The 230,686-nt window shown below is 46.9% G+C and carries 222 protein-coding genes, 1 pseudogene and 1 riboswitch (2 of these 224 running past the window's edge); of the genes and pseudogenes, 14 read left to right on the top strand and 209 right to left on the bottom strand.

The features are described from left to right. A protein-coding gene (locus tag ACINLD_RS04740) for a CotD family spore coat protein (RefSeq protein ID WP_026587084.1) crosses the window boundary here: on the bottom strand, positions 1-97 show its start. The gene continues 164 nt to the left of window position 1, outside the view; only the first 97 of its 261 coding nucleotides appear in the window; the start codon lies at positions 95-97; its stop codon lies off the left edge, out of view. Positions 98-426: 329 nt separating this feature from the next. Further along, a complete protein-coding gene (locus tag ACINLD_RS04735) occupies positions 427-1,776 on the bottom strand; it encodes an amidohydrolase family protein (RefSeq protein WP_026587083.1) in 1,350 nt (449 codons plus the stop codon). Between the two features lie 338 nt (positions 1,777-2,114). Between ACINLD_RS04735 and ACINLD_RS04730 the strand changes: the two genes are divergently transcribed. The 5 genes from ACINLD_RS04730 (at position 2,115) to ACINLD_RS04710 (ending at position 6,746) form a co-directional block, all read left to right on the top strand. Then, entirely contained in the window at positions 2,115-3,245 is a 1,131-nt protein-coding gene (locus ACINLD_RS04730; RefSeq protein ID WP_026587082.1) for a Rap family tetratricopeptide repeat protein, read from the top strand. Next, positions 3,245-3,373, top strand: coding sequence for a hypothetical protein (locus ACINLD_RS04725; protein ID WP_256860404.1), 129 nt, complete (start codon positions 3,245-3,247; stop codon positions 3,371-3,373). Before ACINLD_RS04730 ends, ACINLD_RS04725 begins: the two co-directional genes overlap by 1 nt. A gap of 421 nt (positions 3,374-3,794) precedes the next feature. Continuing rightward, entirely contained in the window at positions 3,795-5,648 is a 1,854-nt protein-coding gene (locus tag ACINLD_RS04720) for a T7SS effector LXG polymorphic toxin (protein WP_077736802.1), read from the top strand. Positions 5,649-5,668: 20 nt separating this feature from the next. Further along, positions 5,669-5,995 (top strand): hypothetical protein, encoded by a 327-nt coding sequence (locus ACINLD_RS04715; protein WP_026587081.1) that lies wholly within the window; start codon positions 5,669-5,671, stop codon positions 5,993-5,995. A gap of 538 nt (positions 5,996-6,533) precedes the next feature. Next, the gene (locus ACINLD_RS04710) at positions 6,534-6,746 is read left to right on the top strand and encodes a hypothetical protein (protein ID WP_026587080.1); all 213 of its coding nucleotides are present in this window, start codon (positions 6,534-6,536) and stop codon (positions 6,744-6,746) included. 186 nt (positions 6,747-6,932) lie between these two features. On the opposite strand, the gene ACINLD_RS04705 is transcribed toward ACINLD_RS04710, so the two are convergent. From ACINLD_RS04705 to ACINLD_RS04695, 3 genes are all read right to left on the bottom strand, one after another. Next, on the bottom strand, positions 6,933-7,121 hold the full coding sequence (locus ACINLD_RS04705) for a hypothetical protein (RefSeq protein ID WP_026587079.1): 189 nt from the start codon (positions 7,119-7,121) through the stop codon (positions 6,933-6,935). A 645-nt stretch (positions 7,122-7,766) separates the two neighbouring features. Then, positions 7,767-8,006 carry a hypothetical protein gene (locus tag ACINLD_RS04700; protein ID WP_051290366.1) on the bottom strand — a complete coding sequence of 80 codons (240 nt, stop codon included), beginning with the start codon at positions 8,004-8,006 and terminating at the stop codon, positions 7,767-7,769. Between the two features lie 263 nt (positions 8,007-8,269). Further along, positions 8,270-9,265 carry an NADH:flavin oxidoreductase gene (locus tag ACINLD_RS04695; RefSeq protein WP_372709734.1) on the bottom strand — a complete coding sequence of 332 codons (996 nt, stop codon included), beginning with the start codon at positions 9,263-9,265 and terminating at the stop codon, positions 8,270-8,272. A gap of 154 nt (positions 9,266-9,419) precedes the next feature. On the opposite strand from ACINLD_RS04695, the gene ACINLD_RS04690 reads away from it, so the two are divergent. After that, a complete protein-coding gene (locus ACINLD_RS04690) occupies positions 9,420-9,857 on the top strand; it encodes an Lrp/AsnC family transcriptional regulator (RefSeq protein ID WP_026587076.1) in 438 nt (145 codons plus the stop codon). A 179-nt stretch (positions 9,858-10,036) separates the two neighbouring features. Here ACINLD_RS04690 and tmrB read toward each other — a convergent pair whose 3' ends face one another. The 12 genes and pseudogenes from tmrB to ACINLD_RS04630 all read right to left on the bottom strand — a co-directional run. Next, positions 10,037-10,630: a tunicamycin resistance ATP-binding TmrB gene (tmrB, locus tag ACINLD_RS04685; protein WP_409445318.1), complete on the bottom strand. Its 594-nt coding sequence runs from the start codon at positions 10,628-10,630 to the stop codon at positions 10,037-10,039. 230 nt (positions 10,631-10,860) lie between these two features. Next, the gene (locus ACINLD_RS04680) at positions 10,861-11,253 is read right to left on the bottom strand and encodes a hypothetical protein (RefSeq protein WP_026587074.1); all 393 of its coding nucleotides are present in this window, start codon (positions 11,251-11,253) and stop codon (positions 10,861-10,863) included. Positions 11,254-11,652: 399 nt separating this feature from the next. Beyond that, positions 11,653-12,831: a staphylopine family metallophore export MFS transporter CntE gene (cntE, locus tag ACINLD_RS04675; RefSeq protein ID WP_026587073.1), complete on the bottom strand. Its 1,179-nt coding sequence runs from the start codon at positions 12,829-12,831 to the stop codon at positions 11,653-11,655. Between the two features lie 39 nt (positions 12,832-12,870). Further along, positions 12,871-13,617 (bottom strand): ABC transporter ATP-binding protein, encoded by a 747-nt coding sequence (locus tag ACINLD_RS04670; RefSeq protein ID WP_026587072.1) that lies wholly within the window; start codon positions 13,615-13,617, stop codon positions 12,871-12,873. 2 nt (positions 13,618-13,619) lie between these two features. Continuing rightward, positions 13,620-14,426, bottom strand: coding sequence for a staphylopine uptake ABC transporter ATP-binding protein CntD (gene cntD / locus ACINLD_RS04665; protein ID WP_026587071.1), 807 nt, complete (start codon positions 14,424-14,426; stop codon positions 13,620-13,622). Between the two features lie 4 nt (positions 14,427-14,430). Continuing rightward, the gene (cntC, locus tag ACINLD_RS04660; RefSeq protein ID WP_409445317.1) at positions 14,431-15,327 is read right to left on the bottom strand and encodes a staphylopine uptake ABC transporter permease subunit CntC; all 897 of its coding nucleotides are present in this window, start codon (positions 15,325-15,327) and stop codon (positions 14,431-14,433) included. Further along, on the bottom strand, positions 15,328-16,260 hold the full coding sequence (opp1B, locus tag ACINLD_RS04655; RefSeq protein WP_409445316.1) for a nickel/cobalt ABC transporter permease: 933 nt from the start codon (positions 16,258-16,260) through the stop codon (positions 15,328-15,330). Between the two features lie 47 nt (positions 16,261-16,307). Further along, positions 16,308-17,906, bottom strand: coding sequence for a staphylopine-dependent metal ABC transporter substrate-binding lipoprotein (gene cntA, locus ACINLD_RS04650; protein ID WP_026587068.1), 1,599 nt, complete (start codon positions 17,904-17,906; stop codon positions 16,308-16,310). Between the two features lie 128 nt (positions 17,907-18,034). After that, positions 18,035-19,369: an opine metallophore biosynthesis dehydrogenase gene (locus ACINLD_RS04645; protein WP_409445315.1), complete on the bottom strand. Its 1,335-nt coding sequence runs from the start codon at positions 19,367-19,369 to the stop codon at positions 18,035-18,037. Between the two features lie 14 nt (positions 19,370-19,383). After that, on the bottom strand, positions 19,384-20,178 hold the full coding sequence (locus ACINLD_RS04640) for a nicotianamine synthase family protein (protein WP_409445314.1): 795 nt from the start codon (positions 20,176-20,178) through the stop codon (positions 19,384-19,386). Positions 20,179-20,205: 27 nt separating this feature from the next. After that, positions 20,206-21,039 (bottom strand): diaminopimelate epimerase, encoded by an 834-nt coding sequence (locus tag ACINLD_RS04635; RefSeq protein ID WP_026587065.1) that lies wholly within the window; start codon positions 21,037-21,039, stop codon positions 20,206-20,208. Between the two features lie 450 nt (positions 21,040-21,489). Next, positions 21,490-22,142: pseudogene (locus ACINLD_RS04630) on the bottom strand (amidohydrolase family protein); the annotation flags it as partial. 129 nt (positions 22,143-22,271) lie between these two features. Here ACINLD_RS04630 and ACINLD_RS04625 point away from each other — a divergent pair. The 3 genes from ACINLD_RS04625 to ACINLD_RS04615 are packed head-to-tail and all read left to right on the top strand — an operon-like array spanning position 22,272 to position 23,874. Continuing rightward, a complete protein-coding gene (locus ACINLD_RS04625; RefSeq protein WP_026587062.1) occupies positions 22,272-22,586 on the top strand; it encodes a PadR family transcriptional regulator in 315 nt (104 codons plus the stop codon). Between the two features lie 13 nt (positions 22,587-22,599). Continuing rightward, entirely contained in the window at positions 22,600-23,241 is a 642-nt protein-coding gene (locus tag ACINLD_RS04620; protein WP_026587061.1) for a hypothetical protein, read from the top strand. Between the two features lie 18 nt (positions 23,242-23,259). Then, a complete protein-coding gene (locus ACINLD_RS04615) occupies positions 23,260-23,874 on the top strand; it encodes a DedA family protein (RefSeq protein ID WP_077736812.1) in 615 nt (204 codons plus the stop codon). Between the two features lie 189 nt (positions 23,875-24,063). Here ACINLD_RS04615 and ACINLD_RS04610 read toward each other — a convergent pair whose 3' ends face one another. After that, positions 24,064-24,501: a hypothetical protein gene (locus tag ACINLD_RS04610; protein ID WP_026587060.1), complete on the bottom strand. Its 438-nt coding sequence runs from the start codon at positions 24,499-24,501 to the stop codon at positions 24,064-24,066. After that, positions 24,488-24,706 (bottom strand): helix-turn-helix transcriptional regulator, encoded by a 219-nt coding sequence (locus ACINLD_RS04605; protein WP_026587059.1) that lies wholly within the window; start codon positions 24,704-24,706, stop codon positions 24,488-24,490. Before ACINLD_RS04605 ends, ACINLD_RS04610 begins: the two co-directional genes overlap by 14 nt. 322 nt (positions 24,707-25,028) lie before the next feature. On the opposite strand from ACINLD_RS04605, the gene ACINLD_RS04600 reads away from it, so the two are divergent. The 3 genes from ACINLD_RS04600 (at position 25,029) to ACINLD_RS04590 (ending at position 27,163) form a co-directional block, all read left to right on the top strand. Beyond that, the gene (locus ACINLD_RS04600) at positions 25,029-25,403 is read left to right on the top strand and encodes a hypothetical protein (protein WP_077736813.1); all 375 of its coding nucleotides are present in this window, start codon (positions 25,029-25,031) and stop codon (positions 25,401-25,403) included. 349 nt (positions 25,404-25,752) lie between these two features. Beyond that, positions 25,753-26,100, top strand: coding sequence for an Ig-like domain-containing protein (locus ACINLD_RS04595; protein ID WP_026587048.1), 348 nt, complete (start codon positions 25,753-25,755; stop codon positions 26,098-26,100). A 706-nt stretch (positions 26,101-26,806) separates the two neighbouring features. After that, on the top strand, positions 26,807-27,163 hold the full coding sequence (locus ACINLD_RS04590) for an Ig-like domain-containing protein (RefSeq protein WP_026587047.1): 357 nt from the start codon (positions 26,807-26,809) through the stop codon (positions 27,161-27,163). A 548-nt stretch (positions 27,164-27,711) separates the two neighbouring features. On the opposite strand, the gene mutL is transcribed toward ACINLD_RS04590, so the two are convergent. From mutL to ACINLD_RS03970, 124 genes are all read right to left on the bottom strand, one after another. Further along, complete coding sequence (gene mutL, locus ACINLD_RS04585) at positions 27,712-29,598, bottom strand: DNA mismatch repair endonuclease MutL (RefSeq protein ID WP_077736815.1); 1,887 nt, start codon at positions 29,596-29,598, stop codon at positions 27,712-27,714. 15 nt (positions 29,599-29,613) lie between these two features. Beyond that, positions 29,614-32,223 carry a DNA mismatch repair protein MutS gene (mutS, locus tag ACINLD_RS04580; RefSeq protein ID WP_077736817.1) on the bottom strand — a complete coding sequence of 870 codons (2,610 nt, stop codon included), beginning with the start codon at positions 32,221-32,223 and terminating at the stop codon, positions 29,614-29,616. 110 nt (positions 32,224-32,333) lie between these two features. After that, positions 32,334-32,879 (bottom strand): outer spore coat protein CotE, encoded by a 546-nt coding sequence (cotE, locus tag ACINLD_RS04575; protein WP_026587044.1) that lies wholly within the window; start codon positions 32,877-32,879, stop codon positions 32,334-32,336. Positions 32,880-33,193: 314 nt separating this feature from the next. Then, complete coding sequence (locus ACINLD_RS04570; RefSeq protein ID WP_026587043.1) at positions 33,194-33,625, bottom strand: RicAFT regulatory complex protein RicA family protein; 432 nt, start codon at positions 33,623-33,625, stop codon at positions 33,194-33,196. A 1-nt stretch (position 33,626) separates the two neighbouring features. After that, positions 33,627-35,156 carry a tRNA (N6-isopentenyl adenosine(37)-C2)-methylthiotransferase MiaB gene (gene miaB, locus ACINLD_RS04565; protein WP_026587042.1) on the bottom strand — a complete coding sequence of 510 codons (1,530 nt, stop codon included), beginning with the start codon at positions 35,154-35,156 and terminating at the stop codon, positions 33,627-33,629. Positions 35,157-35,292: 136 nt separating this feature from the next. Next, positions 35,293-36,468 carry a glycine C-acetyltransferase gene (locus ACINLD_RS04560; RefSeq protein WP_026587041.1) on the bottom strand — a complete coding sequence of 392 codons (1,176 nt, stop codon included), beginning with the start codon at positions 36,466-36,468 and terminating at the stop codon, positions 35,293-35,295. 15 nt (positions 36,469-36,483) lie between these two features. Further along, on the bottom strand, positions 36,484-37,512 hold the full coding sequence (tdh, locus tag ACINLD_RS04555; protein ID WP_142246155.1) for an L-threonine 3-dehydrogenase: 1,029 nt from the start codon (positions 37,510-37,512) through the stop codon (positions 36,484-36,486). A 139-nt stretch (positions 37,513-37,651) separates the two neighbouring features. Continuing rightward, the gene (locus tag ACINLD_RS04550; protein ID WP_077736820.1) at positions 37,652-38,572 is read right to left on the bottom strand and encodes a dipeptidase; all 921 of its coding nucleotides are present in this window, start codon (positions 38,570-38,572) and stop codon (positions 37,652-37,654) included. 97 nt (positions 38,573-38,669) lie between these two features. Next, positions 38,670-38,930, bottom strand: coding sequence for a stage V sporulation protein SpoVS (gene spoVS, locus ACINLD_RS04545; RefSeq protein WP_003181955.1), 261 nt, complete (start codon positions 38,928-38,930; stop codon positions 38,670-38,672). A gap of 190 nt (positions 38,931-39,120) precedes the next feature. Further along, positions 39,121-39,918: a TIGR00282 family metallophosphoesterase gene (locus ACINLD_RS04540; protein ID WP_026587038.1), complete on the bottom strand. Its 798-nt coding sequence runs from the start codon at positions 39,916-39,918 to the stop codon at positions 39,121-39,123. A gap of 293 nt (positions 39,919-40,211) precedes the next feature. Next, positions 40,212-41,771, bottom strand: coding sequence for a ribonuclease Y (gene rny / locus ACINLD_RS04535; RefSeq protein WP_026587037.1), 1,560 nt, complete (start codon positions 41,769-41,771; stop codon positions 40,212-40,214). Between the two features lie 341 nt (positions 41,772-42,112). Continuing rightward, positions 42,113-43,150 (bottom strand): recombinase RecA, encoded by a 1,038-nt coding sequence (recA, locus tag ACINLD_RS04530; protein ID WP_026587036.1) that lies wholly within the window; start codon positions 43,148-43,150, stop codon positions 42,113-42,115. Between the two features lie 171 nt (positions 43,151-43,321). Continuing rightward, entirely contained in the window at positions 43,322-44,572 is a 1,251-nt protein-coding gene (locus ACINLD_RS04525) for a competence/damage-inducible protein A (RefSeq protein WP_077736822.1), read from the bottom strand. Positions 44,573-44,591: 19 nt separating this feature from the next. Then, a complete protein-coding gene (gene pgsA, locus ACINLD_RS04520; protein ID WP_026587034.1) occupies positions 44,592-45,173 on the bottom strand; it encodes a CDP-diacylglycerol--glycerol-3-phosphate 3-phosphatidyltransferase in 582 nt (193 codons plus the stop codon). Between the two features lie 61 nt (positions 45,174-45,234). After that, a complete protein-coding gene (locus tag ACINLD_RS04515) occupies positions 45,235-46,131 on the bottom strand; it encodes a helix-turn-helix domain-containing protein (protein WP_179115731.1) in 897 nt (298 codons plus the stop codon). A gap of 17 nt (positions 46,132-46,148) precedes the next feature. Next, the gene (locus ACINLD_RS04510) at positions 46,149-46,940 is read right to left on the bottom strand and encodes a YmfK family protein (RefSeq protein WP_026587032.1); all 792 of its coding nucleotides are present in this window, start codon (positions 46,938-46,940) and stop codon (positions 46,149-46,151) included. 213 nt (positions 46,941-47,153) lie between these two features. Then, a complete protein-coding gene (locus ACINLD_RS04505; RefSeq protein WP_026587031.1) occupies positions 47,154-47,411 on the bottom strand; it encodes a DUF3243 domain-containing protein in 258 nt (85 codons plus the stop codon). Between the two features lie 70 nt (positions 47,412-47,481). Beyond that, positions 47,482-48,213, bottom strand: a complete 732-nt coding sequence (ymfI, locus tag ACINLD_RS04500) for an elongation factor P 5-aminopentanone reductase (RefSeq protein ID WP_077736826.1) — start codon at positions 48,211-48,213, stop codon at positions 47,482-47,484. Positions 48,214-48,286: 73 nt separating this feature from the next. Then, positions 48,287-49,573, bottom strand: a complete 1,287-nt coding sequence (gene yfmH, locus ACINLD_RS04495) for an EF-P 5-aminopentanol modification-associated protein YfmH (protein ID WP_026587029.1) — start codon at positions 49,571-49,573, stop codon at positions 48,287-48,289. Further along, entirely contained in the window at positions 49,570-50,850 is a 1,281-nt protein-coding gene (yfmF, locus tag ACINLD_RS04490; protein ID WP_026587028.1) for an EF-P 5-aminopentanol modification-associated protein YfmF, read from the bottom strand. Before yfmF ends, yfmH begins: the two co-directional genes overlap by 4 nt. 142 nt (positions 50,851-50,992) lie before the next feature. Beyond that, a complete protein-coding gene (locus tag ACINLD_RS04485) occupies positions 50,993-52,216 on the bottom strand; it encodes an MFS transporter (protein WP_077736827.1) in 1,224 nt (407 codons plus the stop codon). 109 nt (positions 52,217-52,325) lie between these two features. Beyond that, positions 52,326-53,051, bottom strand: a complete 726-nt coding sequence (locus ACINLD_RS04480; protein WP_026587026.1) for a GntR family transcriptional regulator — start codon at positions 53,049-53,051, stop codon at positions 52,326-52,328. Between the two features lie 143 nt (positions 53,052-53,194). Further along, positions 53,195-55,534 (bottom strand): DNA translocase FtsK, encoded by a 2,340-nt coding sequence (locus ACINLD_RS04475; RefSeq protein WP_077736828.1) that lies wholly within the window; start codon positions 55,532-55,534, stop codon positions 53,195-53,197. Between the two features lie 120 nt (positions 55,535-55,654). After that, the gene (locus ACINLD_RS04470) at positions 55,655-55,870 is read right to left on the bottom strand and encodes a YlzJ-like family protein (RefSeq protein ID WP_026587024.1); all 216 of its coding nucleotides are present in this window, start codon (positions 55,868-55,870) and stop codon (positions 55,655-55,657) included. After that, entirely contained in the window at positions 55,867-56,613 is a 747-nt protein-coding gene (locus ACINLD_RS04465) for a ClpP family protease (protein WP_026587023.1), read from the bottom strand. The genes ACINLD_RS04470 and ACINLD_RS04465 overlap by 4 nt, the downstream gene beginning before the upstream one ends. Before the next feature lie 92 nt (positions 56,614-56,705). Next, the gene (rnjB, locus tag ACINLD_RS04460) at positions 56,706-58,370 is read right to left on the bottom strand and encodes a ribonuclease J2 (protein WP_026587022.1); all 1,665 of its coding nucleotides are present in this window, start codon (positions 58,368-58,370) and stop codon (positions 56,706-56,708) included. A 146-nt stretch (positions 58,371-58,516) separates the two neighbouring features. Further along, entirely contained in the window at positions 58,517-59,386 is an 870-nt protein-coding gene (gene dapA, locus ACINLD_RS04455) for a 4-hydroxy-tetrahydrodipicolinate synthase (RefSeq protein WP_410206934.1), read from the bottom strand. A 30-nt stretch (positions 59,387-59,416) separates the two neighbouring features. After that, entirely contained in the window at positions 59,417-60,631 is a 1,215-nt protein-coding gene (dapG, locus tag ACINLD_RS04450; protein ID WP_026587020.1) for an aspartate kinase, read from the bottom strand. Between the two features lie 97 nt (positions 60,632-60,728). Beyond that, positions 60,729-61,769, bottom strand: coding sequence for an aspartate-semialdehyde dehydrogenase (asd, locus tag ACINLD_RS04445; protein ID WP_410206933.1), 1,041 nt, complete (start codon positions 61,767-61,769; stop codon positions 60,729-60,731). Positions 61,770-61,884: 115 nt separating this feature from the next. Beyond that, the gene (dpaB, locus tag ACINLD_RS04440; RefSeq protein WP_142246156.1) at positions 61,885-62,478 is read right to left on the bottom strand and encodes a dipicolinate synthase subunit B; all 594 of its coding nucleotides are present in this window, start codon (positions 62,476-62,478) and stop codon (positions 61,885-61,887) included. Further along, entirely contained in the window at positions 62,475-63,374 is a 900-nt protein-coding gene (gene dpaA, locus ACINLD_RS04435; RefSeq protein WP_026587017.1) for a dipicolinic acid synthetase subunit A, read from the bottom strand. The genes dpaB and dpaA overlap by 4 nt, the downstream gene beginning before the upstream one ends. A gap of 177 nt (positions 63,375-63,551) precedes the next feature. Next, positions 63,552-63,812: a YlmC/YmxH family sporulation protein gene (locus ACINLD_RS04430; RefSeq protein ID WP_026587016.1), complete on the bottom strand. Its 261-nt coding sequence runs from the start codon at positions 63,810-63,812 to the stop codon at positions 63,552-63,554. An 82-nt stretch (positions 63,813-63,894) separates the two neighbouring features. Beyond that, complete coding sequence (locus ACINLD_RS04425) at positions 63,895-65,124, bottom strand: M16 family metallopeptidase (RefSeq protein WP_277692768.1); 1,230 nt, start codon at positions 65,122-65,124, stop codon at positions 63,895-63,897. A 35-nt stretch (positions 65,125-65,159) separates the two neighbouring features. Next, positions 65,160-66,062 carry a polysaccharide deacetylase family protein gene (locus tag ACINLD_RS04420; RefSeq protein ID WP_409444765.1) on the bottom strand — a complete coding sequence of 301 codons (903 nt, stop codon included), beginning with the start codon at positions 66,060-66,062 and terminating at the stop codon, positions 65,160-65,162. Between the two features lie 217 nt (positions 66,063-66,279). Next, on the bottom strand, positions 66,280-68,397 hold the full coding sequence (gene pnp, locus ACINLD_RS04415) for a polyribonucleotide nucleotidyltransferase (RefSeq protein WP_026587013.1): 2,118 nt from the start codon (positions 68,395-68,397) through the stop codon (positions 66,280-66,282). Between the two features lie 200 nt (positions 68,398-68,597). Then, positions 68,598-68,867 (bottom strand): 30S ribosomal protein S15, encoded by a 270-nt coding sequence (gene rpsO, locus ACINLD_RS04410; protein WP_026587012.1) that lies wholly within the window; start codon positions 68,865-68,867, stop codon positions 68,598-68,600. 203 nt (positions 68,868-69,070) lie between these two features. After that, positions 69,071-70,030, bottom strand: a complete 960-nt coding sequence (gene ribF / locus ACINLD_RS04405) for a bifunctional riboflavin kinase/FAD synthetase (RefSeq protein WP_026587011.1) — start codon at positions 70,028-70,030, stop codon at positions 69,071-69,073. Between the two features lie 16 nt (positions 70,031-70,046). Next, a complete protein-coding gene (gene truB, locus ACINLD_RS04400; RefSeq protein ID WP_026587010.1) occupies positions 70,047-70,976 on the bottom strand; it encodes a tRNA pseudouridine(55) synthase TruB in 930 nt (309 codons plus the stop codon). Between the two features lie 67 nt (positions 70,977-71,043). Then, entirely contained in the window at positions 71,044-71,391 is a 348-nt protein-coding gene (gene rbfA / locus ACINLD_RS04395; RefSeq protein ID WP_026587009.1) for a 30S ribosome-binding factor RbfA, read from the bottom strand. Positions 71,392-71,409: 18 nt separating this feature from the next. Next, the gene (locus ACINLD_RS04390; RefSeq protein ID WP_409444686.1) at positions 71,410-71,688 is read right to left on the bottom strand and encodes a DUF503 domain-containing protein; all 279 of its coding nucleotides are present in this window, start codon (positions 71,686-71,688) and stop codon (positions 71,410-71,412) included. Continuing rightward, complete coding sequence (gene infB / locus ACINLD_RS04385; RefSeq protein WP_026587008.1) at positions 71,685-73,853, bottom strand: translation initiation factor IF-2; 2,169 nt, start codon at positions 73,851-73,853, stop codon at positions 71,685-71,687. The genes ACINLD_RS04390 and infB overlap by 4 nt, the downstream gene beginning before the upstream one ends. A 19-nt stretch (positions 73,854-73,872) precedes the next feature. After that, positions 73,873-74,175 carry a YlxQ family RNA-binding protein gene (locus ACINLD_RS04380; RefSeq protein WP_026587007.1) on the bottom strand — a complete coding sequence of 101 codons (303 nt, stop codon included), beginning with the start codon at positions 74,173-74,175 and terminating at the stop codon, positions 73,873-73,875. Continuing rightward, positions 74,176-74,451 carry an RNase P modulator RnpM gene (gene rnpM / locus ACINLD_RS04375; RefSeq protein ID WP_026587006.1) on the bottom strand — a complete coding sequence of 92 codons (276 nt, stop codon included), beginning with the start codon at positions 74,449-74,451 and terminating at the stop codon, positions 74,176-74,178. Positions 74,452-74,464: 13 nt separating this feature from the next. Continuing rightward, the gene (nusA, locus tag ACINLD_RS04370; RefSeq protein ID WP_026587005.1) at positions 74,465-75,583 is read right to left on the bottom strand and encodes a transcription termination factor NusA; all 1,119 of its coding nucleotides are present in this window, start codon (positions 75,581-75,583) and stop codon (positions 74,465-74,467) included. A 34-nt stretch (positions 75,584-75,617) separates the two neighbouring features. Beyond that, entirely contained in the window at positions 75,618-76,091 is a 474-nt protein-coding gene (gene rimP, locus ACINLD_RS04365; RefSeq protein ID WP_277692766.1) for a ribosome maturation factor RimP, read from the bottom strand. Between the two features lie 464 nt (positions 76,092-76,555). Then, positions 76,556-78,238, bottom strand: a complete 1,683-nt coding sequence (locus tag ACINLD_RS04360) for a cellulase family glycosylhydrolase (RefSeq protein WP_409444687.1) — start codon at positions 78,236-78,238, stop codon at positions 76,556-76,558. Positions 78,239-78,335: 97 nt separating this feature from the next. Continuing rightward, positions 78,336-80,450 carry a glycoside hydrolase family 48 protein gene (locus ACINLD_RS04355; RefSeq protein ID WP_409444688.1) on the bottom strand — a complete coding sequence of 705 codons (2,115 nt, stop codon included), beginning with the start codon at positions 80,448-80,450 and terminating at the stop codon, positions 78,336-78,338. 28 nt (positions 80,451-80,478) lie between these two features. Then, the gene (locus ACINLD_RS04350; protein WP_409444766.1) at positions 80,479-82,368 is read right to left on the bottom strand and encodes a glycoside hydrolase family 9 protein; all 1,890 of its coding nucleotides are present in this window, start codon (positions 82,366-82,368) and stop codon (positions 80,479-80,481) included. A 740-nt stretch (positions 82,369-83,108) separates the two neighbouring features. Further along, complete coding sequence (locus ACINLD_RS04345; RefSeq protein WP_142246123.1) at positions 83,109-87,452, bottom strand: PolC-type DNA polymerase III; 4,344 nt, start codon at positions 87,450-87,452, stop codon at positions 83,109-83,111. Between the two features lie 62 nt (positions 87,453-87,514). Further along, positions 87,515-89,233, bottom strand: a complete 1,719-nt coding sequence (locus tag ACINLD_RS04340) for a proline--tRNA ligase (RefSeq protein WP_026586999.1) — start codon at positions 89,231-89,233, stop codon at positions 87,515-87,517. Positions 89,234-89,339: 106 nt separating this feature from the next. Continuing rightward, complete coding sequence (rseP, locus tag ACINLD_RS04335) at positions 89,340-90,605, bottom strand: RIP metalloprotease RseP (RefSeq protein ID WP_142246124.1); 1,266 nt, start codon at positions 90,603-90,605, stop codon at positions 89,340-89,342. Between the two features lie 6 nt (positions 90,606-90,611). Next, positions 90,612-91,763: a 1-deoxy-D-xylulose-5-phosphate reductoisomerase gene (gene dxr, locus ACINLD_RS04330; protein WP_026586997.1), complete on the bottom strand. Its 1,152-nt coding sequence runs from the start codon at positions 91,761-91,763 to the stop codon at positions 90,612-90,614. 45 nt (positions 91,764-91,808) lie between these two features. Further along, complete coding sequence (locus tag ACINLD_RS04325) at positions 91,809-92,612, bottom strand: phosphatidate cytidylyltransferase (protein ID WP_026586996.1); 804 nt, start codon at positions 92,610-92,612, stop codon at positions 91,809-91,811. A 12-nt stretch (positions 92,613-92,624) separates the two neighbouring features. Next, on the bottom strand, positions 92,625-93,407 hold the full coding sequence (locus tag ACINLD_RS04320) for an isoprenyl transferase (RefSeq protein WP_026586995.1): 783 nt from the start codon (positions 93,405-93,407) through the stop codon (positions 92,625-92,627). A gap of 129 nt (positions 93,408-93,536) precedes the next feature. Beyond that, entirely contained in the window at positions 93,537-94,079 is a 543-nt protein-coding gene (gene frr / locus ACINLD_RS04315) for a ribosome recycling factor (protein ID WP_372709737.1), read from the bottom strand. Between the two features lie 16 nt (positions 94,080-94,095). Continuing rightward, positions 94,096-94,818: a UMP kinase gene (pyrH, locus tag ACINLD_RS04310; RefSeq protein WP_026586993.1), complete on the bottom strand. Its 723-nt coding sequence runs from the start codon at positions 94,816-94,818 to the stop codon at positions 94,096-94,098. Positions 94,819-94,962: 144 nt separating this feature from the next. Continuing rightward, on the bottom strand, positions 94,963-95,844 hold the full coding sequence (gene tsf / locus ACINLD_RS04305) for a translation elongation factor Ts (RefSeq protein ID WP_026586992.1): 882 nt from the start codon (positions 95,842-95,844) through the stop codon (positions 94,963-94,965). A 101-nt stretch (positions 95,845-95,945) separates the two neighbouring features. Next, the gene (gene rpsB, locus ACINLD_RS04300) at positions 95,946-96,686 is read right to left on the bottom strand and encodes a 30S ribosomal protein S2 (protein ID WP_026586991.1); all 741 of its coding nucleotides are present in this window, start codon (positions 96,684-96,686) and stop codon (positions 95,946-95,948) included. A gap of 151 nt (positions 96,687-96,837) precedes the next feature. Continuing rightward, on the bottom strand, positions 96,838-97,356 hold the full coding sequence (locus ACINLD_RS04295) for a DUF6115 domain-containing protein (protein WP_026586990.1): 519 nt from the start codon (positions 97,354-97,356) through the stop codon (positions 96,838-96,840). Positions 97,357-97,442: 86 nt separating this feature from the next. Beyond that, a complete protein-coding gene (locus ACINLD_RS04290) occupies positions 97,443-98,210 on the bottom strand; it encodes a FliA/WhiG family RNA polymerase sigma factor (protein ID WP_026586989.1) in 768 nt (255 codons plus the stop codon). A gap of 22 nt (positions 98,211-98,232) precedes the next feature. Beyond that, entirely contained in the window at positions 98,233-98,739 is a 507-nt protein-coding gene (locus ACINLD_RS04285; protein WP_077736837.1) for a chemotaxis protein CheD, read from the bottom strand. Beyond that, positions 98,736-99,365, bottom strand: coding sequence for a chemotaxis protein CheC (locus tag ACINLD_RS04280; protein WP_026586987.1), 630 nt, complete (start codon positions 99,363-99,365; stop codon positions 98,736-98,738). The genes ACINLD_RS04285 and ACINLD_RS04280 overlap by 4 nt, the downstream gene beginning before the upstream one ends. Before the next feature lie 11 nt (positions 99,366-99,376). Then, positions 99,377-99,853: a chemotaxis protein CheW gene (locus tag ACINLD_RS04275; RefSeq protein WP_026586986.1), complete on the bottom strand. Its 477-nt coding sequence runs from the start codon at positions 99,851-99,853 to the stop codon at positions 99,377-99,379. Positions 99,854-99,876: 23 nt separating this feature from the next. After that, entirely contained in the window at positions 99,877-101,901 is a 2,025-nt protein-coding gene (locus ACINLD_RS04270) for a chemotaxis protein CheA (protein ID WP_026586985.1), read from the bottom strand. A gap of 5 nt (positions 101,902-101,906) precedes the next feature. Then, on the bottom strand, positions 101,907-102,974 hold the full coding sequence (locus ACINLD_RS04265; RefSeq protein WP_026586984.1) for a chemotaxis response regulator protein-glutamate methylesterase: 1,068 nt from the start codon (positions 102,972-102,974) through the stop codon (positions 101,907-101,909). Next, entirely contained in the window at positions 102,971-103,855 is an 885-nt protein-coding gene (locus ACINLD_RS04260; protein ID WP_410206932.1) for a MinD/ParA family protein, read from the bottom strand. Before ACINLD_RS04260 ends, ACINLD_RS04265 begins: the two co-directional genes overlap by 4 nt. A gap of 2 nt (positions 103,856-103,857) precedes the next feature. Further along, complete coding sequence (flhF, locus tag ACINLD_RS04255) at positions 103,858-104,961, bottom strand: flagellar biosynthesis protein FlhF (RefSeq protein ID WP_026586982.1); 1,104 nt, start codon at positions 104,959-104,961, stop codon at positions 103,858-103,860. Continuing rightward, positions 104,958-106,994: a flagellar biosynthesis protein FlhA gene (flhA, locus tag ACINLD_RS04250; protein WP_026586981.1), complete on the bottom strand. Its 2,037-nt coding sequence runs from the start codon at positions 106,992-106,994 to the stop codon at positions 104,958-104,960. Before flhA ends, flhF begins: the two co-directional genes overlap by 4 nt. A 33-nt stretch (positions 106,995-107,027) precedes the next feature. Continuing rightward, positions 107,028-108,107 carry a flagellar biosynthesis protein FlhB gene (flhB, locus tag ACINLD_RS04245; protein WP_026586980.1) on the bottom strand — a complete coding sequence of 360 codons (1,080 nt, stop codon included), beginning with the start codon at positions 108,105-108,107 and terminating at the stop codon, positions 107,028-107,030. Further along, positions 108,107-108,886, bottom strand: coding sequence for a flagellar biosynthetic protein FliR (fliR, locus tag ACINLD_RS04240; RefSeq protein ID WP_026586979.1), 780 nt, complete (start codon positions 108,884-108,886; stop codon positions 108,107-108,109). The genes flhB and fliR overlap by 1 nt, the downstream gene beginning before the upstream one ends. A 7-nt stretch (positions 108,887-108,893) precedes the next feature. Further along, positions 108,894-109,163, bottom strand: coding sequence for a flagellar biosynthesis protein FliQ (gene fliQ, locus ACINLD_RS04235; RefSeq protein ID WP_026586978.1), 270 nt, complete (start codon positions 109,161-109,163; stop codon positions 108,894-108,896). A 14-nt stretch (positions 109,164-109,177) separates the two neighbouring features. Further along, complete coding sequence (fliP, locus tag ACINLD_RS04230) at positions 109,178-109,843, bottom strand: flagellar type III secretion system pore protein FliP (protein WP_026586977.1); 666 nt, start codon at positions 109,841-109,843, stop codon at positions 109,178-109,180. Continuing rightward, positions 109,836-110,498 carry a flagella biosynthesis regulatory protein FliZ gene (fliZ, locus tag ACINLD_RS04225; RefSeq protein ID WP_026586976.1) on the bottom strand — a complete coding sequence of 221 codons (663 nt, stop codon included), beginning with the start codon at positions 110,496-110,498 and terminating at the stop codon, positions 109,836-109,838. Before fliZ ends, fliP begins: the two co-directional genes overlap by 8 nt. 15 nt (positions 110,499-110,513) lie before the next feature. Beyond that, positions 110,514-110,876 (bottom strand): response regulator, encoded by a 363-nt coding sequence (locus ACINLD_RS04220; RefSeq protein WP_026586975.1) that lies wholly within the window; start codon positions 110,874-110,876, stop codon positions 110,514-110,516. A gap of 28 nt (positions 110,877-110,904) precedes the next feature. Next, a complete protein-coding gene (gene fliY, locus ACINLD_RS04215) occupies positions 110,905-112,035 on the bottom strand; it encodes a flagellar motor switch phosphatase FliY (RefSeq protein ID WP_026586974.1) in 1,131 nt (376 codons plus the stop codon). Further along, entirely contained in the window at positions 112,025-113,023 is a 999-nt protein-coding gene (gene fliM / locus ACINLD_RS04210; RefSeq protein WP_026586973.1) for a flagellar motor switch protein FliM, read from the bottom strand. The genes fliY and fliM overlap by 11 nt, the downstream gene beginning before the upstream one ends. Before the next feature lie 37 nt (positions 113,024-113,060). Then, the gene (gene fliL, locus ACINLD_RS04205; RefSeq protein WP_026586972.1) at positions 113,061-113,492 is read right to left on the bottom strand and encodes a flagellar basal body-associated protein FliL; all 432 of its coding nucleotides are present in this window, start codon (positions 113,490-113,492) and stop codon (positions 113,061-113,063) included. Beyond that, positions 113,489-113,704: a flagellar FlbD family protein gene (locus ACINLD_RS04200; RefSeq protein ID WP_026586971.1), complete on the bottom strand. Its 216-nt coding sequence runs from the start codon at positions 113,702-113,704 to the stop codon at positions 113,489-113,491. The genes fliL and ACINLD_RS04200 overlap by 4 nt, the downstream gene beginning before the upstream one ends. A 42-nt stretch (positions 113,705-113,746) precedes the next feature. Further along, positions 113,747-114,541 carry a flagellar basal body rod protein FlgG gene (flgG, locus tag ACINLD_RS04195; protein WP_026586970.1) on the bottom strand — a complete coding sequence of 265 codons (795 nt, stop codon included), beginning with the start codon at positions 114,539-114,541 and terminating at the stop codon, positions 113,747-113,749. A 27-nt stretch (positions 114,542-114,568) separates the two neighbouring features. Continuing rightward, on the bottom strand, positions 114,569-115,024 hold the full coding sequence (flgD, locus tag ACINLD_RS04190; protein ID WP_035428069.1) for a flagellar hook assembly protein FlgD: 456 nt from the start codon (positions 115,022-115,024) through the stop codon (positions 114,569-114,571). Beyond that, on the bottom strand, positions 115,024-116,406 hold the full coding sequence (locus ACINLD_RS04185) for a flagellar hook-length control protein FliK (protein ID WP_026586968.1): 1,383 nt from the start codon (positions 116,404-116,406) through the stop codon (positions 115,024-115,026). Before ACINLD_RS04185 ends, flgD begins: the two co-directional genes overlap by 1 nt. Before the next feature lies 1 nt (position 116,407). Beyond that, on the bottom strand, positions 116,408-117,010 hold the full coding sequence (locus ACINLD_RS04180; RefSeq protein ID WP_026586967.1) for a MotE family protein: 603 nt from the start codon (positions 117,008-117,010) through the stop codon (positions 116,408-116,410). Between the two features lie 6 nt (positions 117,011-117,016). Further along, positions 117,017-117,466 (bottom strand): flagellar export protein FliJ, encoded by a 450-nt coding sequence (gene fliJ, locus ACINLD_RS04175; RefSeq protein ID WP_026586966.1) that lies wholly within the window; start codon positions 117,464-117,466, stop codon positions 117,017-117,019. Positions 117,467-117,468: 2 nt separating this feature from the next. Beyond that, positions 117,469-118,776 (bottom strand): flagellar protein export ATPase FliI, encoded by a 1,308-nt coding sequence (gene fliI, locus ACINLD_RS04170; protein WP_372709739.1) that lies wholly within the window; start codon positions 118,774-118,776, stop codon positions 117,469-117,471. Between the two features lie 5 nt (positions 118,777-118,781). After that, the gene (fliH, locus tag ACINLD_RS04165) at positions 118,782-119,552 is read right to left on the bottom strand and encodes a flagellar assembly protein FliH (protein WP_077736845.1); all 771 of its coding nucleotides are present in this window, start codon (positions 119,550-119,552) and stop codon (positions 118,782-118,784) included. Then, entirely contained in the window at positions 119,536-120,552 is a 1,017-nt protein-coding gene (gene fliG, locus ACINLD_RS04160; RefSeq protein ID WP_026586963.1) for a flagellar motor switch protein FliG, read from the bottom strand. Before fliG ends, fliH begins: the two co-directional genes overlap by 17 nt. A 13-nt stretch (positions 120,553-120,565) precedes the next feature. Continuing rightward, positions 120,566-122,167: a flagellar basal-body MS-ring/collar protein FliF gene (gene fliF / locus ACINLD_RS04155; RefSeq protein ID WP_026586962.1), complete on the bottom strand. Its 1,602-nt coding sequence runs from the start codon at positions 122,165-122,167 to the stop codon at positions 120,566-120,568. A gap of 51 nt (positions 122,168-122,218) precedes the next feature. Further along, complete coding sequence (gene fliE / locus ACINLD_RS04150) at positions 122,219-122,530, bottom strand: flagellar hook-basal body complex protein FliE (protein WP_026586961.1); 312 nt, start codon at positions 122,528-122,530, stop codon at positions 122,219-122,221. A gap of 13 nt (positions 122,531-122,543) precedes the next feature. After that, positions 122,544-122,996, bottom strand: coding sequence for a flagellar basal body rod protein FlgC (gene flgC, locus ACINLD_RS04145; RefSeq protein WP_026586960.1), 453 nt, complete (start codon positions 122,994-122,996; stop codon positions 122,544-122,546). Next, complete coding sequence (gene flgB / locus ACINLD_RS04140; protein WP_026586959.1) at positions 122,996-123,385, bottom strand: flagellar basal body rod protein FlgB; 390 nt, start codon at positions 123,383-123,385, stop codon at positions 122,996-122,998. Before flgB ends, flgC begins: the two co-directional genes overlap by 1 nt. 356 nt (positions 123,386-123,741) lie before the next feature. Beyond that, a complete protein-coding gene (codY, locus tag ACINLD_RS04135) occupies positions 123,742-124,521 on the bottom strand; it encodes a GTP-sensing pleiotropic transcriptional regulator CodY (RefSeq protein ID WP_006638180.1) in 780 nt (259 codons plus the stop codon). A gap of 38 nt (positions 124,522-124,559) precedes the next feature. Beyond that, on the bottom strand, positions 124,560-125,969 hold the full coding sequence (hslU, locus tag ACINLD_RS04130; protein WP_256860410.1) for an HslU--HslV peptidase ATPase subunit: 1,410 nt from the start codon (positions 125,967-125,969) through the stop codon (positions 124,560-124,562). Between the two features lie 7 nt (positions 125,970-125,976). Then, a complete protein-coding gene (hslV, locus tag ACINLD_RS04125) occupies positions 125,977-126,522 on the bottom strand; it encodes an ATP-dependent protease subunit HslV (RefSeq protein ID WP_026586957.1) in 546 nt (181 codons plus the stop codon). 13 nt (positions 126,523-126,535) lie between these two features. Further along, complete coding sequence (gene xerC, locus ACINLD_RS04120) at positions 126,536-127,450, bottom strand: tyrosine recombinase XerC (protein WP_026586956.1); 915 nt, start codon at positions 127,448-127,450, stop codon at positions 126,536-126,538. Between the two features lie 66 nt (positions 127,451-127,516). Beyond that, positions 127,517-128,821, bottom strand: coding sequence for an FADH(2)-oxidizing methylenetetrahydrofolate--tRNA-(uracil(54)-C(5))-methyltransferase TrmFO (trmFO, locus tag ACINLD_RS04115; RefSeq protein ID WP_410206931.1), 1,305 nt, complete (start codon positions 128,819-128,821; stop codon positions 127,517-127,519). A gap of 76 nt (positions 128,822-128,897) precedes the next feature. Next, positions 128,898-130,973, bottom strand: coding sequence for a type I DNA topoisomerase (topA, locus tag ACINLD_RS04110; RefSeq protein WP_026586954.1), 2,076 nt, complete (start codon positions 130,971-130,973; stop codon positions 128,898-128,900). 219 nt (positions 130,974-131,192) lie between these two features. Next, the gene (gene dprA / locus ACINLD_RS04105; RefSeq protein WP_026586953.1) at positions 131,193-132,080 is read right to left on the bottom strand and encodes a DNA-processing protein DprA; all 888 of its coding nucleotides are present in this window, start codon (positions 132,078-132,080) and stop codon (positions 131,193-131,195) included. A gap of 96 nt (positions 132,081-132,176) precedes the next feature. Beyond that, positions 132,177-133,079 (bottom strand): succinate--CoA ligase subunit alpha, encoded by a 903-nt coding sequence (gene sucD / locus ACINLD_RS04100; RefSeq protein WP_026586952.1) that lies wholly within the window; start codon positions 133,077-133,079, stop codon positions 132,177-132,179. An 18-nt stretch (positions 133,080-133,097) separates the two neighbouring features. Then, a complete protein-coding gene (gene sucC / locus ACINLD_RS04095) occupies positions 133,098-134,258 on the bottom strand; it encodes an ADP-forming succinate--CoA ligase subunit beta (protein ID WP_026586951.1) in 1,161 nt (386 codons plus the stop codon). Between the two features lie 174 nt (positions 134,259-134,432). Further along, positions 134,433-134,714, bottom strand: coding sequence for a FlhB-like flagellar biosynthesis protein (locus ACINLD_RS04090; protein ID WP_026586950.1), 282 nt, complete (start codon positions 134,712-134,714; stop codon positions 134,433-134,435). Beyond that, positions 134,711-136,417 (bottom strand): hypothetical protein, encoded by a 1,707-nt coding sequence (locus tag ACINLD_RS04085; RefSeq protein ID WP_026586949.1) that lies wholly within the window; start codon positions 136,415-136,417, stop codon positions 134,711-134,713. Before ACINLD_RS04085 ends, ACINLD_RS04090 begins: the two co-directional genes overlap by 4 nt. Before the next feature lie 24 nt (positions 136,418-136,441). Further along, the gene (locus ACINLD_RS04080) at positions 136,442-137,215 is read right to left on the bottom strand and encodes a ribonuclease HII (RefSeq protein WP_026586948.1); all 774 of its coding nucleotides are present in this window, start codon (positions 137,213-137,215) and stop codon (positions 136,442-136,444) included. Positions 137,216-137,291: 76 nt separating this feature from the next. Beyond that, positions 137,292-138,143 carry a ribosome biogenesis GTPase YlqF gene (gene ylqF / locus ACINLD_RS04075; protein ID WP_026586947.1) on the bottom strand — a complete coding sequence of 284 codons (852 nt, stop codon included), beginning with the start codon at positions 138,141-138,143 and terminating at the stop codon, positions 137,292-137,294. Positions 138,144-138,257: 114 nt separating this feature from the next. Continuing rightward, entirely contained in the window at positions 138,258-138,605 is a 348-nt protein-coding gene (rplS, locus tag ACINLD_RS04070; protein WP_020451373.1) for a 50S ribosomal protein L19, read from the bottom strand. 137 nt (positions 138,606-138,742) lie between these two features. Then, on the bottom strand, positions 138,743-139,474 hold the full coding sequence (gene trmD, locus ACINLD_RS04065; RefSeq protein WP_026586946.1) for a tRNA (guanosine(37)-N1)-methyltransferase TrmD: 732 nt from the start codon (positions 139,472-139,474) through the stop codon (positions 138,743-138,745). Next, on the bottom strand, positions 139,471-139,995 hold the full coding sequence (gene rimM / locus ACINLD_RS04060) for a ribosome maturation factor RimM (protein ID WP_026586945.1): 525 nt from the start codon (positions 139,993-139,995) through the stop codon (positions 139,471-139,473). The genes trmD and rimM overlap by 4 nt, the downstream gene beginning before the upstream one ends. A 4-nt stretch (positions 139,996-139,999) precedes the next feature. Next, complete coding sequence (locus ACINLD_RS04055; protein ID WP_026586944.1) at positions 140,000-140,386, bottom strand: YlqD family protein; 387 nt, start codon at positions 140,384-140,386, stop codon at positions 140,000-140,002. Between the two features lie 115 nt (positions 140,387-140,501). Then, complete coding sequence (locus ACINLD_RS04050; protein WP_026586943.1) at positions 140,502-140,747, bottom strand: KH domain-containing protein; 246 nt, start codon at positions 140,745-140,747, stop codon at positions 140,502-140,504. After that, the gene (gene rpsP, locus ACINLD_RS04045) at positions 140,747-141,019 is read right to left on the bottom strand and encodes a 30S ribosomal protein S16 (RefSeq protein WP_006638197.1); all 273 of its coding nucleotides are present in this window, start codon (positions 141,017-141,019) and stop codon (positions 140,747-140,749) included. Before rpsP ends, ACINLD_RS04050 begins: the two co-directional genes overlap by 1 nt. Before the next feature lie 108 nt (positions 141,020-141,127). Next, a complete protein-coding gene (ffh, locus tag ACINLD_RS04040; protein ID WP_026586942.1) occupies positions 141,128-142,468 on the bottom strand; it encodes a signal recognition particle protein in 1,341 nt (446 codons plus the stop codon). A 15-nt stretch (positions 142,469-142,483) separates the two neighbouring features. Then, a complete protein-coding gene (locus tag ACINLD_RS04035) occupies positions 142,484-142,807 on the bottom strand; it encodes a putative DNA-binding protein (RefSeq protein ID WP_026586941.1) in 324 nt (107 codons plus the stop codon). Between the two features lie 138 nt (positions 142,808-142,945). Next, positions 142,946-143,932 carry a signal recognition particle-docking protein FtsY gene (ftsY, locus tag ACINLD_RS04030; RefSeq protein ID WP_026586940.1) on the bottom strand — a complete coding sequence of 329 codons (987 nt, stop codon included), beginning with the start codon at positions 143,930-143,932 and terminating at the stop codon, positions 142,946-142,948. A gap of 16 nt (positions 143,933-143,948) precedes the next feature. Continuing rightward, complete coding sequence (gene smc / locus ACINLD_RS04025) at positions 143,949-147,509, bottom strand: chromosome segregation protein SMC (RefSeq protein WP_410206930.1); 3,561 nt, start codon at positions 147,507-147,509, stop codon at positions 143,949-143,951. Between the two features lie 100 nt (positions 147,510-147,609). Next, positions 147,610-148,359, bottom strand: coding sequence for a ribonuclease III (gene rnc, locus ACINLD_RS04020; protein ID WP_026586938.1), 750 nt, complete (start codon positions 148,357-148,359; stop codon positions 147,610-147,612). 145 nt (positions 148,360-148,504) lie between these two features. After that, the gene (gene acpP, locus ACINLD_RS04015; RefSeq protein ID WP_003181706.1) at positions 148,505-148,738 is read right to left on the bottom strand and encodes an acyl carrier protein; all 234 of its coding nucleotides are present in this window, start codon (positions 148,736-148,738) and stop codon (positions 148,505-148,507) included. 76 nt (positions 148,739-148,814) lie between these two features. After that, the gene (gene fabG, locus ACINLD_RS04010) at positions 148,815-149,558 is read right to left on the bottom strand and encodes a 3-oxoacyl-[acyl-carrier-protein] reductase (RefSeq protein ID WP_410206929.1); all 744 of its coding nucleotides are present in this window, start codon (positions 149,556-149,558) and stop codon (positions 148,815-148,817) included. Further along, entirely contained in the window at positions 149,545-150,504 is a 960-nt protein-coding gene (fabD, locus tag ACINLD_RS04005) for an ACP S-malonyltransferase (RefSeq protein WP_026586936.1), read from the bottom strand. Before fabD ends, fabG begins: the two co-directional genes overlap by 14 nt. Before the next feature lie 17 nt (positions 150,505-150,521). After that, the gene (gene plsX, locus ACINLD_RS04000; RefSeq protein WP_410206928.1) at positions 150,522-151,514 is read right to left on the bottom strand and encodes a phosphate acyltransferase PlsX; all 993 of its coding nucleotides are present in this window, start codon (positions 151,512-151,514) and stop codon (positions 150,522-150,524) included. Between the two features lie 17 nt (positions 151,515-151,531). Beyond that, entirely contained in the window at positions 151,532-152,098 is a 567-nt protein-coding gene (gene fapR / locus ACINLD_RS03995) for a transcription factor FapR (RefSeq protein ID WP_026586934.1), read from the bottom strand. Between the two features lie 115 nt (positions 152,099-152,213). Continuing rightward, on the bottom strand, positions 152,214-154,262 hold the full coding sequence (gene recG / locus ACINLD_RS03990; RefSeq protein WP_410206927.1) for an ATP-dependent DNA helicase RecG: 2,049 nt from the start codon (positions 154,260-154,262) through the stop codon (positions 152,214-152,216). Beyond that, positions 154,240-155,142, bottom strand: a complete 903-nt coding sequence (gene sdaAA, locus ACINLD_RS03985; RefSeq protein ID WP_410206926.1) for an L-serine ammonia-lyase, iron-sulfur-dependent, subunit alpha — start codon at positions 155,140-155,142, stop codon at positions 154,240-154,242. The genes recG and sdaAA overlap by 23 nt, the downstream gene beginning before the upstream one ends. 23 nt (positions 155,143-155,165) lie before the next feature. Further along, positions 155,166-155,828, bottom strand: a complete 663-nt coding sequence (gene sdaAB / locus ACINLD_RS03980; RefSeq protein ID WP_026586931.1) for an L-serine ammonia-lyase, iron-sulfur-dependent subunit beta — start codon at positions 155,826-155,828, stop codon at positions 155,166-155,168. Between the two features lie 142 nt (positions 155,829-155,970). Next, positions 155,971-157,638, bottom strand: coding sequence for a DAK2 domain-containing protein (locus ACINLD_RS03975; RefSeq protein WP_410206925.1), 1,668 nt, complete (start codon positions 157,636-157,638; stop codon positions 155,971-155,973). A gap of 17 nt (positions 157,639-157,655) precedes the next feature. Further along, entirely contained in the window at positions 157,656-158,018 is a 363-nt protein-coding gene (locus tag ACINLD_RS03970) for an Asp23/Gls24 family envelope stress response protein (protein WP_026586929.1), read from the bottom strand. Between the two features lie 281 nt (positions 158,019-158,299). Between ACINLD_RS03970 and rpmB the strand changes: the two genes are divergently transcribed. Further along, positions 158,300-158,488, top strand: coding sequence for a 50S ribosomal protein L28 (gene rpmB / locus ACINLD_RS03965; protein WP_003181685.1), 189 nt, complete (start codon positions 158,300-158,302; stop codon positions 158,486-158,488). A 110-nt stretch (positions 158,489-158,598) separates the two neighbouring features. Here the strand turns inward: rpmB and spoVM are convergent, their stop codons facing one another. The 17 genes from spoVM to ACINLD_RS03880 all read right to left on the bottom strand — a co-directional run bounded on the left by spoVM (position 158,599) and on the right by ACINLD_RS03880 (position 176,167). After that, positions 158,599-158,679, bottom strand: a complete 81-nt coding sequence (gene spoVM, locus ACINLD_RS03960) for a stage V sporulation protein SpoVM (RefSeq protein ID WP_003221545.1) — start codon at positions 158,677-158,679, stop codon at positions 158,599-158,601. Between the two features lie 77 nt (positions 158,680-158,756). Beyond that, complete coding sequence (locus ACINLD_RS03955; protein WP_026586928.1) at positions 158,757-159,401, bottom strand: thiamine diphosphokinase; 645 nt, start codon at positions 159,399-159,401, stop codon at positions 158,757-158,759. 85 nt (positions 159,402-159,486) lie between these two features. Continuing rightward, entirely contained in the window at positions 159,487-160,140 is a 654-nt protein-coding gene (gene rpe / locus ACINLD_RS03950; RefSeq protein WP_026586927.1) for a ribulose-phosphate 3-epimerase, read from the bottom strand. Between the two features lie 2 nt (positions 160,141-160,142). Further along, entirely contained in the window at positions 160,143-161,018 is an 876-nt protein-coding gene (rsgA, locus tag ACINLD_RS03945; protein WP_410206924.1) for a ribosome small subunit-dependent GTPase A, read from the bottom strand. A 12-nt stretch (positions 161,019-161,030) separates the two neighbouring features. Then, complete coding sequence (gene pknB / locus ACINLD_RS03940; protein ID WP_026586925.1) at positions 161,031-163,007, bottom strand: Stk1 family PASTA domain-containing Ser/Thr kinase; 1,977 nt, start codon at positions 163,005-163,007, stop codon at positions 161,031-161,033. Continuing rightward, positions 163,001-163,765: a Stp1/IreP family PP2C-type Ser/Thr phosphatase gene (locus tag ACINLD_RS03935; protein ID WP_026586924.1), complete on the bottom strand. Its 765-nt coding sequence runs from the start codon at positions 163,763-163,765 to the stop codon at positions 163,001-163,003. Before ACINLD_RS03935 ends, pknB begins: the two co-directional genes overlap by 7 nt. Positions 163,766-163,772: 7 nt before the next feature. Further along, positions 163,773-164,861 (bottom strand): 23S rRNA (adenine(2503)-C(2))-methyltransferase RlmN, encoded by a 1,089-nt coding sequence (gene rlmN / locus ACINLD_RS03930; RefSeq protein ID WP_410206923.1) that lies wholly within the window; start codon positions 164,859-164,861, stop codon positions 163,773-163,775. A gap of 8 nt (positions 164,862-164,869) precedes the next feature. Further along, the gene (rsmB, locus tag ACINLD_RS03925) at positions 164,870-166,207 is read right to left on the bottom strand and encodes a 16S rRNA (cytosine(967)-C(5))-methyltransferase RsmB (RefSeq protein WP_410206922.1); all 1,338 of its coding nucleotides are present in this window, start codon (positions 166,205-166,207) and stop codon (positions 164,870-164,872) included. After that, positions 166,194-167,147, bottom strand: coding sequence for a methionyl-tRNA formyltransferase (gene fmt / locus ACINLD_RS03920; RefSeq protein ID WP_026586921.1), 954 nt, complete (start codon positions 167,145-167,147; stop codon positions 166,194-166,196). The genes rsmB and fmt overlap by 14 nt, the downstream gene beginning before the upstream one ends. Before the next feature lie 4 nt (positions 167,148-167,151). Then, positions 167,152-167,634, bottom strand: a complete 483-nt coding sequence (gene def, locus ACINLD_RS03915) for a peptide deformylase (RefSeq protein ID WP_026586920.1) — start codon at positions 167,632-167,634, stop codon at positions 167,152-167,154. A 25-nt stretch (positions 167,635-167,659) separates the two neighbouring features. Beyond that, on the bottom strand, positions 167,660-170,077 hold the full coding sequence (priA, locus tag ACINLD_RS03910; RefSeq protein WP_026586919.1) for a primosomal protein N': 2,418 nt from the start codon (positions 170,075-170,077) through the stop codon (positions 167,660-167,662). Continuing rightward, positions 170,074-171,291, bottom strand: a complete 1,218-nt coding sequence (coaBC, locus tag ACINLD_RS03905; protein ID WP_026586918.1) for a bifunctional phosphopantothenoylcysteine decarboxylase/phosphopantothenate--cysteine ligase CoaBC — start codon at positions 171,289-171,291, stop codon at positions 170,074-170,076. Before coaBC ends, priA begins: the two co-directional genes overlap by 4 nt. A gap of 82 nt (positions 171,292-171,373) precedes the next feature. Beyond that, a complete protein-coding gene (rpoZ, locus tag ACINLD_RS03900) occupies positions 171,374-171,574 on the bottom strand; it encodes a DNA-directed RNA polymerase subunit omega (RefSeq protein WP_026586917.1) in 201 nt (66 codons plus the stop codon). A 3-nt stretch (positions 171,575-171,577) separates the two neighbouring features. Beyond that, complete coding sequence (gmk, locus tag ACINLD_RS03895) at positions 171,578-172,192, bottom strand: guanylate kinase (RefSeq protein ID WP_026586916.1); 615 nt, start codon at positions 172,190-172,192, stop codon at positions 171,578-171,580. Positions 172,193-172,200: 8 nt separating this feature from the next. Further along, on the bottom strand, positions 172,201-172,470 hold the full coding sequence (gene remA / locus ACINLD_RS03890) for an extracellular matrix/biofilm regulator RemA (RefSeq protein ID WP_026586915.1): 270 nt from the start codon (positions 172,468-172,470) through the stop codon (positions 172,201-172,203). Between the two features lie 74 nt (positions 172,471-172,544). Continuing rightward, positions 172,545-173,420: a YicC/YloC family endoribonuclease gene (locus ACINLD_RS03885; protein ID WP_409444698.1), complete on the bottom strand. Its 876-nt coding sequence runs from the start codon at positions 173,418-173,420 to the stop codon at positions 172,545-172,547. Positions 173,421-173,494: 74 nt separating this feature from the next. Next, positions 173,495-176,167, bottom strand: coding sequence for a calcium-translocating P-type ATPase, SERCA-type (locus ACINLD_RS03880; RefSeq protein ID WP_077736862.1), 2,673 nt, complete (start codon positions 176,165-176,167; stop codon positions 173,495-173,497). A gap of 140 nt (positions 176,168-176,307) precedes the next feature. Here ACINLD_RS03880 and ACINLD_RS03875 point away from each other — a divergent pair, with 140 nt between their 5' ends. Then, positions 176,308-178,023, top strand: coding sequence for an NFACT family protein (locus ACINLD_RS03875; RefSeq protein WP_410206921.1), 1,716 nt, complete (start codon positions 176,308-176,310; stop codon positions 178,021-178,023). A 17-nt stretch (positions 178,024-178,040) separates the two neighbouring features. Here ACINLD_RS03875 and ACINLD_RS03870 read toward each other — a convergent pair whose 3' ends face one another. The 49 genes from ACINLD_RS03870 to ACINLD_RS03630 all read right to left on the bottom strand — a co-directional run. Continuing rightward, on the bottom strand, positions 178,041-178,535 hold the full coding sequence (locus ACINLD_RS03870) for an NAD(P)-dependent oxidoreductase (RefSeq protein ID WP_026586911.1): 495 nt from the start codon (positions 178,533-178,535) through the stop codon (positions 178,041-178,043). Beyond that, entirely contained in the window at positions 178,516-179,301 is a 786-nt protein-coding gene (locus tag ACINLD_RS03865) for a sirohydrochlorin chelatase (RefSeq protein ID WP_277692750.1), read from the bottom strand. The genes ACINLD_RS03870 and ACINLD_RS03865 overlap by 20 nt, the downstream gene beginning before the upstream one ends. 1 nt (position 179,302) lies before the next feature. Next, positions 179,303-180,076 (bottom strand): uroporphyrinogen-III C-methyltransferase, encoded by a 774-nt coding sequence (gene cobA / locus ACINLD_RS03860; RefSeq protein WP_026586909.1) that lies wholly within the window; start codon positions 180,074-180,076, stop codon positions 179,303-179,305. Between the two features lie 153 nt (positions 180,077-180,229). Next, complete coding sequence (gene cysC, locus ACINLD_RS03855; protein ID WP_026586908.1) at positions 180,230-180,835, bottom strand: adenylyl-sulfate kinase; 606 nt, start codon at positions 180,833-180,835, stop codon at positions 180,230-180,232. 15 nt (positions 180,836-180,850) lie between these two features. Next, entirely contained in the window at positions 180,851-181,987 is a 1,137-nt protein-coding gene (sat, locus tag ACINLD_RS03850) for a sulfate adenylyltransferase (RefSeq protein ID WP_026586907.1), read from the bottom strand. A gap of 19 nt (positions 181,988-182,006) precedes the next feature. After that, positions 182,007-183,071, bottom strand: a complete 1,065-nt coding sequence (locus ACINLD_RS03845; protein ID WP_026586906.1) for an inorganic phosphate transporter — start codon at positions 183,069-183,071, stop codon at positions 182,007-182,009. 11 nt (positions 183,072-183,082) lie between these two features. Further along, the gene (locus tag ACINLD_RS03840) at positions 183,083-183,784 is read right to left on the bottom strand and encodes a phosphoadenylyl-sulfate reductase (protein WP_026586905.1); all 702 of its coding nucleotides are present in this window, start codon (positions 183,782-183,784) and stop codon (positions 183,083-183,085) included. An 85-nt stretch (positions 183,785-183,869) separates the two neighbouring features. Further along, positions 183,870-183,983 (bottom strand): YezD family protein, encoded by a 114-nt coding sequence (locus ACINLD_RS03835; protein ID WP_372709743.1) that lies wholly within the window; start codon positions 183,981-183,983, stop codon positions 183,870-183,872. Positions 183,984-184,090: 107 nt separating this feature from the next. Further along, positions 184,091-184,196: riboswitch (SAM riboswitch) on the bottom strand. A gap of 159 nt (positions 184,197-184,355) precedes the next feature. Further along, the gene (pyrE, locus tag ACINLD_RS03830; RefSeq protein WP_347176592.1) at positions 184,356-184,988 is read right to left on the bottom strand and encodes an orotate phosphoribosyltransferase; all 633 of its coding nucleotides are present in this window, start codon (positions 184,986-184,988) and stop codon (positions 184,356-184,358) included. Then, complete coding sequence (pyrF, locus tag ACINLD_RS03825) at positions 184,985-185,704, bottom strand: orotidine-5'-phosphate decarboxylase (RefSeq protein ID WP_277692748.1); 720 nt, start codon at positions 185,702-185,704, stop codon at positions 184,985-184,987. The genes pyrE and pyrF overlap by 4 nt, the downstream gene beginning before the upstream one ends. Continuing rightward, positions 185,673-186,608 carry a dihydroorotate dehydrogenase gene (locus ACINLD_RS03820; protein ID WP_026586902.1) on the bottom strand — a complete coding sequence of 312 codons (936 nt, stop codon included), beginning with the start codon at positions 186,606-186,608 and terminating at the stop codon, positions 185,673-185,675. Before ACINLD_RS03820 ends, pyrF begins: the two co-directional genes overlap by 32 nt. After that, a complete protein-coding gene (locus ACINLD_RS03815; protein WP_410206920.1) occupies positions 186,608-187,378 on the bottom strand; it encodes a dihydroorotate dehydrogenase electron transfer subunit in 771 nt (256 codons plus the stop codon). Before ACINLD_RS03815 ends, ACINLD_RS03820 begins: the two co-directional genes overlap by 1 nt. Beyond that, positions 187,375-190,590: a carbamoyl-phosphate synthase (glutamine-hydrolyzing) large subunit gene (gene carB, locus ACINLD_RS03810; protein WP_410206919.1), complete on the bottom strand. Its 3,216-nt coding sequence runs from the start codon at positions 190,588-190,590 to the stop codon at positions 187,375-187,377. The genes ACINLD_RS03815 and carB overlap by 4 nt, the downstream gene beginning before the upstream one ends. Next, positions 190,575-191,669: a carbamoyl phosphate synthase small subunit gene (locus tag ACINLD_RS03805; protein ID WP_410206918.1), complete on the bottom strand. Its 1,095-nt coding sequence runs from the start codon at positions 191,667-191,669 to the stop codon at positions 190,575-190,577. Before ACINLD_RS03805 ends, carB begins: the two co-directional genes overlap by 16 nt. Further along, positions 191,666-192,952, bottom strand: coding sequence for a dihydroorotase (locus ACINLD_RS03800; RefSeq protein ID WP_077736870.1), 1,287 nt, complete (start codon positions 192,950-192,952; stop codon positions 191,666-191,668). Before ACINLD_RS03800 ends, ACINLD_RS03805 begins: the two co-directional genes overlap by 4 nt. After that, positions 192,936-193,856: an aspartate carbamoyltransferase catalytic subunit gene (locus ACINLD_RS03795; RefSeq protein ID WP_026586897.1), complete on the bottom strand. Its 921-nt coding sequence runs from the start codon at positions 193,854-193,856 to the stop codon at positions 192,936-192,938. The genes ACINLD_RS03800 and ACINLD_RS03795 overlap by 17 nt, the downstream gene beginning before the upstream one ends. Positions 193,857-194,013: 157 nt before the next feature. After that, the gene (pyrP, locus tag ACINLD_RS03790) at positions 194,014-195,306 is read right to left on the bottom strand and encodes a uracil permease PyrP (RefSeq protein ID WP_026586896.1); all 1,293 of its coding nucleotides are present in this window, start codon (positions 195,304-195,306) and stop codon (positions 194,014-194,016) included. A gap of 195 nt (positions 195,307-195,501) precedes the next feature. Then, positions 195,502-196,050, bottom strand: a complete 549-nt coding sequence (pyrR, locus tag ACINLD_RS03785) for a bifunctional pyr operon transcriptional regulator/uracil phosphoribosyltransferase PyrR (protein ID WP_026586895.1) — start codon at positions 196,048-196,050, stop codon at positions 195,502-195,504. A gap of 180 nt (positions 196,051-196,230) precedes the next feature. Continuing rightward, positions 196,231-197,145, bottom strand: a complete 915-nt coding sequence (locus tag ACINLD_RS03780; RefSeq protein WP_026586894.1) for an RluA family pseudouridine synthase — start codon at positions 197,143-197,145, stop codon at positions 196,231-196,233. A gap of 1 nt (position 197,146) precedes the next feature. Beyond that, on the bottom strand, positions 197,147-197,686 hold the full coding sequence (gene lspA, locus ACINLD_RS03775; protein ID WP_410206917.1) for a signal peptidase II: 540 nt from the start codon (positions 197,684-197,686) through the stop codon (positions 197,147-197,149). Between the two features lie 44 nt (positions 197,687-197,730). Next, positions 197,731-198,096, bottom strand: a complete 366-nt coding sequence (locus ACINLD_RS03770) for a TraR/DksA family transcriptional regulator (protein WP_026586892.1) — start codon at positions 198,094-198,096, stop codon at positions 197,731-197,733. A gap of 171 nt (positions 198,097-198,267) precedes the next feature. Beyond that, positions 198,268-201,030, bottom strand: a complete 2,763-nt coding sequence (gene ileS, locus ACINLD_RS03765; RefSeq protein WP_026586891.1) for an isoleucine--tRNA ligase — start codon at positions 201,028-201,030, stop codon at positions 198,268-198,270. Between the two features lie 341 nt (positions 201,031-201,371). Then, on the bottom strand, positions 201,372-201,866 hold the full coding sequence (gene divIVA, locus ACINLD_RS03760; protein ID WP_026586890.1) for a septum site-determining protein DivIVA: 495 nt from the start codon (positions 201,864-201,866) through the stop codon (positions 201,372-201,374). A gap of 95 nt (positions 201,867-201,961) precedes the next feature. Next, a complete protein-coding gene (locus ACINLD_RS03755) occupies positions 201,962-202,738 on the bottom strand; it encodes an RNA-binding protein (RefSeq protein ID WP_026586889.1) in 777 nt (258 codons plus the stop codon). A gap of 124 nt (positions 202,739-202,862) precedes the next feature. Further along, positions 202,863-203,138 (bottom strand): YggT family protein, encoded by a 276-nt coding sequence (locus ACINLD_RS03750; protein WP_026586888.1) that lies wholly within the window; start codon positions 203,136-203,138, stop codon positions 202,863-202,865. 7 nt (positions 203,139-203,145) lie between these two features. After that, positions 203,146-203,598: a cell division protein SepF gene (sepF, locus tag ACINLD_RS03745; protein ID WP_026586887.1), complete on the bottom strand. Its 453-nt coding sequence runs from the start codon at positions 203,596-203,598 to the stop codon at positions 203,146-203,148. Continuing rightward, a complete protein-coding gene (locus tag ACINLD_RS03740; RefSeq protein WP_409444701.1) occupies positions 203,595-204,290 on the bottom strand; it encodes a YggS family pyridoxal phosphate-dependent enzyme in 696 nt (231 codons plus the stop codon). Before ACINLD_RS03740 ends, sepF begins: the two co-directional genes overlap by 4 nt. A gap of 7 nt (positions 204,291-204,297) precedes the next feature. Then, on the bottom strand, positions 204,298-205,131 hold the full coding sequence (gene pgeF / locus ACINLD_RS03735; protein ID WP_410206916.1) for a peptidoglycan editing factor PgeF: 834 nt from the start codon (positions 205,129-205,131) through the stop codon (positions 204,298-204,300). Positions 205,132-205,270: 139 nt separating this feature from the next. Then, positions 205,271-205,504, bottom strand: a complete 234-nt coding sequence (locus ACINLD_RS03730; protein ID WP_026586884.1) for a YlmC/YmxH family sporulation protein — start codon at positions 205,502-205,504, stop codon at positions 205,271-205,273. Between the two features lie 83 nt (positions 205,505-205,587). Further along, positions 205,588-206,475, bottom strand: coding sequence for a putative RNA methyltransferase (locus ACINLD_RS03725; protein WP_410206915.1), 888 nt, complete (start codon positions 206,473-206,475; stop codon positions 205,588-205,590). Positions 206,476-206,760: 285 nt separating this feature from the next. Continuing rightward, positions 206,761-207,558: an ABC transporter ATP-binding protein gene (locus ACINLD_RS03720; protein ID WP_026586882.1), complete on the bottom strand. Its 798-nt coding sequence runs from the start codon at positions 207,556-207,558 to the stop codon at positions 206,761-206,763. A gap of 131 nt (positions 207,559-207,689) precedes the next feature. Next, the gene (sigG, locus tag ACINLD_RS03715) at positions 207,690-208,469 is read right to left on the bottom strand and encodes an RNA polymerase sporulation sigma factor SigG (RefSeq protein ID WP_026586881.1); all 780 of its coding nucleotides are present in this window, start codon (positions 208,467-208,469) and stop codon (positions 207,690-207,692) included. Between the two features lie 139 nt (positions 208,470-208,608). Further along, positions 208,609-209,328 (bottom strand): RNA polymerase sporulation sigma factor SigE, encoded by a 720-nt coding sequence (gene sigE / locus ACINLD_RS03710; protein ID WP_026586880.1) that lies wholly within the window; start codon positions 209,326-209,328, stop codon positions 208,609-208,611. A gap of 60 nt (positions 209,329-209,388) precedes the next feature. Further along, complete coding sequence (gene spoIIGA, locus ACINLD_RS03705) at positions 209,389-210,318, bottom strand: sigma-E processing peptidase SpoIIGA (RefSeq protein WP_026586879.1); 930 nt, start codon at positions 210,316-210,318, stop codon at positions 209,389-209,391. Positions 210,319-210,494: 176 nt separating this feature from the next. Beyond that, the gene (locus ACINLD_RS03700) at positions 210,495-214,802 is read right to left on the bottom strand and encodes a S8 family serine peptidase (protein ID WP_410206960.1); all 4,308 of its coding nucleotides are present in this window, start codon (positions 214,800-214,802) and stop codon (positions 210,495-210,497) included. A gap of 192 nt (positions 214,803-214,994) precedes the next feature. Beyond that, entirely contained in the window at positions 214,995-216,506 is a 1,512-nt protein-coding gene (locus ACINLD_RS03695; protein WP_026586877.1) for a S8 family serine peptidase, read from the bottom strand. Between the two features lie 365 nt (positions 216,507-216,871). Next, the gene (gene ftsZ, locus ACINLD_RS03690; protein WP_026586876.1) at positions 216,872-218,008 is read right to left on the bottom strand and encodes a cell division protein FtsZ; all 1,137 of its coding nucleotides are present in this window, start codon (positions 218,006-218,008) and stop codon (positions 216,872-216,874) included. A gap of 34 nt (positions 218,009-218,042) precedes the next feature. Beyond that, entirely contained in the window at positions 218,043-219,341 is a 1,299-nt protein-coding gene (gene ftsA, locus ACINLD_RS03685; RefSeq protein WP_026586875.1) for a cell division protein FtsA, read from the bottom strand. A 183-nt stretch (positions 219,342-219,524) separates the two neighbouring features. Next, positions 219,525-219,878 carry a small basic family protein gene (locus tag ACINLD_RS03680; RefSeq protein WP_026586874.1) on the bottom strand — a complete coding sequence of 118 codons (354 nt, stop codon included), beginning with the start codon at positions 219,876-219,878 and terminating at the stop codon, positions 219,525-219,527. Beyond that, on the bottom strand, positions 219,878-220,603 hold the full coding sequence (locus ACINLD_RS03675) for a DUF881 domain-containing protein (RefSeq protein ID WP_026586873.1): 726 nt from the start codon (positions 220,601-220,603) through the stop codon (positions 219,878-219,880). Before ACINLD_RS03675 ends, ACINLD_RS03680 begins: the two co-directional genes overlap by 1 nt. 21 nt (positions 220,604-220,624) lie before the next feature. After that, positions 220,625-221,320, bottom strand: coding sequence for a DUF881 domain-containing protein (locus ACINLD_RS03670; protein ID WP_026586872.1), 696 nt, complete (start codon positions 221,318-221,320; stop codon positions 220,625-220,627). Further along, the gene (locus tag ACINLD_RS03665) at positions 221,317-222,105 is read right to left on the bottom strand and encodes a cell division protein FtsQ/DivIB (protein WP_026586871.1); all 789 of its coding nucleotides are present in this window, start codon (positions 222,103-222,105) and stop codon (positions 221,317-221,319) included. The genes ACINLD_RS03670 and ACINLD_RS03665 overlap by 4 nt, the downstream gene beginning before the upstream one ends. Before the next feature lie 178 nt (positions 222,106-222,283). Then, positions 222,284-223,195, bottom strand: a complete 912-nt coding sequence (gene murB, locus ACINLD_RS03660) for a UDP-N-acetylmuramate dehydrogenase (protein ID WP_026586870.1) — start codon at positions 223,193-223,195, stop codon at positions 222,284-222,286. Between the two features lie 28 nt (positions 223,196-223,223). Further along, positions 223,224-224,327: an undecaprenyldiphospho-muramoylpentapeptide beta-N-acetylglucosaminyltransferase gene (gene murG / locus ACINLD_RS03655; RefSeq protein WP_026586869.1), complete on the bottom strand. Its 1,104-nt coding sequence runs from the start codon at positions 224,325-224,327 to the stop codon at positions 223,224-223,226. A gap of 82 nt (positions 224,328-224,409) precedes the next feature. Further along, the gene (gene spoVE, locus ACINLD_RS03650) at positions 224,410-225,510 is read right to left on the bottom strand and encodes a stage V sporulation protein E (protein ID WP_026586868.1); all 1,101 of its coding nucleotides are present in this window, start codon (positions 225,508-225,510) and stop codon (positions 224,410-224,412) included. Positions 225,511-225,563: 53 nt separating this feature from the next. After that, a complete protein-coding gene (murD, locus tag ACINLD_RS03645; protein WP_410206914.1) occupies positions 225,564-226,919 on the bottom strand; it encodes a UDP-N-acetylmuramoyl-L-alanine--D-glutamate ligase in 1,356 nt (451 codons plus the stop codon). Further along, positions 226,920-227,894: a phospho-N-acetylmuramoyl-pentapeptide-transferase gene (gene mraY, locus ACINLD_RS03640; RefSeq protein WP_410206913.1), complete on the bottom strand. Its 975-nt coding sequence runs from the start codon at positions 227,892-227,894 to the stop codon at positions 226,920-226,922. A gap of 142 nt (positions 227,895-228,036) precedes the next feature. Beyond that, complete coding sequence (locus ACINLD_RS03635) at positions 228,037-229,503, bottom strand: UDP-N-acetylmuramoyl-L-alanyl-D-glutamate--2,6-diaminopimelate ligase (protein WP_026586865.1); 1,467 nt, start codon at positions 229,501-229,503, stop codon at positions 228,037-228,039. A 221-nt stretch (positions 229,504-229,724) separates the two neighbouring features. Next, positions 229,725-230,686, bottom strand: partial view of a stage V sporulation protein D gene (locus ACINLD_RS03630; RefSeq protein ID WP_026586864.1) — the final stretch only. The gene runs 1,000 nt beyond the window's last position; only the last 962 of its 1,962 coding nucleotides appear in the window; its start codon lies off the right edge, out of view; the stop codon is at positions 229,725-229,727.

Genomic DNA, 230,686 nt, shown 5'->3' with positions numbered 1-230,686 from the left:
TATGGGGAACGATGGTTTTTTTGCAGCGATGGTCCTCACAATAGTTTGTAGGGTAAACATGCGGCTTCTCTTCATATGATTTGCAACAACGATCCATGGATAAACCCCCTTCCTTCGTCTTCTCGTTCTCTCTATTAAACTATGATGACCACTGATAGTATGACTGCAATAAAAACCTATCCTTCGTCCTATTTTTCTCATTGGGCTACCTTGCCTTGGCTTTAGCCTTACCGAATTCCCAAGACAGTCTATTTCATGAACTTATTTTTAGATTGAATAAAGAAACACTGCATGATGAAGTGCTCATGGGAATTTTGAGAACGCCGGCTGCATAACCATCCGCAGCTTTTACACTTACTCCACAACAACAAGAAAGGCGGCAAAATAAAAAAAGCCTTCAAGCTAAATAGCTTGAAGGACGGCCGCTTAAAAAGCGGTTTCCGGAGAGCGCGATAAGATATGATCTCTTGCTTTAACCGCTTTCTTTCTTATATCATCAAGATTAACATCAACCAATGTTCCATTTCGCTTCAGCGCTTTTCCGGCCACATAAACGGAGTCTACATTACCGGGATGAGTGCACTGAACGATGGCTCCAACCGGATCAGTCAAGGGCAGCAAATTGAGGCTGTCCGATTTGACCATGATAAAATCAGCTTCCTTGCCAGGTGTCAGTGAACCGATTTTATGATCCAGCTTTAACGCCCGCGCGCCGTCAATCGTAGCTGCTTTAAGGATTTGTTCGGCGGAAATCCCTAGTTCCGGCCCCGGCATGATCCCTTTTTCGAGCTGTGCTTCATTCTGTTTGGCACGCTCTGCCTGAAGGGCGAATTTCATTTGTGCGAAAAGGTCGCCGCCCGTTGATGTGACAACATCAACGCCAAGCGTTGGGCAGACCCCTTGTTCGAGGGCAAGCCCTGTGACCGGATAACCATGCCCCATCATCATCTCAATTTCCGGCGTCACAGAAATCGAGCTTCCATGCGCCGCCAGCATTTTCATTTCTTCCCCGCTGATCGCATTGACATGCACCATGTTCAAATCGGGACCGAGCAGACCTGCTTGGTGAAGCTTTTCAATTGAACGGTCTTGCGCTCCCCAATTGCCAAACGCAATATGCATGCTGCACAAAGCATCGAGCTCTCGGGCTGTGTTGATTTCAAAGACAGACGTATCCCATGATGAAAACTCAGGACCGCGAATCGCAAGCCCCATCGAGAGAAGCTGATCATCTGACTGAAAATAGGCTTTTTTGACCCTTCTGGCTTCCTCCATATTGGAAAGTTCGCTTTCTCTGTTCCAATAAGCGGCATCGCCTGATGTTCCAAAAGCAAACACCCCGCGGATTCCTGCATCCTGCAGACCGGCAATCAGCTGATCCGTATGATCGGGCGATTCGATCATCGTCCAATCCAACAATGTCGTCACGCCTGCATCGAGCGCCTCGAGCGCTCCTAAATAATTGGCAATCCAACTATCCTCGGGCCTCAGCATCGCGCCGTAATTCCCATAATAAATCCGGTTCAAATACGTTTGCAGCGACCAATCCGCACCGATCCCCCGGATCACGGACTCCCATACATGACGGTGCGTATCGACAAACCCCGGCATGATCACCATATTTTCGGCATCCACAACGAGAGCGTCCGAAGCTTCGATCGACCTCCCAACATCCACAATCGTTGAACCCTCAATCAGCATGTCCCCTTTTTCAATATTGTTCAGGCTCGGGTCAAGAGTGACGATCACAGCTCCTCGAAAAAGCGTTTTTTGCATGATAATTCTCCTTTCATAAGGATTAGAACCAAATCAATCATTGCACACATTCTCATAACCAGTAACATTTTCCATCTTCAAAACCATTGTAGAATAAAATTGCCTGGGATTCTATTGATAAGGTTTGTAAAAACTCAATTCGACAAATTTCACGACTAAAGTAATGAGGAAAGTCGGTTAATAAATCCTGCTTATTTATGAAAGCGATTCATATTCTCTAGATCAAAACACCCGAATGCAGGAAAGAACAAACGGCTGTTGACTCGAAATAATTGTAAAAAAATAATCTATTTTGTAAAATAAAAGAAAAAGAAATCACCTGGGAAGGGGTTATGGACTTGAGTCAAAAGATCTCGTCAGCTGCGGTCGGGGTTAAAATCAATGAATGGTATAACATGATCCGCCAATTTAGCGTGCCTGATGCAGAAATTTTGAAAGCGGAAGTTGAACGGGAAATCGAACAGATGGAAGAGGATCAATATTTACTTGTCTATTATTCTCTTATGTGTTTTCGTCACCAGTTGATGCTGGATTCTTTAAAACCGTCAGAAAAACAGAAAAAACGTCCAACCATTCCAGATCTTCTGGAGAAAATCGAGAGCCCTCAAAGGAAACTTACCGGCCTTCTGAAGTATTATTCATTGTTTTTTCGTGGGATGTATGAATTTAACCAAAAGGGATACGTCGAGGCTATTCATTATTACCGCAAAGCTGAAAAAGAGTTAAGTGTGGTTACCGATGAAATGGAAAAAGCCGAATTCCATTACAAGTTAGCGGATGCTTATTACCAAATCAATCAATACTATGTTTCTTTAAACCATCTGACAATAGCTAAAAGATTATTTGAGAGCAATAGCTTTTATAAAGTGAAGACCATTGGATGCAATATGATGTTCGGAGCCAATATGTATGATATGAACCGCTTAACTGAGGCCGAATCTTATTACCGGGAAGCCTTAAGCCTAGCTGAACAACTCAATGAGAAAAACATAAAAAGGATTATTGGTGTCATATATCATAATTTAGGTCTTGTATCTGAAAGAGAGCAGCAATTAAATAAAGCCGAGTCGCTTTTCAGAAAAGCACTTGATATGAAAGAACATGCCGATACGATTTACGGTATTAGATCACAATACATGCTTTCAAGAGTTCTATATCAAACTGACAAATCAGAAGAAGCAAGATCATTTTATTATATCGCTTTACATCGGGCGTTAAAATGTCATGAGGAAGAATACAAATCCAAATTAAAAATCATTTATTCAATTTATGAAGAGTATGATCATAAAGATGTTGAACAAAGTCTTCACTATCTTGAAAAGAAACGTTTGTGGTCAGAATATGCAGAATTGACTGAAATATTGGGAGATTATCATTTTGAAAAAGGAAATTTTGCAGAAGGAAGGAAATTCTTAAAGAGGGCAATAACTGCCCAAACAAAAAAATTTAAAGTAACGGAGGCGTTGTAATGAAAAAATTTATTGTCAGTTCCACAGTAATCGGATTGCTTTTTGCAGGTTTCCTAAGTGTAGATGCAGCATACTCTAAATACGAGTCTGGAACGATGAAAATTGCGGAAAAAGCAATCAATATTTAACGCTTACAAAGGAGCAGGTTCACAAGAGCCTGCTTCTTTTGTTTTCCATAAGTCTCATATAGAGAACTTTTTCTATATCGGTAAAACTTTAATGTGCCCTTCAGCAAATTGTTCACTCAGCACTTCCTCCCTACAGCTTCCAACATCCGAATGAATATGCAGCTCCGCTTCCGTACAACGCTGATCAACTGCTTTCTACAAGCATACCTATTTGAATGAATGGTAATTGATTGCCCTCATCCCATTCCCTCTCCATCCCTATGGGAAAAATTCAACTCTTTCTTCCTAAGAATCACATAGGCATAAAAACCTAAATCAAATGATTCATTTTCATGGATAGACAGGATTTATTCACCAATTTCTTTCTATAAAGTGGTAAACTCTTTACTGTTATGTCACTTTCGTATTAGAGGAGAATGCCATGAAGACCTTGGACGTTCAGGCGTTGCACGATGGAATTGATGAAACGCTGGAACAATTAAAAAAACAATCAGATGAAATCACAAACCTCAAAAAAAGCGTTGATGGCATCACATCGCTTGACGATGCTTTAAAAGGAAAAGGGGGCGATGCGATCCGCGCCTTTTACGAAGAATGCCACACCCCTTTCCTGAGATTCTACGAATCCTTTATTGACGAATATCAGTCAGCATTGAAAAAACTAAAACATGCGTTAAAATCGCTTGAACCGAATCACAATGGTTATATTTCGCAAGCCTTTCTTGAAAACGATCTGGAACAAGGCTTGAACACGGCCGATCGAACAACGAAACATTTGGTTTCAAAAGCTAACGCCACGATCGCGAAAGTCAGCCATATTGCCGATCTGCCGGACTTGAATGACAATGATTTTCATGAACAGAATCGAAAAGCGTTGAAAGAGATCAATCAGACGATTGAAAAGCTGCATACATTTGACCGCGAACAGACAAGCGCTTTTAAAACCGCTGAAAACGATCTTGAAACGATGCAAAAATATATTACTAGGCTTGAAAAAATGTATACAGGGCCTAAAATTGAGATTACCGGCTACCAAAAAGGTTCGATTTTAAAGCCGGATGAGATGGATGATTTGAGCGGGAATCAAGAGACAGCGATGGAAGTCATGTTGGATAAGCTTGATAAGAGATCCGAACTTGAAAAAGAAGTGAGTGAAGTTGATGAACGGGATGTTGAAATTTATAAGTTGAAGAAAAAGCTTGAAAACGTCTCCAGTTCAGAGGAATATATTAAGATTGCGAAAGAGATTGGGTATGAAAATCTGGATTCAGATCAGAAGCTATATGTATGGCTGTTGGAGAAAAAGAAGTACATAGAGTTCGATTCGGCTGGATTTGTTGGGGGAGTAAAAGAGAATCTCGTCGATGCGGGTAGTGATTTGTGGGACGCTGCAACCCATCCTATAGAAACACTTGAGGGCATTGGAAACGCGATTATTCATCCCGTAGATACTTTTAACATTATAAAAAAGGATATTGAAGAATCATTTGTGCGGGATGTGATCAATGGCGATTCCTACAGTAGAAGTCATTGGTTCGGATATGCCCTTACAACGGTAGGAACATCGATAGTAGGCTCAAAAGGTGCAGACAAATTAAACAAAGTCTCGAAAGCCGGAAAAGTCGGATCTAAAGTAAAGGCAGCTACTAAAAAAGCAACGAGCAAAACGATTAAGGTTTCGAAGGAAACTTTAGAAAAAAGTATAGCGTATTTCAATAAGTCGATGCATAGGGTTGCTTCAAAAATAAAAGGGATACAAATACATAATCCTTTTGAACCACAAGTTGAATTTGCGGGCGTAGGGAAAGTCCCTTATTATAATGTGCTGAATGGCGAGAAGGTAAAGGAAAAGTTCATTCAGTTTGCAAAGAAAGTTTCTGATTTAACCAAAGGTGACCGCAAATACAATTCAGGCACTTTGAAACACATTTATCATGGAGAAATAAATAAACGTGGAAAAGCTGTAGGTTATCATCATGAAAGTATGATGGGTGGCGGAAAGATTATTCCTGGGACTGAAACCAAGCCTGATAAAAATGGTGTTTATAGAGCAAAAGTTGAAGTTAATGGTGTTACTAAAAAGGCCAAATCAAGCTTTTTCCCGAAAGATTGGAATCGTGCTGATGTATTAAAGGCCATTAATGAAGCTTACCAATCTAAAAAACAAGTTGATATATACAAATATATAGGCAAAAGTTCATCAGGAATTGAAATTGAAATGTATTTAAATAAAGATGGCTCAATCGCTACGGCATATCCTTTATATAAAAAATAAGTTTAAAAGGATGAAAGGTAATGAAATATTTGTACGATTTTAAAAGAGACCCGTTCGGATATCTACGAATCAGTTTACCAAAAGAAATTAATATTTTTTCAGATTTTCTTGAAGATATTCCGACACCGGAAGAAGCAGACGAGTATCTTGAGGACCTTGAAAATGTTTTGAACGGGACATACGAGGATTTTGAAATTCAGCTAAATGCGACTAGCGTTTTCATGAAAAAAGATGTGACAATTGCTGAACATTTTTTTAGATATGAACCGCCCTTTAAAAACACAATAGAAACCGAGGAATTTAAAAAGTTGCTATTAATTTGGAGAGAGAAGATATCAAAAGAGTGATTACTATGGACCATAGATTGTCCGTCGAGGTTCTTTTATGTAAAAAGAAAACCTTTGATTAGAACTTGAGTTCCGATTTACTTCAATCCGACTTCTCGCTGTGTCAGGTATTTTTGCCTTTCATCAACAGCAAATTAACCGGTTATCTTGGTCTGGCCATCCCCTCACCTCCTTCCGAAATTTCATTTAGGGAATTTTTCAAAATTGAGGGGAGTGCGGCCTTCGCGGGGATCTCCATTTCCTCCTGCAGCTGCAGCATGGCCGTCTCCAGTTCTTTTCGAGCTTGCGTTTATTTTTGTTTGTATACGTCAATTCCCTTTTGCGCTTGTGCATTAAAACGCAGCACAGTCAGCTTCTTTACCTTCCCGGGTGAGAATCGGACAGCTTGGCTCATTACAGGACTTTAAAGATTTATTCATCACCCAATCAATCCGCCTAGATTAAGTGCGACAGAATGGATTACATTTATTGTACTGATCTAAGAAATATACCATTTCATCTTCCAAATAAGGTATCATTTAACTAGGAGGTGATAAAAATGTCTGATAACCCAGTCACTATTCAACGCAACAGGTTAGATGTTGCTATGGAACTGACTCAGTTGCATATAAAACAGTTTCATATCCTTGAGGAAGAGGAGATACCTGGAATATACGCCCAATATTATGCGTTGGCTCACTGCTTGCAAAAGGACTCACAAAAATTACATGAGTTCCTCCCTCAAGAAATACGTAACAAATTATATAAGTAAGATTGGGCCATCCACTGTTATGTGTGGATGGCTTTTGATTTTATAAGTCTGTCCCTCCTATAGATTCTTTCTAAACCGAGCCCAAACTCGAGAGGCCCTTGGCCGCCGATCGTCTATTCTGAGATTCACTGAACCCGTTTTACAGAGAATATAAAAAGCACCCCGGGGGATGCTTTTTAATCACTTTTATCTTTTTTTCACATCAAATTGTGTTACAAGTCGCATATTAACATTTACAATACGCTTCCCCTCTTCAAACTCATACCAATGCTCACATTCTTGCAATTCTTTTATAAGTGCTTTCTCAGATTGTGCCATTACTTTAGCTGTTCTAATATTTTCATTGTCAAACCAAAAAACAACTTCAAATTTCATAATCTTTCACCTCTTGCTTTATTATCGAACAAGAGGTCTAGAAATGGAACAATTCACGAAATTTGTCGAACGAATTTCTAGTTCTTAATGTTTACTTTATTTTAATCACCTAATCAGGACAATATGAAGTTGTTGGGCCACGAGGGTTTAAGAAACAGAGAAATCACTTCTGTAAAAGGAAAACCTTTACCTCCAACTCAAAACCCAAATGAAAGTGATATCTTTTTTTACTCACTCCTTACGCTAAACGCTCATTAATATCGCCTTATACACACTTCGGGAGGAAGCCAAGTATTTTAAATGGTATATCCAAAAAACATCTGCTTACAAATCTCCCACAAGACTGCGCGACCCGGAGCTTAAGAATGTTCCTCCTATTAGGCTTCATTCTTCTTACCTTCAATGGTATCCGAACCATAAAAAGTCGCCCTTCTGTTTTGGAAAGCGCCTTTTTCAATTTGACCTAATATCATATTAACCGATCTAAAACAAAACAGAGTACCAACGTTGTGCCATTTTTAATAACTTCATTCCAATCACCTCCTTTAACGAACACCGCGCTCTTAGCCAGTAAGTCGTTTTTCATCACCAATAAAAAACCTGACGGCATTTATCAAAGATCTATAGGAATCACCCACAACGGCTTCATTTCAAATCATTCCGCATCACTGTCCGCGGCAGCCAATGAACAATTACATCATCCGAATGAATATGCAGCTCTGTCTCCGTGTCAAAGTGAACGACAAAACCGCTGATTAAGCCGGAAAATTTGTTTTTTTCCGTAATTTTCGTAACCGTTGCCCCTTTTTTAAATCCTGGCGGGTGACACGCTTTTCCTACAGTATAGGTATTTGAATGAACGGTAATTGATTGGATTGCCTTCATCTCATTCCCTCTCCATCCCAGCGGGGAAAAGACCCCCTTATTACATCAATACTTCCGCATGGCGATGATTTTTCCTTTGCGGATTTTTTACATAAAAATGTCATTTTGAGAAAGCCCAGCTGCATTCCTTCCCGGTTTTTAAAGGATATGCGCCGGCTTCCGCTAACTCTCCCAGATCACATCCGCGGCTTTTCATACAAAAAGCGCGAAACCGAGAGCGTTTCGCGCCTTGAAAAATAACTGATATTCAACTCGGGAACGTTTCAATCCTTAAAACTGATCATGTTCTGCGCAAAATCAGGGTCTTCCAGCAGCGGGCGGCCGACTGCGACGGCATCTGCCAGCCCGTCCCCGATGATCCGGTCCGCAAAACTGCGGGTATAGATTTTGCCGACGGCAATAACAGGTACTTGTAGATGCTGCTTAATGACGGCGGCATCAGGCAATTGGTAGCCTGGGTGGGTATCGGCCGGCTGGATGGGCAGCAGGCCGCCGGATGATACGTCCACTGCGTCAAGCAGTCCGTCCGCTTCAAGTGGTTTGAGCATCATCGCCAGTTCTTGCGGATTGAGACCGCCGTCGATGTAATCGGTTGAAGAAATCCGCACGATCAGCGGATAATTGCGGCCGGTTTCGGAGCGAATGGCGGCCAGCGTGTCTTTCAAAAATTTCATCCTGCCGTGGCGTGTTCCTCCGTATTCATCACTTCGGAGATTGGAGATCGGTGATAAAAATTGATGAATCAAAAATCCGTGGGCCGCATGCACCTCTATTCCGTCAAAGCCCGCCCGAATGCTGCGCCTGGCGGCCATTCGGTATTCTTCAATAAGCATTTCGATTTCGGAAACCGATAATTCCGCAGGTTTTCCGTATGAGTCATCATACGGAATTGCACTTGGCGCCATCAGCCGCTCCGTCACTTCCGGCGCCGACTTTCTTCCTCCATGGGATAATTGAACGAATATCGGAGTCCCATGAGCATGAACACTGTCGGTCACTTTCTTTAGCTCATCGGTGTGTCGGTCAGAATAAATGCCGATGTCGTTAGGCCATAGTCTGCCGTTTGCGGATACAGCCGTCGACTCGACGATCATCAAGCCGATCCCTTTTGCTCTTCTTGTGTAGTGCTGAATGTGATGTTCTGTCGCATAACCTTCCGGCGTGCCTTTGTACTGCTGCATAGGCGCCATGATGAATCGGTTGCGAAGCTCGATCGCGCCAATCGTTAGAGGGCTGTCAAGGGTAAGTGATGCTGTCATCAAATGGAATCCACTCCTTCAATTTGTCTTCGAATTACATTTTATAAGGCCTGAATTCAGATTTACATATATAAATCATGTTATAATGGATAAGAAAATTTCATATTAAAGATAAAAAAACGGTTTTGTTATATAAAATAAAGGAGGATCTTCTATGGACAGCATCGACAGTCAAATCCTATCACTGCTTCATGAGAACGCGCGAATGCCGATTGCTGAAATCGGCCGCAAGATAGCGATGACCCAGCCGGCCGTAACCGAACGGATCCGCAAGCTTGAGGAAAAGGGAATCATCGCCGGCTACAAGGCGATTCTCTCACCTCAGAAACTTGGTAAAGACGTCACCGCATTCGTCCTATTTAAGACAAACAATTGTCTGGACTTTCAGGAATTTTGCTCGCATTCTCCGGATGTCATCGAATTGTATCGTATCAGCGGAGAGTATAATTTCATGATGAAAGTCATCACCGCATCAATGGAGTCATTAACCGCTTTTCTTGACTCATGCAGCCCGTACGGTTTTTCTTCAACCCTTATCGTGCTTTCGAATGCGATTGAAAATAAGCTCATGATCGATGATAATGGCGAATAACAGCCATGTCTTACCGTTAAAAGAGAGCTGAAAATCCCATCCCAAAAAAAGCAGGTGTGAAGCCCGCTTTTTTAGGATAAGGTCGGAACTTTTCATTTCCTCTTCCTTCTCTTTAAAAAAAAGCAGCATTTCCCCGCCGAATGGGGTATCAACAAGTCCGAACGAGATTTTCAAAAACATTATTTTACACGGATATGCTTCAGCTTCACATGCAGTCTGTCGATGAATCTTTTCATGCTTCCTCTCGTGTCAGGTTCAATTGCCAAGTGTGCTTTGGCAGCAATCATTTCCGCGACATTTTGGATTGACATATGATCCGTATGGATATGCTCTTCAAAGGTTTTGTCTGACAAGCCCTTGATGCATCGGTCTATTTGTTTGGCCGCCCAGGAATTTTTCCCTTCAGCTCTGGAGCGAAGACGTTTGTGTAAACTCTCCTTTGAAGCCACTAATGTAAAGTGATAAACCGTACGGTCGTCTTGTCTGAGCCTGCCGATGATTTCTTCAAAATAACCGGGATTCACAATCGTCATCGGCACGATGATAATGCCGCTGTATGTATCGGCTAAGTAGGAGAGCATGCTGTAATTGAAATCTCTCCACAAGCTATAATGTTGAAAATCATCTTCAGCGATTTCTGAAGGTATCAGCGAACGCATCGCAAATCCCATCTTTTCAGGATCGTATACGTAAGACTTTTTCAGCCTTTTATGCAGCTCAAACGCCGTCTGTGTTTTCCCGGAACCGAAAGCTCCGTTTATCCGAATAATCATCGTTAACCTCCTCCATCTAAAAAAGCCCTCGGCTTGTTGAAAAGGAAAACCATTTTTCTCTAACATATACCGCCTTTACACGCAGAATACCCCTGCTTTTCATGTCTTACTGATACAAAAAATCAGTGTTGGAGTTTGTTTATCAGAATGAATTGTCGTGTTTTGATGTTGTGTTTGCATTAAAAAATACCTCCTAAGCGGATAAACAAAGGAGGTATTTTGAACAGAGATTAATCCCATAATTCAAATTTAATGGTACCGATGATATCGCGTGTCGTTGTCACAACAAATTCGGCATCGTTGTCAGACCCGTCTACATATGGATCTACGTCAAATGAAACACAATGCCCATTTCCCCAGAATGATGTTGATTTGATTACAGGCCGTGAACTTCCATCATTATCATAGATTGTTACGTTGGCACCTCCAAAAGCGTCTTTTAAACAAATCTTGGCATTACCACCTTCGGCTCCGTTAAGATAACCCGTTACTCCGTCGCCAATATAAGTCGTATCTATTAATTGCCAACCTGGCGGGTCTGCTGCATAACTAGTTCCAGCTCCCCACATGAAACCTCCGCATACTAGTGTTGTAATGAACAACCCCTTTAAAAATGTTCTCATCCAATCCCCTCCCATTTGATTAGTATTTCCATATTCATCTATACCATATCGACTAACGAATATCCTGCATTTTTATAAAATATGTTACAAAATAATTAAATTGTGGAATATAGAAGTACGAATAGCAATTTATTCTCACCGGAATTACTCCAAAGTTGATCGAAAAATTAAAACGTTATCTTTTGGAAACAAGGAATCAAAAAACATATAGATTCAAAAAGTGCTTCATTCAGAACGGGTATATCTCAATCTTTTGCTTTGCGATGGGACAGACGAAATTCTGTCGGAACACGCGTTTCCATCGTGGCCCGCATTTCACTGAAGGCATTTCCAGTCGCATCCCTCCTCTAAAACATCACCCATTTAAACCTCGTTTAAAGTAAAAGGCTTCCACCGCATTTATCCAACAAATAGTTTTCGCCGATCATAGGCAAAGATGATCATTGTCATCCCTAAAATCGCACAAATCATATACATGAATGAGTAGGATGAAAAATCAGCTATCGGTCCCATGATGACGCCTCCAAGTGAGACACCTAAATCAGCCATCGCAATAAATAAACCCAGCAGCACATTTCGGTTGGCTTGCGGCAAAACAAAAGTTAAATAGGTTGTTAATGTTGGGTAGAGAAGCGCCTGAGCTGTGCCCATTAAAATGGCGCCGGAATAGAAAAAGAAAGCGCCGCCGGTGATCGAAAAGCTTACACACTGTGCAGCTGCAGTTAAAATAAGCATCGTTCCCATCATAAAAAATGAATGCCATTTGCCGTCCGACGGAATTTTGCTTTTTAAAGCAAAACGGGCAAAGACAACGGTGCCCGCCTGAATCATGAGAAAAATCCCGGCATTGCCGCTTTTTAAGTGTGCAGCATACAATGGGATAAAGGTTGCCGTAGCGCCAAATACAACCGATGCTGTGAGCATTAATACACTGCATTTAAATAAGAACGGATTTTGGACTAACTGACGAAATGATGAAAACATTCTTCCTCCAGGCCGAGGATGATTGGTATCTGGCTGAGCTTCTGTTTTGTCGATTTTGGCACTATAGCCGAACACCCCTGTAACGACGGCAATGGTTATCATCACCGCTGTAAAATAATCCGTTCCCCCTTGCCAAATGCCTAATGCCAATAAGGGGCCGATCATTCCCGGTATGTATGAAAACAAAGAATAAAGTGAAATGCCTTGAGATCGCTCCTTCTCAGGCAGTGAATCAATAATCCCAATTTGCAATGCCATTGAAAAAAAGGCTGTTGACACCCCTTGTAACATACGGGCGATAAAATAGCCCCCAAGCCCGGTAAACGTATATAATATTAAAGCAATCCCATTTATAATCAGAATGGTTCGCAACACTTTAATCGGCCCATGCTTTTGAATCATATGACCTGCCCATGGACGAAAGAACATGGTTGTAAACAGATAGGCGCCCATGATCAAGCCAATCGTTGTGTTGGCGGCCCCCAATGCTTCCCCTTGTAATGGAATGATCACATTCAAGATCGAATTGGCGCTAAAATATAGAAGCACCAGCAAGTACAAACGTAATAAAGGCCAAGACATAGCTCCACTCAAAACCTTTTCCTCCTCTACATTCAGTCACACTGCCTTCTATTAAAAAGTAATGAGCTTTTGCAATAAGTTTCTTGCATATTCTGTTTGAACATCCTTCAATTGGTTAATGTTTTTGATTTCTTCGATTTGACCATCTTTAAAAATAATGACTCTGTCACAAATGTAAGCAGCTGCTTGAATATCATGAGTAATAAAGATGTAGCTCATATTGTAAATCGTCTTTAATTTCTTCAATAATCCAAGGATTTGGATTTGAACCGATACATCTAAAGAGCTGATCGCTTCATCTAGTAAAATACATGTTGGTTCTGTGGAGACGGCTCTTGCAATACACACCCTCTGAACCTCTCCGCCTGATAGCTCATGAGGGTATTTGTTTTTATAAGATGGATTCAGCCCTACTTGATGGAGCAGCTGATGAACCGTGCGGTCATCTGGCTTTTTGCCTTTGTTCTGTGCTTTTATCGGTTCCATTATCGCTTCTTCCACCGTAAAGAATGGATTAATGGAAGATTTATAGTCTTGAAACACGACGCTGATGTTTCCTTGGCGCACTTGCCGCTTTTCGACATTCTGCCCTTCAAATCGAACAGTTCCTTTATCAGGCTTTTCAATGCCTGTTAATAAGCGCCCTAGTGTGGACTTTCCGCTTCCGCTTTCACCGATAATGCCGAGGCACTCACCCCGCTTACATTCAAAACTGATATTTTTCAAGATTTTTTGTCTTTTCCTCGAAAAGATACCGCCTGTTTGATATGATTTCTCCAACCGATTAACTTTCAACAATGTTAAGCTCTCCCCATGATTTTGTTAAAATTTTCGCTCAGCGATAATCGAGCGGATACCAAATACTTCGTATACTCATGCTGCGCCTCTGAGAAAATGGACGGCGTGCTTCCTCTTTCGATGATGTCTCCATTCTTCATCACCAACACGTCATCGGCAATTTTTTTGACAACCCCTAAATCGTGAGAAACAAAGATCATCGAACAGCCCATTTTTTCACGTAATTGAATAAACTGTTCCACCACCTCAAATTGTGAAATGGTGTCTAAAGCCGTCGTCGGCTCATCTGCAATGATCATGTCAGGCTCCAAGGCGAACGCCAGGGCAATCATCACCCGCTGCAGCATTCCGCCGGACAGCTGATGCGGGTATTTGTTCATCAGCTCAGTTGGATTTTTCAGCATGACGCTTTCCATTGCTCGAATCATTTTTTGTTCAATTTCGTTTCGGCTTAAGCCGAAATGTTCAGACAGCGTTTCTCTGATATGAACGCCAATCACACATGAAGGGTCGAATGCACTCATCCCATTTTGTAAAATCATGCAAAGGTTTTTTCCCCGTTTTTTTCTCATTTCTTTTTCAGAAATGTGATGAAGGTTTTCTCCTTTCAATAAAATGTCTCCCGATTGACGAAGAGAGGCCTTGTTCAATCTCATCAACGCCCTGCAAGTGACAGACTTGCCGCTTCCGCTTTCTCCTACAATGGCGAGGCAGCTGCCTTTTTTCAACTCAAATGAACTATTATGGACGATGACATGACCTGAATGGACATCCCATACTTTTAAATGCTTAACCTCCAATATATTCATGGCCTTACTTTGCCACCTCTTTTTCCCGAAGCTTCACACCAGAAAGCGCTGCATGATGTTGCCGTTTGCCGTAAGACCGGGTTAACCGGGGATCTAACGCCACCTGAAGTGAATCAGACAAAAAATTAAAGGCAGATACAATGATGATGATGGCGATTCCCGGGGCAAACATTAATTCAGGCCGTGTAAACATCACTTCTCTCGCCTCGTTTAACATCATTCCCCATTCGGCATTTGGCGCTTTGATTCCTAAGCCGAGGAATGAAAGGCCTGACATTTGCAAAATCATAGAGGCGATCGAACTGCTTGAAACAACAGCGATGTCAGAAAATGTAACAGGTATGATATGTCGATAAATAATGTTTGTATGACGCATACCACAGGCTTTGGAGAATTTGACATATTCCAATTCCGCGTATTGCCTGACAGATGTCCGGATGATGCGCGCAAACCATGCCCATTTCATTAAAATGAACGCAATCAGGATATTGACCATGCCAACGCCTAAAACCCCGACTATGGCCAATGCCACCACATATACCGGAAAAGACAGCATCACATCACAAATCCTCATGATGACGGCATCAACAGCTCCTCTAAAGTAGCCGGCCATAAAACCTAAAACGGCGCCAATGAAAATCGAAACCATCAATGCCGCAAGAACCCATAACACACTGGGACGAATACCGTAAATCAGCCGTGACAACACACATCTCCCTAAGTGATCGTTACCTAATACATACTCCCAGGACGGAGCGGCGTAGCTAAGCTTCATGTTGACTTCCAAAGGGTCATGAGGCGCAACGAAAGGAGCGAATATCCCCATCACAAGCGTCACCGAAATGATGATGAATGAGGCCATTCCCACCTTATCTTTGCGCAAATTTTTTAAGATTCTCATCTACATATCATTCCTCACTTTAGGGTTCAGTACAGCACTCAAAATATCCGAAATCGTATTAAACAACACAAAAGCCGCGGCGACGATCAGAACATATGCCTGAATAATCGGATAATCCCTGTTGAAGATCGCCTCAACACTCAGACTGCCTAGTCCCGGCCATGCAAAAACATTTTCAATGACGACTGTCCCTCCTAAAATGATAGGGAATGCCATACAAAACATCGAAATGGCCACTTGCAGGGAGTTTCTTAAAATATGCATCGTGATTTTCCTTTCCGGTAAGCCTGATGCCCTTCCATACAAGACATAGTCTTCATTCAAATGACTCAAAATGGAGCTTCTGACCGTTCTAAAATAAATACCGATATAACCAAGGGATAGGACGGAAACGGGTAAAATATAGCTTTTATAGGAATCCATTCCGCTTGTTGGCAGCAAATCAAGCTTCACAGAAAAATACCAAATCATCACCGCTCCAAGCCAGTAAGCAGGAACTGCGGTAAAGAAAAATAAAACGCCTCTTACCGATTGATCAACGGCTTTTCCTTCCCTCAGCGCACAAAGAACCCCCAGCAATATCGAAAAGAGAATGATCACAACGGATGAGATTGACGTCAGCTTTAATGTATTTACAAAAGCCGGGCCCAGTAAAGACCACACAGGTTCTCCCTTGACATAGGACTCCCCAAAGTCCAACTGCAAAGAGGCCACAAGCCAGTCAGCATAGCGGAGCATAAACGGTTGATCCAGCCCCAATTCTTCATTTGTTTGTTCAATTAATTCTTCCGTAATTACGGGAACATCTTGTCCCCGCAAGACCAATTCAGCCGGCTCTACGGGAGAAAAGCTGATCAATACAAACGTCAAAAACGAAATCGCTAAAAGTAAAGGAATTGAGATGAGGAATCTCTTAAAGATATAAGCCCCCATAAAATATCTCCTTTCATCACAATAAAAAGGGGGGGATCTCCCCTCTTTTATTTAAAATCCATTTTCTCAAACGGAAGTTCAAATTGTGTTTGCTTAAATGAAATGCCTTTAAGGTTTTTCGGAGCAACGACTGTCACATTCCCATTGGTAATCGGAATAAAAACGGCTTCATCGTGAACGATGGTCAATATATCCGCATATAACGATTGTCTTGTTTTCTCATCAACTGATCCTAAGACTTGATCAATTTTTTCGTAAAGCTGATCGGCTTTTGCAATCCCCTTTGTATTATGCAGCCATGAGGATTCAGACGTAAAAGCAGCGACTGTATTTTGCGGATCGTATGCCAGTCCCCATGTTTGGCTGAACAGCAAGTCGTAGTCACCGGTTGATCTTCGATTCATCATCGATGTTGATTTCTCACCAATAATCTCTAGCTCCATGCCGATTTCCTGGAGCGAACTTTGAATAAACTCGGCCTGTTTCTTTTGCGAAGGAGAATGATTGTCATAATAAAGCTTCAGCGCTAATTTTTTTCCGTTTTTCTCCCTGACGGCTGAGCCCTTGTTCAATGTCCAGCCCGCTTCCTCTAAGAGCTCCTTTGCTTTGTCAATGTCGTAATCCCGTTTCTTCAAGTCAACATCTGCATCATGAACGTTAGATGAAAAAAGCCTATCGGCCGGCGTTTCTGTATCATTTAAAATGTCCTTGCTGATCGTTTCTCGATCAATTGCGAACCAAATGGCTTCACGCACACTCTTGTCACCTACCGGACGATCCTTTTTACTGCTATTGGCTGCCAACATTTTTGTGTTCATTTGTTTACTTCTGACAAGCTGATAATCACCTGAATCAACCAGCTGGTTGATCGCTTCAATATTGATACTGTCTGCCCCCCGATCATCTGTGAAGACAAAATTGACTTCCCCTTTTTGTAACGCTAAAAATGTCGTTTCTCCCGCTGGAAGAACTTTCGCTGTGATTTTCTTAATCTTAGGCACGCCGCCCCAATAGTTTTCATTTGCTGCAAATGTTGCATATTTATCGACTTTATGTTCAGTCAGCTTATAAGGGCCTGTACCGTGATAGCCTGTGACACCATCTTTTGTTTCTCCGTTTTTAAAATCTTTCGGTGAAATGAAGACATAAGGTCTCGTCATAGACAATTCCACTAATGTCGGATCATATGCTTCTGAAAGCACCAGTTCAACCGTATAGTCATCGATGACATTGACACGGACAATTTTGGTTGCGAGTTTAATCCAAGAATGCTTTTCTTGATTGTGCTGGACAGCCTCAATGTTTTTCTTCACCGCTTCTGCGTTAAATGGTTCCCCGTCATGGAATGACACATCTTTTCTTAAATGAAATGTGTATACCCTTTTATCTTCGGAAATGTCCCATGATTCGGCAAGCAAAGGCTTAATTCCATCTGCGGTATTCTCAACTAACGATTCATAAACCATCCCTTGCGCTGACATTGAACCTTGATACAGATGGGGGTTCATGTCATTAATATCCTGGGGGACGGCATATACCAACTCTTTTTGACTGGTGGCTGTGCTCTCCGAACTTTGAGAACAAGCAGCTAATATCGATAAGATCAATAAAGCCAGCGCTGCCAGCTTCACTTTTTTAGTTACCATGTCGGTCTCTCCCTGTTCTAAAATGAAATACCTCTTTTTATGCGTCATATATGAATGACGCCTATTTTTTGAAAATCGTAAAAATAACTATTTTCATTAGTTAAATGAACAATTCCGATATCCCGCCTCTATTCTGACAAAGAATGATCATGTCTTTGCCTTTGCTTCTGATTTTTTCTCAGTTCGCCGCAGATCATCTTCAAATCTTCAGCAAAATGTTGAACGACAAATGCGCCAGATAACAAATCGCCTTGACGGGCTTGAGCCACCTCTTCAATTTTGCGCTCATAGGTTTGAATCAATTGATTGATGGTTGGACAATCAACATCTAAATCTTTTGCAATTCCTTGTATAATTTTAATGCGATAATAGTCTTCCTTCGGCATTCTTGGAATATCTAAATATCCTTCCCAGTTGATAAATGTCTTTCGAATCGGCACCGCAGAAAAATCAAAGTACCTGCCATCCTGATCCGGCTCTGAAAAAGGATCAATCAACAGGGAGGCATAACGTACATACAATAAATATTCTTGATGAATCGGCTCTAAATCATTGAAGTGTTCAATATCATGGCGCGATAAGCTTTCTAACCTTAACGGATAATTATCATCTACCATAAACTTGAGTAGGTTTATCGTTTTGATGTTGATTTTCTGTAAAATCGCCATGATTTCTTTCCATTGGGCCAGCATATCACGAATTAACTGTTGTGTTATCGGCCCTTCAGGAAACAGTTTATACACATATGTCTGACGATCGGTGTCTCCAAATATCGCCTGTAATGAAAAATCGTTCATAAACAGCGGAGGATGAACATATAAAGAAATATTTCTCGTTTCCGCCTCAATGGGAGATTTCATCACCTCGAGCACAATGCCTAATTTTTCAAAAAGCTTACACATTGTATCGATATGTTCAGACGGATAGCGTGACGAGCCTATAAAGACTTTTTTCTTAACACCGGTTGTCAGCACTTCATGAGATGGTTCATCGCGCATCCACCTTGTGTCACCATAGTATGTCGAGAAACTGATCACTTCGGCTTTTGAGCGGATGGAATCTAAATAATGAGTTAGTAAACTGTTAGATCCAAAGGTCGGGGAAACCAAAACAATACATTTGACTTGTTTGAGCACATGTTCATCGATTTGTTTTAATACGCTCATATAGGCATCTGTTGTCACAGAAAAAATAATCGTGTCCCATTCTCCTTCAATCGTTTCATAGCCTTTAAATACCCGTTGAACGACGCATTCTCCTTTTAAAGGTTGATGCTGATCATTTTGGATGCTTGCGTGAATTTGATGATGGCTTTGCCGCAACGCTTCAAAGAACCGTTCTGAACGGGCAGACTCCCTTCCCGCAAGCCCCACATCACAATTCAAATCGTTTTTAAAATTGACAGCAAGCTGGACAGAAATAGGGCCAGTCCCCAATATTAACACCCGCTGAAAATGATTCATAAAAGCCTCCCTTTCTACGCTTTTTGATATAAGGCAATGTCAAATATATGACCTGCCCGCAACACTTGGTCCATCATTTTCCATTTTTGTCTGTCCACTTCTTTGATTGGATAATTGAACAACGACTTTAGCCCGTTTCCATATCTCATCGCAACCACGACATGTTCATTCGTTATGTCATACAGCTGCTCTAAGATGTCATACTTGCTTTCAACCGTTGAACTGAAAATAATATGTGTGACATCTTTGATCAGACTAAGCTCTTGGACCGGAACATGATCTAAATGAATATTTAATTCATCACCTAATGTCTTGACGACGTTTCGTCCAAGTTCAATCGCTTCCTCGTCAATATCAATCCCCACAACCTCTGCCCCTGTTCGCTTCGAAATCAATAATAGTGTCATCGGGAAGGAACCTGAACCTACTAACAGCACCTTTGATTCAGCAGTGATTTGAAAACTGCCGAATTCTTTTTCAATGCATGATTCGATGTTTTGGAAGTAATCGGCTATTTCTGTGTCTCCCTTCAACAGCTTCAATGCGCGATATTTCTCCATAATGGCTACACATTGTGCCGATTTCTTTCTTAAATTCTTCACCAGCTGCTGAAGATCTTTGGATATTTGGAAGTCCAGTTGTTCCCAAGCTGCTTTATTTCTCTCGTTTGTGATAAATGCACAATAATCATCAATTAAAACTTCTAATTCTGAACAATGGCTGGTGGTCTGATCATATTTTTCAACTAAATCATCAAACTTTTCGGAAAACTCAAGCAAACATTCTTGAAACGTTTTTAGCGCCTGCATCCATCCCACTCCCATATTAAGTCGTCACTAAATATTGATAAATGCTTTTCCTTCTGCCACAATACTGACCGATCCTTCAATAATAAGATTTGTTAGCTCTTCTTTTTCAACATCCGCAAATACTCGAATCGTGCCGCCGGGTTGTTTGATGTTTGCACGAATCCCCCTCTTATTCTTCCATGCCAGATAGGCTCCTATCGAAGCTGTACCTGAACCGCACCCCCTTTCCCATACCATGCTGTCTAGATGCGGGACGTAAATGAGCGGAGCCAACTCATCAGATTTCGGTTGATACAATAAAACGCCAATCAAGTTAGCGTCTAAAGTGACCCCGAGCAGCTTTGCTAATGATTGTGCTTTCTCTCTTACCGTCTCACTACATTCCTTCACTTCTATCACAATATGTAGAAACCCGTGATATCTCACGATGATTAAATTCAAATCGCTGCCATCATATTTGACTGTTTTCTGTTCAATTTTTTCAGGAATGGGCATAGCAACTCGACAGTTATATTCATCTACATTTTTTTTCACTTGACACATGATTAATTGATCTGCACCTGAAACTTCCAGCAGCACTTCCGTCCAATCATGTTGCTTGAGGTCTTTCTCCGATGCGATGAAGGCAGCCAGTGCCATGCAAGCATTACCGCAAAACTCGCCGCCGGCCATCTGCAGATGTGCGGCAGCCCGTTCATTCAACGGTTTTTCAATAAAGCCCACTTGTTCAGCATAAACGCTGTCATAGGACATCATTTTTGCTGCGATGTGCTTATACTCATCAGCTGGATAATTCGTTTTCACGAGAATTGTCATATTTTGTGTTGGATTACATTTGATAAAATCGATTCCCTGTTTCATCACAACGATCCTTTTCACTTATATTTTTCATCTATTGAAAATCGAAATTATTACGATTTACTTTGCGTAATGGTACCATCCAAAAATCCGTGGATACTGGAAAATGAACCTGCGGTTTCTCTGCTTGTTGCTTAACGGACTTTCTTGAAGTGAGTTTCAGATCGCTTAGAGCTTATTATCCAGCTGCCGTCATTCCCCTTCTTTTCGTTGTGGCGATACCTCAAATCGTAATTGTTTCGATAATCTTTTTTGATCATACAGCTTCATTCTTTTTTATGTCAAGCTATTTTTTCCAAGTTTGCCAAACTAAAAAATAAATCATTTTCTCCGTGGCAATCGACCTTTCTGCAGCGGCCGTCCTGATGATCGGTCTGAAACAGACTGCAACCGTAAAAATAAAAACGGCTGCCCGAGGGCAGCGTGTGCGTTTAAAACAAAAAATAACGCTCCATGGCTGACAGGCTGGCATGAAAGCTCCTCACCATCAGCAAACACCTGATATGTCTTATGGTCGACGTCGACTTTCGGCAGTGCGTGATTTAATTTCATGTCCAGTTTGCTCAATCCGCATATGGCGCACGGATGCAACCATTTTTGTCAGCCCTAATGATTGAGGCACACCGCGCTCTATACTCCGCGTGAGAGATGTTGACTGATTGGCTTTGCCGTAACCCGCGTACATTTTTCGCATGAACACTGATTCAGATGTCGGAATTGAAGCGTTCGGATCACCCATTTGAGCACGGGCGATCATACCGCCTTTTAAACTTGACGCCAAAAAAAGCCGGGGCCCAAAGGACGAGATCAGCTTCTCCTGCCAGCGGGCCGCGCTGCTTTTTCATTTTATCGGCGGTTTGCCATGTCCTGATGATGACCTCACCGACTCTGCCCATCGCCTGCGAGTCAGAGGAAGTCATACTGATCGCGCCGATATCGTGCAAAATATCCTCCGTGGCAATCGCCGCTCGAATTCGCGAATGGCTGAAAGTCACATCCTCAGGCACATTGGCATCAAGCTGGTGGCAAACCATCATCATATCCAGATGCTCGTCCATTGTATTTACTGTATATGGAAGCGCCGCAGTTGTTGAAGACGGCAGGATCGTCTTGGGATTCATCCTTTTTTTATTGTTGATGTTTGTTGCTCATAAATTACCTTGCCTTTTTAAGTAATATAACTTATTATAACAATGTACTTAATGATTTTAAGTAATCTGATGGAGGTTTTCAATTTGAATAAAGAAATGCTGAAAGGAAATATTGATCTTCTCATTCTTTCAGTTTTGAAGGAAAAAGAGAATTACGGCTATGAAATTTCAAAGACGATTAAAGAAAAGACGGAAGGAACGTTTGAAATACAGGAAGCCACTTTGTATTTATCCTTAAAAAGACTGGAAAAACAAGGAGCCGTCAATTCATATTGGGGAAATGAAAGTCATGGAGGACGCCGTAAATATTACGCCATTACAGAAGATGGTATCCGGCTGCACGAAAATATGGTGTCGGATTGGAAAAAGATGAATGAAATGGTCAAGCGATTTATTTGAAGGAGGAATTCATGTGAGACATATTTTCAAAAAAATGTTCAGTTTAAACGATATTCAATTCTTTTGGGTTTTAATAGCATCTTCGATTCTGTTTGCGTTTTCGTTCTATTTCGATCGGATTCATTCTCATGATCCCTTTTGGATCGTGATTTGTTATTATATTTCATTTGCTATTGCGGTTGTTTGGGGCGCGGTAAATTATATCAGCCACATCCGGATGAACGCCATGTATAACAAACAAAACGACATACGCGCCTATGTCAATCAGTTAGCTATGAATGAAGAGGAAAAACTGGAATTGCAAACCTATTTGGAAGACTATGTTGAGGACCTCATCAGCCAAGGCAAAACAAAAGATGAAGCGGCAGCAGAAGCTATCAACCAATTTAAAGTGAAGGAATTTTTATCTTTATCCAAAAGCACGTCATTCTTCAATCTGCATGCACACCACTATTTATTTGGCTGGTCGCTCATATTAATGACTGCCTTTTTCCTTCTCTGGCTGTTCGGAATATGGTTAGGCGTTCTCCCATTGATGTTTCTCGTGATTGAAGCGACTCTTTTTGCTTATGGATTCGGTCTCTTTGGAATGTTTTTTGTGTATAAGCTTGTGGACGCAGCCATTTATAAGAAGTTTAAAGAGTTGTTATCTTAACGAAAAGGACGTGTAAAAATGGAGAATTGGATCATTGATACGATGGAAAAGTTCGGTTATTGGGGTATTCTTTTTCTCATTGCCGTGGAAAATATATTTCCCCCTATTCCATCTGAGATCATTCTTACTTTTGGGGGATTTATGACCACCAAGACGAGTATGAGCATTTCAGGAGTTGTCGCGTTTTCCACCATCGGCTCTGTGCTCGGGGCCGTCGTTCTTTATGGTGTCGGCATGCTGATAGACATCCATAAGATTGAAAAACTTGCAGACAGATGGGGACACATCATCAGAATCACCCGGAAAGACATTCATAAAGCGAATCAGTGGTTCGATCAATATGGTCTCTGGACAGTATTTTTTTGCCGGCTTATTCCTCTAGTCAGAAGCTTAATTTCAATCCCCGCCGGAATGGCTCACATGAAGTTTGCTTCATTTGTTTTACTGACGACATTGGGGACCTTGATTTGGAATGTACTGCTTGTAAATATCGGTGCGGCCGTAGGATCTTCATGGGAAACGATTGTAGGATATATGGATCTTTACTCAAGTATTGTTTATGGATTTCTATTGTTGATTTTCGCCATATTTGCCGGCTTGTACCTTAAAAAAAGAGTTTTTGCAAAAAAATAACACCGTTTAACTCAGGAAGTCTGAACTTATGCCAATCCCACGGCCATCTCCATTCAAATGTTCTTGATGAACTGACGCGGAAATGAAACACTGGATGAAAACATTAGACAGCTTAGCCCTGTATTCCGGTGGGCTGAAGCTGTCTCGTTTTCGTATGTACACACCTAGAGGAATCGGAAAAAGTTCATATTATATGTCATTTTCCTCTGATCGTTTTTTCATCATATAGTGAACAAAAGAGAAAGGGATGAGAAAACAAACAAAGACCACACTTCCTACAAGTAAGGCTTCACTGTTATCACTATGATCTGGACCGAACTTTGCCAAAAGCGCCAGGATTATGCCAATCAATGCAGAAAGGATGACGACTCGATAATAGGGTCCTGGCTTCTTCTGTTCTTTTGCATCATCATACACATCAACAGAAATTTTGAGATTCAGCCAACCTAAAACAACTGAAGTAAGAATAAATAATAACCATAATGGATTGTCTTTAGCTTCCATAATCCCCTTTGTTATCACCTCATAAAGTAAAATGGCCAATATTCCTACTGTTTGAACCATAAAGGCAATCCGTATATTTTTCAAATTTTGTATTTGCAAGCGTTCATCTTTAATCATCTTCATGTAACTGGTCCTCCCTGCTAATCCAAAATACTTCATCCAAAGACTTATTCACTGCGTAGCATATCTCCAGGCACAATTTTAGCGTGGGATTATACTTACCTTTCTCAATCAAGCTAATCGTTTGCCGAGTAACACCCACTTTTTCTGCTAATTGCTGCTGTGTTAAGTCGACTTGAACACGAGCGATCTTCACTTTATTCTTCACCTATATAATTCCTCCTCAAATGAATTGTAACATATAAATTACATTATTCAATATATATATTACAAAACAAAAAAATACTCCTTCTTAGCATTATCATATCTCTATGTCATTTTATACTTCCTTGAATTCATGAAGTTCGACACGATAGCAGAAAATTCGCGCTTCGGTTTGACCGGAGTAGATCTGATTTGTATTTGAAATGACCGATACTTATCATAGTTTATGCTTAGCAACATTCAATGTGTACTCCTTGTTTCACTAACAATGCAGGCTTTCCTACATTTAAATTGATATAATGAATCTATGAAAAGGAGGATTTATGATGGATAATAATAATCTTGTACAAATCGAACAAATACTTAAAGCATTGTCTGAATCCTGGTCTTTAGACTCAAGTTCAAAATGGAGCAAGGATAACCCTGCAAAGGGACAATGTGGCGTAACCACCTTAGTCGTAAACGATATATTAGACGGAGAAATAATGAAAACAAAACAACCTGATGGATGGCATTTTTATAATGTCATCCATAGAGAAAGATATGATTTTACGGCTTCTCAATTTAAAGAAGACATCCTGTATATGGATATCCCCTCAAATAGAAACGAAGCCTATTCAGATACCAACGAGAAACAGTATCGCTACTTAAAACAAAGTGTGATGAATCAGTTATCTTTTTCAAATATTGAGTTGCATTAGCTTTATAATTGGGGCTCCTCCTTATAAAATTTAACAGATATTAAATCGCTACAGCCGTTCCTTCTTGGAAGCTGACGACCATTATCATTCGATACATCCGAGTTCACATTTGCTAAGGGTAAGATGCGTCTCCCCTTCCGGCCACGGCCGCCGATCAACTGCACAACATCCGTGTGCAAAAGATCAGTGTCCGCAGGCTCTCCGTCTTGGACTTATTGTTTTTTTTCTGTAGCTCTTCTCAGAACCTCCTTTTTGTTCACAAACAGTTAACATTTATTTACAAGGAAAATAATTACTTATATTGAATTGTTATAATGTACTACCAAAAATCTTAAAGGAGTGCTTTAAAATGAAATTGAAAAAAAGTGTTGTTTCTGCATTGTCGATTTCTGCTTTAGCATTGTCATTAACTAGTGTTGCCTCAGCCGAAGAAATCAACTCTTCACCAGCTGAAGTACAAAAAAGTCCTATTAATCCATCACAAATTATCAATGTCCAAGCTAAAACTATACCATTAAGAGTAGGAGAAACTGTTAATATCGCTGTACCAGGAGCTACCCGTTATTGGACAGACAATATAAATGTTGCAGATGTTGATCAAGCTGGAAATGTCACTGGAATATCACGTGGAACAGCAAAAATCACAATGTATAAGGGACTCAATGTACTTGGAGCCGTTACGGTTAAAGTTTATTAAATTTTTGAGGGAGCAAAAGCTCCCTTTTTATTTGAATAAACAGTAATTGATTTTATTGACTTCATATTATTCCCTCTCATCCAGAAGCGAAGAAGCTCCCCCCTTTTTAAAATCCCTTCCGTAATCCGAATCTTTACAGAATTAAGGCTTCTGATCTACGTTTTCTTTTTAGAAACCTTATAACAGAACACCTGAACGGTATAGGTTCCGATCCCTAACTTCCTTCCTACTGAAGGCACACAAAAATTTTTAATAGGGGTGGAAGATTTAAAATAACTCGGCACTCTCCACTATTTAATCCGGTGTTTCGTCCATTTATAAGTATAGGTTTTGTAATGAAGCTTCGAACTACCTTTATCCCTTCAAGACAACTGATTAAGTCCTTGAATTGTAAGTGTTGGTATCCATTTAAACTTGCGCATTGATAGCTTGCTAACGAAACCATATGATCCCGATCTTCCGCGTTGATATAAGTTCTTCTCTTCCAACAATAACCCATGACATAAATAAAAGGTGAGACACATAGAATATTAAGTACCCCGGGAACAAGCTTTTTTCATCCCTCATTCCCCTTCTCGGCTCCCACTGCCTAACTAATATTTTCAAGAATACAACGTTCATAAATATTTAACATATTTTTACAAGGTTTTTTATTACAAAAACCGAATCTAATTAGTGTATTAAATCTAAACAAGGAGTGTTTAAAATGAAATTGAAAAAAAGTGTTGTTTCTGCATTATCGATCTCTGCTTTAACATTGTCATTAACTGGCGTTGCCTCAGCCAAAGAAATCAACTCTTCACCAACTGAAGTAAAAAACAGTCCTATTTCTTCATTACAAAATAACAATGTCCAATTTAAAAGCACTGTATATATAAAATCGGGAGAAACTATTAATATCGCTGTACCAGGAGCTACTCGTTATTGGACAAATAAACAAAGTGTTGCATATGTTGATCAATACGGAAATGTCAGAGGTATATCACGTGGACAAGCAGTAATCACAATATATAAGGGACTCAATGTACTTGGAGCCGTTACAGTTTATGTTGATCTTTATTGAGGGAGTAAAAGCTCCCTTGAAAATTCGCTTTGATAATCCTTCATTTCCAGCAGTAAGTAGCGGGCATCTTCCCTGCGGGAAGTGCCCCTTTTTAAATCCCTTCCGTAATCCGAACCTTTTTAGAATCAAAGCTTCCCCCAACTTTTTCTTTTTAGAATCCTTATAACAGAACACCCGTACGAAATAGGTTCAGCTCCCTAACTTTTTTCTTATCGACGGCACGCTAAATGTGGAAAATTTAAACACTTTATTACACTCTACTATTTAAACCGGTGGTTGGCCATTTATAAATATGGGGCTATTTAATAAAACTTCGAGCTGCCTGCCTCTTTAATTTTCCATACAACTAATGCAGTGCTTATAAGTATTGGTATCCGTATAAACTGGCGCAGTACATCCATTGATAGCCTGCTAACAAGACCCCGGCCTTCCCCGTTGATTAAAAACTCTTGTAAAACGTTATTTCAACAATAATTCATGACATAAATAAAAAAAGGTGAGACACATAGTGCCTCACACTTAAAAACGTAATACTCGAAACTTATTCCCTACATCACCCGCTTAAACATCTTCTCCATCTCATACGTCGAATAATGAATGATAATCGGGCGGCCGTGCGGGCATGTGAATGGATCTTCGGTCCGGCGCAGTTCGTCGAGCAAAGCGGTGATTTCGTCGTCGCGCAGGTGGTGGTTGGCTTTGATCGATCCCTTGCAGCTCATCATGATCGCGGCTTCTTCGCGCAGTTTTTTGATGTCGATGTTTCGGTTGTCAAGGACCTGCTGGATGATGTCTTCGATGATCATCGCTTCCTCGCCTTTTGGAAACCATGTCGGATGGCTCCGGACGATATAGCTGCCTGCACCGAACGACTCGAGAAAAACGCCGACTTTGGCCAAGTCTTCCAAGTGATCGTCAATGATCATCGCTTCATTTCTTGAATAATGGAAGGTCAGCGGAACAAGCATGTCCTGCACTTCCGGTTCGATTTCACCGACTTTTTCGCGGAAGTACTCATATTTAATCCGCTCCTGTGCGGCGTGCTGATCAATGATATACAGCCCGTTCTCATTTTGGGCGAGAATGTAGGTGCCGTGCATCTGGCCGATCGGATACATGATCGGCACCCTTTCTTTTGGCGCCGGCGTCTCTTCTTTCCGCTCTGGTATGTGTTCCGGAGTCGCTTCAAATGACTCATCCGGCAAGTCTTCCACAACCGGCGGTTCGGGAGGCGTTTCCTGCTGCGGGAAGCTGTCCTCTTCCTCAGGCGGCAGAGGCGCTTCCTTTACGAGCGAACTTAATTTCATCGCTGAAAAAGATGGCGAGGCTGCCGGTGCTGTTTCAGGCACGGCCTTCGGCTCAGGCGGACTGTCGAAATTCAAGATTTGCTGCTCCGGCTTTACGGGCGGTGGCGCTGTTTTTTTCGGAATTTCCGCGCTTGGGATGAGCTGCTGCTGTTTGAAGACGTCTTTGATCGCATCGCGGATCAGCTCGTGGAGCTCGGTCTCTTTGCTCAGTCTCACCTCAAGTTTGGACGGATGCACATTCACATCGACGAGCAGCGGATCCATGTTGATTTCCAGAAATGTGATCGGATGCCGGCCGATCGGAAGCAGCGTATGGTAGCCCTCATGAATCGCTTTGACAAGGGGGAAATTTTTAATGTATCTGCCGTTGACGACAGATGACATGTAATTTCGCGATGCCCTGGTCACTTCCGGGAGGGCGATATAGCCCTTCACTTCAAAGTCAAGGGAACTGGCGTGAAGCGGAAGCATTTTTCTCGCAACCGCCGTTCCGTAAATCGCCGCCAGCACATGGCGGACATCCCCATTTCCGTTTGTTTGCAACAAGGTTTTCCCTTGATGGCGCAGCCTGATCGAGACTTCCGGATGCGCGAGGGCGATTCTGTTGACAACATCGGTAATATTGCCGAGCTCGGTATGAATCGTCTTCATATATTTCAGCCTTGCCGGCGTATTGAAAAACAAATTTGAAACCGTAATTTCCGTTCCTCTCCGGCTCGACGATTTCTGCTCGGAAATGATTCTTCCTCCTTGAAGCGTCAGCTGGGTTCCCGCTTCCTCGCCCGTGCTCGTTTTGATCGTTAAATGTGAGACGGACGCGATACTTGGCAAAGCTTCTCCGCGAAAGCCGAGCGTCCTGACGCGGAACAGGTCGTTTTCGTCTTTGATTTTGCTTGTCGCATGGCGCAGAAAAGCCGTTTTACAGTCTTCGGCATCCATCCCTTCGCCATCGTCAAGCACTTTAATGGAAGAAAGTCCGGCCTCTTCAACATCGACTTCAATGACTGAGCTGTTTGCATCGATCGCATTTTCGACAAGCTCTTTTACGACCGACGCCGGTCTTTCCACTACTTCGCCCGCCGCGATCTTGTTTGATAAATCATCGGGGAGCTGGACGATTTTTGCCAAGTTTGGTCACCTCTCTTATTTTAATTTTTTTTGCAGCTTGTACAGTTCGTTCATGACTTCCAAAGGCGTCATATCCAACAGGTTGATGGCTTTCAATTCCTCTAACACGCCCTGTTCCTTCTTGGAGAGCTTCGCCTGTTTGTCCTTTGGCTTTTCCGTTTCAAAGAAAGACAGCTGGGCGGGCTCTTCGGCCGGTGTCGTCTGAATCTGAGCGGCCGGCTCTTTCACAGCCTCGGGAACGGTTGAAACAGCCGGTTCTGTGGAGCCTGCTTCAAGCTCTTGTAAAATCGTTTTGGCCCGGCTGATTAAATCATCCGGAAGCTCGGCAAGCTGGGCGACATGAATCCCGTAGCTTTTGTCTGCCGCCCCTTCTTTTATCTGATGAAGGAACACGACTTTCCCCTCGTATTCTTCAGCGCGGACATGGACGTTTTTCAAGTCGCTGAGCTTGTCCTCAAGCGCTGTCAGCTCATGATAGTGGGTGGAAAACAGCGTTTTTGCGCCGATATGGTCATGAACGTATTCGATGATCGCCTGAGCAAGCGCCATTCCGTCATATGTGGATGTGCCGCGGCCGATCTCATCAAAGAGAATCAGGCTGTTTTTCGTGGCGTGGACGATCGCGTTTTTCGCTTCAAGCATTTCCACCATGAAGGTGCTTTGGCCGGAGATCAAATCATCCGCGGCGCCGATTCTCGTGAAAATTTGATCAAAGATCGGCAGTACCGCTTTTTTGGCCGGAACGAAGCAGCCGATTTGCGCCAGAATCGAAATCAGCGCCATCTGTCTCATATAGGTGCTTTTACCAGACATATTCGGCCCTGTAATCAACAGCATTTGTCTGCCGCTGCCCATTTCACAGCTGTTCGGTACATAAGACTGGCTGTCCATCACTTTTTCGACGACCGGATGGCGTCCGTCTTCAACCTCAACGGTGTCTTTTGAAAACTCAGGCTTAATGTAATGGCGGTTTTCGCTGATTGTCGCAAAGCATTGCAACACATCAAGCTCACTCATCATTTTCGCCAGCTGCTGAAGGCGGGGAATATAAGCTTTTACCTGATCGCGGAGCTCGGAAAACAGCTCGTATTCAAGCTCTGATATATTGTTTTCCGCTTCCAGAATCAACGCTTCTTTTTCTTTCAGCTCCGGCGTGATATAGCGTTCCGCATTGGTTAATGTCTGCTTACGTTCATAGCGGCCTTCTTCAAGCAGATGGATGTTTGCTTTCGTCACTTCAATATAATAGCCGAACACTTTGTTGAAGCCGACTTTTAAAGAGCGGATGCCCGTGTATTCCCGCTCCTGCTGCTCAAGCCTTGCAATCCAGTCTTTGCCGTTCTTGCTCGCATCCCTGTATTCATCCAGTTTCGCGTTGTACCCGTCTTTGATTAAATTCCCTTCCTTTAACGAAAGAGGGGGATTTTCATAGAGTGCATCTTCCAGAAGCTCGAGCAAATCGCCGCACGGGTCGATTCGTTCAGCACGCTCTTTTGCTTTTGGATGCTGAAGGGAAGCGACAAGCTCTTTAATCGCCGGCACTTGTTTCAGCGATTCCTTCAGCTGGATCAAGTCCCTTGCGTTGACATTTCCGTAGGCGACGCGGCCGGCAAGCCGCTCCAGGTCGTACACTTCCTTGAGGCGCTCGCGCAAATCCTCCCGTTCAAATAAATGGTTCATGAGCGTTTCCACGATTTCCTGTCGCTCTATGATCTGCCCCTTCCTGATCAGCGGTCTGTCAATCCATTGTTTTAAGAGGCGTCCGCCCATGGCCGTTTTCGTTTCATCCAAGAGCCAGAGAAGCGATCCTTTTTTATGTTTTGAACGGATCGTTTCTGTCAGTTCAAGGTTGCGCTTGGAGTACAGATCGATTTTCATCGCTTCTTCCAATTCATAAGACTGTACAGGCTGGAGATGGTCAAGGCTTCTTTTCTGGGTTCGTTGTAAATAGGTGTAGAGCCTTAAAAACGTGCCGGCAAGCTCCTGGGACGGCAGATCTTTCACAATGTCCGGCATCTCTCCAGCCAGTTCGTCTTCGAAGGAAATCGTGGCGCCGCAGCGCTCTTTTAAAATCGTGATTTCCTTCTCGCTGAGATTGCGGCTGACGACGATTTCACGCGCGCCGACGGAGTAGATTTCTGAAACGACATCATCAAACCGCTCGATCGCCGTCACTAAGTTTTCTCCTGTCGTCAAGTCTGAAAAAGCGAGGCCATATGTATGCTGAAAGTCGCTGACAGAGGCGATAAAGTTGTTTTCATTTTCATGAATGCCCTTTCCGTCCATGACAGTGCCGGGGGTGATCAGCTGAACGACTTCCCTTTTGACGACACCTTTAGCTGATTTGGGATCTTCCACTTGTTCACAGATCGCCACTTTATAGCCTTTTTTGATCAGCTGCTCGATATAGGAAGAACACGAATGGTAGGGAACACCGCACATCGGGATGCGTTCGCTCGAGCCCCCGTCTCTGCTCGTTAACGTGATTTCCAGTTCCTGAGATGCTTTTTTGGCATCTTCGAAAAACATCTCATAAAAGTCTCCTAAACGAAAAAATAAAAAGGCATCCTGGTATTCTGCCTTAATCTTTAAATATTGCTGTATCATTGGCGTGTAGCCTGCCATATTATAATCCCTCACTATGTATTAACGTTTCTATGATCCACTACTCATTATACCACAAAGATTACCGGTGAAAAAAAAGAAACTAGGGCGATGCTTCCCTAGCTTCCTTTTTATTCTTCAGGATCTCCGACCAAAAATTCCGGATTAATATCTTCCAGCTCTTCGTCAAGCTCTTCTTCCCACGCTTCATCATCGCTTTCCGTCCAATCGGAATTGACCTCGACGACGACTTTCGTCTCGCCGACTACCTCTGATAAAAATTCCCTTTCCGCCTGAACCACCACTTTGTTTCCGTTTGGCGAAATGGTGACTTCGAGGCAGTTCGGCTGCTGAAGCACTTTCGCGATGACTTCGTGCTCATCATCCAAATAGTTTTTGTCGCGGTAGCGGAGCTTGATGACATCAACATAGGAAACGCGTTCAGTCACAACTTCGGTTTTTGTGTTGTCGGCATAGGAATACCATACATTGATGTCATATGTCCCTTCAATTTCAACCGTTTTGCCGATTTTTTCGGCGTCATACTTATGATTGATAATCCAACCGCCTAAAATACTGGTTGGCTTTTGCGAAGGGGAGATGGTGTGGGTGCACTGCGTGAATTTCCGGCCTTTCGCGACCACCGCTTTTGTAATAATTTCCCTGTATTCAGACATTCGGTCATGCCTCCTTGTTTTTCCTCGTATTATCTTATGCTGGGCATTCGTCTAATGTGCGTTCATGGAGAAATCAAAATAAAATTCCCATTTAATGAATCTGTTTAAGTGTATGCAGTTGAATGGATAAACTTGACTTAAATCATAAAAGAAAAAGACAGACCGAAAGCTGAATCTTTTAAATAAGCCGCCGCGTCGGGAATTTAGAGGCCCAGAACTTCCTTTAAAGCAGGCTTTACAGCTGTGATCCTGAAGTGATGTTGATTTGATTGCCAAAAACAAAAAAAACGGCGCCTCGGAAAGGCGCCGCCTGATTATAGTGAACAGCTCGGTGATGAATTTTTCACTTTTGAACCGGTTTCCCCTGTCAGCAGGTTTCCTCCGGTTGATGATATGATCTCATTTGTCACTTGGTTTGATATTGTATGGGCGACGAGCTGAAGAAGATCGTTGACTTCCATTTGAGAGTCCCTGAACTCTTGGATGATCGGAATTCCGTCGAGCTCTTCCTGGAGCGCGTCGATCTTTGCTTCCGTTTGCTTCAGCGCTTCGTGTTTTTCGTAGTGCTTAAAGTTGACGGCCTGCTTTTGCAGGGCTTTGATTTGATTGATGAGCCCCGAAATCTTGGCATTTTCATTAATCTGCGCTTCCGCCTTTTTGAAGAATTCGACTTCTTCGGTTTCGGCAATCATTTTTGCAAGCTCGCGCGCTTTGGCGACAATATCTTTTTTCGTGTACAGCGTCATCCTATTTCACCTCGATTGCTTCTCCTACCATTTCTCCGTCAAGCGACCATGTTTTCGCCTGATGGATTTTCACGTTGACAAGCTGGCCGATCGCTTCCTTTGGCCCTTTGAAGTTGACAAGCTTGTTTTTCCGTGTATAGCCGGCAAGAATTTCAGGGTTGTTTTTACTTTCACCCTCTACTAATACTTCGACAACCTGACCCTCGTATTCCTTCATTTTCTTGGCGGAAATTTCGTTGACAACATCATTCAGGCGCTGAAGACGTTCTTTTTTCACCCTCATCGGGACGTTGTCTTTCATTTTCGCCGCAGGTGTTCCTTCACGAGGTGAATAAATGAAGGTATAGGCGCTGTCAAACTCGACTTCTCTGTATAAAGAGAGCGTTTCTTCAAACTGTTCGTCCGTTTCATTCGGGAAGCCGACGATAATATCCGTTGTAAGAGAAGCGTTTGGCATCGCTTTTTTAATTTTAGCGACAAGCTCAAGATAGCGTTCCCGATCGTATTTTCTCGCCATCAGCTTCAATACTTGAGAGCTTCCGGACTGAACAGGCAGATGGATATGGTCCAAAAGGTTACCGCCTTTTGCAAGCACTTCGATCAAGTGATCGTCAAAGTCGCGAGGATGGCTTGTAGTGAAGCGGATTCTCGGGATATCGATTTTGTGAAGTTCATCCATCAAATGGCCGAGCCCGTATTCCATGTCCTCAAAATCTTTGCCATAGGCATTGACGTTCTGTCCGAGGAGCGTGATTTCTTTGTAGCCTTCAGCCGCAAGCCTTCTCACTTCCTGAATGATATCCTCCGGACGCCTGCTTCGCTCTTTTCCCCTTGTGTAAGGGACGATGCAGTATGTGCAGAACTTGTCGCAGCCATACATGATGTTGACCCACGCTTTAATTTTGCCGTGGCGGACTTTCGGAAGGTTTTCAATAACATCTCCTTCTTTAGACCACACTTCAATGACCATTTCTTTTGACAGATAGGCTTCTGACAAGAGCTCCGGAAGGCGGTGGATATTGTGTGTCCCAAAAATCAAATCGACAAACGGATGTTTCTTCAAAATCCGGTTGACGACTGATTCTTCCTGTGACATACAGCCGCAGACGCCGAGAATCAGGTCGGGATTATCCTTTTTTAACGCCTTTAAGTGGCCGATTTCGCCGAACACTTTGTTTTCCGCGTTTTCCCGGATCGCGCATGTGTTGAGCAGGATGACGTTGGCGTCTTCCGTCGAGTCGGTCGGTTCATAGCCGAGCGCCATGAAAATCCCCGCCATGACTTCGGTATCATGTTCATTCATCTGGCAGCCGTATGTGCGGATGTAAAACTTCCGTCCTTCTCCCATGCCTCTGTACTGCTCTGAAATTTTAAAATCGTTATGGTATTTCACGGATTCTTTACCGCGTTTTTTTGCATCTTTTAATGAAGGCGGAACATAAACAGCTTCAAAATACTTGCTGTAATCCTTCTCGGATTTTTTGTCCGATGGATTAACCTGTCCGCTTTCTGTTCGCTGTTTCTCATTCATGTTTTATTCTCCTTTCAAACAAAGCTCCACACTTCAGTATAAAGGTTCTCGGCTGTCAGCACAACCGAGAACCCATTATTGTACACTAAATGAAAATGATTATCAATGGAAATTTACTTTGTTTTAAGGAAGAATATTAAATCAGCCCCGATTTTCGGGCGCCGGTTTCGATGATGTCAAGCGCTTTGTCAAGCTCTTCTTTCGTGTGCTGCGCGGTCATGATCGTTCTGATTCGCGCTTTGCCCTTTGGAACGGTCGGAAAAACGATCGCCTGCGCAAAAACACCCAGCTCAAACAGCGTGTTGGAAAACCGGCACGTTTCGGCTTCATCCCCGATTAAAATCGGTGTGATCGGCGTCTCACTCTTGATCAGCGGGAGACCGATATTTTCGAGGCCTTGTTTGAAATACGCCGTATTATCCCACAGCTTTTTGATCAATGAAGGCTCTTCCATCAGCACATTGACCGCTTCAATACAAGCTGCGGTAACAGCCGGCGGATGAGACGTGCTGAACAAAAACGGACGGCCTTTATGTTTTAAATAGTCGATCAGCACTTTTGAGCCGGCGGCATATCCTCCTAACACACCGATCGCTTTGCTGAGGGTGCCGACTTGAATATGGACTTTTCCGTCGAGGCCGAAATGATGTACCGTGCCGCGTCCGTTTTCACCGAGAACACCGGAAGCATGCGCATCATCGACCATGACAAAGGCATCATACTGTTCGGCAAGCTTTACAATCTCAGGAAGCGGAGCGATGTCTCCGTCCATCGAAAAGACGCCGTCTGTGACGATCAGCCGTGTTCTGTAATTCATCGATTTTTTCAAAATCTTTTCCAAGTCTTCCATATTCGCATGTTCATAGACTTTTTTGCCGGCCTTGGTGAGCCTGATGCCGTCTATGATTGAAGCGTGGTTTAATTCATCTGAAATCACGATGTCGTCTTTTGTGAGAATACTGGAAAGAATGCCCTGATTTGCTGTGAAACCGGACTGAAACACGAGAGCCGCTTCCGTGTTCTTAAATGCTGCAAGCTTTTTCTCAAGCTCGTCATGCATGGTGAACGTTCCGGCGATGGTCCGGACTGAGCCGGTTCCTGCGCCATATTGCTTCACGGCGTCTTCAGCCGCCTTTTGCATCCGCGGATGTGATGTCAATCCTAAATAATTATTGGAAGAAAGCTGTATGATATCTCTTCCTTTCATTCTGACAGTTGACCCTTGAAGCGATTCGATGACCGGCAGCTCTTGAAATGTGCCGTTTTTCTTCATTGCTTCAAGCTCTGAAGCTAAAAAGTGAAACTCTTTCATATCAATCTCTCCTTTCTATGGTTTCAGCACAACTTTGCCGCATTGCCCTTTCCTCATCAGCTCAAAACCTGTTTCATAGTCTTCAAGTGAAAAATGATGGGTAATGACAGGTTTAATCCGGATTGCACCGGCATTCAGCAGCTCGCTTGTCTGCCTCCATGTTTCAAACATCTTACGCCCGGTGATTCCCTGGACTGTCAGGCCCTTAAAGACGATGTCATTTGTCATATCAATGCAGACGGGGTGCTCCGGCAAGCTTAAGATATGAACCTTCCCGCCGTTTGCCGCCATCTTTAGGCTTTGGCGGATGGCTGTCGGATGGCCCGACATCTCACAAACTAAATCAACGCCCTCCCGATTTGTTAAAGCGCTTACATTTTTGAGCGGGTCTTCTTTTTCAATGGAGATGGTTTCCGTTGCGCCCATCTGCACAGCCAAGTCGAGCCTGTACTCGTTTTTATCGATCGCGATCACCTGTGAGGCCCCGGCTGCTTTCGCCACCGCCACAGCCATTAATCCGATCGGACCGCAGCCGACAATCGCCGTCTTATCCCCTGCTGTTATCCCTGAGAGAACGGTATGCACGGCGTTGCCGAGCGGCTCTTGGATCGAAGCGAGGTCCTCGGGCATACCGGACGGATTTTTCCAGATGTTTTCCGCCGGCACCTTCACATACTCGGCGAAACACCCTTCTGTATCCACGCCGAGGATTTGCGTATTTCGGCAGACGTGTTTTTTTCCGGTCAGACAAGGAATGCATTTCCCGCAGACGATATGCGTTTCCGCTGAGACGTACTCCCCCTCCTTGACTGATGTGACATTCTCCCCGGCCTGAACGACCTCTCCGGAAAATTCGTGACCAAACACATAGGGCGGTTTTATTCTGTTTTTCGCCCATTCATCCCAATTATAAATATGAACATCGGTTCCGCAAATCGATGCAGCTTTCACTTTGATGAGCACTTCATGTTGATCGATTTGCGGAATCGGAACGAGCTCAAGGACAGCGCCGGGTTCCCCGGGATTCTTGATAAGCGCTTTCATTTTTCCGTTCAAGACGAACAGCCCCCTTTCGAAAAATCGCTTTACACAAGGATTGTAGCACGATTTTCCATCTTGGTAAACACCACTGTCCGTATGATGTGGACATATGAACACACTCTGAAAAAAAGCGGAAATTTTTTTAAAACGGGATGCGGCTGACGAAGTTTTCAAAGAGAAAACGGCACACTTGACTGGATGAAAACGAGCGTTCCAATGCTTCAATTAGATTGTCATAATCCTTGTGGCATTCCAAATCCGGAATCACTCTGTCGATGCCGTCAAAATCCGAACCAAAGCCGATATGCCGTTCACCGCCGAGAGAACAAATATGGTCAATGTGTGTAAGGATGTCTTTCAGCCGCGGCGTCCCCTCGCGTTTCACAAATTCAGGGACAAATGTCAGACCGATGACACCGTTTTGATCAATGAGTGCTTTGATTTGATCATCCTTTAAATTCCTTGGATGCGGACAAAGGCTGTAGGCATTGGAATGGGAGGCGATCGGATATTTTGCGGCCGCCAGCGCATCCCAAAAGCTGCTTTCCGACAAATGGGAAACGTCTGTCCAGGCCCGGTTTTTGTTGGCGATGCGGATCAATTTGTTTCCCCAGGATGAAAGTCCCGCATTTCTTTTTTCCAAAGCTCCGTCAGCGAAGGCGTTCGCCCAGTTCCATGTCAGACCGAAGCTTCGGACGCCGAGCCGGAAAAAAACATCAAACAGCCTTAAATTTTTGGATATCGGCTCACAGCCTTCCATCGTTAAGATAACGCCTGTTTCATCCGCTTTCAGCGAGTGGATGTCTGCTTTGCTTCTGATTAGTTTGATCCGTTCATATTTGGCGATTTTTTCGTAAAACAGCTGTATTTGAACAAGCGCCATTTCCAGGCGCATCGCGGCCGGAACAGAAGCCGGCAGAAAAATCGCCAGGCATTGCACTTTCGTCTTCCCGTTTAAAAGCGCTTTGACCGGTGTTTGCAGTGTTGGATCGTTGTATTCATTAAGCTTCGGATTTTTCCAGAGCTTGAATAGCAGATCGGAATGGGCATCAAAAATGTTCATATTTCATCCGCTCCCAGCTCTACATTTTGGCCAAACCAAAAACAACCCGCTTGCCTTAAGCAAGCAGGTTGAAGCATTGATTCGACTTATCTTTCTATCAGCGAGGTTCAACAATTAATTTAATCGCTGTTCGCTCTTCACCGTCAATTTGAATGTCCGTAAACGCCGGAATGCAAATCAGATCCACTCCGCTTGGCGCTACAAATCCCCTGGCAATCGCCACCGCTTTCACAGCCTGGTTCAATGCACCGGCTCCGATTGCTTGAATTTCCGCAGCTCCTCGTTCTCTCAAGACTCCCGCGAGCGCACCTGCGACCGAGTTTGGATTTGATTTTGCTGAAACTTTTAATATTTCCATTCCTGCTCCCCCTTAAGTTTCAATGGATAAGTGAGTGTTCATTAGAACAATCATTATTAGATGTTGCTATTTTCAAAGCCATCCCCTTTTAATTGCTTTTCAAAAATAGCAGGGTACCTTCCATTTTTACTATATTCACTAAAAGACCGGGATATTCCTGCTTTCCTTTTAATATTTTTCTAAAATGATTTTATTCAAAAAACATGTGGTCGTCATTGATTAAGATCCGTTCAATTTTAACGGCTTTTTTGCTTTGATCATCGATGTCTATGACAACTCCGCTTAAGGTTGTGCGGCCTTCGGCAATCTCAAACCTGACGGGCAGGCTTGTTTTAAAGCGTTTGATAATCGTCTCCCGGTCAACGCCGAGAATCCCGTCATACGGACCGGTCATCCCGACATCGGTGATGTAGGCCGTGCCTTTGGGGAGCACGCGGTTGTCCGCCGTCTGCACATGTGTATGGGTTCCGACAACGGCTGACACCCGGCCGTCCGTATACCAGCCGATCGCTTGTTTTTCACTTGTTGCTTCAGCGTGAAAATCGATAAAGATAAACGGCGTTCTTTTTGAAGCTTCATCAATCAGTTCGTCCGCTTTGCGGAACGGACAGTCAATCGGCGGAAGAAATGTCCGGCCCTGCAGATTGATCACAGCAAGCTCTTTGTTGCCGTTTGTTTTGATGTATGTGATCCCTTTCCCCGGGGTGCCTTCGGGAAAGTTGGCCGGTCTGATGATCTGCGGTGCTTCATCAATAAAATCAAATATTTCCCTTTTATCCCATGTGTGGTTTCCCATGGTGAGGACATCGGCTCCCGCTTGAATGAGCTGATGGTATATTTTTTCGGTAATGCCTTTCCCGTGTGCGGCGTTTTCTCCATTAACGATAACGGCGTGGGGTTTATATTTCAGCTTCAGTTTCGGCAAATAATTTTTGATCATCTCTCTGCCCGGCGAACCGACGACATCTCCAATAAATAAAATTCTCATCATTTGACCCTTTCTTTTTTTAAATAGGTTTTTCTAATAGTGTTACACAAGGTTACAAAAAAATAAAGTGGCGCTTATGCACCACTTTATTCAGCGTGTTGACAAACCCTCGCATTCGTTGTCAGGCCTGCGCTTCAGTGCTCACGAATCCAACATTCGCTCCGCTCCAATGCTCGGCCTTCCTAGACTGCAAAGGTTTTCAATCACGCTGAAAGGATGACAAAATCCTAAAACATTAAACCGTTTTAGGATTTCGTCAAAAATCTGAAATAAAGTGGCGCTTATGCACCACTTTATTTTGCGTACTCAACGGCTCTCGTTTCCCTAATCACAGTTACTTTAATATGTCCAGGGTAGTCAAGCTCGTCCTCAATTCGTTTTCGAATATCCCGCGCCAAACGATGGGCTTCAAGATCGTTGATCGAGTCTGGTTTGACCATGATCCGAACTTCCCGTCCGGCCTGTATCGCAAATGATTTTTCGACACCTTCGTACGACTCAGAAATCTCTTCCAGCTTTTCAAGCCTGCGAATATAATTTTCGAGGGTTTCGCTTCTTGCACCAGGTCTTGCGGCTGACAATGCATCAGCTGCGGCCACGAGCACTGCGATGATGGAAGTCGGTTCCTGATCACCGTGGTGTGATGCGATGCTGTTGATGACGACTGGATGCTCCTTATACTTGGTGGCAAGCTCTACGCCGATTTCGACATGGCTTCCTTCCACCTCATGGTCAATCGCTTTCCCGATATCGTGAAGAAGTCCTGCTCTTTTGGCAAGTGTGACGTCTTCACCGAGTTCTGCAGCCATAAGACCGGTCAGAAACGCTACTTCCATTGAATGCTTCAGCACGTTCTGTCCATAGCTTGTTCTGAACTTCAGACGGCCGAGAATTTTGATAAGATCGGGATGAAGACCGTGGACTCCCACTTCAAATGTCGTCTGTTCACCCATTTCGCGAATATAATCATCCACTTCACGGCGGGATTTCTCAACCATTTCTTCGATTCTGGCAGGATGAATGCGGCCATCCTGAACGAGTTTATCAAGAGCGATCCTGGCTGTCTCACGCCTGATCGGATCAAATCCTGAAAGGATAACGGCTTCCGGCGTATCGTCAATGATAAGATCGATTCCCGTCAATGTTTCCAATGTACGGATATTTCGTCCCTCACGTCCGATAATACGGCCTTTCATCTCATCATTTGGAAGGTTGACAACTGATACCGTTGTCTCGGCCACATGATCAGCGGCACAGCGCTGTAAAGCCAATGAAAGAATATTTTTCGCTTTTTTATCCGCCTCTTCTTTCGCACGATTTTCCGATTCTTTCGTCATGATCGCGATGTCATGGGAAAGCTCATTTTCAACTCGCTCCAGAATGATTTGCTTCGCTTCATCACGAGTCAGACTTGAAATACGCTCCAATTCCGACTGCTGCATACGAATCATTTCATCCACTTTGCTTTCCATCTCTTCAATATGTTGTTGTCGTTCATTCAGAGAATGATCTTTCTTCTCCAACATCGCTTCCCGTTTATCTAATGATTCGTCTTTTCGGTCAAGGTTCTCTTCCTTTTGAAGTAAACGGTTTTCTTGTTTTTGAAGCTCATTTCGTCTTTCACGAACTTCTTGTTCAGCTTCTATCCGAAGCGTGTGAATCTCGTCCTTTGCTTCAAGAAGGGCTTCTTTTTTCAACGCTTCAGCATCCCGCTTTGCGTCTCCAAGAATTTGTTCGGCTGCATTACGCGCACCTGAAATTTTTGCTTCGGCAATGATTTTACGAACATAGTAGCCAACAACTAAACAGAATAGGCTCAGCAAAATGGAGATGAGAATGGTTAAAGGACTCATACTTTCACCTCCTCTTGCTATGAACTTGTTTCTTGCTAAAAGTAAGTGTCGGCATGTACATTGTACTTTCTTCTCAACATACAGAACCTTCACAGGGAATGAAGAAGCTTCACTGCCCTTGTCAAGTTTAAATGTTTATCAATCATGTTAAGAAAAACAAGTGATACAATTTCATTGTAATTGTGTGGGAAATACTTGTCAAGCTTACGGTCTTAACGTTTGGAAAGATATTCGCCTTTTTCAAATTCCCCCGGGAAAAATGAAGGGGGATTCGCCGGGGAGATCAAAAGCAAAAGGCTGCCTGACACGGGGCCAGCAGCCTTTTCACATATGGTTGATGATTAAAATTCGAGCTCTTCCTGAACTTCTTCATCTTTAGGAGCCGAGGCGCCGGTATCCAATCCGTAGTGCTCCCTGATCTGCTCTTGGATCGTCAGAAGCACGTCCTTGTTTTCTTTCAGGAACTGCTTGGCGTTTTCACGGCCCTGTCCAAGGCGTTCATCCTCATAAGAGTACCATGCTCCACTTTTCTGCACGATATCAAGCTCTGTGCCGAGGTCAATGATTTCCCCTTCTTTTGAAATCCCTTCACCGTACATAATGTCCACTTCAGCTGTCCGGAATGGAGGCGCCACTTTGTTTTTGACGACTTTAATTTTCGTCTTGTTCCCCATGACGTCATTCCCCTGTTTCAGCTGTTCGGCGCGGCGAACTTCAAGGCGTACGGAAGAATAGAATTTCAGCGCTCTTCCGCCCGGAGTCGTCTCCGGATTGCCGAACATCACACCGACTTTTTCACGGATCTGGTTAATGAAGATCGCGATGGTCTTCGATTTATTGATCGCGCCGGAAAGCTTCCGAAGCGCTTGGGACATCAGCCTCGCCTGTAAGCCGACATGGGAGTCTCCCATATCTCCTTCGATTTCCGCTTTCGGGACAAGAGCTGCGACAGAGTCAATGACAACGATGTCCACTGCTCCGCTTCTGACAAGGGCTTCGGCGATTTCCAGCGCCTGCTCCCCTGTGTCAGGCTGTGACAGCAGGAGCTCGTCAATGTTGACGCCGAGCTTTTGAGCGTAAACCGGGTCAAGCGCGTGTTCCGCATCTATGAACGCCGCCTGTCCGCCCTGCTGCTGGACTTCGGCAATCGCATGAAGCGCCACCGTCGTTTTACCGGAACTTTCCGGGCCGTATACTTCAATAATCCGTCCGCGCGGATATCCGCCCACTCCAAGAGCCGCATCGAGCGCTAAAGAGCCGCTCGGAACAGTTGAAATTCTTGTTTCGGTTTGTTCACCGAGCTTCATAATCGAACCTTTACCAAACTGTTTTTCTATTTGTTTAAGCGCCATGTCTAAGGCTGCCTGACGATCACTCATTCTATTTTTTCCTCCTTTATCGCTTCCGCTATATCTACTATACCTTGTTTCCGTGGATTTGCCAAGAAAAAAGCGAACGCATATTCGATTTTTTTAGAAATGAAAAATGCTTTTCCGAAAAGCGGAATGTTCTTTTTTAAAAGGAAGATCTTCCGAAAAAACTGTTGTCGGTTATTTTTCCAGCATTTTCAGCAAAAGGTGGCAGCCGTATTTGGCGGACCGTTTCCGGACGCCGGACCGGGAACCGGCGAACATGAATTCAAAGGCCTCTTCTGTTTTGCCTTTTTGAGAGATGCCGATATATACTTTTCCGGCCGGGTGGCCTTCCTGGGTGTTAGGTCCGGCCACTCCCGTAAAGCTGATGCCGATATCGCTTCCGGTTTTCGCTCTGATGCCTTTTGCAAGCTCTTTTGCGCACTGCGCGCTGACAGCGCCAAAGCGGTTCAGCGTATCTTCGGAGACGCCGGCGGCTGAAACCTTCAATTCGTTCGTATAGCAGACAGCACCGCCTTTGAAATATTCACTGGCACCGCTTATTTCCGTCAGCCAGCTGGAAAAGAGCCCTCCAGTAAAGCTTTCCGCAGCCGCCAGAGTCACCCCTTTTCGGGTGCAGGCCTTCGCAAGCTCTTCCACGAGCGATGTATCATCATACCCGTAAAAGAATTCGCCGACGCGCTCTAAAATGCGGTCTTCCGTTTCTTTCAGCAGACGGCTTGTTTCATCCGGATCGGCATGCTTTGCCGTCAGCCGGAGGGTGACTTCCCCGTCTGCCGCCAAAGGGGCGATCGTCGGATTTGTCTGCGCATCGATGAGATCTTCCAAATCCGTTTCAAGCTGGGATTCACCGATTCCAAAGAACCGCAGCACCCTTGAAACGATTTTTTCTTTTGAGCCGAGCTTTTCCAAAATCAGCGGCTTCGCTTCATGTTCAAACATCGGTTCAAGCTCTTTCGGCGGACCGGGAAGAAGCATGTAAAAACGGGACTCATGCTCCAAAAGCATCCCCGGCGCCATGCCGAACCGGTTCGGCAGGACGTCCGATCCCTTCAAAATCAGCGCCTGTTTGCGATTATTCGGCGACATCGTCCGGTTCGTTTTTTTAAAGTAATCCTCAATCGATTGAAAGGCCTTCTCATCAAGCTCAAGGGGACGCCCGACAACCTCTGCGATCGTTTCTTTTGTCAAATCGTCTTTCGTCGGTCCAAGCCCGCCTGAGAAAATAATAAAATCAGATCTTTCCTGTGCGGTTTGAATGACTTGCTTGAGACGCTCGGGGTTGTCACCGACCGCTGTGTGATAAAAGACATTAATGCCGATTTCGGCCAGCTGTTTGCTGATAAACTGCGCGTTCGTATTGGCGATTTGTCCGAGCAGAAGCTCAGATCCGACAGCGATGATTTCCGCTTTTCTTTCCAATTTCATGTTCTCCACTTCCCCATGTTCAGTCTGATGTTTTTAAAGCATCCCAGTTTTTGGCGAAATAATCCCAGCCTGATACGACGGTGAAAAAGACAGCGACCCATAGCGCAAGGGAGCCGAACGGGAATGATACGAGCTCGAATGGAAGATTGTGAAGCAAGAGAGCCGAAATGGCAATGATCTGCGCCCACGTTTTCACTTTTCCAAGCATGTTTGCCGCCACGACTTCTCCCGTTCCCGCAAGCACGAGGCGGAGTCCCGTCACGGCAAATTCGCGGCTGATGATGATGATCGCCATCCATGCCGGTGCGAGATGATACTGAACCAAAATAATCAATGCCGATGAAACGAGGAGCTTGTCCGCAAGCGGATCAAGAAACTTCCCAAAATTCGTCACAAGGTTCAGCTTTCTCGCGTAATAGCCGTCAACCCAATCGGTAACAGAGGCGAAGATGAACAAAAGGGCGCCGACCAAATGGGCGACCGGAATCGATTCGCTTCCAAACGAGATGGATCCCCATGGAAACGGGACAAGCATGATGATCATGAAAATGGGAATTAATGCGATTCTTGAAAGCGTGATTTTATTCGGTAAGTTAAACATAAAGGTTCCTCCATATGTATCGTTTTGCAAATGATGGACGCAAGAAAAAGTCATCCGGCATTTAAGATGACTTTTCCTCCTTTTTATTTTGAATCGTTATGTTTTGCGTCATCACCGATTTAGGATCAAGTTCGTAGGAAAGAGCTTCTCCGTTGATTTTTATTTCAACGCCTGGCGCATATCCGATCCGCAGATCAACCTGTTCCTGATCGGTTATATTTTTCTTAAAGGTTTCCCCTTTTTTCATCATTCCTTCTTTAAGGGAGCTTCCTTTCGCATCCCGCACCCTTACCCAGGAATCCGCCGTTGCTTTGACCTCAAGCTCAAGCTTGTCGGCGCCGGATACTTCATATGTTGTGGAAGATCCTTCACTGCCTGCGGCTTTAATGCTCAGCTCATTCTTTTCGTCTGACGCTGAATCGTTTTTTTTCTCCCCGCTGTTTTGCTGAGCATCTTCATCTTTCTGATTTTCTTTTGTCAGCGGCGAATCCTTGGAGACGTCGTACTTGCTTTGCGACTCTTCTGTTTTTGGCTGTTCGGCGGACTGCTGATTGCCGCCGCCGTTTACGGCCTGGATGATGACGTAAATGATCACAACGACAACGATAACCCCGGCCGAGACAAGCAGTGTGGGCAGAAGTTCAAGCGCTTTTGACGCAGACTTCGGAAGTTCCCTCTGCGGCTTGATCGAAGATAGCTTATCAGAAACCTCATCATTGTAGGAATTGGGGATATCCTTTTTATACTCTTCAAATAAGAGCTCTGAATTCAGTCCGACAGCTTCCGCATACTGTTTAATAAAGGCTCTTACATAAAATTTCCCCGGAATAACGTCATAGTTTCCTTCTTCAAGCGCTGTTAAATATCGTTTTTGGATTTTTGTCGCCGCCTGAAGATCGTCCAATGACATCCCTTTTTCCTCTCTGGCTTCTTTCAGCCGATTTCCTAGTTCAGTCACAACAAACACCTTCCATTTTAAAAATCAAAACCGGAAAAACCAGAATGGTCAAACATTTGCGGTTCCTCGGCATGTTCATATGTAATAACCTCGTCAGGGCTGTTACGCAATTCGATAATGTAATCAAAATCATCCATCGTATATTCCGTATTCTGCACGAAAATATCCGGATGCTCGACAACTTTGGTCGCGGGAAGCCGCATAATTTCGCTGACGAGCTGCAGATGGCGCTCAGATCCCCTTCTGGTCGAGACAATGCCGTCCAGTATAAACACATTCTCCGGACTGTACTCATCGGCAATCAGCTGGCTTCTGATCGTTTGCTTCAAAAGTGTAGATGATACGAAAAGCCATCTTTTGCTCGCACATACGCTTGAAGCGACGATCGACTCCGTCTTGCCGACGCGGGGCATCCCGCGGATCCCGATCAGCTTGTGCCCGTCTTTTTTAAACAATTCGGCCATAAAATCGACGAGCAGGCCGAGCTCGGCGCGTTCAAAACGGAACGTTTTTTTATCATCGGCATCCCGCTGAATATAGCGGCCGTGTCTGACAGCGAGACGGTCTCTTAATTTCGGTTCTCTCAGCTTCGTCACTTTAATCGTTTCCATCGTGTTCAAAATGGATTCCAGGCGCTTAATCTGATCTATATGACGGCATTTTAACAAAAGGCCCCTTCTTGAAGTATCAACGCCGTTAATGGTCACAATATTGATTGAAAGCATCCCCAATAAAGAGGATATATCTCCCAGAAGTCCGGGACGGTTGACTTGGATTTCATATTCTAAGTACCATTCGAGCTTTGCCAAATGATAACCTCCCTATCCATCATCGTGGCAAAAATTTACCTTCCTTTATCATAAAGCATTTTGTCTTAATTAGAAAGCAGAATGTTGTGATTAAATAAGAAAAACGTCCGTTTCCCAAAATCGGGAAACACGGCGTCGCGGTTGCTTTGAATCCAAGTATAACGGCAAAGCCGTTCGAACCTATAAAAAAGAGAGAGTGAACACACTCTCTCCTTAATGTGAGCTGTTGTTTTCAACAAGCTTGACCATAACGTTCGCAATGGCGCGCTGCTCTTCTTCTGAAGCTACGCTCCACAGATCGGCGAGCACTCTTTCCTGATGGTTTTTTGAATCGACCTCACCGGCTAAGTAATCGCCGATCTCATAAGCAAGATCCGAGATGGTTTCGTTTGACATTCCTTTTGCTTGGGCGTAGTTGAGACGGTCGCCCAAAAAGTTTTTCCACTGATCCCAATTATCCAGTACGGACATATCAGGCCCCTCCATTCTCTTAAAGTTACAGGCTTATTATTCTCGGAGGGATGAGAAACTATACATGTTTTTAACAATGCCAGCCGCCGTTCACCGATAAGATCTGACCGGTGATATAGGACGCTTTTTCTGAAAGAAGAAAGAGAACGGCGTCCGCCACCTCTTCCGGGGCTGCAAGCCTGCCCATCGGGATGTCTTCTGCAATCATCTCTTCCTCCTCTTGGGAGAAAGCCCCCATCATTTTTGTCTTGACCGCTCCCGGTGAAACGGCGTTGACCCTGATCCCGCTTGGGGCAAGCTCTTTTGCGAGGGCTTTGACAAACAGGTTTTGCGCCCCCTTTGTCATGCTGTATAACACCTCACAGGATGCTCCGGTTTCGCCCCAGATGGAGCTGATCGCAACGATTGCGCCCGCTTTTTTGCGAAGCATGGCCGGCAGAAGGTTTCTCGTCAAAAGAAACGGACTTGATACATGAAGCTGCACCATGTCCTGGACAGCTTCGTCGGACATGTCTGTGACAAGTCCGTGAAAGCTTTGCCCGCTGTTTAAGACGACGGCGTCAAGCGCCCGTCCGCCGATTGAGGCGGAAACAGCCTGTACACCGTCAGGCGCGGACAGATCACCTTGAATGATTTCCGTGTGAACACCGTATGTATCAGCGAGTTTTTCGCTTAAGGAAACGGCCGCCTGTTTGTTCGCGTTGTAATGAAGGAGCAAATCGAAGCCGCTCTCGGCCAGCTTTTCGCTGATGCTTTGGCCGATTCCCCCGCTTGAGCCGGTGACAAGAGCTAATTTTGACAATGGTTCCACCCTTTCCGTTCAAAAAAGAAAGGTTCAGCACAAAGACTTTCCATGCTGAACTTTCCGGTGTGTATTATGATTTCGGAACGACTTTGCAGACGGTGATCCTGTCCTCTTCTATTTCTTCCTCTATTGCCTTGTGGACGTCTTCGAGCGTGATCGACTCGAGAACGGTGACAATATCGAACAGACTCGTCTCCAAAAATGCGTACCGTGTAAACTGATTGGCGATGTATTCAGGCGAGTTCATCGATTTTAGGAATGTACCGATTTTTTTCTTTCTCGCCAAATCGAGTTTTTCAGCCGTGATCGTCTCTTTGGCTTTGAAGAACACCTGTTTCAGTTCTTCTGCAAGCTGATCGGGCTCAGGGGTGTCGCCGCCGACAGAGGCGAAGCCAAAGCCGTGCTCTTCCGTGTAGTCGTAGCTGAATGTCTCGTCAATATAGCCTTTTTCATAAATTTTTTCATAATCGGCAGAGCTTTTGCCAAACAGACATTCAAGAATCAAGTTCATGGTCAGTTCATGTTTTAAGAGGTCGTCTCCAGTATTTCGGGGATTGACGCTTTTTAAGCCGACCATGCATTTCGAGCTTTGAACATTCATTTTGATTTCCTGCTCTTTTCGGTATACTGCGGCGGGCTCATCCACTTCTTTGCGGACGATTTCAGGCTGATCCGTATACGGTTTGTTTTCCTGGTTTTTGCGGACCTGACCGATGATCGCTTCCGCGTCGACCGGTCCGACGACAAACAAGAGCATATTGCTCGGGTGATAGAACGTCTCATAGCATTCATACAAGAGATCCTTCGTAATGTGTGAAATGCTTTCGATCGTGCCGGCGATGTCAATCCGGACGGGATGTTCTTTATACATGTTTTCGATCAGGCCGAAGAAAAGACGCCAATCCGGGTTATCATCGTACATATTGATTTCCTGGCCGATGATGCCTTTTTCTTTTTCAACCGTTTTTTCCGTGAAATAAGGGTCCTGCACAAAATTGACGAGTGTTTCAAGATTATCTGCAACCTTTGAAGTGCTTGAAAAAAGATACGCCGTTCTCGTGAAGGAGGTAAAAGCGTTGGCTGAAGCCCCCTGTTTGCTGAAATGCTGAAAGACATCGCCGTCTTCTTTTTCAAACAGCTTATGCTCGAGGAAATGGGCGATGCCGTCAGGCACACGGACCATTTCTTCTTTTCCGAGCGGGACAAACTGATTGTCAATTGAGCCGTACTTTGTCGTAAATACAGCGTATGTCTTGTTAAATCCTTCTTTTGGGAGTACGTATACATCAAGTCCGCCGGGCATTTTTTCATAGTATAGCGTTTCCTTCAGCTGTTCAAATTCAATCGTTTTCGTCAAGATGCTCCCTCCGTCCCTTTCAGAAAGTACGTTGTATCCAATTCGATTTTCTGACCGACCTCAACAATCTCGTCCTTGGTGACATTGTCAATCCGGTCAAGCCATTCCTCCAAAGAAAATTCGGTTTGGGCGGCAGCCTGCTGATAAATGAATTCGACTAAGCCGTAAGGTGTATCAAGGGTTTCAAGAATCTGATTTTTAATGACCGCTTTCGTCTGGCTGATCGCCTCTTCCGTAAAGCTGCCTTTTTTCATCTCCTGGAACTGTTCCTTGATGATGTCGACGGCTTTTTGATAATTGGCGACTTCAATACCTGACATGACCATTAAAAGCCCTTTGAAGCTTTCGATTCTGGAGGCCGCATAATAGGCAAGGCTCGCTTTTTCTCTGACATTCATAAACAGCTTGGAATGGGAGAAGCCGCCGAACAGGCCGTTGAAAAGCTGCAGTGCCGGATAGTCATCGTCTGTAAAAAACGTGTTGGTCCGAAAGCCCATGTTCAGCTTGCCCTGTTTGACATCCGCATCCTCAACAACTTCCCTTGGCTCCGGCGTGTGATTGCGCTCGATCTGGGCGGCTGCCGGTGCACTTCGCTCTTTCGTTTTGAAATAGTTTGCAATGTACTGATCGGCTTGGTTTTCGTCAACATCCCCTACGACGTAAATGTCGAGCTGATCTTCCGCAATTGCCTTAGTATACGCTTGATACAGGCTCTCTGGCGTGATGCCGTCCACATCATCAAGCTCTCCGTTCACATGCAGGGAGTAAGGCTCATCTTTGCACATTTCCTGAATAAGCCTCAGGTTCGAGTAGCGCATTTTATCATTGTAGACGGCCTGAATTCTTTGTTTTAATGTGCGTTTCTCCTGGGAGACATAATCAGGTTTAAAAACCCCTCCCTCAAGCGCCGGCGAAAAAATAATGTCGGACAAAAGCTCCATTCCTTTTTCCAAAAGCGGCGTCTGGTCCTTTAAATATTTTTCATTGGCGATATCCAGGCGGAACGTAATGACGTGCTGTTCCCCTTTTTTGGAGAGGTCAGCCGATACAGAAGTGCCGTAAAGCTCGTCAAGGTACGTCCTGAGGTCAGCCGTTTTCGGATGCCTGCTTGTTCCCCGCAGGAGCACATGCGGAAAAAGAGCCCGGTTAGTCACGTCTACTTTTGTTAAAGGGGCGAGCATTTTAAAAGTAATGGAAACGGTTTTAAACTTTTCCGTCTTCACGATATGGCTTGTGACCCCGCGATGTTTTCCTTTTATTTCATTCAGATATGTCATGAAGAACCTCCTTCGTCCTTTTTATATTATGTATTATGACCCGATTCGACCATATGCTTCTCAGGCCGTTTGGTTGTAATTATATCAACTGGAGGAGATTTAAGGAAACTAAAAACCTCGCCAAAAAAAGAACGGTGCAGATTTACACCGTTTTGACCGCTTCATTCTCATCTTTCTTCGGATCAATGTTAAAGAGCACGAGAGCGACAGCGGCGAGGCTGCAAAGAAGAGACACAATGAAAATCAACCGGTCGGCATTCGTCATCATGTAAGCAAATACCGGCGGTCCGAGTGCCACTCCGATAAACCGCATGCTGTTGTAAAATGACGAAATCGTTCCGCGTTCTTCTTTTTCAATCCCCTCTGTTATCAAAGCATCAAGCGAAGGAAGGGCGACCCCGATGCCGATGCCTCCGACCGTCATAAATAAAAACAGCGGATAAAAGCTGTGGTTCCACCACAATCCCCCGAAAGACAGGGCAAGCAGGATCATCCCGATGAGAACGCATATTTTCATTCTGATTTTATTGTTTCCGATCAGCTTTCCGGCAAGGTAAGAGCTGACGGAGAGAAACAGCAGCGGAATGCTGAGCAGCGCTCCTTTTATGATCCCGTCAATCTGATATTTTTTCTCCAGATTGTCGGAGAGGTAAAACAGCACCCCGAATAAAAGAAACATGATGATCCCGCCGATCAAAAAGATGGACACCAGCCAGCGCCCTTCCCGTTTGAAAATCTGCTGAACATTTTTTGAGAAATCTATAAAAGATTTCGAATCGGCGCCTTTTTCCTTCGGCTTCGGGACAAAAAACAGCACGAGAAAAAAGCTGGCGAGCGACACGACGGGAATAAACCAAAACGGCATAAACCAGACCCATGATGCTAAAAAAGCCCCTAAGATCGGGCTCAATACTTTTCCGGCGGTGTTTGCCGTCTCGATGTCGCCAAGTCCCGCACTGATGTCTTCATCGTTTTGAAACAAATCGCCGATAAACGGCATGACGACCGGAGCGGCACCTGCCGAACCGATGCCTTGCAGCACCCGCCCAGCCAAAATCATCGCATACGGCTCTTTGAAAAAAGGTGCAGCAAAGCCTGCGAGAGCGCCTCCCGCTCCGGCAATGACAAGACATGGAAGCATGACCTTTTTTCTGCCAAACCTATCGGACAAATAGCCTGTTATCGGTATACATATAATCGCAACAATAGAATAAACCGTGATGATCAAAGACACTTGAAACGAAGAAATGTTTAGTTTTTTTTCAATCACCGGCAGAACCGGGATCAGCATCGAGTTGCCGAGCGTCATGACAAGCGGGACAGACGACAGCGCGACAATGCTTTTAACACCTTTTTTTTTGCTCACCTTTTTTCACCCAATTCATTAGGATTTCCATCCATTAGTATGGGTTGCTGCAGGTAAGTTTATGTAGGCACAGCAAAAAACAGCCGCCTATCTTTAGCGCCTGTCTTTATCAAAAACGTTTTCTGACGACGTGAAACCTGAATTTATCAGCCCTGAAATAGTTTAATGAATATAGTACCGGCCTGTCATTTTGATCATAATGAATCTGCTTCAACAATAAAAGAGCGGTTTCCGGATCACACTCAAGGATTTGCGAGACCGTATCATGGTAGCCGATTGGCACAATGTCGGCAACCGCATAGCTGATGACTGCTCCCGATTTGTTCTCCAGCCATTCAAACATCGATTCCTGTTCATGTGAAAAGCCTTTCGGCAAAATCGACGTCGGAATTTTATCTAGACAGTAGACAACAGGTGATCCATTTGCCGTTCTCACCCGCTCAAGCAAAAATATGTCGCTATCTTCAGGGTGCTGAAAGCAGAGCATATCTTCTTCCGTCGGGTCTGTCACCTGTGAGGACATAAAAATGGTTCCGGGTGTCATGTTTGCCTGTTCGATCATTTTCGTCACGCTGTTCAGCTGCTCAATACCTGAGAGAAACAAAGGTTTGGCGTTCACAAAAGTGCCGACGCCATGCCTTCTGATGAGGACGTTTTCTTCTTCGAGGATTCTGAGCGCTTCTTTGAGAGCCGCTCTCGTGACGCCCAACATTTTAGACAGCTCGAATTCAGAGGGGAGCTGTTCATTTTCGCGGTAGACGCCATTTTGAATATCATCTTTTATCCGATCAATCACTTTTAGACATAAATGTTGATTGTCAGCTTTAATCGACATGTTTTCCCTCCGTCTGACCAGATCAGATTCAAAATACCTTTAATTGAGGATAACTATATCATGTTTTGTCAAATAAATAAATAGACGTTTTATCATGCACTAGTTTACATAATGTTTTTATTTTAAACAGAGCTCTCTTCCACCTAGGAAGAGAGCTCTTCATATTGTTCTTTAGACATGAGGACTTCCCGGGGCTTTGATCCTTCATAAGGACCAACGACTCCCCTTTCCTCCATCGCGTCAATCAGTCGGGCGGCCCGTGTGTAGCCGATGCGGAATCTTCTTTGCAGCATGGAGACCGATGCCGTCTGCATGCTGACGACAAGAGCGACCGCTTCATCGTAAAGATCGTCCGTCACTTCGCTGAGCGTCTCTGACGTTTCTTCAGGAATCATTTCCTCCTGGTATTGAGCTTTTTGCTGTGTAATGACATGGTCAACGACTTTTTCGACCTCTTCATCGGATAAGAAGGCCCCTTGTACGCGAAGCGGCTTGTTGGCTCCGACAGGCAGAAACAGCATGTCCCCTCTTCCGAGAAGCTTCTCAGCTCCTCCCATATCCAAAATCGTTCTCGAGTCTGTCTGCGAAGAAACGCTAAAGGCAATCCTTGACGGAATATTGGCTTTAATGACACCGGTGATGACATCGACTGACGGACGCTGCGTCGCAATGATCAGATGAATTCCGGCAGCGCGGGCCATCTGCGACAGCCTTGTGATGGAGTCTTCAACATCGGAGGAAGCGACCATCATCAAATCGGCAAGCTCGTCCACAATCACAATAATGTATGGAAGCTCCGGCTGTTTTGCTTCTTCTGATGCATTCATCCGTTTAATATAATCATTGTACCCTTCAATGTTTCTCGTTCCCGTGTGAGAAAACAGCTCATAGCGCCGTTCCATCTCATTGACGACCTTTTTCAAAGCCTGAGAAGCTTTTTTCGGGTCTGTCACAACAGGCGCGAGCAAATGGGGAATCCCGTTATACACATTCAGTTCGACCATTTTCGGGTCGATCATCATCATCTTCACTTCATGCGGTTTGGCCCTCATTAAAATGCTTGTGATGATGCCGTTGACACAGACGCTTTTTCCGCTTCCCGTCGCACCTGCGACTAAAAGGTGCGGCATCTTATTTAATTCAGCCAACACCGCTTCTCCCGATATATTGCGGCCAAGGCCGATCATCAGCTTTGCATCGGGACGGTCATTGAGCTTGGATTCAAGCACTTCCTTCAACGAAACCATCGCGACCTCGGCATTCGGCACTTCGATTCCGATCGCCGATTTTCCGGGTATCGGCGCTTCGATGCGGATATCCTTGGCGGCTAAGGCGAGCGCCAAGTCATCACTTAAATTGACAATCTTGCTCACTTTGACGCCGACGTCCGGATAGACTTCATACTTTGTCACGGCCGGACCGAGGTGGACCTGTGTCACCTTCGCCTTGACTCCGAAGCTTTGGAACGTTCTCTCAAGCTTTCTGGCGTTATCATAGATGTTTTTTTTGTCGGTTTGCTGGCCGGTATGTTTCGGATCATCCAATAAACTGATGGATGGCAGCTGATAGTCTTTGTTTTCAAGCTCTGTAAACGCAATCTCCGGAGCGGTTTCAAGGCTCTCTGAAGGCATCGGTTCAGGATCCGCCTCCGCAGGCTCGGGTGCTTCATAAGCCTGCACCTCCGGTTGTTCATCACGGTCGGAAAAGCTTGAGATGATCGGTTCCGATTGAATCACCGGATCGGGATCAGCTGCGGGTTCAGGCTCCAGGCCGGACTCCTCAGCAGTGTTTCGCTTCCGCTGCGTTTTTCGTTTTTTTCCTGATTTCTTTTTCGCTGTATGGCTTTTTAATTGCTTCAGATCGGCCAGAAATGCGCGCCATTGATCTTTAATGAATGACGCCGCCGGGGCCGTCCATTTGATCAGCGTCTCTTGCAGCGAACGGTCGGTGATCAATAAAAGACCGATCAGAATCAGAAAGATGGCGATGATTTTGGATCCGGCAGATGCGAACAGAAAATATGATGCCGCAAACAGCACCGCTCCAATCATGCCGCCGCCGAGATCAGGAGAGCCCGCCTTGCCTTCCACATCCATCATAAACAGCTCCCACGTGTTCTGGATCACGCTTGGAGACTGGATCATGCCCCTTTCCGCCAAATGCTGAAACAGCTGTACATGGGAAAGAAGCAAAAGGCTTGCAATGATGCAATAAAGCCCCGCTTTCCTTCTCGTCAGAAAGCTAGGCGTTTTTTTCTTCCAAAACAGTGAAACGCCTGTTAGAAAGAGAGCAAGCAGACAGAGAATAAACCACTCGCCCGCCAAAAAACGGAACATGTAAATGAACGTTTGACCTGCTACGCCAAGCTGCAGAATCGCAATAATCGAGATGGCGATGCAAATTAAACCGTACAATTCAAATTTGAGATTTATCCGTTTGACCTGTTTTTGTTTCTTTTTCGATTTTCGTTTTCTTTTTGCCATGCTCCATCACCTTACTGCTTTGTAAAAAATGTTAAAACAAAGAGAAAGCAGCCTGTTTCCGGCTGCAATTTTACCTCTGGATTCCCCTATTATAGCATATTTATCCTTGCGACACTTCAGCTATTTATAAAATGTCAGCTTCAGCGTTTGTCCGGGCGCCGTTTCCTGTTTTAAAAAATCCATCGGATTTGTGCTGAGTACCTGAACCACCCGGGCTTCTTCTCCGTTCAATTCGACGAGGAGCGGGATGCCGTTAACTTCTATATGCTTTAAGTTCGTCCCTTCCGACTGTCCGGCGAAAATGATTTCCTGCGGCATGGTCGTGTATAGGATCATTGAATCATCCTTTCTTCGCCGCCGCTGTTTTGTTCAATCAATTCATTGAGCTTGTTGATCGCCTGTCCGACGCCGCCCGCTTCGTCGATCAACCCGTATTCGACCGCATCTTTTCCGACGACATTTGTTCCGATGTCACGCGTCAGATTGCCTTTGGAAAACATCAATTCCTTAAACTTGTCTTCGGAAATATTTGAATGGCTTGTGACAAAGTTGACGACCCGCTCCTGCATTTTATCAAGGTACTCAAATGTTTGCGGAACACCGATGACTAGTCCTGTCAGTCTGACCGGATGGATCGTCATCGTCGCGGTCTCAGCGATATAGCTGTGATCACAGGAAACCGCGATTGGAACACCGATCGAATGGCCGCCGCCGAGCACGATTGACACGGTCGGTTTTGACAGGGACGCCAGCATTTCCGCTATCGCCAATCCCGCTTCAACATCACCGCCCACAGTATTTAAGATGATGAGGAGCCCTTCGATTTTAGGATTTTGTTCAACTGCGACAATCTGGGGAATCACGTGTTCATACTTTGTTGTTTTATTTTGGGGAGGAAGCTGAACATGACCTTCAATTTGCCCGATGATGGTCAGGCAGTGGATGTTTGAGTCCTGTCCCATTTGCGGAAGCGACGTTTGGCCAAGCTGCTGAATTTTGTTGACGAGATTGTCTTTTCCGTCCTGTTTGGCCGGCTGCTCCCCTTGGCCGTCCCCGTTTTGTATCGGGTTTGAGTCCATCTGGTTCACCTCTTTCTCGAGTTTCTTTTGTATTATGGACAGTGGCGGTTTTTTCATACAATGTAAAAAAACCAAGAGGGATCCTCTTGGTTTTATACTTCCATGATGATTGGGATGATCATTGGTTTTCGTTTCGTTCTTTCATATAAGAATTGATTCAATGCGTCGCGCATCGTCTGTTTTAGCGCAGACCATTCGACGACTGCGTTTTCCGTGCTTTCTTTCACGATTTCCCTGACAAGCTCTGTCGCTTCAACGATCAGCTCTTCTGATTCCCTGACATAGACAAAACCTCTCGTGATAATTTCGGGTCCTGATACAAGATGTTTTTTCTTTTTATCAAGGGTAATGACAACGATTAAGATTCCGTCCTGGGAAAGAAGGCGCCGGTCTCTGAGCACGATGTTGCCGATATCGCCGACACCGAGTCCGTCGATCAGGATGTTGCCTGATTGCACCTTATCGCCGATTTTGACGTTTTGGCCGCGGAACTCAACAACATCGCCTTTTTCGACAAGGAAAATGTCGCTTCTCTTCATCCCGATTTCTTCAGCCAGCTTGGAGTGTGCTTTTTGCATTCTGTATTCGCCGTTTACAGGGATTAAATACTTCGGCTTCAGCAGGTTCAGCATCAGCTTCAGCTCTTCCTGGCAGCCGTGGCCTGATACATGGACGCGCTTTTGTGCGAACACGACTTGTGCGCCCGCTCTTGTCAATAGATCGACGGCTTTGGAATAGACCAATTCCTGGCCCGGCACCGGAGAGGAGGCGATTAAAACCGTATCTCCTTCTTCAATATCAAGCTGTTTATGCCCTTGTTTTGCGATTCTTGTCAATGCAGCCAGCGGTTCTCCATGATTGTCTCCTGTCAAAATGGCGACTTCTTTTTTCGGATGTTTTTTGACTTCCTGGACAGGAATGAACATATCCTCGTCAGCCGTTACATAGCCAAGCTTGATGGCAAGCTGCAAAATGGAGGAGATGTTTTTTCCGGAAACCGCAAGCTTTCTGCCGTTTTGCAGCGCCGCATCAATCACCTGCTGAATGCGGTTGAAGTTTGATGCGAATGCAGCAATGATCACACGGTTTTCAGCGTTATACATCACATCGGAAATCTCGCCGCCGACAACGGCCTCTGAAGGCGTATAGCCCGGTTTTTCCGCATTGGCGCTGTCAGAAAGCAGACACAGGACACCGCTGTTGCCGATTTTGGCGATTTCGCCGATATCACTGGTCTGATTTAAAACCGGTGTTTGGTCAAATTTGAAATCCCCAGTGCACACGATGGATCCGAGAGATGTTTTAAAACTGACACCGACGGAATCCGGGATGCTGTGGTTTGTCCTGAAAAATGATACTTTCGTTGATTCAAATGTAATCACCGACTTGGAGTGGACTTCTCTTAAATCGGCTTTTTTATTGGAGCCGTACTGCTTTAACGTTTCTTTTAAAAGGGCAAGTGTCAGCTTCGTTCCGTAAACAGGCACAGATAGTTTGTTCAGGCAGTAAAAAACGCCCCCGATGTTTTCTTCGTGTCCGTGTGTCAGAAAAATCGCCTTCACGCGGTCAGCTCGTTCGATTAAATATGAAATGTCCGGGATGACCACATCGATTCCCAGCATTTCATTTTCTGGATGCATGAGTCCGGCGTCAACCACGAATATGTCAGAGTCGATTTCAATGACATAAAGGTTTTTTCCGATCTCCCCGACGCCACCTAAGGCGATGATTCTAATAGCTTCTGTATTTTTTTTCAAATTGTAATCCTCCTAATCTAAGTACCCGTCCATCATCACTTGTCCCTATTATACCTGAATCTAATTTTAGAAAACAAGAACCATTATGTATATGACAAACGGCCATCCCCTCCAAAAGAGAATGACCGTTTTCGTCCGTACTCCTTTTACAAACTGTTCATCAGGCTGCTTAAATGGAGTCGCTCTTCTTCATTTAGCGGAATTAATGGGAGTCTGACAGAACCGACGTCAAGACCCTTCAGCTGAAGAGCCGTCTTTAAAGGAGACGGATTCGGAGCGGCGAAAAGACCTTTCATCAGCGGAAGCAGCTTTTGATGGAGCAAGGCTGCCTCTTTCGCATTCCCGTCTATATAATGTTTCATCATCTCCTGCATTTCCGGTCCGATGATGTGTGATGCAACGGAAACAATTCCCCACGCTCCCACGGACAAAGCCGGCAAAGTCAAGCTGTCGTCGCCTGAATACACGGCAAAATCGTCTGGCGTTTCCGCAACGATTTTCGTGATCGCATCAAGGTCGCCGCTCGCTTCTTTAATCGCAACGATATTCGGAATTTCCGCCAGACGGATCGTTGTTTCGGGCGCCAGTGAAGCCATCGTTCTGCCCGGAACATTATAAAGCATGACCGGAAGCGATGTTTCTTCAGCGATCGCTTTGAAGTGGCGGTACATTCCTTCCTGGGAAGGTTTATTATAGTACGGGACAACGAGCATCACGGCGTCTACTCCGGCTTCCTCCGCTTTTTTTGTCAGTTTGATGGAAGCCTTCGTATTGTTGCTCCCCGTACCGGCGATAATAGGTGCGCGGCCGGCTGCTTCCTTAACCGAATGTTGAAAGAGCGCGACTTTTTCTTCTTCAGACAGTGTCGGCGATTCCCCGGTTGTTCCTGCGACAACAAGGGAATCCGTCCCGTTGTTCAATAAATAATCAATCAGCTTTGACAATTTCTGAAAATCGACGTTTTCATTTTTGTCAAAAGGCGTAACCATTGCGGTTGCAATATTTCCGAAATTCATTTTTTTCACCTCATCATGATTCAATCACATTTATTTTGATAGTTCAAACACTTCGTGCAAAGCGTTTACGGCCGTTGCCATATTTTCCTCGTGAACGAGCACCCAGATCGTCGTATGGCTGTCAGCGGACTGCAGGATCGGAATGCCTTTTTCCGACAAGGCGGTAACGATTTTTGAGGTGACGCCCGGCACTCCCATAATACCGGCACCGACTGCTGAGACCTTCGCACAGTTTTTCGTCACGACAGGTTCATAGCCCAAATCTTTCAGTATCCCGAGCGCCTTGTCTGTCATGCTTCCGGCGACCGTATATACAATTTCACTTGGTGTAATATTAAAGAAGTCAACGCTGATCCCAGCATTGGCCATCGCTTTAAACACTTCGGTCTGTACATTATATTGTCCTTCTTTTGCCGGAACCTTAAACTGGGTCACATCTTTTACATGGGCGATTCCCGTGATGAGCCGCTCAAACACATCGCTTCCGGCCTTAGAGGTATGGTGGCTGGTTACAAGTGTTCCGGGTTCTTTTGAATATGTCGACCGAACACGAATCGGCACCTTTGCCTGCATGGCAATTTCTACCGCTCTCGGATGGATCACCTTCGCACCCTGGTAGGCCAAATTGCAGATTTCCGTATAGGTAATGACAGGCAGCGGCTTTGCTTTTTCAACGATTCGCGGATCTGCGGTCATGACGCCTTCGACATCTGTGAAGATATCGATGAATTCCGCATCCAATGCCGCTCCGAGCGCGGCGGCCGAAGTATCGCTTCCGCCTCTGCCGATCGTTGTGATGTCGCCTTTTGCAGTTGCCCCTTGAAAACCGGCGACGACAACCGCATCATGTTCGGCCAGCATGCTGACAAGACGCTCCGGTTTCATTTCGAGAATTTTGGCGTTCGTATGCTGGTTATCCGTTAAAAACCCGGCCTGTGCACCTGTTAAAGCCGCGGCTTTAATTCCGTTTTCCAAAAGCATGCTCGCAAATACAACAGAAGAGATCGTTTCACCGCATGACAAGAGCATATCCTGCTCCCGCTCGGTAATCGCATCCTGACCGCCGTATAGCAGCTCAAGCAATGAATCGGTTGCATACGGGTCGCCTTTCCGGCCCATCGCCGATACGACAACAACCGCTTTGTATCCTTCATTGACCGCACCTTGGATATGGCTTAAAGCGAGTTTTCTGCCTCGGTCGTCCTTTACAGACGTTCCTCCAAATTTTTGAACGATGATTTTCAATTTATTTCACTCCAAGTTGATTTCGGACGTAACAGAAGAGAGTAGGCTGTTTAAAGCCTTACTCTCTTCTTCCAATGTCCCGTTAGAAATCTTTACATTAAACTAAGTTTAAAGCTTTTAAGCTTTCTGCGATTTGAACAGAATTCCAAGCCGCGCCTTTGAGCAGGTTGTCGGAAACAACCCAGAGATGAAAGCCGTTTGGCCGGTCGAGGTCTTTGCGCACCCGTCCGACAAACACATCTCGTTTTCCCACTGCATCGGCAGGCATTGGATATACCTGTTCTGCCGGGTCGTCTTGAAGGATGACGCCAGGAGCTTCTTTTAACAGGTTTTTGATATCTTCTGCCGTTACATCGTCACGGTCTGTTTCGATATAGACGGATTCCGAATGTCCTGTTGCAATCGGCAGTCTGACACATGTCGCTGAGACTTGAAGTTCAGGCATGTGCATAATCTTTTTCGTTTCATTTATCATTTTCATTTCCTCAAACGTAAACCCGTTCTCCTGGAACTTATCGATTTGAGGAATAGCGTTAAATGCGATTTGATAGTGTTTTTCATCGCTTTTGACCGGCATGATTTCAGGCTCGAACGGCTTTTCGTTTAAAATTGCTTCCGTTTGGCCGTAGAGCTCTTTTATCGCTTCATTTCCGGCACCTGACACAGCCTGGTAGGTTGAGACGATGACTTTATTCAAGCCGAAAGCCTTGCGGATCGGCTCAAGCGCAACGACCATTTGGATCGTCGAACAGTTCGGGTTTGCGATGATGCCGTTATGCTGATGCAAATCTTCCTCATTAACCTCAGGCACGACGAGCGGAGTGTTTTCATCCATTCGAAACGCGCTCGTGTTGTCAATGACGATCGCCCCGCGTTTGACCGCTTCATGGGCAAGCACCTTTGAAACGCCTCCCCCGGCGCTGAACAGCGCGATGTTTACGCCTTCAAAGCTTTCCGGTTTAGCTTCTTCTACAATATGCTCTTCACCTTTGAATGTCAGCTTCGTACCTGCCGAACGCTTTGAGGATAATAAAGTCAGTTTATCCAGTTCAAAGTTTCTGTCTTCTAGCGTTTTTAGCATTTGCTGTCCTACAGCGCCTGTCGCACCAACTACTGCTACATGTAATCCTCTGCCCAATTGTAAAACTCCTTCCACCTTAATCGTCGTAACGATTGGTTGACTATGCATTTTACATTTTATTTTAACATAGAAGTGAGCCGGGGTGATTGATATTTTTTGTTACATCTTTAAATTATTGCTCATGATTGACAAGAACGGGCTGAATTTGTTTATGGGACAGCGCTTCTTCGACCGCCGGCAGCAAAAGGTCCATTTTGGCGACGAGGGAATTCGGCTTTTTGTAAGGGTCATCCTGCCCGAATGGGATGAAGAAGATGTTTTTTGTCGTCATCAGCCTCATCAGGTTGACGCCGTTGAGGCCGAGGGCATCATTTGTGGAAATGCCAAGGACGACCGGACGCGAGTTTCGAACCGTCGCCTTCGCCGCCATCAGCACCGGAGAGTCCGTCATCGCGTTTGCGAGCTTGCTCATCGAGTTACCCGTTAAAGGCGCGATCACCATGCAGTCAAGCGGTGTTTTGGGGCCGAGGGGCTCAGCTTTCGGAATGGAATCAATACAATCAAAACCTGTCAGTTCTTCGATTTTCCTTACCCACTCCTGCCCTTCTCCAAAGCGTGTGTCCGTCGATCTGACAGTATGCGTCACGATCGGTCTGACTTCCGCCCCTTTGTTGACAAGCTCTTCGATTTGCGGAAATACGGCATCATACGTACAGTGTGAGCCTGTAAGGCCAAATCCGATTCTTTTCCCTTTGATCGACATTATGACAGCCCCTTTCGGTCGGTTGTTGTTTGTGATAAAAGGTTGCACAAAACATTGGCGATGATCTGACCAGCCGTTTTCGGCGCGACAATCCCGGGAAGTCCGGGAGCGAGCAGGGCTTTAATGCCCTGTTTTTCGGCAAAGTCAAAATCTGTGCCTCCGGGACGGGTTGCTAAATCGAGAATTAATGTTCTCGGCGTCATTCGCGCGAGCGCTTTTTGATCAAGGATGAGACTTGGAACGGTGTTGATGCAGATGTCAGTATCCTCCACATGCTCTGCAAGATCTTTTGTATGGAAAGGCTCAAGTCCCATTTCCATAATTCTGGCCAGATGTGCGGAGTCGCGGGCGCCGACTTTAACATTTGCTCCAAGAGCCGAAAAAGCGCGGCTGATGCTCATTCCCGTTCGCCCGAGTCCGAGGACCATGACGTTTGAACCGTGGATCGTATAATCGGTATGCTGTATGGCCATCATGATGGCCCCTTCAACTGTAGGTATCGAGTTGTAAATCGCGATATCGTCTCTTTCAAAAAGCTTGATCAGACGGCGGTTCGCCCCTTTTGCCATTCCGTCTAAATAACGATTTGAAATTCCTGTATAAATGTCGCAGTGAGGCTTTGTTTTTTCCAAATGCTCCTGCTTTAATATCACTTCTTCATTTGAGAAAACGGTCGCAACCGCTCCTGCTGCGGATGTTCCAGATACAGGCAGGATGATGCTGTCTATTGCTCCAAAATCCAGTTCATTTAATTTTAATTTCGTAGCTCCGGTAAACCCGTGGTCAAGCTGATCAAATCCGACCAGAAATACCTTCGCGTCCTGTTCCGTCAGCTTGCGGATGATTTCAAGCTGCCTCGCATCACCGCCGATGATGGCAATCGTCAATCCGGTTAACATGGCTTTAACATTCACCTTCTTTTTGACAAGGATCTAATTCCATAAGCTAATTTCATCATATGATAAAAAGGAAATAGCGGTGAATTGAAATACATCCCGTGAAATAGATGAAAGCCCGGCCTTTCCTGAGGGCGGAACAGCCTTGAAAAGGCAATAAAAAAAACCGGCTGCCGCCGGCTATTCTTCTTTTATTCCGCTGTCTTCAGGAACATCGAGAATAATCATGTCTGTTCCGATTTTTTGAATCTGCGTCCATGGCACCCTGATGTCATTCCCCTGCTTTCTGCCAAGTCCGAACCATTTCACCGAAGGGATGATGAGGGCGGTGATCTGTCCGTCCTGTTCATTGATCTCAAGGTCGGTCTGCCCAAGCACGCCGAGGCGCTCAGCCCGCTTGATATCGACGATCTCTTTTCCCGAAAGCTCGCTCAGCCTCATAAAAAAACCCCCTTTTGTTATGATGTATGTACGAACAGCAAAAAACATGCCTGCCGATCAAGACAAGCATGTTTTTTCTCATTTATTTCGGAAGTTCTCCGGTCGGACTGATCAAGGCTTGAGAATAGTCGTCCGTAAACATCCGGTTGGCGAGATTGTTGACGCGGTCGAGATTGACGGCGTTCAGTTTTTCGATAATCTCATCCAGCGTCCGGTGCTTTCCGAGCAGCAGCTCATTTTTTCCGTTGCGGCTCATTTTGCTGTTCGTGCTTTCAAGACTGAGCATCAGGCTGCCTTTCATTTGCTCTTTGCTGTTTTCCAATTCTTTCGGGGTGATGCCATCCGCTTTTAACACGCGAAGCGTTTCATGGATCGTTTCTGACAGAAGCTGCAGCTGGCTGGCGCCGGTTCCCGCATAAATCGTCATCATTCCGCTGTCTTCATATGAGCTGTGGTAGCTGAATACGGAATAAGCGAGTCCTTTATCTTCGCGAACATCCTGAAAAAGGCGGCTGCTCATGCTTCCTCCCAAAATGTTGTTGAGTACGATCAGGTCGTAAATTTCGGGGTGGCCGACTTCAAGTCCATTGAACCCGAGGCAGAGATGAGCCTGTTCAGTATCTTTTTTGCGCGTCATTTGTTGATGATGAAATTCCGGTTTTGCCATTCCTGTTCTTTTTCCGTTCGCTTCATATGAACCGAAATGCTTTTCCGCTTCTTTGATAAAGCTTTCAGGAACATTTCCGGCAATCGAAATCACGACCCGGTCCGGTGTATAGTATTCGTCCATATAGCGGCGCAGGGCATCTCCGTCAAAGCTCGCCAGCGTTTCCTCTGTTCCGAGAATCGGATAGCCCAGGGAATGGCCGCCGTATGACGCCTTGCTTAAAAGATCGTGGACGATATCATCAGGCGTGTCTTCATACATTTTAATTTCTTCAAAGACGACGTTTTTTTCTTTTTTTAATTCTTCCTCGTCAAATGATGAATGGAAGAACATATCCGAGAGCACTTCCAAAGCGAAGCTTGCATGTTCATCAAGAACTTTGGCATAGTAGCACGTATACTCCTTTGAGGTAAACGCATTGACCTGGCCGCCTATTCTGTCAAAAGACTCCGCAATGTCTCTGGCCGTGCGCGTTTTTGTCCCTTTAAAAAACATGTGCTCCAGAAAATGCGAAATGCCGTTGATCTCCGGTGTTTCGTGTCTTGACCCGGTTCCAATCCAAACGCCGATAGCTACCGACCGGACAGTGGGATTGTTTTCAAATACGATTCTTACCCCGTTTTGACAAGTATATCGTTTAATCAAATCTGTTCCTCCTATTCAACGAACGGGCCTTGCATCTATTTGACCAAAAGCCTTTTTTCATTCAGCAGCTGTGAGACAGTTCCGATGTGATAGCCTTTTTCATGAAGGTTTTGAATCAAAGCATCAAGGCTTTTGGCAGTTGGATCTGTTGGATGCATCAATATCATGGCACCGCTGTGTACTTTGCTTAATACCCGTTGCTGCAGAACGGCCGGCTGCGGCTTCTGCCAGTCGATTGTATCGACTGTCCACATCACCGTACCCATTCCCATTTGGTGAGCCTGATCGACGACTTCTTTGCGGAAGCTGCCGCTCGGCGGCGCAAACCACTTTGGTTTGACCCCGAGGGTTTCTTTAATTTGTTCATTTGTCATCCGCAGCTGTTCTGAGATTCGTTCTCTCGTCAGTCTGCTCATATCCGGGTGATTGTATGAATGGTTTCCAATTTCATGGCCGCCCTTTACGATGGATTTTGCCAGATCCGGATGGTTTTTCACCCATTTGCCCTCCAGAAAGAATGTGGCTTTCACATGATGTTTGTTCAATATGGGAAGCATTTTTTCCAAATGCTCATTCCCCCAGGCGACATTGATAAGAAACGATACCATCGGTTTATCGGGATGTCCGCGGTAAATCGGCTCAGGCTTTAAAGACTCCAGATGGACTTTTGGTCTCACTTGGTCGTAAACAAGAAGCTTTTCATTGAATTCGCCAGCCTCTTTTATTTTTTTGTAAGACTTTTCGATGTTCACCTTTATACCGTTATACCCCGGCATCGCTTTCCAAATCTTATCGATTTTTGCGTTTTGCGGTTTCGCTTCGTACTCAGGCGCTTTTTGCACCAGCTCCTGATACAGTTCGTCCTTTTGAGCGGCGACGGTCACCGCATCCTTTTTCATCGCATCTATGTAATCGAGTGAGTATGGATGATTCATCATCTGATATGAAATAACCAAAAGAAAGAAAAAAACGGACAACCGAACCAATGTTCTTTTCAACCTATCCTTCCTCCCTTCCCCACAAAATATGTGAGATAAGGACAAGATAGAACTGATCGGTTTCAAACGGCTGTATCCGCTTAAAGCAAAGAAGCCGGGTCTCCCAGGCTTCCTTTTTCCTTTTGATGGTTAAGACAGAAGCAAGACAGACACCGTTTTACGATTTTTGTTCTTCTTTTTCCTTCTGTTCACGCAATACTGCTTTTCTTGATAAATTGACGCGTCCTTGCTTATCGATTTCCGTTACTTTGACAAGGATTTCGTCACCGATTTTCACGACATCTTCCACTTTGCCGACGCGTTCAAGCGCAAGCTCTGAAATGTGGACCAAACCGTCTTTTCCGCTGAACAGTTCAACGAAAGCGCCGAATTTTTCAATCCGTTTGACTTTACCTAGGTAAAGCTGTCCGACTTCCACTTCTCTGACAAGGTCTTCAATGATTTTCTTCGCTTTTTGGTTCATGCTTTCGTCAGTGGAAGCAATAAAGATTGTGCCGTCTTGTTCGATATCAATTTTAACGCCTGTGTCTTCAATGATTTTATTAATTTGTTTTCCGCTTGGTCCGATAACGTCGCGGATTTTATCCGGATTAATCGTCATTGTCAAGATCTTCGGCGCATACGGCGACAGCTCTTTTCTTGATTCAGCCAATGTGCTCAGCATGCTGTCAAGGATCTCCATTCTGCCTTTTTTCGCCTGCTGGAGCGCTTCTTCCAAAATCTCTCTTGATAGACCGGCAATTTTAATATCCATTTGCAGCGCGGTTACGCCTTTTGACGTTCCTGCTACTTTAAAGTCCATATCTCCAAGGGCATCTTCCATTCCTTGAATATCTGTCAGAACAGTGTAATGTTCGCCAGATTTGACAAGGCCCATTGCAATTCCGGCGACAGGCGCTTTAATCGGCACCCCGGCATCCATCATGGCAAGTGTGCTGGCACAAATGCTCGCTTGAGAAGTGGAACCGTTTGATTCGAGCACTTCAGAGACAAGGCGGATCGTGTATGGAAAGTCTTTTTCAGACGGAACAATCGGTTCAAGCGCACGCTCTCCAAGTGCACCGTGCCCGATCTCGCGGCGTCCCGGTCCGCGCATTGGTCCTGTTTCCCCGACGCTGAATTGCGGGAAATTATAGTGGTGCATAAAGCGTTTTGATTCTTCCACACCGAGACCGTCCAGAATTTGAACATCGCCGAGCGCACCGAGTGTACAGATGCTGAGCGCCTGCGTCTGGCCTCTTGTAAAGAGCCCTGAACCGTGTGTTCTCGGCAGCAGTCCGACTTCTGAAGAAAGCGGGCGAATCTCATCGACCGCACGTCCGTCAGGGCGAACCTTTTCTTCGGTGATCAGACGGCGCACTTCGTTTTTCACAAGCTGTGATAAAATATCCTTTACTTGTTTAAGCGTTTCTTCATCATGTTCTTCTTCCTCAAATTTCGCTAAAACTTGATTTTTCATTTCGCTGATCGCGTCTTCGCGGGCATGCTTTTCATGGACCTGGATCGCTTTTAACAAATCGCTTTCCGCCATCCCCCGCACTTTTTCTTTCAGATCAGCATCGATCTCATACAGCGCCACTTCTGTTTTTTCTTTTCCGACAGCAGCGACGATCTCTTCCTGGAAGGCGATTAAACGCTTAATCTCTTCATGACCGAACATGATCGCTTCAAGCATGATTTGTTCGGGAACTTCTTCGGCACCCGCTTCCACCATGTTGATGGCGTCTTTCGTCCCTGCTACAACTAAGTGGATATCGCTTTTTTCAAGCTGATCAAGCGTCGGGTTGATGATAAACTCGTTGTCGACCCGGCCGACTGTGACACCGGCAATCGGACCTTCAAACGGAATATCGGATACGCAGAGCGCAAGGGATGAACCGAACATCGCGGCCATTTCTGACGAACAATCCTGATCAACACTCATGACAATGCTGACAACTTGAACTTCATTCCGGAAACCGTCTGCGAACAGCGGGCGGATCGGCCGGTCGATTAAACGGCTGGCGAGAATCGCTTTTTCACTAGGTCTGCCCTCTCTTTTAATAAAGCCGCCTGGAATTTTCCCGACTGCATAAAGCCTTTCTTCGTAGTTCACGGTTAAAGGAAAGAAATCGACGGTTTTAGGTTCTTTTGAAGCTGTCGCCGTGCTGAGTACAGCCGTATCTCCGTAACGCACCATGACAGCCCCGTTTGCTTGTTTTGCAAGCTGGCCGGTTTCAACTGTGAGCTTGCGGCCGGCCCAATCTATGGAAAAGACGTGTTTCTCTTGTCCCATTCTTATATGAACTCCTCTCTTCGGATAGTTTTTCGTTACTCCTATTATGAACGAAATGAATTAAACATATCAATGGCAAAGTGCTATGTAAAGACCTGAAACAGGTGATTTAAGATCATGTATATGAAAAACGTGTTTTGGAGTTGCCGGATATTCGTTCTTATACGATAAAAAAGCGGGAATCCTCCCGCTTTTTACGATTATCGACGTAATCCTAGCTTGTTGATCAACTCACGGTAACGAGTTACGTCTTTGTTACGAAGATACGTAAGAAGATTACGACGTTTACCTACCATTTTAAGAAGACCGCGACGTGAGTGATGGTCTTTCTTGTGAACGCGCAAATGCTCGTTCAAGTTGTTGATTTGATCTGTTAGGATAGCGATCTGAACTTCCGGTGATCCCGTGTCAGATTCGTGTGTTTTGAACTCGCTGATGAGTTGGTTTTTACGCTCTTGAGTAATTGCCATCCTGTTTCACCTCCATATAATATTAGCCCCGTTTACCTAGCAAACGCCGGTGATTCGATTTGCCAAGTGAACGGTTTTTAAAGCTACAGACAATATGATACTAGAAAGACGGTCCATATGCAACTATTTATTATAAACTTTGAGAAGCCCGGCCATTTATCACCCATTGTTGACAGGGATTCACTTTTCAATACGTATTTTGATCATCTTTTGCCGGCTAAAAGCTCTTCAAAAAAACGGATCGCTTCTTCTTTGTCCTTTGTGATCTGTTCAACCAGCTCATCGACACCGGCGAATTTTTTTTCGCTTCTCAGCCGTTTATACCATTCAATTTTCATTTCGCTGCCGTATATTTCCCGATTAAAATCAAATAAGTTCACTTCTATGGAAGGCTGGCCTGGCCGCTTCTCGTAAAAAGTCGGCTTGTATCCGACATTGCAGACTCCGTTGTATAATGCGCCGGCTATTTCCGCTTTAACGGCATAGACACCGGTCGGCGGGACAATGTATGTGTCGGAAAGACCGATATTGGCAGTCGGGAAGCCGATCGTCCTTCCTCTTTTATCACCGTGAATCACGACGCCTTTTACATAGTACGGCCTGCCGAGCAGTTCCGCGGCATATTCGACATCGCCCGCTCCAAGGACACTGCGGATCCTTGTTGAGCTTACCTTTTGATCATGGCTTGAGTATTTGGCGACAGACGTGCTTTTAACACGACCTCTCGCATACTCCTGAAAATTTTCCATCGTGCCTTTTCCAAATTTCCCGAAGGTAAAGTCAAATCCCGCGACAACATGGGATACATGAAGCCCGAGAATATACTGCTCGATAAAGTCCTCAGGCGAAAGGGCGGCAAATTCGGGGCTGAATTCCACGATGTATAGAAAGTCGGCTCCCAAATCTTCAATGATTTTTACTTTTTCGCTCAAAGGTGTGATTAAATCCTTGGGCTCCCGGCCTTTTTTCAGAACGGCTGACGGATGGGGATGAAAGGTCATCACAGACGTTTTGACCCCTTCTCTCTCCGCCGCGGCTTTGGCCGTGAGAATGACTTGCTGATGTCCCAGGTGAACACCGTCAAAATAACCTAATGCCATAACTGATGTTGGAACATCCTCACGCTTCAGATCGTGTGGATGGGAAATATGTATCGTCTTCAAGAACGGTCACCTTTTCTTATTGTTCGCTTTTTTGCACGAGTACTTTTGCCGGCTTCAACAAGCCGGGTTTTGTTGGATGCGGATAATAGATGGCTGTACACCGGCCTTCTTCTGTAAAAACGGCAAGACGGGCGTCTGCATCCATTTCAGAAAAACGCTCAGGTGTTTCAAGCAATGCTCCATTTTCCACTTTCTTAGCTAATGTATCACTAATTATCCATTTCGGCAAATGATCAAGCGCACGCTCAATTGTAACGAGCTGTTCAGACAATGTGCCGTTTTCCATATGTTCATTCAGCTGCTCAAAGCTCAGACATTCATCAAGGGAGAATGATCCAGACGCCGTTCTGATTAAATGGGACATATGGGCGGGGAATCCGAGCTTTTCCCCTATCGCAACCGCCAATGTCCTGACGTATGTGCCCTTTGAACAAGTCACACGAAACCTGAAGCTGACCGTATCATCATCAGAGCGGATGTCAGAAGTCAGCTCGATACGGTGAATGGTGATCGTCCGCTTCGGCCTTTCCACCTCGATTCCCGCCCTTGCGTATTCATACAGCTTTTTGCCGCCTACTTTGACTGCGGAGTACATAGGCGGAACTTGTTCGATCGTTCCTTCAAGGCTTTGAAGAACGCTCCTCACGGCTTCTTCATCAGGCGGGGTGCTGACTGGCCGCTTTTCTACGATTTCCCCCGTCTGATCTTCTGTCGTCGTTGAAAAGCCGAGCGTTATTTCAGCATCATATGTTTTTGATTTTTCGGTCAGATACTCGACGATTTTGGTCGCCCTTCCGACACAAATTGGGAGTACGCCTGACACTTCAGGATCAAGCGTCCCTGTGTGTCCGACTTTTTTTGTTTTGAGCAGCTTGCGGATCTTCATAACACAGTCATGGGATGTCATACCGACCGGTTTATGTAAAAGCAGGACTCCGTTATACACGCCTTTTCCCCCTTTCTTATGTCAGCTAAAAAGGACAGACGGTAAGTCCGCCTATCCTGGATAGCTTTTATTCTTTATTTGAATTGAGCTCGTGAATCAATGTTTCGATACGGTTTCCGTAATCGATGGATTCATCGAATTCAAACTGGATTTCAGGTGTTTTGCGAAGCCTGATTCGGTTTCCAAGTTCGGAACGAATGAAGCCCTTCGCTTTTGCCAAGCCTTTCAGCGTCTCTTCCCTCTTCTTTTCATCTCCAAGAACGGAAATATACACTTTGGCGATTTGCAGATCACCTGAAACTCTGACATCGGTCACTGTTAAGAATCCGATTCGCGGATCCTTCAGCTTTCTTCCGATAATGTCACCTAGTTCTTTTTTCATCTGCTCACCCACACGGGTAGCTCTCATCGTCATGACTATACCACCTCTATGTTAAAACCACTCTGTTCTCGTGATCGTCCGTTCGATTTCCGGAAAAGAGTCGATAAAGCTAAGAACGCGCTGCAGCTCTTTTTCCGTTTGCACGCGAGAGGAAGAAACGGCGGCAATGCCGAAGCTCGTGCGCTGCCAAGTATCCTGGTAGTCGATTTCTGAGATAGAAACGTTAAATTTCGCCCGGATTCTTGTGATCACCCGCTTCAGCACCGCCCGTTTTTCCTTGAGTGACGATGCATCGTAAATGATGCATTCGCATTCAACGAACCCGATCACTTTCTTTCAATTTCTTGCATGACATACGCTTCGATCATATCGCCTTCGCGTATGTCGTTGTATTTCTTAATGGTGATACCACATTCATACCCTTGTGAAACCTCTTTTACATCATCTTTAAAGCGTTTAAGAACATCCACTTCCCCTTCAAAGATGACGACGCCGTCGCGGATTAAGCGGATTCCGCTGTCCCGCGTGATCGTTCCTTCCGTCACATAGCCTCCGGCAATCGTTCCGATTTTGGAGACTTTGAATGTTTGACGGACTTCAACCATTCCGATCACTTTTTCTTCGTATTCAGGGTCAAGCATCCCTTTCATGGCTGCTTCGATTTCGTCGATCACTTTATATATGATGCGGTGAAGACGGATATCCACATTTTCGACTTCGGCTGTACTCTTAGCATTTCCGTCAGGTCGGACATTAAACCCGATGACAATCGCGTTTGAGGCCGAAGCTAAAATAATGTCTGATTCGGTAATCGCACCGACACCTGTGTGAATGATTTTCACTCTGACGCCTTCGACTTCGATTTTTTGCAGAGCGGCGGCGAGCGCTTCAACAGACCCTTGAACATCAGCTTTGACGACGAGGTTGATCTCTTTGACATCGCCTTGTTTAATCTGTTCAAATAAATCGTCAAGGCTGAGCTTCGCTTTATCGCTGCGCTGTTCTTCAAGCTGTTTTGTCGCGCGGGCTTCACCGACAGAACGGGCTGTTTTTTCATCTTTGAAGACAAGGAACTGATCCCCTGCATTCGGAACTTCATTCAAGCCTGTGATTTCTACAGGCGTTGACGGGCCGGCTGATTTGACGCGTCTGCCGATATCGTTGACCATCGCGCGCACGCGGCCAAATGTGTTTCCGACAACGATCGGATCGCCGACGTGAAGCGTTCCGTTTTGAACGAGCAGTGTCGCAACAGATCCTTTTCCTTTGTCAAGCTCGGCTTCGATGACCGTTCCTTTTGCTCTGCGGTTCGGATTTGCCTTGAGCTCTTCGACTTCGCTGACTAAGAGAATCATCTCGATGAGTTCGTCGATCCCTTCACCTGAAAGCGCTGAAAGCGGAACGAAAATCGTCTCGCCTCCCCATGCTTCAGGAACAAGGCCGTGCTCTGTCAGCTCTTGCATAACGCGGTCCGGATTTGACGTTGGTTTGTCGATTTTGTTGACGGCGACGATAATCGGCACCTCAGCCGCTTTGGCATGGTTGATGGCTTCAACCGTCTGAGGCATCACACCGTCATCTGCGGCGACGACGAGAATCGTGATATCCGTTACTTCCGCTCCGCGCGCGCGCATCGTTGTGAATGCAGCATGCCCAGGTGTATCAAGGAAGGTGATTTTCTTGCCGTTTTCCTCAATTTGATAAGCGCCGATATGCTGTGTGATGCCTCCGGCTTCGCCTTCGACGACTTTCGTTTTTCTGATGCTGTCAAGAAGCGTTGTTTTTCCGTGGTCGACGTGGCCCATGATCGTGACAACCGGCGGACGGATTTCGAGATCTTCTTCGTTGTCCGGTTCTTCGTACTTTTCAAATTCGGTTTCTTCGTGGACGATGACTTCTTCGACTTCGACGCCGTACTCCGCAGCGATCAGTTCAACCGTGTCTTTGTCAAGATCCTGGTTGATCGTCGCCATGGTGCCGAGCAGCATCAGCTTCTTAATGATTTCTGACGGCTCTTTTCCGAGCTCTTCGGCAAGTGCGCCGACCGTCATTGAATTTGTAAATTCAATTTTTTCCGGCAGCTCTTTTTTCGGCTTGAATTGTTTTTCCTGCGGAGCTTGATGTTTGTTGTTGCGCTTGTTCTTTTTGTTGTTGTTGTTTTTCTTTTTGTTTTTATTGTTAAATTGAGTATTCTGCACGTTATTCTTCTTTCCGTCTCGATTTTTGTTTGGCTTATTTCCGGCATTCTGTTTTGCGGCTTCTTGCTGCGGCTTTTTTTGGCCGCTTTGATCGGCGTTCTTTTTGCTTGCGCCCTGCTTGCTTCCGCCGGACTGACCGCCTTTTTTGAATTTTTGGTCAAGCTGTCTGATTGCATTTTCTTCAATCATCGCCATATGGTTATTGACTTCGATATTCATATCTTTCAATGCCGCGATAATATCCTTACTTGAAACATTGATGGCTTTCGCATATTCATAAACTCTCATTTTAGCCATTCGTTCACCCCCAAAAAGATTAATCGAGCTTTCGGAGCAACGTATTCGCAAAACCTTGATCAGTTACGGCGACAACCACACGGGATTCTTTGCCGATTGCGCGGCCCAAAAGCGTCCGGTCGCTGACTGTTCTGACCGGTACGCCGTAGTGCCTGCATTTGTCGGTTACCTTTTTCTCCGTGTTAGCTGCAGCGTCGTCTGCAAGCAAAACAAGCTTTGCGCGTGAATGCCTGATTTCTTTTATAACCAGGTCTTCTCCGGACACGACTTTTCGAGCTCGATTCGCCAGACCCAGCAAGGAAAACCACTCCGATTCCGACATTTATCTGTTCTCCTTTTCCGCCAGTTCCAGCAATTCATCAAAAATCTGATCATCAATTTGTGCTTGAAGCTGATTTGCTAAGCTGTTTTTCTTTTTTGCAGTTAAGATGACGTCTTTATCAAGCGTAAGGTAAGCTCCCCGGCCGTTCTTTTTGCCGGTCGGGTCTACGGAAACTTCCCCTTCCTTCGAACGGACGACGCGGATGAGCTCCTTTTTCGGCTTCATTTCCCCTGTCACGACGCATTTTCTAAGCGGGATCTTTTTTCGGCTGTTCACCAAAGGTCACCTCTTATTCATCCGATTCCGGAGTTTCGCTTTCCAAGAAAAGCTCTTCAGGCTCCTCTTCCTCAAGCTCTCTTGGATAAATGCCAAGCTCTCTTGCATCTGTTTCGCTTTTAATGTCGATTTTCCAGCTTGTCAATTTTGCCGCCAGGCGGGCGTTTTGCCCTCTTTTGCCGATGGCAAGCGACAGCTGGTAGTCTGGAACGACCACGGTTGTTGCCTTATCTTCTTCATTGACGATGACATCAAGCACTTTAGAAGGGCTCAATGCATTGGCGACAAATTCAACCGGATCGTTTGACCAGTGGACAATGTCGATTTTCTCGCCCTTCAGTTCATTGACGATCGCCTGAACGCGCTGCCCCTTCGGACCGACGCAGGCACCGACCGGATCGATATCCGGATCATCCGTCCGGACGGAAATTTTGGAGCGGTCCCCCGCTTCCCTCGCCACAGATTTAAGCTCGACCGTTCCATCGTAAATTTCAGGGACCTCGATTTCAAAGAGCCTTTTTAATAAGCCTGGATGAGTTCTTGAAACGTAAATCTGCGGACCCTTCGTCGTTTTTTCGACTTTTGTAATGAACACTTTGATCCGATCATGAGGCTTGTAGACTTCGTTCGGCATCTGTTCTGAAACCGGCAGAAGCGCCTCGATTTTCCCTAAAGAAACATAGATAAACTTGTTGTCGATTCGCTGGACGATACCTGTCATGATATCTTCTTCGCGGTCGATGAATTCAGAATAGATGACGCCGCGCTCCGCTTCACGGACGCGCTGAGTGACAACCTGCTTCGCCGTCTGGGCAGCGATGCGGCCGAAATCTTTCGGCGTCACTTCAATTTCCACGACATCTCCGACAATATAGTTCGGGTTGATGTTCCTCGCGTCTTCAATCGAGATTTCCAGCCGCGGATCATAGACTTCATCCACGACGTCTTTGCGGGCGAAAACGCGGATTGAACCGGTGTCGCGATTCAAATCTACCCTGACGTTCTGCGCCTGGTTAAAGTTCCGCTTATAAGCGGAAATGAGCGCAGCCTCAATAGCTTCAATAATAATGTCCTTACTGATTCCCTTTTCTTTTTCAAGAACGGTCAGGGCATCTAACAACTCACTACTCATGTTTATGGTTTCCCCCTTAAACAGTCAAAAATAATTAATTGAACGAAACAGCCAGCCTTGCTTTGGCTATCTTTTCATATGGAATGTTGATTCTTTTTTGCCGCGTTTTGATTGTGACTGTAATTTCCGCGATTTCACCGTCAAATGCAGTAAGCTTGCCTTCAAACTCTTTATTTCCTTCAATAGGTTCGTACGTTTTAATATATACGTTTTTTCCGAGCGCTTTCATGAAATCGGCTTCTTTCTTCAAGGGCCGTTCAGCTCCGGGAGATGATACTTCGAGGAAGTAATTTTGCTTGATAGGATCAGCCTCGTCAAGCTTTTCGCTAAGAGCTTCGCTAACCTTGGCACACTCTTCGATGTCAACGCCGTCATCAGAATCAATAAACACGCGAAGGAACCAGTTTTGACCTTCCTTGACAAATTCGATGTCAACGAGTTCAAGCTGAAGATTGTCTAATATAGGCTGGACCATTTCGCTGGCGATATCGATCACTTTGTTACTCATTCTTTTCCTCCTTGTGCAGGCTCCAATTCATCAGCTCTCTCGTAAAAACCCTGCTTCATGAGCAGGGATCAGAAAAGACGATGAACATGTCGAGACAAAATTGCCTGTTCAATACAAAAGAGCGGGTTTCCCCACTCTTCGCCTCGGCTATCGTTAGCATTTCCAATAAAACTATACCATAACCATATTTTTATTGCAAATCATGACAGTGTTCAGTTTAGACTAGTGCCTGCGCGGTTTTGATGGAGCGCGGCCGATTTTTCATTGATTCGTTTTGGCATGCTCGGAAATGACGGAGGCAGTTTGGAAACTGGCTGCCTCTGTCATTGCCCTCTTATTAGATCAGGTCAAGACATGTTCTGCAGCCATCATTTTCGCATTGACTGATTCTACATCCGTATTCTCCCCGCAGCAAAAAAGGATGTAATCAGCGGCGTTCGGGAAATGTTACGCCGTTTTTTGCTTCACTCTGTAAATTTCACCTTCACCTTCACATCCACATCGACACCTTTTGGCCACATTTCAAATGTGAAGGTGGAATCGCTTTTCAAATAGTGTAAAACACGCTCCCGCAAATACAGATCCCCGTCTTTTTCATAAAAATCTTCGTCATGGTTCATGTACGGTGTCCATGACCAGACTTCTTCCAGGACGGGTCTGCCGGTGGAATCGACGGTTCCTTTCACAGTAGCCAGCTTCGTTCCGTTTAATGACGCGGGGATTTTGAGATCGCCGGTGATGGCCGACTTGCTGACGGTAAATTCGTTTTTTTCAAGTTTTGGCTGATCATAAACAATGACATCCAAGACCTGATCTGAGCCTTTATGAAACGCAAAAGTGAGCTGTGCTTTCATCCCCGGCTGTCCTGATTCTGAGATCAGCTTTTTCAGCCAGGATGCATTGATCACGACCGTTTTTCCGTCATCATCAACCGTATAGTCGTATCCTTCTTGAAGCTCTTCAGTTTGCCGGTAGATTCCGGTCAGCGTATTGCCGGCCAGCTGAATGTCCACCGTTTGATCGGTGATAGTCTCTCCCTTTTTTAGAAAAAGATCTGCCGGTTTGATGATCGCATTGGAGACGCCCTTTCCAGCCTGAACGACAATATCCTTTACGACCGGATCACGCCACTGCCTTGCGAACCGGTCAAACTGGTCGTTCCCGTTATCCCACCACATCGGAATCATATCGTATTTGCGGGCGAGACGGACAAGTGTATCATGGTACAGCCACTTTGAATGTTTCTCATTGGCGCCCAAAGTACCGTATTCACCAATGATGACCGGGTACCCTTTGCTGACAAATTTGTCATAAACGGGCCTGATGTCCCGCTCCATCTCTGCGATCTCCTGTGCCGATCCCCAGGTCGTCCGCCCCCACCAATTTGACACATAGTCCCATGGCGAATAGTAGTGATAGGTGAGGACGATCCGGTCGTCATCAGGCAGTTCGAATGAATTGAGCAATTCATCCTTGTTATCTTCAAGCCCGCCGATGATCACAAGCCGATGATCATTATGCCCGCCGGTCATGCGGATTTTGCTGAGCATTTCCCTGTTCAGCAGGTTCAATTGATCAGCGTCCATCCCCGTCGGTTCATTGACGATTTCAAACAGCAGGCGTTCGTTTTTGTTCTTGAAGCGCTCGGCAATCTGCGTCCACACTTTCCCCAATTTGTCTAATGTCTCCTGCTGGCTTTCTCCCATGCGGTTAATCCAAAGCCAGGAATCATGGTGAATATTCAACACCACATAAAAGTCTCTTTCCAAAGCCCAGTCCGTCACTTTTTCGACACGATTCATCCACCCGGAGTCAATCTTATATCCGGGAGCGCTTCCGATGTGCGAGTCCCAAGTTACAGGAATGCGGACGCTTTTAAAACCCGCGTCGCGAATATCATCAAATGTGTGCTCCTCGACCGGCGGATTGTTCCAGGAGCCCTCCGTCGGGATCGCATCAAGCGTATTGCCCAAGTTCCATCCGGGGCTCATTTTTTCCAAAAGCTGTTTCGGCCGGACACTGCTCTGCTCTTTTGTCTTTGGCTGTCCTTCTGTTCCTAAAGCTCGCGGAATTGAAGCTGAAAATGCTGATCCAATGAGCAGGCAGAACAGAATGATCGATTTGACGCATAAGCCTTTTGCTTTCAATCTTGTAATCTCCTTTTCATTTCATTATTCAACATATACAGGCGGCCGGGTACAGGTGTTTTGCCTGAAAGGCCGCCTTTAAAATCAAGCAGGATGTTTAAGCATTGCCGATTAAACGGTCATACTCGGCATAAGCTGTCGCCATGTCGACTTGAGACCAAAAGCGATGATACACAAAAGTCGGCAGACCGTTTTCCCATTTGCCCGTATTCGGGTTCCAGGAGTCTTGGTATTTATTTTCCAAATAAGGCCACATCACATCGTTTTTAATGTTCGGGCGAAGATCGGTATGACTGATATAGACGCCGTTTCCGCCTTTTGCCGGATCGGACGGCACCGTATTCGGGCCCGGAATGGTGTTGCCCTGTCCGTATCTGCCGCTCCACCCGTTTGGAAAGTAGATTTCTTTCGTAAAATAGCGGATATAGTCTTCGTGTTCTTCTTCTGCAGCGATTCCAATTCCGTCGTTTTTGTTCCATGCCGCATCAAGCAGTTCTTTTGCCATGTTTTTCGCCCGGTTTCCAAGAGCTGTGAAGCTGCCGGTTTCCGCTTTTGTTCCGGCGGCAAAAAAGACAAGCGTCTTGATATAGCTGCCGAGAACGCCGACATCTTGTGACGGGTTCTTTGTCGTGACATGCAAATTCGGATTTCCGGTAAATGAATGAAACCCTTGCCATGGATCAGGCTGACCGCTCCATTCAAGGTTCGAAGGAATCCAAAATTCCCCCGGATCCGATTGTGTGGCGATTTGCGGGTTTTGACCGCCGAGTACGCGTTCTCCCGCTTCATTTAAAAAATAGCCTTCTTCATCCGAAAGCGGCCGTTCGTTCACAAACACATAATCCAATGAATAAGCGACCCATTTTTCAATGACTTTCTTTGCCATTTTGAACTGTTCTGATGATGTTTCACCTTTCTGCGCAAAAATATCATACAGTTCCGCCACCCTTTCCATCGGCCAGACTTGCATGCCGAACCAATTGTTTGAAGGCGGATCATGATAGACGGGCGCTTCCGTATAAGCCATGCCGTAAAATGTGCTGACATTTTGCGGATATGCGCTGTAATCGCCGTTCCAGCTGTTTGTGGCGCCTCCGGCAATTGCTCCTTCTGAAGACAGCAGCCATGTGTAAAATTCAAGCTGCCTTTCCAGTGTGGTTTCCCAATCGCTTCGTGCTGAAGGGGAATTTGGAATCAGGCCCCCTTCAGATGTGGATAAAGCGTAAGAGGCAACGGGATTTTGATAGCCTTGATGGATATGGCTCGCACCGATCCGCCATGCCCAGTTGGCATACTGACCTAATCCGCCGCCCCAAGCGGTGTACCAAGCCATTAAAAAATGACAGGCATTTTTTCCGGAACCGCGGGAAGGCGATCCGTCAGCGGCGCTTCCAATCTCTTGAAAGTATTTATCATACATGCCATAGCGGAGAAAATCCCCCATCTTCTTGGCTTTATTTAAATACGTTGTATTGCTGTAGCCCCACTCTTTTGCCCAGTACATCGCCTGAATGGCGCGGGCATCGGCGTCTGTCGCATTCGTATAGCGCCATTGCGGTGCAGGCGCCTGATTTTCTTTTGTAAACAGGCTCATAAAGCCTTCATTCGGTTTCCCGAATGTCTGATCATCCTGAGACGGATGCGGAACCGTTTCCCATACCGACTCCTGTTCACCGCGCTGGTACGTGTTGACATATGCGGCGGTATGCGCAGGATTCAACAGGTTTCCGAAGCCATACCAGTTATCAACATCCAGCAGCCAGTGCATTAAATACGTTTCATTGCTTCCATAAGTGGATCTGAGCTCTCCGTCAAGCGGATCGTTTCCGGCAGGATATTGTCCGGTCAGCTGTGAAGGGTAAAGGTCCGGGTAGGCATGTTCAGCGGCATATGTGGCAGGGCTTGAGGGGTTATAGTAGCTCATCGTCGGCTGTTCTTCTTTTCCATCGCCTTCATTCACCGGAATGATATATTTCTCCATGTTATCCCAAGCGGCTTCAAGTCTTGACCAATCTTGCGTATAGCGCCCATACATCGCTTCAAGCCAGATCCAATAGCTGTATGCTTCAGATGTCGTCATGTGGCCGTAGTCAGGCGCTTCACATATGAGCGTTTCTACGGAGTGATAAGGAATGCCTTCAGGTGAGAAATAACGGTTTTGCGGATTTTTGATTTGCTCATACAGTTGCATAAAACGAGTTTGATTGTCCATGATACGTCCTCCTTTTGAAGTCAAGGAATCACAATCCTTCAGGTTCTTTTCCGAAAACAAGCCGTCCTTCATCATAAACAGGCATATATCGGGTTTTCACTAGCGTGTGTGACAACCCTTGATATGAGTGGTCATTTTCCGGATTCCAGAAAGAAGTCCCTCCAGGCGCCGAAATACGGAACTGAACTTCTTTTTTATGGGCCGATTGACCGCCCGGATAAATCATCACCCCGCTGAAGCTGACCTCCGTAAAGTAAACATGACTTCCGCTCTGATCAGGCTTGAGCTGAGACACAGACGCACCTTCGTTGTATCCCCCGATCGTGACCTTGATATCTTCCGCGGAATATCCGGCTTTCACCGCCTCAGACAGATCAACATAGTAACGGAAAGACAATTGATCGGTTTTCCTTGCCGGCCATCCCGACCGGTTATTGAGCTGCGCCCGGATTTCTGTATAATTGTTTCCTGAACTGTTGATGGAGGCCTCTACAAAAAATTCGTCATCAGGGGTTTCTTTTTCCGGAAAATGAGGCAGCGGCGATTGTCCCGCTCCATACAGCTGAAACATTTTGGCGATATTGCCGGTAAATGCAGCATTATAATCGATCGCTACTTCGTTTGACACATAGTCATCGATTTCATCCTTGTACGAATCATCCCTTCCCGGTCCGCCGACCAATGCACCGTAAAGCGTATGGCGATGATGGTCAGGCACATGCATTTGATCAGCCCATGAACCGTGGGCGGTACGGTGATGCGGATGCTTTGGCGGATTGGCTCCGTATCCGACGACAAAGCTGCGGTTATGAGGGTTGTCACCGAGCATATATTTGATTTGCCGAATGGCAAAATCCCGGTATCGGTTAGCTTTTTCCGCATCTTTTACCCAATCGGAATAAACAAATGCAAGAAAAGCGGCGTTTGAAGCATATCGGAGCGCCCCCCACTGCTCAAGCCAGGCGAGTCCTCCCGGGGTATACGTGATGCGCTCATTCCTGTATCCTGTCGACCAGTAATCTAGATTCCGTTCGACAGATTGGGTAAAGCGCGAATCGTTTGTCAGACGAGCCAATAACAGCTGTGCCCCGTATGAGACGTCATCCCAGGAAAGCGTCCAGCGGTATGGCCAGTTTGCGGGCTCTCCCCAGTCAGAAACCGAAACAAGCGCTTTATCCAAATATGTTGGGTCATCAGTCGCCAAATAAAGCCATACGGCTCCCCATGTCAGTTCGTCTTCATATCCGCTCCAGGAATTGTAGTATTGCCGGGCGTCTGTAATGCAGTCTGAATATTTGCCGCGGTAGCGGTCGGCAAAATCATAGAGCTGCTTGGCATGGGTTAAGAGTTGATTGGAATAAGAAGGGTCTGTCGGCTTGAAGATGATCGATGCAGAAGCAAGAGCTGCTGCCGTGCCGCCGGCCAGATCTGAACCAGGGCAGCTCGCATCAATCTTATAGGCCGGGCGCTCCATCGGCATCGCTTCTGCCGGGCCCCACCAGGCGTGGTCAAGGGCTCCATTGCCGACCTGGCCCCAAAATTCGTTAGGTGCTGTATGCGCTTTAATAAAGTAGTCCGTCGCCCATTTAATGTTGTCTAATACCGCTTCAAGCTGTCCGGCCTCTTCATAGGCATCGCGAAACTCATAGACGGACCAGGACAGGACTGTTGCAGAATAAGCCATTGGCAGGCCGAACTTCACATGGTCCCCGGCGTCATACCATCCTCCTGTCAAATCGCGGCCGACATCTTTTCCATCCTTGAGAGCTGAGTCCCCCCTCCAATTGAGCCGACTGTTTTCCGGAAGCTTTCCAGAGCGCTGCGCCTCATAGAAAAGAATCGATTTTTGCAGCAATTCCGCATAATTTTGCCGAGTCTCTGTCGCATATGTCATACCCGTCTTGTCGGCAGCCGGCATGAAGATGATGCCAAACCCCAGCATTAAAACACATGAAAACGCTTTCATTTTTAAAGAAGCTTTCTGTCGCAACTGACTCCTTCCTCCTCATTTTCATTTTCCTTTGGATCAGAAATAGTCCGCTGTTTACATCACACTCACCTCCTTTTAGTGAAAACATACGGTGTCTTTCGGTAAGCGTCGAATGTGAATTAAAATTTTCCGAGGAAAGAATCACTGTTTACTAGATTGATAGTCATATTTTACAAGGTCAATCTTTTGGAAAGTTAACTTCGTTTGTTTACTAAATAAACTAAGTCGAGGGGACTGGTTGCCCCCATTCGTCAATCCGGCAGCGTTTTGAAAATATTAACATCACTGTATAATTATTGTCAATGGATCTGACAGCCCGTTATGCAATTGCGGCAGTCACCCAGTTTATCTTCACTAAAAAGAGACTGGCCGAAAATAGGCCGTACCGCCACCAAAGAAATCAGATCCCTATGAATGACCGCTATCATCACTTTGAAATGACGTACCAGTAGTATCCTTCTGTCCTTAATGGAGTGAAGGGAGCTATATCTCTCCATCCGCTAGGACATTCATTGTGCTAAAAATTAACGAGGGATTTAAAATGAAAAACACCTTGTTAGGGAGGTCGTATAAACGATAGTTGAAGAAGCTCAAAACACAAATGGACTTCCAATGATACGGAAGTCCATTTGTTCTATTGAAAATCAACATTTAGCATTAACAGAGCCTTAAAATAAAGAAAGCTGATTTTGGTCTGGAAGCGACTCTAAACAGCCATGGCGCTCCAAATATTCCATAATCGTTTTTGATACTTTTCCTCTTTTTTGCAAGTCTTCTTTTGACAGAAATTCTCCTTCCCCTCTTGCCTTGACAATATTCAAGGCGGCGTTTGTGCCTAATCCCGGGATGGAGTTAAAAGGTGGAATCAAACTGTTTCCGTCGATGATGAACTCAGATGCGCTCGAGCGGTACAGATCAACCTTTTGGAAGGAGAAGCCCCTCTCACACATTTCAAGCGCCAGTTCGAGCACGGTTAATAAACTCTTCTCTTTCGGAGAAGCGTCAAGCCCTTTAGAGTTGATGTCATCCATGACGGCTCTGATCGCTGTTGAGCCTTTGATCATCGTATCAATGTCAAAATCATCGGCCCGCACAGTAAAGTATGCTGCATAATAAAGCAAAGGATGATGGACCTTAAAGTAGGCGATCCGGACAGCCATTAAAACATACGCCGTGGCGTGGGCTTTCGGGAACATGTATTTAATTTTTTTGCAGGAATCAATATACCAGTCCGGCACATTGTTATTTTTCATTTCCTCTTCCCACTCAGGTGTCAATCCCTTTCCTTTCCGGACGAATTCCATGATCTTAAAGGCAAGGGACGGCTCAAGCCCCTGGTAGATTAAATACACCATAATGTCGTCACGGCAGCCGATGACTTCACTCAGCTCACAAATATTGTTGTGGATCAGTTCCTGTGCGTTGCCGAGCCAGACATCGGTACCGTGGGAAAGACCGGAAATCTGCACGAGCTCTGAAAAGGTCGTCGGTTTGGTATCTTCTAACATCTGTCTGACAAAACGCGTACCGAACTCAGGAATTCCAAGCGTTCCTGTCTTACAGCCGATCTGCTCTTCTGTTACGCCTAAAGATTCGGTTCCCTGAAATATTTTCATCACTTCGGGATCGTCGGTCGGAATCGTCTTCGGATCAATTCCGCTTAAATCCTGAAGCATACGGATCACCGTCGGATCATCGTGTCCGAGGATATCGAGCTTCAACAGGTTGTCATGGATGGAGTGGAAATCAAAGTGCGTCGTCTTCCACTCCGAGTCCGTGGCGTCAGCCGGGAACTGGATCGGTGAAAAATCATAAATATCCATATAATCGGGAACAACGATAATTCCGCCAGGGTGCTGACCTGTCGTCCGCTTGACACCGGTACAGCCCTGTACAAGGCGGTCGATTTCCGCGCCGCGCATATGCAAGTTGTTGTCGTTTGCATATCCTTTCACATACCCGTATGCCGTTTTTTCTGCTACCGTACCGATCGTTCCCGCACGGTATACGTTATCTTCCCCGAATAATACTTTCGTATAGTTATGTGCATGCGGCTGGTATTCCCCGGAGAAGTTCAAATCGATATCCGGAACCTTGTCCCCTTTAAAGCCGAGGAACGTTTCAAACGGAATATCATGGCCGTCTTTTTTATAAGCGGCACCGCATTTCGGACAGTCTTTGTCGGGAAGGTCGAAACCTGAGCCGACGGAACCGTCGTTGAAAAACTCGGAATGACGGCACTCCGGGCAGACATAGTGCGGCGGCAGAGGATTGACCTCGGTAATCTCCGTGAATGTCGCAACGAGTGAAGAACCGACAGATCCCCTGGAACCGACGAGATAGCCATCGTCCAGAGAGCGTTTGACGAGTTTGTGAGAAATGAGGTAGATGACGGCGAAGCCATGGCCGATAATGCTTTTCAGTTCTTTTTCGATCCGCGCTTCGACGATTTCGGGAAGGTCGTCCCCATAAATGCTTCTCGCTTTCTCATAGCTCATGCGGCGGATTTCTTCGTCCGCCCCGTCGATTTTCGGGGTGTACAGCTCATCTTTGATCGGTTTGATTTCTTCGATCTGCTCGCTGATCTTCCGGGTGTTGGCGACAACGATTTCTTTCGCTTTTTCCTCGCCCAGAAATGAAAAGGCATCAAGCATTTCATCTGTCGAGCGGAAGTGCACATTCGGCAGCTTATGTCTGTTGAGCGGGTTTGCGCCGCCCTGTGAAGAAACCAGGATCTTCCTGTAGATCTTATCCTCGGGATTTAGGTAATGGACATTGCCCGTCGCCACAACAGGGATATCCAGTTTTTCGCCGAGCTTTGTGATGTTTGTGATGATTTCTTTCAGCGCCTTTTCATCCCTGACCAGTTCGAGCTGGATGAGATGGCGGTAAACCTCCGGCGGCATCACTTCCAGATAATCGTAGAATGAGGCGATCTCTTCGACTTCTTCCGGCGATTTTTGCATCATGCCTTCAAACACTTCGCCTTTGTCGCACGCCGAACCGATTAAAAGGCCTTCTCTATACTTTTCCAGCTGCGATCTGGGGATCCTCGGCACTCTGTAAAAATAATGGATATGCGACATTGACACGAGCTTGAAAAGGTTTTTCAGGCCTGTCTCATTGACCGCCAAAAGGGTCGCATGATACGGTCTAGAGCGCTGGTAAGCGTTGGACTGCCCCATGTTTTCATTGAGCTGGTCATGATACAAAATATTTTTTTCAGCCGCGTCTTTCAGCATTTTCACAAGAAGATAGCCCGTCGCTTCTGTATCGTATATCGCCCTGTGGTGCTGTGTGAGTTCGATGTCAAACTTTTTACAGAGCGTATTCAGTCTGTGGTTTTTGAACTCCGGATAAAGAAAACGTCCCAGCTCAAGCGTGTCTATAACGGGGTTTTGCACTTTATCCGTTTGCAGCAGACGCTTATAGGCGACATTGATGAACCCGATATCAAAGCTCGCATTGTGGGCGACTAATGTGTGATCCCCGGCCCATTCCTTAAATTCCCTGATGACCTCTTCAACGTCAGGGGCATCTTTGAGCATATCGTCGGTAATTCCCGTCAGCTCAATGATCGTCGCTGATAAAGGGCGGTGCGGATTCGCGAACCGTTCAAAACGTTCAATGATTTCCCCGCCTTTTACTTTCACGGCAGCCAGCTCGATGATCGTATCATAGACAGCCGAAAGCCCCGTCGTTTCAACGTCGAATACGACATATGTTTCTTCTTCGAGAAGGCGGTGGACGGGATTGTAGGCAATCGGCACACCGTCATCGACAAGGTTGGCTTCAAGACCGTAAATCATTTTCACACCGTGCTTTTTGCTTGCAGCGTAAGCGTCGGGAAACGACTGGACAACGGCATGGTCTGTGAGCGCGATGGCGGAATGCCCCCATTTTTTCGCCTGTTCGACAAGCTTGCCAATACCTGATACAGCATCCATCTGACTCATCGGTGAATGGAGGTGAAGCTCGACCCGCTTTTCTTCTTCAGGTGCTGAATCTTCCCGTGTTTTCGCTTTGATTTCATTGACATCATTGGCGATCATCACCAAGTCGCGGACGAATGTATCGTTCTGGATGCTTCCCCTCGCTTTTACCCACATGCCTTTCTTCAAAGATTTCATCAGGACGGCATCTTCTTTTTCGCGGGCAAACATTTTCACGAGGATGCTGTTTGTGTAATCTGTTATTTTGAAAATGCAAAGCGTTCTGCCGCTTTTCAGCTCTCTCGTTTCCGCATCAAACACATAGCCTTGCACCGTGATTCTCCGCTCTTCATCCATAATGCTGTCGAGCGTTCTGATTTCCTCGGAGTCTTTGATTTGGTAGCCGATTTGAAGAGGGCCTTGCGGCGCGTCATCATCAGCGGCTTCTTTATCCTGCTTCTCCATTTCGATCAAAGCTTGAAGAGCTCTTTCCTGATCTTCAGCGAGCTTTTGCTCTCTGAATTTCTGAATCTCTTGATCTGACACGAAAATTTCGGTATCAAGCTGAAGCTCCGGAAAGCCGAACGTCCGGTAGCTGGATTGGATAAGTGAGCCGTATTTTTTCTTTAAAGCGGCCGCTTCCGTATCTGTTTTCGTCTTTAGCAATATTTTATTTCCTGTAAGCGACGGCTTCTGTTCATTCAAAAGTGCTAAAATCGGCGGTGAAATGCCGTCCAATTCTTGGATGCAGCGCGTCCAGTAGTCTTGGACCAGCTGTTCATCTATGGATTGGTCTTCGGCTGTAATTGAACAGGTCACTTGTGCGATATGGGAAAAAGCAGTCGTCAGCTGGCGGTGAAACCGTTCGAAGATCTGATAAGGCAGTACCGTTTTCAGTTTAAAGTGAAAATGCCAAGACTTCTTATTTTTATGAACGGTCAGCTTCATGATTTGTCCGCCTTCAAGATGGCGGATGAATGGATCTTCCGTTAAATTCAGCTGCTGCAGAAGAATTTGAAACTGTCTTCTGTTGACAGAAAGCTGGTCTTCCAAGACAGATTCCTCCCTAAAAATAATCATAACCTAAAGGTACCTCGGAGAGGGATTTCCGAGGTACCTTCCTTTAGACTAGTTTAACATGTTTACGCTTGAGAAGATAAGCTCTTGATTTGCTTTTCGATGAAGTCTGAAAGCTCATCGGAAGCGACTTCAAAGGATTCTCCGGTTTTGCGAATTTTCACTTCCACGATTCCTTCATCGGCTCTTTTTCCGACAGTAACGCGAATCGGCAGCCCGATCAAATCGGAGTCCGCAAATTTCACGCCGGCCCGTTCCGCACGGTCGTCAAGCAAAACGTCATAGCCTTTGTCTTTTAGATTCACATACAGTTTCTCGGCCAGCTGAACTTGCGCTTCATTTTTCATGTTGAGCGCGAGAATGTGAAGATCATACGGAGTGACATTCAACGGCCAAATCAAGCCTTTGTCATCATGGTGCTGTTCAACAATGGCTGAAAGGGTCCGGGAAATTCCGATTCCGTAGCAGCCCATCAGCATCGGCTGGGCTCGTCCGTTTTCATCAAGGTATGTCGCATCCATCGCTTCAGAATAGCGGGTGCCAAGCTTAAACACCTGTCCGACTTCGATCCCTTTGGCAAAACGAATCGTTCCTTTGCCGTCAGGCGACGGATCCCCTTCCTGAATAAAGCGGAGATCGGCGTATGTCACATTGTCTGCGTCACGGCTGACATTGACGTTTTGATAATGGTAATCGGTTTTATTCGCTCCCGCTACGGCATTTGCCATCGCCTTCACGGCATAATCAGCGAAGATGTCGATTTCGGCGTTTAATCCGACAGGACCGACAAAGCCAGGCTCAGTGCCAACGAGCTCTGTCACCTCTTCAGCGCTGGCAAGTTCGATGATTTCCGCATTCAGCAGATTTTTCACTTTAATCTCGTTTACTTCATGATCCCCTCTTGTCAAAACGAGCACGAAGCGGCCGTCCGCTTTGAGAAGAATCGATTTAATGCAGTTTTGCGGAGATACATCCAGGAATTGAGCCACATCCTCTATCGATTTGACGGAAGGGGTATGGACTTCCTGCAATTCTTTCATCCCTGCTGTTGGCGCCTCACCGGCTTCCGCCACTTCAGCCATTTCGATATTCGCTGCGTATGTGGACTGATCGGAGTAGGCAATCGTATCTTCGCCGATGTCAGACAGCGCCATAAATTCGTGGGTGTCCTTTCCGCCCATCGCGCCTGAATCTGCGATGACCGGTCTGAAATTCAAGCCGCAGCGCGTAAATACATTCGTATAAGCCTGGTACATGTCTTTGTATGTTTCATCAAGGCTTTCTGCGGAGGAATGGAACGAATACGCATCCTTCATGATGAATTCGCGGCCTCTCAGCAAGCCGAAGCGCGGGCGCTTTTCATCGCGGAATTTGGATTGAATTTGGTAAAGGGTCAAAGGAAGCCGTTTGTACGATTTGACTTCGTCCCGCACGATGCTCGTGATCACTTCTTCATGTGTGGCACCAAGGGCAAATTCACGGCCGTGGCGGTCTTTCAGCCTCATCAGCTCAGGACCGTACGTATACCATCTTCCTGATTCCTGCCATGTTTCCGCTTGCTGCAGCGCCGGCATCAGCATTTCGACGGCGTTGATTTTTTCCATTTCTTCGCGGACAATGCCCTGGATCTTTTGAATGACTTTATTGGCAAGAGGCATATAGCTGTATACACCGCTCGTGTTTTGTCTGATAAATCCTGCTCTGAGAAGAAGCTGATGGCTTTTCGCATCAGCATCAGCCGGCACTTCCCTGAGCGTAGGTATTAGAGTCCTGCTCTGTCTCATTTCGTTCGCACCTCATTTTATTCAGTTGGTCTATCAAGTGTGGGAGTGGCGCTCCCTAAAAGAGCCTTTTAAAAAGCGGAGCCGCTCTTTAAAAAGGCAAAGACGATCATAAGAATAAGCGCTGGATGTCGTTCCAGGTGACGACAAGCATCAAAAGCATCAGGAATGCGACGCCGATAAACACGACAAACGCTTCTTTTTCGCGGTTGATCGGCTTCCCGCGGATCGCTTCAATAAACAGAAACAACAGTCTCCCGCCGTCCAAAGCAGGGATGGGCAAGAGGTTGACAATCCCGAGGTTGATGCTCAAAAATGCAGCCAGCTTCAACAGATTGATGACGCCTGTCTTCGCCACTTGATCTGTCATATCATAAATGCCGACAGGACCGGCCAGCATATCAATCGAAAATTGTCCCGTCACAAGCTTGCCGAGGTTGGTAAAAATACTTTGCGCAACGGTTACCGTTTCGGTCGCACCGTATGAAATCGATGTGAATATGCCTTTTTCCACCGGATTGTAGGCGCCGAAGCGGCCGATCGTTTCATCTCCCGATTTCACCGCCTCAGGCGTCACATATTTGGTCAGTTTGACATTGTCACGCGTGAGAACGATCTTCAATTCCTTTTCCGGGTTTTCTCTGACCGTGTTCACAATATCAGTCCATGATTTCATCTTCTCATCGTTGATGGTCATAATGCGGTCGCCTTCATGAAGCCCGGCTTCCACTGCCCGCCCGTTGTCAATCAGTTTGCCGAGCACGGGCTCGTCTGACGGCACACCTTGAATCAGTCCGAGCGCGACGAGAATGACATAAGCTAAAATAAAGTTCATGATCGGACCCGCCGCAATCGCTTTGATGCGCTGCCAAACCGTTTTTGAATGAAACTGGCGGTTGTACGGGGCAATCTGCACTTCTTCACCGTCTACGATGAAAAAGGAGGTTTCACTGACTGAAAAAGAAGAGAGATGGTCTTCATTGCCGTACTCGAAGCCCGTGATTCTCATCTCATGCTCAAGATCAGCCTGTTCGACTTCGATGACCAATGCATCAGGGTATTTTTCTTTTTGGTTCATAATGATCTTTTCGACTTTGTTTTCCTTGTCAAACAAAAGCCCAACCGTATACCCCGGCTTCACTTCGATCATCTCCGGGTCTTCCCCTGCCATTCTGACAAAGCCGCCGATCGGCAACAGCCTGATGGTATAAACGGTCTCATTTTTCTTGAATGAAAAGATTTTCGGACCGAACCCGATGGCAAATTCCCGGCACAGTATTCCGGCTCTTTGAGCAAGGATCAAATGCCCCAGCTCATGGAAAAAAACGAGCGTTCCAAAAATAATAATAAACGCGATCACAGTATTCACGAACATACCACCTTATGTGAGTAATGTTTGGACAAATCTTCTGGCCTCTTTGTCCACTTCACGGATCTCCTGAAGGCTCGGCTTTGATATCACCTGATGGCGTTCCAAAGCTTTTTCGATGATGTCTTCGATTCCAAGAAACGTTATGTTGCCCGCCAAAAACGCTGCGACTGCTTCTTCATTGGCCGCATTTAAAACAGTCGGCATTGTACCGCCTATTTTTCCTGATTCATATGCGAACCGCAGGCAGCGGAACCGTTCAAAATCGGCTTGGGCAAAATGCAGCTGGCCGATTTCCCAGAGCTCAAGGGACTTCGCCTCTTCAAACGGAAGTCGCTCAGGATAGCTTAGCGCATATTGGATCGGCACCCTCATATCAGGTGTGCCAAGCTGGGCGATGACACTTCTGTCGTGGAATTCGACCATCGAATGGATGATGCTTTCTTTGTGGAGCAGCACATCGATCCGGTCGTAAGGCAGATCAAAAAGCCAGTGCGCTTCAATGACCTCAAGCCCTTTATTCATCATTGTAGCCGAATCGATCGTAATTTTTGCACCCATCGACCAATTCGGGTGATTGAGGGCTTCCTCCACCGTCACGCCTTCAAGCTCTTTTCTCGTTCTGTCCCTGAAGCTGCCGCCTGATGCGGTCACGATCAGCCGTTTGATGTGCTTCGGATTTTCACCCTGGAGAGATTGAAAAATCGCAGAATGTTCACTATCGACAGGCAGTAGTGGAACATTGTATTTTTTCGCGTGTTCTTTCACTATATGTCCGGCCGTCACAAGAGTTTCCTTATTTGCCAGGGCAATTGTTTTTCGCTGCTCAATCGCCTTCAGCGTTGGAAGAAGGCCGATGCTTCCGACGAGAGCGTTGACGACGATATCCGCATCAGGATGAACCGCCGCCTCGATCAGTGCTTCTTCCCCTATTCCCGTTTGAAACGAGTGGGAAAAAGAATATTGTTTTAATGTTTCATATGTATGCTCATCTCCGACGGCTACATACTTCGGTTTAAATGTTTGAATGATTTCAGCCGCTTTTTCCGCATTTTTTCCGAAAGCCATAGCTGTAAGCCGAAACCGGTCGCCATGGGCCTTGATCACTTCAAGCGTCTGTTCTCCAATGGAGCCTGTTGCTCCCAATAGACATATGTTCTTCAAATTTGCCGCACCTCTGTTTCTTTCTAGCTACATGCACACTTCTTATCATAGCCCGAACGGCTGAAAAAGAACAAGCAAGAAGTATAGAACCGGCATGACAAATAGAAAGCTGTCAAAGCGGTCCAGCATCCCCCCGTGACCGGGAAGGATCCGTCCCGAATCTTTCACATCGTAATGCCGCTTAAACGCCGATTCGGCCAAATCGCCGATCTGTCCGACGATCGACAATAGCACGGTAAGCAGCAGCACAAATAAATACGCATGTGGAAAGCCGGTGACTGCTTGAAAGATCGAAGAAAAGACGACCGCTGTCAAAATGCCGCCCCAAAACCCTTCGACCGTTTTGTTGGGGCTGATTTCAGGCCAAAGCTTTCGCTTGCCGATCGCTTTTCCGATAAAATAAGCGCCGGAATCCGTCGACCAGACGACACCGATCGCAAAAAAGACATAGCTGAGGCCGATGTTTCTGATTTCAATGAAATAATAAAAGCCAAATCCGATATAAACAGCCGCTAAAGCGATAAATCCGGCCTCATCAAAAGTGAATGCATTTTTGCTGAGCACCGTGTATGCCAACAGGAGCAGAACGGCTAAAAACACGGTTTCTCCCTTGGAAATGCCAAGGTTAACGCCTCCGCCCAGCCGGCCCGGATACAGCAAGACACCCAAAAGCAAGAGGCTGATCACGCCCGGGACGCTTAAAAGCTTCATGCCTTTCATTCTCAAAAGTTCAAAAAGAGCGATTATGCCCATTGCATAGACCAATAAGGTGAACGGCAGCTCGCCGAAAATGACAAGCGGTAAAAAAATCGCTGCCGCTATGACACCCGTCAATATTCTCTGTTTCATCTGCACCATCCTCTAAATTCCGCCAAACCTTCTCCCGCGACGCTGATATTCTCCGATAGCCTGCAGGAAGTGAGCCTCTTTAAAATCAGGCCATAATACATCAGTGAATAAAAATTCACTGTAGGCAAGCTGCCAAAGCATAAAATTGCTCAGTCTGATCTCGCCGCTTGTTCGAATCAGCAAATCCGGATCTTGCAAAGCTTCTGTCATCAAATATTCAGAAAAGAGCTTTTCATCAATCTCCTCCGTATTCAATGCGCCTTTTTTTGCTTCTTCGGCGATTTTCTTTGCAGCATTCGCAATCTCTGCCCGGCCTCCGTAATTCAATGCAAAATTAAGTATAAGTCCGTCATTGTTTTCCGTGTCGCGAATTGCTCGTTCAACCGCGCGAATCGTATGCGGAGGCAGACCTTCCTTATCACCGGTAATGCGCACTCGAACATTCTCCTCGACCAGCTCCGGCAGATACGTGCCCAGAAACTCTTCAGGCAGTTTCATCAGAAAATCAACCTCAAGCTTCGGACGCTTCCAATTTTCCGTGGAAAAAGCATACAAAGTCAACGCTTTGACACCGAGCTCATTTGCAAGCTTCGTTGTCTCTCTGACCACCTTCATGCCTTCATGATGCCCAGCGATGCGGGGCATCGCGCGTTTTTTTGCCCATCGGCCATTTCCGTCCATTATGATGGCAATATGTTCTGGAATTTCTCCCTTTAAAATATTTTCTTTTGTGTAACTTTCCATGTTGGAAGCCGCTGAATGCTGATTCTTCCAATTTTTGAGTATATTGAGCATGAGATTCCTCCATCACCCAAAAGGTTGCTTTCCTGTTTGATCCTGCTAGATAACAACAGTATTAACAAAAAAACCCCCTGTAAACATGAGAGGGTCTTTTCACTATTATCTATTGTACAGAGTTTTTGGTTAAACTTCCATGATTTCTTTCTCTTTATCTTTTGTGATCTCATCGATTTTTGACACGTATTCATCTGTCAGCTTTTGCACGTCTTCAGTTGAAGAGCGCAATTCATCTTCAGTCATTTCACCATTCTTCTCTAATTTTTTCAGGTCGTCATTTGCGTCACGGCGAATGTTGCGGACGGCGACTTTCGCTTCTTCAGAGTATTTCTTGACAAGCTTGACAAGCTCTTTTCTCCGCTCCTCTGTTAAAGGAGGAATCGTGATCCGGATAATGCTGCCGTCGTTTGTCGGAGTTACGCCTAAATCGGCTTTCTGAATCGCTTTTTCGATGTCTCCGAGTGCCGTTTTATCATATGGTGTGATGACAAGCATGCGCGCTTCTGGAACATTGATGGACGCAAGCTGGTTTAAAGGTGTTTGCGCTCCGTAGTATTCGACTGTGACTTTGTCCAAGAGCGCCGGATTTGCACGTCCTGCACGGACGGTGGCCAACTCGCGCTGGTATGCTGTTACCGCTTTTTCCATCCGTTCTTTTGTTTCATTCATCACTTGATTTGACACATTATTTCCCCCTTACAATTGTTCCGATTGGTTCGCCGATAACGGCTCTTTTAATGTTTCCTTCTTCCATGATGGAAAAGACGATCAGCGGGATGTCGTTATCCATGCATAGGGAAGAAGCGGTTGAGTCCATGACGGCCAAGCCGTCTTTTAAAACGTCCAGATAAGACAATTTTTCATATTTTACGGCCGTTTCATCCGTTCTCGGGTCGGCGTTGTAGACACCGTCGACATTGTTTTTGGCCATCAAAATGACATCGGCCTCAATTTCGGCTGCTCTGAGCGCCGCTGTCGTGTCCGTTGAGAAATATGGATTGCCTGTACCGGCGGCGAAGATGACGACGCGCTTCTTTTCAAGATGGCGAATCGCTTTTCTTCTTATGTATGGCTCAGCGACCTGCCGCATTTCGATCGATGTCTGAACTCTCGATTGAATTCCGAGCGTTTCCAGGCTGTCCTGAAGCGCCAGCGAATTCATGACGGTTGCAAGCATTCCCATGTAATCCGCTGTCGCGCGGTCCATTCCGAGATCGCTGCCTGTCTTGCCGCGCCACAGGTTGCCGCCACCGACGACGACCGCCACTTCAACATCGAGCTCAGCAATTTCCTTCACCTGTTTGGCAATCGATTGGATCACCGTCGGGTTGATGCCGTTGCCCTGTTCGCCAGCAAGCGCTTCTCCGCTAAGCTTTAATACAATACGATTATACTTTGGTTTTTCCATAATAACCTCCAAGTGCATGCTTGCCGTTATTTATTATGCAAGAGAAAAAAAGGTTTGTAAACTGTTTTAAAAATAGGGACACAAATTGTGTCCCCTATTTCTTTGAAAAGATCCGCCTTGTCTTAGGCAAGCGGCTTTTCAATCTTATTTTTTCACTTGGTTCATAACTTCTTCAGCAAAGTTTTCTTGGCGTTTTTCGATTCCTTCTCCAACTTCATAGCGGACATATGTTTCAACTGTTGCGTTTTTCGCAGCCACGACTTGCTTCACTTTTTCATCCGGGTTTTTAACGAATGATTGGTCAAGCAGGCAGATTTCTTCGAAGTATTTGTTCAAACGGCCTTCAACCATTTTAGCGACGATGTTTTCAGGTTTTCCTTCTTGAAGAGCCTGTTGAGTCAAGACTTCGCGCTCGCGGCTCACTTCTTCTTCAGATACCTGGTCGCGGTTAATGTAGCGAGGGTTTACAGCCGCAACGTGCATTGCGATGTCCTTCGCAGTTTCTTCGTCTGTCGTGCCGTTTAGAACGGTCAACACGCCGATTTTTCCGCCCATGTGCAAGTATGCGCCGAATGCGGCGTCATCGCCTTTTGTCAAGACAGCGAAGCGGCGAAGCGTGATTTTTTCTCCGATTTTGGCAACCGCGCTTGTGATGTATTCTTCAACAGTTGAACCGTTTGCCATTTTTTGGCTCATAGCAGTTTCAAGGTTTTCAGGCTTTTCGGCAAGAAGATGATCAGCCAGGTCATTTAAAAGCGTTTTGAAGCCTTCATTTTTCGCAACGAAGTCAGTTTCTGAGTTCACTTCCAAAATCACGCCTGTGTTGCCGTTTGTTTTCACGAGAGTCAGACCTTCAGCAGCGACGCGGTCAGCTTTTTTCGCAGCTTTTGCAATACCTTTTTCTCTGAGAAGGTCGATTGCTTTTTCCATGTCTCCGTCAGTTTCAGTTAACGCTTTCTTGCAGTCCATCATGCCTGCACCGGTTTTTTGACGAAGCTCTTTTACCATTTGTGCACTAATTGCCATAGTGATTTTCCTCCTTATAATCCAAACAAAATATGTAAATGTTTATCTGGTGAAAAAAAAGGTGATAAAAGGCAGTTCCCCCTTATCACCTTTTGATCAGGTTAAGCAGTTGTTGTTTCAGTTGTTTCTGCTTCTGTCTCTTCTGTTTCAGCTGTTTCTTCACCTTGTTTTGCTTCCAGAATCGCATCTGCCATTTTTGAAGTCAGCAGTTTAACAGCGCGGATCGCGTCGTCGTTCGCAGGGATGACAACGTCGATTTCATCCGGATCGCAGTTTGTGTCAACGATTCCGATGATCGGAATGTTCAATTTGCGCGCTTCTGCAACAGCGATGCGCTCTTTGCGAGGATCGATGATGAACAGTGCGTCAGGAAGCTCTTTCATCTCTTTGATTCCGCCGAGGAATTTTTCAAGACGCTCAAGTTCTTTTTTCAATTGAACGACTTCTTTTTTAGGAAGCACGTCAAATGTGCCGTTTTCTTGCATTTTTTCGATATCTTTAAGGCGTTTGATACGCTTTTGGATCGTTTCAAAGTTGGTTAATGTACCGCCGAGCCAGCGTTGGTTGACATAGTACATTCCAGAACGTTCCGCTTCTTCTTTAACGGAGTCTTGAGCTTGCTTTTTCGTACCGACAAAAAGGATTTTTCCTCCGTCAGCTGCAAGGTTTTTCGTGAAGTTGTAAGCTTCCTCAACTTTTTTGACCGTTTTTTGAAGGTCGATGATGTAGATGCCGTTACGCTCCGTGAAGATGTAGCGCTTCATTTTTGGGTTCCAGCGGCGCGTTTGGTGGCCGAAGTGAACACCAGCTTCAAGCAATTGCTTCATAGAAATGACTGACATGTGTTATTTCCTCCTAATATAATGGTTTTTTTCCTCCGCTTAGGTCATCTTTATGCAGGACTGCACGGAGACCGCACAGCACCGCTTGCATAAATCGTTAAGCGTGTGTAATTAACACCAAGAAATAATATAACATAAGCTCACCCGACAATCAAGAATCGTTTTTCAGCTTTCCGCGAAATTTTAAGAAAAGCTCCACTTCTGTTTTGCCGCTTTTTAATTGTCTTGCAATCTCTTCTGGCGACAAGCCCTCATCATGCAAGGCGAGAGCCTGTTTTTCAAAGGATGCGGCAGAATCTTCGTACTCCTCTTGATTCAGCTCATCCTCCTTTCTTTCCACTTCACCGATCATCGATTCAATGTGAAGCGGCAAACTCGCGTCTTCTTCCGTTTCCGGGATGCCGGCTGCAGCTTCAGCGGGAGCTTCCGCCTGCGGCTCGGCTTTTTGAATCCCGATTTCATCATCTTTCTCAAGCGTGCGGACTAATCTTTCATTTTCGTCTTTCAGCTCCATCAGAAAGGCGGTCAGTGTGTTCTCGGTTTCTTCAAGAAGCTGCTTCTGTTCCATTTCCGCAGCCTTAAAGGCGCTGAGCCTCGCATTGAGAATGATGACAAAATAGATCAATATTCCGTGGAGTGTGAAGCTCACAAGCCATAATATTGTTGACATATTTTTCACCCGCTAACCATGAATTTTTAAAAATACCTTTTTTAAAAGCAGCCTAAAAAATGCTGCCGGCAAGGCCAGCAGCTAAATCATGATTGTACCGCTTTATCAAGAAGGTGCTTCAATTTAAAAAGCGCCTTGGAGTGGATCTGGGAAATGCGGGAGGTGGACAAATTCAAAACCTGGCCAATTTCCGTCAGCGTCAGCTCTTCTTTATAGAATAAGCTGATCACAATCTGCTCTTTTTCGGAAAGCTCGTTTATTTTTTCTGCAAGCTGCGAGATCAGCTCGTCTTTGAGCATTTTTTCCTCGGGTGTGCTCGTTTTGTCATCCCTTATCATGACCTGAACATTCTCTCCGTCTTCATGGTCGTGAAGCTTTTCATCGATTGAAAGGAGATTTGCAAAAAATCCTTCGTTGATGGTTGTGACGACATCTTGTTCAGTCATTCCCAGTTCCTCTGCGATTTCGCTTGGCGATACATTGCGCAAGTAGCGCTGTTCAAGCTTTTCAATCGCAGCCTCCACCTTTTTCGTTTTTTCCCGGGATGTTCTCGGAAGCCAATCCTCTTTTCTGAGACCGTCGATAATAGCGCCCCTGATTCTGAAAGAAGCGTATGTATCAAACTTCAGATCCCTCCCCGGGTCAAATTTTTCAAGGGCATCATACAAACCCAGCATGCCGAGGCTGACCAAATCGTCTTTGTGAACGGATTTGGGCAAGCCGACGGCTATCCGGCCGACATGATAAGTGACAAGCGGCATATAGCGGCGGATTAAATCATCGCCGGCCTGAGGATCTTTCCATTCTTTCCACCGCGACCAAAGCATCTGATCTTCATAGTTCAAGGATTGCATCATTATCCCCCTATATTGCATATTAAATCGTTGTTACACCTTGTTTTACTGTCCGGATGACAAGCTCGGCCGACTGCGGATCAAACTCGATCGTCCTTCCGCTGTTTCCGCCTGTATCCTCGCTTATAATCGGGATATTCAAGAGAGATAGATGTTTTTTAATCGCCAGTACATTTCTTGGCCCGACTTTCATCAGATCATTTGTCATCTTAAATTTAAACATTTCCGCTCCCCCGGCCATCTTCGCTTTCAGGGCAAACTTTCGGCAGCCTGCTTCCAGCAGCATGTTGACCGTTGCACTGACAGCGGTGTCCGCATATTTTGCCAGATTGATATCCGCTGTCTTTGAAAGGGAAGAATCGGGAAGCATGACGTGGACGAGCCCCGCCGTCTTTTGTTCGAGATCATAAATGACAAGCCCGACGCAGGAACCGAGGCCAGATGTCCGGATCCTGTCGGGGCTGTGGGCGATTTTCACATCGGCAATGCCCACTCTGATAATAGCAGTCTCTTTTTCTATCATTTTCATAGCGCTGCACCCAACGAATGAAAGAGCTTTTCAAACGAATCGTAGTCGGGCAAAAGGAACAAATGCGCTTTTACCTTCCGGTTGTTCTCTTCGTCAAATATGGAGTTGTCAATGACAATGACCTGGTCTCCGACTTGGCTGAGCTCGATCAGGCCTTCGCTGATGACGGCTCCGAACATGTCAAGCGTCAGCTCCGGGACGCTCGGATACATCTGCCGGTTTGTCAAATTTGCTAAAGCTGTCAAATACGAACCCGCCATAATATTCCCCAGTTCGTGCAGAGCGGAGGCGCCCATATCGTCCGGTGTCATTTGATCGATTTTAAATTCGGGGTTGGAAACAAGCTCCCTGACCAGTTGTTCAGCCTCTGAAAAAGGCATAATAACGAACATTGAGCCCGGAAAATCCCCTTCCATGCGCAAAAAGATGCTGGCTACGGGAAGGTCTGCACCGCCGAACAGATTCACAAGCTCATCAAACGACATCAGTTTGACGAACGGCACTTCCATCTCGATTTTTCTGTTCAGCAAATTCGCTAAAGCAGAGGCAGAGTGGCCCGCTCCAATATTTCCGACTTCACGCAAAATATCAAGATGCTCTTCTTTAATTCCGTTAAAAATGCTCATCTCCAGGCTCCTTATTTCTTCGCATTTTCGGAAGCTGCAGCAAGGCTTGACTTCCTGTTTAACACGGCTTCAGAGTCGATCAGGTTCAGAAGTCTGGAGCCTTGTTTGACAATCCCTTTAATCCATTGTCTGCCATCTTTTCTGGAAGTTTCCGGAGCTGATTCGATTTCCCCTTCTTCAACGGTGATAACGTCATTGGCTTCATCTACCACCCAGCCGACTTCAATGTCCTGATGGGTGATGATGATAATTCTCGTTTCATCCGTGATCGTGTCTCCAGGCGCCCCGATCCGCTTCCTTAAATCAATGACAGGTGTGACGACACCTCTTAAATTGATGACACCGCAAATATAAGATTCAACTCCTGGCACCCTTGTAGGCTGCTGCCACTTTTCAATCGACATGACTTCTGAAACAGATATGGCATATTCTTTATGATTCACTTTGAATACGATCATTTTTTCACCGGTGGTTGTCTGTGTGGTCAAGAGGATCGCTCTCCTTTCGCTTTCTATTTAATAAGGGCGTTGCAATCGATGATCAGGGCAACTTGTCCGTCTCCCAAAATCGTCGCACCAGAAATGGCAAAGACATTTGTTAAATAATCACCCAGTGATTTTAATACGACTTCCTGCTGGCCGATAAAGGAGTCGACAACAAAGGCCGTCAGCTTGTCTCCTTTCTTCACGACGATGACATGAAGCTGATCAAGATCATCTGAAGAATCCTCGACTTTAAACTGCTCTTTCAGGTAAACCACCGGCACGATATGGCCCCTGAAATCAATGACTTCGCGGTCATGCGTCTGAAGGATGTCCTTCTTGTCGATGACAGCCGTTTCTATAATAGAAGAAATCGGGATCGCGAACGTTTCTTTTTCAAGCTTGACTAACAGCACGGATATGATGGATAGTGTCAGCGGCAACTGAATCGAAAAGAGCGATCCTTCGCCTTCGCTAGATTTGATGCTGACAGATCCGCCAAGTGATTCAAGCTTGCTCTTGACAACGTCCAATCCGACGCCGCGTCCGGAAATATCGGAGATTTGATCGGCCGTTGAAAATCCCGGCGCAAAAATCAGCGCATCGATCTCGTGGTCTTCGATGGTTTCCGCTTCACGTTCAGTAATGACATTGCGCTCAAGCGCTTTTTCCAGCACTTTTTTACGGTTGATGCCCGCACCGTCATCCTCTACTTCGATGAAGACATGGTTTCCGCTATGGTAGGCTTTCAGGCGGACTTGGCCTGTTTCAGGCTTTCCGTTTTTGACCCTGACTTCAGGCGCTTCAATCCCGTGGTCAAGGCTGTTTCTCAACAGATGGACGAGCGGGTCGCCGATTTCATCGATAACTGTACGGTCAAGTTCTGTTTCCGCTCCGAAAATGGTAAGTTCAATCTTTTTGTTTAATTCCTTCGTCAGCTGGCGGACCATGCGCGGGAATCGGTTGAACACCGTTTCGACCGGCACCATTCTCATATTGAGAATGATCGACTGCAAATCTCCGGAAATTCTTGTCATCCGTTCGACGGTTTCCGTTAATTCGCCGTGTTCCAGCTCTTTGGCGATTTGCTCTAAGCGCCCCCTGTCAATGACAAGTTCTTCGAACAGGTTCATTAAAGAATCGAGGCGGTCAATGTTGACGCGGATCGTTTTCGTTCCGCCGCCTGCGGCCGGTTTTGCCGCTTCTTTTTTGTCTTGCGCCTGTTTTGCTTTTTTCGGCTTTTCTACCTTCTCTTTGGGAGCGTCTGCTTTATCAGGAGCGGGATTCTGTTGTTCTGCTGCCGAAAAGTCGTTTTTCAGCTCCGTTACTTCTATTTTCTCGATTTCGGAAACGCTGTTTATTTTGCTGAAAATCTCGTCTGCTTTTTGTTTGCTTAAAAAGCAGATGTTGAATTCTGAATCGAAATCTTCGGCTTCAAGGACTTCCGTCTCCGGAATCGTTTTGACGACCTCGCCGATTTCATTCAGCTGCTCGAACACCATATACACGCGCACACCTTTTAAGAGGCAGTCCTCTTTAAGGGAAACGGCAATTTCATAGCATGTAAAGCCCTGCTCTTCCGCTTCGGCTATGACTGTTCGCTGAAATTCGTCATAAGTCCATTTCGCGCCGGAGGATTCGGCAGCGGCTGTTTCAACCGCTGCTGCTGTTTCTTTGTTAGCCCCGGTTACATCGAGCTTGGCGCAGACTTCGGAGACATCCCTTTTGCCGTCGCCGCCGTCAATGATCGAAAGGACGATTGCTTCCAGATCATCGAGCGCTTCAAACATGACATCCATCCAGTCTGAGGTAATGGTCATCTCCTCGTTGCGGATGGCGTCCAGCACATTTTCAAGGCTGTGTGTTAAATGAGCCATATCTTCATAGCCCATTGTCGCGCTCATTCCTTTTAAGGTGTGAGCCGCTCGGAAAATATCGTTGACAAGCTGCAGATCTGATGGATTTTTTTCGAGTTCGAGCAATTTTTCATTACAGGTTTGCAAATGTTCTTTACTTTCTTCAATAAAGACGTCTAAATATTGGTTCATCTCCATATGAGTCACGCCCTCTCTTTTTTCATATAAGTCATAATAGCTGCAGCAATTTCATCAACATGTTTGATCTCATCCGCAAGTCCGGTGTTGATGACTGCCTTTGGCATCCCGAATACGACGGACGATTCGGCAGATTCGGCAATCACCTTTCCTCCTCCGTGCGTCAAAAGGCCTTTGACGCCTTCCGTCCCGTCGCTTCCCATTCCAGTCATGATGACGGCGATTTTTTCAAAGTCTCTGAGCGATGCCAGCGAGTTGAACAGATAGTCGACAGATGGTTTATGGCGGCTGGCTGTATCGCGGTTATCGAGGGAAATCACCAATTCGCCCATATCAAGACGCACGGACATGTTTTTCCCTCCGGGGGCAATATAGACCCAGCCGTTTTTCGCTCTCTCACCGTCTTCAGCCTCCTTCACGGTTACTTCAGAGAGGTGGTTCAGCCTGTTTGCCAATGAGGCCGTAAACCCCGCGGGCATATGCTGAACAACAAAAACAGGCGCCTTCATGGTTTTGGGAAGCCTAGGAAGCACTCTTTGCAGCGCTTTCGGTCCCCCTGTTGATGTACCGATGCAAACAAGCTGCTTTGCAGCGGGCGAACGTGTCGGATTATTGATATTCATCGAACCTGACGCGGGCTCTGCCTTCATTGGCAGCGGTGCAGGGCGGGCTTTCACCTTCGCCCGTCCGGCCGTCACCACCTTTTCAATCATGGTGTCCCTTACTTTGTACAGGTCGATGGAAATGGATCCTGAAGGCTTCGCGACAAAATCAACCGCCCCGAGCTCAAGACATTCAATCGTGATTTCCGCCCCCTGCTGCGTCAGGCTCGATACCATGACGACGGGTAGAGGGTCGTCAGCCATGATCCTTTTCAATGTTTCTTTTCCGTTCATCACAGGCATTTCCATGTCTAGCGTAACCACATCCGGACGGAGCTCCTTTATTTTTTGGAGCGCTTCCTCTCCGTTTCTTGCCGTTCCTGCCACAGCAATCTGATGATTGGTTGTTAAAAACTTGGTGATCATTTTTCTCATAAAAGCAGAGTCATCAACGACAAGAACACGAATCATGTTGCATTGCCCCTCCTCAAAAATGAAGATAATTTATCGATAAACGACCGAGTTTCACCGGGATCCTTGTTGTCGTCCTCAAGCAGCGAATCTGCCAAAAGGTAAACCGCCCTGCTCGGTTTTGAGCGCGGATTCTTCATCAGAAACGGAAGCTGCTCCACAACGGCTTTTGAGACGATCGAATCCTCAGGAATCGGTCCTGCGTATGCCAGGTTTTCCTGCAAAAACGCGTTTACTGTTTTGGAAAGGCGCAGAAAAGCGGATATTCCGTCCTTTTGGCTTGTGCAGCGGTTGACAACGACCTTCATCTGCAGCTTCTGCCGGGTCAGCGCCAGATGCTTGATTGCACTGTAGGCATCCATAATGGATGTCGGCTCAGGCGTGGTGACAACCAGGATTTCGTCGGCTGCAAGGACGAAGGGCAGCTGGTCTTTTGACAATCCCGCTCCCATGTCAAACAGCACATGGTCAAAATCCCCCATAACAGCTGACAGTTCCTGAAGAAAAAACGACCATTTCTCACGGCTTAATTCGAACAGCGTGTTCAGCCCCGTCCCGCCCGCAATATATCGAACCCCCTTCGGACCTGTAGAGACAGCGCGGTCAAAAGGCATTTTTTGATTCAATACATCCATCATGGTGTAAAGAGACTGCCGGCCGATCAGGATGTCGATGTTCCCCATTCCGACATCAAGATCGATCAAAAGGACGTTTTTTCCTTTTTCTGAAAGTGCCAGCGCCGTATTCAGCGATAGATTGGACTTTCCCACGCCTCCCTTGCCGCTGATCACAGCCAGTGTTTTCGCTTTTTTTCGATACACGGCGGGCGGCTCGAAAAGGCGCTCTTCCATTCGTTTTCGTAAGCTTTCTGCCTGATCCATATTCAACACCCCGTAAGCAGTCTGACAAAAGATGCGTTTGACAAGCAGCGGATATCTTCCGGAACGTTTTGGCCGTTTGTCATATAGCCGAGACCGATTCTCGATTCAGCCAGCAGATTCATGACGCTCCCCAATGAATCGGTTTCATCCACTTTCGTGAAAATCAAATGGTCGATTGGGACGCTGGAAAACTGTCTGATCAGTTCTTTCATATCCTCATATTTGCTTGTTGCAGACAGGACGAGAAACGCCTGAATCTTCCGTTCAAACGGAATGGTCTCCTGCAGCTCCCTGACGTATTGTCCATCTTTGAAATTGCGGCCCGCTGTATCGATGAACACATGATCGAAATCGGCAAATTTTTGCTGTGCTGCTTGAAATTCCTCTTTCGTATAGCACACTTCAAGCGGAGCATTCAGAAGCTCGGCATACGTTTTCAACTGGTCGACGGCCGCAATCCTGTATGTATCTGTCGTAATAAAGGCGATTCTTTTTTGTTCTTCCAGTACAGATGTAGCGGCAAGCTTGGCCAATGTCGTCGTTTTGCCGACCCCGGTCGGGCCGAACAGGACGACATACTGTGAACGAATGATCATATCTTTCTCAGGATTTTCAGGCAGAAGCTCGGCTAAAGCGTCTGTCAAGCGGTGAAGCACCTGTTCTTCCGTCCACTGTTCACCGTTTTTTAAAGGGGTGCTGATTAAATCACCCAACGCTTTCGTGCGGATGGCGGTTGATACACCTTGCTTTGCGAGAAGCCGGTCCGCTTTTTTCAGCGGCTCTGGCAACACATCAACTGGTTCGTCATGCCGATGCACTTCAAGCAGTTGTTTTAGCTCTTTGACCTGGTCTGCCAAATCAGACTTTACAGGTGTAAAGCTTTGTTCTGGGAAAGCAGCTTTCGGTTTCTCGAGCGGTTTTGGCGAATCGGAAAAGTCTTGGTCAACAACAGCGATCACTTCAACGCCCGGCTTTTTGACCAGACCGAGAAACTTTCTCGTTTGGATCTTTTTGGAGTTGAGGATCACGGCGTCATTTCCGAGCTCTTGTCTTATTTGCTTTGTGGCTTCCTGCATGGAACCAGCTACAAACTTTTTGATTTTCATTGAATATCCACCACCCCGATACTTTGAACTTCAACATTGGCCTCCAGTTCGTTATATGAAAGAACCGGCAGATCAGGGAAATATCGCTCCAAGAGCTGTTTGACATACATTCTGACTGGCGGCGAGCATAGCAGAATCGGCATTTCCTGTCTTAATGAAAGCTGTTCGATTTCCCTTGCGACAGATTGAATGATATTTTCGGATACTGCCGGTTCAAGAGACAGATAGTTGCCGTGTTCGGTCTGCTGGATACCTTCGGCGACGGCCTTTTCAACCCGTCCCGAGCAGGTCACCACTTTCAGTGTCTCGTTTTCCTTTGCATATTGGGCTGTGATCTGCTTGGCAAGAGACTGCCTTGCATACTCTGTCAGCATGTCTGAATCTGTCGTCAGCTTTCCATAGTCCGCCAAGGTTTCAAAAATCGTCACCAGATTGCGGATGGACACTTTTTCTTTGAGCAGTTTAGCCAGTACTTTTTGAATATCACCGACAGACAGCGGGTTCGGCGTCACTTCTTCGACCAAAACAGGATACGACTCTTTCAAATGGTCGATCAGCTGCTTTGTTTCCTGTCTGCCAATCAGTTCATGGGCGTGCTTTTTCACTTGTTCGGTAATATGTGTCGACACGACTGAAGCCGGATCAACGACCGTGTACCCGAGCATTTCAGCCTGATCTTTTTGAGATTCGGAAATCCACTTAGCCGGAAGCCCAAAGGATGGCTCAACCGTATCAATCCCTTCGATTTGATCATCCTCACCAGTCGGCGACATCGCCAAAAAGTGATCGAGGAGAAGCTCGCCTTTGGCTGCTTCGTTTCCTTTGATTTTCAGCCTGTACTCATTCGGCTGCAGGGCGATGTTATCCCTGATCCTGACGACCGGAATCACGAGACCGAGCTCGATGGCGAGCTGCCGCCTGATCATCACGATTCGGTCCAAAAGATCCCCGCCTTGATTCGTATCTGCGAGAGGGATCAGTCCGTAGCCGAATTCAAATTCGATCGGATCGATATCAAGCAGATGAACGACGCTTTCCGGACTTTTCAATTCATCCACTTCCGCTTCTTCCTCTAAGATATCTTCCTCTTTTTCCTTTTCATCTCCGGCTTTAGAAAGCATGTAGGCGCCAAACGCGAGGAGGAGTGCCAAAGGCCCGGTCAGCAGAATGCCGATCGGTGTGAACAGACCCAATAAGAAAATCGTTCCGGCTGTGACATACAAGAGCTTCGGATAAGCAAACAGCTGGCCTGTAATATCGTGGCCAAGATTCCCTTCTGATGCAGCCCTTGTGACGACGATACCCGTCGCTGTTGAGATCAGAAGCGCGGGGAGCTGTGATACGATTCCATCCCCAACGGACAAGAGCGTAAAATGTGATGCAGCATCCTGTATGCTCATCTGTTTCTGCAGCATGCCGATGATGATCCCGAAAAGGACGTTGATGAGAACGATGATGATCCCGGCGATCGCATCCCCTTTGACGAATTTGCTGGCACCGTCCATCGCTCCGTAGAAATCCGCTTCCCGGGCCACTTTTTCCCGGCGGACTTTCGCTTCCTGTTCGGTCACCATACCGGCGTTCAGATCGGCATCGATGCTCATCTGTTTTCCCGGCATGGCATCGAGCGTAAATCTCGCAGCAACTTCGGAAACCCGCTCGGCCCCTTTTGTAATGACGATGAATTGGATGATGATCAAGATGATGAAAACGACGAGACCGACTAAAACATTGCCGCCGACGACGAAAGACCCGAATGTTTCGACGACTTTCCCGGCATCACCGTTCGACAAAATCGAACGGGTTGTCGATACGTTCAGCCCTAAACGAAACAGGGTAAGCAGCAGCAATAAAGAAGGAAAAATCGAAAATTGCAGCGGTTCTTGCATGTTCATTGTGGTGAGAAGCACGATTAACGCAAGAGAAATATTAACGATAATTAAAATGCTTAACATCCATGTTGGAAAGGGAATGATAAGCATTGCCACGATGAGGACAACGCCGGATAAAATAGATAAATCTCTTGCAGACATGCTGTTTCTCTCCTTTTAAAACTAAAAAATTCACTAGATTTTTTGCTTTGTTTTATATACATAGGCCAGGATTTCAGCAACGGCCTTAAAAAATTCCTCGGGAACGGCCTGATCAATTTCCACCTGATCATAGAGGGCTCTCGCCAGCGGTCTGTTCTCGACCATCATGACGTCATGCTCTTTGGCAATCTGCTTGATTTTCTGCGCCATGAGGTCGACGCCTTTTGCGATGATAAACGGCGCATCCATTTTGCCTTCGTCATATTTAAGGGCGATGGCGTAGTGGGTCGGGTTCGTAATGATGACGTCGGCCTTCGGAACCTCCTGCATCATGCGGCGCATCGCCATTTCTTTTTGTTTTTGCTTAATCTTGGATTTAATCAGCGGATCGCCTTCCGTTTTTTTATACTCATCTTTAATATCCTGTTTGGACATTCGAATGTTTTTCTCATAATCAAACTTCTGATAGAGATAATCGAGCAGTGCGAGAAAAATCAGCGCCACCGCTGCCGAAACGCCCATTAAAAAGGTGAGCCAGCCGACATATGACAATGTCTCCCCCGGTGACAAAAGCGGGATTCTGAGAATCTTGTCAAAGTTCAGCCACAAAACGGCGAATGTCACACTGCCGACGACGGCGATTTTCAAAATGGATTTTAATAGTTCTACGATCGCCCTGATGCTGTAGATCCGCTTAAACCCTTTGAGCGGATCGAGCTTTTTCAAATCGGGCTTCACCGCTTCCGGTGCAAATAAAAACCCGACTTGCAAATAGTTGCTTAAAACGCCTGAGATGAGAGCCGTCAGCATGACCGGAGCCATGAGAAGGCCTGCTTCCAGCGCCAGCTCCGTAAATAGCCCCGGTATATTGCCGGCCGTAATCTTCATGGTGAGCATGTCTCTAAAAAACCTCTCAATCAGGCCGAGCAAGCGGTCTCTCATCAGCGGACCGATAAATAAGAAGGACATAAAGACGATCAGGAGTGTGACCGCTGTATTGACATCCGCGCTTTTGGCAACCTGTCCTTTTTTTCTCGTCTCGCGCCGTTTTTTCGGCGTCGCTTTTTCTGTTTTTTCCCCTGCAAAAAATTGCAAATCCAACGTCAGCTTCATCATGCCACCCCAAGCAAACTTAATAGATCTCTCATCGTCCGAATGGCAAACTCAAATACGTGCTGAATCATGCTGAACATGACGGACATAAAGATGATGAGCATGATAAAGGTGACCGCGATTTTCAAAGGAAGACCGACGACAAATACGTTCAGCTGCGGCACCGTTCTTGCGACAATTCCGAGTGCCAGATCGACTAAAAACAAACAGGCGACAACAGGTGCAGCCAATTGAAAAGCCGTAATGAACATCGTGTTGAAGCTTTTCGCGATAAACTCCGGGAATGCTTCATCCCCAAATCCCAACGCCAGACGGTCGACCGGGATGTATTGATAACTGTAGTAAATCCCGTCAAGCAGCAGATGGTGCGCATTCAGGCTCAGCATGAAAAGCAGGGCCAGCGTATACAAAAACTGGCCGACCAGAGGGCTTTGCGCTCCTGTCTGCGGATCGATGACATTTGCCACGGCGAATCCCATTTGAAAATCAATGAATGATCCGGCGATTTGAACGGCGGAAATCATCATGTAGGCAATCAGGCCGAGCAGAAGTCCGACAAGCGCCTCCTTCATGATCAAAAGCATAAAAAATGCGTCAATATCTAGCTGGGGAGGCTTTTCAATCGTACTGAAACTGACAATCGCCAGAAAAAATGCAAAACCTATTTTATGAACGGCCGGAATTGTCCGATAAGAAAATAGAGGCACCGTGACATAAAAGGCAGACACTCTGACAAACACAAGTAAAAAGGCTGGAAATGATTCAATAATTGACATCATCTGAAAACTACCCTGCAAAACGATTTAAATTGGAGAACAGCTCGGTCGCAAAAGACAAAATCGTCGACAGCATCCACGGTCCAAAAATGACGAGCCCCACCAAGACGGCGACAATTTTCGGTATAAATGCAAGAGTCTGTTCCTGTATTTGAGTCGTTGCCTGAAAAATACTGACGATCAGCCCTACCGCCAGAGCGAGCACAAGCAGCGGCCCGCTGATGAGCAATGTCACGTATACCGCTTTTTCAGCTATCGATATAACAAATTCTGAATTCATGTTTAGCACCTACTCTAAAAGCTTTGCAGCAATGATTTAACGATTAAATACCAGCCGTCCACAAGGACAAAAAGCAATATCTTAAACGGCAGCGAAATCATGACTGGCGGAAGCATCATCATCCCCATTGACATCAAAACACTGGCCACGACCATATCGATTACCAGAAACGGAATAAAAATCATAAATCCCATTTGAAACGCGGTCTTCAATTCTGAGATGACAAACGCGGGAACCAACGTTGAAAGCGGAATATCTTCAACCTTTTCAGGCGTTTTCTTATTGGCATAATTCATAAACAAAGCCAAATCCTTCTGCCTCGTATGCTTGCTCATAAATTGTTTAATCGGAGCTTCAGCTTTCGTGTACGCTTCATCCAACGTAATTTTGTTGTCCATTAAAGGGGTCAGCGCTTCTTTGTTTATTTCTGAAAACGTCGGCCCCATAATGAAAAACGTTAAAAATAACGCAAGTCCGATCAGCACCTGGTTTGGCGGCATCGACTGCGTCGCCAGCGATGTCCGCACAAAGGAAAGCACGATGACAATCCTTGTAAAACACGTCATCAGAATCAAGATGCCCGGAGCGATCGAAAATACTGTTAAAAGCAGCAAGAGCTTGACGCTTGTGCTGACATTTGCCGCATCGCTTGAATTAAATAGATCAATAAACTCATTCATGTTGATTTTGGCCTTTCTTTCTGCCTTTTGCATGATTTTGTTTCAATTCCGCAAGCTGCGCTTTTAATGATTCAGAAAAAGAAGCTTTGACACCTTTTTTTTGCACGCCCGGAACTTTGACTTGCTCCACCCATTTCTGCCATTCAATCTTACTGTTCATCGCAGCCTCGTGCTGTTTGAGGATGTCTTCGCATTCCTTTTCATCATCGATCTCTTTTAAAAGCTGAATATTTTCCCCGACGCCGACGACAAGCACCCTGTTTCCTACTTTTACGAGCTGTACGGATTTGTTTTGCCCGAGTGAAGTGCCGCCGATGTTTTCGACATGCTGAAAAGGTTTTAACAGGCGGTTTCGTTTGTTCACAAACCTAACCAGAGCGTAAATCAGAAAAATCACGAACAGCAGGGCGCCGATCATTTTGACAAAATCAAATATGGAAACGGAAGGAGACGGGGGATTGCTCTCCGCCTCTTCCTTCTTGGAATCGCTGCTTTTTTGCTCTGTTTTGTCTTTTTCCTTGAGTTCGCCTGCATCTTTCTTAAACAGCTGATCAACCGTCTGATCGCCGGACTCCTCGGCAAAAGCGAAAGGATGAGGCATTGCGAAACAAAGCAGAAGGCAAATGCCGGCTGTGATAATAAAAGATTTCTTCAACAAGTTGTACACCCTTTAGCTCAGCGTTTTATTGATCGCTTCCATCACGCGGTCAGCCTGGAACGGTTTGACGATAAAGTCTTTCGCCCCCGCCTGGATGGCGTCGATAACCATTGATTGCTGACCCATTGCAGAACACATGATGATTTTTGCCTGAGGATCGATTTCCTTGATTTCTTTCAGAGCGGTGATTCCGTCTTTTTCCGGCATGGTGATATCCATTGTCACCAAATCCGGCGTATGCTCTTTATATTTTTCTACGGCCTGCGCTCCGTCTTGAGCTTCGGCGACCACTTCAAACCCGTTTTTCACCAAAATATCTTTAATCATCATTCTCATAAATGCTGCATCATCAACTACTAAAATCTTGTAAGCCATCTTAATCTCTCCTTCATTCAATCTGTTGTTATCTTAATTTATTGATTCGTTCCGCCTGACTTAAAATGTCTGTCACCCTGACACCGAAGTTCTCATCGATGACAACGACTTCCCCTTTGGCGACAACACGCTGGTTGACGAGGATGTCAACCGGTTCTCCGGCCAGCTTGTCAAGCTCAATGATGCTGCCGGTTGACAGCTCCAGCACCTCTTTGACGCTGCGGCTTGTTCTGCCAAGCTCGACCGTCACGGATAAAGGAATGTCCATGAGCATGTCAAGGTTGTTGAGGTGCGGCTGTGCTTCAGGCTGGGAATCAAATGAAGCAAACTCAGCCGGTGTGACCTGAACAGGTTCGGATACTTTCGCCGTACCCTGCCGTTTAGGAGCGGGTTCTTTTTTCGGAGCCGGCGAAGGCTGAGGCGCGGCTGAATCCTGTACAGGCGGTGCCTGCTCCGGCACTACCTGTTCCTCTACAGGCTGCTCACCGCTTTCCTGATTCGTCAATTCGTCAATCAGATCTTTTGCAAAGGTGAGCGGATAAAGCTGCATAATGTGCGAGTCAATCAGATCTCCGACTTTCAATCTGAAGGATACTTTGACAAGCGGATCCTCTTTAGGAATATGGTCTGTTCCTTCCCCTTCCTTTACATCAAGAAGATCAACCTCAGGCGGCGAAATATCAATCTTCTTGCTGAACACGGTTGACATCGAAGTCGCCGCTGAGCCCATCATTTGGTTCATCGCTTCCTGGACGGCGCTTAAATGAATCTCGCCAAGAGACGGATCAGCATTCGCCCCGTCTCCGCCCATCATCAAGTCGGCGATGACGGCTGCGTCTTCCTGTTTGATGACGAGAAGATTGTTGCCTGAAAAGCCTTCCGTATAGCTCACACCGATCGATACATAGGGGTGCGGAAACTCATCGTTCAAATGGCTTTTTTCGATCACCGATACGGTCGGTGTCGTGATTTCGACTTTTTGGTTCAACAAAGTGGACAAAGCTGTTGCAGAGCTCCCAAAGGAAATATTTCCGATTTCCCCGATCGTATCTTGTTCCATCAGGGACAATCCTGATTCCGGCTGCTCCCCATTATTGTCATCGCCGCCTTTAAGCAGCGCATCAATTTCATCCTGTGATAACTTATTGTTATTCTCCATATTCTTCACCTCTTATGTCGTGATCTAGAATTTGAATCGCAGTTTTTCGATTCATTCGGCCGGCTTGTCCTAGAAATTTCGGTTTATCTCCGACCAAAACAGTAAGAGGTTCTGCTACTGATTTGTCCAAAGTGATACAATCTCCAATTTCTAAACTCAAAAACTCTTCAATGGTTAGTTCCGATGATCCGAGTTCTGCGACAATTGGGATCCGGGCCGTCATGATCCGCTTTTCAATCGACTTTGTTTCCTCCGGCTTTGGTTCAATTCTGTCTGATTGCATCCAATAATGGACGGAAAGCTTCGGAATGATCGGTTCAAGAACGACATGCGGGATACACAGGTTGATGACCCCGCTAATATCTCCAATTTGTGTATTCAGCGAAATGACAACGACCGTCTCATTAGGCGAGACCATTTGCACAAACTGCGGATTCACTTCAAAATCGGACATTTCCGGCTCAATTTCCGCAATCGACTCCCACGCATCTTTATAATTCGTGAGGCAGCTTTCAAACAAATTGGACATGATCTTCGTCTCGATTTCCGTCATGTTGTCGATTTTGTTATGACTCGTTCCGATCCCGCCCATCACCCGGTCCATCATCGCATAGGCGATGGTCGGGTTGATCTCCATCATGATCCTTCCTTCAAGAGGATGAACCTCAAAAAGATTGAGGATCGTCATGTTTGGAATCGATCTGATGAACTCCTCGTAAGGGACCTGATCAACCGAGCTGACGGAAATCTGGATATAGGTTCTCAGCTGCGCCGAAAAGTAGGTCGTTAAAAGCCTTGCAAAGTTATCATGAATCCTCGTCAGACTGCGGATCTGATCCTTCGAAAAGCGGAGGGCCCGTTTAAAATCATATACTTTGACTTTTTTGGCGGCCTCTTCTTTCTTCAGCTCATCGGCATCCATTTCTCCGGTCGATATCGCTGACAGCAATGCATCGATTTCATTTTGGGAGAGCACTTCTCCTGCCATCTGATTTTCACCTCCATGGTTCTGTCAAATCTCTTTCCTACTGCAGATTAAAGGAGGTAATGTATACTTCTTTCACTTTGCCCTCTTTCATATATTCCGAGTTCATTTTTTGTTTGAGCTTTTCTTTAAAATGCTCTTTTCCTTTTGTTCCTTCAAGGTCATCCGCATTTGTATTCGCCAAAAGGGAGATCACCGTATCTTTGATTTGGAAATCCCGTTTTTCAAGCTCTTCCTTTGCCTTTTTGGAATCGGCTTCAAGCTTGATGGACAGGCGGACAACATTGTCAGATTTTAAGTTCGTGGTGATTTCATCGATTTCCACTGAAGATTCCACCACTTCATCGATCGATGGTTCCTGCTTTTCATCCTTTCCGCTTGCGTTTCCTTTGATGACAAAGAAAGCAACGGCTCCCAGCACAGTGATGGTCAAAATAATAATCAGCATGATTCCTAGAAGTTTTTTATTCATTCAGATTCCTCAATTCTTTGGTCACAAGAAAGTATTTGGATTTTTTGATAGAAAGAGACAATGTTTTCTACAACGGTATCTTCGTCTTCTTTGACAACAAATTTTTTTCCGTTTGACAAGGTGATGGTCGTATCCGGAAAACATTCAATTTGTTCAATAAAAATCGCATTCAGAATAAAGGGCTGTCCGTTTAATCGCGTCACTTTGATCATGGTTTATTGAAAGGCGCCGTCAGAGAGGCGCCCTCTCCCTCCTTATCGCTTCAGATTCACAAGTTCCTGAAGAATTTCATCAGAGGTTGTAATGATTTTCGCATTGGATTGAAAACCGCGCTGTGAAATAATCATTTCGGAAAATTCTTCTGAAAGGTCAACGTTTGACATTTCAAGCGCACTTGTTTGCAGTTCGCCTGATGTGCCTTCCCCCGGCGCAACGATTTGCGGAGCTCCGGAGCTCAAGCTTTCGCGGTATAAGTTGTCGCCCGCTTTAGTCAACCCTGACGCATTGCTGAACGTCGCCAAAGAAATCTGTCCGGCTGTCACGTTGTTGTTATTCTGATCGACATAAGTCACCGTTCCGTCGGTTCCGATGCTGAATGATTTAGCCTCATCAGGCGGGATATTGATTTTCTGATCGTCTGCTGTCAATACGAACAATCCATCTGCAGTCGTCAAATCGCCTTGATCAGTCAATGTGAAGTTGCCGTATCTTGTATAGTACGTCTCATCCCCTGTTCCGACGCGGAAGTAGCCGTCCTTGGTAATCGCCAAGTCAAGTTTGCGGCCTGTTGTTGCAGGTGCGGCATTTGTATGAATGACATCAATCGATCCGATCGTGGAACCGAGCCCGATTTGCTGGCCGTTCACAGAGCCTCTGTTCGCAGTCGAAGCAGTCGCTCCTGAAAGCTCCTGACTGACAATATCTTTAAATGTAACCCTGCTTTTCTTATACCCATAAGTATTGATGTTAGAGATGTTGTTGGCGATGACATCAAGCTTTGTTTGAAAGTTTTTCATCCCGCTGATTCCTGAGTATAGTGAACGTAACATGATTATTCCTCCCTGTATACTTTGTTTTTATTTGTCAGAACTTCCTACCGCTGTCACATTCCATGGGCTGACTTCGGTTCCGTCGTCAAGCACGAGCACGTATTGCCCGTCAGAACTTTTGACAGATTGAACAAGCGCTGTTTTTTCCTCGTGGCTGTCACCTTCAAATGTGACTTCTTTGCCAATCCAGCCGACATACATGGACATCGGATCTTGAAGCCCGACGAACGTTGACATCGTTGAGTTTAAATTTGTCAGCTGCTCAAGGCTTGAAAAAGTCGCCATCTGCGAGATAAATTCGCGGTCATCCATCGGATTTGTCGGGTCTTGATTTTGCAATTGCGTGACCAAAAGCTGTAAAAAAGCATCCTTGTCCAAACTGGTTCCGATTGATGATTCCGTCGTTTTTTTGGAACTGGACGACGTCGAATTTGCAATTGTACTGCTGACCTGAGTTCTAGCATCAACCGCTGTTTCAGACATTAGATCTCCTCCTCGTTATCCTGGCTCGGGGTTTCGATTAACTCATCCAAAAACTCTCTGAAATCTTCGTTATCTTGGCTTTTCTGCTGATCTTGCTTCTGCTGCTGCTGACCTTTTTGATCATCAGCCGGCTGTCCGAAGGTCTGATCCGCGCTTTGGTGTGCCACGGCAAAGCGGTCGATGTGCACCGACATGTTTGGCAGCGCCTGTTTGAGATGCGAGAGATTGTGTTCCAAAAGCTCTTTCGCTGAATCGGTTGAGGCGATGATTTTGCTGGAAAACATCCCGTGCTGTTTGACCAGTTTAATCGTGATAAAACCAAGATTTTCAGGATTCAGACGGATCGTAAAACTGCCGGTCGATCTCCCGAACGGGGTAAACTTCATTTGTTTCCACGAGCTTAAAATTTGCTCTGAAACACTTTTCGGCTGAGATTGAGATGCTTCATCAGCAGTCTGTGTCATTTGCAGCCCCTGAAGCAAGGTCTGGCTTGTCCGGTGCTGGCTGCTGAGTAGTCCGTTTGAATGGACCGGCTGATCGCGGATAACCGCTTTTTCATCCGCTTGGACGTCTTTCGCTTTAACCATGAACGACAACCGCTGATCCGCTTGCGGAGCGTCGGTTTTTTTGCCCATCAGCATCGCTTTCAGCTCACTTTCGGCCAGCTTCCAATCTTTTTGCCCCGTTTCAGAGTTTGCGGACATCATCTGCTCCATAATGCTTTTCAGACCTTTCAGTTCAGCGCTTGACATGGACAGGACCTTTGACTGAGCCGGATCTGTTGTGAAAAACTGGCGTTTGAGCTTGCCGACGAGCTCTTCCGAACCCGGTTTTGACTGCAGGATGGCAAGAAACTCCGGCGCCTTTTCAACGATGTCGGCCACAAGTGCTGCTTTTTGCGACGGCTGGTTGTCCTGGATGATCTGAGTAAGCAGATGCTGAACTTGGTGCAGCACATGGCTGTCAGGCAACTTAAGCTCTATTGTTTCAGGTTTTTCCTCGCCGGGTAATGCCGCTTCGGCCTCGTCTGTTTCACCGGTGTTCTCAAGCAGTGTCTTTATTTTATGTAAAAGCTGTTCGACAGCTGCCAGCTCCTCTTCGGAAGCGGTCACGCCGCCGTGCGGAGGAAGGGAACTGAGCGATTCTTCGTCCAGAGCGCCATCTGTCTTTTGTGAAAGCCAGTTTTCAAGCTCCTGTAACAGCTGTTCCAATTGACTACCTGAAGACGTTTCTCCTCCATTTTCACTTGCGGAAAGGCTCCCGTTTTCTTTCTGCAACACATTTTGAAAGATGGTTCCTGCCAATGGCTGCCTTGCTGATTGTGCAGATGCGGCATCCGCCTTCGGCGCGGCATTAAAAGAGAGCATATCAAGAAGCTTCAATCTATTCCCCCCCTTCATTTTTTTCTTCATTTTCCGCAAGCTTCTCGGTGAAGAGAGCCGCTTTATCAGGAGCCATTTTTGAGAGAATTTCCGTCACTTGCTTTTTGTTTAATGCGTCTAAAATCTTTATGGCTTCCTGCTCTTTTAATTCGGTTAATATCTTTGCAGCTTTATTGCTCGGCATGCTCTGATAGATTTTGACGACCTTGCTGTCCTTTTGGTCATCAGCGCTGTTTTTATCATCTTCGGCTGCGTCTTTCTCCGTTTTTTCCAGCGAGCTGATCTTTTGTTTGAGCCGTTTGATCTCTTCATCGCTCGTTTTCAAGTCGCTTGTCAATGTTTGAATTTCGCTTTTTTGTTCATCAATCGTCTTTTGGAGCTTTTCCTCTTTATTTTCCTTCTGCTTTGCCGCGCTGTCTTTCTCCTTATTCCCATCGTCGCTTTTAACAAGCTCTTTTACGACCGGAATTTTGGAGGCCACATCCTGGACGTTCACTCCCAAGAGCCACATCCCGACGAACCCTACAACGACTAAAAAGATGAGCGGAATGACGACGACAAACAAAAACGTCTGAAATTTACCGGCTTTTTTTTCTTCGGCCATCGCTTTTTACCCCTGGTTTCCTTGACTCATGAATTGGGCAATGGAGATGTCGTCCATTTCTTTCAATTCATTTGCTTTGTTTTGTATTGCATACATTTCAAACTGTTTTTCTTTCATTTTTTCAAATTTTTTAAGTTCAATGTTTTTTTCCGTCAAATCGTTTTGCTTCTCATACATTTCGTTTCGCTTCATCATCACAAGCTTTTGATAATGGTAAATGGTCGTTTCTAGATTTGTGACAAACTGCTGATAATGTCTCATTTCCTGAACGCTCATCCCTGTCTGCAGCTTGATTTCTTTGTTTTTCTCAAGCGTTTCCTTTTGGTTCATGCTTTCATAGAGCTTTTCCGCTACCTTTTCAAATTCGGAGACAGAATGTTGATATTCAGCGAATGATTGGTCTTTTTCATTTTCTTTAAGCTCCAACAGCTTTTGAAATTTAAATGAATAAGCCATTCCTAATCCTCACTTCCTAAAAGACTCTTTAATAAGGAGATGCTGTCTTCCTGGGATGCCGCTTCATCGACTTCCTGCTTCAGAAAGCTGATCAGCTTTGGATAAAACTGTATGGCTTCATCAATATCGCGGGAAGATCCTTTTTTATAGGCGCCTATGTTGATGAGATCCTCCGAATTTTGATAGGTTGACAGCAGCTCCCTGAATCGGTTCGCCGCTCTGATGTGATCCTTTTCAGCGATGTTGGCCATGACCCTGCTGATGCTTTTTAAAATATTCACTGCAGGAAACTGGCCTTTATTCGCCAGATTCCGGTCAAGGACGATATGGCCGTCCAAAATCCCTCTGACGGTGTCGGCGATCGGTTCGTTCATGTCGTCACCATCGACAAGAACTGTATAAAAAGCCGTGATCGATCCCTTTTCGGTCGTCCCTGTTCTCTCTAAGAGCTTAGGTAAAATAGCGAACACCGAAGGCGTATAACCTTTCGTCGTCGGCGGTTCGCCCGTGGCTAAGCCGATCTCTCTCTGAGCCATGGCGACCCTTGTCACCGAATCCATCATAAACATGACGTTTTGCCCTTTGTCGCGGAAATACTCGGCGATTGCCGTTGCGGTATATGCCGCTTTCAGCCTCATGAGTGCGGGCTGGTCAGAAGTCGCCACAACGACGATCGAACGCTTCAATCCTTCTTCTCCAAGGTCTTTTTCAATAAACTCCCTGACTTCCCGGCCCCGCTCTCCTACAAGGGCGATCACATTCAGGTCCGCAGCCGTCTGCCTTGCAATCATTCCCATCAGGGTGCTTTTTCCGACGCCGCTTCCTGCGAAGATGCCGACGCGCTGTCCCTTGCCGACGGTCAAAAGACTGTCAATCGATCTGACGCCAACCGCCATTTTTTCTCTGATCGGCGGCCGTTTCATCGGATTTGGCGGAGCCTGGTCTGTTGAAACAGGTGCCAGACCTTTCGGCAAGGCGCTTCCGTCGAGCGGGGTGCCGAATGCATCGACAACCTGGCCGATCAGCCCGGAGCCGACCTTGACCTTTAATGATTCGCCGGTCGCTTCGACAATGCTGCCGGGAGCGATGTTTGATGCTTCAAGATATGGCATGAGAAGTATGTTTTGATCCTTGAACCCGACAACTTCAGCTTTTATGGCTTTCGGTCCGTCTCCTTTTGTATAGATCTTGCAGACGTCGCCGATCGAGCATTCCGGCCCCTTTGATTCGATCATTAAGCCGACGGCCTGTTTGACTTTTCCGTAGCGTTTGTATGAATCGGCCGTTTCGATTGCTTCAAGCAAAGGCATGAGCTTCACCGGCTTTCACCCGCCGTTTCAAGCAGCGTGTTCAGTTTCTGTTTCAGCTGCTCCAATTGCGTATCGATGCTTGCATCGACTCTTCCGAAGGCCGTTTCTACGTAGCAGGTCCCTTTTGCCGCTTTATCATCGGCATAAATCGCAAGATGGGAACCGTATTGAAGAAGCGCATCGAGTTCGTTTTTATGGCTTTGAACTTCTGTGTAATAGTCCGGGTCGACATAAATCGAAATGTCATCAAACTCTTTCATTTCGGACAGCACCTGTTTGACAAGGTCGGTGAAAGCTTCCTTGTCATCGGGCTTTTGATTCCATACTTTTTTGGCCAGAGAAACGGCAAGCGTGACGATTTCTTCTGCAGATTGCTCAATTTTTTCTTCGTAGTCCCGCCTTGCTGCCCTGACGATGGCATTGGCTTCTTCCAAATAGGATTCATAAGCTTTTTGCGCCTCTTGTTTTCCCATTTCGAGCCCCGCCTCAAAGCCTTCTTTTTTCGCTTGTTCAATCAAGGCTTCCCGCTCTGCCTCCCAGCCGGCTCTTTCCTCTTCAATCTGCCTGCGGATTTGTTCATGTTCGGCGTTCGCCTTTTCATATATTTTGCTTGCTTCCTGCCGGGCATGATGAAGAAGGAGTTCCGGATCGGGTTCGGCGGCGGCAAGGTCAGCCTCGTTTACAGGGCGTTTGACTTCCTTTAACGTAATCGTCCGCCTTTTCTGTTCCGGGACCGATGATAATCGTTGTTTAATAATTTTAGACAATGATATCATCTCCTCCGCCCCTGGCGATGACGATCTCACCCGCTTCTTCAAGTCTGCGGATGACGCTTACGATTCTGGACTGTGCTTCTTCAACATCACGGAGACGAACAGGTCCCATGAATTCCATTTCCTCCTTAAATGTCTCAGCCATACGCTGTGACATGTTGCTGAAGACAATGTCTTTGACCTCTTCGCTGGCCACTTTCAGGGACAGGAGCAGATCGTCGTTTTCAACATCGCGGATAACCCTCTGAATCGCACGGTTATCAAGCGTAACAATATCTTCAAAGACAAACATCCGTTTCTTGATTTCATCCGCCAGTTCCGGATCCTGAATCTCGAGGGCGTCGAGAATCGTTTTCTCCGTTCCCCTGTCAACACCGTTCAACACTTCAACCACGGCTTCTATGCCGCCGGTCTGTGTGTAATCTTGAGTGAAGGTGGATGAGAGCTTCTGTTCTAAAATTTGTTCGACTTCATTGATGATTTCCGGCGAAGTCCGGTCCATCACAGCAATCCGCCTCGCCACCTCCGCCTGCACATCCTGGTTCAGTTCTGATAAAATCTGTCCGGATTGTACAGGGTCCAGGTAGGATAGGATCAGCGCGATCGTTTGCGGATGCTCATGCTGGATAAAATTCAGAATTTGCTCGGGATCGGCTTTTCTGGCAAAATCAAACGGCCTGACTTGAAGCGACGATGTCAGCCGGTTGATGATGCTGGCCGCTTTGTCTTCGCCAAGCGCTTTATCGAGCACCTGCTTAGCGTAGTGAATACCGCCTTGGGAAATATATTCCTGAGCAATAGCCGTTTCATGAAATTCTTGGATGATTTCATCTTTTTTCTCAGGAGATACAGATCTGACATTTGAGATTTCAAGCGTCAGTCTTTCAATCTCTTCATCTGTTAAATGCTTGTATACCGAAGCTGACACATCAAGTCCTAAGGATATCATGAGAATGGCCGCTTTTTGTTTGCCTGTTAGCCTGTCTTGTTTCATTTTTGCCATTTCAATACTCCTCCTAATCCTCAGTCAGCCAACTGCGCAGTAATTTGGCGAATTCTTCAGGCTTGTCTTTCGCCATTTTTTCAAGCTGTTTACGTCTGACGCTTTCTTCCGTCTCTTTCTCATTGTTTACATCTGCCACTCTGATCGGTTCCTGAGGCGTTTCATACCATTCTTCCTCATACTCTTCATCAGCATTTTTGCGCCGTCTGATGAGCCAGATGATAAGGCCGATCGCCGCAACCAGACCGGCTCCGCCTGCAATATAAGCCCAAAGCGGTATGCCGCCTGTCGCCTCTTCCGTGTCCATTGTCTGTTTGCCGTCAAACGATGAAACAGAAACGACGATTTTGCTTTGCAGATCTTCGTCTGTGAGCTGTTCATTCTCCGACTTGTCAAGCGATGTCCGGACGATCGTAGACAGAATGTTTTTAATATCGTCCTGTCTCTCTTGTGTCAAAGAAGCCGGGTTTTTCGCATTTGGCGGTTCGACTAACACTTGAATCCCTAAATCCCTGACTTTATACGGGCTTTCTGCGATTTCTTTATGAATCCGGTTGACTTCATAATTGAGACGGTCTTCGCTTTTTTCATAATCTCCGTTATTATTGCCGTCTTCCGTTTCGGCGTAATTTGTGACGTCTTCGTCACCGGTGCCGTTGACTCCGCCTGCCTGTGCCCCGTTTCCGGAGTACGTTTCGCTGATTTTTTCCGAGCTTACGACGATGCCTTCCATATTTTCTTTGTCGACGGGTTCAACCAGGTCTTCTGTTCGTTTTTCCTGCGTAAAGTCGATGTCCGTCGTGACGGATACCGCGACTTTATCCTGCCCCATCATCGTGCCCAACAGGCTTTGAACCTGTCTTTGAAGATCTTTTTCGATCTGCGCTTTGACCTCGCGCTGTGAAGCGTAGGAATTTCCGGACGAATTGCCGATGCCCTCGCTGTTTTGATCATAGTAGTTCGAATTTTGATCCATAATCACGATATTTTTCTGATCAAGATTTGGCACACTTTTCGATACGAGGTGATACAGGCCGTTGATTTCACTTTGGTCAAGCGTATGGCCCGGTTTGACTTGAAGGACGATTGAAGCAGAAGCTTCCGGCTTTTCTTCTCCGACAAAAACGGAATCCTTCGGAAGGTTGATCATGACTTTTGCATCTTTAATGCCGTCGATGCCTTTGATGAGATTTGTCAGCTCGGTTTGGGTCGCTTTCACTTTCAAAACATCAAACTCGTTGTCTGTCATCCCAAAGCCGGCATTTTCACCAAAGAACGAATAATCGATGCTTCCGCTTTTCGGAAGGCCTTCTGCGGCCAGATCCACTTTCAGCGAATCGACATTTTCTTCCGGAACTTTGATGATGGAACCGTCGGATGCGACTTCTGAAGGTATTCCTTTTTCATCAAGGACCTGTTTAATTTGACCCGCTTCTTCGGCTGACAGATCCTTATAGAGCGGAACCATCTTATTTGTTGAGGCCAAAATACCTATGACGATAGAAAGAATGACTGCTGCAGCAAAAACGCTGATCATCAGTATTTTCTGCCACTTCGATCGATTTTTCCAAAAATCAGTTATTTTCGTTTTGATTTGCAATAAAGTACGATTCATCTTACTCCCCCGGTAGTTACACTAATTCTCTTCGCTTTCAGACTCCTTTCCTTACACTTGCATTCTCATGATTTCCTGATAAGCTTCGACCGCTTTGTTGCGGAACTCTGTCGCTGCGGTTAGTGTAACATTTGCCTTCTGAGCTGCGACCATGACTTCGTCAAGATTGACATCCTGGCCGAGCGCCAGCGCGTTTGTCAGTTTATCAGATTCGTTTTGAGACTGGTTCAAAGCATTGATAGAATCTTTCAGCACCTTTGAAAAGCTGACTTGATCACCGGAACCGGCCGGCTGTGTTTTGATTTCGTTTGTTGTTGCCGCCTGTGCGGACTGCACCTGAAACGGAGAAACTCCATTGATCATCAGTGTTTTCACCCTACTTTCCGATTTCTAATGCTTTCATGAGCATTCCTTTTGTTGCATTCATCGCTGTTACGTTCGCCTCATATGACCTTGTGCTGCTCATTAAGTCGACCATTTCTTTCAGAGGATCGACATTTGGCATCTGAACATAACCGTCTTCGTTCGCGTCGGGATGTGTGGGATCATAAACGAGTTTAAACGGTGTTTGGTCTTCGCTGATCTTTGTCACTTTCACTCCCTCGCCCACTCTGCTTGACGCATTCATCGATGATTGAAGAACGGATGAAAAAGATTCGCCTTTCGGAGCCGTTGATACGAGCTTTCTTCTGTATGGCTGCCATTCTCCGTCAACCTGTTTTGCTCTTGTTGTATCCATGTTCGCCAAGTTGGAAGAAACGGTATCCATTCTGACTCTTTGTGCAGTCAAAGCCGAAGCTGAGATGTTGATGCTATTGAATACCCCCATCATTTACCCCCCGTAATTACGGTTTTGAGCGAGTTGAATTTTCCGCTTATCCGCTCAACCACTGCCTGGTATTGAATCTGGTTTTTCGCCATTTCACTCATTTCCTGGTCAATGTCGACGTTGTTTCCGTTCTGTTGATATGATGTCTGTTTGCTCGACACAACTGAATAATTTGACTCATTGCCTTTAAAGTCAATGTGCCTATAGTCTGTTTTTATGGAATCAAGACGGGAAGACTCTTCATTCAGCACGTTTTTAAATGACACTTTTTTCGCCTTGTAGTTCGGTGTATCTACATTGGCGAGATTATTGGTTATGACTTTTTGCTTAACGTTCGCTCGTTCCAAGGCTCCCTCTAGTCTATGTATTGTTCCTGAAAATAAATCCAACGCCAAATACCTCCAATCTCTTTCCATCTGTCATAAAATCTTGTCGAGAATTGTAAAAACCATAAGCCTATTGTAAGAAATAATAGGCTTAAAGTCTATGATCTGGGAGTAAAAAAAAATCGTAATATATATCTATTTTACGAATAGGTATTTTGACCTAGATTATAAGAACTATGTAATGTTACAGTCGGTTTACCTTTTTTAAAGTTATACCAATATATTTTCTGTTTCACTAACGAATTGCTTCATTACTGTCATTAACTTATTTCTTCCCTTTCAAAAAACTACAGCGATATACTTAAAAACATGAAATAAAAAAAGCCGCAGAACATGTCGTTCTGCGGCTTTCCCAGTGCTTAATGCGATTTTAATTTTTCTAATTCCATCAGGAATTTGTTGTTTAGGACTTTTATATATGTGCCCTTCATCCCCAGTGACCTCGACTCGATGACACCCGCGCTTTCCAGCTTGCGGAGTGCGTTTACGATAACCGAGCGCGTGATGCCGACGCGGTCGGCAATTTTGCTTGCAACAAGAAGGCCTTCGTTGCCGTCAAGTTCTTCAAAAATATGTTCGATCGCTTCAAGCTCACTGTATGATAATGAGCTGATGGCCATTTGTACGACTGCCTTGCTGCGGGCTTCCTCTTCGATTTCTTCGGCTTTCTCTCTCAGAATCTCCATTCCGACAACCGTTGCCCCGTATTCGGCAAGAATGAGATCGTCATCTTCAAACTTTTCCTGAAGACGGGAAAGAATTAAGGTTCCCAATCTCTCGCCTCCGCCGATAATCGGAACGATGGTCGTCAGACCCGCTTGGAAAAGGTCGCGGTTTTCTACAGGGAATGCCGTGTATTCACTGTTGATGTCCAGGTTGGATGATGTTTCCGGAATGTTGAATAGGCTTTTCGTATAATCTTCAGGAAATTGGCGCTCCTCAAGCATTTTTTTCATTCGGTCGTTTTCAATTTGCTGATTAATGGAGAAGCCGAGCAGTTTTCCTCTCCGGCTGACAACGAAAATGTTTGAATCGATCACATCGCGAAGCGTTTCGGCCATTTCTTTGAAATTAACCGGCTTCCCTGCCGCGTTTTGCAGCATTGCATTAATCTTTCTCGTTTTTTGTAATAAAGCCATAATAAATGATCCTCCTAAATTACTCTTATTTAATTGTTTTATAAAATAAACTGGCTTAAATCCTTGTTCTTGGCGATCGAACCGAGCTTTTCTTCGACATACTGAGGTGTGATGACGACTTTTTCCATCGTCACATCCGGCGCCTCGAATGACAGTTCTTCCAAAAGGCGTTCCAAAATGGTATGGAGCCTTCTTGCCCCGATATTATCTGTGTCTTGATTGACATGATATGCCACTTCTGCAATCTTACGAATAGCATCGTCAGAAAATTCAAGAGATATACCTTCCGTCTGCAATAAAGCTTTGTATTGTTTCAAAAGGGCATTATCCGGTTCAATTAAAATTTTGACAAAATCATCGATGCTCAGCTTTTTCAATTCGACCCTGATCGGGAAACGGCCCTGGAGCTCAGGGATTAAATCTGACGGCTTCGCCATATGGAATGCACCTGCTGCAATGAACAGCATGTGGTCTGTTTTGACCGCTCCGTATTTGGTCATGACTGTCGAGCCTTCGACAATCGGCAGGATATCTCGCTGCACACCTTCCCTGGAGACATCCGCTGAAGAAGATGCTCCGCTTTTTTTGGCGATTTTATCGATTTCATCGATGAAGATGATCCCTGATTGCTCAGCTCTTAACACAGCTTCCTGCGCCGCTTCATCCATGTCGATAAGCTTTGCCGCTTCTTCATTTGTCAGCACTTTTCTCGCTTCCCTGACCGTGAGCTTGCGGCGCTTTTTCTTTTTCGGCATCAGGCTGCTGAGCGCATCCTGCATGTTCATTCCCATCTGTTCCATACCCGAGCCTTGAAGCATATCAAACATCGACGGCTGCTGTTCCTCAACCTCGACGGTGACGTAGTGGTCCTCAAGTTCGCCGAGGGCGAGCTGATGAGCGATCCGCTTTCTGCTGTGTTCAATATCGGATTCTTCCTGGCTTTCCGCGTCATGCTCCTGCTCCTGATTTCCGCCGAACAGCATTTCAAACGGGTTTTTCGCGCCGGACTGTTTTTTTCTTCCCGGGACGAGCAGGCGCACAAGCCGTTTATTCGCGTTTTCTTCAGCGATGGTTTTCACTTCGTTCATTTTTTCTTCTTTGACAAGGCGGACAGATGTTTCCACAAGGTCTCTGACCATTGATTCAACATCTCTTCCTACATAGCCGACTTCCGTAAACTTCGTCGCTTCAATTTTCACAAACGGAGCGCCGACGAGTTTGGCGATCCGCCGGGCAATTTCGGTTTTTCCCACACCTGTCGGACCCATCATCAGGATGTTTTTCGGAACGATTTCTTCGCGCAGCTTTTCATCAAGAAGACTTCTTCTATAGCGGTTTCGCAAAGCGACGGCAACCGCTTTTTTCGCATCGAGCTGGCCGATGATGTACTGGTCAAGACGTTCGACAATCTGCCTCGGAGTCAGCGGCTTTTTTTCCATTTGCCTCAAATCCTTTCTATTCGAGTTCTTCTACAATGATCTGATCATTCGTGTATACGCAAATTTCGCCCGCAGTTTCAAGGGCGGCTCTGGCGATTTCTTTCGCTTCAAGCCGCCCGCCGGCATGACGTTTCAGCGCTCTGCCCGCAGCAAGAGCGTAATTCCCTCCAGAGCCGATCGCGAGGATCCCGTCATCGGGTTCTATCACTTCCCCTGTTCCGGAAACGAGCAGAAGGCTGTCGGCATTCATGACGATCAGCATCGCTTCAAGCTTTCTGAGAATTTTATCGCTGCGCCACTCTTTCGCCAGCTCGACAGCCGCCCGCTGCAGATTGCCGTTGTACTCCTCAAGCTTGGCTTCAAACATTTCAAATAGTGTGAAAGCGTCCGCAACAGAGCCCGCAAAGCCGGCAATCACTTTTCCGTTAAACAGCTTTCTGACTTTCCTTGCCGTATGCTTCATGACAACGGCCTGCCCGAATGTGACCTGGCCGTCTCCCGCCATCGCGCTTTTTCCGTTGTGGCGGACGGCAAATATCGTTGTTGCGTGAAATGATGACATAAAAGAACCTCCTTTATTTCCCTTTATGTGCCCGAGGGTGATGGGACATATACGTCTTTCTGAGCATATCTTTAGATACATGCGTATACACCTGGGTTGAAGAAAGATTCGAATGTCCGAGCAGTTCCTGTACGCTTCTGAGATCCGCCCCCTCATTTAATAAATGGGTCGCAAACGTATGGCGGAGCATGTGCGGATGAATATGTAATGTACCCGATGTCTTCTTGACCAGCTCTCCCAAAATATAACGGACCCCCCTCGGGGTTAAAGGCCCGCCCCTTTGATTCAAAAAGACAAAAGGAACGGGCTCTTTTGCTTTTGATTGAAGGATTCGTCTTCCATTTTGAAAATACAGATCCAAAGACTCCCGGGCAAAAGACCCGAATGGAACATACCTCTGCTTTTTGCCCTTCCCGTGAACAAGCACCGTATCCAAAAACAGATCGACTTCGGATTCCTTCAGACTGCAAAGTTCGCTCACCCGCATGCCTGTCGCATACAGAAGCTCCAGCAGCGCCTGATTTCTTTGTCCCAGCGGAGTGCTCAAATCAGAAATCCCGAACAGTTCTTCAAGTTCTCTTTCATATAAAAACTGCGGAATCCGTTTATCCTGCTTCGGAAGACTGACAAGCTGAAACGGGTTTTCTTTTACCAGTTTTTCCCTTAACAAAAATTTATAGAAGCTTCGCAGAGCCGAGATCTTTTTGCTGATCGTTCTGCGAGTGAGCCCCTTTTCATGGGCTTCCGTCAAGAAAATCCTCACGTCGGTATAAGTCGTGTCCTCAAAGCCCTTTATTCCCTGAGCTTGTAAAAAGCGCTCAAACTCTTCAATAGAAGAAATGTAACCCACAATTGTATATTTTGAATAATTCTTTTCTATTTGTAAATATTCAATGAATAAAGTTAAAAAATTCTTAACATTTGCCATCACTACACCTCTTCAAAAAGGGCTTCTAAATGTTATCACATAACAAGTTGATCTGGCAATGAATAACTATATCGTTTTCGCAATATTTCGAATTGTTTCCAATGCGCGCGAAGCGTACTGTTCATTCCGCTCCTGCTTGTTTTTAATTTTAACCCCTAATTCCTTGAAAAGACCGAAATTCGCATTCATCGGCTGAAAGTTTTTCTTGTTCGTTTCCGTGATGTAGTGGGCCATGCTGCCGATTGCCGTCTCATTTGGGAGCGTAACCGGTTCTTTTCCTAAAACAAGGCGGGCCGCATTGATTCCTGCAGCAAGACCTGAAGCCGCTGATTCAACATAGCCTTCAACCCCTGTCATCTGTCCGGCGAAAAACAGATCGTTCCGCTTTTTAAACTGGTAGGTTGCATGTAAAAGGCTCGGCGAGTTGATGAATGTATTTCTGTGCATAACGCCGTAGCGGACGATTTCAGCCTGCTCCAATCCAGGTATGAGACGAAGGACTTCCTTTTGATCCCCCCATTTCAGATGGGTTTGAAAACCGACGATATTGTAAAGAGTGCCTGCGGCATCATCCTGTCTCAGCTGGACGACCGCATATGGGCGCTTTCCTGTTTTCGGATCTTCCAGTCCTACCGGTTTCATCGGGCCGAACAGCATCGTTTTTTTGCCGCGCTTGGCCATGACTTCGATCGGCATGCAGCCTTCAAAAAAGATTTCTTTTTCAAATTCTTTCAATGGAACGGTTTCCGCAGACACAAGGGCGTCATAAAACCTGTCAAACTCTTCTTCTGTCATCGGACAGTTCAAATACGCTGCCTCCCCTTTGTCATAGCGGGATTTCAAATAGACTTTATCCATGTCAAGGCTGTCCTTTTCAACAATCGGGGCAGCGGCGTCATAAAAATACAGATAGTCTTCGCCTGTCAGCTCCCGCAGCTGCTCAGAAAGCGATTCAGAAGTGAGCGGACCTGTGGCGATGATTGTCGGTCCTTCCGGAATTTCCTTGACTTCCTCATTGACAACTGTGACATTCGGATGGTTTTTTACTTTTTCGGTTACATTTGCGGCAAATTCATGCCTGTCAACAGCAAGCGCTCCGCCGGCCGGTACTGAGCATTCATCCGCGGCTGCGATAATCGCAGAATCAAGAATTCGCATTTCTTCCTTTAATACACCTACAGCATTCGTTAAAGAATTGGCGCGAAGCGAGTTGCTGCAGACAAGCTCTGCGAATTTATCCGTGTGGTGTGCCGGCGTTTGTTTAACAGGCCTCATTTCGTATAATCGGACATTGATTCCGCGTTTGGCAAGCTGCCATGCCGCTTCGCTTCCGGCAAGTCCTGCACCGATGACATTCACTGTTTGGTTCATATTTACATCTCCTAATATTATGAATTGAATTGTTCTTTTAACACAACAAAGAAGGTGAGCAAAGCCCTGCTCACCGCTACTTTTGTTGTTCTTCCTTATAATCGCAACCCACGCATTGCACCTGAACGCCTTTTTTCAGCTTTTTCTCAACAAGCATGTCCTCACACTTCGGACATTTTCGTTCCAGCGGTTTATCCCAGGATACGAATTCGCATTCAGGATAGCGATCACATCCGTAAAAAATGCGGCGTTTTTTCGATTTGCGTTCGACAATGTTGCCGGTTTTGCAGGATGGACATTTGACACCGATCTCTTTGACGATCGGCTTAGTGTTTCTGCAGTCCGGAAAATTGGAGCAAGCCATGAATTTTCCGTAACGGCCCATTTTATACACCATCGGATGGCCGCATTCTTCACAATCGACTCCGGCGTATTCGGGTTCGATTTCGATCTTCTCCATCTCGGCTTCCGCTTTTTTCAACCGTTTCTCAAAATCCTTGTAAAAGGAATGAATAATTTGCACCCATTCGACGTTCCCGTCTTCGACATCGTCAAGTTCTTTTTCCATTTTGGCCGTAAACTCGATGTTAATGATTTCAGGGAAAAATTCCATCATTGATTTCATCACGATTTCACCGAGTTCCGTCGGGATAAAGCGTTTGTTGTCAAGGGCGACATATCCCCGTTTTTGAATGGTGTCAACCGTCGGGGCATATGTGGACGGACGCCCGATCCCCAGCTCTTCGAGCGTTTTGACAAGCCTTGCTTCCGTATACCGCGGAGGCGGCTGTGTGAAGTGCTGCTCTGGTTCAATATCCTTTGAAAGAACAGTATCTCCTTCCTGCAAATCAGGGAGCATTTTGTTCTTCTCTTCCAGCTGGTCGTCTTTGCCTTCAACATAAACTTTCATAAAGCCTGAAAACTTGACTTTACTTCCGTTTGCGCGAAATGTCAACCCGTTGTTTTCGAGGTCAACGCTCATCGTATCAAGTGTGGCCGGAGCCATTTGGCTCGCGACAAAGCGTTCCCAGATCAGCTTGTAAAGGCGGAGCTGATCTCTTCCCAATACAGCCTTCAGATCAGCGGGCCTTCTCATCACAGATGTCGGTCTGATCGCTTCGTGGGCATCCTGGGCGTTTTCGTTCTTTTTGGCAGGCTTTCTTTTGCTTCCTAAAAATTCTTTACCGTACTGTTCGCCGATAAAGGATGATGCTTCTTCTTGCGCCGTGTTTGAGATTCTCGTTGAATCCGTTCTCATATAGGTGATTAACCCGACTGTTCCTTCTTTTCCGAGATCGATCCCTTCATAGAGCTGCTGGGCGATCATCATCGTTTTCTTTGCCCGGAAATTTAATTTTCGCGCCGCTTCCTGCTGAAGCGTTGATGTTGTAAACGGCAGAGCCGGGTTCCGTTTCCGTTCTTTTTTCGTAACCTTTTTGACGTTGAACTTATTGCCTTTGATCTGAGAAAGAATTTGTTTGACGTCTTCTTCGCTTTTCAGCGGATGCTTTTCACCATTTATACCGAAAAAGGCGGCTTCAAACGTTTCTTTTCCCTTTAAGAAAGAGCCTTCAATCGTCCAGTATTCTTCCGGCTTGAATTCGTTGATTTCTTTTTCGCGGTCAATGATCAGACGGAGCGCAACAGATTGTACGCGGCCGGCGCTTAATCCTTTTTTGACTTTCTTCCATAAAATCGGGCTGATTTTATAGCCGACAAGACGGTCAAGCACCCTTCTCGCCTGCTGGGCATCGACCAGATCCATATTGATCATGCGCGGGTGCTTAAATGAATCTTTGATTGCATCTTTTGTGATTTCATTAAACACGACGCGGCAGTCCGAGTTCAGGTCCAGGTCAAGGCTGTGCGCCAAATGCCATGCAATCGCCTCTCCTTCCCTGTCGGGGTCGGCTGCAAGGTAGACTTTCTTCGCCTTTTTCGCGGCCGTTTTTAATTCCTTCAATATCGGCCCTTTCCCGCGGATCGTAATGTATTTCGGTTCAAAGTTCTGCTCGATGTCGACGCCCATCTGGCTTTTCGGCAAGTCTATGACATGCCCCATCGATGCTTTGACTTTATACTTTTTTCCTAAGTATCGCTCAATCGTTTTCGCCTTGGCAGGCGATTCCACGATGACTAAGTATTCGGACATACACATAATCCCCCTCAAGAGGTGTTCTCTCTCTTTTCAATTTTGCCTTTTTATTGTATTCAGCATAATCGTCGTTTAGATAGTCATTAGTTAATTAAAAGTGTCTGAATTTCATCTTTTATATAATGAACGCCGATTAAAGCGTTTAAACTTGAAATCCTCACTATTATTAAATATTCGAATACAGTTTGTCAAACGATAATTCCAAACGGATACCGCTTATTGAACATTGGAAGGCGGAAGTTCGCTCAAAATATCGTCGATATCGAATGCCAGTTTTGCCCCTTCCTGGATCAGCCTTGCGGGTCCGAGCGAATTCGCATCAAAGATGGAACCGGGCACTGCAAACACTTCCCGCCCTTCTTCAAGCGCTTGATAGGCGGTGATGAGCGAGCCGCTTCTTTCCTTTCCTTGAACGATGATAACGCCTTCAGTCAATCCGCTGATCAGCCGATTTCGCATCGGAAAGTGCCATTTTTGGGGTCTTGTCTCGGGAGGGTGCTCAGACACCAGGAGATGGTCTGCCGCCATCTGGTCGGCAAGAAAACGGTTTTCACGGGGGTAGATATGGCTGAATCCGCCTGCAATGACGCCGATGGTCGCCCCGTTTGAACGGATGCTCTCATGGTGAGATAGTCCGTCAATTCCTTTTGCAAGCCCGCTGACGATCGTCCAGCCTTTTTTACTTAGTTCCTTCACATAATAAATTGCGGCTCTTTTCCCATATAAAGTTGGTCTGCGGGTTCCGACAATGCCGATTCGCCGATGGACACGAAGAAGCTGTTGATTTCCTTTCAGAAAAAGGACGGGGGGCGGATCATGGATCGTCTTTAGAGAAGGCGGATACTCAGGGGATGATATGGCAAGCATATCCACTCCTGCTGCTTGATAGGACTTGATGAGGTGTTTGACATTCGGGAGTTCTTGTTCAACAAGCTTTCGAATCGGAGATAAATCTAATGCTTTTCCTGAAAGCCGTGTTAAAGGATGGTTTTTTTTGTCTGAAAGAGATAAAGAGGGGTCTGTTCTCCACCATTTGGAAAGCAGTGAAGGAGAGAGCGCGCCGCGCAGGCGGAGCAAAATCAAAAGTTCGCTGCTGACAGTCATTCAAGAGTCCTCCATATATTGATTTTCCGAAAACATAAATCATCAGGATAAAAAGGAGGGGTAGACCGTTTGGCCTATTCCCTCAAGTCATGAAGATCAATGTGTTTTACATGCTTCATAAAGACCTTTTTCTTTTAAAACTTTGATAAGGGTTTCCCCCATCACTGAAGGTGTTTCTGCGACTTCGATTCCGCAGGCGTTCATCGTTTTAATTTTTTCCTCAGCCGTGCCTTTTCCTCCGGAAATGATGGCGCCGGCGTGGCCCATACGTTTCCCTGGAGGCGCCGTTTTTCCGCCGATGAAGCCGACGACAGGCTTGGTCATATTCGCTTTGATCCATTCCGCCGCTTCCTCTTCAGCCGTTCCGCCGATTTCGCCGATCATGATGACGGCATGCGTCTCAGGATCTTCATTAAACGCTTTTAACACATCGATGAAGTTCGTTCCGTTCACAGGGTCTCCGCCGATGCCGACTGCCGTCGATTGCCCGACTCCAGCCTCAGAAAGCTGATGAACCGCTTCATATGTAAGGGTTCCTGACCGCGACACAACACCGACATGACCTTTTTTATGGATGTAGCCCGGCATGATGCCGATTTTGCATTCCTCAGGCGTGATGACCCCAGGACAGTTCGGACCGACAAGACGCGTTTTCTTGCCTTCCATATATCTTTTTACTTTTACCATGTCAAGCACCGGAATATGCTCGGTAATGCAGATGACGAGATCAAGCTCTGCATCTGTCGCCTCCATGATCGCATCTGCCGCAAAAGCTGCCGGCACATAAATAACAGATGCATTCGCTCCCGTCGCTTTCACCGCGTCTTCCACCGTATTGAACACAGGAACACCTTCAACCTCTGTTCCTCCTTTTCCAGGTGTCACGCCGCCGACGATTTTCGTGCCGTATTCAAGCATCTGCTTTGTATGAAACAAAGCTGTTGAACCTGTTATCCCCTGAACAATGACTTTTGTGTCTTTATTAATAAATACGCTCATTTTGGTCCCCTGCCTTTCTTACTTCACTAAGGATACGATTTTCTGCGCGCCGTCAGCCATTGATTCCGCAGACGTAATATTGAGCCCTGAATCATCGAGGATCTTTTTGCCGAGATCGACATTTGTTCCTTCCAAACGAACGACAAGCGGCAGTGTCAGACCGACTTGTTTCGTCGCTTCAACAACACCTTCGGCAATGACGTCACACTTCATGATGCCTCCGAAAATATTGACAAAGATCCCTTTGACGTTTTGATCGGATAAAATGATCTTGAACGCTTCCGTTACCTTTTCAGCTGTTGCGCCGCCTCCAACGTCAAGGAAGTTGGCCGGTTCCCCTCCGTAATGTTTAATAATGTCCATGGTCGACATCGCAAGTCCCGCTCCGTTTACCATGCAGCCGATGTTTCCATCGAGTGAAATATAGCTTAAATCATACTTGGATGCTTCAATTTCCTTAGGATCTTCTTCATCAAGATCTCTGAATTCCAGGATGTCTTTCTGTCTGTATAACGCATTGCTGTCAAAGTTCAGCTTGGCGTCGAGCGCCATCACTTTCCCGTCCCCTGTGACGACGAGCGGGTTGATTTCAGCAATGGAACAGTCTTTTTCAACAAAGGCATTGTATAAGCCCATCATAAATTTAACGGCTTGGCCGATCAGTTCTTTTGGAATATTGATGGCGAAAGCGATTTTTCTCGCTTGATAGCTTTGCAGCCCGACAGCCGGGTCGATTACTTCTTTGACGATTTTTTCCGGCGTCTTGGCGGCGACTTCTTCAATCTCTGTTCCGCCTTCTTCAGAAGCCATCAGCACGATCCGGGAAGTCGCTCTGTCGAGGACAAGACCGACATAGTATTCCTTTTTAATATCGCAGCCTTCTTCAATAAGTAAGCGTTTAATTTCTCGGCCTTCAGGACCCGTCTGATGTGTGACGAGCGTTTTCCCCAGCAGTTCTTCCGCATAGGCTTTCACTTCGTCTTTTGATTTTGCAATTTTTACCCCGCCTGCTTTGCCTCGGCCGCCCGCGTGAATTTGAGCTTTCACGACAAAAACCGAGCTTGACAGCGCTTCCGCCGCCTTGACCGCTTCATCTGCTGTAAAAGCCACTTTACCTTCCGGAACAGCCACTCCGTACTTTCTGAGGACCTCTTTCCCTTGGTACTCATGGATATTCATTTCCCATCCTCCTAACTTATGTAGCAAAAATAAAAATAGACTGCGCTTTCATTTTATATAATCATAGATCGATTGTCTAGGTTTCGATGAGAAATCGTAAAATCCTTCTAAACATTCAAACTTTTATTTTATTAAAAATATAAAATTAATAAAGAGAATGCCTTTTTTAAAAGGTCATTCTCTGTTTTTCATCCTATCATCAAGTGTATAGATAAATGAAAAAATCTCGGCGACGATCTCATACAGCTCTTCTGGAATATGATCGTCAAGCTCCAGATGGCGCATCAATTCGACAAGAGTCGGGTCTTCCTGTATCGGGACTCCCGCTTTCTGCGCCTCTTCAATGATCTTTTCAGCTGTATAGCCGGAGCCTTTGGCCACCACTTTCGGCGCTTTGTCTTTCATTTCGTCATAGTGCAGGGCAACGGCTTTTCTTAATGGAGCGGATTCCTTCATATTTTTACATCCACCGCGCTTTCTGCCGCTTGTTCAAACTGGCTTTCCAAAAACGGAGCGATCTCGATCGCCTCCCGCTTTTTCGCGGTGACGCCTGTCAGGCTGTAGCCAAGGTTTTTCAGGTTTTCTTTTAATGAGGGAACGAGCGGCTCGACAAGAGGGCCGATATCAAAGCCGGTCTCAACCGTAAGCGTCATGACGTTTTTTTGAATAAAGCAATCGACTATCGTCTCCTCCAGCGCCTCCAATTGAAGGTAAAACATGAGACGGCATTGGGACGGGTCGATTTTCCCATCTTCTTTCTTCTTCCCTTTCAAGAATACCGTTAAATCTTGTACACCGTTTTTTGAAAACAGCGGATATGAAAGAAAAAGCTGGCTTTGAGCGGGCTGCTCGTTCTGTAAAATCAGCTGCCCGTTTAAGCGGTGAAACATTTGCTCAGCCTCCTGTTTGACGGGTGCCGGAAGGTCTGTCGAGTGCCTGATTTCATTGAGTACAAGCTTAAGGGAATGCAGCCCTTGATCTTTTGGCGCGCCTCCGTTTTCGATCGCTTTTACAAAAGACAGCTCGTCTTTGACACCCAAAAGAGTTTTCATCTTGAGCAGAACGGCGAGTGCATCTGCTTTCGTTGTCATGAGGGGTGCTGATTCTCTGACGATCTGCTTGAGCGCTTCTGTTTCTTTTTTCGTTAAAACTTCCAAACCGGCTTGAGCCGGCACAGGCTCCCGCGTTTCCAGCGATTTGATCCAGCTGGCCGCCTCTTTGACCGGAAGTGTGCCGTTTCGTTCTGCTAAAGAGGCCAATTTTGCAAGCAGCTCTTTTGCAGCCTCCGGTTCGATCACCTGCGCTTTCGGCAGGGCTCCTTTCGTTTCGTATCCGGAGGCGCCCGGATGGATCTTGATTTCGGCTGCCGGTTTCGGCTGGGAAAACCCCAGCTCTGCCGATTCTTGCTTCCTGAGTGGCTGAAGCGTCTGCTGCTCTTTTCCGGCTTGTTCGACCTGTCCGCTGAGCATCTGAATCAGCTTTTCGGCATGCACTTCAGTCTCGGCATTTAAAATCGGCAAAAGCGCCTGTTTCAGCTTTTCCATACTTGCCGATGACGCAGGGTCGTTATTGATCATTTGCAGCGTCTTGGCAATCTGCTGATTGAACGGAACGGGGCTTTTGACGGCCAAAATCGAATCAAGGACGCCCGGATGGACGGGAAGCTCGCGCTTGAGCGCAAACATGACGGCATCGGTTCCTTTTTGGGCGTCTGACTTCGGCAGATGTTCAAGCCATTTGATGGCAGCCTTCACATCGTTTTCTTTAATCGGCTGCTGCTCTTTTAACAGAGCCGAGATCAAAAATACTGCTTCTTTTGTTTTTTTCAAAGAGAGCCCGTTTAACAGCTTGAGGGCGGCATCCTGCACCGTCTTCGGATTTTTGTCAAACGCTTCTACAACCTGAAGACGGCCGGTCGGATCGCCCGATTTTTTTTCGTATGAAAACCAGTAGTGTGCACCCGCTTTAAGCGGCGCTTCAAGTTTTCCCTGCCATTTCGCATCGCCGATTTGGATTTCGGCGAACTGCTCGCTGATGAAGCGGAGCACTTTGCCGAGTACCAGCCTTTTCTGGTTCGTCTCTGTTCCGCTGATCCGCTGGAGAGATTCCGATTGTTCCAATTGTTTGGCCAGGCTGTTTTGTATATCATTCAGCATCATCAAAGTCCTTCTCCCCCCGGGAACTTATTGATAGTCTTTAACAGGGGCGAACGATCTTCGGTGAATCGGTGACGGTCCGTATTTGGCAAGGGCTGCGAGATGCTCCTTTGTCCCGTAGCCTTTATGCTTGTCAAACCCGTAGAGCGGATACTTTTCAGCATATTCATCCATCAGCCTGTCTCTCGTCACTTTGGCGATGCATGCACCCGCTGCGATCGATGCGCTCTTTGCATCTCCTTTGATGATCGATGACTGTTTTGTATGTATAGGAAGCGACATGGCGTCAATCAGAAGATAATCAGGTGTGGCGGTGGCGGCAAGCGCCTCGACCGCTTTGACCATCGCCGCTTTAGACGCCTCATAAATATTCAGCTCATCGATCTCTCCAGCATCCGCAATTCCGATGCCGACAGCGAGCGCTTCTTCCATAATATATGAATAGTAGTCTTCTCTTTTTTGCTTTGACAGCTTTTTCGAATCCGTCAGTCCCAGCATTTCACAGTCTTCTTTTAAGATGACGGCGGCGGCGACGACCGGCCCCGCCAGCGGGCCTCTTCCGGCTTCGTCGATTCCGGCGATCCATTGAAAGCCGCGTTCTCTGAGCGATCTTTCAAAAGACGTCATCATCCGCCACTCTTCCCGCATGGCCAAAAGCCTCTCATTTTTCTTCAGCCATGCGGTAATAAGCGTTTGTACGCTCTTCCGCTCATCCTTTTTACACTGCTCGATAAAAGGGTCTTTTTCATCTTTCACCGTTTGAAGATGTTCTTTTATTTCTTTTACGGTTAATGGTTTCACTATCTCTTCTCCCCTAGTTTTCTTATCGGCGCTTCCGCTTCAAAAATAAAGACCCGCTTCCGAGGAAAGCGCGCCTTTACATGTCTTCCGGCTTTTCAAAAGAAAGCGGGCCGAACTTCTCCGTGCGGATATCGCGAATGATCACTTCTGTCGTTTTGTCATAATCAATGGCGCCTCCCGCCATCAGACAGCCGCGTTTTTTTCCGATCTCATCAAAAAGCGCTGCGATCTCCTCGGGAATTTCCTCCAAGTCATAACGCTTTTTTAAGCGCTCGGGATAGTTCTCTTCCAAAAAGCGCAAACCGTAGACGGCGACATCCTGCAAGTTGATAATCGAATCTTTTATCGCGCCTGTTGCCGCAAGCCTCAGCCCGACAAGCTCGTCCTCAAACTTCGGCCATAAAATCCCCGGCGTGTCGAGAAGCTCAAGCTCTTTTCCGACTTTCACCCATTGCTGCGCCGTTGTGATCCCGGGTCTGTCGCCGGTTTTGGCGATGTTTTTTTTCGCGAGCCGATTGATTAAGGTTGATTTGCCGACGTTTGGAATACCGACGATCAATGCTCTGATCGCGCGCGGTTTTACACCTTTTGCCTTCATTTTATCAAACTTTTCTTTCAGCAGCTCTTTTGATGCAGGAAGAATTTGATTGAGTCCCTGTCCGTTGACCGAGTTGATGGCGAGGGAAGGAATTCCGTCTTTTTCAAAGTGCTGCTTCCAAGCCTTTGTCACGGAGGAGTCCGCTTTATCCGCTTTGTTGAGGAGCATGATTCTCGGCTTGTTTTTCAATATGTCTTCGATCATCGGATTTCTGGAAGACATCGGAATTCTGGCATCGACCAGTTCGTACACAATGTCGATCAGCTTGAGTTTTTCCGTCACTTCCCGCCTTGCTTTGGCCATATGCCCGGGAAACCATTGGATTACCATGTGATGGACACCTTCTTTCTGTTATTGCTATTCTTTTAATGGTTTGCTGCAATTATTCTTCTTTTACAAAAAAAGAGCTTGTTATGGCTAACAAGCTCTTTTCGTTCGCTATCATTATCGTCTGATTTCTTTAATACGAGCCGCTTTTCCGCGAAGCTCACGCAAGTAATAAAGTTTCGCACGGCGTACTTTACCATGACGGACAACTTCGATCTTTGCGATTTTTGGTGTGTGCAATGGGAATGTACGCTCAACTCCGACACCGTAAGAAATCTTACGAACTGTGAAAGTCTCGCTGATTCCGCCACCACGACGCTTAATCACAACGCCTTCAAAAACCTGAATACGCTCGCGGTTACCCTCGACAACTTTAACGTGTACACGTAAAGTATCACCAGGACGGAACGCAGGCAAATCAGTGCGCAATTGTTCTTTTGTGATATCTTCAATCAATTTTTGCATCGTCTTCAACTCCTTCCAACAGATGCTCATGGGCGAACAGCCGCCACAGCGGAACATCGTTTTCAAACTTGAACAGGCAGACCTGTTCAAGTCACAAGTAGTATCATATCATACCTTTAGGCCATGTGCAATAGAATCTATCGGTTTTCCCATTCAGAAATCCATTTTCTTTCTTCATCTGTTAAAGGATAGTTTTCCAGAAGGTCGGGCCGCCTGAAGAAGGTCCGTTTGAGCGACTCTTTCCGTCTCCATTCGTTGATCTTCGCATGGTTTCCGGATGTCAGCACTTCCGGCACCTTCAAGCCTTTATAATCCGCAGGCCGCGTGTAGTGAGGATGTTCGAGCAGTCCGGTGCTGAAGGAATCTTCTAGGTGTGATTCTTCCTTGCCGAGAACACCCGGTAACAGTCTCACAACGCTGTCGGCAATCATCATCGCCGGGAGCTCTCCGCCTGTCAGCACAAAGTCTCCGATGGAAATCTCATCTGTTGAAAGGTGTTCTCTGATCCGTTCGTCATATCCTTCATAATGGCCGCAAATAAACATTATATGGTCTTCTTTTGCGAGCTCTTCCGCTTTCCTTTGCGTATAGCGCTCCCCTTGAGGGCAGACAAGAATGATCCTTGGAGATCCCCCGGCTTCAGCGGTCAGTTTTTCAACCGCATCAAAGACAGGCTGCGGCTTCAATACCATGCCCGCACCCCCGCCGTACGGATAATCATCCACTGTCTGATGCTTATTGTCGGAATACGCCCGGAAGTTGACCACGCGAAAACGGACGGCGTTCTTGTCCTGGGCCTTCTGCAGAATGGATGAGCCGAGGACACCTTCAAACATTTCCGGAAAAAGCGTTAAAAAATCAATTCTCATTCGTCAAGTAGTCCTTCCATGATATGAATCTTGATCGTTTTATCTTCCACGTTAATGTCTTTGACGACGGCATCGATATAAGGGATGAGCACGTCTTTTTTCCCCGGTCTGCCCACCACCCAGACATCATTGGCGCCCGGCGTTAAAATTTCTTTGACCTTGCCGATTTCGTCCCCGTCTTCTGAAAAAACGTCACAGCCGATGATTTCATGAAAGTAGAACTCGTCTTTCGCCAATTGGCCTAATTGGTCTTCGGGAACTTTAATCAGGGCATTTTTGAGCTTTTCCGCTTCCGTTAGTGTCTCGACTTCTTTAAATTGCAAGAGATGAAATTGTTTATGAAGCCTGTGTGCGCTCACCGTTGCCTGAACGGGTTCCTCTTTTCCCTCCATGAACAGGTAAAGCGTGTTTCCGGACTTGTACCGTTCCTCCGGAAAATCGGTTCTGGAAATGACGCGGACTTCCCCTTTTACTCCATGAGTATTGACAATTTTCCCTACATTAAACCATCGTTTTTCCATGTCTTCACCTCGGACGAATTTCAATGACGATCCCGTCTTTAATCACGATTGTTTTTCCTGCTGTCATATCATGCCAATTGTCACCGACTTCAATGTCGAGCAGAGCATCGATTTCTTTCTCTTTTACTTCACTGCCCAACGGGAGCGTGTGAATTTGATTGATTTGAAAAACGATCATTTTGATTTTGTCCTGGCGTTTTTCAATTTCTTTTTTAAATGATTCAGCTGCTGCCGGGTTGTGATGTTCCTTTTCGTGTTTTCTCAGCTGGAAATAAAGCTGGTTGCATTCGCGCTCAAGCATTTCCTTTCTTTCTTCAAAAGCAGTCAGCAGTTTTTTCTTGCTGTTTTCGGTTAAAACCTGCATGACGGTAACACGTTGGATAATTTGCATGGCATCATCACCTACTGTCCCGTGATTTTTCCTTCCCGCTTGAAGAATTGGAATCGTTCATTTGTTTCTCATTTTCTCTCATGATAAAAAAGGGGGAGGTTTTCACCCTCTCCCCTTAGTCTGCGATCTCAAGTTGAACTTTCTTAGAAGACTGTGCGCCGGCCGCAAATACGACGGAGCGTATCGCTCTTGCAGTCCGCCCTTTTTTTCCGATGATCTTGCCGGTATCCTCTTTGTTGACGGAAAGGCGGAACATGATCCGATCGGAACTTTCGTCTCTGAATACCTGAATCTCATCCGGGTGATCCACAAGCGGCTTGACCAATGATACAATCAGCTCTTCCAAGTGCAGATCACTCATTACTTGCTTTGTTTAGCGTTGTGGAATTTTTCCATAATGCCTTCTTTAGAGAAAAGGTTGCGAACCGTGTCAGACGGTTTAGCTCCTGTTTGAAGCCATTTCAGTGCAAGCTCTTCATCGATTTTAACTTCCGCCGGTTTCGCTACCGGGTTGTACGTTCCGACTGTTTCGATGAAACGGCCGTCACGCGGTGAACGAGAATCTGCTACAACAATACGATAGAAAGGAGATTTTTTAGCTCCCATACGTTTTAAACGAATTTTTACTGCCATTTTACTAGCACCTCCGAAAATATTTCAACAAGATAGTATATTAACAATGATAAAAGTGTTTGTAAAGTGTTTTTTCTTAACAACCTTTTTTATCATCTGAAAACAGGTTTACATAAAGGGCAGTTTAAACCCTTTTTTCTTCCCTTTTGACATGTTTGTCATTTGTTTCATCATTTTTTTCATTTCTTCAAATTGCTTTAAAAGACGGTTGACTTCCTGAACGGATGTGCCGCTTCCTTTGGCAATTCGTTTGCGCCTGCTTGCGTTGATGATCTCAGGCTGCGCTTTTTCTTTCCCGGTCATCGACTTGATGATCGCTTCAACGTGGATGAGCTGTTTTTCGTCCACTTTGACGTTTTTCAAGCCTTTCATTTTGCCTGCGCCGGGCATCATTTGAATCAGATCTTCAAGCGGTCCCATATTGCGGACCTGTCCGAGCTGTTCTAAAAAGTCATCAAGCGTAAAGCTCATATTTTTCATTTTTTGCTCGAGCTCTTTCGCCTTTTCTTCATCTACGTTGGCCTGGGCTTTTTCGATCAGGGTCAGCACGTCACCCATGCCGAGAATCCGCGAAGCCATCCGTTCAGGATGAAACGGTTCAAGCGCATCAAGCTTTTCGCCCATTCCGGCGAATTTGATCGGCGTGTTTGTCACCGCGCGGATGGACAGAGCCGCACCGCCTCTTGTGTCACCGTCAAGCTTTGTCAGGATGACGCCTGTCACGCCGAGCTGTTCATTAAAGCTTTTGGCGACATTTACGGCGTCTTGCCCTGTCATCGAATCGACGACAAGAAAGATTTCTTCCGGCTGAGCTGTTTCTTTTACCTTTTCCAGCTCATCCATCAACTGCTCATCAATATGCAGACGACCCGCCGTATCGATGATCACATAGTCGTGATGGTCTTCTTTCGCCTTTTCGATCGCCTGTTTGGCAATATCGACAGGGCTCACCTGATCTCCCAGTGAAAACACCGGCATGTCAAGCTGCTTCCCGAGCGTTTCCAGCTGTTTGATCGCAGCCGGACGGTAAATATCTGCCGCAACAAGCAGCGGATTGCGGTTATGTTTTTTGCGAAGCAGGTTGGCAAGCTTGCCCGTCGTCGTCGTTTTACCGGCCCCTTGCAGACCGACCATCATGATGACGGTTGGCGGACGTTTGGCCGCGGCGATTTTGCTTTCTTCACCGCCCATCAGCTCCGTCAGTTCTTCTTTGACGACTTTAATGACCTGCTGCCCCGGTGTCAGGCTTTTCATAACGTCCTGACCGACGGCGCGTTCGCTCACCTTTTTCACAAAATCTTTGACGACTTTAAAGTTGACATCCGCTTCAAGGAGCGCTAAACGGACTTCGCGCATCATCTCTTTGACGTCTTGCTCCGTTACCTTCCCTTTTCCGCGGATCTTGGAAATCGTTTGCTGCAGTCGGTCGGCTAATCCTTCGAATGCCATATTAAGTGCCGCCTCCTAATCTAATTTCTCAAGCGCATCGATCAAGGAAGCCGCTTCAGGCTGACCGTCCGTCAGCTCTCTCAGCTCTTCAAAAATCTTTTTGCGCTCTTGAAATTTTTTAAACAAAAGTAGCTTTTCTTCATACTGCTCAAGCATCGCTTCGGTCCGTTTAATGTTATCATAGACCGCCTGTCTTGAGACATGATATTCTTCAGCTATTTCGCCAAGGGAGAAATCGTCTAGGTAGTAAAGCGACATGTAGCTTTTTTGTTTTGATGTCAACAACGACTGATAGAAATCAAATAAGTAATTCATTCTCGTTGTTTTTTCAAGCGTCATGAGACTCTCCCCTTTGTTAAGTCAAATCCCTTTACGATACATTAGTTTACGCTAAAAACATTCCATCTGTCAAGTTTTTATCTTGTCATGATCAAATGATAAAGAACCCCCGGAAAAAAGGGGGCTCTAAGGCCTTCGTTATTCCTCTTTCTCAATCAAGTCGGAGAACAAGCCGTACACATAAGATTCGGCTTCAAACGGCTGCAGGTCGTCCATTTTTTCGCCGAGGCCGACAAGCTTGACGGGAATCTTCAATTCGTGGCGGATGGCCAGGACGATGCCGCCTTTTGCCGTTCCGTCAAGCTTCGTCAGAGCGATTCCGGAAACATCGGTCGCTTTGGAAAATTCCCGCGCCTGTGTCATCGCATTTTGGCCTGTTGTGGCGTCTAATACAAGGAGCACTTCATGGGGGGCATCAGGGACTTCGCGCTGGATGACGCGCTTGACTTTTTCAAGCTCCTTCATCAGGTTCACCTTGTTTTGCAGACGGCCTGCCGTATCGCAAAGCAGAACATCGGCGCCGCGCGCTTTTGCGGCTTGAACGGCATCATAGATGACAGCGGCGGGATCTGAACCTTCCGCCTGTTTGACCACATGGGCGCCGACGCGCTCCCCCCACACTTCCAGCTGATCGATCGCTCCGGCGCGGAACGTGTCCCCCGCCGCGAGGACGACGTTTTTGCCTTCCGTGATAAACTTATGGGCGAGCTTGCCAATCGTCGTTGTTTTTCCGACACCGTTGACTCCGACGAATAAAATGATGTTTAAGCGGCCGTCCTCAACGCGGAGTTCTGACGCTTCATCCTCTCCGCCTTGATATATCTCGACGAGCTTTTCAGAAATGACGGATTGAACTTCTTTTGGATCTTGAATATTCTTCCGTTTGACTTCGCTCTTCAGTTCATCGATCAGCTCCATCACGGTAGAAACGCCGACATCCGCTCCGATCAGCACCTCTTCAAGCTCTTCAAAAAAATCTTCGTCGACTTTCCTGTAGCGGGAGATCAGATCATTGACCCGCTCCTGAAAAGAATGTCTCGTTTTGGCCAGGCCTTCTTTAAACTTGCCTGAGACAGAATCGGTCTGCTTTGTGATTTTTTCTTTCAGTTTTTTAAAAAAGCTCATGACTGGTAACCTCGCTTTATTGAACTAATTCTTTTGTTTCTTCAAGCTTGACGGAAACAAGCTTGGAAACGCCTGATTCCTGCATCGTCACACCGTAGAGAACATCGGCTTCTTCCATTGTCCCTTTTCTGTGTGTAATGACGATAAACTGGGTTTCATGGCTGTATTTTTTCAAGTATTGTGCAAAGCGGAACACATTTGCCTCATCAAGCGCCGCCTCGACCTCATCAAGGACACAGAACGGGACGGGCCTCACTTTGAGGATCGAAAACAATAGGGCGATCGCCGTCAGAGCCCGCTCCCCTCCTGAAAGGAGGCTTAAGTTTTGCAGCTTCTTCCCCGGCGGCTGCGCGATGATATCGACGCCGGATTGGAGCAGGTCATCCGGGTCTGTGAGCTTCAGTTCGGCTCTTCCTCCGCCGAACAGCGCCCGAAAGACGTCTTCAAAATGGGCGCGGATTTGCGAAAATGTCTCTTTAAACCGTTTCGTCATTTCCTCATCCATTTCTTCAATCACCTGAAAGAGCGTATTTTTCGCTTCAATCAAATCGTCTTTCTGTTCTGAGAGAAACACGTAGCGCTCATTGACCCGTTCATATTCTTCAATGCTTCCAAGATTGACGGTTCCGAGCTCTTCGATCGCCAGCTTGATCAGCTTGACGCGCTTTCTCGCTTCATCGGCTGAAAGCTCCAACGGATATTTTTCTTTGGCTCCTTCAAATGACAGGCTGTATTCCTCGCGCAGGAATGACAAGAGGTTGTCCAGCTCCACTTCCATGCGGCCGAGCTTGACTTCTTCATCTTTCAAGAGTTCGGCCATTTGTTTGTACTGACGCTTCATTTCTTTCAGCTCAAGCTCTTCTGTTTCAAGGCCTTTTTGCAGCTTCATCCGCTGCTCTCTTCTTGAGGCGATAAGCTCGGCGGTTTTATTTTTGTCATTCAGCTTCTTTTTCGCCGCTTCTTCAAGCTTCTCTTCACCGGACGAATTGGATGTCATTTCCGTCGTCAAAAGCGACAGGTCTTCCTTTGCCACTTTTAATGCTTCCTCATTCTCAGCATATTCCTCTTCGAGCCTTTCGAGCTTTTCACGCTCGTTTGCACACGCCTGCTCAGTTTTGGCAAGCACCACTTTCAGATCGGTCAGCTCGCTTTGCAGCGTTTCCTTTGTCGACGTCTGTGTTTGTTTTCTTTCAGACAGGCTTTCGATTTCCGCGTCGAGGCGCTTGAGGTTTTCGGAAATGGCATCAAGCTTTTTCTCAAGCTCTTTTTTCCGCGCTTGCTTTTCTCCGTCTTCTGCAATAAGCGCTGATTTTTCCTGATCATAAAGCTCCAAATGGCTGTTGACGTTTTTCTCGGCGATTTCGAGCTCGTACAGACGCCCTTTTATCTCCTGCTGTTCAGCTCTGAGGCGCTCTCCATCCTCGCGAAGGGCTTGAAGTTTAGCGTCCAGCTTCTGAATTGTCTGCTTCAAGCCTTTCACATCGTGTTCAAGCGTTTCCGTTTTTTCTTCCATTTCGCCCAGGCGCTTTGTGATCGCTTCTAGTTCTCTCGTGCGGCCTAAAAGAGAGCTGTTCTTTTTCTTGACGGCACCGCCGGTCATCGAACCTCCCGGGTTGACGACATCCCCCTCAAGGGTGACGATGCGGTATCTGTGGCCGAGCCTTTTAGCAAGCTCATTCGCTCCTTTTAAATGCTCTGTGACGAGCACTGTGCCGAGCAGGTTTTGCACGGCTGAGCGGTAAGCGGGGTCATATGACACAAGATCGCCGGCGATTCCGATAAAGGACGGGATGGCCTTTGCCGCTTCAATGTCGCGCGGCTGAATGCTGCGCTCTTTGATCACGGAGAGCGGAAGAAAAGTCGCCCGGCCGAATGAATGTTTTTTCAAATATTGGATCGCCCGTCTTGCGGCCTCTTCATCTTCTGTGACGATGTGCTGGGCTGATGCCCCTAAAGCGATTTCGACAGCCGTTTCATATCGCTCGTCCGTCTTGATCAGTTCGGCGATTGCCCCGTGGATGCCCGGCAGTTCGCCGCGGGCCTTCAGGACTTCTTTGACACCTTGATAAAATCCGGAAAAATCCTCCTGCATCGCCTCCAGCATTTCTTTTTTGGAGCGGGCTTGCTGGAGGTACTGATACGCCTGGTAGAGCGCGGACTCCTTTTTTTCATACTCGCTTTTTTTCTGTTCATGCTGTTTTTGCGCATCCCGATAAGCCTTGATCTGGCTGTGGAGGCGCTCATCAAGGAGAGTGAATTCGTGTTCTGTTTTCGCTTTTTGTTCGGCGAGCTCGCGGCGCTCGCTTAAATATTTCTCATTGTTTTCCGCAAGCCGTTTTTGCTGGGTGGCCGATTGGGACATTTGCTCTTCTAAAAACTGAATCTCGTTTCGAACCGATGCCTGTTCATTCAACAATTCGAAATAGTCGCTTTTGAGCTGTTCGATTTCTTCTTCGACATTTTCGCTGTAAACGGAAAGGGCCTGTTTCTTTTCCTTCACCTGCTTTGCCAGCTCTTTCACTTCGGCTTGGAGCTTCTCAAATGCCAGCTTCTGCCCGGCCATTTTTTCTTTCAGGCTTCGGTCTTTCTCCCCGTGCTGAACGATGGCCTCTTCAAGCTGGGCTCTGTTTTGGGTGGCGTTCTTTTTTCGCTCTTTCAGGACTTCTTTTCTGCCTTCGAGCTTTTCAAGCTCCTCACTTGTCAACAGCAGCACCTGCTGAAGTTCGTCAACCGATTCGTCGAGCGCCTGGATTTTGTCTCGCGCCTCTTCAATCTTAGCTTCTTTTGTCTGAATAGCTGCCGAAGCGGACATTTCTTCATCCTTCGCCTTTTCGACTTTTCCCTGAAGCGCCTCCCATTTTTGATGAAGCTCCTCGATGTCAAACACCGTCAAAGCGATTTCAATTTTTTCGAGCTCGTCCTTTTTTTCCAGGTAATCCTTGGCGATCGATGCCTGCAGCTTTAACGGCTCGACCTGCCCTTCAAGCTCGTGAAGGATGTCTTCGACCCGGTTCAGATTGTCCTGGGTTTCAAACAGCTTGTTTTCCGCTTTTTTCTTTCTTGTTTTATATTTTAAAACACCGGCCGCTTCTTCAAATATGCTTCTCCGCTCTTCAGCCTTGCTGCTTAAAATCTCTTCGACCTTTCCTTGGCTGATGATCGAAAACGCTTCTTTGCCGAGACCCGAGTCCATAAAAAGATCGATGATATCTTTCAGGCGGCACGATTGATTGTTGATGAGAAACTCGCTTTCTCCTGATCTGTACACCCGTCTCGTTACGCTGATTTCATGAAAATCGATCGGCAAAAAGCGGTCGTCATTATCAAGCGTCAGCGTCACTTCGGCAAGGTTCAGCTTTTTGCGCGAGTCGCTTCCGGCAAAAATGATATCTTCCATTTTGCCGCCCCTGAGCGATTTCGCGGACTGTTCCCCGAGCACCCAGCGGATCGCATCGGTGATGTTGCTTTTGCCGCTTCCGTTTGGGCCGACGACGGCTGTCACGCCTTTAACAAAATCTACAGAAATTCGTTCTGCAAACGATTTAAAACCTATCACGTCTAAACGTTTGAGGAACATTCTGATCCTCCTTATGTATTAAAGTATTACAATTCTATCACACCCGAAGGTAAAAGGTGCAAATATATGAAATCCCCCTAAAAGTTAAGCAAAGGGGGATTTATTGTTTCATATGGTGTTTTTGCAGCTTTTCAAGCGCTTCTTGAGCGGCGTGCTGTTCAGCTTCTTTTTTGGAACGGCCGCTTCCCACCCCAAGCACTTCTCCTTTCAGCGATACGTTTGCTTCAAACTCGCGGTTGTGCGCCGGACCTTTTTCTTGAAGAATCCTGTACTCCAAAATGCCGCGTCCGTCGCGCTGTACAAATTCCTGCAGCTGGCTTTTAAAATCCATCACATGAGAAAAAGCACCATCATCGATTTTAGGGAAAACGTACGCTTTCAGAAAGTCCACGACGGAATCAAGCCCCTGATCAAGATAAAGCGCGCCGATAAAGGCTTCAAACACGTCGGCTAAAAGCGCCGGCCGCTTTCTGCCGCCCGTCATTTCCTCTCCTTTTCCAAGAAGAACAAGCTCTCCGAAAGAAAGTTCATGGGCCAGGGAAACAAGGGAAGGCTCGCAAACAATCGCCGCTCTCAACTTCGTCAAATCGCCCTCGCTCATCGCCGGGTATTTGGCGTATAAAAATTGAGAAATCGTCAGTTCCAAAACAGCGTCTCCTAAAAATTCAAGCCTTTCATTATCTTCATACGGCTTCTTCCGATGCTCATTCACATAGGATGAATGTGTAAATGCTTGATACAAAAGCTTTTCATTTTGAAATTGTACCGAAATCCGTTCTTGAAACTTTTTAAACTGCTCCGCTTTTTTTAGAAACATTTTTCTGTCTCTGTAATGTGAATGTTTTGACATAGCAACCTCCATATGGGCACATCAAGTTCACCTCACCTCCTGTATCAAAAGGCAGGTTCCGTGTATCATTCGGCAAAACATGAAAATCTAAAGCCGCATTTATAAAGGGATAAAGCCCCGTCTTTAAACGGGACTTTAAATGAGCTTACTGCTTACTATTTATGTAGTTCACAGCGTCACCGACTGTTGCAATCTTTTCAGCATCTTCGTCAGAAATCTCCATATCAAACTCGTCTTCAAGTTCCATGACAAGCTCAACTACATCCAGGGAATCAGCGCCTAAATCCTCTTTAAAAGAAGCTTCAAGAGTGACGTCAGCTTCATCTACGCCAAGGCGGTCTACGATGATTTTTGTTACACGCTCTAATGCGTCTGCCATAGCTATTCACCTCCCCTCAAGTATTATAGTTGATTCGTTTTTAAAAAACCAGAGATAATTCAACTTTTTGCTATGTTTACAACATGACCATTCCGCCGTCGATATTCAGTGTCTGACCGGTCATGTAACGCGACTGATCAGAAGCAAGGAACACGACGACACTGCTGATGTCTGCCGGCTCACCGAAGCGGGCAAGCGGAATCTGTTTCAGCATTTCATCCTGAATGTCTTTGGTCAGCTTGTCCGTCATTTCCGTTGCAATAAATCCAGGAGCGATCACATTGACGGTAATGTTTCGTGAAGCAAGCTCTTTGGCCAGCGTTTTCGTCAGGCCGATGACGCCCGATTTCGCCGCGACATAGTTCGCCTGTCCGGCGTTTCCGATGACGCCGACAACAGAGGCAACATTGATGATCCGGCCGCTTCTTTGCTTCATCATTTGTCTTGTCACGGCTTTTGAGCAGTTGAATACGCCTTTTAAGTTTATGTTAATGACGTCATCCCATTCATTTTCCTTCATTCTCATGAATAAGTTGTCCTTTGTAATGCCGGCGTTATTCACAAGAATATCGAGCGAGCCGAAGCGTTCAATCGTCTCTTTCATCATCGCTTGGACTTCCTCGGCATTGGAGACGTCCGCTTTGACGGCAAACGCATCGCGGCCGAGCGCTTTGATTTCGTCGACGACTTCATTCGCTTTCGCTTCATTCCCCGCATAATTGACGGCGACGTTTGCACCGTTTTTAGCGAGATCCAGTGCGATCGCACGTCCGATTCCTCTTGAGGCACCGGTGACAACAGCTGTTTTATTCTCCAGCATTTTCGTTTTCCTCCTTCAGCGTTTGAACGGCGAGTTCAATCGTATTCGTATCTGATACAGCAATCGTTTTGACCCTGCGGTTCACTTTTTTCACAAGCCCTGACAACACCTTGCCAGGCCCGATTTCGATGAAAGTCGTGACCCCTTCGTCAAGCAGCCTGTTGATCGTTTCTTCAAAGCGGACCGGTGAATAGAGCTGTTCGATCAGCTTATTCTTAATGTCATCCTTGTCTGTCACAACATCGGCCGTCACATTTGAAATCACGGGGGTTGAGGCATTGCTGATCGTGCATGCATCCAGGACTTCGCGCAGTTTTTCAGCTGCCGGCTTCATCAGGTCTGAGTGAAACGGCCCGCTGACTTCGAGCGGAATCGCGCGTTTTGCGCCGTTTTCCTTGGCAAGCTCTGAGGCGAGCTCAACCCCTTTGGCGGTTCCTGAGATGACGATTTGTCCAGGACAGTTCAGATTGGCCAGCTGAACGAGGTTTCCTTCTTCAGTCACCTTGTCCGTTACTTGTTTCAATGCTTCACCGTTCATGCCGAGAATAGCGGCCATTGCGCCTTCTCCGGCCGGCACGGCTTCATTCATAAATTCCCCGCGCTTTCTGACGGCGTAGACGGCGTCTTTAAATGACATCGCGCCGCCGGCCACTAAAGCGGTGTATTCGCCAAGGCTGTGCCCCGCTGCAAAATCGGCTTTGATGCCGTATTCCTTTAATTTTTCAAGCGCGGCGATGCTCGCTGTCAAAAGGCTTGGCTGCGCGTTGTATGTAAGGGTTAATTCTTTCGCGTCACCTTCAAACATGAGCGAGCTCAAATTTGTTTCCAGCGTTTGATCCGCTTCTTCAAAGATCTTTCTTGCTTTCGGTTCTTTTTCGTATAAGTCGTATCCCATGCCGATATGCTGCGATCCTTGGCCCGGGAAAAGAAAAGCAATCTTACCCATTTGTTAAAACCTCCAGACTATTCATCTGCTTTATGTTGGATTTTTTCTTCGATAAATGCGGCGACATTTTGGCTGACCATCTCCCTCGCCTGGCGGATGGCATGGTAAACGGCCCTTCCGTCAGAGGAGCCGTGCGCTTTGATGACCGGCGCCTTCAAGCCGAAGAGTCCGGCACCGCCGTACTCCGAGTAGTCCATTTTTGTTTTCATCTCTTTCAGCTTCGGTTTCAGTGCGGAAGCAGCGAGCTTCGCCGTAAAGCTTGAGGTCAGCGTGCTTTTCAGCATTTTAAAAATGGACAGGGCCGCACCCTCGACCGTTTTTAAGGCGACGTTCCCCGTAAATCCGTCCGTCACGATGACGTCCGCGACTCCGTCGAGCATGTCGCGCGCTTCCACATTGCCGATGAAATTCAAATCGGTTTCCTTCAATTTTTGAAAGGTCTGTTTGGCAAGCTCATTGCCTTTTTTATCTTCTGTGCCGACGTTTAAAAGCCCGATTCTCGGATTTTCGATGCCGAGAACCTGCTCTCCGTAGACAGAGCCCATAATCGCGTATTGGACGAGATGTTCGGGTTTTGCATCCACATTCGCTCCGACATCGAGAAGGAGAAAGCCGTCTCCTGAAACCGTCGGCAAAGTCGGCGCCAAAGCCGGTCTTTCAATCCCTTCAATTCTGCCGACAATGAATAACCCGGCCGTCATTAAAGCGCCGGTGTTGCCGGCGGAAATGCAGGCATCCGCTCTGCCTTCGGCAACTTCTCCGGCCATTAAAACCATCGACGAATTTTTCTTTCTTCTCACGGCCCGGACAGGTTCGTCGGTCGCTTCAATGATTTCTTCAGCGTGCTTGACGGTGATCCGCCCGTGCTCTGTCAAATGGGCGGCTATTTTTTCTTGATCTCCGATGAGAGTGACTTCAAGATCTTCGAAGCTCTCAACGGCTTTCATCACTCCGTCGATGACCGCTTGGGGAGCATTGTCCCCTCCCATAGCATCTACAGCAATTCTCATGACTTACGCGCCACCTTCTATGATTGTTTTGAACGATACATGACAAATTCGCCCGAAAAAACGGGCTCTTCGGCAACATAGCTGTTGACCTCAACAACCGTTCTGCCTTTTTCTTTATCAAGCTTGACGACTTTTGCTTTTGCAACGACCCGTTCGCCTTGTTTGACCTGCCTTGTAAAGCGGATATCCGCTTTGGCTGTTAGTGCAAGCTCATCATCGATGACGGCGACGGCGAGCGAGTTCGCCTGGGCAAACAGATGATGCCCCCTGGCGATTTGATTGCGGCTGAAAACATGCTCCCTTCTGATTTCAAGAATGGAAATCGCCTGTTCATCAAGCTCAAGGTCAATGATCTCGCCGATCACCTCATCAAGCGGAAGGGATTTGACTTCATCTTCAAGAGATTTTTCAGCAACGCTTTTGATTCTTTCTCTCAGTTCGGGTATGGATAGTTCCAAACGGTCTAAACGAATCGTCTGAATGCTGACGTTAAATTTCTCCGCAAGCTCCTCGTCTGTAATAAACGGGGTCGCTTTAATCGTCTGCTGCAGCAATTCTTGGCGTTCTCTTTTACTTTTTCTCATGTTTTTAAACACCATCCGCGCATTTATGACTAGGTACTAATAGTAGTATATAATTTCATAGATTGGAATGCAATCATTCTTTGCTGCACCGATCCTAATTTTTTGAAGGAACAGGTCAGCTCAGTTTTTCTCCGTCCATGACTCCGCTTTTTTGCAAATGTTCCCTTAACCCTGCATATTCGGCATCGGTCCAGAATGCGTGTGAGGAGACGAGTTCTGCGGCGTCTTTTCTCGCCGTCTCAAGAGCGCGGTAATCATGAACCATATCGGCAACTTTAAATTCGGGCATTCCGCTTTGTTTCTTGCCGAAAAAGTCGCCGGGCCCCCTTAATTCCAGATCTTTTTCCGAAAGCTCAAAGCCGTCCGTCGTTTCCGACATGATGCCCATCCGTTCCTTGCCCGTTTCGGATTTGGGATCTGCCATGAGAATGCAATACGATTGATGATCCCCCCGTCCGACGCGCCCGCGGAGCTGGTGAAGCTGGGAAAGGCCGAACCGGTCGGCATCATAGATCAGCATCACGGTCGCGTTTGGAACGTTGACACCGACTTCAACAACGGTTGTCGAGACGAGAACCTGACACTCGTTTTTGCTGAACTGCCTCATCACCTGCTCTTTTTCATCATTGGAGAGCTTCCCGTGCATGAGGCCGACTTGCCATCTTCCATGAAAAGCATGGGTCAGCATGCTGTGCACATCGATCGCATTCTGCACATCGAGCTTGTCCGACTCTTCGATCAGCGGGCATATCACATACGCCTGTCTGCCTTTTCTCAACTCTTTTTCAATGAAAGCGAGAATCCGTTCCAGCATGTCGTGCTTGACCCAATATGTTTCGATTCTTTTCCGCCCGGCCGGCATTTCATCGATGATCGATACATCCATTTCGCCGAATACCGTAATCGCGAGTGTCCGCGGTATCGGCGTTGCCGTCATAAACAGGACGTCCGGATCCTTTCCTTTGCTTCTTAATTTTTGCCTCTGCTCAACGCCAAAGCGGTGCTGTTCATCCGTAATGACGAGGCCGAGCTGTTGAAAATGCACATCATCCTGGATCAGGGCATGGGTGCCGACCAGGATATCAATGTCCCCGTCTTGCAGTCTTTCGAGCAGTTCTCTTCTCCTTTTTCCTTTGACAGAGCTTGTTAACAGCGCGACATTGACATCGTGGTTTGCAAACAGAGAAACGAGTGAATCCGCATGCTGTTCGGCCAATATTTCAGTGGGCACCATCATCGCCCCCTGAAAGCCGGACAGGATCGAAGCGTATAAAGCGATCGCGGCGACGGCGGTTTTGCCTGAGCCGACGTCGCCTTGCAGCAGACGGTTCATTTTATATTCTGAAGTCATGTCCTTTAAAATTTCGTCGAGCGCTTTCGCCTGCGCGTTCGTCAAAGAAAACGGCAGACTGTTGACAAACGCATCGACCTCCCCGCGTTTAAAGCTGTGTCTGATTCCGTCGGAATGCTCCCGTTCAAACTTTCGCAGCGCCTGCATTTTCAGCTGAAACAGCAGAAATTCTTCATAAACAAACCGGCGCCGCGCCTGTTTTAACGTCTCCCTTGACTCAGGCTTGTGGATCGCCCTTACCGCATCCTGGTAGGAAAGCAGCTTATAGGCACTCCGGAGCTTTTCAGGCAGGGGATCTTCCGCAAATGGCAAATAGCTTTGGACGGCTTCCTGGATCAATTTCCGCATCGTTTTCACCGTCATATGTTCTTTTACGGAATAGACGGGTTCTATCGACTGGTCGCTTTGATGCGGGCCGTTTTTCAGCTCCTGCACCATCACCGACTGCCTGTGCTTGTCCCATTTTCCCGAAATGGTGACAACCGAACCGATGGCCAGTTTCTTTTTCAAATACGGACGGTTAAAGCAGACCGCCGTGATCAAGTAGTTTCCGACGAGAAGGCGAAACGTCAGGCGGCTCCGCTTTTTTCCGTAATAGGTAAGAGAAGGTTCGCTGTGAACCTTCCCTTCAACCGTCACTCTTTCCTCGTGTGCCACTTCTTCCAAATCGCGCAGTTCATAATCGTCATAGCGGTACGGGAAGTAGTTCAAAAGGTCGGAAACATCATAGATTCCAAGCTCGTTTAATGTTTTTTCCGTTTCCGTCCCGACTCCTTTGACAACAGATACACTATTTTGCAGATTGTTCTTCACGTGCGTTCGACGCCCCTCCGAATATTTTTTTCTCCAGTTCTTTCCCGGTCGGGGTTGCGGCGAGACCGCCCCGCCCTGTTTCTCTCAAGGCGGTCGGCATCGTCTGGCCGATTTTATACATCGCATCAATCACCTCATCGCACGGAATGCGGCTTGTGATGCCGGCAAGCGCCATATCGGCCGCCACCATCGCATTGGCGGCACCCATCGCATTTCGTTTGACACACGGGACTTCGACAAGCCCTGCGACGGGGTCGCAAACAAGACCGAGGACGTTTTTCAAGGCGATCGCCATCGCTTCGGCGCACTGCTCAGGCTTCCCTCCAGCCATTTCCACGATCGCCGCTGCCGCCATCCCGGAAGCTGAACCGACTTCAGCCTGGCATCCGCCCGCAGCACCTGAGATGCTGGCATTGTTGGCGACGACAAAGCCGAACGCCCCTGATGTGAATAAAAAGCGGACCATCTGCTCTTTGGTCGGATGAAGTTTGTCTTTAACGGCAAATAAAGTGCCGGGAACAACGCCGGCCGAACCGGCTGTCGGAGTTGCGCAAATCGTTCCCATCGCAGCGTTGACTTCATTGGTGGCAACCGCCTTGCTGACGGCGTCTAAGATGACATCTCCGGAAAGCCCTTTTCCCGCTTTGAGATAGGCCTGCAGCTTGACGGCGTCACCGCCCGTCAGTCCGGAGTGTGACACAACACCGTTGATTCCCTTTTGAACAGCGTCTTCCATGACGGTTAAGTTGGCTTCCATCTGCTTGAAGATTTCCTCCCGCGTCCGGCCTGACACCTCGATTTCCTGGGTGATCATGATTTCAGATATGGACACGTTTTTCTCTTTTGTCAGCTCAATCAATTCTTTCACATTTCGAAACATTTAATCTCCCTCTTCCATATCCTTTAGTCAGCGATCTGTGTCACTTCAATGATATTCGGCAGCGCTCTCAATTCCTCAAACACGGACGGATCAATCGTTTGATCGACCTCTATCGTCATCAGCGCTTCCTGTCCGACGTCTTTGCGCGCCACTTCCATGTGGCCGATGTTGATCGCAAATTTCGCCAGCACATTGGCAACACCCGCAATCGTTCCGTAGCGATCGTTGTGGACGACTAAAATGGCGGGGTGATTACCCGACAATCTAAGTCTAAAGCCGTTTAACTCGATGATTTCGATTTTTCCTCCGCCGATTGATATGCCTGCAAGCTCAAGCGTTCCTTCATCATCAGAAATGAGGACGCGGGCGGTATTCGGGTGCTTCGGCACCGCATCTTCTTCACGGAATTCGATGTCAATCCCCTTTGCTTCGGCAATGCGGATCGAATCTTTAATTCTTTCATCAAATGTATCAAAGTCTAAAAGGCCGCCGATGATCGCCACATCTGTTCCGTGTCCTTTATAGGTCTCGGCAAAAGAACCGTAGAAGGAAACAATGATTTTCTTCGGCTCTCTCCCAAACACGCTTCTGGCGACCCTGCCGATTCTGGCTGCGCCGGCCGTATGGGAGCTTGACGGTCCGATCATGACGGGCCCTATAATATCAAATACGCTTCTGTACTTCATCCTGATCCCCTTCCCTCTTGTTTTTCGCGGGAAAAAACAGCCGTTTTTTTTAGACTAATTGATCAAACACGAATTGGCAAGCGGACATAAAAAAAGCCAAAAGAAGAGAAGGGCTTTGTTAAACACCCTTCTGCTTCGATCATTATTCCACAGCCAGAATGTATGAATACAGCGGCTGTTTTCCGTCGTGAACTTCAACTTCGACTTCTTCGTATGTGTCGCCGATATAGCCGGCGAGTTCTTCGACTTCTTCTTCTGACGCATCTTGACCTTTAATCACCGTGACGATTTCACTGTCTTCATCGATCATTTTTGCAATCAGCTTTTTCGCCGCTTCGATTTGGACTGACGCGGTTTCCACGATTTTTCCATTTAAAATGCCCATAAAATCGCCTTTTTTGATGTCGATGCCGTCGATGTTCGTGTCTCTGACAGCGTATGTGACCTGCCCGCTTTTGACATCATCGATCGCTTCAAGCATATTCGCCCTGTTTTCTTCCGCATCCAACGCCGGATTAAACGCCACCAATGCAGCCATCCCCTGCGGGACGGTTTTTGTCGGGATGACGATGACGTTTTGCTCCGCAACATCTGCAGCCTGGTTTGCCGCCATGACAATGTTTGAATTGTTCGGCAGGATCACGACGGTGTCCGCATTGGCCTCGCGTATCGCTTGAACGATGTCTTCCGTGCTCGGGTTCATCGTTTGCCCGCCTTCAATGACAGATGTCGCACCGATGCTGCGGAAAAGCTCGGAAATTCCTTCCCCCATCGCTACGGTAACCACACCGTACGGCTGTTTTTCAGCTGGGACCTCGGGCGCCTGGGCCTCGCTTTTGTTTTGGCTGAGGATCGCGCTGTGCTGTTCTCTCATGTTTTCAATTTTCATATTGATCAAGCTGCCATACTTTTGCGCATAGGTCATGACTTCTCCGGGATATTCGGCATGGATGTGCACCTTGGCGAGATTTTCGTCTGATACGACGAGCAGAGAATCGCCGAACCGGCTTAAATCCTGGCGGAACACATCTTCGTTGAAGCTTCTTTTCCCTTGGTCAAGTTTGACCATAAATTCCGTGCAATAGCCGAATTCGATGTCTTCGGTATTCATATGGCTTTGCGCGTTTTTATGGTGCTCAGCGCTGACAAGATCATCCAATGACGGCAGAGCGGCTTTTTGATCGGAAAGCTTTTCTCCTTTCAAAGAAGCGAGAAACCCTTCATATACGCAAAGAAGCCCTTTTCCGCCGCTGTCAACAACCCCGACTTCCTTTAAAACAGGGAGAAGTTCAGGCGTCCTGTCCAATGAGGCTGCCGCTTCACTGACAACCGCTTCCATGACGCTTGTGACATCGTTTTCAGTTTGAGCGGTGAGGACGGCTTTTTTAGCCGCATCTTTGGCAACCGTCAAAATCGTGCCTTCCACCGGTTTCATGACGGCTTTATAGGCAGTGTCGACACCTGCCTGAAACGCAGCGGCAAATTCCTTGGCATTGATTTCGCTCTTTTGTTCAATCGACTTCCCAAATCCCCGGAACAGCTGGGACAAAATAACGCCCGAGTTGCCGCGCGCTCCCATCAAAAGTCCTTTTGAAAGGCCCGCTGCCACTTTTCCGATATGGGCGGTATCGATTTGCTCGACTTCTTTCGCACCTGAAGTCATCGATAAATTCATGTTTGTTCCTGTGTCTCCATCCGGAACCGGAAACACGTTTAACGCATCAACTACGCTTGCGTTTTGAGACAGATGGTGCGCACCGTACAGAACCATGTCTGCAAAAGCTTTCCCATCTAAAGTTCGTATAGACACTCTTGTTTTCCTCCTAACTACGGGTTCGTCACTCGTACTCCTTGAACGTAAATATTGACGGAATCAACCGCAAGACCTACCGTATGGTCCAGCGTATATTTGACTTTTGTTTGAACATTGTGTGCCACTTCAGAAATTTTCGTTCCGTAGCTGACAATGATGTACATGTCAATATGAATGCGATCTTCTTCCTGACGGACGATCACGCCGCGGCTGAAATTTTCTTTTCTGAGGATCTCAGTCAGCCCGTCTTTGATCTGGTTCTTAGATGCCATACCTACGATCCCGTAGCAGTCAATCGCCGCACCTCCGGCAACCGTGGCGACGACTTCATTTGATATATCTATCTGTCCGTATTTTGTTCGGAATTCAATGGACACGTCGGTTCCTCCTTTTTGAGTCACTTTGACCGAGTTATCATCATTCTACTATAAGGACCTTCTTTTTAAAAGAACAGGCATGCTTCTGTCTAAACCTAACCCTACTTATACTACAGCGCGTTCATTTTTTCAAGATGTCAAGTGATTATTCTTGAAAGGATAGCAAACAATAGTTGCAAACGGTTTTCAGCTGTGGTAAATTATTAAAGTATCTGAAGCATCACAGGTGATCAAATCGATAAAGAATGATGATGTTTTTTTGAGAGTTAGGAGGGAAACAAATGGCACGTAAATGCGTTATTACAGGCAGAAAATCACGTTCTGGCAATTCTCGTTCTCACGCAATGAACGCTTCTAAACGCACATGGGGCGCAAACGTTCAAAAAGTGCGTATCCTTGTGAACGGCAAGCCTAAAAAAGTATATGTATCTGCTCGAGCTTTGAAATCTGGAAAAGTTGAGCGTGTATAAGAAAAAATAAACGCCTGCCTATAGCGACCGTGTCCTAAAGGCAGGCGTTTTTTACATTCTTTTTCTTCGTCCGGGAAGGAGCAGTCCGTTTCAAAAGCGGACCGGCGCTTTTAATCTTTGCGAAACGAACCAAGCATTGCCCGGACGATCCCCCCCAAAAACTTCGGTAATTTAATGGTGTAAAATTTCATTCCGTTCCCTCCTCAAGAGTCCCGCAGCCGCATGTATCGCCAGTCTTTTTTAGACAGGCGTAAAGAGCCAGGATATTTTAATCAGTGCTTCTTATCATTATTAATATGCCTTCTGTAAACGAAAAAGCACCTTGTGAATGGATGAGTTCGTTACTAATACATAGTGTAGAACCAAGAGCAATATGACACTTATTTAAAGAATACTTAAATCCTTCGAGAGATAGGTTTTTCACCGTTTCTGTAAACGGGAGGAATGAAACATACGGCTTCGTTTGATCACGCATGACAGTATATGTACCAGGGGAATGCATGGTGATCGCATTTTGCTTGTCGATCATGACAGCGCTCACCTTTTGTTGGAGAGCTTGATAAAGAAGCTGCAGATTCCCGAGAAAATGATCCGCTCTCCCGCCTGAGATGCCGAACATCCTGATCAAGGAAGGCTGCTCTTTGACAGCCCAGCTGAGCGCGAGATCCAAATCTGTTTGATCTTTTTCCGCCTGGTAGATATGCAGACGGGGGGCGGCTTTTTCAAGCGCTTCCTTTTGTTCTGCCGTGATGCTGTCAAAGTCTCCGAACGCTTCATCGGGTATGATTCCCGCTTCCAGAAGCGCCGCCGCTCCTCTGTCGACGCCGACCCAGAGGGCTTGATCGTCACGGTACTGCGATAGATCAGGAATGAGATGGCCGGGTCCTCCGGCGACAATATTGATCGTTTTCATCACTTATCCTTTCTGCACCCCCTTTAAAAAAGAGCACAGCACAGGCTGGCTCTTTTTTAAGAGGAGCACGCCCAAACCGTTTGATTCAGAGGGCTCCTTTAATATTGGAAATGGCTTTTTTGCGGTCTTTTTCATTATAGACGGCAGATCCGGCGACAAGCAGATTCGCTCCCGCTTCAATGCACTGTGCTGCGGTCTCTCTGTTCACGCCTCCGTCCACTTCGATCAGCAAATCTGAAAGTCCTTTTTGCTCAGCAAGCTCTTTGACCCGGCTGATTTTCGGAACGACGGAAGAAATAAACGATTGTCCGCCGAAACCCGGATTCACCGTCATCAAAAGGACAAGATCAAGGTCTTCCAGCACATGTTCGATCTGCTCAACCGGTGTATGCGGATTTAGAACAACACCCGCCTTGATCCCCTGTTCCTTGATCAGCTGGATCGTCCGATGGAGATGCGGACAAGCTTCGACATGGACGGAAAGAATGTCCGCTCCCGCTTTTGCAAATGCAGGTATATAGCGATCCGGGTCCTCGATCATCAAATGGACGTCAAGCGGCAGTTTGGTGATCGGGCGGACGGCTTCGACAACAAGCGGTCCGATGGTGATGTTGGGAACGAAATGCCCGTCCATCACATCAATGTGGATGAAATCGGCTCCGCCCTGTTCTACATCTTTGATCTCTTCTCCCAAACGGGCAAAGTCGGCTGAAAGAATCGAAGGAGCAACATATACCATATTTAATACCTCGGCTTTCTATCTTTAATCTCTTTTAAAAATTCAACATAATGGTCGTATCGATATGAAGCGATGTCCCCGCTTTCCACCGCTTTTTTGACGGCGCAGCTCGGCTCTTTTAGATGCAGGCATCCGCGGAATTTGCATTCTCTGCTTTTTTCACCGATCTCCAAAAAGGTATATCCTAAATCTTCGGCTTCGATGCCGGTGAATTCCAGCGAGCTAAAACCCGGTGTATCGGCCACGAGCCCACCGCCCACATCAATCAGTTCGACATGGCGCGTTGTATGCTTGCCTCTCCCTAAATGGGCGGAAATGCCATCGGTTTTTAGTTCCAGGTCAGGGCTTATCGCATTTAACAGGGAAGACTTCCCCACACCGGATTGACCGGCGAACACGGTGATTCGGTCTCTAAAATGGGCCGTTACTTCTTTTGCGCCGCCCTCTTTGATTGAGGTCAAATAGACGGGGTACCCGATTTTCCGGTAGTCTTCGGCATATTGATGAATGTCTTCTTTTACATCCTCCGCCAGATCCATCTTCGTGATGCAAATGATCGGTTTGATGTCGTTTGCTTCAACAAGCGCTAAAAAACGGTCCAAAAGCGAAGTGCTAAAAGCCGGCTCTTTCGCTGAAAACACCAGAACGGCCTGATCGACATTGCTGATCGGGGGCCTGATTATTTCATTGAGCCTTTCCTTGATTTCAAGAAGGTAGCCTTCCTTATCATTGTCGGCCTGATAGACGACATCATCGCCGACAAGAGGGGTTACTTTGTTCTTTCGGAAAACCCCTCTTCCCCTGCATTGAATCACTTTCCCGCCATCCAATACATAGTAAAAGCCGCTTAAAGCTTTAATGATTTTGCCCTCAGGCATACTGCACCTCCTTTATTCATCCTCAGGATATTCAATCGTTTTGGTCCTGACCACTTTATTGTTGACGGTTACTTGATAATACCCTTTTTGGCCGGGGGCAATCCTGAACTTGATCGTTCTTTCGGTCGGCGCCGTGATTTTAAAATTTTCATAGACGTCGGAAATGCTGTGGTCTTCGTCATCAATCGAAATCTGGACGGTCTGCTCTTCCCCCTCCGTTTCCGGCTCATAAGGGATCTCGATTTTTTCGGTCACCGTTTTGACCGGCTTTTGTTCGGGTCCGAGTGAAAATGTAACCTCAACCTTATCTCCCGGTTTGACGGTCGACCCGGCTGCAGGCTTTTGTTTGATGACCTGGCCTTCCGGAACGTCATCAGAGTGCGCTTCTTTTTCCACCAGTACGAGCTGGTGATCATCCAGATAGCCTGAAGCTGCCTGTTTGCTGTATGTTTTTAAATCTCTCAATGTGATGTCTTCCGGTCCGAGGCTGACCGTCAACTTGACCTCGTCGTCGCCGGGCACGATTTCCGTTCCTGCCGTCGGCTTCTGTTCGATGACAGTGCCGGCTTCTTCTTCATCATGAACCTCTTCCGTCTTGATATGTTTAAAGCCTTTTTGTTCAAGCAGCTTTTGTGCGGCATCGGCTTTTTGGCCGACGACATCTTCCACTTCCTTTTTCGCCTTGCCGGAGCTTTTGTACAGCTTGACTGTCGCACCTTCCTTGACGACATCGCCTGCTGCCGGGTCTGTTTTGACAATCAGCCCTTCCGCAATTTTTTCGTCGGCGATGTCTTCCGCATTTGGATCGACTTCAAACCCTTCTCCTTCCAACGCTGTGACGGCTTCTTCATATTCGAGGCCGCTAACGTTCGGAACCTCTACATCCTTAGGGAAGAAGAGTGACGGAAACACCGTTAAAGCGAGTACGGCAGAAGTGATCAAAATGAAAAGCAGGGTCAGCACGATGAGCGGCCATTTTTTTCTTTTTTTCTTTTTGCCCGCTTTAGCCTGCTTCTTTTTTTCTTTTTTTGATAAAACAGGTGCCTCCTCCGCAACATCAGCGGCATCCCCTTGTCCATCCGCGTCAGACGGAAGGTCTTTGATGACCGGGACCGCTTTCGTCATCTCATCGTCAGACGGAATGGCGAATTTCGCTTCATCGATTCTGTCCGGATCAAAAGCCGTCTGCAAATCGCTTTCCATCTCTTCAGCGGAATCGTACCGGTGAAACGGATCTTTGGCCGTGGCCTTGAGCACGACGTTTTCTAAACTTTGCGGCACGGCGGGATTCCACCTTTTCACTGTAGGGGTTTCCGTTTGCAGATGTTTGAGTGCGATTGAGACCGCTGATTCGCCTTCAAATGGCGTGCGTGATGTCAGCAGCTCGAACAGCACAATACCGAGTGAATAAATGTCGGATTTCTTCGTAGACAGGCCGCCTCTTGCCTGTTCAGGCGACAAATAATGGACAGAGCCCAATACCGAGTTGGTGTGCGTAATGGTTGTTGAGCTTAAAGCCATGGCAATGCCGAAATCGGTGACTTTAATGTGTCCCATATGGTCGATTAAAATATTGTGCGGTTTAATATCCCGGTGTACGATTTGATTTTCATGGGCGTGAGCGATGGCGGAGATGATCTGCTCCATGATTTGGACCGCTTCTTTTGGATGGAGGGGACCGGTTCGGTTTATGTATTCTTTCAGGGTCATCCCCTCTACATACTCCATGACGATATAGTAGATGTCATCTTCTTCTCCGACATCATAAATGCTGACGATATTCGGATGATCGAGGCTTGCTGCGGACTGGGCTTCCCGTCTGAACCGCCTGATGAAATCGGCGTCGTGAACGAAGTCAAATCGCAGCACTTTAATCGCGACTTCCCGATCGAGTATGATGTCTTCAGCCAAATAGACGTTAGCCATTCCCCCTCCGCCGATAGCGCGCAGGATTTGGTAGCGTCCGCTGATCCTTTTGCCGATTAGCACTTGTCTTCACCTTCTTCAGTTTGAAAAGGAAGCTCCAATATCGCGACGGTAATGTTGTCTTCGCCGCCGTTGTCATTGGCCGCCTGAACAAGCCGCTCAGCTTTTTCCTCCGGAGAAGATGAAGCCTCAAGCATTTCCTGCAATGTTTGATCATCCACTTTGTTCGTCAGACCGTCAGAGCATAACAGAACTTGATCGCCGGGTTCGATTTCAAAGGTGTGGGCCTCGACCTGTACATCAGGATCTGTACCGAGCGCTTTTGTCAGCACGTTTTTCCGCGGATGGTGTTCAGCGTCTTCCTTTGAAATCCCTCCGGTTTTGACCAGTTCATTGACAAGCGAATGGTCTTCGGTCAGCTGAGTCAAGCTGTCTTGATGCAGAAGATAGCAGCGGCTGTCGCCGATATGGGCGACCGTCAACGTTTTCCCCTCATATAAAGCGCAGACGACCGTCGTCCCCATTCCCTGGCATTCTTCGTGCGCTCTTGCATGGTCGTATAGTTTTTGATTGACGGCCGAAATCTGCTCTTTCAGCCATGCTTCGCTCTCAGCGGGAGAAGCCGGAATGTCTTCGGTTTGCTCCCAGATGTCCCGAAGGGATGAGACGGCCATCTTGCTAGCAACATCGCCGGCAAGATGACCTCCCATACCGTCGCAGACAACGGCAAAAACATATCCTTCTTTTTCAGTAAAAATGTCCGCAGCATCTTCATTGTGCGGCCGTATTTTTCCCCTGTCCGTCTTTAAGGCTGTCTTCAACCTTGATTCACCTCGTCTCTTCTTTTCGCTCCTTCGCACGCAGCTGTCCGCAGGCAGCGTCAATATCATGGCCTTGCTCTCTTCTGATCGTGACATTTACTCCGTGAGACTTTAATGTTTTTTCAAAGGCGAAAATCTGTTCTTTAGGTGTTCTGACATAGTCTCGTTCAGGTACATAATTGACGGGAATCAAATTGACGTGGCATTTGATTCCTTTTAATAATGCAGCCAATTCTTCCGCGTGCTCTACCTGATCGTTGACACCGCCGAAAAGGCCGTACTCAAACGTGACCCTTCTGCCGGTTTTTTTAATGTAGTATTCGACTGCTTTCATCAGCTCTGGAAGCTTGTACGCTCTGTTGATCGGCATCAGCCGGCTTCTGATTTCCGTGTTTGGCGCGTGCAGAAAAATCGCAAAATTGATTTGCAGCTTTTCATCGGCAAACTCATAGATTTTCGGGATGATGCCGCTCGTTGATACCGTGATGTGGCGCGCACCGATATTCAGCCCTTGATCATGGTTAACGATTTTCAAGAAAGCAAGCATTTCCTGAAAGTTGTCGAACGGTTCGCCGATTCCCATAATCACGATCGAGCTGACGCGCTCGTCTGTTTCATCGAGCGCCTGCTGCACTTTGACCACCTGTGCGACGATCTCGCCTGCTTCAAGGTTCCGCTTCAGCCCTCCGAGTGTTGAAGCGCAGAACGTACAGCCGATCCGGCATCCCACCTGTGTCGTGACACAAACAGAATTGCCATATTCATGCCGCATTAATACGGTTTCGATCGTATATCCGTCATGAAGCTCAAATAAAAACTTCATCGTTCCGTCCTGAGACGTCTGCTTGACGGCCGTTTTCAGCGTTGTTAAGACAAATTGGTCTTTCAGCTTGGCGCGGAGCTCCTTTGAAAGGTTTGTCATCTCATCAAACGATGCGACTCGTTTTTCATAGAGCCACTCGAAAATCTGTGTGGCGCGGAAAGGCTTTTCTCCGTTTTCTTTAAGCCAGCTTTTGATATCCTCTATTTCAAAAGAATAAATGGACGGTTTCTCTGTCCGCAATTCTTTTCTGATCTTTTGTTTCGTTTCAATCATTGTGATCCCTACTTTCTCATGCTGCAAATAAAGAAGCCGTCTGTACCAAAGTAGTGAGGGAGGATTTGAATGCTCCCATCCTTGACATACGGCGCCGCTTTTTCGGGCAGCCGCTCGACGAGGGTGGGGTCCGCTTCAAATTCGTCGTGTTCTTCCAAAAAAGCATGCATGACTTGTTCATTTTCTGTCCGGTCCATCGTACACGTACTGTAGACCAGTGTTCCGCCGTTTTTCAAAAGCGGTGCGATTTCCCTTAAAATGGCGAGCTGAATCCCGGCAAGACGAGAGGAATCTTCAGGCGATTTGCTGTATTTAAGATCCGGCTTTCTCCGGATGACACCAAAGCCGGAGCACGGAGCATCGACGAGAATCCGGTCAAAAGTTTCCGGCTCGAAAGCTGCACCGGCCTTTCTGGCGTCCAGCGCCCGGGCTTCGATGTTTGACAGGCCGAGCCGGCCGGCCGCTTCCTTGATCAGCTTGACTTTATGCTGATGAAGGTCAAGGGAGACAATCTTCCCCGTATTTTCAAGAAGCTCGCCGATATGGGTCGATTTTCCTCCCGGGGCGGCGCAGGCGTCAAGAATCGTTTCTCCTGGTACCGGGCCGACCGCTCTTCCCACGAGCATTGAGCTTTCATCCTGAATGGTCACATCGCCTTCTTTGAAAAACGGACTCGCTGCGATCGTTCCTTTTAACAGCTTTACAGCATCTTCGGACAAATCGCCTTCCTCCGCCTCAAATCCTGCTTCACTGAGGCGTTTAAGCAGTGTGTCTCTGTCGTTTTTCAGCGTATTGACCCGGAGCGTTTGCTTCGGCGGAATCATATGGATTCTGCACACTTGTTCAGCAGCCTCAAATCCGTAAGCCTCCGTCCATTCTCTGACAAGCCACTCCGGATGGCTCGTTTCAACCGCCAGGCGCTCAATCGGATCGCTGATATCAGCAAATGAAGGAACGCCTTCCCTCTGAATCGAACGCAAAACCCCGTTAACGAATGAAGAAATGCCTTTGTGCCCGCGTTTTTTCGCGATCTCAACCGCTTCAAACAGTGCGGCGCGGTCAGGTATTTTCTCCAAGTATTCCATTTGGTACAGCGACATTCTTAAAAGGTGAATCACCCATAGTTTCACCTTTTCCGGCTTTTTAATAAACGGCTTCAGCATATAATCGAGAGCGAGCCTGTTTTGAAGGGTTCCGTAAACGAGTTCTGTCAGCAACCCTCTGTCCTTGTCGTTTAAATCGCTTGCTTTCATGACAGACTGGAGCAGGAGATTGCTGTATGCCTGATTTTGATCGAGCTTAATCAGCGCATCAAGCGCCACTTCCCTGACATTACTTTTCTTCATCGACATAACCTAATTTCATTCCGGTTTGAAGACCCGCTCCCCTTACGAAGTCTTCGCCCCTCATTCTTTTTTTGCCCGCCGGCTGCACTTCCGTCAGTTTCAGCGCGGTGCTGTTTCCAGTCGCAACGACAATCCCGTCCTTTTCAACGGCGATGATCTCTCCCGGCTCTCCCTGTTTTCCTGCCGAAGTCTTTTTCGCCGCCCAGACTTTCAAGGTCTTTCCGCCGAGCATCGTGTAGGCGACAGGCCAAGGATTTAGACCGCGCACCTGGTTGTACAGAACTTCACCAGGTTTTGACCAGTCGATCCGTTCCTGCTCACGTTTAATGTTTGGCGCATATGTCGCTTTTTCTTCATCCTGTTTTTCCGGTGACACCGAACCGTTGATGACTTTCAGAACCGTTTCGGAAAGAAGCGCGGCTCCCGCCTGGCTCAGTTTATCATGAAGGGTGCCGACATTATCATCTTCTTCGATGTCCACTTCCACTTTTGACAGCATGTCCCCCGCATCGAGCTTTTCGACCATGTACATAATCGTCACACCCGTTTTCTGTTTGCCTTCAAGGATTGCGTAGTGGATCGGCGCTCCTCCGCGAAGCTCGGGCAAGAGGGAAGCGTGGACATTGATGCAGCCGTATTTCGGATAATCCAAAAGCTTTTTCGGCAGGATTTGGCCAAATGCCGCCGTTACGATTAGGTCGGGCTCAAGCTGAAGAATCCTGTCGGTCTCCTCCTCTACCCGCACCCTTTCAGGCTGAAGCACGGGAATGCCGTGCCGCAGCGCTTCTTCTTTGACCGGAGGCGGTGTCATGACCTTTTTTCGCCCCTTTGGACGATCGGGCTGAGTGACGACACCCACCACATCATAGCCGTCTTTGATCAGTGTATTCAGCACCGGAACCGAAAAATCCGGCGTCCCCATAAAAACGATCCTTGTCATCCAATCATCCTTCCATTTCCTCAAGTTCTTCCGCTTCAATGTAGCGCGTTACTTTTGACGTAAATAAAACGCCGTCCAGGTGGTCGATTTCGTGCAGCAGCGCTCTCGCCAAAAAACCCTCCGCTTCAATTGTGAACGGTTTTCCGCGGCGGTCGCATGCCTTCACCTTGACATAGTCAGACCGCGTCACTTCGCCGTATAAACCCGGAAAGCTCAAGCACCCTTCAGGTCCTGTCTGTTCGCCGCGTTCCTCGATGATCTCCGGATTGATCAGCTCGATCCTCCCTGTCTCATCACCGATATCGACGACGGCCGCCCTTTTGGAGACGCCGATCTGCGGAGCGGCGAGGCCGACTCCATCCAGTTCGAGCATCGTGTCATACATGTTATCAAGTAGTTTTTTTAATGATTTATCAAAAGCCGCAACGGGCTCGGCAGGGGTTTCAAGCACTTCTGCCGGGTACGTTACGATCGGTTTTACTGCCAACGATAAGCCCTCCATCTGCTATGTCTTACATCATCATATAAGGATTCATATCTACCGAAATCGACAATTGTTTTTGTTCAATATCCCGCTTATAATGATCCATCACTTTTTTGAGTAAAGATGTAAGCATTTTTTCCTGTTTGTATTTTATCACGCATTGATAGCGATATCTATCTTTGATCCTGGCAATCGGCGATGCGACCGGCCCGAGAATTTTAGCGTCGCCGGAAATGTTCGCTTTTAAAAAGCCGGCGATTTTTTCCGTGACGATGGCCGCTTTTGTCACCTCTTCGTGTGAGACGGTGACGAGCGCCAAATAATAATACGGCGGGTATGCCTGCTCTCTTCTGTGAAGCATTTCCTGCCGGAAAAATGTTTCATAGTCATGCGTTTTCGTGAGCTCAATGCTGTAGTGGGACGGGGTATAAGTTTGAATGATGACCCTGCCCGGCTTTTCGTGACGTCCGGCTCTTCCGCTGACCTGCGTCATCAGCTGAAACGTTTTTTCCGCTGCTCTGAAATCGGGGATGTGAAGCATCGTATCGGCGCTCAGCACCCCGACAAGTGTGACGTTTTCAAAATCGAGCCCTTTGGCGATCATCTGCGTGCCGAGCAGGATATCGGCTTCCCCTCTCCCAAAGGATGTGAGCAGTTTTTCATGGGCTCCTTTTCTTGAAGTTGTATCCACGTCCATGCGGATGACCCTGGCAGCAGGCAAAATTTTCGCCAACTCCTCTTCGACCCGCTGTGTTCCTGTTCCAAAATAGCGGATATGTTCGCTTCCGCATTCGGGACAGCTTGACGGCATCCCGGTTTCATAGCCGCAATAGTGGCATTTGAGGCGCTGGCCGAATCTATGGTATGTGAGGGAAATTTCGCAGTGCGGACATTGGATGACATATCCGCAGTCCCTGCACATCACAAACGAGGAATAGCCCCTTTTATTTAAAAACAGGACGGCCTGCTCGCCTTTTTCAAGCGTCTCTTCAAGAGCTGCCATTAAATCTCTGGAAAACATCGAACGGTTTCCGTTTCTCAGTTCTTCCCTCATATCGACGAGGGAAACGTCAGGCATAACCTGATGGTTGACACGGTGCTTGAGGGTAAGCAGCTTGTAGACGCCTTTTTTTGCGCGGGCAAACGATTCAAGCGTCGGAGTCGCGCTGCCGAGGACGACCGGACACCGATGGTATTCGGCCCGTTTAATCGCCGCTTCTTTCGCGTGGTATCTCGGCATTTCCTCCTGTTTGTAAGATGTTTCATGCTCTTCATCAATAATGATCATACCGAGATTTTCAAACGGGGCGAAAATCGCGGAGCGCGCCCCCACGACAAGCCGGACTTCTTTGCGGTGGATTTTCCGCCATTCATCATATTTTTCTCCTGTTGAAAGCCCGCTGTGCAAGACGGCAACCTGTGAGCCGAAACGGCCTTTGAAACGGTTGACCATTTGCGGTGTGAGCGAGATTTCCGGAACGAGGACGATCGCTTCCTTGCCGGCTTTCAGCACCTTTTCAATCGATTGCAAATAAATTTCTGTTTTACCGCTGCCGGTGACGCCGTGAAGAAGGAATACGTCATGCCGCTTTTCTTCAATCGCTTCTGCCACCGCTTCAAATGCTCGGGCCTGTTCTTCAGTCAAAGCAAGCGGCTCGGTTTTTTTGAACATTCTGTCCTGATAAGGGTCTCTGTAAACCTCCTGCTCGCTCTCCTTCAGCAGGCCTTTTTGAATCAGCGCTTTTAAGGATGCGGAGGACCCGCCGGTCTTTTCGAGAAGATCCTTTGCCGGCACCGAGAGCCCCTCATCGGATGCAATGAAAAACTGAAGAATTGCTGTTTGTTTGACAGCCTGGGCAGAAAGCTCGTCCAGCGCCTCATTCAATTTCGTCCTCGAACAGAGGGGCGCGATCATTCTCTGCGTCTTTTTGTTTGTTTTCTGCTTGACCTTGTAGGCCACTTCAAGGTTTCCTTCTTGAACCTGGCGCTGGATGAGCTTCAATATCCCGTGGTCTTCTATATCTGAATAGGAGAGTGACGTCTTTTCGGAAAACAATCGTTTCAGCCTATCTGGAAGCCGCTCTTCTCTGATCACGTTGATTTCTTTGCCGTACTTCGCTTTCATCGCAGCCGGCAGCATCGCCTGCAAAGCCGTAATTTTATAAGAAAGCGTTTTTTCTGTCAGCCAGTCGGACAAATCGAGCAGCTCTTCGGTTAAAACAGGCGTCAGGTCAAGGATTTCCTCGATCTCCTTGACCGCGCGCCCGGCGAGTTCTGATGTGTCCTTCACACCGATAACAAACCCTTGTATTTTGCGGGCGCCAAAGGGAACGATCACCCGCATCCCTTTTTGAATCATCCCTTTCCATTTTTCCGGGATGCGGTAGTCAAACGGTCTGTCGATATTTTTCGTGGTGACATCGACGATCACTTCTGCAAAGTTCATGAAGAGGTCCCGCTCCGATCAAAAAGCAGGGCGGCTTCCTTTAAGACTTGAGCGGCAACCTCCCGCTTTGTCATCAGAGGGTGTGCTGTCTTTTTCCCGTCTTTATGATAAACCGTGACAATGTTGGTCTCCGTTCCAAAACCGGCGCCTTCAGCGGTGACATTGTTGGCGACAATCATGTCGGCGTTTTTAGAGTCCAGCTTTTTTCGGGCGTATTCTTCAATACTTTCGGTTTCCGCTGCAAAACCGATCAGGATTTGCTTTGTTTTCCTCTGGCCCAGCTCTTTTAAAATATCTTTTGTCCGTTCAAGCTCAATCACCAGGCTGCCGTCTTTTTTCTTCATTTTTTGGTCATGAATATGCTTCGGCCGATAATCGGCGACAGCTGCGGTTTTAATGACGATGTCGCTCTCATCGAATACAGACAGAACCGCTTGATACATCTCTTCGGCAGATTGGACGCGAACGACGTCAACCCCCGGCGGTTCATCAAGCGACGTGGGGCCGCTGATCAGCGTCACACGCGCTCCCAGCTTTGCCGCTTCCTCACTAAAGGCATAGCCCATTTTCCCTGTCGAACGGTTTGAGAAAAAGCGGACGGGGTCGACTTTTTCCCTTGTCGGGCCCGCTGTGACCACAACGTGTTTTCCCGCTAATAGACCGGTCTTTCCACCTGTGAAATGCTCTTCTGCCAATTGGACGATCCGTTCCGGTTCCTCAAGCCGGCCTTTGCCGACATACCCGCAGGCAAGATAGCCTTCGCTCGGCTCAATAAACCGGTAGCCGTCCTTGTAGAGAACATCGATATTCCGTTTGACGGCCGGGTGGTCATACATGTGGACATTCATGGCCGGAGCGATCCACACCGGCGCCGTCGTCGCCAAAAGCGTCGTCGTCAGCATGTCGTCGGCCAGCCCTGAGGCGAGTTTTCCGATAATGTTGGCTGTTGCAGGTGCAACAATCACAAGATCAGCCCAATCCGCAGCGTCGATGTGGGCGATCACGCGCGGATTCGGCTCTTCAAATGTATCGGTATAAACGTGGTGACGCGAAAGCGCCTGGAAAGTGAGCGGTGAGACAAATTCGCAGGCGGATTTTGTCATGATGACTTTGACATTGGCCCCTGCCTGTACAAGCTTGCTCGTCAGTGCGGCTGCTTTGTACACCGCAATTCCTCCGCTTACACACAGCAGAATGTTGCGATCTTTCAGCATCGTTTTCTCCCCCTTATGTTCTGTTGGATGGTTCCCTGAAAAAAATAACAACCTAATGGATAGGTTGCTATTTTTAAGGCTATTAGCGATTTTCCTTTTCAAATGTCAAAAGGCCGGCATCGATTTCCTCCAGCGCTTTGCCGACATATTTATGCGACTTCGGGTTTTCGATCTGTGCGTCTTTGTTGATCTGCATTTCACGGGCGCGTCTTGCCGACACAGTCACAAGCGTGTATTTTGAATCGAGTTTATTCATTAAAGAGTCAATTGACGGATCTAGCATAAGTTATTCAACCTCCAGCATTTTCTTATATCTTGGGGCAACGCGGTCACGCCGCAAATGCTCGGCGAGAACGATTGCTTTGATTCTTTCGCAGGCAAGCTCAATACTGTCATTTTCGACAACATAGTCATAGGCGTCCATCAGTTCGATTTCTTCCTTCGCCGCTTTCATCCGGTTTTCAATCAGGGTTTCAGATTCAGTCCCTCTTGTTGTAATCCGGTTTTTCAGCTCGGCAAGGCTCGGCGGCGCCAAAAAGATAAACAGGCCTTCGGGAAACGCCTTTCTGACTTGGAGCGCCCCCTGCACCTCAATTTCAAGGAAAACATCCTTTCCTTCTTCAAGGGTCTTCTCCACGTAATCGACGGGTGTCCCGTAATAGTTGCCGACATACTCGGCCCATTCGAGCAGCTTGTCGTTTTCAATCATTTCTTCAAATTGTTCACGCGTTTTGAAAAAGTAATCGACGCCGTCTCTCTCACCTTGTCGCGGCTGCCTCGTCGTTACCGAAATCGAATATTCAAACTTTGTGTCCTCCTGAGCAAACAGCGCCTGCCTGACCGTTCCTTTACCGACGCCGGAAGGGCCGGAGAGAACGATTAATAATCCTCTTTCTTTCATAAGGCCAATTATCCCTGCCCTTCATCCATGATTTCTTCTTTAGCGGAAAGCCTTTGTGCTACTGTCTCAGGCTGGACGGCAGATAAGATGATATGGTCACTGTCCATAATGACAACCGCTCGCGTTCTTCTTCCGTATGTAGCATCTATAAGCATACCGCGGTCTCTCGCATCCTGGATCATCCGTTTGATAGGCGCGGACTCCGGACTCACAATCGAGATGAGCCGATTCGCGGATATGATATTTCCAAAGCCGATATTAATCAGTTTAATCGTCATCTTCTACGTTCCCCCTGTATTGGACGTCTCTAGTTTAACCTGGAGAGAACATCCCTAAACAATACGCACAATCGCTATTCTATATTTTGCACTTGTTCTTTTATTTTTTCAATAGAGCTTTTCATTTCGACTACATGTTTTGTGATCTGATGATCATTTGCCTTTGAGCCGATCGTATTCGCTTCCCGGTTGAGCTCCTGCACGAGAAAATCAAGCTTTCTCCCCGCCGGCCCGCCTGAATCGCAAATATCGCGGAACTGGCGGAAATGGCTTTTCAGCCTTGTCACTTCCTCCGTGATATCGGAGCGGTCAGCAAACAAAGCGACTTCGGTCAAGAGCCGGCTTTCGTCGAGGCGGTCCGCCGACCATTCTTCAAGCCTTGCCTCAAGGCGCTCCCTATAGTGGTCAACGACGCGGGGAGCAAGCTTTGCGACATCGTCTGTCAGCTTCTCAAGCCTTTCGATTTGCAGAAGGCAGTCTTCCTTAAGCCTCAGCCCTTCTGCTTCGCGCATGCTGCACAGTTCAAGGATGGCTTCCTCAACCGCTTCGAGAAGAACACCTTCAAGCTGCTCGTTGCGGACAGGCTCCTCCTCAACCTGAACGACATGTTCAAACTGAAAGGCGTCATGAACCGTGACATCTCCCGAAAGCTGACAGCGGTCTTTCATCTCGCCTGCGGCTTTGAGATACTCTTCAAGCAGCGGCCAGTCAACCTGGATTTTCCGGCTGACCAGAGCCTCGCCATCAACCGAAACGAACAGCTCCAGTCTTCCTCTTTGTATATGCTTAAAAATCGTTTGCTTTATTTTGTCTTCTAAATAGAGCAAAGGCCTTGGCATGCGGGCGTTCACTTCTTTAAACCGATAGTTGACAGATTTCAGCTCAACAGCTGCTGTCAGCCCATCCTTCGTTTTGCTCGCGCTGCCGAAACCGGTCATACTCCGTATCATAAAACACACCCAATTCTGTATAAGTAAAAAGGCAATAGAAACCTCTATTACCTTTAAGATTATATCATACAAGCCTATTTTTTTCTTGTCAAAAGTGACCCGGCTAGCAAAAAAGTTGGGATGGCCGACATGCCGATAATCAAGAGCCAGTCTACCATTAAAATCGGGACGGTATGGAAGATCGGCTGCAGCGGCGGATAATAAATGACAACCAGCATCAGCAAAATCGAAGACAAGACGGCCCCGAGCAAGTAAAGGTTCTCAAACGGATTGCGGTCAAAAATAGAACGTTCGCTGCGGCAGTCAAACACATGAATCAGCTGGGCCAGCACCAATGTCGCAAAGGCGACGGTCTGGGCATATGCAAGCTCTTCAGGATTTCGGTGGTAAATGAACATAAAGGCCCCGAGCGTAGCAGCGCCGATTAAAAACCCGCGCGAGACCACTTTCCAGCCAAGTCCCCTCGCAAACACGCCCTCTTTCGGATTGCGCGGTTTTCTCTTCATGACATCGCCCTCAGGCTGATCCATTCCGAGTGCCATGGCCGGGAGCCCGTCTGTCACAAGGTTGACCCAAAGAATTTGAATCGGCACGAGCGGCAAAGGGAGGGCTAGCAGCATCGCAAACAGCATGACAAGAATCTCACCTACATTGGATGCTAAAAGATATCTGATGAACTTTCTAATATTTTCATAGATGTTCCGCCCTTCCTTGATCGCCGATTTAATCGTGGCAAAATTATCATCGACGAGAATCAATGATGAAGCTTCTTTGGCGACATCCGTCCCGGTGATCCCCATGGCGATCCCGATATCAGCTTGTTTGATGGCGGGCGCGTCATTGACGCCGTCTCCGGTCATGGCGACGATATGTCCGTTTTCCTGGTATGCGGTGACGATTTTCAGCTTGTGTTCCGGCGATACTCTGGCAAACACGTAAACATTTTCCGCGGTTTCTGCCAGCTCTTCCTGTGAAAGCTCGTTCAGCATCTGCCCGTCCATGACTTTTCCGCCCGGCGGCAAAAGACCCAGCTGTTTTGCGATCGCCGTTGCCGTCGTCACATGGTCCCCGGTGATCATCACTGTTTTGATCCCCGCTTCCCGGCACTCTTTGATCGCTTTTTTCACTTCCGGACGCGGCGGATCAATCATTCCGAAAAGACCGATAAACGTTAAACCGGATTCCGCTTTTTCGAGCGGCGGATTCTCCGTTTCCTTCAGCGGTTTATATGCGACGGCGATCGTCCGCAGCGCCTGTGAGGCAAGCCGTTCCAGGGCGGCGCTTGTCTCTGTGAGCCGTTCTTTCGTAAACGCTTCCCGGCTTCCTTCTTTCAGCGTGTGTGACGACCGCTTCATCAAGACATCGGGGGCGCCCTTTGTAATCACAAACCGCTTTCCGCTTTTGTCTTCGACGATGACGGACATCATCTTACGCGTCGAATCAAAGGGAAACTCCTCGACGACTTTAAAATGCTCGCCAACATACCGGTCAGTAAACCCCGCTTTTTTGGCCGCCGTTAGCAATGCCCCTTCTGTCGGATCCCCGTCAAGACGAAAATCGCCGTCTTCTTCGATGATGGAGGATGAATTGCAGAGTGCGCCAAACAGCAGAACCTGCTGCAATGATTTGTGGTTTTTGATCTGAATGTCGCGACCATCCATGCTGAAAGAGCCTTTCGGGTCATAGCCGATGCCTGACACGTTCCACGTTTTCCCCCCTGACCAGACATGGGTGACCGTCATTTTGTTCTGTGTCATCGTTCCCGTTTTATCAGAGCAAATAATCGAGGCGCATCCCAGCGTTTCCACCGCAGGCAGCTTCCTGACAATCGATTTTTGCTTGATCATCCGCTGTACACCGAGGGACAAAGCGACTGTCACAATCGCCGGCAGTCCTTCAGGTATAGCGGCAACGGCCAGTGAAACGCCCGCCAAAAACATGCTGTAGATGTCATGCCCTTGAATGACGCCGGCGATAACAACAAGCAGCGTCAGGAAGAGGGCGGCCACGATCAGAATTTTGCCGAGCTCTTCCAGCCTTCTTTGCAGCGGAGTCGAAGCATTCCCGGCCGATTCAAGCATATCGGCGATTTTTCCCATCGCAGAGTTCATTCCTGTGCCAATGACAACGCCCATGCCGCTTCCCCTTGTGACAAGCGTTCCCATAAAGGCCATATTTGTTAAGTCGCCTAAAGAAACATCAGAGGCTTGAAACACATCAGCGTGCTTAGACACAGGAAGCGATTCCCCGGTGAGAGCCGACTCTTCTATTTCCAGGCTCTTTGCCTCGACGACTCGAAGATCGGCGCCGATCCTGTCGCCGCTTGAAAAGCGCACCACATCACCCGGCACAAGCTCTTTTGAAGGAACTTTGATCCAGCTCCCTTCCCTTAGCACTGTCACCTGGGGAGCCGACAGTTCCTTCAATGCCTCAAGCGACCGTTCCGCCCGCCTCTCCTGAAAAAATCCGAGAATGCCATTTACAAAGATAATCGCAATGATGGCGATCGCATCGATGTACTCCCCCAAAAAACCGGAAATCAGCGTCGCCGCTACTAGCACAAGAACCATAAAGTCTTTAAACTGGGAAAAAAACAAGGCGAGCGCCGATGTCCTTTCCCCTTCCTGAAGCTCGTTTGCTCCGTGTCTTTCCAGGCGTTTTTGAACCTCTTTTTCTGTTAAACCATTGTTTATGGACGTTTTTGTTATATTCAACAATTCGGTTTGTCCCATCTCGTGCCATTTCATTGATTCGTCCACTCCTCCTGCCCTAAGTGCTTTAAGACTCCGTCTCTACAAGTCAATTTATTCAGACTCGTCCAAAATCATGCTATAATTATTGAATGGCAATTTAGTTAGAGGAATAACGAGAAAAGGGTGTTATCAACATGTCTTTTGACGGCATTTTTACATACGGAATGACAGAGGAACTGAACAAAGTCATCCAAGGCGGACGGATTGCAAAAATCCATCAGCCGTTTAAGCACGAACTTATTTTTCATATCAGAGCGAACGGGAAGAACGTTAAATTGCTGCTTTCCGCCCATCCAAGCTACGCACGGGTGCATCTCACAAATGAAACATATGATAACCCGAGCGCTCCGCCGATGTTTTGCATGCTGCTCCGCAAGCATCTGGAAGGCGGATTTATCGAGCAGATTGAACAAATCGGAATGGACAGAATGATGGTCTTCCACATCCGAAGCCGCAACGAAATCGGCGATATGCTCGTCAGAAAACTTTTCGTTGAAATCATGGGAAGGCACAGCAACATCGTCTTGACAGATGGAGAAAAAGACGTGATCATCGACAGCTTAAAACACCTTCCCCCTGCCGTGAACAGCTACCGGACCGTTCTCCCCGGCTACGACTATGTTCTGCCTCCAGCGCAGAACAAGCTGTCTCCGCTGGAAACCGGGAAAGAGGACATTCTCCGCCACCTGAACTTTCAGGAAGGAAAATTGGATAAGCAGATTGTCAACACCTTCTCCGGCGTCTCTCCGCTGTTTGCTAAAGAAGCCGTGTTTCGCGCAGGGCTCGCCAACAGGGCGACACTCCCGAATGAGCTTGTGGAGATGTTCGCCGCCGTCAAAGAACGGCGCTTCGCTCCGCAGCTTGTGTCACAAGAGGGAAAAGAATATTTTTACCTGCTTGATTTGACGCATCTAAAAGGCGAAAAGCGTGTGTTTGACAGCTTGAGCGGACTTCTGGATCGCTACTATTTCGGAAAAGCGGAACGCGACCGCGTCAAACAGCAGGCTCATGATTTAGAACGGTTCGTCGTCAATGAAAAGAAAAAAAACGAAAATAAAATCAAAAAGCTCGAAAAAACGCTCGAGCAATCGAAGCACGCGAAGGATTTTCAGCTTTACGGAGAGCTTTTGACAGCGAACCTCTACCAGCTGAAAAAAGGCGATCAATCGGCGACGGTGATCAACTATTATGATGAAGACGGCGGAGAGGTCACCATTCCGCTCGACCCGAATAAAACACCGTCGGAAAACGCGCAAAGCTATTTTACAAAATACCAAAAGGCGAAAAATTCCGTGGATGTCGTCAAGGAGCAGATCAGACTGGCCGAAGAGGAAATCGCGTATTTCGACCAGCTCATTCAGCAGCTCACATCAGCCTCGCCGAAGGATTTAAATGAAATCCGCGAAGAGCTTGCAGAAGGAAAGTATTTACGCATCAAACAGCCTAAGGGTCAGAAAAAGCAGAAAAAACAGGCGCCAACCCTTGAAACATACGAATCGACAGCAGGAGAAACCATTCTTGTCGGCAAAAACAATAAACAGAATGAGTATTTGACGATGAGGCTTGCTGCCCGCGACGATATTTGGCTTCACACAAAGGACATCCCGGGCTCGCATGTCGTCATTAGAACGAGTGATCCGGATGAGAAAACGATTCTTGAAGCGGCTCAGATCGCGGCCTACTACAGCAAAGCGAAAAATTCGGCTTCGGTCCCTGTCGACTATACGAAAATACGCTATGTGAAAAAACCGAACGGCGCAAAACCGGGATTTGTCACGTATGACCGTCAGCAAACCGTTTTTGTCACCCCTGATGAAGACCTTGTCATCAAGCTGAAAAAAACGCGCTGACTAAAAAAGGCCCGAACCTATTGGTTCGGGCCCCTTCTTTTATGAAAAAGCGTTTCGATTTCACGGACAAGCCGATCATCGATCAATTCTTCGATCCGCCCGGCCAGTTCGATCGTGTGGCGCGGACTGGCGCCGTTGGTTGAGACAGAGATTGTCACGTTTCCTTTATGAATGATTTTTGGAACGTAGACGTTTCCGCGTTCGGCTTCACTCGCGACATTGACCAGCTGAGACGCTGAAGCCGATTCGGCAATCCGCCTGTTCGTCTCAGGGTCATCAGTGGCGAGAATCATTAAAAAGGCTTCCTTGAAATCGGCAGGCTCCGCTTTTTTTCTTTTCCAGCTGACACCGTAATGTTCAATCAGCTCAAGCATTTCAGCTGATACTTCAGGACTGACGACGGTCGCGGCTGCCCCTTCATCAATGACCGTTTTCAGCCTTCTTGCGGCAATCCGCCCTCCCCCTGCAATGACGACCGCCTTGCCGCTGATCTTAATGTGCAGAGGCAGCATCGGCTGCTCCTTTAAAATCAAACCGGCCGGACTCGTTTAAAACGGTCTCTTCAACACGATGTAAAAAGGCTTGTTTAATATGGGGGTGGAAGCCGAGATATTCGGTCAGCACAACGTCACGATTGGATTCCTTCAGTTTGGCGGTCTCCCTTTCGATCTCATTCATCAGCATGCCGGTAAACAGCAGATAAGGAACGATGAATGTCGTTTTTCCGCCGGATTCGGTCAGATCTGCCAAAACATCTTGATAATGCGGACGGCAAGCCGTCATAAAGCAGGGAATGACCGTCTCGACGGGGGCGAGTTCCTCTAGGCGCGCCGCAATTTCACTCACATCGCGTTTGACATCCGGATCTGAGCTGCCTCTGCCGATCAATACGACTCTTGCGTTTTCATAAGGTGTCCCCGTTTCCTCAATCCGCGTTAAAACAGCTTTGACGACTTCCTCGTCGACACCAATCGGCTTGCCGTAAGTGACGCGGACGGAAGGATATTGCGAAGAAACGCGGGCGAGTTCCTGAGGGATATCCCTTTTGGCGTGCGCGGCGGTCAAAAGCAGAAGCGGAACAGCGGCAATATGTGTCGCCCCGTTTTGTACACAGGCTTTAAAGCCCGTTTCGATATCGGGCTCCGCCAGTTCCAAAAAAGAGATTTCCTGAATCGGTGCCGCCATATGTTTTTGGCAGTCTTCCAGAAAAGCGGCCGCTTCTTTCTCCGCTTTTTTCAGCCGGCTGCCGTGTCCGATATATAAAATCGCTTGTTTCATATTAAAGCGCCTCGCTTAATGCCGTATTTTTCAGCTCGTTTTCAAACCAGTCGATTTTCGAGCGGAAATGGACCACATCGCCGATCACAATCAGGCTCGGATTCGTGATATTTTCAGTTTTAACGGTTTCGGCCAGCGTGTCCACCGTGCACAGCACCGTTTTTTGTTTGTCCGTCGTGCCCCAGTGAATGAAAGCGGCTGGTGTAGACGGATCTCTGCCGTTTTCGATCAGCAGCCTTTCAATTTGTGTGATGTTTTTGATTCCCATATAGATCACAAGAGTATCGATCCCCGTCGCCAGCGCTTTCCATTTTTCTTCAAAGACTTCTTCTTTTTTGTAATGGCCCGTCACGAAAGCGACGTTTGAGCTTGCCTCCCGGTGTGTTACAGGAATGCCGGCATAAGCGGCCGCGGCTATCCCCGATGTGATGCCGGGAATAATTTCAAAAGAAATCCCGTTTTCAGCAAGGCTTTCCGCTTCTTCTCCACCTCTGCCGAAGACGAACGGATCTCCTCCCTTCAGCCTGACAACGGTTTTGCCTTTTTTCGCATACTTGACGAGAAAATGGTTGATCGTTTCCTGCTTCATCATGTGATAGTCAGGCAGCTTTCCGCAGAAGATCAAATCCGCTCCCGCTTTGGCATGCTGTAAAATCTGTTTATTGACAAGCCTGTCATATAAAATGACATCGGCTTGTTGGATGGCTTTTAAAGCTTTGATCGTCAGTAAATCGGGGTCTCCAGGACCTGCCCCAACGATATATACTTTCCCCATCTTCTTTTCTCCCCCCGATCTGATCTCGATCTTCTCCAAACTCATTATAAATCATAAAGAAAGCGTTCGGTGCCCGAAAATATCACAAAAACCAAACGTTTTCTTTATGAAATAGGAAAGTGCATCAGCTGCACTTTCCTATTGTTCCCGTTTTTAGTTTCCGGATGGTTTCGCAATGGTTTTGACATATTCGACAAGCTGCTCCCTGCATGCGTTTCGGTCGTTTTGACCCGTATCAAGGACAAGCTCCGGCGCTTCGGGTTCTTCATAAGGCGAATCGATTCCGGTGAAAAACGGAATCTCCCCGTTTCTCGCTTTTTTGTACAGGCCTTTCGGGTCCCGCTCTTCACACGTTTCTAAATCGCATTTGACATATACTTCGTGAAATTCATTTTCCTCAACAAGCTGTCTGATGAGGTCGCGGTCTTCTTTAAATGGAGAAATAAATGCCGTAATCACGATCGTCCCCTGTTCGACAAACAGTTTTGCAACTTCGCCGATCCGGCGGATATTCTCTTTTCGGTCCTCATCGGAAAACCCGAGATCTTTGTTCAGCCCGTGTCTGACATTGTCCCCGTCAAGGACCGTCACCTGGTAGCCTTCTTCAAACAATTTGCGTGCGGCTGCGTTGGCAATCGTAGATTTTCCTGAGCCGCTTAAACCCGTCAGCCAAATGATCGAGCTTTTGTGTTTGTTTTTTTCATGGTATTCCTGCTTTGTAATGGATGCCTGATGCCAGACGATATCTTGATTTACCAATTGTTAGCCCCCCTTTTAAGAAACCCCGGCCGCCAAGCCTTTTATCAATGTTTGAATGACTTCAGGGCGGCTGAATGTGCTAGGCGGGAATTCGCCGTTTCTCAGCATGGCCCTCACCTTTGTGCCGGACAAAATGACATGATGTTCTTTGCCGTGAGGACACGTTTTCGCCGTTGCCATTGAACCGCAGACATTGCAGTAAAAGCTGTGTTCAAATTTCAGCGGCGTGATCCCGATCTCTTCCGGTTTAAACTGATCAAACAGCTCCTGCGCCTCATATGTTCCATAGTAATCGCCGACTCCGGCATGGTCTCTTCCGACGATAAAGTGTGTGCAGCCGTAGTTTTTTCTGACAAGCGCGTGGAAGATCGCCTCTTTCGGTCCCGCATAGCGCATCGCTGCCGGGAAGACCCCGAGGAAGACGCGGTCTTTCGGATAATACCCGTCAAGCAGCACCTGATAGCTTTCCATGCGGACATCCGCCGGAATGTCGTCTGATTTCGTTTCCCCGACCAATGGATTGAGGAACAGTCCGTCTACCGTTTCGAGCGCTGTTTTTTGGATGTATTCGTGTGCTCTGTGCACCGGGTTTCTCGTTTGGAAGCCGACGATCGTTTTCCAGCCATTCTCTGCGAATTTTTGTCTCGTTTCCGCAGGTTCAAACGTATGTGCCGGGAATTGCTTTTCACTTCGCTTGATGAGAGTGATCGGCCCGCCGACATAAACATTCCCGCGTTCAAACAGTTTTTTGACGCCCGGATGCTCAATCTCGTCGGTTTTATAGATGCGGACGGCTTCCGTCTTTTTATCCGGCGTATAGATATCTTCGATGTCAATGACGCCGTATGTTTCTCCGTTGTATGTGAGACGGACGGTATCTCCGACTTTCAATTGAACCGCTTTTTGTTCATCAACAGGAAGTGTAATCGGAAGCGTCCATACATGGCCTGCGGCAAGCCTCATGTTTTCCACAACCGAAAGATAGTCTTTCTCTGTTAAAAACCCTTCTAACGGGCTGTATGCTCCGATTCCGATCAGCTCAAGATCGGCAAAAGCGATCACATCCAGTGCAATTTCCTGTGCGATTTGCTCGAAATCAAATTCTTCATTTACGCGGTTTACCAAAACACCGCCGTGTGGTGCTAAACTCATGACTCTGTTTCCCCCTACTTTAAATTCCTCCGCCCTGTTCATGGACGGAGCTGTGTTCTTTTTTGACCGCCCTCATCAGGCTGATCGTTCCGACTGACGCCAGAAGAACGCTCGTGATGACAATGAGAGCGTAATAGTCTCCCTTTAATAAAAGGCTGACTAGCGTATAGGAAAGACTTAATGAAAGAAACGGCGATACGATCCATACTTTCAGCATCGTTTTGACCACCTGTTTATGAAAAACATTGCCGCCGTTTTTTGCCATTCCCATTCCTATTATAGAAGATGATGTCACCTGCGCGAGCGGAACCGGAAGACCGAAAATTGAGCTGATCATCACAAGCCCGGCTCCGGTGCTTGACAGAAGGATCCCCTCTCCTTTTGAGAATCTGGTGATCTTTTTGCCGTTTGTTTCAAGCACGCGCCGGCCCAATAATAGGGCGCCCAGTGCGACGAACAGCCCGCCGTACAGCGTTCCTTCGCCAACTGTCAAAACATGCGCCGCCACCAGAGGGCCGACAGCGTTTGCGACATTGTTCATTCCCGCTGAGAAGGCCTCAAAAAATCCGCTGATGAGCAGAAGGACCGCCAAAATTTTCGCTTTGTTCCCTGAAGCGGGACGCTTTATCGCTTTTTTCATGATCTTTGCCATGGCAAATGTAAAAGTAAAAGCGGCGATTGGAACGATAACCCAAAACATGACGATGACAAGCAAAGATTTGACATATAAAATTTGATAGGCGACACCGACGCCGACGACAGATCCGACTGTCACCTCACTTGTCGAAAGCGGAATGCCGAGAACGTTTGCGATAAAGAGCGACAAAGCGGCTGATCCGATGATAATGCAGACGATTTCCAGCGTGATCACCTGTTCGGGAATAATACCCGAGCTGATCGTCTTCACGACGTTTCCGCCGCCGATGACGGCACCTGAGAGAACGCCGGCCGCACAGATCAAAAGCGCGTGAAGCTTCTTTTTGACCGCTTCCGATCCGTAGGCGATGCCCATTGAAGCGGCGGCCCCGCTTGCTCCAATGTTCATCGCAAAAAACATGCTAAATAAAATGGCGGCAAGTTCCATAACTCATCTCCTTACTCGTGCAGTCCGCATTCGGTTTTGTTTAAGCCGTTCCATCGTCCGGAGCGGAGATCGTCCATCGTAAAGGCAGGAGAGGTGCACGGCGCACAGCCTATGCTCGGATAGCCTTGGTCGTGAAGCGGATTATACGGCAGATCGTGTTTTGTGACATATCTCCAAATATCCTTCCACGTCCAATGGATGAGCGGACATACTTTGATGGACTTGAATTTCTCGTCTTTGTTTAAGAAGTTCGTCTTTCTGCGTCCTTCGGATTGTTCGCGGCGAAGGCCAGACAGCCATGCCGGATAGCCGGAAAGCACCTCGCGGAGAGGAATGATCTTCCGCATTTCACAGCAGGAATTCGGGGCGGTCTTCCAAAGTTCATCCCCGTATTGTTCAGCTTGCTGTGCGACGGTAAGCTCCGGTTTTTTCATCACAATCTGGAGGCCGGGATATCGTTCTTTGACAGCGTCTATCGTTTCATACGTTTCTTTAAAATGAAGGCCTGTATCAAGGAAGACGATGACAGCGTCTTTTTTCACCTTGTAAATCAAATCGATCAGGACAATTCCCTCAATTCCGAAGCTGCATGCATATACGAGCTGATCTCCGTAATGGCCGTACGCCCATTTCAGGACGGACAGTGCTCCTTTATATGAATCATCTTCTTGAAAAGAGATGGTCGGTTCTTCCCATGTACTGTAAGTAAAAATTGTCGGTTCCCCCTTTTTTCGCCAACAAAAAAACGGCTTCCAGCAGAAAAAAACTGTGAAAACCGCCTCTAGTTTGTCTAGTCAGCTATTTCAATCTTATTTTTTCATTTTTTTCAATTTGAATGACCTTGCCGTCTTGAACAACGAATGTGATCGATCCGTAATTCATGTCCTTCAGCATGTCTTTCATTTTGATGATCGCTTTTTCGAGCTGCTCATCTGTTTTCACTCCTAGCTCCTCCTCTGCCCCGTAAAAATTAAAATCTTTCTTCCAAATTTGAAAGAAAGATGAGGAACTTCTCATATTCCTTATCTCTCAAAATGAGGGCATTTTGCTGGAAGTAGCACCTTACGTCTGCACGCAGGTTGCCGGGTTTCATCGGACCAGTCCCTCCACCGCTCTTGATAAGTTTGCTTTTGTTATTTTAAAATTTTAGCACAATTCGAATAAAAGTCAACCCGACTTTTTTGATAGGATTAATAAAAATAAAAAATGATACGTTTTTCCTATTTCTGAATCTGAAAAAAGAAACAAAAAAACCGTTCCCCATTTCAGGGGACACGGCATCGGTCACATTTCCATCCAGGATGTTGATTCAGGATTGACTTTCCATTCTTTCAGCTTGACGGCATCCGCTTCTTTGATCATACCTTCGGCAAGCGCAGCTTCCGTCAAGGTGTCATAATCGGTGAGTGTATAATAGGCGATACCTGCCTCACCAAAAGCGGCGGCGGCTTTGTCGAGGCCGTATGTGAAGATCGCGGCGACGCCGAGCACCTCACATCCGGCTTCTTTCAGCGCGGCGGCGGCTTCAAGCACACTTCCTCCTGTTGAAATCAAATCTTCGATCACAACGACTTTTTGGCCATTACTTACGGCCCCTTCGATTTGATTTCCTTTTCCGTGCGCCTTCGGCTTGCTTCTGACATAGCACATCGGCAGCTGCAGCCTGTCAGCGGCCAGCGCAGCATGCGGAATACCCGCTGTCGCCGTTCCGGCGATCATTTCCGCTTCGGGAAATTTGTCTTGTATCAATTCGGCAAGGCCGGAAGCGATGGTGTCGCGCACTTCGGGGTATGAAAGTGTCAATCGGTTGTCGCAATAGATCGGCGACAGGATGCCGCTTGCCCATGTGAACGGCTCATTCGGCCTCAGGAAAACCGCTTTGATTTTTAATAGATGGTTGGCTATCTCTGTTTTCATGCCTTGATTCCCTCCCATTGAAACGCTATTTTCTGATAGGCTGCGACCGGATCCGGCGCCTTTGTGATCGACCGGCCGACAACGATCGCCGAAACGCCTTTTTCCCTTGCGTATTCCGGCGTCGCTACTCTGACTTGGTCATTGGTATTGTCATCTGCCAGGCGGATTCCCGGTGTGACGGTCAGAAAATCAGGAGCTGCAGCCTGATAAATGCGCTCAGCTTCATGTACGGAGCAGACGACCCCGTCGAGCCCGCTTTGTGCAGCCAATCTGCTGTAGTGAAGCACAGCCTCCTCAAGCGGCGCTTCGATCAAGAGTTCGCTTGTCAGTATGTCTTGGGACGTGCTGGTCAGCTGGGTCACCGCGATTAATGACGGCCGTTTTTCTCCGGCAGGGGTTCCGGCTTCAAGGCCTTCCACCGCAGCTTCCATCATCTGCTTTCCGCCGGCGGCGTGCACATTGACAAGGTTAACGCCGAATCCCGCCAGCCTTTTCATCGCTTTATATACCGTTGTCGGGATGTCATGGCATTTCAAATCAAGGAAAATGCGGCAGTCCCGCTGCTTCAGTTCTTCAAGAATGGAAGGGCCTTCTTGATAAAAAAGCTCCATTCCAACTTTGACAAAAAGCTTCTCCCCTTGAAAACGGTCCAAAAACGCAAATGTTTCGCGCGCTGATGCAAAATCAAGCGCGATGATGGGCTGCGTATGCTTCATCCTTCCAGCTCCTTCCGATACACTCTTCTAAGGAGTGATATCCGTATTTTTCTAAAACGCGCGGCAGCTCGTTAATGATGTCCGGGCAGGCAAACGGGTTGACGAAGTTAGCTGTGCCGACGGCGACAGCGCTAGCTCCGGCCAGGAAAAATTCGAGGGCGTCTTCGGCAGACTGGACACCGCCCATGCCGATGATCGGAATGTTAACCTTCTGGCTGACTTCATACACCATCCGGATCGCTACAGGCTTCACGGCAGGGCCGGATAATCCTCCTGTTTTGTTGGCGAGGATCGGTTTTCCCGTTTTTAAGTCGAGTCTCATCCCGATCAGCGTGTTAATCATCGTTAAACCGTCTGCTCCCGCCTCTTCAATGGCAAGAGCGATTTCTGTCACATTCGCGACATTCGGCGACAGCTTGACATAGATGGGAACGCTCGACACTTCTTTCACCGCTTTCGTCAGTTCACCCGCCATCCCCGGGTCTGTCCCGAAGGCGATGCCTCCGGTTTTGACATTCGGGCAGGAAATATTGAGCTCAAGCGCGTGCACGTTCGGCGCCTTACTGACGGCTTCGGCCACTTCGACATAGTCTTCAAGCTGTGATCCGGCGACATTGGCGATGATCGGTGTGTCAAACTGTTCAAGCCATGGCAGCTCGTTTTCCATGACAGATGCAAGACCCGGATTCTGCAGTCCGATCGCATTGAGCATGCCGGCCTGCGTCTCGGCGACCCGCGGTGTCGGATTTCCGAAGCGGGGCTCGCTCGTTGTCGCTTTAATCATGATGGCGCCAAGACAGGAAAGATCGTAAAAGTTAGCAAACTCTTTTCCAAAGCCAAAACATCCGGAAGCCGGCATGATCGGGTTTTTTAATTTAAGGCCTGGCAAATTCACATCAAGCATTACAAAAGCACCTCCTGCGCTTTAAAAACGGGGCCGTCAAGACATACCTTCACATACGATGTTTCGCTTTCTTCCGTATGGCATACACAGGCAAAACAGGCGCCGATTCCGCAGCCCATCCGTTCTTCCATTGAAAGGTAAACCTCTTTGTCAGGATAGCGCTGTTTCAAAGCTTTCAGCATCGGTGTCGGACCGCAGGCCAGAAGATAATCGAACTGAAGCCCGCGGGCTTCGATGACATCTGTTACAAATCCTTTTGATCCGTGAGTGCCGTCCGCTGTCGCGATAAACACCGGTCCGAAGGCGCTAAATTCCCGCTCATAAAAGACATCCTTTGCAGATCCGAATCCTAATACACTTATGACGTTGACCCCTTTTTTTGTCAGCTGTTTGGCGAGCTCGTACAGGGGCGGGACCCCGATTCCGCCTCCGACCAACAGAGCCGTTTTTCCGCTTGCGAGCGATTCGGCCGGAAACCCGTTTCCAAGCGGACCAAGGACATCGACTTGATCCCCTTTTTGCTTTAAAGAAAGAAGGCTTGTGCCTTCTCCCTCTTTACGGTAAATGATCGTAATCTTCCGCTTGTCCTTGTCGACCTCGGCGATGCTGATCGGTCTTCTCAATAAAGGAGCCACAGATTCCGATACTTTTATATGAAGGAACTGGCCGGGAGTGCTGCACGCCTCGGCAAGCTCTCCTTCCAGCACCATCTGATAAATACTGTCTGCTATACACTCGTTTGCGCGAACCGTCATATCCCCTTTTTTCATTGGACAACAGCTCTCTCTTGCTTGATTTTCACAGCAGGCATATGGTCGGCGCGGAAGCTCATGCTTTCAAGCACCCGGAGGATTGCTTCAGCCGTATCTAACGATGTCAGGCAGGCTACGCCGTTTTCAACAGATTCACGTCTGATTCTAAAGCCGTCTCTCGCCGGCTGTTTTCCTTTTGTCAGCGTGTTGACCACAAACTGCGCTTCTCCGTTGCGGATGACATCAAGCAGATTTTTCCCTTCTTCACCGATTTTCCCGACGGTTTTAGCCGGTACGGATGCTTCGCGCAAGTACTCGGCGGTTCCTTCTGTAGCCAGGATGTTGTAGCCGATTGAATGGAACCGCTTGGCGATCGCAAGCCCTTCCTCTTTATCTTTGTCAGCAACAGTCAGGAGCACGGACCCGTAATTTGGAATTTGAATACCTGATGCAATCAGCCCTTTGTAGAGCGCCTTTTCCAATGTGCTGTCCTTGCCCATCACTTCTCCGGTCGATTTCATTTCCGGTCCGAGAGTGATATCCACTCTTCTGAGCTTCGCGAAGGAGAAGACAGGAACTTTGACATAGACGCCTTCCTGTTCTTTTTGCAGGCCTTCCGCATAGCCCATGCCGGCCAGCTTCTGCCCGAGAATCACTTTTGTCGCAATGTTTGCCATCGGAATTCCGGTGATTTTGCTGAGGAACGGCACCGTGCGGCTTGAGCGCGGATTCACCTCAAGGACGTAGACCTCATCTTTAGAAAGGACAAACTGAATGTTGAGCAGTCCGATGATGTTCAAGCCTTTCGCAAGCTCGATCGTATATTGTTCAATCTTTTTCTTGATCCCTTCAGAGAGCGATTGCAGCGGATAGACGGCAATCGAGTCTCCGGAGTGGACGCCGGCCCGTTCGATATGTTCCATAATCCCCGGAATCACGACCGTGTCGCCGTCAGAGATCGCATCGACTTCAATTTCTTTTCCGATCAAATATTTATCGATTAAGACAGGATGCTGCGGATTCACTTTCACCGCATGTTCCATGTAATGGAGAAGCTCTGTTTCATTGTAGACGATCTCCATGGCCCGTCCCCCGAGTACATATGATGGACGGACAAGAACCGGATAGCCGATATTGGCCGCGATTTTGACGGCGCCTTCTACAGATGTTGCCGTTTTCCCCAGCGGCTGCGGAACATTCAGCGCCTCAAGCGCCTGTTCAAACTTGTCGCGGTCTTCGGCTCTGTCCAAATCTTCAAGCGATGTACCGAGAATCGCAACGCCGCGGTCTGCAAGTTCATCGGCAAGATTGATCGCCGTTTGTCCGCCAAACTGGACGACAACGCCTTTCGGCTGCTCCAAATCGATAATATGCATCACATCTTCAACTGTCAGCGGTTCAAAATACAGCTTGTCGGAGATGCTGAAGTCTGTCGAAACCGTTTCCGGATTGTTGTTGATAATAATCGCTTCATAGCCCGCTTCTTTAATGGCCCAGACCGAGTGAACGGTTGCATAGTCAAATTCAACTCCCTGGCCGATCCGGATCGGTCCTGATCCGAGAACAATGACACTGTCTCTCTCTGTTCTTTCCGATTCGTTTTCTTCTTCATATGTGCTGTAGAAGTAAGGCGTTTCTGATTCAAACTCGGCCGCACACGTATCGACCATTTTATAGACAGGTGTGATGTTCGCTTCTTTCCTGAGCTCATACACTTTTCGTTCAGGCATATCCCACAGGCGGCTGATGAAGCGGTCGGAAAAGCCGAGCTCTTTCGCTTCCTGCAGCAGTGCGAGATCACCGCGACCCGCTTTCAGCACCTCTTCAAAGCGAATGATCCCCTCGAGCTTATGAAGGAAGAAAAGGTCAATCGCGGAAAACGCGTGGAGATCTTCCACAGTGTAGCCTCGTCTGAATGCTTCAGCCAAATAAAAGAGCCGTTCGTCGCCTGCTTTTTTAATCCGTTTTTCCAAAGTTTCGTTTGAAATGGTTTGCGCATCTTTCAGTTCCAGATGGTAAACATCTGCTTCAAGCGAACGAACCGCTTTCAGAAGCGATTCCTCCCATGTTCGGCCGATCGCCATCACCTCGCCCGTCGCTTTCATCTGTGTGCCGAGCTTGCGGTTTGCCGATTCAAACTTGTCAAACGGCCAGCGCGGGATTTTCGAGACGACATAGTCAAGGGCCGGTTCAAAGGAAGCGTATGTTTTTCCTGTCACAGGGTTCATCATTTCATCTAAGGACAGGCCGACAGCGATTTTGGCAGCCAGCTTTGCGATCGGATACCCGGTCGCCTTTGAAGCGAGCGCTGATGAACGGCTGACCCGCGGATTGACCTCAATGATGTAGTATTGGAAACTGTCCGGGTCAAGCGCCAGCTGGACATTGCATCCGCCTTCGATTTCAAGCGCGCGGATGATTTTTAAGGATACATTGCGAAGCATTTGATATTCGCGGTCGCTTAACGTCTGGCTCGGTGCGACAACAATGCTGTCTCCGGTATGAATGCCGACCGGATCGATGTTTTCCATATTGCAGACGACAATGGCGTGGTCGCTCGAATCCCGCATCACTTCGTATTCAATTTCTTTGAAGCCGGCAATGCTCTTTTCCAAGAGACACTGGTGAACCGGGCTCATTTTCAAGCCGTTTTCAACGATTTCTGAAAGCTCCGCTTCATTTGAACAGATCCCTCCGCCTGTTCCGCCAAGTGTGTAAGCGGGTCTGACGATGACCGGAAACCCGATTCGCTCGACAAACGCGCGGGCTTCATCCAAAGAATGGATGATCTCGCTTTCCGGTACAGGCTCGTTCAGCTCATTCATCAAGCTTCTGAACAGATCGCGGTCTTCCGCCTTTTGAATGGCAGACAATTTCGTGCCGAGGACTTCAACACCGCATTCGGCCAAAATTCCTTGCTCTGACAATTCAACCGCCAAGTTCAGTCCGGTCTGGCCGCCAAGGGTAGGCAAAATCGCATCTGGACGCTCCTTGCGGATAATCCGTGTCAAAAACTCAAGCGTCAGCGGCTCGATATAAACCCGGTCTGCCATCTCAGTATCCGTCATGATCGTTGCCGGATTGGAATTGACAAGAATGACTTCATAGCCTTCTTCTTTTAAAGCGAGACACGCTTGTGTGCCCGCATAATCAAATTCCGCCGCCTGGCCGATGATAATCGGCCCTGATCCGATCACCAATATCTTTTGAATATCTACGCGTTTAGGCATACCGCTTCCCCTTCTTTCTCTGTGGTTTCAATCATGGCTAGAAATTGATCAAACAAATGGTTGGCATCCTCAGGACCCGGTGAAGCTTCCGGATGATACTGAACCGTGAAAGCCGGTTCGTATTGATGCTTCAGCCCTTCAATCGTGTTGTCGTTGATGGCCATATGTGTGACTTCAAGAGGCGTATTGTCCACAGATGATACCGTATAGCCGTGGTTTTGCGCCGTGATCGACACCCTGCCTGTTTTCAGCTCTTTGACCGGATGGTTGGAACCGCGGTGGCCGAACTTCATTTTGACGGTTTCCGCCCCGCAGGCGAGTGCAAACAGCTGATGGCCGAGGCAGATACCGAATAACGGCACTTTGCCGAGAATGTTTTGAATCATTTCAATCGCTTCAGGCACATCCTTCGGATCTCCTGGTCCGTTTGACAGCATGACACCGTCCGGCTTCAGCTGCATGACTTCTTCAGCCGTGACATTGTGGGGAACGACAATGACATCGCATTTGCGTTTGTTCAGTTCTCGCAAAATACCGTGTTTCATGCCGAAATCAACGAGCACGATCCGCTTTCCTCTTCCAGGGCTCGGATAGGCGGTTTTTGTTGAGACTTGGCTGACCTGGTCTGTCGGAAGGCTTGTATCTTTCATTTTTCTGATCAAAGCGTCCGCATCCTCATCAGAGCCGGCAAACATTCCTTTCAGCGTTCCTGCCGTGCGGATCATTCTTGTCAGCTTCCTCGTATCAATTCCGGACAAACCAGGGATGTTTTTCATTTTCAAGTATTCATCTAGCGTATAGGCTGAGCGCCAGTTTGATGGGAGTTGACATAACTCTTTTACGATAAACCCTTTCACATACGGTGTAATCGATTCGAAATCGTCTCTGTTGATGCCGTAGTTTCCGATCAGCGGGTAGGTCAGGGTGACGATTTGTCCGCAGTATGACGGATCTGAAAGGATTTCCTGATAGCCTGTCATCCCTGTGTTAAAAACGACTTCTCCCATGCTGTTGTCCAGACTGCCGAACGCTTTCCCTTCAAATATCGCTCCGTTTTCTAATATAAGACGTCTTTTCATTTTACAAGCCTCCCCTTTTCGTAAACGAGTTTTCCACCGGCCATTGTCAAGACCGGCCAGCCGAAGCAGCTGATGCCGTTAAACGGCGTGTTTCTTCCTTTGGAAAGGAAGCTCGTTTTATCAATCGCTTCTTCTTTCTCAAGATCGATCAATGTGATGTCCGCCGGCCGTCCAACTTCAAGTCTTCCGTATGGCAGTCCGAACGCTTCACAAGGTTTGACCGTCATATAATCAAGCAGTTGTTTTAATGTCCATGCACCGTTTTTGACAAAGTGTGTGTAAAGCAGCGGAAAAGCCGTTTCCAATCCGACGATTCCAAATGGGGCGAGGCTCATCGTCTGCTGTTTTTCCGCTTCTGTATGCGGCGCATGGTCTGTAGCGATGAAATCGATCGTTCCATCAAGAAGGCCTTCAAGCAGTGCTTCCTTGTCATCTTGGCCTCTGAGCGGCGGATTCATTTTGTAGTTTGTATCAAGCCCGGGGATGTCGCTGTCAGAAAGCAGCAAGTGATGCGGTGTCACCTCGGCTGTCACGCGGATACCCGCTTTTTTTGCATCGCGGACGACTCTGACCGATTCCTTCGTACTGATATGACAGACGTGGTAATGGCAGCCCGCCGCTTCCGCCAGGAGAACGTCCCTGGCGATATGAACCGCTTCACATACGGAAGGAATCCCGTTTAAACCGTGAGCTTTTGCAAAATCACCGTCATGGACGCTGCCGCCGTAGATTAAAGTATTGTCTTCACAATGGGCAACGATTGCTTTATTGATAGAAGCAGCTTTTTTCATCGCTTCAAACATCATACCCGCGTTCTGGACGCCGACACCGTCATCGGTAAAGGCAAATGCGCCCGCAGCTGAAAGCCCTGCAAAATCGGTCATGTCCTCGCCGACTTGTCTAACCGTGATGGATGCGTATGGAAGGACCCTGACGGCAGACGTTTCGTGAATGCGGCTTGTCAGCCACTCCATTTGTTCCGTCGTGTCGGGGACGGGGCGTGTGTTCGGCATGGCGGCGACTGTCGTAAATCCGCCTCTTGCCGCCGCTTTTGAACCCGTTTCGATCGTCTCCTTTTTTTCCCCGCCGGGCTCTCTGAAGTGGACGTGAAGATCGACAAGCCCCGGAGAAACGAGGAGCCCCTCCGCATCAATGACCGCTTCGCCGGGTGCAGCCTCAAGGCTGCCGAGTTCGCTTATGGCTTCACCAGTGACCCTGATATCGCGCTTGACCTTTTCTCCTTTTTCGTTGAGCATAAAGCCGTTTTTAATTAAATAAGACATAAGCTTGATCTCCCCTTTTTTCATTTTCGCCTAGTTCGAGCGCCCGTTTTAAAACCGCCATTCTGATGTAGACGCCGTTTTCCATTTGCTTGAAAATCCTTGATTGAGCGGATTCCACCAGCGCACTGTCAATTTCGACACCGCGGTTGACCGGAGCCGGATGCATGATGATCGCATCCTTTTTCAAACGCTTTGCCCGTTCAGTCGACAATCCGAATGTCTGCAAATAATCGCTGGCATCTGCTTTTGCTTGATGGCGTTCATGCTGGATTCTCAGCAGCATCACGACATCCGAATCGGCAACAGCTTCATCTGCCGCAACATACGTTCCGTAAGGATTATCCTCATCCCTCCACTCAGCAGGTCCAGAGAAGAGAACCGTTGCCCCAAGCCTTGTCAGCACTTCGGCGTTTGATCTGGCCACTCTGCTGTGCTTGATATCGCCGTGAATGGAGACGGTTAATCCGTCAAATTTGCCCCATTCCTCATAGATCGTCATTAAGTCGAGCAAAGATTGTGTAGGATGCTGACCGCAGCCGTCACCTGCGTTGACAACCGGGATGCCCACACGGCCGACCAATTCCTTGTAGTAATGATCTTCCGAGTGCCTGATGACACAAACGTCGGCGCCGATGGATTCAAGCGTCCGCACCGTATCGTACAAAGATTCCCCTTTTTGAACACTTGTCGATACACCGTCAAGATTCAACACATTCATGCCAAGCTTCTTTTCTGCGACTTCGAAGCTGAAACGGGTTCTTGTACTCGGCTCAAAGAACAAGTTGGCGGCAAATTTTCCGGAGAGAACGTGATCTGATTTGCCTTTTTTGAGCTCCTCCGCCTCTTGAATCAACCCGAAAATGTCCTCGATACTCAACTCGTTCATTGCGGTCAAATGTTTCATTTGTTTTCCCCTCCGCTTTCATCGGATTTTCCGTAAAAAAACCCCAAGCCATGGGAGCTTGGGGTACAGTAAATCAGAGAATGTGACAGCACTTCTCTTGTTAACAACCCTTCCAAGCCTCTCTGGACTTCAATTAAAAGGTCTTCATATTTGCTTTTTACACTTCTGTCGCATCCTGCTCTTCCTTGGATTCAGGCAGGACAAGGTTCAATATGACGCCGACGATAGCCGCCAGCGCCATGCTGGACAGTTCGAATCCGGAGATTTTGATAAATGCGCCGCCGACTCCAATGACGAGGATGACGGATGAAATGATCAGGTTTCGCTTATTTTCCAAATCGATTTTATTGTCAATCAGCATCCGCAGTCCGCTAGAAGCGATGATGCCGAAGAGCAGGAAGGATACACCGCCCATGACAGCAGACGGAACTGAGCTGATCAGCGCCGACACCTTGCCGATAAACCCGAAGCAAAGTGCGATGACGGCCGCTCCTCCGATGACAAACACGCTGAATACCCGTGTGATCGCCAGGACACCGATATTTTCGCCGTACGTTGTTGTCGGCGGTCCGCCCAAGCATGAAGCAAGCATTGTGGCCACACTGTCACCGAAGATGGAGCGGTGAAGCCCCGGCTTGTTGATGAAATCGCGGCCAACCACTTTGCTTAACACCATCTGGTGGCCGATATGTTCCGACATGGTGACGAATGCGACAGGAACCATCGCAAGACCGGTGACAATAGCGGCTATACCCGGCGTATAATCGACAAACGGGAGAACAAAATCAGGAACCGCAAACCATTTGGCATCAGCCACGATTTGAAAGTCGACAATCCCTTGGGTGAGCGCGTACAAGTATCCGCAAATAATTCCGATCAACACCGGGATCAGGCTGAAGAATCCGCGCAAGAAAATGGCACAGATGATGGTCACTGCCAGCGTAAACCCGGCTACGCCAAAGTGTTTGGCGCTGTAGACAAGCGTTTCGGCGTTCGGATTTTCATACATTGCCATATTGACCGCTGTACTCGCCAGTCCGAGTCCGATGACGATGATAACCGGTCCGATGACGACCGGCGGAAGAAGCTTCATCAGCCAGCCCGTTCCCAGCCGCTGAATGAAAAGGGCAATCAATCCGTAGACGATTCCGGCCATAAAGGCCCCGATCATGGCAGCTGCCGGCCCGCCGGCCGCTTTGGCTGCAAGAATCGGCGAGATAAAGGCGAACGATGAACCTAGGTAGGCGGGAATCTGCCCTTTCGTGATCAACAGGTAGGCAAGTGTTCCGAGTCCACTCGTAATCAGCGCCACTCCCGGGCTTAAGCCGACAAGCTTCGGCACAAGGATGGTCGCGCCAAACATGGCGAACAGATGCTGAAGGCTGAAGGATAGCCAATTCAGCGGTTTTGGCACATCTCTTACATCTAAGTTCATATTTTTCATGCTCATAATTTTCCTCCTGATGTTCGATTCGTAATCTATGATGTCTTCTTATGTTGTCAAGATAACGCCATAAAAAAAGCCTCTTTGCATATGTGCGCAAAGAGGCAGACAAAAACCGTCACTGCTGGCGGTGACTTTAAGTTAGTGTCTAGATCCCTCTTTGCAAACTCACTGGAATGCATTTAAAAAAGGATATATCATTTATTTTTTGTAGATTGCGGCAAGGTCGCGCCCGTCCACTTCCTGAAGCTCAACCATAACCTTTTCGGCTTTTGATGTCGGAATGTTTTTCCCGATAAAGTCAGCCCTGATCGGAAGCTCTCTGTGGCCTCTGTCAACCAGTACAGCAAGCTGAATCGCAGATGGACGTCCGACATCGACGAGGGCATCCATCGCCGCTCTGACCGTCCGTCCTGTGAAAAGCACATCATCCACGAGTATGACTTTTTGGTCATTAATGTCAACCGGGATGTCCGCGCCTTTGACAAGCGGTTCTTCATTGGACGTTTTTTTGGACAAATCGTCTCTGTACAGCGTAATATCGAGTTCTCCCACCGTCACGCTGTTTCCTTCAATTTGTTCGATCCGTTCGGCGAGTCGTTTGGCCAAGTAGATGCCTCGCGTCTTGATGCCGACAAGGATACAGTTGTTCATTCCTTTGTTTCGCTCGATCATTTCGTGGGCGATTCTTGTCAGCGCCCTTCTGATCGCCTGTTCGTCAAGTACAACAGCCTTTTCTTGTTCGTGCATGGCTTAAAGCACCCCGTCTCTTTCTAAGGATAAAACAAGAACCCCTTCCGCTAAAAGGCAGAGAGGGGTTCTGTAAGCGAATGGTATCATTCACTTGTCCGCTATCCTTCTCAGCCTCTCTGGACTGTGTTAAAGAATCTGATGTAACTGCATTTATTATTTCAAAAAAGAAACCGCATGTCAATGATTATTTCGAAGATTGTCGATGAGCGTTTTCATATCTTCAGGCAATGGAGCCGCAAATTCGATATATTCCCCTGTGCGCGGATGATCAAATCCCAACACTCCGGCATGAAGCGCCTGGCCGTTGAAATCGATCGTTTTTTTCGGACCGTATTTAGGATCCCCGGCCAGAGGAAAACCGATGTATTTCATATGAACGCGAATTTGATGGGTCCTCCCGGTTTCCAGACGGCACTCAACAACGGAAAAATGATCGAACCGTTCTTTCACTTCAAAGTGAGTGACGGCGTGCTTGCCGTTTTCTCTTGTAACCGTCATGCTTTGCCTGTCCTTTTTATCCCGGCCGATCGGTGCATCGATTGTCCCGTGGTCATGCGGGATGACACCATGGACAAGCGCCGTGTATTTTCTCGTCACCGTTTTATCGACGAGCTGGTTGACAAGCGATTCATGAGCCAGATCGTTTTTGGCAACCATCAGCAGGCCTGAGGTGTCTTTATCGATGCGGTGGACGATCCCGGGACGCATGACACCGTTGATGCCGGACAAATCATTGCAGTGCGCCATCAAGCCGTTGACAAGCGTTCCCGTCAGATGGCCGGGAGCAGGGTGGACTACCATTCCGCGCGGTTTATTGACGACAAGGACATCCTGATCCTCATAATAAATATCCAGATCCATCGGTTCCGGTTCGACATCGAGCGGCTCCGGTTCAGGAACATCGACTTTCACAACATCTCCCGGCTGCACTTTGTGATTGGCTTTGACAGCCTTTTCGTTTACCTGTACGCGTTCTTCCTTGATCCATTGCTGTACTTGAGTCCGCGACCAGTCTGATTCGACCGCGGTCAAGTATTTATCAATCCGTTCACTTTTATGGGCTTCCGGAACGGTCATTTCATATTGCTCCATGTTACAGCTCCTTCTTCTTCTTTCCGTCTAGCAGCATTTGCACAAATAAAAGCAGGACGCCGATGCATAAAGATGAATCAGCGATGTTGAAAATCGGGTAATGATAGTTGACGATCGTGACATGAATAAAGTCGACAACCTCTTGTCTGACGGCTCGGTCGATAAAATTGCCGACAGCCCCGCCAAGCATCAGGCCAAGTGCGGTCCCGAGCAGCATTTGCCCTTTTGCATGCTTTTGGATGTAGTAGACAAGACCGATGATGACGACCGTTGTGATGATGTAAAAAAACCACATCTGCCCTTCAAGAATGCCCCAGGCAGCGCCTGTATTCCGGTGGGAGGTGATCTGAAAGAAGCCGTCGATGACAGGGATGCTTTCTCCGTATTCCATCCTGCTGACGACAAGCCATTTTGTAAATTGGTCGATACCGATGATTATCAGTGCAATTATGTAATAAGGCACACACTGTTCCTCCAGTTTCTGTTTCTCTTCATTTAAGCATTTTACCAAGAAAAAGAATCGGAGTAAAGGAATATTCATTGACATCCTTAAAGAGGAAAGCGAAGCTTCCCCCTTTAAGGCATTTAAGAAAACAGTGCTTGACTGTAGGTTTCATCTGTTTCGGCCCAAATGGGCAGCGTCTTTTTCTCAAACTGAATGTGGTACAAAAAATCGTTCGCCGTTCTCGCAGTCGGCAGAACAGCAAGTTTTGCAAGCGGAATCGCCTGACCCGTTTCTTCACAGATCCCGTATGTTCCGTTTTCTATTTTGGAAAGGGCCAAAAGCACATCCTGCAGTTCTTCTTTTACATGGTACATCAAAGTTGCCTGCTGATATGAATTGATTGTCGGTGAATCTTGTTGAAAAAAGGAATACTCAAATAATCTTGACTCCAGTTCCTCCTTCATTTGAAGAAGCTCTGTATGGATGTTCGCCAGCTGGTCATTCACTCCTGAATCAACTCCTGCTTTTAGCGTTGTGCCTTTAGTGTTACCGACAATTTCGATCTCCAAGCCCATAAGATTTTTCCTGACGTACAAAACGATGTCAGTTCCTGAAAAAAGCTGTTTTTTAAGTAAAAAAACAGCGGCTCGGAAAACCGAACCGCTGTTGCGTTCATTTTAATAATATGTTTTGACAATCCCTGCGCAGCGAGGGCAAAGTTCAGGGTGGTCAGGATCCTGGCCGATTTCTTTTGAGACCATGCGGCATCGTTCACAAGTCTCTCCGTCCGCTTGGGCGACGACGATTTTTCCTGTTTCAAACGATTGCGCCTCTTCCGGAGCTTCCGCTTCAGTTCCGCCGATTGCGAACTCGGAAACGATGAAGAGCTGTTTGACATCCTCATTGATGGAAGCTAATAATGCCTTGGATTGTTCGTTCGGATAAAGCGTCAGGCTCGCAACGGAAGATTTTCCGATGATCTTATCATTACGGGCGTTTTCCAGCGCTTTTAAGACATCATCGCGGAGCGTCATGAAACGGTCGAATTTCTCTTCCGTCTCTTTTGCGTTCGGAATGTCCTTCGTCTCCGGCATATCGCTGAGCTGGACGCTTTGTTCCGATACGAATGTAAAGTGGCTCCACATTTCATCTGCTGTATGCGGCAGGATCGGCGCGATCAGCTTGACGAGGGCAAGCAGCGTTTCATAAAAAACAGTCTGCATGCTGCGGCGGTCTTTGTGATCAGCATGTTCAATATAGACGACGTCTTTTGCGAAATCCATATAGAACGAGCTGAGTTCGATTGCACAGAAGTTATGAACCGCATGATAAATTACCGCAAAATCATATTCTTCATACGCTTTTTTCACTTTTTCAATCAGGTTGTTCAGCTTGATCAAAATATATTGATCCACTTCACGAAGATCGTTTGCAGAGACAGCATCTTTCGCCGGGTCAAAATCGCTGATATTTCCGTGAAGGAAACGGAACGTGTTGCGGATTTTCCGGTATACTTCTGCGACCTGTTTTAAAATCGCGTCAGATACGCGGACGTCCGCTTGATAATCGACAGATGCAACCCACAGCCTGAGAATATCGGCGCCAAACTGGTTCATGATTTTTGCCGGTACGACGACATTGCCGAGCGATTTGCTCATTTTCCGGCCTTCGCCGTCAAGCGCAAAACCGTGTGAAAGGACGCCTTTATACGGCGCTTTTCCCGTTACGGCGACAGCCGTTGAAATCGATGAGTTGAACCAGCCGCGATATTGGTCAGACCCTTCAAGATAAAGGTCAGCAGGTCTTACCAAATCATCGCGCTCTTCCAAGACGGCCTGGTGGGATGAACCTGAATCAAACCAGACATCCATGATGTCCTGCTCTTTCGTAAACTTGCCGTTCGGGCTTCCAGGATGTGTAAAGCCTTCAGGAAGCAGCTCATTCGCTTCTTTTTCAAACCAGATGTTTGATCCGTGCTCCCTGAACAAAGCGGAGACGTGTTCAATCGTTTCATCGGTGATAATCGGTTCACCGTTTTCCGCATAAAATACCGGAATCGGCACGCCCCATGCCCGCTGTCTTGAAATACACCAGTCGCCGCGGTCGCGAATCATGTTGTAAAGGCGGGTTTCACCCCATTCAGGCACCCACTTCGTTTCTTTAACAGCCTCAAGCAGCTCGTTTCTGAAATCTTTGATGGAAGCGAACCACTGAGCAGTCGCGCGGAAAATCGTCGGCTTTTTCGTTCTCCAGTCGTGCGGATAAGAGTGGGTGATAAAATCCAGCTTCATGAGCGCGCCTTTTTCTTCAAGCTTTTCGGTAATCGGTTTGTTGGCCTGATCGTAAAACAGTCCTTCAAATCCAGGCGCTTCGCTTGTCATATTCCCTTTTTCATCAACTGGGCAAAGGACATCAAGCCCGTATTTCTGGCCGATGATAAAGTCGTCTTCACCGTGTCCCGGTGCTGTATGAACACAGCCTGTGCCCGCGTCTGTTGTGACGTGTTCGCCGAGCATCACAAGCGAATCTCTGCCGTATAAAGGATGAGCGGCCACGATGTGCTCCAAGTCTTTTCCTTTAACCGTTTGAACGATTTCATGATCTTCAAATCCGATCGCTTTTGCTACGCTTTCCACCAATGCGCTGGCGATCACATAGCGTGAGCCTCCCGCAGCAACGACGCTGTATTCCAGCTCAGGATGTACCGCGATTCCAAGGTTCGCCGGGATCGTCCATGGCGTTGTCGTCCAGATGATGAATTTTTCGCCGTTTGTTAAAACCCCTTTGCCATCCTTCACATCAAACGCGACATAAATGGATGGTGAGCGCTTGTCATGATACTCGATCTCCGCTTCCGCTAAAGCCGATTCGCTCGAAGGAGACCAGTACACAGGCTTCAGCCCTTTGTAGATATAGCCTTTTTTTGCCATCTCGCCAAACACTTTGATTTGCTGTGCTTCAAACTCAGGCTTCAGCGTGACATATGGATTTTCCCAATCTCCTCTGACGCCCAGGCGTTTAAACTGCTCCTTTTGGCCTTCGATCTGCTGCCATGCATATTCCTCGCAAAGCTTGCGGAATTCGGCGACCGTCATTTCTTTGCGTTTGACTTTTTTATTTTTTGTCAGCGCCGTTTCAATCGGCAGTCCGTGAGTATCCCAGCCAGGTACATACGGCGCGTGGTAGCCGCTCATTGATCTTGAACGGACGATGAAGTCTTTTAAAATTTTGTTCAGCGCATGACCCATATGGATGTCGCCGTTTGCATATGGCGGCCCATCGTGCAATACGAACATCGGCCTGCCCGCCGTCCGTTCCTGCACAAGGCTGTAGATATCCATGTCCTCCCATTTCCCCTGAATTTCCGGCTCCCGTTTCGGCAGGTTTCCTCTCATTGGAAAATCCGTTTTCGGCATTAAGAGCGTGTCTTTGTAATCCATTATCATTCCTCCAAAACATCTTTTCTAAAACAAAAAAAGCCTCTTCATCCCATAAGGGACGAGAAGGCTTTGATCTCGCGGTACCACCCTTTTAGATAAGCTGCAGCTTATCCGCTCAAACATCGTAACGTGATGGGACGTCCTTTCCTACTGCGCGGTTCAGAAAGGAAACTTAAGGGCTGATCCACATGAATCCCAACAATCCCGGGCTCACACCGCCCCCGGGTCGCTTCGATTGCTGATTTAGGAATTATGTCGGTCCCTCTCAAACGTTTTTCACTCGATTTTATGAACGTATTATATGCGAACGCATGACAACATGTCAAGAATGAATGAAAAATCTATTCTTTTTCATCCATGACCGCGTCGACTTCGTATTCAAGCAGATGATCCCAATCGTCATTCTTCAGCAGGTCAAGCTGTGCTTCAATCAGCATTTGGAATCGGGTTCTGAACACTTTTGATTGCTTTTTGAGCTCTTCGATTTCCATCGCGATTTTTCTTGATTTAGAGAGCGATTCGTTAATAATCCGGTCCGCGTTTTTTTCAGCCTCGCGGATGATGAGCTTCGCTTCTTTCTCCGAATTGCGCTTTACGTCCTCCGCCGCTTCCTGTGCGACAAGAATCGATTTATTCAATGTTTCTTCAATCGTTGAGAAATGGCCGAGACGCTCGTCCAGCTCATTCACCTTTGCTTCAAGCTCGCTTTTTTTGCGCAGCACGATCTCATAATCTTTTCTCACCTGGGCCAGAAATTCGTTTACTTCATCTTCATCATAGCCGCGGAACGCTTTCGTAAATGTTTTATTATGAATATCATTTGGCGTCAAAGGCATGCTGCCCACCTCCATTATTTTCTTTATGTACAATTGTCCTTGTTCACATTATAAAGCAAAATTCGACCGGACGGAGAAAAAACTGTGAAATTGGCTTATTTTTGCAGTTCAAACGACAATCTCCATTTGCCCTTTTTCGTTTTGCCGTCAATGTTTTTCAGCCTGAAGCGGCCAAAACCGCGCACGGACAGCATATCCCCTTCGAGAAGTGTATAAGAAGGGTCTTCGATAACCTTCCAATTCACTTTGACGAGTCCGTTTTTAACAAGAACCTGCGCCTTTTGCCGGGATTGTCTGCTCACTGCCGAGCAAACCGCATCAAGCCTTAAAGATGAAACAGTGTCATCCCTTATTTCGACAGCTTGCTCCGGTACTTTAAGTTTTGACAGCGGAATTTTTTCCAGTGATACTTTCACCTTGCCGATTTGCCCAAGTTGGGAAAATACAAAATCAGCGACCTCTTCCGAACAAACAAACTGCCATGTCCCGTCCGCAAAGATCAAGTCACCGAACTTTTGCCGCTTCAGCCCGATCCCCATTAAAGATCCGAGAAGCTCGCGATGTTCGATGGAGGCGAACTTCTGCGGATACAGCACTTCATAGGCCTGAAGCTGAAAATCTTCCGCGGACGGCTCGACGTATTCCGGATAAAAAACGGCCCTTTTCCGTTCGGCTTCAGGAAAGCCGCCGAAAAAGGCGAGCTTCACCTCATCCGACTGGCCGACGAGAGAATTCAAAATCACCTGCTCCCGCGGGTCCAAAAAATCGGTCAGTTTCATCCGATATTGATCGGCCGCTGTTTGTTTCCATTCAAGAGCCTTGTCAATAAACGGCTCCTCATCTTTTCTGAAATGCTGGTAAATATCGCTCATTGTCTATCCTTTCCAAGTAAACAGGCTTGGCTGTAAGCCAAGCCAAAACTTGCCCTAAAACATTTGAAGGCGGCGCTTTGCCGCGTTCTTCGGCAAGCCCTTCCCTCCTTAAAGGGGCGATGTCTTAAAAAGCGCCGAGCATTCTGAAGACCGCGATCAGCCCCATATCTGCGAACCGCAGGACGAAGATCGCCACAATCGGCGAAATGTCAATCATGCCAAGCGGGGGAATGATTCTTCTGAACGGCTCCAGATACGGCTCACACACGGACGCCAAAACCCTGCCGAATGATGTTGCTCTTGCATTCGGCACCCAAGACATAAAAATGTAAATAATCAGCGCAAAGGAATACACGGTTAGAAGCATGCTTAAAACTTTGTAAATATAAAATAGGATCATCTGCGATTTACCACCTCTGATGTTCTTCTTCAATGAGCTCGGAAATTGTGCCGGAGACATCGACGTTTTCAGGCGTGCATAAGAAGATGTCCGCACCGATCCGCTGAATATCGCCGCCGAGGGCATATACCGTTCCGCTTAAGAAATCGACGATTCTTTTCGCCTGATCATGCTGGATGCGCTGCAAGTTGACGACAACCGCGCGGCGGTTTTTGATATGATCGGCGATCTCCTGGGCTTCCGCGTATACACGGGGCTCACTTAACACCACTTTAGAAGATTTCTGCACGCTTTGCAAACTGACAACATTCTGCTTCCCGGCCGCTTTTGACTGGTAGGCGGCTTTGTCTTTCGGCTCGTGCTCTTCAGGGATTTCTTCCCTGTCCGTTTCAATATATTCGTATTCATATTCCTCGTCATCCAAGGAAAAAAAGTTTTTAAACTTGTTTTTAAGACTCATGTTTGTCCACCTCCAGTTTCATTTCCGACTAAGGAAGAACCGATTCTGACGAATGTTGCGCCTTCCTCTACGGCGATTGTAAAGTCGTTTGACATGCCCATTGAAAGCTCATCGCACGGGGCATTCCATTGATCAAGCCGCCGCACCTCGCCTGCGAGCTCTCTCAGCTGGCGGAAACAGCTTCTGATTGCCTCCTCATCATCCGTAAAAGGAGCCATCGTCATTAATCCCGCAATCCGAATGTTTTCGTAGGCAGACAGTTTTTTTACAAAAGGAAGAACTTCTTCTTTTGTCATGCCGTGTTTTGAAGATTCAAGGGAAGTGTTGACCTGAACAAAACAGTCAACCGGCTTTTTCGCCCTCTTTTGAATCTCGTCGGCCAGTGAAAGCCTGTCTAAAGAATGGATATATGAGACATGATCGATAATGGCCTTTACCTTTCTCGTCTGCAAGGTTCCGATAAAATGCCATACCGGTTCGCTGTCTTTCAAAGCATCGAGCTTGTGAAGCAGCCCGGTATCACGGTTTTCACCCAAATGCCTGATTCCCGCATCAAGCGCTTCCTGCGCCCGTTCCGGGGAAACATATTTCGTGACAGCGATGACGGATATTTCATCGGGGGTTCTGCCCGCTTTGATACACGCTTCGTTGATTCTGTCATTTATATGTCGTAAATTGCTTTTTACATCCAACTGTAAGCTATACCTCCTTTAAACCGATGAAGGACATCATCCGTCCCGTCTTTCCCTGATCTCTGCGGTGGGAGAAAAACAGCGAACGCTCGCAGCTCGTACACAGTGAACTGACCTTGATCTGATCATTCGGAATTCCCGCATGAATGAGAAGCTGTCTGTTCACCTCTTTTAATTCAAGACGGTACTCCCCTTCTTTTATCGGCAAAAAAGCTTTGTCTTCTTGCTGAAGAGGAAGGCTTCTGACTTTGTTCATCACATGGTCATCGACAATGTAGCAGCATGATCCGATCGCAGGCCCGATAACCGCCTGGATGTCGCGGGGATTAGATCCTTCCTGTCTGACCCAGGTTTCAACCATTTTGCCGGCGATTCCTTTGACGGTTCCTTTCCATCCGGCGTGAGCAATTCCGACAAGCGAGCGGACCGGATCATAAAAATAAACGGGAACACAGTCCGCAAAACAGAGTGCCAAAAATACATTTGGCTCGTTTGTATAAAGCCCGTCTGTTCCCCGGAGAGCCGTTTCATATTGTAATGCGCCGCTGCCGCGGTGTTCGTGTGTCACTTTTTGAATCCGGTCTTCATGGGTCTGATCGGCAAACACCCAATGATCGAGGTCTGTCTCGAAAATATCGGCAATTTTTTTTCGGTTGTTTGCAACATGCCGCCGATCATCCTGCACGTGCAGTCCTGTATTTAATGTTTGAAAAGGCGGCTTGCTTTCCCCGCCGTTTTTTGTCGTAAATCCGGCTGTAATCGCTCCGCCGTTTTTCGCCGTCCAATCCTCTATCAAAAGCATTGACGGAGCATCAAGACGAAAGGGTTTATATGTACTCATGGTGATCAGCCTTTCGACAAGCATCGTAGTCTTTCATCATATCGCTCCTATTTTAACACATCTTGATGCATTCGTTTAGTTTCGTTTCAAAAAACTAAACGAAATGTATTTTTTGAAACAATATTCACCTTTTTTCTGTTCAGCTTAAACGGACGAGAATGACATCTTCTCCAATTTTGACTATATTTCGCCACGGAATGACGATTTCCTCTTCTTTTCCGAAAAATCCAAAAACTTTACCTGATCCGCCGATGACGATCGCCTGTATTTTACCCGTCGTTACATTTATATCAATATCACCGATGCTGCCCAGTTTCTTGCCGTTTGACACATTGACAACGTCCTTCACCTGGAAATCGGAAATGTTCATCATATAAGCCGCACGCCTCCTCTGATCGTGTATCCTTTAAAATTATATGAAAGGCAGTCTTTCATTTAGACTGCCTTTCCGCCTTTTTATTCCGCTTTTTTGACGCCGATTAAAACATCGAGATCAACCGTGATCGAAGCGGCTTGGTTCCGATTCATAAAGTCCGCAATCCGATCATCCTTTACGCGCCATGACAAAGGGGTCATCCGGATCAGCCGGCTGAGCTCCTCCCGGTTCAGGACGCAGCTGTATGAAAGCTCTATCCTGTCTATCAGAACAAATTGCGCGAGGAAGCGACCGGCCGTATCGTGATTGGAATAAACGGACTTTTCCGGCCCATCATAGAAAGCTTCCCTTAATTCCTGCAGATAGCCGGCCTTTGGCATCACTTTAATCACCATGCCATCGGCAGATATCAGCCTTTTGAACTCCGCATAGTTGGAAGGTGATAAAATGTTCAAAATCACATGAAATGATCGGCGCTGAAAAGGAGCGTTCGCCAAATCAGCGACAAACCAGATTAGTTCGGCATCACGCCTTGCCGCCGTCAAAATCCCCGCTTTTGACAAATCGATTCCAGCTCCGAACACCCTGCCGCCAATCTCGGCTTTAAGATCTTCTGTGATCCTGATCAGATGGGACCCTTCACCACAGCCCGCATCAAGAATCCCGATCGGCTTCTGCCTCAGCGGCAATGCTTGCTTGAGTCGGCTCGTCAGCACTTTATACAAGGGCTCGAAAAATCCGCTGTCAGCTATCATTTTTCGGGCCTCGAACAGCTCTTGATCATATTTTCCGGCCTTTGTATTCGCCGCAACATTCACATATCCTTGTTTGGCTAAATCAAATGTATGATGATTGACACAAGCGAGGCTTTTGAAGCCCGCCACTTTCATGTCCGCAGCGCAGAGCGGGCATTGAAGCACTTTTTCAAACCTCTTCATCAGCACTGCGCTTCTCATCTTGTTATTCATGACAGCACCTCTTTCATTCACAAATGGAGATAAATGAAAAAGGCATAGACAAATAAACCCGCTCCATCAGCGTTTTTAAAACCTGACGGTGTGGATTTGCTTTAAGTTTGCCTATACCTTGCATTTATCTATAGCGAATGAATTGGATGATCATGAAAGAAAAACTCCTTTTATGGGAAATCAATGACATCTTAACATTGAAATGACGTCTTTGGAAGAGAAGTGCGGCGAGGTCAAGCCGGCCAGACTGTTTTTACACAGCAAAACAGCCGGGCCAAAAATGGGCTAGCCGTTTACACAAACGGGCTTTTTCTTGGACAAGTACGGCCTTCCATCCGTCCAAACGGCTTTGACCGGCATGCCGAAAAAAGCGGAGAGCGTGTCATCTGCCATCATATCCTTCGTTTCCCCCTTGGCAAATACTTCACCCTTCCTTAAGAGAAGCGTCTTTTTAAAGGCCGGGAGAATTTCTTCGGCATGGTGTGTGACATACAGCATGGATGGCGCTTCCTCTTTCTGGGCGATGTGCTCAATTGTTTCAAGCACCTGTTCCCTGGCGATGAAATCGAGGCCTGTGACAGGCTCGTCAAGGATCAACAGTTCCGGATCGGCCATTAAGGCCCTGGAAATCAGGACTTTTTGCTTTTCTCCTTGTGAAAGTGTTTCATATCTTCTGTCGGCATAGCTGATTGATCCGAACTCTTCCAGGAAGGCGATCGCTTTTTCCCTCATATGCTGTGACGGCGTCTCATAAAGGCCGATTGAAGCGAATGCGCCGCTCAGCACAATTTCAAAAGCGCTGTCTTCCGGATAAAATTTTTGCTGCAATGCTGCGGAGACGAGACCGATTTTACGGCGGAGCTTTTCACCCAGCTCCGTTTTTCCAAACTCATGACCCAGCACATTCACTCTCCCGGTTGTCGGAAAATAGTAAGCGCACAGCATGTTGAGCAACGCTGTTTTTCCGGCGCCATTTAAGCCGTACAAAGCCCAATGCTCCCCTTTTTTCACCTCCCAGTCAATACATTTAAGTATCTGCTGTCCATTTCGTTTTAGTGTCGCTTGTTCAAGCTTCAATGCCATGATCAGAACTCCTTTCACTTATGTAAATATTCAGAAAATATAATTCTTTTATTATAGCTTATTTGAATGGTAAAGTGAATGAGAGATTTTCCATTTTTAACATATAAAAAGCCGCAGACGATTCTGCGGCTTTAATGGATATTCTTATTCATTTGTTTAATTGCGGCTTTTTCCAGCCGTGATACTTGAGCTTGGGAGATCCCGATCTCATCGGCGACTTCCATTTGCGTCTTGCCTTGAAAAAAGCGTTTTCTGAGAATCATTTTTTCCCGTTCATTCAGCCGCCTCATTCCTTCTTTTAAAGCGAGCTCTTCAATCCATTGCGAATCCTTGTTCCGCTCATCGCTGATTTGGTCCATCACATAAATCGGATCTCCTCCGTCATTGTAGATCGGTTCAAACAGTGAGACTGGATCCTGGATGGCGTCAAGTGCAAAAACGATCTCTTCGTGGGACACTTCAAGCTCTTTCGCGATTTCCTCCGCTGTCGGCTCCCTGCTTGTCTCACTCATAAGACGTTCCCTCACTTGCAGCGCCTTGTATGCGATATCCCTGAGTGACCGCGATACGCGGATCGGATTGTTGTCTCGCAAATATCTGCGGATTTCTCCAATAATCATGGGTACAGCATATGTTGAAAACTTAACATTGTGGCTCAGATCAAAATTATCAATTGATTTCATTAGTCCGATGCAGCCGACTTGGAATAAGTCATCAACATATTCTCCTCTGTTGTTAAACCGTTGAATGACGCTTAAGACAAGGCGCAAATTGCCGTTAACAAGCTGTTCTCTTGCTGAGCGGTCTCCTTCTTCCTGCATTTGCTTGAATAACTTTCTCATCTCTTCATTCTTTAGTACGGGCAGTTTTGATGTATCAACCCCGCAGATTTCGACTTTATTTCTTGACACTTTTTTCCCTCCCTACAGGAGCTGCTGTACAAAGTTCAGTATCTCCTTGGGTGGGAAAAATATGCATCGCTAATTTCCAAAAATAAGAAGTTCAAGGCGAAAACCCTTGTCAGTCAACGCTTCAAATTTCATAAAAAAATTAAACCATTTTGTTGAATTCTTTTCTGAGCCTTTTGATGATTCTTTTTTCAAGCCGTGAAATATAGGACTGCGATATTCCGAGCATATCGGCAACATCTTTCTGTGTTTTTTCTTCTCCCCCGACCAGGCCGAAGCGGAGCTCCATGATTTGTTTTTCTCTGTCATTCAGCTGCTCCAGCGCTTTTTTCAGCAATTTCTTATCGACATTTGCTTCAATATCTTTCGTGATGATGTCATTTTCCGTTCCGAGCACATCTGACAAGAGCAGCTCATTCCCATCCCAGTCGATGTTTAAAGGCTCGTCAAACGATACTTCCGAGCGGATTTTATTGTTCCGTCTTAAATACATTAAAATCTCATTTTCAATACATCTGGAAGCGTATGTAGCCAGCTTGATTTTTTTCTCCGGATTAAAGGTGTTCACCGCTTTAATGAGGCCGATCGTCCCGATGCTGATCAAATCCTCGATGTTGATGCCGGTGTTTTCAAATTTTCTGGCGATGTATACAACAAGTCTCAAATTGCGTTCAATCAAGATGGCCCGCGCAGCCTGATCGCCGTCAGGAAGCTTGTGGAGAAGCACCTGTTCTTCATCTTTCGATAATGGCGGCGGCAACGCCTCACTTCCGCCAATATAATAAATTTCATCGCTTTTTAAACCTAATTTCAGCAAAAGTTTGTACCAGAGATAAGTCAGCCTTAATTTTAGTTTTTTCATCTTCCTCCCCCTTCTAAATAAACATTTTCCGGAGTATGATAATGTAACAGCTCACCAAGTTTAAGAAACGTGTTTGATCGGGTTTCCCGACAGCATTTTCGGATGAACGATCGCATCAAATTCGCCGTCCGCTGACAATGGCGATGTGCTGAGGCCAATCAGGCATTTCGGCGCTTCAATTGCCTCATCTTTCGTAAAAATCAGCACATGATCGGGCTTCAGGCACAGCAAAAACTGATGCTGATGGCCGACGCCTCTGTACGGAATCAGACGGATTCGTCCGATATACGGCAGTGCATCATCAAGAAGGCCGACGGCATCAAGAGGGCTTTTTTCCATGATGACCGCGCTCGCTTCTTCACCCAGCACGCTTTTCAGCTTTTCCATATTGACGATCATGACAGGCATTTTTGAAATGGGATCATACAGCTGGTTTCCCGAATCGATCAATCCATTAAACCGGAGCGTCTGATCTTCCACATCCACTTGAAGCTGAACCCGCTCCTCGTATTGAATCTTTTTCGCCTCGACGTCCTCAAAGCGTTTTTTTGAAAACAGCCAGACGGCGGGAAATCCCGCGCCGACAAACAGCCAGCTGACGGGGTCGCCGAAGCCCGACCAATTTGTCATAAAGACTCCGTTTTTCATAATCGAATCCGTTTCCAGCAAAGAATGCGCGCCGATAATCCCTCCCCCCATTAAAAAAGTGGCAAAATAAAAAGAAAACAAATTTTGCAAAAAAAATCGAAACCGTTTAAAACCAAAAGTGACAAGAATAATCACAACGGAAAAAGAGAGCTTGCCTGCCGGATGAAGAACATATGGCGATAAAGGGGTAAACATCAGCAGGACGATGCTTGAGGCAACCAATGCGCCCAGGAAAAACCGCCGTTTTTTTACCCTTCGCTTTAAAATGAATGCGGTCATCATTAAAAGCAGCAAATCAAAGCAAAAATTTAAAAGCCAAATCACATCTAAATAGATTTCCACATCCGTCCCCCTTTTTTAACGCCCGACTGTTTGTTTCCCTAAGTATAAATCAAGCCCAAAGGTAAAGTCTGTCAATTAATGTTTGTCAAAGGGCACATTTTTTGAGAGATTCATACTGAATTTGTCGATGGTCTGACGAAAAAAACGCTGCCTCTAAGAGACAGCGCTTTGTACCTTTATTTCAATTTTTCATTGATAAACAATTTGCCTTTCGCCGTTTTTCTTGTTTCATTGCCGTAATCATCGCGGACGATCACCTCGATTTCCGCTCCTTTCGCTTTCGCGGTGGAAGTCGCGGTCCAATACCCTTCATATTTACCTTTTGACACTTCTCTGATCGGCAGTTCTGTCACGTTTTGCGAAGCCGTTTTAAAATTGGTCAAAGGCATTCTGATGACAAAGACGGCATCCAAATCAGCGTCGCTTTCAAACTCAATTTTCACGGTTTCCCCTGTTTTGAGCTCCAGATCCTCAGCCGGTTTGAGGCCGGAGATTTGCGGCGCTTCAAAATTGACATCAACCGTGACTTTTTTCGTCCGTTTATTGCCGGCCTCGTCAGCCGCTGTCACTTTGATTTCGTTTTTTCCGTTATCAAGCATAATCCGGGCCGAATATTCACCATTGTCAACGGCTGCTTTTTTTCCGTTCACTTTCACCGATTTCAAGTGGTCGTCTGAGACCGTGCCTTTGACTGTGACAGTCTCTTTATTAAGCTTTGAACCGTCTTCCGGCGTATCAATGGAAAGCTTCGGCTTTTCCTGATCAAGGACAATTCGGACCGGATCAGAAACATCCGTTGTCCCTGAATCTGTGGATGCTTTAGCGGTGATGACATTTTCCCCTTTATTTAATTGAATTTCTTTTGAAAATGTGCCGTCCTTTCCGGTTTTGACGGTGCCGATTTCTTCCCCGCCGTTAAAAAGATGGACGGTTGTTGTCGGAGAAGCCGTCCCTTCGATGACCGTTTTCTCTTGGTTGGTGATGAGTCCGTCTTTTGGCGATGTAATCACAGGTGTTGACACTTCGTAGTCGACCAAGGCGCGGATCATGAAGTTTCCTTGGTCTGAAGGCGTTTTTGACCAGGAGCCGTCCGTATACTGCCAGCTGCGTCCGGCATATTCTCCGTCCTCATCGGCCGCAAGAGCCGGGGAGTGGTCCATATCACTCGTTTGGACGTATACAAGATAAAAATCTTTTCCGACCATGATGCCTTCATCGCCGAGATCAATCTTCGTCCATTCACCGTTGCGGAGGGCTTCCCCTTTGAACGGACCGGCGATTTTTTTGCCTGGAGCCCCTTTGTCTCCCGAGGCGTCATAGACTTCAACTTCAAAATCGGTGCCGCCCGGATCAGGAAAATCCTCACCCCAGAACTTGAATAATCCGCCGTTCAGCATCGCCTTTTCCTGGCCGTTTTCCAGCGACATTTTCACAGCCAGCCCGTTGCCCGCTTCATAAAACGCCCATGCGTTTTCACCGGTTCCGTCATCATAGCCGATTTCACCCGGATAGCCGATGAAAGGTTCAAGTTCAATATCCTTTGAGACATCGCCTTTTAAATCAACCGTAAATTCACTGCTGTAATACCCGCTGGCTGCGACCTTTACGGTGTACGAATTTTCATAGGCTGTAATCGAATAGCGGCCGTTTTCATCTGTTTTGACAGGCTCTACGGCAGCATCTTCAAACAAATAGAGCTTCGCATTCCGTACAGGCTCTCCGGTTTTTTTATTTTTGACGGTTCCCGAAAGCGTGCCTTTTTTCAATTCTTTCAAAACAAAGTCGGCGGACGTTGTTTTGTCTGCTTCGATGGTGACACTTTGCGCGCTTGATTCATAACCGTAGGCTTCGGCTTTCATCGTGTAGGTTCCCGGTAAATGGGACAAGCTGTATGCCCCCGTTGCCGCGCTTGAATAAGTCGATTTTCCTGTTTCAAGAACGCTCACCTGCGCCCTGAGCGGCAGAACGGCCGGGGATGCCTTGCCGCGCTCTCTGTTTGCTTGTGCAGCATTTGCCGGTTTCGCTTTTTTAGGGTCGATCATTTGTTTTTTCGTATGTTTGGCTTTCATTTTTCCCTTGCGTTTTTCAACACTGAAATGCTTTTTCTTGGCCGCGCTCTCGGACTGCTTCACAAGCTCCACATCGTCGATATAAAGCCCGTCTCCTCCTATGCTGTCGTCGGATTGAAGGTTAAACATGATCTTAATCTTTTGTCCTTCATATGCCGATAAATCAATTTCACCATCCATCCACTCTGAAGTCGTGCCGGTGTATTGGGCGGCCTGCACCCAATCGCTTTTCCCTTCAGGCTGGATATAGACAAAACCATAGTCAAAATCTTCCTCAATGTCATGCCAATATTTGAACTTCAAGAAAAGCTTTTCGTCTTTTGGAACCTGTACTGTCGGCATCAGAAGATTCATGTTGGCCGACTCCTCGTATGGCCCTGTCAAATTCGTGCCGTAAACCTGTTTACCTGATGCGGCAGATTGCGGCCCTGACTGTGGTGTTCCCTGCTGCCATGAATTTTTTGTACCAGAGCTTGTCCAGCCGCTGGCATGAGTTTCGAAATCTTGCTTGTAGCCTGTGGTGACGGCAGGGGAAATCGGCACTTCATACACTTTGGATTCCGTGGTGTTGCCGCCGTAGTCTGTCACAATCCACTGATAAAAAAGGACTTTGCCGTCTAAAGTCGGAATGACCGCTTCATATGTTCCTTTTTTGTAGTCGCCCCCGGTCAGCTTGGCCGTGATCGTCTGCCAATCGCCATCATCCGTTTTATACTTCAGCTTGACAGATACAACGCTGATGTCGTCTTCTGCTTCAGCTGTGAACGGAATGTTAGTGCCTGCAAACACATCTGTTTTTTCTTCATCTTTTAAAACCGGCGGTGTTTGATCTTCTCCTTCTTTGCCGACCCGTCCTTCTGCTTTGCCCAATCCGCCGCTGACGGCTGAAACAGCATCAAACGCATTGACGAGCCCGTGGCCGTAACCGTTATTTGGTGATTCGGAAAAGGTGCTGTCTGTAAGCGGTATGGCCGTATCGGTTAAAATCTTTTCGATCTCGTCGACAGAAAGCGAGGCATCCGCTTGCTTGATCAGAGCCGCAACCGCTGAGACATGCGGTCCCGCCATGGAAGTGCCGTCCCAGCCGTCCTGATACCCGCTTCCCGGCACAGACGAGCGAATGTTGACACCGGGCGCAGAGATTTCAGGCTTTGTCTCATCATAAGGAGACGGGCCTTGAAGCGAAAAATCTGCCAATTGTTGATTGATATCGGTCGCACCGGTTGCAAATGCTTCCGGGTAATTTGCCGGATTGGCGATTGAACCTGGTCCCCCCGGGTTAGTGAAATCAACATTGCCCGCCGAAAATTCCGGAAAGATATCGGCAGCGCGCCAGGCCTTCACCATGTCCCTGTACCACTCATCAAGACCCGCACCACCTGACCAGGAATTGTTGACAACATCTGGTGCCATTTCAGGGTGAGGATTTCCGTCCTTATCTTTCGGTGCCAATATCCATTCTCCCGCAGCGAGAAGATCTTGATCTGTTCCGCCGTCTTCAGAAAACGCTTTAACTGCGATCCACTTCGCACCCGGGGCCACACCGATTTGGTTTTGACCGTCAGGCTCCGAGCCGACCATCGTGCCTGTCACATGTGTCCCATGCTCTAAGTCATCATATGGCGCGGATTCGCCGGATACAGCGTCAAACCAGTTCATTTCATGATCGGGGTTGTCCGGATCTTCAGGATCATATCCGCGGTATTTTTCTTTTAAAGCCGGGTGATCCCACTGTACGCCGGAATCAATCGATGCCACAACGGTCCCGGTTCCGTCGTATCCCAGTTCCCACGCTTTCGGGGCCTCGATCTGGTCAATGTTCCATTCCACACCGTTTTGAGCCTTGAGAGAGGTGTGCTTGCCCGATTGTTTAGCCGGTTTAATCAGCTGCCTTTTTTCATTCGGGAGCACTTTTTCAACCTCCGGAAAAGCCGCAACCTGTTCCATGACATCTTTTGTCGCATGGACGGCCATGCCGTTTACGATGTAAAATGAGCGGATGTCTTCGGCATTTCCCTTCTTCGCTTGCTTTCTCAAATAGGTTTTCAGCTGGCTTTGCGTTTCATCGGCTTTGATTCTTAATGACGATACAACAGCCGAACGCTTTTGATACTCGGTCTTGGCGGAGCTGAGCGATTTCGCTTTCGCCTTTTTTTCCGCTTGTTTTGCTACCTTTTGCGTATCAACCTGATCTTTCAATTTAATCAAAAAGGTGACTTTATCTTCTTTTTTGAAGCGTTTGACAAGCGTTTTCGAGATTTTCCCCTTGGCGGAAACCTGCTGTTTCACTTGTTCTTTCACAGACGTGAGCGCGGGCTTTTGTGCCAGTCCGGAAGAAGCGGGCATGAACATCGAACCGATTAATAGTCCGCTTAAAAGTGTACTGAACGCCTTTCTTTTCAGCTTGCTTTTCAAATCAATTCCCCCTTTTTTCTTGAAATGGCTTCTTTTCATCCGTCCCCCTTTCGTCTCTAAATCTTGTCTGACTCTAGTTGTCTTTTAAATATAGTAAAAATTGGTTGAGATTTTTGTCGTTATTTGTCAAGAAAATGTTTAAAATCAGTTAAAAAAAGGCAAAACCTTTATCGGTTTTGCCTTTTTTCTTGTTTATTTTGATTTTTTCGCTTCATTGAACGCTTTTAAAGCATTGACAAGGCCGTATCCATAACCGTTGTTCGGCGATTTTGTGAACGTTTTGTCGGACAGAGGGGTCGCCGTCTTCAGCAGAATGCGTTCGATTTCATCGACTGAGATATTTGGATTCACTTCTCTCATCAAAGCAACGATGCCGGAAATATGCGGGGTCGCCATTGATGTGCCGTCCATTATTGCATATCTGTGTCCCGGATAAGCGGAGCGGATGCTGACACCTGGAGCCGAAAGATCAGGCTTGATTTCATCATATGGTGAAGGACCTTGCAGTGAAAAGTCAGCCAGTGAATTCTCGCTGTCAACCGCACCGATCGCGAATGACTCCGGATAATTGGAAGGATTCTCAACAGAGCCCGGTCCGCCGGGTTCAAATTCACTTACATTTCCCGCCGCAAACGAAGGAAAGATGTCTGCAGCACGCCATGCCTTGACCATATCGCGATACCATTCATTAAGACCTCGTTCACCCGCCCAGGAATTGTTGACGACATCAGGAGCCTTTTCAGGGTGGGCTTTTCCTTTCGCATCTGTCGGCGCCAATATCCATTCCCCCGCGGCCAAAAGGTCCTTTTCACTACCGCCGTCCTCTGAAAAAGCTTTAACGGCGATCCATTTTGCTGTAGGAGCGACACCGATCTCGTTTTTGCCGCCCGCTTCAGAGCCGACCATCGTGCCTGTGACGTGTGTGCCGTGGCCCAGGTCATCGTAAGGCGTTTTCTTGCTCTTGCTTGTGGCATCAAACCAGTTATATTGATTGTTGGGACTGTTTGGCTTGTCAGGGTTATATCCGCGGTACTTCGTTTTCAGCGCCGGGTGATCCCACTCAACACCGGTGTCAATTGATGCCACGACAGCTCCTTTGCCTTTATAATGTTTTTTCCAGACATCCGGCGCATGTACTTGGCGAATGTTGGATGCGGGATGAGCAGCACTTGATTTTGTTGAATCAATTGTCGCTTTTTCCGTTTCACTCAGCTTGATCTTTTCGTTCGGCAGCACTTTTTCCACCTCTGGATAGGACGCTGCTTTTTCCATGACATCTTTAGTGGCCGTTACGGCCATCCCATTGACGATATAAAATGATTCCAATTGTTTCGCATGGCCTTTCTTCTCTTCTTTTTCCAAAAAGGCTTTCAGATTCTTTTGTGTTCGCTCGGCCTTTGTCCGCAATGAGGTCAAAACGGCTGAACGCTTGAGCTCTTTGACCCTTTTGACCGTCATGACGCTCAGCTTTGCCCTTTTCTCAGCGGCTTCCGCTGTTTGCTGAGGATTGGCTTGATCTTTCATTTTAATTAAAAAGGTGACTTTGTCTTCTTTTGCAAAGCTTTTGTAAAGAGCAGCCGCTATTTTGTTTTGCGTGTCAGCCTTTGCTTTTGTTCCGGATTCTGCATGGACAGCCCCCGGAGTGAGCAGCGAGCCGATGAGTGCTGCACATATGACTGTACGGAATAATGGCTTTTTCTTCAAATGACATCCTCCTCACATGAAGCCGTTCTGTGACGCTTCTTGCATTTTTTTGTCTGGAAAAAGAAGATATTTATACTGTAAAAGAAAAAACCTATAGATTTTGTCGTTTTTTGTCATTCTTTCTGTATTGTTTTGTAAATTCGTTCTTTTGATGGATCAGCTGTTTTCATGTGTAGTTCGTGCGGATCTCAGACCAAAAAGAAAGCCGGCTCAACCGGGAGGAAAGAGAGAGTTTTTGTGCAAGCCTTTCGGTTCAGATGCCTGAAAGATTTGAGAATTGATTCTTTTGCAGGAGGCAGCGGATTTTTTAGGGCAATGTAAAAAAAGCTGCCGACTTGTTAGACAGCAGCTTTTCCATTGATAAATTAGCGCTTATTCCGGTTTCTCAAGAACGTCGGGATGTCAAGCGTGTCCTCGGCAGGCTGTGAAGGACTGCGGTGCGGCATGCTTGGCTCCTCACGCTGTTTCATCTCCCGTTTCGGAGCTTGCTGATGATGCTGTTTTAACCCCTGATTCAAAGGTCTTTGCGGTTTTGAAGCATCGTGCTCCTGTTCGATGAAGCCGGTCGCAATCACGGTTACGACGATTTCGTCTTTTAAATTTTCATTGATGACAGATCCGAAAATCATGTTGACGTCTTGGTCAGATGCTGCAGCTACGATGTCCGCGGCTTCCTGGACTTCATACAGGCTCAGGTTCGTGCCGCCTGTAATGTTCATGAGAACGCCTTGTGCACCGTCAATCGCCGTTTCAAGCAGCGGGCTGGAAACAGCTTTTTTCGCGGCTTCGGCAGCGCGGTTTTCACCTGTTGCCACACCGATTCCCATCAATGCTGAGCCTTTATTGGACATGATCGTTTTCACATCGGCGAAGTCAAGGTTGATCAGCCCCGGTGTCGCAATCAGGTCTGAAATCCCCTGAACACCCTGACGGAGAACGTTATCCGCTTCACGGAACGCTTCAAGCATCGGTGTGTTTTTGTCAACAATTTCAAGAAGACGGTCATTCGGAATGACGATCAGGGTGTCGACGGCTTCCTTCATGGCTGAAATGCCGCCGGCTGCCTGAAGCTGTCTTTTTCTCCCCTCAAATGTAAACGGCCTTGTCACAACGCCGACAGTCAATGCGCCCAAATCCTTCGCGACCTGTGCGATGACGGGAGCCGCTCCCGTACCTGTTCCGCCGCCCATTCCAGCGGTAACGAACACCATGTCAGCGCCTTTTAAGGCTTCTTCAATCTGTTCTTTGCTTTCTTCAGCCGCTTTTTTCCCGACTTCCGGATTGGCACCGGCGCCAAGTCCGCGCGTCAGCTTCGCACCGATCTGCATTTTCGTTTCCGCTTTTGATAGATTAAGAGCCTGAGCATCCGTGTTGACTGCGATAAACTCAACTCCCTGAACGTCATTTTCAATCATCCGATTGACAGCGTTGTTGCCGCCGCCACCTACTCCAATTACTTTAATCGATGCTAAGCCGTCTATATTTGTTTCAAACTCTAACATGCTAAATCCTCCTAATCCGTCGAATGACTAATCTCTATTCCCAAAAGAAGTTAAATATTTTCTTCATTTTGCTCGGCTTTTTCTCAGCTTGAGCCTGCTGCTTTGATTTTGGTTTCGGACGCTGCTGCACTTCTTTTTGATGGGAAGCCGCGACTTCCTGAACCGCTTCCGTCGGCATTTTAAACCCTACTTTTCTGCCTTGGATTTTTGCGTTGCGGTAAGCGAATTGGATGAGACCTACGCCTGTCATATATTGAGGTTCTCTCACACCGATGTAATTCGGGCTAGCCACTCTGACGTTATTTTGAAGAACATCTTGTGCAAGGCTGAGGACGCCCGGCATTCCCGCCTGTCCGCCTGTGAGCACAAACCCGCCCGGCAGTTCTTTAATACCCATGCTCCGCAGCTCGTCTGCAACGAATAAAAAGATCTCCTCGAGTCTGGCTTCAATAATGTCGGCCACTTCCCGCTGAGTGAAGGTCTGCTTTTGGTCTGTCCCGATGACGGCGACTTCGAATGTTTCCTCTTCTGAAGCTTCCTCATAGAAAGCGTGTCCAAACTGCTTTTTGACCCTCTCAGCTTCATCCGTGGATGTGCGGAGACCGATTGAAATGTCTTTGGTGATGTTTTCGCCGCCCAAAGGTACGACACGGGTTGCTAAAAGCTGGCCGTTTTCAAAGACGGCGACGGTCGTTGAGCCTCCTCCGATGTCGATTAAAGCCACCCCGAGGTTCTTTTCATCTTTTGACAGGGCTACAGATCCGGCTGCCAGCGGCTGCAGGCATATATCCGTAATTTCGATTCCCGCCCGTTCCACGCAGCGGAGGAGGTTATGTAAAATCGTCTTTGAGCCGGTGATGAGCGACCCTTCTACTTCAAGCCGGACACCGAGCATCTTTTTCGGATCTGTTATCTCGCCTCTTCCGTCAACAATAAACTGCCTGGGAATCACATCGACGATCAGCTGTTCAGGCGGAATCGAAACAACTTGAGCCGCTTCCATGACCCTGCGCACATCTTCCACTTGTATTTCTTTATTTTCACTGGAAACCGCCACAACACCGTTCGTTTCCTGAATGTGGATGTAGTTCCCATTTACGCCGACAATCGCATGAGTCAGCGGAAAACCTATCATTCTTTCTGCTTGTTCAAACGCTTTTTTTATAGAATGAACAGTTTCATCTATATCAACGATTGACCCTTTTTTCAGCCCCTCTGAGGGAACATTTCCGACTCCGATAATGTTAAGCGATTCGTCTGACATTTCGCCGACGATCACTTTAATATTGGACGTACCGATGTCTAGACTGACGTAAAGTTCATTGTTGTTCATTCTATGGCACCTCCTCACATTTCAGTCAATTCTATTCTATTATTTGCCGAACAACAATACAATGAATCTGGTTTTACAAGTGTGTAACAATCAATAAAAACCAATACGCTTCTTTTTTAGTTTTAGGATTACTGTGAATATTCGTTATATCCTATGTATATCCTCTTTTAAATCTGATTTTTTTTATTTTTTTCTCCTGGAAGCCGTCCATTTGGCAAGAAGTATTCTTCTGATGACTGCGATGTTTTGAAAAAGTCTCACGCCAAATGCAAACATGCCGACTAAATACAAGTCTACACCAAGATGAACGCCCAGAAAAGCCAAACCTATCGCGAGGATGATATTGAAAAAGAAGCCAGTCACAAAAACTAGTTCATCGTATGCACTTTCCAAATGAGCCCTTATGCCTCCGACCAGTGTATCAAGCGAAGCGAGAATCGCTAAGGACAAGTAATTGGAGTACTCTTCCGGAATTGTAAAGTTCGAGCCGAACCCGATGGCAATTCCGAGCAAAAGGCCTAGAACCGGAAGCCACATTAGGAATTCTCTCCTTTTGATTTATCGATCGGTTTCAATGGCGCGGTTTGCATTGAACCTTCGTATGCTTTGATTTTGATTTGTTTCTCAGGCTTTTCTATTTGTAAATCCAGATTTTCTCCGGCAAACAGATCTTGAAGAGTTGAGGCATTCATTCGGCTATATAGTTTATCGGCGTTTTTGCCAATGACTTTTACTGTTATCGGATAGTTGTCCAAAGGATATCCGTCTATTTTCGTCGTTCCGTTGATATCCCTGATCACCGTCGTATTGATAACCCTTCTGTCATTGATGGAAATGTCCTCTGCTTCATACATATTTAATTCATTGATCAGTTTTTTTAAGAGATCAGGAGGCGGATTTTGCATCGGCTCTCCCGTTAGTTCATCTGAGAAGAGCTGAGAAATGCGGATCGTAATCCCCTTGCCGGTGACGTCTGTGAAGCCGGCCTGTTTTTTGAGGCTTTGCAGCGTATCATTCAGCGCTTTAATCCGCGAGTTTTCTTCCTGCTGCTGATATGTATCCAGCATTTTTTCATATTTATCAATCTCGCTGATCAGATTGAGCTGCTTTTTTTGTTCTGCTTTCAAATCTTCCCTGAGGTCCCAGATATCCCTAGTATCCCGGATTTCGGGCTCCTTCAGGGAATTGAACTGCACGGAAAGCATGATTCCGAATATGAGCATCAGCACGCTTAGACTGATGAAACGATTGCTTTTCTTCAAGATTCGCCCACCAACTTTTCATCATTCATTCCCCTGCTTTAAAAGAGGCTCCATCTTGATGTTATCTTTTTTCTCGATGCCGACTGACACATGATCCTGAGTCAGCTGGTCGACAAGTCCTCCGGCGATATTCAGCGCCGGCATGAGCACATCGGCTTCACCGATGGCCGAAATGACGAAAGGAGCAGGATGCTGGCTTCCGTCAATGGTAATGACGGGACCGTTGCAGGATATGTAGGAATGATGCGTCACCCGTTGTCCGTTGATCGATACGGCCGCCGCGCCTGAGATCCACAGTTCATTCAGCAAACGGAAAATATGGCTTTCATGGACGATGTAGTTATTGACATTCTCCCCTTCCGGTATGTATGAAGCATCCTTCAGTGTGACTTCAATCCCTTCGCCCTGAACACCGATTTCGCCGACAAACATTCTGTATCTTTCAACATCTTCCAGAATGTTGTAGTATTCTTTTTTTTCCTTTTTCAGCGCTGCCTCTGTTTTCTGAACTTCCTGCTGCTTCTGATATAATTCCTGTTCCAGCTTTTTGTTTTGCTTTTCCTGCGAAATGAGCCGGTCGCGCAGCACATATTCCTCTTTCCAGTTTTCGGCGGTTTCCTCATGCTCTCTGTTCTCTTGAGCAAATTGATAGGAAAAAGACAATAGAAAACCGAGGACGAGCATGGCCAATGAGAGATTGACTGTATGTCTTTTCAACGTTCGTCTTCCTTTTTGCCGTCCTCAGCCTTTTTCAGGGGTTCAAAGTAAGTCGCAACTTCCAAATGAATGATTCCTTTTTCTCCTTTTGGCAGCTCCTTTACGATCGCCGGATAGCTTTCCATTTTCTTAGCGAACGATTTGATCGAAGCTGTCACAATATAGCCGTCATTCATATACATCCTGATCAGCCAAGAATTTGATTTTTGAGGTGTGTATTCGATCTCGGAAATCGACTGTTTCACTGAGCTGGAAAGTTTGTTCAGCTGTTTTGCCATTTGAACAAGCTTTTCATCTTCGGTCCAGTTGTTCAAGATCGGGCCGTTTTCATTCGGCGTCACTTCATCCGGGAGAACCGTCCCGTTTTCGAGCACCGAGTAATACACATTGTTCTTTTGCAAAAATGCAATGCTTTTATACTCTTCGATAGAGATTGCGATTTTATTGGGCAGTTTTTTGGAGACTTCGGCTTTTTTTATCAATTTATCCTGCTCAATCTTTTGTTCTGTCTTTCCCTTGTTCAGGCTCCAGAATTCCGTCTGCCCTTTATAAATGGAAGACAGGGAAATGATCGTATCCTTGGAAACGTTTTGATTTCCTTTGATCTCAACCGTCGACACTTTGCTGATCGGCGTCTGGAGGTAAATGATGATCAGCATCATCGTAAAAAAGAGGAGAATAAACGTAATCAGCCGGCGGTTTGCCTTCTGTTTTCTCTGTTCTTTGATTTTGGGAATCCGTTCTTCTATATTCACTACTTTTTCTTTATCAATATCGGGTTTCACTAAAGGCTCACCTCAGATCCAATCAAGCAGACAAAGATTTTTATTTGCTTTTTTTCGAAAAAAGACGCGCTCTTACGGCGTCTTTTGAAAAACCTTCCATCAGCGAAACAAACGACATACAAGGATGCCGTTTGCTTTTGTTCATTATATCATAAGGCGATCTGATTTTAGAGGCTGATTATCGTTTTTCTCCGATGATTTCAACCTCGGTGTGCATGTCGATATCATATTTTTCTTTAACCGTTTTTTGAATAAATGCAATTAAATCGAGAACGTCTTTGGCCGTAGCGCCGCCGGCGTTGACAATGAAATTGCCGTGCATCTCGGAAACCTTTGCCCCGCCGATCTGATGGCCTTTCAATCCGGCCTGTTCAACAAGCCGGCCCGCATGCTCGGGTAGCGGGTTTCTGAAGATGCTGCCTGCGCACGGATTGGATACAGGCTGTGTTTCTTTTCGGTAGTCCTTGTTCTTCTGCATCTGCGCGACGATTGCATCGCGTTCTTTTTGCTCCAGCTGGAGGACGGCTTCAAGACAAATGCCCGGCCGCTCGTTTTGAAGGATCGACGTGCGGTAGCTGAACGCCATCTCTTCATTTGTCAGCCATTCAATCGTTCCGTCTTCAAAAAGGATCAATGCTTTCACCAATATCCTGCTGATATCAGAGCCGTGGGCGCCGGCATTCATGTAAACCGCTCCGCCGACCGAACCCGGAATGCCTGCGGCAAATTCGAGGCCGGAAAGCCCCTTTTTGCTGATGCCTGTCGCAAGCCTTACGACAGAGTAGCCGCCGCCGACCGTCACTTGCTCGCCGTCGATTTCCATATGATCGAGCCCAGCGCCAAGCTTAATAACGACGCCTCTGATGCCTTCATCAAGGACAAGGAGGTTGGAGCCTCTGCCAATCGCCGTCCATTTGACGCCGTGTTTTTTGACCACCTTCATCGTATCCCGAATCGCCTCAATGCTTTTCGGCACAACCAGGACATCTGCAGGTCCGCCGATTTTAATCGTTGTATGGTTGCTGAGCGGTTCGTTTTCCAGCACTTTGCCGACTTCAAGCTCTTTTAATTCTTGTATCACCTTATCCATCGAAAACCTCCAAAATCCTTCTGTCTTATCATTTTTCCTTCTTTTGATTCAATTCTGTCAGCACATTGTATAGTCGCTGCGCCGCATCCGGCACGCCGAGAGATTTAGTGCGCTCACTCATCTCTTTTAACGTCTTTTCGTCTTGTAAAATATGATCGATCGCTTCAATTAAGCGCTCACCATTAAGCTCTGATTCTTTTAAAACGACTGCGGCGTTCCGGTCGCCGAGCGAGCTCGCATTCACTTCCTGATGGTTGGCTGTGACATAAGGGCTCGGGATCAGGACGCTTGGAATGCCGAGCGCGGTTATTTCCGCTATCGTCGTCGCGCCTGCCCGCGCTACCACGACATCAAGTGATTTTAAATACTCGGGCATTTGGTGCAAAAACGGCTGAACGACCATATTTGAAGCAGCTCCTTCTTTTTCAAGTGCTGCTGTTACTTTCTCATAGTGAACTTCCCCTGTGACATAAAGAACCTGGTAATCCCGTTTTTTCAATTCGTTTTGCATCGCAATCACAGCCTCATTGATCGGCGCAGCGCCGCGGCTGCCTCCAAAAATCAAGACCGTTTTTTTATCTTCGGAAAGCCCGAGAGCGCCAAGTGAGCGGCCCTCTTCTATAGAGACGACTTCAGAGGCTCTCGGGTTTCCTGTAAACACAACTTTTTCTTTTGGAAAATGAGCTTTAGCCTCTTCAAAACAAATCGCTACCCTATCAACATATTTGGATAAAAACTTATTGGTGAGTCCCGGGAGGCTGTTTTGTTCGTGGATGATCGTCGGGATCCCCAGTTTTGAGGCCGCATAGACGACCGGGCCGCACACATAGCCGCCGGTGCCGATCACCGCGTCCGGTTTGAACCGCTTTAATTCTTTTTTGCACTCTTTAACACCTTTTAAAAAGCGGATGACGGTTTTCACATTTTCAAATGACAGTTTTCGTTTAAAGCCTGTGATTTCAATCGCTTTGAAGGGAATATTTTCCCGTTCGACGATGTTTTTCTCCAGCCCTTTTTCCGTTCCGATATATAAAAATTCCACATCAGGATGATGCTGTCTGACTTCTTTAATAAACGCAAGCGCGGGGTATATGTGGCCCCCCGTGCCGCCTCCGCTTACAACGATCCGCATCTGTTTTCCCCCTTATTTTCATATGTACATGCCGATAACCCTGCTTTTGGCAACAGGGTTATCGGCAAATGGCTTAATGGGACTAATATCTTGAATATCTGCTGACATTGAGCAGCACGCCGACCGCCATCAGCATCAAGGTCAGCGATGACCCTCCATAGCTTAAAAACGGCAGCGTAATGCCCGTTACAGGAATCAGTCCGGTCACGACGCCAATATTGATCATCACCTGGATCGCAATCATTGAAATGACGCCGACGGCGACAAAGCTGCCGTACAAGTCGGGCGCCCCAAGCGCAATTCTGATCCCTCTCCATAAAAGCACGCTGAAGAGCAATAGAATGAGCGATCCTCCGATGAATCCGAGCTCTTCCGATAATATGGCGAAGATAAAGTCCGTCTGCGGCTCAGGCAAATAAAAGAACTTTTGTCTGCTTTGGCCGAGTCCGAGGCCAAAGAGCCCGCCGGGGCCGACTGCATACAGCGACTGGATGATCTGAAAGCCGCTTCCTAAAGGATCTTCCCAAGGATTTAAATATGATGTAATCCGTTTAATCCTGTACGGCGCCGACAGAACGAGGCCGATAAATCCGCTGAGGCCGATCAGACCGAGAAAAACAAAGTGCGAAATTCTCGCCCCCGCCACAAATATCATAATGATGCACGTTCCCACCATCACCGTGCCAGTCCCGAGGTCAGGCTGCATCATGATGATCAAAAAGGCGGAAAAGACAATGCCGAGCGCCGGCATAAAACCTTTTCTGAACGATGTGATATTCTTTTGCTTCTCAGAAAGAAATTTTGCCAAAAAGGCAATCATCGCGAGCTTCATAAACTCGGACGGCTGTATGCTGAAAGCGCCGACACCGATCCAGCTCCGCGAGCCGTTCCGCTCCATTCCGATTCCCGGAATCAGAACGATCGCCAAGAGAAAGAAGCAGACGATGATCAGAATCTTCGCGTAAGTCCTCCATGTCCAGTAGTCGACGGTCATGATAAAAAACATGGCGATGACCCCGATGCCGGCAAACAAAAGCTGCCGTTTGGCAAAGAAAAAGGAGTCATCGTATTTGTGTGTCGCCCATACCGCACTGGCGCTGTATACCATGATCAGTCCGATCGCTAGCAGTAATAACGTAATGATAACCAATAAAAAATCCGGTGACGTTTTTTTTGTTTGCAAAGCCGAACACCCCAAGCTTTATTTCTTAGGGCTTTTACGGTAAAGACAAGCCCTTATTTAAGCATATGCACGGCGTTTACAAACATGTCACCACGTTCTTCAAATGTTTTGTACTGATCCCAGCTTGCACATGCCGGGGAAAGGAGAATGACATCACCTTCGTCTGACAGGCTGAACGCCGCGTATGCTGCCTGTTCAACATTATCGACACGTTTCACCTGTTGTATTCCCATATCTTCCGCCAGCTTTTCAAACTTGGGCGCGGTTTCGCCGAAGGTTATGATCGCTTTGACATAAGACATGTGCGGCTTTAATTCATCAAACTCATTTCCGCGGTCAAGCCCCCCGCAAAGGAGAATCACCGGCTTCTTGAAAGCGGAGAGCGCTTTTTTCGTCGCCAGGATGTTCGTCGCTTTGCTGTCATTGTAAAACATTCTGTTTTTGACCGTTGCCACGTACTGCATTCTATGTTTAACCCCTGTGAAGGTCGTCAGCACTTGGCGGACAGCCTCGTCCGACACCCCTGCCGTCTTTACGATACAAAGGGCTGCCAAAATGTTTTCCAGATTGTGCTCTCCTGGCAAAACAACGTCTTTTAGCGGCATGATTTGTTCATTGTTAAACATGATCATTCCGTCTTTGACACAGGCGCCGCGCTCTACGATTTGCCGGACTGAGAAAAAGATTTTCTTCGCTTGTGAACATTCCGCCAGCCGGACGACTGTATTATCGTCCAAATTAACAACGGCAACATCTGTTTCCGATTGGTTTCGGTAGATCTGCTGTTTGGCAAGCTCGTAATTTTTTCGAGAATGGTGATAATCCAGATGGGCATCAAATACGTTTAACAATAAACCGATTTTCGGCCTGAATTGATACGTCCCCATCAGCTGAAAGGAAGAGAGCTCTGTCACAATCCACTCATCGCTGCGGGTTTGATTTGCCACTTCGCTTGCCGCTGTGCCGATATTTCCCGCAACGAGCGCTTTTTTCGAATCGGCTTTCAGCATTTCATAAACGAGTGTAGTTGTTGTCGTTTTACCATTAGATCCGGTAATCCCGATAAAAGGCGCATCTGTGAGATGATAGGCGAGCTCGACCTCCGTCCAGACGGGAACCCCCCTTTTCAGGGCTTCTTCAACCATCACATTTTCATAGCGGATTCCCGGATTTTTAATGAGAATGTCGATCGAATGGAGGTCGAAAAGCTCTGTCGGATGGGTGCCGCAGACCACCTTAACGCCTTTTTCGGCGAGAATTTGTGCAGGTTCGTTTTCTTCAAAAGGCTTTTGATCGTTGACGACAACGTTGACGCCTTTTTCGTGCAGGATCGAAGCAGCCGCATAACCGCTTTTCGCCAGCCCCAATACAAGCACGTTTTGATTTTGCAATAGATCTTGAGTAACCACTTATAACCACACCTCGATGTAAATTCCTAAGACGGCAAGCAAGAGACCCGCTGTCCAAAATGTCACGACGACTCTCCACTCCGACCAGCCGACAAGCTCATAGTGATGATGAAGAGGGCTCATTTTAAAGATTCTTTTGCCGGTCGTTTTGAAAGAAATCACTTGCAGAATGACAGAAAGGGTTTCAATGACGAATACACCGCCGATGATAACCAAAAGGATTTCCAATTTCGTTAAGATCGCGATCGTCACAATTGCTCCCCCTAAGGCGAGCGAACCCGTATCGCCCATAAAAACCTTTGCGGGATGGGCATTGAAGACAAGAAATCCAAGCACAGCGCCGACAACGGCAACCGAGAAGATCGCGACATCGTATTGCCCTTGATTCCACGCCAAAATCGCAAAGGCGCCGAAAGCGATCGCCGCCGTCCCCGATAAAAGCCCGTCAAGCCCGTCTGTCAAGTTGACAGCGTTTGAGCCGCCAACAAGCATAAAGATGACGAGAATCAGGTAGCCCCAGCCGAAATCAAACGAAGCATCAGTTCCCGGAATGCGGATGATGGTCGGCATTCCCTGAGCATAGTAGACGGCATAAAACACCGCGGCGATGATGATTTGGCCGATCAGCTTCTGTCTGGATGTCAAGCCGAGATTCCGCTTCATCACCACTTTTATATAATCATCCAAAAAGCCGAGAAGTCCGTAGCCAATCGTGACAAACAGCAGCAGGAACATGTTCATGCTGACTTCGGAAAATTTCATCGTCATCACGATCGTTGTGGCAATGATCGATAAAATGATCATCACACCGCCCATTGTCGGTGTTCCCGATTTTTTTTGGTGGGATTTCGGACCTTCTTCGCGAATGCTTTGGCCAAATTTAAGCCTTCTTAAAAACGGGATGAAGATCGGAGACAAAAGAACGCTGATTAAAAAGCCCATGATAATCGTAAATAAAATCACTTGCTCCAGCATTGTGCTCCTCCCCTTTCCGCGCCATCGCCAGTTTTTAAGAAGCTGCATACGCATCTATCATATTCACTGTTTTTTTTCATATGTTGATTTATTTTGAACGCTTCCATCACTTTAACAACTCTTTCCTGTAATTCTTTTTCTTTTATTTCAGTTCAAGAATGGCCCGTTTCGCCACTTCTGCATCATCAAAATCGAATGTTTGGCCGCCGATCTGCTGATAGGTCTCATGGCCCTTGCCGGCAATCAGGACAACGTCGCCTTTTTTAGCGTTGGCAATCGCAAAAAAGATCGCCTGCTCCCGGTTGACGATGCTGTGATAGTAAGCACCTTTCACGCCTTCTTCCATATCGTTCAAAATGGCGAGCGGGTTTTCACTTCTCGGGTTGTCCGCTGTAAACACCGGCTCATCGGCCAGTTCAGCGGCGATTTTCGCCATTTTCGGGCGCTTTGTCTTATCCCGGTCCCCTCCGCAGCCGACGACGACAAAGAGCTTGCCTTCCGTCATCCCTCTGCATGTGTTGAGGACGTTTTCGAGGCTGTCCGGTGTATGGGCGTAGTCGACGATCACCGGAAAATCCTGGCCGGCGTCCACCAGCTCAAATCTTCCCCTGACACCTCTCAGCCCTTCAATTCCTTTCGTAATCACATCGAATGAAATGTCCGCCGCAATCGCGATAGCCGCCGCAGCCAACACATTATAGACGTTGAACCGGCCGACAAGCGGAATTGTCACCCGTCCCGTTCCTTTTGGTGTCACAAGATCAAAGGTTGTCCCTTTCGGCGCCATCCTGATGTTTTCGGCCTTGATATCGGCATCGTTTTCAATGCCGTAAGTCAAAAGGTGTGCTGCTGTCACCTGGGCAAAATATGCTGAAGCCGGGTCATCTGCGTTTAAAACGGCCCACTTTGGTTTTTCATGGTTAAAGGAGCCGCCCAGCTGGGAGAAAAGCAGGCTTTTCGCATGTTTATATTCTTCCATTGTTTGATGATAATCGAGGTGATCCTGCGTCAGGTTTGTAAATGCGGCGATATCGTAATCACAGCCGTGCACCCGGCCCATATGGAGAGCGTGAGAAGAAACTTCCATGATGGCTGTATCCACATCTTGGTCAACCATTTTTTTAAATGTTTTTTGAAGTGTGACGCTTTCCGGCGTCGTATTTTTCGCATCGAATGTTTCATCGTTGATTTTCGTGTACATCGTCCCGATCAGCCCTGTGCGGCTGCCCGCCTTTCTGAAAATCTCTTCAGCCATATGGGAGGTCGATGTTTTGCCGTTTGTGCCGGTGATGCCGATCAGTCTCAGTTGCTTTGTCGGCTGCCCGTAAAAAGCATCTGATAAAACGGCAAGCGCTCTTTTCGAATGGCGGACGATGATGACGGGAACTGCCGCCTCCACTTGCCTTTCCGCCACTATCGCTTGCGCGCCGTTTTCAACCGCCTGCTTGACATAGTCGTGTCCATCAACTGTATACCCTTTTATACAAACAAAAAGACTCCCTGTTTTGACTTCCCTGGAGTCCATCTCAATTGAAGTTATTTCAGGGTCTTCTTGGCTGTTAAAGGAAGGTTCGTTTTTTAAATATGTAAGTAGCTTTGTTAATTTCATCGTATCAAACCTCTCCTAGTTCTCTTCATTCCAAATTCGTTTTTATATCTTTTATATCGATTGCTGCCTGATTTCCCGCACGGACTTCATGCGGACATACAGTTCATATTTTAGCGTAAAAAAGAGAAGACATCCAGCTAATCCTGTAAAATCTCTATATTTTTTAGCGTGAAACAGGCAGCCGGCCATCTGCCGGCCGCCGTTTCGTTTCTATCGCCATGTCAATCCTGGCTTTCTTTTTTATCCTGCTTCCCTTGCTTTTCATCCTGCTCGTCAAGATAGATGCGGATGGTTGAACCTTCTTTTACTTTCTCTCCCGGTTTGGGAGATTGCTGAACTACGACATCGCCTTCTCCGGAAGATTTCAGCTTAAAATCTAAGAGCAAAGGTTCCAGTTCTGTCACAGACAGCCCTATAAGGTTCGGAACCTCGACCATTTTTTTGTCCAGCCATTGATATTTGCGCTCGATCTGGTCTTTTCTCTTTTCGACGCCGAGCTGCGGCAGGCTGTCTCTCATGATATTTCCGACGATCGGGGCCGCAACCGTACCACCGAATTGAATCGTTCCTTTCGGATTATCAACGGCGACGTAGACGACGATGCTCGGATCATCGGAAGGCGCTGTACCGATAAACGAGACGATATGGTTGTTTTTTAAATATTTTCCGTCCTTTACTTTTTGCGCCGTTCCCGTTTTTCCCCCTACCCGGTAGCCCTCGACAAATGCGTTGCGCCCTGTTCCCTGGGCGACGACGCTTTCAAGCGCATAGCGGATCTTTTTGGATGTTTCCTCAGAAATCACTTTTCTTTTCGCGACCGGTGTCTGTTTTTTGACCGTTTGTTTTGTGACGGGGTCAATCCACTCTTTGGCGATATACGGCGTATACAAGGTTCCGCCGTTGACCGCGGCGGAAACGGCAGCCACCTGCTGGATCGGCGTCACCGATACCCCCTGTCCAAAAGCGGTTGTCGCCTGCTCTACAGGACCGACACGATCGAGCGGAAATAAAATCCCTGTCCCTTCTCCCTGCAGGTCGATTCCGGTTTTCTTTCCAAAACCGAAATCATCAATGTAGCTGAACAGCTTTTCTTTACCAAGCCGCTGGCCAAGTTCGACAAAGCCGGGGTTGCAGGAATTTTGCACAACCTCAAGAAACGACTGTGAGCCGTGGCCCCCCCGTT

This window comes from Bacillus sp. z60-11 (assembly GCF_046464135.1).
GTDB classification, from domain to species: domain Bacteria; phylum Bacillota; class Bacilli; order Bacillales; family Bacillaceae; genus Bacillus; species Bacillus sonorensis_A.
The sequence above is the reverse complement of the archived record's forward strand: the minus strand, read 5'-3'. Positions and strand labels throughout refer to the sequence as shown.

What these genes read in the sequence shown, in the direction of transcription:
- cntC (WP_409445317.1), bottom strand. Translation starts at nt 15,327, where the DNA reads ATGAGAATCTTAAAAAATTTGCGCAAAGATAAGGTGGGAATGGCCTCA.
- ACINLD_RS04680 (WP_026587074.1), bottom strand. Translation starts at nt 11,253, where the DNA reads ATGAGAACATTTTTAAAGGGGTTGTTCATTACAACACTAGTATGCGGA.
- ylqF (WP_026586947.1), bottom strand. Translation starts at nt 138,143, where the DNA reads ATGGTAATCCAATGGTTTCCCGGGCATATGGCCAAAGCAAGGCGGGAA.
- lspA (WP_410206917.1), bottom strand. Translation starts at nt 197,686, where the DNA reads ATGAATATTCCTTTACTCCGATTCTTTTTCTTGGTAAAATGCTTAAAT.
- ACINLD_RS03870 (WP_026586911.1), bottom strand. Translation starts at nt 178,535, where the DNA reads ATGCTGCCTCTGCACATTAAGATCAGCGGCAAGGCGGTCGTCATTGCA.
- remA (WP_026586915.1), bottom strand. Translation starts at nt 172,470, where the DNA reads ATGACGATTAAACTGATTAATATCGGCTTTGGAAATATCATATCCGCG.
- rpsB (WP_026586991.1), bottom strand. Translation starts at nt 96,686, where the DNA reads ATGTCAGTCATTTCTATGAAGCAATTGCTTGAAGCTGGTGTTCACTTC.
- ACINLD_RS03955 (WP_026586928.1), bottom strand. Translation starts at nt 159,401, where the DNA reads ATGAAAACGATCAATATTGTCGCCGGAGGACCCGGCCATCTCATTCCT.
- ACINLD_RS04220 (WP_026586975.1), bottom strand. Translation starts at nt 110,876, where the DNA reads ATGGCTTACAAGATTTTAGTAGTTGATGATGCAGCATTTATGAGAATG.
- sdaAA (WP_410206926.1), bottom strand. Translation starts at nt 155,142, where the DNA reads ATGTTTCGAAATGTGAAAGAATTGATTGAGCTGACAAAAGAGAAAAAC.
- ACINLD_RS04595 (WP_026587048.1), top strand. Translation starts at nt 25,753, where the DNA reads ATGAAATTGAAAAAAAGTGTTGTTTCTGCATTGTCGATTTCTGCTTTA.
- ACINLD_RS04260 (WP_410206932.1), bottom strand. Translation starts at nt 103,855, where the DNA reads ATGGATCAGGCAGAAAGCTTACGAAAACGAATGGAAGAGCGCCTTTTC.
- ACINLD_RS03865 (WP_277692750.1), bottom strand. Translation starts at nt 179,301, where the DNA reads ATGAAACAAGCGATTTTATATATCGGACACGGCAGCCGGCTGAAAAAA.
- ACINLD_RS03780 (WP_026586894.1), bottom strand. Translation starts at nt 197,145, where the DNA reads ATGGAGCAATATGAAATGACCGTTCCGGAAGCCCATAAAAGTGAACGG.
- hslV (WP_026586957.1), bottom strand. Translation starts at nt 126,522, where the DNA reads ATGTCATCATTTCACGCAACAACGATATTTGCCGTCCGCCACAACGGA.
- ACINLD_RS03680 (WP_026586874.1), bottom strand. Translation starts at nt 219,878, where the DNA reads ATGTGGCTTCCGGTTCTAGGCCTTTTGCTCGGAATTGCCATCGGGTTC.
- ACINLD_RS04695 (WP_372709734.1), bottom strand. Translation starts at nt 9,265, where the DNA reads ATGACAGCATCACTTACCCTTGACAGCCCTCTAACGATTGGCGCGATC.
- ACINLD_RS04085 (WP_026586949.1), bottom strand. Translation starts at nt 136,417, where the DNA reads ATGATGCTGAATGATATACAAAACAGCCTGGCCAAACAATTGGAACAA.
- ACINLD_RS03730 (WP_026586884.1), bottom strand. Translation starts at nt 205,504, where the DNA reads ATGATGAACATTTCCGATTTCCAGGTGAAGGACGTTGTCAATGTGTCA.
- ACINLD_RS04430 (WP_026587016.1), bottom strand. Translation starts at nt 63,812, where the DNA reads ATGAGGCTGAGCGAGCTTTCGGGAAAAGAGATCGTCGATATCAAGCGG.
- ACINLD_RS04470 (WP_026587024.1), bottom strand. Translation starts at nt 55,870, where the DNA reads ATGATCCTATACACGACCATGCCGCAGGAAATCATTTTCGCCGGACAG.
- ACINLD_RS03720 (WP_026586882.1), bottom strand. Translation starts at nt 207,558, where the DNA reads ATGGCATTGAAGCTTGAACAAGCGACACTAAAACGAAATGGACAGCAG.
- ACINLD_RS04710 (WP_026587080.1), top strand. Translation starts at nt 6,534, where the DNA reads ATGTCTGATAACCCAGTCACTATTCAACGCAACAGGTTAGATGTTGCT.
- ACINLD_RS04320 (WP_026586995.1), bottom strand. Translation starts at nt 93,407, where the DNA reads ATGCTCAATATACTCAAAAATTGGAAGAATCAGCATTCAGCGGCTTCC.
- cobA (WP_026586909.1), bottom strand. Translation starts at nt 180,076, where the DNA reads ATGGGGAAAGTATATATCGTTGGGGCAGGTCCTGGAGACCCCGATTTA.
- priA (WP_026586919.1), bottom strand. Translation starts at nt 170,077, where the DNA reads ATGAACTTTGCAGAAGTGATCGTCGATGTCACCACGAAAAATATCGAC.
- ftsZ (WP_026586876.1), bottom strand. Translation starts at nt 218,008, where the DNA reads ATGTTAGAGTTTGAAACAAATATAGACGGCTTAGCATCGATTAAAGTA.
- ACINLD_RS04355 (WP_409444688.1), bottom strand. Translation starts at nt 80,450, where the DNA reads ATGGACAATCAAACTCGTTTTATGCAACTGTATGAGCAAATCAAAAAT.
- tmrB (WP_409445318.1), bottom strand. Translation starts at nt 10,630, where the DNA reads ATGATTATTCGGATAAACGGAGCTTTCGGTTCCGGGAAAACACAGACG.
- yfmF (WP_026587028.1), bottom strand. Translation starts at nt 50,850, where the DNA reads ATGACATATCTGAATGAAATAAAAGGAAAACATCGCGGGGTCACAAGC.
- topA (WP_026586954.1), bottom strand. Translation starts at nt 130,973, where the DNA reads ATGTCCGAATACTTAGTCATCGTGGAATCGCCTGCCAAGGCGAAAACG.
- fliI (WP_372709739.1), bottom strand. Translation starts at nt 118,776, where the DNA reads ATGCCTTTGCTTGAAGCAATCGAAACGGCCGATTCATACAAACGCTAC.
- xerC (WP_026586956.1), bottom strand. Translation starts at nt 127,450, where the DNA reads ATGGCAAATGTTAAGAATTTTTTAACTTTATTCATTGAATATTTACAA.
- ACINLD_RS04270 (WP_026586985.1), bottom strand. Translation starts at nt 101,901, where the DNA reads ATGGAGATGAACCAATATTTAGACGTCTTTATTGAAGAAAGTAAAGAA.
- rimM (WP_026586945.1), bottom strand. Translation starts at nt 139,995, where the DNA reads ATGGAAAAACGATGGTTTAATGTAGGGAAAATTGTCAATACTCATGGA.
- dprA (WP_026586953.1), bottom strand. Translation starts at nt 132,080, where the DNA reads ATGACTGTCAGCAGCGAACTTTTGATTTTGCTCCGCCTGCGCGGCGCG.
- ACINLD_RS04090 (WP_026586950.1), bottom strand. Translation starts at nt 134,714, where the DNA reads ATGAAGGAATCCGCTCCATTAAGAAAAGCCGTTGCCCTGCACTATGAC.
- ACINLD_RS04690 (WP_026587076.1), top strand. Translation starts at nt 9,420, where the DNA reads ATGGACAGCATCGACAGTCAAATCCTATCACTGCTTCATGAGAACGCG.
- ACINLD_RS03815 (WP_410206920.1), bottom strand. Translation starts at nt 187,378, where the DNA reads ATGAAAAAAGGGGATATGACGGTTCGCGCAAACGAGTGTATAGCAGAC.
- flhA (WP_026586981.1), bottom strand. Translation starts at nt 106,994, where the DNA reads ATGTCTGCAAGAGATTTATCTATTTTATCCGGCGTTGTCCTCATCGTG.
- ACINLD_RS04050 (WP_026586943.1), bottom strand. Translation starts at nt 140,747, where the DNA reads ATGAGTGATCTGCACTTGGAAGAGCTGATTGTATCATTGGTCAAGCCG.
- ACINLD_RS04340 (WP_026586999.1), bottom strand. Translation starts at nt 89,233, where the DNA reads ATGAGACAGAGCAGGACTCTAATACCTACGCTCAGGGAAGTGCCGGCT.
- fliG (WP_026586963.1), bottom strand. Translation starts at nt 120,552, where the DNA reads ATGGCAAAAATGAAACAAGACAGGCTAACAGGCAAACAAAAAGCGGCC.
- ACINLD_RS03805 (WP_410206918.1), bottom strand. Translation starts at nt 191,669, where the DNA reads ATGAAAAGACGTCTTATATTAGAAAACGGAGCGATATTTGAAGGGAAA.
- ACINLD_RS04345 (WP_142246123.1), bottom strand. Translation starts at nt 87,452, where the DNA reads ATGATTATTTTTAGGGAGGAATCTGTCTTGGAAGACCAGCTTTCTGTC.
- ACINLD_RS04265 (WP_026586984.1), bottom strand. Translation starts at nt 102,974, where the DNA reads ATGATTCGTGTTCTTGTCGTTGATGACTCTGCTTTTATGAGAAAAATG.
- ACINLD_RS04285 (WP_077736837.1), bottom strand. Translation starts at nt 98,739, where the DNA reads ATGAAAATGATAGAAAAAGAGACTGCTATTATCAGAGTGGGCATTGCC.
- pgsA (WP_026587034.1), bottom strand. Translation starts at nt 45,173, where the DNA reads ATGTTTAACTTACCGAATAAAATCACGCTTTCAAGAATCGCATTAATT.
- dapA (WP_410206934.1), bottom strand. Translation starts at nt 59,386, where the DNA reads ATGAATTTCGGAAATATTGCAACCGCAATGGTTACGCCTTTTGACAAA.
- fliE (WP_026586961.1), bottom strand. Translation starts at nt 122,530, where the DNA reads ATGATCAATGGAGTTTCTCCGTTTCAGGTGCAGTCCGCACAGGCGGCA.
- fapR (WP_026586934.1), bottom strand. Translation starts at nt 152,098, where the DNA reads ATGAGAAAAAGTAAAAGAGAACGCCAAGAATTGCTGCAGCAGACGATT.
- divIVA (WP_026586890.1), bottom strand. Translation starts at nt 201,866, where the DNA reads ATGCCTTTGACGCCAAATGATATTCATAATAAAACATTTACGAAAGCG.
- cotE (WP_026587044.1), bottom strand. Translation starts at nt 32,879, where the DNA reads ATGTCTGAATACAGGGAAATTATTACAAAAGCGGTGGTCGCGAAAGGC.
- ACINLD_RS04735 (WP_026587083.1), bottom strand. Translation starts at nt 1,776, where the DNA reads ATGCAAAAAACGCTTTTTCGAGGAGCTGTGATCGTCACTCTTGACCCG.
- fliJ (WP_026586966.1), bottom strand. Translation starts at nt 117,466, where the DNA reads ATGGCTTATTCATTTAAATTTCAAAAGCTGTTGGAGCTTAAAGAAAAT.
- frr (WP_372709737.1), bottom strand. Translation starts at nt 94,079, where the DNA reads ATGAATGAAACAAAAGAACGGATGGAAAAAGCGGTAACAGCATACCAG.
- rimP (WP_277692766.1), bottom strand. Translation starts at nt 76,091, where the DNA reads ATGAGTAACAAAGTGATCGATATCGCCAGCGAAATGGTCCAGCCTATA.
- trmFO (WP_410206931.1), bottom strand. Translation starts at nt 128,821, where the DNA reads ATGAACCAAACAGTGAATGTCATCGGTGCAGGACTTGCCGGAAGCGAA.
- rpe (WP_026586927.1), bottom strand. Translation starts at nt 160,140, where the DNA reads ATGGTATATGTTGCTCCTTCGATTCTTTCAGCCGACTTTGCCCGTTTG.
- tsf (WP_026586992.1), bottom strand. Translation starts at nt 95,844, where the DNA reads ATGGCAATTAGTGCACAAATGGTAAAAGAGCTTCGTCAAAAAACCGGT.
- coaBC (WP_026586918.1), bottom strand. Translation starts at nt 171,291, where the DNA reads ATGCTGAAAGATCGCAACATTCTGCTGTGTGTAAGCGGAGGAATTGCG.
- sucC (WP_026586951.1), bottom strand. Translation starts at nt 134,258, where the DNA reads ATGAATATCCATGAGTACCAAGGGAAAGAGGTCCTCAGAAAGTACGGA.
- recA (WP_026587036.1), bottom strand. Translation starts at nt 43,150, where the DNA reads ATGAGTGATCGTCAGGCAGCCTTAGACATGGCGCTTAAACAAATAGAA.
- ACINLD_RS04645 (WP_409445315.1), bottom strand. Translation starts at nt 19,369, where the DNA reads ATGAATCATTTTCAGCGGGTGTTAATATTGGGGACTGGCCCTATTTCT.
- pyrP (WP_026586896.1), bottom strand. Translation starts at nt 195,306, where the DNA reads ATGAGCATGAAAAATATGAACTTAGATGTAAGAGATGTGCCAAAACCG.
- pyrF (WP_277692748.1), bottom strand. Translation starts at nt 185,704, where the DNA reads ATGAAGCATACGCAGCCCATCATCGCGCTTGATTTTGCATCAGCGCGC.
- ACINLD_RS03880 (WP_077736862.1), bottom strand. Translation starts at nt 176,167, where the DNA reads ATGAAATGGCACGAGATGGGACAAACCGAATTGTTGAATATAACAAAA.
- rpmB (WP_003181685.1), top strand. Translation starts at nt 158,300, where the DNA reads ATGGCACGTAAATGCGTTATTACAGGCAGAAAATCACGTTCTGGCAAT.
- ACINLD_RS04725 (WP_256860404.1), top strand. Translation starts at nt 3,245, where the DNA reads ATGAAAAAATTTATTGTCAGTTCCACAGTAATCGGATTGCTTTTTGCA.
- ACINLD_RS04325 (WP_026586996.1), bottom strand. Translation starts at nt 92,612, where the DNA reads ATGAAACAGAGAATATTGACGGGTGTCATAGCGGCAGCGATTTTTTTA.
- rsmB (WP_410206922.1), bottom strand. Translation starts at nt 166,207, where the DNA reads ATGAAGAAAAGTAATGTCAGGGAAGTGGCGCTTGATGCGCTGATTAAG.
- ffh (WP_026586942.1), bottom strand. Translation starts at nt 142,468, where the DNA reads ATGGCATTCGAAGGATTAGCCGACCGACTGCAGCAAACGATTTCCAAG.
- pnp (WP_026587013.1), bottom strand. Translation starts at nt 68,397, where the DNA reads ATGGGACAAGAGAAACACGTCTTTTCCATAGATTGGGCCGGCCGCAAG.
- fliP (WP_026586977.1), bottom strand. Translation starts at nt 109,843, where the DNA reads ATGAATGAGTTTATTGATCTATTTAATTCAAGCGATGCGGCAAATGTC.
- acpP (WP_003181706.1), bottom strand. Translation starts at nt 148,738, where the DNA reads ATGGCAGACGCATTAGAGCGTGTAACAAAAATCATCGTAGACCGCCTT.
- ACINLD_RS04465 (WP_026587023.1), bottom strand. Translation starts at nt 56,613, where the DNA reads ATGGACTCAAACCCGATACAAAACGGGGACGGCCAAGGGGAGCAGCCG.
- opp1B (WP_409445316.1), bottom strand. Translation starts at nt 16,260, where the DNA reads ATGGGGGCTTATATCTTTAAGAGATTCCTCATCTCAATTCCTTTACTT.
- rpsO (WP_026587012.1), bottom strand. Translation starts at nt 68,867, where the DNA reads ATGGCAATTACTCAAGAGCGTAAAAACCAACTCATCAGCGAGTTCAAA.
- miaB (WP_026587042.1), bottom strand. Translation starts at nt 35,156, where the DNA reads ATGAATGAGAAACAGCGAACAGAAAGCGGACAGGTTAATCCATCGGAC.
- rnc (WP_026586938.1), bottom strand. Translation starts at nt 148,359, where the DNA reads ATGTCAAAACATTCACATTACAGAGACAGAAAAATGTTTCTAAAAAAA.
- ftsA (WP_026586875.1), bottom strand. Translation starts at nt 219,341, where the DNA reads ATGAACAACAATGAACTTTACGTCAGTCTAGACATCGGTACGTCCAAT.
- sepF (WP_026586887.1), bottom strand. Translation starts at nt 203,598, where the DNA reads ATGAGTCTTAAAAACAAGTTTAAAAACTTTTTTTCCTTGGATGACGAG.
- ACINLD_RS04570 (WP_026587043.1), bottom strand. Translation starts at nt 33,625, where the DNA reads ATGACGCTGTACACGAAAAAAGATATTGTCGCCAAAGCGCGCGAGCTT.
- ACINLD_RS04560 (WP_026587041.1), bottom strand. Translation starts at nt 36,468, where the DNA reads ATGAAAGAGTTTCACTTTTTAGCTTCAGAGCTTGAAGCAATGAAGAAA.
- fliQ (WP_026586978.1), bottom strand. Translation starts at nt 109,163, where the DNA reads ATGAATTCAGAATTTGTTATATCGATAGCTGAAAAAGCGGTATACGTG.
- ACINLD_RS04610 (WP_026587060.1), bottom strand. Translation starts at nt 24,501, where the DNA reads ATGAAGATGATTAAAGATGAACGCTTGCAAATACAAAATTTGAAAAAT.
- fabG (WP_410206929.1), bottom strand. Translation starts at nt 149,558, where the DNA reads ATGCTGGAGAATAAAACAGCTGTTGTCACCGGTGCCTCAAGAGGAATC.
- pyrH (WP_026586993.1), bottom strand. Translation starts at nt 94,818, where the DNA reads ATGGAAAAACCAAAGTATAATCGTATTGTATTAAAGCTTAGCGGAGAA.
- fliM (WP_026586973.1), bottom strand. Translation starts at nt 113,023, where the DNA reads ATGGCAGGAGAAGTGCTCTCCCAAAATGAAATCGATGCATTGCTGTCA.
- mraY (WP_410206913.1), bottom strand. Translation starts at nt 227,894, where the DNA reads ATGCTGGAGCAAGTGATTTTATTTACGATTATCATGGGCTTTTTAATC.
- rbfA (WP_026587009.1), bottom strand. Translation starts at nt 71,391, where the DNA reads ATGACGATGAGAGCTACCCGTGTGGGTGAGCAGATGAAAAAAGAACTA.
- sigE (WP_026586880.1), bottom strand. Translation starts at nt 209,328, where the DNA reads ATGAAAAAACTAAAATTAAGGCTGACTTATCTCTGGTACAAACTTTTG.
- fabD (WP_026586936.1), bottom strand. Translation starts at nt 150,504, where the DNA reads ATGGGTAAGATTGCTTTTCTTTTCCCGGGCCAAGGATCGCAGCATATC.
- ACINLD_RS04035 (WP_026586941.1), bottom strand. Translation starts at nt 142,807, where the DNA reads ATGACGCTTGAAAAAACAACGAGAATGAATTACTTATTTGATTTCTAT.
- mutS (WP_077736817.1), bottom strand. Translation starts at nt 32,223, where the DNA reads ATGGCAGGCTACACGCCAATGATACAGCAATATTTAAAGATTAAGGCA.
- ACINLD_RS04475 (WP_077736828.1), bottom strand. Translation starts at nt 55,534, where the DNA reads ATGGCAAAAAGAAAACGAAAATCGAAAAAGAAACAAAAACAGGTCAAA.
- rseP (WP_142246124.1), bottom strand. Translation starts at nt 90,605, where the DNA reads ATGTTCGTGAATACTGTGATCGCGTTTATTATTATTTTTGGAACGCTC.
- ACINLD_RS04705 (WP_026587079.1), bottom strand. Translation starts at nt 7,121, where the DNA reads ATGAAATTTGAAGTTGTTTTTTGGTTTGACAATGAAAATATTAGAACA.
- ACINLD_RS04380 (WP_026587007.1), bottom strand. Translation starts at nt 74,175, where the DNA reads ATGTCGGAATCGGAGTGGTTTTCCTTGCTGGGTCTGGCGAATCGAGCT.
- ACINLD_RS04350 (WP_409444766.1), bottom strand. Translation starts at nt 82,368, where the DNA reads ATGCCGGCTGCCGACAAGACGGGTATGACATATGCGACAGAGACTCGG.
- rplS (WP_020451373.1), bottom strand. Translation starts at nt 138,605, where the DNA reads ATGCAAAAATTGATTGAAGATATCACAAAAGAACAATTGCGCACTGAT.
- fliH (WP_077736845.1), bottom strand. Translation starts at nt 119,552, where the DNA reads ATGATATCATTGTCTAAAATTATTAAACAACGATTATCATCGGTCCCG.
- ACINLD_RS04525 (WP_077736822.1), bottom strand. Translation starts at nt 44,572, where the DNA reads ATGAAATTGGAAAGAAAAGCGGAAATCATCGCTGTCGGATCTGAGCTT.
- fliY (WP_026586974.1), bottom strand. Translation starts at nt 112,035, where the DNA reads ATGGAGAATAACAATAAGTTATCACAGGATGAAATTGATGCGCTGCTT.
- spoVM (WP_003221545.1), bottom strand. Translation starts at nt 158,679, where the DNA reads ATGAAATTTTACACCATTAAATTACCGAAGTTTTTGGGGGGGATCGTC.
- cntD (WP_026587071.1), bottom strand. Translation starts at nt 14,426, where the DNA reads ATGAATATATTGGAGGTTAAGCATTTAAAAGTATGGGATGTCCATTCA.
- flhF (WP_026586982.1), bottom strand. Translation starts at nt 104,961, where the DNA reads ATGAAAATCAAAAAGTTTGTAGCTGGTTCCATGCAGGAAGCCACAAAG.
- nusA (WP_026587005.1), bottom strand. Translation starts at nt 75,583, where the DNA reads ATGAGTAGTGAGTTGTTAGATGCCCTGACCGTTCTTGAAAAAGAAAAG.
- rsgA (WP_410206924.1), bottom strand. Translation starts at nt 161,018, where the DNA reads ATGCCTGAGGGCAAAATCATTAAAGCTTTAAGCGGCTTTTACTATGTA.
- flgD (WP_035428069.1), bottom strand. Translation starts at nt 115,024, where the DNA reads ATGTCTGAAACAGCGGTTGATGCTAGAACTCAGGTCAGCAGTACAATT.
- fliR (WP_026586979.1), bottom strand. Translation starts at nt 108,886, where the DNA reads ATGATGTCAATTATTGAATCATTTCCAGCCTTTTTACTTGTGTTTGTC.
- ACINLD_RS04280 (WP_026586987.1), bottom strand. Translation starts at nt 99,365, where the DNA reads ATGAGCATTTTTAACGGAATTAAAGAAGAGCATCTTGATATTTTGCGT.
- infB (WP_026587008.1), bottom strand. Translation starts at nt 73,853, where the DNA reads ATGGCTAAAATGAGAGTTTATGAATATGCGAAAGCCATCAATGTTTCA.
- flhB (WP_026586980.1), bottom strand. Translation starts at nt 108,107, where the DNA reads ATGAAGCTGACGTTGGATTTGCAATTTTTTGCAGGGGAAAAAACAGAA.
- plsX (WP_410206928.1), bottom strand. Translation starts at nt 151,514, where the DNA reads ATGAGAATTGCTGTAGATGCTATGGGAGGGGACAATGCTCCCCAAGCG.
- codY (WP_006638180.1), bottom strand. Translation starts at nt 124,521, where the DNA reads ATGGCTTTATTACAAAAAACGAGAAAGATTAATGCAATGCTGCAAAAC.
- ACINLD_RS04720 (WP_077736802.1), top strand. Translation starts at nt 3,795, where the DNA reads ATGAAGACCTTGGACGTTCAGGCGTTGCACGATGGAATTGATGAAACG.
- gmk (WP_026586916.1), bottom strand. Translation starts at nt 172,192, where the DNA reads ATGAAAGAAAGAGGATTATTAATCGTTCTCTCCGGCCCTTCCGGCGTC.
- murG (WP_026586869.1), bottom strand. Translation starts at nt 224,327, where the DNA reads ATGCGGATCGTTGTAAGCGGAGGCGGCACGGGGGGCCACATATACCCC.
- ACINLD_RS03800 (WP_077736870.1), bottom strand. Translation starts at nt 192,952, where the DNA reads ATGTCTTATTTAATTAAAAACGGCTTTATGCTCAACGAAAAAGGAGAA.
- ACINLD_RS04635 (WP_026587065.1), bottom strand. Translation starts at nt 21,039, where the DNA reads ATGAAACAGGGAATCGATTTTATCAAATGTAATCCAACACAAAATATG.
- ACINLD_RS03820 (WP_026586902.1), bottom strand. Translation starts at nt 186,608, where the DNA reads ATGCTTGATGTGAATTTGCCAGGCCTTAAATTAAAAAACCCGATCATG.
- ACINLD_RS03845 (WP_026586906.1), bottom strand. Translation starts at nt 183,071, where the DNA reads ATGGAACTTGCCGCCATTTTATTTAGCATGTTTTTTGCGATGAACATT.
- rpoZ (WP_026586917.1), bottom strand. Translation starts at nt 171,574, where the DNA reads ATGCTAGATCCGTCAATTGACTCTTTAATGAATAAACTCGATTCAAAA.
- ACINLD_RS04480 (WP_026587026.1), bottom strand. Translation starts at nt 53,051, where the DNA reads ATGTCGATTAAAGCTGACAATCAACATTTATGTCTAAAAGTGATTGAT.
- pyrE (WP_347176592.1), bottom strand. Translation starts at nt 184,988, where the DNA reads ATGAAAACAGAGATAGCCAACCATCTATTAAAAATCAAAGCGGTTTTC.
- sat (WP_026586907.1), bottom strand. Translation starts at nt 181,987, where the DNA reads ATGAGTTTAGCACCACACGGCGGTGTTTTGGTAAACCGCGTAAATGAA.
- rny (WP_026587037.1), bottom strand. Translation starts at nt 41,771, where the DNA reads ATGAGTCCTTTAACCATTCTCATCTCCATTTTGCTGAGCCTATTCTGT.
- cntA (WP_026587068.1), bottom strand. Translation starts at nt 17,906, where the DNA reads ATGGTAACTAAAAAAGTGAAGCTGGCAGCGCTGGCTTTATTGATCTTA.
- fliL (WP_026586972.1), bottom strand. Translation starts at nt 113,492, where the DNA reads ATGAATAAAAAACTTCTAGGAATCATGCTGATTATTATTTTGACCATC.
- carB (WP_410206919.1), bottom strand. Translation starts at nt 190,590, where the DNA reads ATGCCTAAACGCGTAGATATTCAAAAGATATTGGTGATCGGATCAGGG.
- rlmN (WP_410206923.1), bottom strand. Translation starts at nt 164,861, where the DNA reads ATGATTGAAACGAAACAAAAGATCAGAAAAGAATTGCGGACAGAGAAA.
- ftsY (WP_026586940.1), bottom strand. Translation starts at nt 143,932, where the DNA reads ATGAGCTTTTTTAAAAAACTGAAAGAAAAAATCACAAAGCAGACCGAT.
- ACINLD_RS03795 (WP_026586897.1), bottom strand. Translation starts at nt 193,856, where the DNA reads ATGAAACATTTGACCGCAATGAACGAGTTGAGTATCGAGGACATTTTC.
- fmt (WP_026586921.1), bottom strand. Translation starts at nt 167,147, where the DNA reads ATGACAAGGATCGTTTTTATGGGGACGCCGGATTTTTCGGTTCCGGTG.
- ACINLD_RS04615 (WP_077736812.1), top strand. Translation starts at nt 23,260, where the DNA reads ATGGAGAATTGGATCATTGATACGATGGAAAAGTTCGGTTATTGGGGT.
- pgeF (WP_410206916.1), bottom strand. Translation starts at nt 205,131, where the DNA reads ATGAGTACATATAAACCCTTTCGTCTTGATGCTCCGTCAATGCTTTTG.
- ACINLD_RS04640 (WP_409445314.1), bottom strand. Translation starts at nt 20,178, where the DNA reads ATGCAGGCGCTAAAAACGTTTCAAGAATGTTTGCTTGAGTTTTCCGAA.
- ACINLD_RS04180 (WP_026586967.1), bottom strand. Translation starts at nt 117,010, where the DNA reads ATGGCCGAAGAAAAAAAAGCCGGTAAATTTCAGACGTTTTTGTTTGTC.
- tdh (WP_142246155.1), bottom strand. Translation starts at nt 37,512, where the DNA reads ATGAAAGCGCTTATCAAGAATCCCGGGGAACCCGGCGCTGTCCTTGAG.
- pyrR (WP_026586895.1), bottom strand. Translation starts at nt 196,050, where the DNA reads ATGCACGAACAAGAAAAGGCTGTTGTACTTGACGAACAGGCGATCAGA.
- ACINLD_RS03875 (WP_410206921.1), top strand. Translation starts at nt 176,308, where the DNA reads ATGTCTTTTGACGGCATTTTTACATACGGAATGACAGAGGAACTGAAC.
- ACINLD_RS04540 (WP_026587038.1), bottom strand. Translation starts at nt 39,918, where the DNA reads ATGAGAATTTTATTTATTGGAGATGTCGTCGGTTCGCCGGGCAGAGAG.
- ACINLD_RS04055 (WP_026586944.1), bottom strand. Translation starts at nt 140,386, where the DNA reads ATGCAAATTATCCAACGTGTTACCGTCATGCAGGTTTTAACCGAAAAC.
- dpaA (WP_026587017.1), bottom strand. Translation starts at nt 63,374, where the DNA reads ATGTTAACCGGATTGACGATTGCCATCATCGGCGGTGATGCGAGGCAG.
- sucD (WP_026586952.1), bottom strand. Translation starts at nt 133,079, where the DNA reads ATGAGCGTATTTATTAATAAAGACACAAAAGTCATTGTTCAGGGGATA.
- ACINLD_RS04290 (WP_026586989.1), bottom strand. Translation starts at nt 98,210, where the DNA reads ATGCAATCCTTGAACTATGAAGATCAGATGCTTTGGTCGCGGTGGAAA.
- ACINLD_RS04295 (WP_026586990.1), bottom strand. Translation starts at nt 97,356, where the DNA reads ATGTCAACAATATTATGGCTTGTGAGCTTCACACTCCACGGAATATTG.
- ACINLD_RS03725 (WP_410206915.1), bottom strand. Translation starts at nt 206,475, where the DNA reads ATGAATAACAAGATGAGAAGCGCAGTGCTGATGAAGAGGTTTGAAAAA.
- ACINLD_RS04715 (WP_026587081.1), top strand. Translation starts at nt 5,669, where the DNA reads ATGAAATATTTGTACGATTTTAAAAGAGACCCGTTCGGATATCTACGA.
- ACINLD_RS03755 (WP_026586889.1), bottom strand. Translation starts at nt 202,738, where the DNA reads ATGAGCGATATTTACCAGCATTTCAGAAAAGATGAGGAGCCGTTTATT.
- flgG (WP_026586970.1), bottom strand. Translation starts at nt 114,541, where the DNA reads ATGTTACGTTCACTATACTCAGGAATCAGCGGGATGAAAAACTTTCAA.
- rpsP (WP_006638197.1), bottom strand. Translation starts at nt 141,019, where the DNA reads ATGGCAGTAAAAATTCGTTTAAAACGTATGGGAGCTAAAAAATCTCCT.
- ACINLD_RS04420 (WP_409444765.1), bottom strand. Translation starts at nt 66,062, where the DNA reads ATGATGAATCATCCATACTCACTCGATTACATAGATGCGATGAAAAAG.
- trmD (WP_026586946.1), bottom strand. Translation starts at nt 139,474, where the DNA reads ATGAGAATTGATTTTTTAACGCTTTTTCCGGAAATGTTTGAAGGTGTC.
- murB (WP_026586870.1), bottom strand. Translation starts at nt 223,195, where the DNA reads ATGGATAAGGTGATACAAGAATTAAAAGAGCTTGAAGTCGGCAAAGTG.
- fliF (WP_026586962.1), bottom strand. Translation starts at nt 122,167, where the DNA reads ATGAATCGTACTTTATTGCAAATCAAAACGAAAATAACTGATTTTTGG.
- spoVS (WP_003181955.1), bottom strand. Translation starts at nt 38,930, where the DNA reads ATGGAAATATTAAAAGTTTCAGCAAAATCAAATCCAAACTCGGTCGCA.
- ACINLD_RS04600 (WP_077736813.1), top strand. Translation starts at nt 25,029, where the DNA reads ATGGATAATAATAATCTTGTACAAATCGAACAAATACTTAAAGCATTG.
- ACINLD_RS04505 (WP_026587031.1), bottom strand. Translation starts at nt 47,411, where the DNA reads ATGTCCGTACTGGATAATTGGGATCAGTGGAAAAACTTTTTGGGCGAC.
- ACINLD_RS04550 (WP_077736820.1), bottom strand. Translation starts at nt 38,572, where the DNA reads ATGAACATTTTTGATGCCCATTCCGATCTGCTATTCAAGCTCTGGAAA.
- ACINLD_RS04700 (WP_051290366.1), bottom strand. Translation starts at nt 8,006, where the DNA reads ATGAAGGCAATCCAATCAATTACCGTTCATTCAAATACCTATACTGTA.
- ACINLD_RS04200 (WP_026586971.1), bottom strand. Translation starts at nt 113,704, where the DNA reads ATGATCAAAGTGACGCGATTAAACGGACAGCCCTTTATTCTGAATGCG.
- ileS (WP_026586891.1), bottom strand. Translation starts at nt 201,030, where the DNA reads ATGGATTACAAAGACACGCTCTTAATGCCGAAAACGGATTTTCCAATG.
- sdaAB (WP_026586931.1), bottom strand. Translation starts at nt 155,828, where the DNA reads ATGAAGTACAGAAGCGTATTTGATATTATAGGGCCCGTCATGATCGGA.
- flgC (WP_026586960.1), bottom strand. Translation starts at nt 122,996, where the DNA reads ATGGGGGTATTCAATAGCATCAACATCTCAGCTTCGGCTTTGACTGCA.
- ACINLD_RS03750 (WP_026586888.1), bottom strand. Translation starts at nt 203,138, where the DNA reads ATGATCCTATTTTATATTTACAAAGTTTTAAGCATGCTTCTAACCGTG.
- ACINLD_RS04590 (WP_026587047.1), top strand. Translation starts at nt 26,807, where the DNA reads ATGAAATTGAAAAAAAGTGTTGTTTCTGCATTATCGATCTCTGCTTTA.
- ACINLD_RS03885 (WP_409444698.1), bottom strand. Translation starts at nt 173,420, where the DNA reads ATGATACGGAGTATGACCGGTTTCGGCAGCGCGAGCAAAACGAAGGAT.
- ACINLD_RS03635 (WP_026586865.1), bottom strand. Translation starts at nt 229,503, where the DNA reads ATGAAATTAACAAAGCTACTTACATATTTAAAAAACGAACCTTCCTTT.
- smc (WP_410206930.1), bottom strand. Translation starts at nt 147,509, where the DNA reads ATGTTCCTCAAACGTTTAGACGTGATAGGTTTTAAATCGTTTGCAGAA.